218 protein-coding genes, 4 tRNA genes and 2 pseudogenes (2 of these 224 cut by a window edge) are annotated in these 230686 nt (G+C 39.1%); 143 read left to right on the top strand and 81 right to left on the bottom strand.

The features are described from left to right. The 6 genes in view from JM64_RS02445 to JM64_RS02420 are tightly spaced (at most 27 nt apart) and all read left to right on the top strand, a layout consistent with a single transcriptional unit that may run on beyond the window. Window positions 1-711 carry the 3' portion of an RnfABCDGE type electron transport complex subunit D gene (locus JM64_RS02445; RefSeq protein ID WP_064011347.1) on the top strand. Its footprint begins 246 nt before the window's first position, so only the last 711 of its 957 coding nucleotides appear in the window; its start codon lies off the left edge, out of view; the stop codon is at window positions 709-711. Beyond that, window positions 708-1316, top strand: a complete 609-nt coding sequence (locus JM64_RS02440) for an FMN-binding protein (RefSeq protein WP_064011346.1) — start codon at window positions 708-710, stop codon at window positions 1314-1316. Before JM64_RS02445 ends, JM64_RS02440 begins: the two co-directional genes overlap by 4 nt. A 1-nt stretch (window position 1317) precedes the next feature. Continuing rightward, the gene (locus tag JM64_RS02435; protein ID WP_064011345.1) at window positions 1318-1944 is read left to right on the top strand and encodes an NADH:ubiquinone reductase (Na(+)-transporting) subunit D; all 627 of its coding nucleotides are present in this window, start codon (window positions 1318-1320) and stop codon (window positions 1942-1944) included. After that, window positions 1941-2537, top strand: coding sequence for an NADH:ubiquinone reductase (Na(+)-transporting) subunit E (locus JM64_RS02430; RefSeq protein ID WP_231882426.1), 597 nt, complete (start codon window positions 1941-1943; stop codon window positions 2535-2537). The genes JM64_RS02435 and JM64_RS02430 overlap by 4 nt, the downstream gene beginning before the upstream one ends. A 27-nt stretch (window positions 2538-2564) precedes the next feature. Beyond that, window positions 2565-3674 carry an NADH:ubiquinone reductase (Na(+)-transporting) subunit F gene (locus JM64_RS02425; RefSeq protein ID WP_064011344.1) on the top strand — a complete coding sequence of 370 codons (1110 nt, stop codon included), beginning with the start codon at window positions 2565-2567 and terminating at the stop codon, window positions 3672-3674. Between the two features lie 21 nt (window positions 3675-3695). After that, complete coding sequence (locus JM64_RS02420; protein WP_064011343.1) at window positions 3696-4145, top strand: hypothetical protein; 450 nt, start codon at window positions 3696-3698, stop codon at window positions 4143-4145. Window positions 4146-4250: 105 nt separating this feature from the next. On the opposite strand, the gene JM64_RS09945 is transcribed toward JM64_RS02420, so the two are convergent. Next, window positions 4251-4451 (bottom strand): IS1/IS1595 family N-terminal zinc-binding domain-containing protein, encoded by a 201-nt coding sequence (locus JM64_RS09945; protein ID WP_231882358.1) that lies wholly within the window; start codon window positions 4449-4451, stop codon window positions 4251-4253. Between the two features lie 125 nt (window positions 4452-4576). Here JM64_RS09945 and JM64_RS02415 point away from each other — a divergent pair, with 125 nt between their 5' ends. Continuing rightward, on the top strand, window positions 4577-5263 hold the full coding sequence (locus JM64_RS02415; RefSeq protein WP_064011342.1) for a metal-dependent hydrolase: 687 nt from the start codon (window positions 4577-4579) through the stop codon (window positions 5261-5263). A 50-nt stretch (window positions 5264-5313) separates the two neighbouring features. On the opposite strand, the gene JM64_RS02410 is transcribed toward JM64_RS02415, so the two are convergent. From JM64_RS02410 to JM64_RS02370, 9 genes are all read right to left on the bottom strand, one after another. After that, window positions 5314-6960, bottom strand: a complete 1647-nt coding sequence (locus JM64_RS02410) for a DEAD/DEAH box helicase (protein WP_064011341.1) — start codon at window positions 6958-6960, stop codon at window positions 5314-5316. A gap of 228 nt (window positions 6961-7188) precedes the next feature. Further along, window positions 7189-7713 carry a cysteine hydrolase family protein gene (locus JM64_RS02405; protein ID WP_064011340.1) on the bottom strand — a complete coding sequence of 175 codons (525 nt, stop codon included), beginning with the start codon at window positions 7711-7713 and terminating at the stop codon, window positions 7189-7191. A gap of 27 nt (window positions 7714-7740) precedes the next feature. Then, window positions 7741-8265, bottom strand: a complete 525-nt coding sequence (locus JM64_RS02400) for a transcription repressor NadR (protein ID WP_064011339.1) — start codon at window positions 8263-8265, stop codon at window positions 7741-7743. 129 nt (window positions 8266-8394) lie between these two features. Continuing rightward, on the bottom strand, window positions 8395-9921 hold the full coding sequence (locus JM64_RS02395) for a bifunctional UDP-sugar hydrolase/5'-nucleotidase (protein WP_064011338.1): 1527 nt from the start codon (window positions 9919-9921) through the stop codon (window positions 8395-8397). A 67-nt stretch (window positions 9922-9988) separates the two neighbouring features. Next, window positions 9989-10765, bottom strand: a complete 777-nt coding sequence (locus JM64_RS02390; protein WP_064011337.1) for an RMD1 family protein — start codon at window positions 10763-10765, stop codon at window positions 9989-9991. Window positions 10766-10777: 12 nt separating this feature from the next. Continuing rightward, window positions 10778-13003, bottom strand: coding sequence for a DUF2194 domain-containing protein (locus JM64_RS02385; RefSeq protein ID WP_064011336.1), 2226 nt, complete (start codon window positions 13001-13003; stop codon window positions 10778-10780). Further along, window positions 12996-14387 carry a GT4 family glycosyltransferase PelF gene (gene pelF, locus JM64_RS02380; RefSeq protein ID WP_064011335.1) on the bottom strand — a complete coding sequence of 464 codons (1392 nt, stop codon included), beginning with the start codon at window positions 14385-14387 and terminating at the stop codon, window positions 12996-12998. The genes JM64_RS02385 and pelF overlap by 8 nt, the downstream gene beginning before the upstream one ends. A 34-nt stretch (window positions 14388-14421) precedes the next feature. Further along, entirely contained in the window at window positions 14422-14841 is a 420-nt protein-coding gene (locus tag JM64_RS02375; RefSeq protein WP_064011334.1) for an FKBP-type peptidyl-prolyl cis-trans isomerase, read from the bottom strand. Window positions 14842-15026: 185 nt separating this feature from the next. Then, window positions 15027-16349 (bottom strand): MFS transporter, encoded by a 1323-nt coding sequence (locus JM64_RS02370; protein WP_064011333.1) that lies wholly within the window; start codon window positions 16347-16349, stop codon window positions 15027-15029. 313 nt (window positions 16350-16662) lie between these two features. Between JM64_RS02370 and ffh the strand changes: the two genes are divergently transcribed. Genes ffh through lepB form a run of 8 tightly spaced genes read left to right on the top strand, consistent with a single transcriptional unit; the run spans window position 16663 to window position 21639 of the window. Continuing rightward, the gene (gene ffh, locus JM64_RS02365; protein WP_064011332.1) at window positions 16663-17967 is read left to right on the top strand and encodes a signal recognition particle protein; all 1305 of its coding nucleotides are present in this window, start codon (window positions 16663-16665) and stop codon (window positions 17965-17967) included. A 52-nt stretch (window positions 17968-18019) separates the two neighbouring features. Further along, complete coding sequence (rpsP, locus tag JM64_RS02360) at window positions 18020-18295, top strand: 30S ribosomal protein S16 (protein WP_014451474.1); 276 nt, start codon at window positions 18020-18022, stop codon at window positions 18293-18295. 2 nt (window positions 18296-18297) lie between these two features. Continuing rightward, entirely contained in the window at window positions 18298-18522 is a 225-nt protein-coding gene (locus JM64_RS02355; RefSeq protein ID WP_014451475.1) for a KH domain-containing protein, read from the top strand. Beyond that, on the top strand, window positions 18519-19052 hold the full coding sequence (rimM, locus tag JM64_RS02350) for a ribosome maturation factor RimM (protein WP_064011331.1): 534 nt from the start codon (window positions 18519-18521) through the stop codon (window positions 19050-19052). The genes JM64_RS02355 and rimM overlap by 4 nt, the downstream gene beginning before the upstream one ends. Then, window positions 19049-19789: a tRNA (guanosine(37)-N1)-methyltransferase TrmD gene (gene trmD, locus JM64_RS02345; protein WP_064011330.1), complete on the top strand. Its 741-nt coding sequence runs from the start codon at window positions 19049-19051 to the stop codon at window positions 19787-19789. The genes rimM and trmD overlap by 4 nt, the downstream gene beginning before the upstream one ends. Next, complete coding sequence (locus JM64_RS02340; RefSeq protein ID WP_064011329.1) at window positions 19779-20363, top strand: RNA methyltransferase; 585 nt, start codon at window positions 19779-19781, stop codon at window positions 20361-20363. Before trmD ends, JM64_RS02340 begins: the two co-directional genes overlap by 11 nt. A 24-nt stretch (window positions 20364-20387) precedes the next feature. After that, window positions 20388-20735 carry a 50S ribosomal protein L19 gene (rplS, locus tag JM64_RS02335; protein WP_064011328.1) on the top strand — a complete coding sequence of 116 codons (348 nt, stop codon included), beginning with the start codon at window positions 20388-20390 and terminating at the stop codon, window positions 20733-20735. Window position 20736: 1 nt separating this feature from the next. After that, window positions 20737-21639 carry a signal peptidase I gene (gene lepB / locus JM64_RS02330; protein WP_064011327.1) on the top strand — a complete coding sequence of 301 codons (903 nt, stop codon included), beginning with the start codon at window positions 20737-20739 and terminating at the stop codon, window positions 21637-21639. Window positions 21640-21712: 73 nt separating this feature from the next. On the opposite strand, the gene JM64_RS02325 is transcribed toward lepB, so the two are convergent. From JM64_RS02325 to JM64_RS02315, 3 genes are all read right to left on the bottom strand, one after another. Further along, entirely contained in the window at window positions 21713-22369 is a 657-nt protein-coding gene (locus JM64_RS02325; RefSeq protein WP_082868250.1) for a hypothetical protein, read from the bottom strand. Window positions 22370-22404: 35 nt separating this feature from the next. Then, window positions 22405-24636, bottom strand: a complete 2232-nt coding sequence (locus JM64_RS02320; protein WP_064011326.1) for a hypothetical protein — start codon at window positions 24634-24636, stop codon at window positions 22405-22407. Window positions 24637-24711: 75 nt separating this feature from the next. Then, complete coding sequence (locus tag JM64_RS02315; RefSeq protein ID WP_064011325.1) at window positions 24712-25377, bottom strand: hypothetical protein; 666 nt, start codon at window positions 25375-25377, stop codon at window positions 24712-24714. 224 nt (window positions 25378-25601) lie between these two features. Here JM64_RS02315 and JM64_RS02310 point away from each other — a divergent pair, with 224 nt between their 5' ends. Then, window positions 25602-26819 carry an IS110 family RNA-guided transposase gene (locus JM64_RS02310; RefSeq protein WP_064011324.1) on the top strand — a complete coding sequence of 406 codons (1218 nt, stop codon included), beginning with the start codon at window positions 25602-25604 and terminating at the stop codon, window positions 26817-26819. Window positions 26820-26932: 113 nt separating this feature from the next. Here JM64_RS02310 and JM64_RS02305 read toward each other — a convergent pair whose 3' ends face one another. The 3 genes from JM64_RS02305 to JM64_RS02295 form a co-directional block, all read right to left on the bottom strand. After that, a complete protein-coding gene (locus JM64_RS02305; RefSeq protein WP_409976129.1) occupies window positions 26933-27820 on the bottom strand; it encodes a CBS domain-containing protein in 888 nt (295 codons plus the stop codon). Between the two features lie 117 nt (window positions 27821-27937). Continuing rightward, a complete protein-coding gene (locus JM64_RS02300; protein ID WP_156487879.1) occupies window positions 27938-28318 on the bottom strand; it encodes a CoA-binding protein in 381 nt (126 codons plus the stop codon). A gap of 28 nt (window positions 28319-28346) precedes the next feature. Further along, entirely contained in the window at window positions 28347-29609 is a 1263-nt protein-coding gene (locus tag JM64_RS02295) for an HD-GYP domain-containing protein (RefSeq protein ID WP_064011322.1), read from the bottom strand. A 215-nt stretch (window positions 29610-29824) separates the two neighbouring features. On the opposite strand from JM64_RS02295, the gene JM64_RS02290 reads away from it, so the two are divergent. From JM64_RS02290 to JM64_RS02275, 4 genes are all read left to right on the top strand, one after another. Further along, window positions 29825-29915: transfer RNA gene (locus tag JM64_RS02290), tRNA-Ser, on the top strand. A 95-nt stretch (window positions 29916-30010) separates the two neighbouring features. Beyond that, a complete protein-coding gene (locus JM64_RS02285) occupies window positions 30011-30472 on the top strand; it encodes a ribosome maturation factor RimP (RefSeq protein ID WP_064011321.1) in 462 nt (153 codons plus the stop codon). 34 nt (window positions 30473-30506) lie between these two features. Further along, the gene (nusA, locus tag JM64_RS02280; protein WP_064011320.1) at window positions 30507-31541 is read left to right on the top strand and encodes a transcription termination factor NusA; all 1035 of its coding nucleotides are present in this window, start codon (window positions 30507-30509) and stop codon (window positions 31539-31541) included. A 34-nt stretch (window positions 31542-31575) separates the two neighbouring features. Then, window positions 31576-32016: a Fur family transcriptional regulator gene (locus JM64_RS02275; RefSeq protein ID WP_064011319.1), complete on the top strand. Its 441-nt coding sequence runs from the start codon at window positions 31576-31578 to the stop codon at window positions 32014-32016. 51 nt (window positions 32017-32067) lie between these two features. Here JM64_RS02275 and JM64_RS02270 read toward each other — a convergent pair whose 3' ends face one another. The 10 genes from JM64_RS02270 to JM64_RS02225 all read right to left on the bottom strand — a co-directional run bounded on the left by JM64_RS02270 (window position 32068) and on the right by JM64_RS02225 (window position 41734). Further along, the gene (locus JM64_RS02270; protein WP_064011318.1) at window positions 32068-33345 is read right to left on the bottom strand and encodes a ComEC/Rec2 family competence protein; all 1278 of its coding nucleotides are present in this window, start codon (window positions 33343-33345) and stop codon (window positions 32068-32070) included. Window positions 33346-33387: 42 nt separating this feature from the next. After that, window positions 33388-34599: a 2,3-bisphosphoglycerate-independent phosphoglycerate mutase gene (locus tag JM64_RS02265; RefSeq protein ID WP_064011317.1), complete on the bottom strand. Its 1212-nt coding sequence runs from the start codon at window positions 34597-34599 to the stop codon at window positions 33388-33390. Window positions 34600-34697: 98 nt separating this feature from the next. Continuing rightward, complete coding sequence (locus tag JM64_RS02260; RefSeq protein ID WP_082868249.1) at window positions 34698-35894, bottom strand: aminopeptidase; 1197 nt, start codon at window positions 35892-35894, stop codon at window positions 34698-34700. 36 nt (window positions 35895-35930) lie between these two features. Beyond that, entirely contained in the window at window positions 35931-36422 is a 492-nt protein-coding gene (locus tag JM64_RS02255; protein WP_064011316.1) for a hypothetical protein, read from the bottom strand. Next, window positions 36419-37357: an SPFH domain-containing protein gene (locus JM64_RS02250; protein WP_014451494.1), complete on the bottom strand. Its 939-nt coding sequence runs from the start codon at window positions 37355-37357 to the stop codon at window positions 36419-36421. The genes JM64_RS02255 and JM64_RS02250 overlap by 4 nt, the downstream gene beginning before the upstream one ends. 31 nt (window positions 37358-37388) lie before the next feature. Then, on the bottom strand, window positions 37389-37874 hold the full coding sequence (locus JM64_RS02245; protein WP_064011315.1) for an NfeD family protein: 486 nt from the start codon (window positions 37872-37874) through the stop codon (window positions 37389-37391). A 99-nt stretch (window positions 37875-37973) separates the two neighbouring features. Further along, complete coding sequence (locus JM64_RS02240; RefSeq protein WP_064011314.1) at window positions 37974-38786, bottom strand: HD-GYP domain-containing protein; 813 nt, start codon at window positions 38784-38786, stop codon at window positions 37974-37976. Window positions 38787-38816: 30 nt separating this feature from the next. Further along, window positions 38817-40748 carry a threonine--tRNA ligase gene (gene thrS, locus JM64_RS02235; protein ID WP_064011313.1) on the bottom strand — a complete coding sequence of 644 codons (1932 nt, stop codon included), beginning with the start codon at window positions 40746-40748 and terminating at the stop codon, window positions 38817-38819. Beyond that, window positions 40745-41155: a hypothetical protein gene (locus JM64_RS02230; RefSeq protein WP_064011312.1), complete on the bottom strand. Its 411-nt coding sequence runs from the start codon at window positions 41153-41155 to the stop codon at window positions 40745-40747. The genes thrS and JM64_RS02230 overlap by 4 nt, the downstream gene beginning before the upstream one ends. Before the next feature lie 36 nt (window positions 41156-41191). Further along, window positions 41192-41734: an HD domain-containing protein gene (locus JM64_RS02225; protein ID WP_064011311.1), complete on the bottom strand. Its 543-nt coding sequence runs from the start codon at window positions 41732-41734 to the stop codon at window positions 41192-41194. 138 nt (window positions 41735-41872) lie between these two features. On the opposite strand from JM64_RS02225, the gene JM64_RS02220 reads away from it, so the two are divergent. The 7 genes from JM64_RS02220 (at window position 41873) to JM64_RS02190 (ending at window position 48922) form a co-directional block, all read left to right on the top strand. Continuing rightward, window positions 41873-42724 (top strand): PHP domain-containing protein, encoded by an 852-nt coding sequence (locus JM64_RS02220; protein WP_064011310.1) that lies wholly within the window; start codon window positions 41873-41875, stop codon window positions 42722-42724. 28 nt (window positions 42725-42752) lie between these two features. Continuing rightward, window positions 42753-44699, top strand: coding sequence for an ATP-dependent helicase (locus JM64_RS02215; protein WP_156487878.1), 1947 nt, complete (start codon window positions 42753-42755; stop codon window positions 44697-44699). Between the two features lie 5 nt (window positions 44700-44704). Continuing rightward, window positions 44705-45553, top strand: a complete 849-nt coding sequence (locus JM64_RS02210) for a DUF72 domain-containing protein (protein WP_064011309.1) — start codon at window positions 44705-44707, stop codon at window positions 45551-45553. Then, window positions 45519-46184, top strand: coding sequence for an RNA polymerase sigma factor (locus JM64_RS02205; RefSeq protein ID WP_082868248.1), 666 nt, complete (start codon window positions 45519-45521; stop codon window positions 46182-46184). The genes JM64_RS02210 and JM64_RS02205 overlap by 35 nt, the downstream gene beginning before the upstream one ends. Continuing rightward, a complete protein-coding gene (locus tag JM64_RS02200) occupies window positions 46165-46560 on the top strand; it encodes a hypothetical protein (RefSeq protein WP_064011308.1) in 396 nt (131 codons plus the stop codon). Before JM64_RS02205 ends, JM64_RS02200 begins: the two co-directional genes overlap by 20 nt. 141 nt (window positions 46561-46701) lie before the next feature. Continuing rightward, window positions 46702-47340, top strand: a complete 639-nt coding sequence (locus JM64_RS02195) for a hypothetical protein (protein ID WP_231882425.1) — start codon at window positions 46702-46704, stop codon at window positions 47338-47340. After that, window positions 47321-48922 (top strand): radical SAM protein, encoded by a 1602-nt coding sequence (locus JM64_RS02190; RefSeq protein ID WP_064011306.1) that lies wholly within the window; start codon window positions 47321-47323, stop codon window positions 48920-48922. The genes JM64_RS02195 and JM64_RS02190 overlap by 20 nt, the downstream gene beginning before the upstream one ends. A gap of 139 nt (window positions 48923-49061) precedes the next feature. On the opposite strand, the gene JM64_RS09940 is transcribed toward JM64_RS02190, so the two are convergent. Next, on the bottom strand, window positions 49062-50012 hold the full coding sequence (locus JM64_RS09940; RefSeq protein WP_064011305.1) for a DDE-type integrase/transposase/recombinase: 951 nt from the start codon (window positions 50010-50012) through the stop codon (window positions 49062-49064). Between the two features lie 125 nt (window positions 50013-50137). Between JM64_RS09940 and JM64_RS02180 the strand changes: the two genes are divergently transcribed. From JM64_RS02180 to argF, 12 genes are all read left to right on the top strand, one after another. Continuing rightward, window positions 50138-53167, top strand: a complete 3030-nt coding sequence (locus tag JM64_RS02180) for an S-layer homology domain-containing protein (protein WP_064011304.1) — start codon at window positions 50138-50140, stop codon at window positions 53165-53167. Between the two features lie 33 nt (window positions 53168-53200). Further along, the gene (locus JM64_RS02175) at window positions 53201-54202 is read left to right on the top strand and encodes an ABC transporter permease (RefSeq protein WP_064011303.1); all 1002 of its coding nucleotides are present in this window, start codon (window positions 53201-53203) and stop codon (window positions 54200-54202) included. A 23-nt stretch (window positions 54203-54225) separates the two neighbouring features. Then, the gene (locus JM64_RS02170) at window positions 54226-55107 is read left to right on the top strand and encodes an ABC transporter ATP-binding protein (RefSeq protein ID WP_064011302.1); all 882 of its coding nucleotides are present in this window, start codon (window positions 54226-54228) and stop codon (window positions 55105-55107) included. A gap of 15 nt (window positions 55108-55122) precedes the next feature. Beyond that, on the top strand, window positions 55123-56259 hold the full coding sequence (locus JM64_RS02165) for an ABC transporter permease (protein ID WP_064011301.1): 1137 nt from the start codon (window positions 55123-55125) through the stop codon (window positions 56257-56259). Between the two features lie 32 nt (window positions 56260-56291). After that, window positions 56292-57185 (top strand): phospholipase D-like domain-containing protein, encoded by an 894-nt coding sequence (locus JM64_RS02160; protein WP_064011300.1) that lies wholly within the window; start codon window positions 56292-56294, stop codon window positions 57183-57185. A 2-nt stretch (window positions 57186-57187) separates the two neighbouring features. Further along, the gene (locus tag JM64_RS02155; protein WP_064011299.1) at window positions 57188-58195 is read left to right on the top strand and encodes an L-threonylcarbamoyladenylate synthase; all 1008 of its coding nucleotides are present in this window, start codon (window positions 57188-57190) and stop codon (window positions 58193-58195) included. Between the two features lie 40 nt (window positions 58196-58235). Next, window positions 58236-58796 carry an ATP-dependent protease subunit HslV gene (gene hslV / locus JM64_RS02150; RefSeq protein ID WP_064011298.1) on the top strand — a complete coding sequence of 187 codons (561 nt, stop codon included), beginning with the start codon at window positions 58236-58238 and terminating at the stop codon, window positions 58794-58796. Window positions 58797-58803: 7 nt separating this feature from the next. Continuing rightward, window positions 58804-59103: a DUF503 domain-containing protein gene (locus JM64_RS02145; protein WP_082868247.1), complete on the top strand. Its 300-nt coding sequence runs from the start codon at window positions 58804-58806 to the stop codon at window positions 59101-59103. Between the two features lie 38 nt (window positions 59104-59141). Next, complete coding sequence (gene yqeK / locus JM64_RS02140; protein ID WP_064011297.1) at window positions 59142-59720, top strand: bis(5'-nucleosyl)-tetraphosphatase (symmetrical) YqeK; 579 nt, start codon at window positions 59142-59144, stop codon at window positions 59718-59720. Between the two features lie 11 nt (window positions 59721-59731). Continuing rightward, on the top strand, window positions 59732-60457 hold the full coding sequence (locus JM64_RS02135) for a hypothetical protein (RefSeq protein ID WP_064011296.1): 726 nt from the start codon (window positions 59732-59734) through the stop codon (window positions 60455-60457). Between the two features lie 46 nt (window positions 60458-60503). Then, entirely contained in the window at window positions 60504-60956 is a 453-nt protein-coding gene (locus JM64_RS02130) for a hypothetical protein (protein ID WP_064011295.1), read from the top strand. Between the two features lie 161 nt (window positions 60957-61117). Continuing rightward, window positions 61118-62059, top strand: a complete 942-nt coding sequence (gene argF, locus JM64_RS02125) for an ornithine carbamoyltransferase (RefSeq protein ID WP_064011294.1) — start codon at window positions 61118-61120, stop codon at window positions 62057-62059. Between the two features lie 105 nt (window positions 62060-62164). Here the strand turns inward: argF and JM64_RS02120 are convergent, their stop codons facing one another. From JM64_RS02120 to JM64_RS02100, 5 genes are read right to left on the bottom strand one after another with little or no spacing between them, the layout of a single operon-like run. Next, window positions 62165-63886: a hypothetical protein gene (locus JM64_RS02120; protein ID WP_064011293.1), complete on the bottom strand. Its 1722-nt coding sequence runs from the start codon at window positions 63884-63886 to the stop codon at window positions 62165-62167. Next, on the bottom strand, window positions 63871-64308 hold the full coding sequence (locus JM64_RS02115; RefSeq protein ID WP_197473448.1) for a Mini-ribonuclease 3: 438 nt from the start codon (window positions 64306-64308) through the stop codon (window positions 63871-63873). Before JM64_RS02115 ends, JM64_RS02120 begins: the two co-directional genes overlap by 16 nt. Then, window positions 64262-64645, bottom strand: a complete 384-nt coding sequence (locus JM64_RS02110; RefSeq protein WP_064011292.1) for a DUF1667 domain-containing protein — start codon at window positions 64643-64645, stop codon at window positions 64262-64264. Before JM64_RS02110 ends, JM64_RS02115 begins: the two co-directional genes overlap by 47 nt. After that, window positions 64642-65880 (bottom strand): NAD(P)/FAD-dependent oxidoreductase, encoded by a 1239-nt coding sequence (locus tag JM64_RS02105; RefSeq protein ID WP_064011291.1) that lies wholly within the window; start codon window positions 65878-65880, stop codon window positions 64642-64644. The genes JM64_RS02110 and JM64_RS02105 overlap by 4 nt, the downstream gene beginning before the upstream one ends. Beyond that, window positions 65880-67322: an NAD(P)/FAD-dependent oxidoreductase gene (locus JM64_RS02100; RefSeq protein WP_064011290.1), complete on the bottom strand. Its 1443-nt coding sequence runs from the start codon at window positions 67320-67322 to the stop codon at window positions 65880-65882. Before JM64_RS02100 ends, JM64_RS02105 begins: the two co-directional genes overlap by 1 nt. A 180-nt stretch (window positions 67323-67502) precedes the next feature. Between JM64_RS02100 and tmk the strand changes: the two genes are divergently transcribed. Beyond that, window positions 67503-68102 carry a dTMP kinase gene (gene tmk, locus JM64_RS02095; protein ID WP_064011289.1) on the top strand — a complete coding sequence of 200 codons (600 nt, stop codon included), beginning with the start codon at window positions 67503-67505 and terminating at the stop codon, window positions 68100-68102. A gap of 33 nt (window positions 68103-68135) precedes the next feature. On the opposite strand, the gene fliQ is transcribed toward tmk, so the two are convergent. Beyond that, window positions 68136-68402, bottom strand: coding sequence for a flagellar biosynthesis protein FliQ (gene fliQ / locus JM64_RS02090; protein WP_064011288.1), 267 nt, complete (start codon window positions 68400-68402; stop codon window positions 68136-68138). 106 nt (window positions 68403-68508) lie between these two features. Here fliQ and JM64_RS02085 point away from each other — a divergent pair, with 106 nt between their 5' ends. Next, a complete protein-coding gene (locus JM64_RS02085) occupies window positions 68509-71547 on the top strand; it encodes an LVIVD repeat-containing protein (protein WP_064011287.1) in 3039 nt (1012 codons plus the stop codon). A 165-nt stretch (window positions 71548-71712) separates the two neighbouring features. Further along, complete coding sequence (locus tag JM64_RS02080; RefSeq protein WP_082868246.1) at window positions 71713-74067, top strand: homocysteine S-methyltransferase family protein; 2355 nt, start codon at window positions 71713-71715, stop codon at window positions 74065-74067. A gap of 36 nt (window positions 74068-74103) precedes the next feature. Here the strand turns inward: JM64_RS02080 and JM64_RS02075 are convergent, their stop codons facing one another. The 9 genes from JM64_RS02075 to JM64_RS02035 all read right to left on the bottom strand — a co-directional run bounded on the left by JM64_RS02075 (window position 74104) and on the right by JM64_RS02035 (window position 85573). Further along, window positions 74104-74499 carry a hypothetical protein gene (locus JM64_RS02075; RefSeq protein WP_064011286.1) on the bottom strand — a complete coding sequence of 132 codons (396 nt, stop codon included), beginning with the start codon at window positions 74497-74499 and terminating at the stop codon, window positions 74104-74106. Window positions 74500-74522: 23 nt separating this feature from the next. Next, window positions 74523-75077 (bottom strand): hypothetical protein, encoded by a 555-nt coding sequence (locus JM64_RS02070; protein ID WP_064011285.1) that lies wholly within the window; start codon window positions 75075-75077, stop codon window positions 74523-74525. Window positions 75078-75084: 7 nt separating this feature from the next. Next, complete coding sequence (locus JM64_RS02065; protein ID WP_064011284.1) at window positions 75085-76329, bottom strand: hypothetical protein; 1245 nt, start codon at window positions 76327-76329, stop codon at window positions 75085-75087. Window positions 76330-76361: 32 nt separating this feature from the next. Further along, a complete protein-coding gene (locus tag JM64_RS02060; RefSeq protein ID WP_064011283.1) occupies window positions 76362-77489 on the bottom strand; it encodes an alanyl-tRNA editing protein in 1128 nt (375 codons plus the stop codon). Window positions 77490-77513: 24 nt separating this feature from the next. Beyond that, the gene (gltX, locus tag JM64_RS02055) at window positions 77514-78908 is read right to left on the bottom strand and encodes a glutamate--tRNA ligase (RefSeq protein WP_064011282.1); all 1395 of its coding nucleotides are present in this window, start codon (window positions 78906-78908) and stop codon (window positions 77514-77516) included. 33 nt (window positions 78909-78941) lie between these two features. Beyond that, complete coding sequence (locus JM64_RS02050) at window positions 78942-80117, bottom strand: alkaline phosphatase family protein (protein WP_064011281.1); 1176 nt, start codon at window positions 80115-80117, stop codon at window positions 78942-78944. After that, window positions 80117-82528: an ABC transporter permease subunit gene (locus JM64_RS02045; protein WP_064011280.1), complete on the bottom strand. Its 2412-nt coding sequence runs from the start codon at window positions 82526-82528 to the stop codon at window positions 80117-80119. The genes JM64_RS02050 and JM64_RS02045 overlap by 1 nt, the downstream gene beginning before the upstream one ends. Beyond that, window positions 82528-84234, bottom strand: a complete 1707-nt coding sequence (locus tag JM64_RS02040) for an ABC transporter permease subunit (RefSeq protein WP_064011279.1) — start codon at window positions 84232-84234, stop codon at window positions 82528-82530. The genes JM64_RS02045 and JM64_RS02040 overlap by 1 nt, the downstream gene beginning before the upstream one ends. A gap of 151 nt (window positions 84235-84385) precedes the next feature. Next, complete coding sequence (locus JM64_RS02035) at window positions 84386-85573, bottom strand: sugar ABC transporter substrate-binding protein (RefSeq protein WP_064011278.1); 1188 nt, start codon at window positions 85571-85573, stop codon at window positions 84386-84388. Between the two features lie 322 nt (window positions 85574-85895). On the opposite strand from JM64_RS02035, the gene JM64_RS02030 reads away from it, so the two are divergent. Further along, the gene (locus JM64_RS02030; protein ID WP_064011277.1) at window positions 85896-87239 is read left to right on the top strand and encodes a cyclic 2,3-diphosphoglycerate synthase; all 1344 of its coding nucleotides are present in this window, start codon (window positions 85896-85898) and stop codon (window positions 87237-87239) included. A gap of 104 nt (window positions 87240-87343) precedes the next feature. On the opposite strand, the gene JM64_RS02025 is transcribed toward JM64_RS02030, so the two are convergent. The 3 genes from JM64_RS02025 to JM64_RS02015 are packed head-to-tail and all read right to left on the bottom strand — an operon-like array spanning window position 87344 to window position 89535. Further along, a complete protein-coding gene (locus tag JM64_RS02025; RefSeq protein ID WP_064011276.1) occupies window positions 87344-87586 on the bottom strand; it encodes a hypothetical protein in 243 nt (80 codons plus the stop codon). A gap of 58 nt (window positions 87587-87644) precedes the next feature. Beyond that, window positions 87645-88871, bottom strand: a complete 1227-nt coding sequence (locus JM64_RS02020) for a sensor histidine kinase (protein ID WP_231882424.1) — start codon at window positions 88869-88871, stop codon at window positions 87645-87647. After that, on the bottom strand, window positions 88846-89535 hold the full coding sequence (locus JM64_RS02015; protein ID WP_014451539.1) for a response regulator transcription factor: 690 nt from the start codon (window positions 89533-89535) through the stop codon (window positions 88846-88848). Before JM64_RS02015 ends, JM64_RS02020 begins: the two co-directional genes overlap by 26 nt. Window positions 89536-89637: 102 nt before the next feature. On the opposite strand from JM64_RS02015, the gene JM64_RS02010 reads away from it, so the two are divergent. Beyond that, window positions 89638-89726 (top strand) — tRNA-Ser (locus tag JM64_RS02010). A 33-nt stretch (window positions 89727-89759) separates the two neighbouring features. On the opposite strand, the gene JM64_RS02005 is transcribed toward JM64_RS02010, so the two are convergent. From JM64_RS02005 to JM64_RS01945, 13 genes are all read right to left on the bottom strand, one after another. Next, window positions 89760-90416, bottom strand: coding sequence for a hypothetical protein (locus JM64_RS02005; RefSeq protein WP_064011274.1), 657 nt, complete (start codon window positions 90414-90416; stop codon window positions 89760-89762). A gap of 33 nt (window positions 90417-90449) precedes the next feature. Then, window positions 90450-91427, bottom strand: coding sequence for a radical SAM protein (locus JM64_RS02000; protein ID WP_064011273.1), 978 nt, complete (start codon window positions 91425-91427; stop codon window positions 90450-90452). Continuing rightward, entirely contained in the window at window positions 91424-91867 is a 444-nt protein-coding gene (locus tag JM64_RS01995) for a GatB/YqeY domain-containing protein (RefSeq protein WP_064011272.1), read from the bottom strand. Before JM64_RS01995 ends, JM64_RS02000 begins: the two co-directional genes overlap by 4 nt. A gap of 39 nt (window positions 91868-91906) precedes the next feature. Continuing rightward, entirely contained in the window at window positions 91907-92890 is a 984-nt protein-coding gene (locus tag JM64_RS01990; RefSeq protein WP_064011271.1) for a histone deacetylase family protein, read from the bottom strand. Beyond that, a complete protein-coding gene (rpiB, locus tag JM64_RS01985) occupies window positions 92891-93328 on the bottom strand; it encodes a ribose 5-phosphate isomerase B (protein WP_064011270.1) in 438 nt (145 codons plus the stop codon). Window positions 93329-93356: 28 nt separating this feature from the next. Then, window positions 93357-93692, bottom strand: coding sequence for an STAS domain-containing protein (locus tag JM64_RS01980; RefSeq protein WP_064011269.1), 336 nt, complete (start codon window positions 93690-93692; stop codon window positions 93357-93359). A gap of 40 nt (window positions 93693-93732) precedes the next feature. Then, window positions 93733-94068, bottom strand: a complete 336-nt coding sequence (locus tag JM64_RS01975) for an STAS domain-containing protein (protein ID WP_064011268.1) — start codon at window positions 94066-94068, stop codon at window positions 93733-93735. A 31-nt stretch (window positions 94069-94099) separates the two neighbouring features. Further along, window positions 94100-94696, bottom strand: a complete 597-nt coding sequence (lexA, locus tag JM64_RS01970; protein ID WP_064011267.1) for a transcriptional repressor LexA — start codon at window positions 94694-94696, stop codon at window positions 94100-94102. Beyond that, window positions 94693-95145 carry an archease gene (locus JM64_RS01965; protein WP_197473447.1) on the bottom strand — a complete coding sequence of 151 codons (453 nt, stop codon included), beginning with the start codon at window positions 95143-95145 and terminating at the stop codon, window positions 94693-94695. Before JM64_RS01965 ends, lexA begins: the two co-directional genes overlap by 4 nt. Next, window positions 95135-97588: a DNA gyrase subunit A gene (gene gyrA, locus JM64_RS01960; protein WP_064012456.1), complete on the bottom strand. Its 2454-nt coding sequence runs from the start codon at window positions 97586-97588 to the stop codon at window positions 95135-95137. Before gyrA ends, JM64_RS01965 begins: the two co-directional genes overlap by 11 nt. A gap of 91 nt (window positions 97589-97679) precedes the next feature. After that, window positions 97680-99641, bottom strand: a complete 1962-nt coding sequence (gene metG, locus JM64_RS01955) for a methionine--tRNA ligase (RefSeq protein WP_064011265.1) — start codon at window positions 99639-99641, stop codon at window positions 97680-97682. A gap of 178 nt (window positions 99642-99819) precedes the next feature. Then, entirely contained in the window at window positions 99820-101619 is a 1800-nt protein-coding gene (locus JM64_RS01950; RefSeq protein ID WP_064011264.1) for a 5'-nucleotidase C-terminal domain-containing protein, read from the bottom strand. Further along, complete coding sequence (locus JM64_RS01945) at window positions 101616-102218, bottom strand: thymidine kinase (RefSeq protein WP_064011263.1); 603 nt, start codon at window positions 102216-102218, stop codon at window positions 101616-101618. The genes JM64_RS01950 and JM64_RS01945 overlap by 4 nt, the downstream gene beginning before the upstream one ends. A gap of 163 nt (window positions 102219-102381) precedes the next feature. Here JM64_RS01945 and JM64_RS01940 point away from each other — a divergent pair, with 163 nt between their 5' ends. The 3 genes from JM64_RS01940 to JM64_RS01930 all read left to right on the top strand — a co-directional run bounded on the left by JM64_RS01940 (window position 102382) and on the right by JM64_RS01930 (window position 104370). Next, the gene (locus JM64_RS01940; protein ID WP_064011262.1) at window positions 102382-103227 is read left to right on the top strand and encodes a TatD family hydrolase; all 846 of its coding nucleotides are present in this window, start codon (window positions 102382-102384) and stop codon (window positions 103225-103227) included. Then, window positions 103224-103787 (top strand): Holliday junction branch migration protein RuvA, encoded by a 564-nt coding sequence (gene ruvA, locus JM64_RS01935; protein ID WP_064011261.1) that lies wholly within the window; start codon window positions 103224-103226, stop codon window positions 103785-103787. The genes JM64_RS01940 and ruvA overlap by 4 nt, the downstream gene beginning before the upstream one ends. A gap of 67 nt (window positions 103788-103854) precedes the next feature. Further along, window positions 103855-104370 carry a hypothetical protein gene (locus JM64_RS01930; protein WP_082868244.1) on the top strand — a complete coding sequence of 172 codons (516 nt, stop codon included), beginning with the start codon at window positions 103855-103857 and terminating at the stop codon, window positions 104368-104370. Window positions 104371-104418: 48 nt separating this feature from the next. Here JM64_RS01930 and JM64_RS09935 read toward each other — a convergent pair whose 3' ends face one another. After that, complete coding sequence (locus JM64_RS09935; RefSeq protein WP_064011260.1) at window positions 104419-105369, bottom strand: DDE-type integrase/transposase/recombinase; 951 nt, start codon at window positions 105367-105369, stop codon at window positions 104419-104421. 124 nt (window positions 105370-105493) lie between these two features. On the opposite strand from JM64_RS09935, the gene glgD reads away from it, so the two are divergent. The 13 genes from glgD to JM64_RS01860 all read left to right on the top strand — a co-directional run bounded on the left by glgD (window position 105494) and on the right by JM64_RS01860 (window position 120329). Then, complete coding sequence (glgD, locus tag JM64_RS01920; RefSeq protein ID WP_064011259.1) at window positions 105494-106609, top strand: glucose-1-phosphate adenylyltransferase subunit GlgD; 1116 nt, start codon at window positions 105494-105496, stop codon at window positions 106607-106609. Window positions 106610-106690: 81 nt separating this feature from the next. Further along, entirely contained in the window at window positions 106691-107938 is a 1248-nt protein-coding gene (locus tag JM64_RS01915; RefSeq protein WP_064011258.1) for a glucose-1-phosphate adenylyltransferase, read from the top strand. Window positions 107939-107992: 54 nt separating this feature from the next. Further along, entirely contained in the window at window positions 107993-108979 is a 987-nt protein-coding gene (locus JM64_RS01910) for a DUF4899 domain-containing protein (protein ID WP_064011257.1), read from the top strand. 51 nt (window positions 108980-109030) lie between these two features. Beyond that, entirely contained in the window at window positions 109031-110011 is a 981-nt protein-coding gene (locus JM64_RS01905) for a 2-C-methyl-D-erythritol 2,4-cyclodiphosphate synthase (RefSeq protein WP_064011256.1), read from the top strand. A 48-nt stretch (window positions 110012-110059) separates the two neighbouring features. Beyond that, the gene (gene frr, locus JM64_RS01900; RefSeq protein WP_064011255.1) at window positions 110060-110614 is read left to right on the top strand and encodes a ribosome recycling factor; all 555 of its coding nucleotides are present in this window, start codon (window positions 110060-110062) and stop codon (window positions 110612-110614) included. Continuing rightward, complete coding sequence (gene uppS / locus JM64_RS01895; protein ID WP_064011254.1) at window positions 110614-111318, top strand: polyprenyl diphosphate synthase; 705 nt, start codon at window positions 110614-110616, stop codon at window positions 111316-111318. The genes frr and uppS overlap by 1 nt, the downstream gene beginning before the upstream one ends. A 1-nt stretch (window position 111319) precedes the next feature. Next, window positions 111320-112183 (top strand): phosphatidate cytidylyltransferase, encoded by an 864-nt coding sequence (locus JM64_RS01890; protein WP_197473446.1) that lies wholly within the window; start codon window positions 111320-111322, stop codon window positions 112181-112183. A gap of 61 nt (window positions 112184-112244) precedes the next feature. Beyond that, window positions 112245-114848 (top strand): alanine--tRNA ligase, encoded by a 2604-nt coding sequence (alaS, locus tag JM64_RS01885; protein WP_064011253.1) that lies wholly within the window; start codon window positions 112245-112247, stop codon window positions 114846-114848. Further along, window positions 114848-115861: a rod shape-determining protein gene (mreB, locus tag JM64_RS01880; protein ID WP_064011252.1), complete on the top strand. Its 1014-nt coding sequence runs from the start codon at window positions 114848-114850 to the stop codon at window positions 115859-115861. The genes alaS and mreB overlap by 1 nt, the downstream gene beginning before the upstream one ends. Continuing rightward, window positions 115858-116490 (top strand): hypothetical protein, encoded by a 633-nt coding sequence (locus JM64_RS01875; RefSeq protein WP_064011251.1) that lies wholly within the window; start codon window positions 115858-115860, stop codon window positions 116488-116490. The genes mreB and JM64_RS01875 overlap by 4 nt, the downstream gene beginning before the upstream one ends. 57 nt (window positions 116491-116547) lie before the next feature. Further along, window positions 116548-117147, top strand: coding sequence for a diguanylate cyclase domain-containing protein (locus JM64_RS01870; protein WP_082868243.1), 600 nt, complete (start codon window positions 116548-116550; stop codon window positions 117145-117147). A gap of 42 nt (window positions 117148-117189) precedes the next feature. Continuing rightward, window positions 117190-118461, top strand: a complete 1272-nt coding sequence (gene murA, locus JM64_RS01865) for a UDP-N-acetylglucosamine 1-carboxyvinyltransferase (RefSeq protein WP_064011250.1) — start codon at window positions 117190-117192, stop codon at window positions 118459-118461. Next, window positions 118458-120329: a nucleoside-diphosphate sugar epimerase/dehydratase gene (locus JM64_RS01860; RefSeq protein WP_082868242.1), complete on the top strand. Its 1872-nt coding sequence runs from the start codon at window positions 118458-118460 to the stop codon at window positions 120327-120329. Before murA ends, JM64_RS01860 begins: the two co-directional genes overlap by 4 nt. A 69-nt stretch (window positions 120330-120398) precedes the next feature. Here the strand turns inward: JM64_RS01860 and JM64_RS01855 are convergent, their stop codons facing one another. Next, on the bottom strand, window positions 120399-121271 hold the full coding sequence (locus JM64_RS01855; protein WP_064011249.1) for an Hsp33 family molecular chaperone HslO: 873 nt from the start codon (window positions 121269-121271) through the stop codon (window positions 120399-120401). A 187-nt stretch (window positions 121272-121458) separates the two neighbouring features. On the opposite strand from JM64_RS01855, the gene JM64_RS01850 reads away from it, so the two are divergent. The 6 genes from JM64_RS01850 to JM64_RS01825 all read left to right on the top strand — a co-directional run bounded on the left by JM64_RS01850 (window position 121459) and on the right by JM64_RS01825 (window position 128879). Further along, on the top strand, window positions 121459-122067 hold the full coding sequence (locus JM64_RS01850) for a hypothetical protein (protein ID WP_082868241.1): 609 nt from the start codon (window positions 121459-121461) through the stop codon (window positions 122065-122067). Beyond that, window positions 122048-123571: a hypothetical protein gene (locus JM64_RS01845; protein WP_064011248.1), complete on the top strand. Its 1524-nt coding sequence runs from the start codon at window positions 122048-122050 to the stop codon at window positions 123569-123571. Before JM64_RS01850 ends, JM64_RS01845 begins: the two co-directional genes overlap by 20 nt. Before the next feature lie 207 nt (window positions 123572-123778). Further along, a complete protein-coding gene (locus JM64_RS01840) occupies window positions 123779-124501 on the top strand; it encodes a response regulator transcription factor (RefSeq protein ID WP_064011247.1) in 723 nt (240 codons plus the stop codon). A 4-nt stretch (window positions 124502-124505) separates the two neighbouring features. Next, the gene (locus JM64_RS01835; protein WP_064011246.1) at window positions 124506-125798 is read left to right on the top strand and encodes a sensor histidine kinase; all 1293 of its coding nucleotides are present in this window, start codon (window positions 124506-124508) and stop codon (window positions 125796-125798) included. Window positions 125799-125821: 23 nt separating this feature from the next. Continuing rightward, on the top strand, window positions 125822-127126 hold the full coding sequence (locus tag JM64_RS01830) for a pyrimidine-nucleoside phosphorylase (protein ID WP_064011245.1): 1305 nt from the start codon (window positions 125822-125824) through the stop codon (window positions 127124-127126). 175 nt (window positions 127127-127301) lie between these two features. Then, complete coding sequence (locus tag JM64_RS01825; RefSeq protein ID WP_064011244.1) at window positions 127302-128879, top strand: phosphodiester glycosidase family protein; 1578 nt, start codon at window positions 127302-127304, stop codon at window positions 128877-128879. Between the two features lie 47 nt (window positions 128880-128926). Here the strand turns inward: JM64_RS01825 and JM64_RS01820 are convergent, their stop codons facing one another. The 5 genes from JM64_RS01820 to JM64_RS01800 are packed head-to-tail and all read right to left on the bottom strand — an operon-like array spanning window position 128927 to window position 132681. Then, on the bottom strand, window positions 128927-129409 hold the full coding sequence (locus JM64_RS01820) for an RNase H family protein (RefSeq protein WP_064011243.1): 483 nt from the start codon (window positions 129407-129409) through the stop codon (window positions 128927-128929). Between the two features lie 11 nt (window positions 129410-129420). Further along, window positions 129421-130374 carry an AI-2E family transporter gene (locus JM64_RS01815; protein WP_064011242.1) on the bottom strand — a complete coding sequence of 318 codons (954 nt, stop codon included), beginning with the start codon at window positions 130372-130374 and terminating at the stop codon, window positions 129421-129423. Window positions 130375-130422: 48 nt separating this feature from the next. Beyond that, the gene (locus JM64_RS01810; RefSeq protein ID WP_064011241.1) at window positions 130423-130833 is read right to left on the bottom strand and encodes a methylglyoxal synthase; all 411 of its coding nucleotides are present in this window, start codon (window positions 130831-130833) and stop codon (window positions 130423-130425) included. A gap of 26 nt (window positions 130834-130859) precedes the next feature. After that, window positions 130860-131834 carry a radical SAM protein gene (locus JM64_RS01805; protein WP_156487876.1) on the bottom strand — a complete coding sequence of 325 codons (975 nt, stop codon included), beginning with the start codon at window positions 131832-131834 and terminating at the stop codon, window positions 130860-130862. Between the two features lie 43 nt (window positions 131835-131877). Continuing rightward, on the bottom strand, window positions 131878-132681 hold the full coding sequence (locus tag JM64_RS01800) for an NAD(P)/FAD-dependent oxidoreductase (protein WP_064011240.1): 804 nt from the start codon (window positions 132679-132681) through the stop codon (window positions 131878-131880). 125 nt (window positions 132682-132806) lie between these two features. Here JM64_RS01800 and JM64_RS09930 point away from each other — a divergent pair, with 125 nt between their 5' ends. Continuing rightward, window positions 132807-133757: a DDE-type integrase/transposase/recombinase gene (locus tag JM64_RS09930; protein WP_064011239.1), complete on the top strand. Its 951-nt coding sequence runs from the start codon at window positions 132807-132809 to the stop codon at window positions 133755-133757. 62 nt (window positions 133758-133819) lie between these two features. On the opposite strand, the gene JM64_RS01790 is transcribed toward JM64_RS09930, so the two are convergent. Together JM64_RS01790 and JM64_RS01785 are read right to left on the bottom strand one after the other, a co-directional pair. Continuing rightward, window positions 133820-136018 (bottom strand): fibronectin type III domain-containing protein, encoded by a 2199-nt coding sequence (locus tag JM64_RS01790; RefSeq protein ID WP_064011238.1) that lies wholly within the window; start codon window positions 136016-136018, stop codon window positions 133820-133822. A 135-nt stretch (window positions 136019-136153) separates the two neighbouring features. Beyond that, window positions 136154-137452 (bottom strand): nucleotide sugar dehydrogenase, encoded by a 1299-nt coding sequence (locus JM64_RS01785; protein ID WP_064011237.1) that lies wholly within the window; start codon window positions 137450-137452, stop codon window positions 136154-136156. A gap of 329 nt (window positions 137453-137781) precedes the next feature. On the opposite strand from JM64_RS01785, the gene rplU reads away from it, so the two are divergent. The 22 genes from rplU (at window position 137782) to JM64_RS01670 (ending at window position 166393) form a co-directional block, all read left to right on the top strand. Beyond that, window positions 137782-138099 (top strand): 50S ribosomal protein L21, encoded by a 318-nt coding sequence (gene rplU, locus JM64_RS01780; RefSeq protein ID WP_014450722.1) that lies wholly within the window; start codon window positions 137782-137784, stop codon window positions 138097-138099. Between the two features lie 9 nt (window positions 138100-138108). Further along, entirely contained in the window at window positions 138109-138420 is a 312-nt protein-coding gene (locus JM64_RS01775; RefSeq protein WP_014450723.1) for a ribosomal-processing cysteine protease Prp, read from the top strand. Continuing rightward, window positions 138410-138679 (top strand): 50S ribosomal protein L27, encoded by a 270-nt coding sequence (gene rpmA, locus JM64_RS01770; RefSeq protein ID WP_041262745.1) that lies wholly within the window; start codon window positions 138410-138412, stop codon window positions 138677-138679. Before JM64_RS01775 ends, rpmA begins: the two co-directional genes overlap by 11 nt. 37 nt (window positions 138680-138716) lie before the next feature. Beyond that, on the top strand, window positions 138717-139241 hold the full coding sequence (locus JM64_RS01765) for an ECF transporter S component (protein WP_014450725.1): 525 nt from the start codon (window positions 138717-138719) through the stop codon (window positions 139239-139241). A 46-nt stretch (window positions 139242-139287) separates the two neighbouring features. Continuing rightward, the gene (rplM, locus tag JM64_RS01760; RefSeq protein ID WP_014450726.1) at window positions 139288-139734 is read left to right on the top strand and encodes a 50S ribosomal protein L13; all 447 of its coding nucleotides are present in this window, start codon (window positions 139288-139290) and stop codon (window positions 139732-139734) included. Between the two features lie 15 nt (window positions 139735-139749). After that, window positions 139750-140148 carry a 30S ribosomal protein S9 gene (rpsI, locus tag JM64_RS01755; protein ID WP_014450727.1) on the top strand — a complete coding sequence of 133 codons (399 nt, stop codon included), beginning with the start codon at window positions 139750-139752 and terminating at the stop codon, window positions 140146-140148. A 167-nt stretch (window positions 140149-140315) separates the two neighbouring features. After that, entirely contained in the window at window positions 140316-142034 is a 1719-nt protein-coding gene (gene dnaG / locus JM64_RS01750) for a DNA primase (protein WP_064011236.1), read from the top strand. Window positions 142035-142072: 38 nt separating this feature from the next. Beyond that, on the top strand, window positions 142073-143188 hold the full coding sequence (rpoD, locus tag JM64_RS01745; RefSeq protein WP_014450729.1) for an RNA polymerase sigma factor RpoD: 1116 nt from the start codon (window positions 142073-142075) through the stop codon (window positions 143186-143188). Between the two features lie 20 nt (window positions 143189-143208). Next, window positions 143209-145854, top strand: coding sequence for an ABC transporter permease (locus tag JM64_RS01740; RefSeq protein WP_064011235.1), 2646 nt, complete (start codon window positions 143209-143211; stop codon window positions 145852-145854). An 87-nt stretch (window positions 145855-145941) separates the two neighbouring features. Continuing rightward, a complete protein-coding gene (locus JM64_RS01735) occupies window positions 145942-149160 on the top strand; it encodes a polysaccharide biosynthesis/export family protein (RefSeq protein WP_064011234.1) in 3219 nt (1072 codons plus the stop codon). A 67-nt stretch (window positions 149161-149227) separates the two neighbouring features. Continuing rightward, the gene (locus JM64_RS01730) at window positions 149228-151234 is read left to right on the top strand and encodes a GumC family protein (protein WP_064011233.1); all 2007 of its coding nucleotides are present in this window, start codon (window positions 149228-149230) and stop codon (window positions 151232-151234) included. Between the two features lie 71 nt (window positions 151235-151305). Then, entirely contained in the window at window positions 151306-152565 is a 1260-nt protein-coding gene (locus JM64_RS01725) for a sugar transferase (RefSeq protein WP_064011232.1), read from the top strand. Window positions 152566-152818: 253 nt separating this feature from the next. Next, a complete protein-coding gene (locus tag JM64_RS01720) occupies window positions 152819-154030 on the top strand; it encodes a glycosyltransferase family 4 protein (protein ID WP_064011231.1) in 1212 nt (403 codons plus the stop codon). 36 nt (window positions 154031-154066) lie between these two features. Further along, entirely contained in the window at window positions 154067-155131 is a 1065-nt protein-coding gene (locus JM64_RS01715; protein WP_269446856.1) for a polysaccharide biosynthesis protein, read from the top strand. A 19-nt stretch (window positions 155132-155150) separates the two neighbouring features. Next, entirely contained in the window at window positions 155151-156260 is a 1110-nt protein-coding gene (locus tag JM64_RS01710; protein WP_064011230.1) for a capsular polysaccharide biosynthesis protein CapF, read from the top strand. A gap of 3 nt (window positions 156261-156263) precedes the next feature. Beyond that, window positions 156264-157394, top strand: coding sequence for a non-hydrolyzing UDP-N-acetylglucosamine 2-epimerase (gene wecB / locus JM64_RS01705; protein WP_064011229.1), 1131 nt, complete (start codon window positions 156264-156266; stop codon window positions 157392-157394). 313 nt (window positions 157395-157707) lie between these two features. Next, on the top strand, window positions 157708-158400 hold the full coding sequence (locus tag JM64_RS01700) for a glycosyltransferase family 2 protein (protein WP_197473445.1): 693 nt from the start codon (window positions 157708-157710) through the stop codon (window positions 158398-158400). A gap of 240 nt (window positions 158401-158640) precedes the next feature. Further along, window positions 158641-159792, top strand: a complete 1152-nt coding sequence (locus JM64_RS01695; RefSeq protein WP_064011228.1) for a glycosyltransferase family 4 protein — start codon at window positions 158641-158643, stop codon at window positions 159790-159792. Between the two features lie 58 nt (window positions 159793-159850). After that, window positions 159851-160969: a glycosyltransferase family 4 protein gene (locus tag JM64_RS01690; RefSeq protein ID WP_064011227.1), complete on the top strand. Its 1119-nt coding sequence runs from the start codon at window positions 159851-159853 to the stop codon at window positions 160967-160969. Between the two features lie 16 nt (window positions 160970-160985). Beyond that, complete coding sequence (locus tag JM64_RS01685) at window positions 160986-162290, top strand: O-antigen ligase family protein (RefSeq protein ID WP_064011226.1); 1305 nt, start codon at window positions 160986-160988, stop codon at window positions 162288-162290. Window positions 162291-163474: 1184 nt separating this feature from the next. Then, a complete protein-coding gene (locus JM64_RS01675; RefSeq protein WP_064011224.1) occupies window positions 163475-164587 on the top strand; it encodes a glycosyltransferase in 1113 nt (370 codons plus the stop codon). Window positions 164588-165238: 651 nt separating this feature from the next. After that, on the top strand, window positions 165239-166393 hold the full coding sequence (locus JM64_RS01670; RefSeq protein WP_064011223.1) for a hypothetical protein: 1155 nt from the start codon (window positions 165239-165241) through the stop codon (window positions 166391-166393). Between the two features lie 567 nt (window positions 166394-166960). Here JM64_RS01670 and JM64_RS09925 read toward each other — a convergent pair. Both JM64_RS09925 and JM64_RS10280 read right to left on the bottom strand, forming a co-directional pair. Continuing rightward, complete coding sequence (locus JM64_RS09925; protein ID WP_231882302.1) at window positions 166961-167143, bottom strand: transposase; 183 nt, start codon at window positions 167141-167143, stop codon at window positions 166961-166963. Between the two features lie 164 nt (window positions 167144-167307). After that, window positions 167308-168235 (bottom strand): annotated as a pseudogene (locus tag JM64_RS10280) (DDE-type integrase/transposase/recombinase). 477 nt (window positions 168236-168712) lie between these two features. Between JM64_RS10280 and JM64_RS09845 the strand changes: the two are divergent. The 4 genes from JM64_RS09845 (at window position 168713) to JM64_RS01640 (ending at window position 172031) form a co-directional block, all read left to right on the top strand. After that, on the top strand, window positions 168713-169123 hold the full coding sequence (locus tag JM64_RS09845) for a polysaccharide pyruvyl transferase family protein (RefSeq protein WP_064011222.1): 411 nt from the start codon (window positions 168713-168715) through the stop codon (window positions 169121-169123). After that, window positions 169117-169728, top strand: coding sequence for a 4Fe-4S dicluster domain-containing protein (locus JM64_RS10210; RefSeq protein WP_064011221.1), 612 nt, complete (start codon window positions 169117-169119; stop codon window positions 169726-169728). Before JM64_RS09845 ends, JM64_RS10210 begins: the two co-directional genes overlap by 7 nt. Window positions 169729-169758: 30 nt before the next feature. Beyond that, complete coding sequence (locus JM64_RS01650; RefSeq protein ID WP_064011220.1) at window positions 169759-170274, top strand: Coenzyme F420 hydrogenase/dehydrogenase, beta subunit C-terminal domain; 516 nt, start codon at window positions 169759-169761, stop codon at window positions 170272-170274. Between the two features lie 335 nt (window positions 170275-170609). Beyond that, window positions 170610-172031: a lipopolysaccharide biosynthesis protein gene (locus tag JM64_RS01640; RefSeq protein WP_064011218.1), complete on the top strand. Its 1422-nt coding sequence runs from the start codon at window positions 170610-170612 to the stop codon at window positions 172029-172031. 106 nt (window positions 172032-172137) lie between these two features. Here JM64_RS01640 and JM64_RS01635 read toward each other — a convergent pair whose 3' ends face one another. Further along, window positions 172138-172350: a hypothetical protein gene (locus tag JM64_RS01635; RefSeq protein WP_197473444.1), complete on the bottom strand. Its 213-nt coding sequence runs from the start codon at window positions 172348-172350 to the stop codon at window positions 172138-172140. A 963-nt stretch (window positions 172351-173313) separates the two neighbouring features. On the opposite strand from JM64_RS01635, the gene JM64_RS01630 reads away from it, so the two are divergent. Together JM64_RS01630 and JM64_RS01625 are read left to right on the top strand one after the other, a co-directional pair. Continuing rightward, window positions 173314-174633 (top strand): PDDEXK family nuclease, encoded by a 1320-nt coding sequence (locus tag JM64_RS01630; protein ID WP_064011216.1) that lies wholly within the window; start codon window positions 173314-173316, stop codon window positions 174631-174633. A 263-nt stretch (window positions 174634-174896) separates the two neighbouring features. Beyond that, a complete protein-coding gene (locus JM64_RS01625) occupies window positions 174897-176063 on the top strand; it encodes a Fic family protein (protein ID WP_064011215.1) in 1167 nt (388 codons plus the stop codon). A 369-nt stretch (window positions 176064-176432) separates the two neighbouring features. On the opposite strand, the gene JM64_RS09840 is transcribed toward JM64_RS01625, so the two are convergent. The 3 genes from JM64_RS09840 to JM64_RS01615 all read right to left on the bottom strand — a co-directional run bounded on the left by JM64_RS09840 (window position 176433) and on the right by JM64_RS01615 (window position 178621). Next, the gene (locus JM64_RS09840; protein WP_156487873.1) at window positions 176433-176597 is read right to left on the bottom strand and encodes a hypothetical protein; all 165 of its coding nucleotides are present in this window, start codon (window positions 176595-176597) and stop codon (window positions 176433-176435) included. Between the two features lie 40 nt (window positions 176598-176637). Next, window positions 176638-177807 (bottom strand): ATP-binding protein, encoded by a 1170-nt coding sequence (locus JM64_RS01620; protein WP_064011214.1) that lies wholly within the window; start codon window positions 177805-177807, stop codon window positions 176638-176640. A gap of 322 nt (window positions 177808-178129) precedes the next feature. Continuing rightward, window positions 178130-178621 carry a hypothetical protein gene (locus JM64_RS01615; protein WP_064011213.1) on the bottom strand — a complete coding sequence of 164 codons (492 nt, stop codon included), beginning with the start codon at window positions 178619-178621 and terminating at the stop codon, window positions 178130-178132. A gap of 612 nt (window positions 178622-179233) precedes the next feature. Between JM64_RS01615 and JM64_RS01610 the strand changes: the two genes are divergently transcribed. Further along, complete coding sequence (locus JM64_RS01610; RefSeq protein ID WP_064011212.1) at window positions 179234-180199, top strand: Fic family protein; 966 nt, start codon at window positions 179234-179236, stop codon at window positions 180197-180199. 222 nt (window positions 180200-180421) lie between these two features. Here the strand turns inward: JM64_RS01610 and JM64_RS01605 are convergent, their stop codons facing one another. Next, entirely contained in the window at window positions 180422-180721 is a 300-nt protein-coding gene (locus JM64_RS01605) for a hypothetical protein (RefSeq protein WP_231882420.1), read from the bottom strand. A 221-nt stretch (window positions 180722-180942) separates the two neighbouring features. Between JM64_RS01605 and JM64_RS01600 the strand changes: the two genes are divergently transcribed. From JM64_RS01600 to JM64_RS01580, 5 genes are all read left to right on the top strand, one after another. Then, on the top strand, window positions 180943-182061 hold the full coding sequence (locus tag JM64_RS01600; RefSeq protein ID WP_064011211.1) for an AAA family ATPase: 1119 nt from the start codon (window positions 180943-180945) through the stop codon (window positions 182059-182061). Window positions 182062-182159: 98 nt separating this feature from the next. Beyond that, the gene (locus JM64_RS01595; protein ID WP_064011210.1) at window positions 182160-183359 is read left to right on the top strand and encodes a glycosyltransferase family 4 protein; all 1200 of its coding nucleotides are present in this window, start codon (window positions 182160-182162) and stop codon (window positions 183357-183359) included. Window positions 183360-183364: 5 nt separating this feature from the next. Then, complete coding sequence (locus JM64_RS01590) at window positions 183365-184426, top strand: glycosyltransferase family 2 protein (RefSeq protein WP_064011209.1); 1062 nt, start codon at window positions 183365-183367, stop codon at window positions 184424-184426. Window positions 184427-184605: 179 nt separating this feature from the next. Then, window positions 184606-186045, top strand: a complete 1440-nt coding sequence (locus JM64_RS01585) for an oligosaccharide flippase family protein (protein WP_064011208.1) — start codon at window positions 184606-184608, stop codon at window positions 186043-186045. Between the two features lie 245 nt (window positions 186046-186290). Next, the gene (locus tag JM64_RS01580; protein WP_331710072.1) at window positions 186291-187340 is read left to right on the top strand and encodes a glycosyltransferase; all 1050 of its coding nucleotides are present in this window, start codon (window positions 186291-186293) and stop codon (window positions 187338-187340) included. A gap of 150 nt (window positions 187341-187490) precedes the next feature. Here the strand turns inward: JM64_RS01580 and JM64_RS09915 are convergent, their stop codons facing one another. After that, window positions 187491-188441, bottom strand: a complete 951-nt coding sequence (locus JM64_RS09915; RefSeq protein WP_064011207.1) for a DDE-type integrase/transposase/recombinase — start codon at window positions 188439-188441, stop codon at window positions 187491-187493. 125 nt (window positions 188442-188566) lie between these two features. On the opposite strand from JM64_RS09915, the gene JM64_RS01570 reads away from it, so the two are divergent. Together JM64_RS01570 and JM64_RS01565 are read left to right on the top strand one after the other, a co-directional pair. After that, window positions 188567-189808: a glycosyltransferase family 4 protein gene (locus JM64_RS01570; protein WP_064011206.1), complete on the top strand. Its 1242-nt coding sequence runs from the start codon at window positions 188567-188569 to the stop codon at window positions 189806-189808. Window positions 189809-189842: 34 nt separating this feature from the next. Next, window positions 189843-191273: a lipopolysaccharide biosynthesis protein gene (locus JM64_RS01565; protein WP_033192798.1), complete on the top strand. Its 1431-nt coding sequence runs from the start codon at window positions 189843-189845 to the stop codon at window positions 191271-191273. Window positions 191274-191387: 114 nt separating this feature from the next. Here JM64_RS01565 and JM64_RS01560 read toward each other — a convergent pair whose 3' ends face one another. Next, window positions 191388-191576, bottom strand: coding sequence for a hypothetical protein (locus tag JM64_RS01560; RefSeq protein WP_052107308.1), 189 nt, complete (start codon window positions 191574-191576; stop codon window positions 191388-191390). 504 nt (window positions 191577-192080) lie between these two features. Between JM64_RS01560 and JM64_RS01555 the strand changes: the two genes are divergently transcribed. Both JM64_RS01555 and JM64_RS01550 read left to right on the top strand, forming a co-directional pair. Then, on the top strand, window positions 192081-192362 hold the full coding sequence (locus JM64_RS01555; protein ID WP_014450749.1) for an AbrB/MazE/SpoVT family DNA-binding domain-containing protein: 282 nt from the start codon (window positions 192081-192083) through the stop codon (window positions 192360-192362). Then, on the top strand, window positions 192359-192781 hold the full coding sequence (locus tag JM64_RS01550; RefSeq protein ID WP_064011205.1) for a PIN domain-containing protein: 423 nt from the start codon (window positions 192359-192361) through the stop codon (window positions 192779-192781). Before JM64_RS01555 ends, JM64_RS01550 begins: the two co-directional genes overlap by 4 nt. Before the next feature lie 280 nt (window positions 192782-193061). Here JM64_RS01550 and JM64_RS09910 read toward each other — a convergent pair whose 3' ends face one another. Beyond that, window positions 193062-193244: a transposase gene (locus JM64_RS09910; protein WP_231882302.1), complete on the bottom strand. Its 183-nt coding sequence runs from the start codon at window positions 193242-193244 to the stop codon at window positions 193062-193064. A gap of 146 nt (window positions 193245-193390) precedes the next feature. Here JM64_RS09910 and JM64_RS09700 point away from each other — a divergent pair. Beyond that, window positions 193391-193678, top strand: a pseudogene (locus tag JM64_RS09700) (zinc ribbon domain-containing protein); the annotation flags it as partial. A gap of 304 nt (window positions 193679-193982) precedes the next feature. Here the strand turns inward: JM64_RS09700 and JM64_RS01540 are convergent. Then, window positions 193983-194420 (bottom strand): hypothetical protein, encoded by a 438-nt coding sequence (locus JM64_RS01540; protein ID WP_082868237.1) that lies wholly within the window; start codon window positions 194418-194420, stop codon window positions 193983-193985. A gap of 223 nt (window positions 194421-194643) precedes the next feature. Here JM64_RS01540 and JM64_RS01535 point away from each other — a divergent pair, with 223 nt between their 5' ends. From JM64_RS01535 to wecB (JM64_RS01520), 4 genes are all read left to right on the top strand, one after another. Beyond that, the gene (locus JM64_RS01535) at window positions 194644-195762 is read left to right on the top strand and encodes an AAA family ATPase (protein ID WP_064011203.1); all 1119 of its coding nucleotides are present in this window, start codon (window positions 194644-194646) and stop codon (window positions 195760-195762) included. Between the two features lie 295 nt (window positions 195763-196057). Further along, a complete protein-coding gene (gene wecB, locus JM64_RS01530; RefSeq protein ID WP_064011202.1) occupies window positions 196058-197146 on the top strand; it encodes a non-hydrolyzing UDP-N-acetylglucosamine 2-epimerase in 1089 nt (362 codons plus the stop codon). Next, window positions 197143-198231, top strand: a complete 1089-nt coding sequence (locus JM64_RS01525) for a glycosyltransferase family protein (RefSeq protein ID WP_064011201.1) — start codon at window positions 197143-197145, stop codon at window positions 198229-198231. The genes wecB (JM64_RS01530) and JM64_RS01525 overlap by 4 nt, the downstream gene beginning before the upstream one ends. 28 nt (window positions 198232-198259) lie before the next feature. Beyond that, on the top strand, window positions 198260-199312 hold the full coding sequence (gene wecB, locus JM64_RS01520) for a non-hydrolyzing UDP-N-acetylglucosamine 2-epimerase (protein ID WP_064011200.1): 1053 nt from the start codon (window positions 198260-198262) through the stop codon (window positions 199310-199312). Between the two features lie 47 nt (window positions 199313-199359). On the opposite strand, the gene JM64_RS01515 is transcribed toward wecB (JM64_RS01520), so the two are convergent. The 3 genes from JM64_RS01515 to JM64_RS01505 form a co-directional block, all read right to left on the bottom strand. Then, on the bottom strand, window positions 199360-200310 hold the full coding sequence (locus JM64_RS01515; protein WP_064011199.1) for an LCP family protein: 951 nt from the start codon (window positions 200308-200310) through the stop codon (window positions 199360-199362). A gap of 34 nt (window positions 200311-200344) precedes the next feature. Further along, window positions 200345-201355 carry a glycosyltransferase family 2 protein gene (locus JM64_RS01510; protein WP_064011198.1) on the bottom strand — a complete coding sequence of 337 codons (1011 nt, stop codon included), beginning with the start codon at window positions 201353-201355 and terminating at the stop codon, window positions 200345-200347. A 164-nt stretch (window positions 201356-201519) separates the two neighbouring features. Beyond that, the gene (locus JM64_RS01505; protein ID WP_064011197.1) at window positions 201520-201816 is read right to left on the bottom strand and encodes a nucleotidyltransferase family protein; all 297 of its coding nucleotides are present in this window, start codon (window positions 201814-201816) and stop codon (window positions 201520-201522) included. Window positions 201817-201994: 178 nt separating this feature from the next. Between JM64_RS01505 and JM64_RS01500 the strand changes: the two genes are divergently transcribed. The 33 genes from JM64_RS01500 to rsxE all read left to right on the top strand — a co-directional run. Then, complete coding sequence (locus JM64_RS01500) at window positions 201995-202621, top strand: HAD family hydrolase (RefSeq protein WP_064011196.1); 627 nt, start codon at window positions 201995-201997, stop codon at window positions 202619-202621. 68 nt (window positions 202622-202689) lie between these two features. Further along, entirely contained in the window at window positions 202690-203601 is a 912-nt protein-coding gene (locus JM64_RS01495; RefSeq protein ID WP_064011195.1) for an acetamidase/formamidase family protein, read from the top strand. A 60-nt stretch (window positions 203602-203661) separates the two neighbouring features. Beyond that, on the top strand, window positions 203662-204417 hold the full coding sequence (locus JM64_RS01490; RefSeq protein WP_064011194.1) for an acyltransferase: 756 nt from the start codon (window positions 203662-203664) through the stop codon (window positions 204415-204417). Between the two features lie 206 nt (window positions 204418-204623). Continuing rightward, window positions 204624-205712, top strand: coding sequence for a transglutaminase domain-containing protein (locus tag JM64_RS01485; protein ID WP_064011193.1), 1089 nt, complete (start codon window positions 204624-204626; stop codon window positions 205710-205712). Between the two features lie 39 nt (window positions 205713-205751). Further along, window positions 205752-206483: a M48 family metallopeptidase gene (locus JM64_RS01480; protein WP_064011192.1), complete on the top strand. Its 732-nt coding sequence runs from the start codon at window positions 205752-205754 to the stop codon at window positions 206481-206483. 50 nt (window positions 206484-206533) lie between these two features. Further along, window positions 206534-206609 (top strand) — tRNA-Met (locus JM64_RS01475). 29 nt (window positions 206610-206638) lie between these two features. Next, window positions 206639-206714, top strand: a tRNA-Thr gene (locus JM64_RS01470). 126 nt (window positions 206715-206840) lie between these two features. Further along, a complete protein-coding gene (gene obgE / locus JM64_RS01465; protein ID WP_064011191.1) occupies window positions 206841-208157 on the top strand; it encodes a GTPase ObgE in 1317 nt (438 codons plus the stop codon). Further along, on the top strand, window positions 208108-208764 hold the full coding sequence (nadD, locus tag JM64_RS01460) for a nicotinate (nicotinamide) nucleotide adenylyltransferase (RefSeq protein ID WP_064011190.1): 657 nt from the start codon (window positions 208108-208110) through the stop codon (window positions 208762-208764). Before obgE ends, nadD begins: the two co-directional genes overlap by 50 nt. Further along, window positions 208765-209691, top strand: a complete 927-nt coding sequence (locus JM64_RS01455) for a tRNA dihydrouridine synthase (RefSeq protein WP_064011189.1) — start codon at window positions 208765-208767, stop codon at window positions 209689-209691. It begins immediately after the preceding gene. Window positions 209692-209726: 35 nt separating this feature from the next. Then, window positions 209727-210353, top strand: a complete 627-nt coding sequence (locus JM64_RS01450; RefSeq protein WP_064011188.1) for a histidine phosphatase family protein — start codon at window positions 209727-209729, stop codon at window positions 210351-210353. A gap of 16 nt (window positions 210354-210369) precedes the next feature. Next, window positions 210370-210585: a hypothetical protein gene (locus JM64_RS01445; protein WP_064011187.1), complete on the top strand. Its 216-nt coding sequence runs from the start codon at window positions 210370-210372 to the stop codon at window positions 210583-210585. Between the two features lie 31 nt (window positions 210586-210616). Continuing rightward, window positions 210617-211732 carry an ABC transporter ATP-binding protein gene (locus tag JM64_RS01440; protein WP_064011186.1) on the top strand — a complete coding sequence of 372 codons (1116 nt, stop codon included), beginning with the start codon at window positions 210617-210619 and terminating at the stop codon, window positions 211730-211732. Next, complete coding sequence (locus tag JM64_RS01435; protein WP_014450789.1) at window positions 211729-212586, top strand: ABC transporter permease; 858 nt, start codon at window positions 211729-211731, stop codon at window positions 212584-212586. Before JM64_RS01440 ends, JM64_RS01435 begins: the two co-directional genes overlap by 4 nt. Then, window positions 212573-213343 (top strand): ABC transporter permease, encoded by a 771-nt coding sequence (locus JM64_RS01430; protein ID WP_064011185.1) that lies wholly within the window; start codon window positions 212573-212575, stop codon window positions 213341-213343. Before JM64_RS01435 ends, JM64_RS01430 begins: the two co-directional genes overlap by 14 nt. A 59-nt stretch (window positions 213344-213402) precedes the next feature. Beyond that, complete coding sequence (locus JM64_RS01425) at window positions 213403-214236, top strand: purine-nucleoside phosphorylase (RefSeq protein ID WP_014450791.1); 834 nt, start codon at window positions 213403-213405, stop codon at window positions 214234-214236. A 34-nt stretch (window positions 214237-214270) separates the two neighbouring features. Next, window positions 214271-216559, top strand: coding sequence for a methyl-accepting chemotaxis protein (locus JM64_RS01420; RefSeq protein ID WP_064011184.1), 2289 nt, complete (start codon window positions 214271-214273; stop codon window positions 216557-216559). Between the two features lie 117 nt (window positions 216560-216676). After that, a complete protein-coding gene (gene mnmE / locus JM64_RS01415) occupies window positions 216677-218065 on the top strand; it encodes a tRNA uridine-5-carboxymethylaminomethyl(34) synthesis GTPase MnmE (protein WP_231882418.1) in 1389 nt (462 codons plus the stop codon). A 347-nt stretch (window positions 218066-218412) separates the two neighbouring features. Beyond that, on the top strand, window positions 218413-220473 hold the full coding sequence (gene flhA / locus JM64_RS01410) for a flagellar biosynthesis protein FlhA (protein ID WP_064011183.1): 2061 nt from the start codon (window positions 218413-218415) through the stop codon (window positions 220471-220473). Next, window positions 220470-221588 (top strand): flagellar biosynthesis protein FlhF, encoded by a 1119-nt coding sequence (gene flhF / locus JM64_RS01405; RefSeq protein ID WP_064011182.1) that lies wholly within the window; start codon window positions 220470-220472, stop codon window positions 221586-221588. Before flhA ends, flhF begins: the two co-directional genes overlap by 4 nt. Then, the gene (locus JM64_RS01400) at window positions 221569-222405 is read left to right on the top strand and encodes a P-loop NTPase (protein ID WP_064011181.1); all 837 of its coding nucleotides are present in this window, start codon (window positions 221569-221571) and stop codon (window positions 222403-222405) included. Before flhF ends, JM64_RS01400 begins: the two co-directional genes overlap by 20 nt. Continuing rightward, entirely contained in the window at window positions 222402-222959 is a 558-nt protein-coding gene (locus JM64_RS01395; RefSeq protein ID WP_064011180.1) for a PilZ domain-containing protein, read from the top strand. The genes JM64_RS01400 and JM64_RS01395 overlap by 4 nt, the downstream gene beginning before the upstream one ends. Beyond that, on the top strand, window positions 222959-223627 hold the full coding sequence (locus JM64_RS01390; protein ID WP_064011179.1) for a flagellar brake protein: 669 nt from the start codon (window positions 222959-222961) through the stop codon (window positions 223625-223627). Before JM64_RS01395 ends, JM64_RS01390 begins: the two co-directional genes overlap by 1 nt. 27 nt (window positions 223628-223654) lie before the next feature. Next, window positions 223655-224269, top strand: a complete 615-nt coding sequence (cheC, locus tag JM64_RS01385; RefSeq protein WP_064011178.1) for a CheY-P phosphatase CheC — start codon at window positions 223655-223657, stop codon at window positions 224267-224269. Between the two features lie 4 nt (window positions 224270-224273). Beyond that, window positions 224274-224753, top strand: a complete 480-nt coding sequence (cheD, locus tag JM64_RS01380) for a chemoreceptor glutamine deamidase/glutamate methylesterase CheD (protein WP_064011177.1) — start codon at window positions 224274-224276, stop codon at window positions 224751-224753. Further along, window positions 224750-225505 (top strand): FliA/WhiG family RNA polymerase sigma factor, encoded by a 756-nt coding sequence (locus JM64_RS01375; RefSeq protein ID WP_197473443.1) that lies wholly within the window; start codon window positions 224750-224752, stop codon window positions 225503-225505. The genes cheD and JM64_RS01375 overlap by 4 nt, the downstream gene beginning before the upstream one ends. Before the next feature lie 33 nt (window positions 225506-225538). Continuing rightward, entirely contained in the window at window positions 225539-225865 is a 327-nt protein-coding gene (locus JM64_RS01370) for a hypothetical protein (protein ID WP_064011176.1), read from the top strand. Further along, a complete protein-coding gene (locus JM64_RS01365) occupies window positions 225862-226350 on the top strand; it encodes a hypothetical protein (RefSeq protein ID WP_064011175.1) in 489 nt (162 codons plus the stop codon). Before JM64_RS01370 ends, JM64_RS01365 begins: the two co-directional genes overlap by 4 nt. Continuing rightward, window positions 226329-227168, top strand: a complete 840-nt coding sequence (locus tag JM64_RS01360; protein ID WP_064011174.1) for a hypothetical protein — start codon at window positions 226329-226331, stop codon at window positions 227166-227168. Before JM64_RS01365 ends, JM64_RS01360 begins: the two co-directional genes overlap by 22 nt. A 180-nt stretch (window positions 227169-227348) precedes the next feature. Beyond that, window positions 227349-228656, top strand: a complete 1308-nt coding sequence (gene rsxC, locus JM64_RS01355) for an electron transport complex subunit RsxC (RefSeq protein ID WP_064011173.1) — start codon at window positions 227349-227351, stop codon at window positions 228654-228656. Further along, complete coding sequence (locus JM64_RS01350) at window positions 228653-229636, top strand: RnfABCDGE type electron transport complex subunit D (RefSeq protein ID WP_064011172.1); 984 nt, start codon at window positions 228653-228655, stop codon at window positions 229634-229636. The genes rsxC and JM64_RS01350 overlap by 4 nt, the downstream gene beginning before the upstream one ends. Next, window positions 229633-230334, top strand: coding sequence for an RnfABCDGE type electron transport complex subunit G (locus JM64_RS01345; protein WP_064011171.1), 702 nt, complete (start codon window positions 229633-229635; stop codon window positions 230332-230334). The genes JM64_RS01350 and JM64_RS01345 overlap by 4 nt, the downstream gene beginning before the upstream one ends. Next, window positions 230334-230686, top strand: the 5' portion of a protein-coding gene (gene rsxE, locus JM64_RS01340) for an electron transport complex subunit RsxE (RefSeq protein WP_064011170.1). Its footprint extends 328 nt past the window's final position; only the first 353 of its 681 coding nucleotides appear in the window; its start codon is at window positions 230334-230336; its stop codon lies beyond the right edge, outside the window. The genes JM64_RS01345 and rsxE overlap by 1 nt, the downstream gene beginning before the upstream one ends.

Here is a 230686-nt window from a genome sequence, read left to right as displayed (position 1 = left end):
CCATTTTGGGTTGCGATAATAGGAATCGCCTTTGGTGTGGCTTTTGGAAAAGAGGTATATGGCGGATTTGGTAGAAATGTCTTTAATCCTGCAATCGTTGGCAGGTTGTTTATATACATAACCTTCCCACTTTATATGACATCTGGTTGGCTTAAACCATCTTTGTTTGGCTTGGACGCAACGACTTCTGCAACGCCGTTGCAAATTCTCCGAAATGGGCAGAATGTGGATTTATTTAATTTGTTACTTGGTTGGCGGGCTGGAGCCATTGGCGAGGCACCTGTTTTACTCATATTATTGGCTGCAATTTATTTGATATGGACAAAGACTGCAAACTGGAGATTGATGGTTTCAACCTATGGTTCAGCCGTGCTTCTCACCTTTTTGCTGGATCTTTTCAACGTTCCAAAATCCTTACCTACGGTTCCTGCGATGTTGTCTGGAAGTTTGCTATTTATTACTGTTTTCATGGCAACAGAACCTATAACGGCACCTAAGAAAGTCAAGTCAATGTGGATATATGGGATAATTATAGGTTTATCTGGAGTAGTTATTAGAACATTTTCTTTATTCTCCGAGGGATGGAGCTTTGCAATACTGATTGGAAATATGTTCGCTCCTCTTCTTGATGAGATTGTTAAGGACAAAAAAGTTAAAAAGCCAAAAAAGAGCATAAGCAATGATGCTTCTGAGAAGAAGGTGGAAGCATGAGATTCGATAGAGATAGTAAAGTTTACACTGTTATTTTCACATTCATAGTATCATTTGCGTTTCTTGTTGTCCTTTCTGGTTTAAATGTTATGACTTCACAGCAAGTGAAAAAGAATCAAGAATTGTTCATGATTCGGGCTGTTCTTAATGCCATGGGAATTCCATATACGAGCGATGATGAAGCCATCGATATTTTCAAATCAAAAGTTACTATGGAAACGAAGGATTCATACAATCTGTTTTCTGCGGAAGTAGATGGTGAGAAAGTTTATGCCATTCTTTTCAATGGAAGTGGCTTGTGGGGGAATATTTCTGGTGTACTAGCTGTTAATAGTGACGTTTCAAGAATCGTAGGAATAGATTTTATCTCACAAAGTGAAACACCTGGTCTTGGAGGCCGAATTGAGGAAAGTTGGTTCAAAGAACAATTTAGAAACGAAGCAATCGTTAATGGTAAGGTTTTAGTATCGACAACGAAGGTTCCTGATTCCAAAGATGATGGACAAGTTGACGCAATAACTGGGGCTACGTTAACATCTAAGTCTATAGAAAAGATAATTGCAACGTATATCCCTATTCTTAAATCGTTACTGGGGGTGAACTGATATGTCCGATTTCAAAAAGATTTTGAAAAATAACTTTTGGCTCGAAAACCCAGTAATTGTGCAGATATTAGGTATATGTTCCACACTCGCCGTTACCAACAATTTGAGAAATACACTCATAATGACTATCGGTGTTACACTTGTAACCGCGCTTTCCAACTTCACAATTTCTGCGATGAGAAACTTAATTCCAAGAAAGGTCAGGATGATTACACAAGTGCTTGTCATATCATTCTACGTTATTATGGTCGATATAGTCCTCAGAGCTTACGCTCCTGACGTAAGTAAAGCACTCGGACCGTACGTTGGTTTGATTATTACGAACTGTATAATCATGGGACGTGCAGAAGCTTTTGCTCAGGGGAACAAACCGTTGATTTCGTTCTGGGATGGTTTTACAGCAGGGCTTGGATATATGTTCGTTTTGGTTGTTGTTGCGTTCTTTAGAGAACTTCTGGGATTTGGTACAGTCCTTGGTTTCCAAGTTCTTCCTAATTCCTTCCCAAAGTGGACGATAATGGTTATGCCACCAAGTGCGTTCTTCGTTTTAGCCTCCTTCATTTGGATAGTCAGAGGTATGCAGATTAAAAAGGATGTCAACCAGTCCACAGGGGGTGAAAAGAAATGATTTATCCTAACATTAATCCATTAGTGTTATTTTTCGCTTCCATTTTTACTAGTAACATACTACTCACAAACTTTCTAGGAATGTGTTCGTTTATTTCCATTTCGAAGGATTTGAAATCTTCCAATGGCTTAGGCATTGCAGTAACGCTTGTTATGACAATAACAACTGGACTTAACTGGATTCTAGAAAGATACGTGATAACCCCTCTAGATATAGGTTATCTTAGATACATAATCTACATCATCGTAATAGCAGCCGTTGTCCAAGTTCTTGAGATGATAATAGACAGAGTTTCACCCAATCTTTACATGGTCCTTGGTATTTTTCTACCCTTAATAACAGTTAACTGTGCGATTCTCGGTGTAGCTTTGTTTATGCAACTTAGAAACTATTCCTTCATTCAATCTGTCTTTTTTGGACTCGGTAGTGGAATTGGCTGGTGGCTTGCAATTGTTCTTCTTGCAGCTATCAGAAAGAAGACAGAAAATGCGCCAGTTCCAGCTCCGCTTAAGGGTGTTGGTATAACGCTTATCACCATTGGGATAATGGCAATGGCATTTATCGGCTTTGCCGGTATGATAAACGTTCAGTGATTATAGTGATGTTGGGTGGTGATAAGTATGGAAATAATCGTTGCCCCTTTGGTGGTATCAATAATTAGTTCTGCTTTGGCTTTGATGATAGTCATTGTTGATGGCGTTGTCAACAACTACGGAGAAGTAGAAATTGATATTAATAACGGAAAGAAGAAGTTAAAAGTGAAAGGTGGAGCACCTCTTCTCCATACACTTAGCTCAGCCGGGATATTCGTTCCTTCTGCATGTGGTGGAAGAGGTAGTTGTGGTGCCTGTAAAGTGAAAGTGTTATCTGACGTTGGTCCTCATCTACCAACCGAACTACCTTATATGTCAAAAGAAGAAATGGCTGAAAATATAAGGTTGGCTTGTCAGATAAAATTGAAAAAAGACATAAAAATATATTTGCCAGAAGAGCTTTTCAACATCAAAAAGTTTAGGGGTATTGTTGAGAGTATTAAAGATGTAACTTACGATATCAAGGAACTCAGAATCCGTTTAGTGGAACCTAACGAGATAAACTTTAAGGCAGGTCAGTATGTCCAATTAGTTATTCCGCCATATGAGAACATTAAAGAACCTACACAAAGGGCATATTCTATATCTTCCTCGCCCAGCGACAAGAACCATATTGAGTTATTAATAAGATTAGTTCCAGGTGGAATTGCAACGACTTACGTGCATAAATATATGAAAGAAGGAGATGTGGTCGAAGTAGTTGGACCTTTCGGTGAATTCTATATGAGAGAAACGAACGCTGATATGATAATGGTTGCCGGTGGAAGCGGAATGGCACCTATAAAATCTATTATACTTGACATGTGGGAACGCGGAATAACAGAGAGAAATGTGTGGTATTTCTTTGGTGCACGTAGCAAACGAGACCTTTATTACGTGGAGTTGTTCCAAGAACTTGAAAAGAGGTGGCCAAAGTTTCATTTCATCCCTGCTCTCTCAGATCCTCTTCCAGAAGATGACTGGCAAGGCGAAACTGGTCTCATAACAAACGTTTTGGACAAGTACTTGGCAACAGTTATACCACAAGACACACCAAAAGAAGGGTATTTGTGTGGCAGTCCAGGGATGATAAACGCTTGTGTTCAAGTCTTTGATAAGTACGGCATAAAGGATGTTTACTACGACAAGTTTGCATAATTAACGATAGGGGGGATCGAAATGAAAATGACTCCCAAGTATATTAAAGCACAAGAAAACATGAAACCAGGAAAGATTACAGCAGATGGATTTTTGGGAGATGACGACAGAAATATTGTAGACATAATCACTGCTGACGAAGAAGAGTTTCAATACCTCGGTTTAGATTTTGTTGAAGTAGCCAAGCTTATGAGAAAACTCATGAAAGAGGGGTTGAAAGGTTTAGGAGAACCTATAAAATATGAAAAATGGGAGATACGAGTAGACGAGGCGAGGGGATTTTTACCATGTCCATTCCAAGATGGGATTTTTAGAAAAAGAGTAGCGTTAGTAAAGAATTTGAATAACGGTAAAGAGCTTATGTTCAGTGAGTTATCTATTCATTTGCTTGCTGCTCACCACTTTTTGCAAGGTAAGGGGTCAAAATTCAGGTTAGAGCCTGCTATGATTAAAGCTGTCTTGTATGAATGAAAGATGCCAAAAAGTCTTGATAGTGTTAACTTGTAGTGATGAAAGAGTGTAATTGTGAAAGAATGAGATTGATATTACCATTGTGCGTTTTCCAAAGATTCTGCACTACACAAAAGCCTTAGACCTACCACAAGAAGTGCATTTGGGATAATGGAAAGAGAAGTTTTTGCGTTTGTGAGAATGGGAAAGTTTGAAGGAATGATGGCAGAGTTTGCAAAGGAATTGTTGGTTACCGTATTTGTCATGACCATTTTTGTACAAGCTGGTAGAACCGCATTTGGGACAAGAGAGTGTTGAGTTGTTCATATCGGGATACCTCCTTTGTCAAAAGTTGGTTGGGGGGGGTGTCCCCTCTTTAAAGGATAATGCGGTTTTTGGAAAGTTTCAATACTTTTAGTTAACATTATCAGTCTTGGATGGGGGTGAAAGGTATGAAGGTAACGTTCTTAGGACACGCAGCCGTATTGATTAGTGAAATCGAAGGAAAGTACAACGTAATTATCGACCCATTTATCAGCGGTAACCCAGTTTATCCAAGGGAATTTGAACTGCCAAAGTTAGACTACATCCTTGTGACTCACGGTCATGGTGACCATTTAGGCGATACTGTTGAATTGGCAAAGAAGTACGGCGCCACTGTTATTGCAAATTTCGAGCTATGCAGCTATTTGCAGTCAAAAGGCTGCAAAGTTCATCCAATGCACGTTGGAGGGGTTTACTATTTTGAATTTGGCAAAGTGAAACTGACACCTGCCATCCATGGTTCCGGCATACATGATGGAGACAAGGTTATTTACGGAGGTAATCCCTGTGGCTTTTTGATAAAAGCAGAAGGCAAAACCATATACCATGCAGGTGACACAGGACTGACAAAGGAGATGGAGTTAATTAAAGGTGTAGATCTTGCGTTCCTACCAATTGGTGGGAATTTTGTCATGGACGTAGAAGACGCAATAACAGCTGTTGAAATGATAAAACCAAAGGTAGTTGTTCCAATACACTACAACACTTGGGACATCATCAAAGCAGATCCCGAAAAATTCAAAACAGAAGCAGAAAAGATAGGAGTCAAGTGTGTTATTATGAAACCGGGTGAAACAATCGAGTGTCAACAGTAACTGATAATCAAAAAAGGCTCGCTTGTGCGAGCCTTTTTAATTAAACATCGTCAATTCGATTTCTTTTCTCGTGCCTTCTGAACTAAAGGTTTGGAGGATTTCGAATATTTTCCACTCTTTCCTGTGGTCTTGTTTAGAGTCCTCATAATAATATCTGCATCGGCTTCGTTAACGTCTATGAAAGAATATGTCTCAAAGACTCGCACGTTGTTTATGTTTTTTGGTTCAATACCCGTTTTTTCAGATATGTATTCAACAAGCCTCTTTTTATCCAAACCTTTAGAAGAACCAAGTGCCACAAATAACCTCACAGTCGAGTTATTCTCTGAGTGTTTTGAAAAATCCTTCACTTTTATGTTTCCATAACGTGTAATATCTATCTTCTCTTTTAAAAGGGTATGAAGTAACATTTCAACTGCTTCTGTAGGTCCTATCTCTTCAATCAATTTTTGAGCGACTTGTCTGAAGAGTTCATTCGAAACGTATGATTCTTTCCTGATGTTATTGATAACACTTTCTAATTGCCTGTTAAGTATATCTTCAACCAAGGGGATTTTATCCTTTACTATCTCTGCCTTTGCGAATCTCTTTACTCTAGTAAAATGATAGTAATCGCTCCTTGTTACGAAAGTAATTGCAAGTCCTTTCTTCCCTGCTCTTCCCGTTCGACCTATCCTGTGTACATAGTATTCCGGATCTCTTGGAACAGAGTAATTGATGACATGGGTGAGTCCTTCTATATCTATTCCCCTTGCCGCAACATCCGTAGTAACAAGTATGTTCAACTGCTTTTTTCTAAATTTATCAAGCACTCGTTCCCTTTGAGATTGTGAATAATCACCGTGCAACCCATCTGCGTTATACCCCAGGTCCGACAGTTTCTTAGCAATCTCATCGACTTCGACTTTTGTCTGGCAGAAGACAATACCATAGAACTCAGGATTCATATCAATTATTCTACACAAGAGTGGTAACTTATCGCCCTCTTCAACTTCGAAGTAAAGCTGTTCTGCATTCTCTGTTGTGAGTTCTTCTTTTACAGTGGATATATGTTCATAATCCTTCATGAATTTTCTTGCAATGCTTACTATTTCTTTCGGCATTGTTGCTGAAAAGAGAAATGTGCGCTTGGTTTCAGGTGTTTGTTTAATTATCTCAAGCACATCATCCAAAAATCCCATGTCAAGCATTCTGTCAGCTTCATCTAATACCAAGTACTTCACATTGGACAAATCGAGCGTTTTGCGATTTATATGGTCAAGCAATCTTCCAGGTGTTCCAACAACAATATCTACACCTTTTGCTAGGTCTTTAAGTTGTCGTTCCATCGATTGTCCTCCATAAACCGTGGCCACTTTAATCTTACGATTCCCTCTCAGGCTTTTTATCTCCTCGTATATCTGAAGTGCTAATTCTCTTGTAGGTGTGACTATCAACGCTTTGATACTCTTATCTACCTTAAAGTCGATACGTTCAAGTATTGGTATCACAAATGCCGCTGTCTTTCCTGTTCCAGTCTGAGCTTGAGCGATTATATCTTTATCAGTCCCAAGAGCGACAGGAAGCACCAACTTCTGAATTTCAGTGGGTTGAGTATAACCTTTCTTCTCAATAGCTAAGAGTGTTTCCTCACTTAAGCTAAAAACTTCGAAACCACTTCCTCTTTCAACGCTTTTCGTAACATCTGTGTTCTTCATATCTACTCCTACCTTTCTTCCCTGCGGGATTTAGAAATTTCCACCCCTCACCTTGCCGTCTTACTTGTCAGGTTAGTTGGGTGGATTACCTCACACGCAAGGAGAAAGGAGCGGAAAAAATATCTGTGCGTATCTTATGTTCGTATGCACATGCTAAGTAAGTTTAACATACTTTTAGATAAGTACAATTAACATTGGATTAAGATTGATTACGCTTTCAAGAACTGCCTAAATGACCTTTGCAAGCAAAACTTCCTCCATCTCGCGCAGTGCAAAATTGTGCATTTCTTTGTCGAAACTGTCGACGCATGTAGAATATACAACTGTTTCTATACCTCGATTCCTCAATTCTTCAACAGTAAACAGAACGCATATATGAGTTACAAGTCCGCCGACGTAGACTTTTCTAATATCCAATTCTCTGAGCAAGTTCTCAAGATTAGTTCCGTAAAACGCAGAGTACCTGCTTTTCTTTATTTCATAAGCTTTTTCATACCCATCTAATACTTCTTTTAGCTCATCCACAATCTCACTTCCTTTTGTATCGTGCAAGCAATGGACACCCCATATGCTAAACTCGTAGTCGTTGTCCTCGTGCCAATCTCTTGTATATATAATTGACAAGCCTCTTTTCTTGAATTCTTTTGCTAACTCAACAATCGGAGGGATAACGTTCTCGGCACCTGGAAAATAAAGAGCACCACCTGGTTTTGCAAAATCATTTTGCAAATCAACTATCAACAATGCCTCCATCTTAGCACCTCCCGTCAGATGAATTACTCATTCTGTTTTTTCATCCTTCTTTGCATCACTTTTTGAAAGTCTGTACTTACTAATTGCTTTAAGTATCTTTTCCATAGTCTCCCCATCTGGGGCTTCTATGGTATGAAGGTGTACACCGTTTGAAATCTCAGAAAGCGGTTTCGTACCGCTCGAAGCTAGGAGGGAAACAAATTTCTCCACTTCGTCAAGAGTTGAAACATCTATCCTTCCAATAATTTCCCCATACACAGGATGTTCAACGATAACGTCCAAGACTTTGCCACCATTTTCGACTATTCGTCTAAGTTCGTCGTGTATGTCCTTAGGTGAGTGCTTCACAGCAACAACCCTTCGCACCTTGTTTCCTGCATCGTAAAGGTAACCATCTCTCGTGGCAACTATCTTATGCCCCTCTTCTCTCAACTGCGCAATGTCAGAAACTATAATCTGCCTACTCACATCAAAGAGTTCTGCTAAGTATTTGCCTTTGACTGGCGTCTTACTTTTCTTGAGCAGTTCCAAAATTTGATACTTTCTTTCCATACGCATCACCTCGAATCTATTATACAATATTTTACAGAGAAAGTTAATATCAGCCACAACTTATCTGAAGGTGAGAAGAAATAAAAAGGGCGGGTTGCAACCCCGCCCGTAGATTTTGTTTTTTTGGTTTTATTTTCTTTCAACTCTTGGTTTGTCATCGTAACTTGTAATCTTTCCGCCGAGGACCTTTTGGATGTACTCTACTACAACGTCCGCCATGACGTAGTACGTGTCGTATCCTTTCTGACCTTTTAACATTGCGTATCCATCTCCACCTGCTGCCATATAGTTATTAGTGACTACCTTATATACTTTTTCTGGGTCTATTGGTTTCCCATTGATGAGTACTTCAACAAGTTTGCCTCCCTCTGCCTTCCACGTTGCACCGGCGACTTGTAAGAACGCACCCTGTCCGTTTGGAACTGATGCAGCATATTCAAAGACTTTGAGAAGGTCTGAGCCTTTCATTTCAAACACATACAATGTGTTTCCAAATGGGAGCACTGTTAGGACATCTCTTATCTTAATCTCACCAGGTTTAATAGAAGCTCTTATCCCTCCACCATTTGTAAGTGCTACATCTGCTCCCGTTTTCCAAAGCATAGCATCTGTTATGAGATTAGCGAGGTTTGTTGTCTTGGACCTAACATCTGCACGTTCCCCGTTCAGTAGGATTTCTGTATAACCAATTACTGTATCAAGTTTTGCTCCACCGAGTTTTTTGAAATAATCGAGAGCTGTTTTTACATATGACGCTTCAGGAGTAATTACCTGGTATACATTTTTGCCTGCTTCATCTTTTCCAACAACCTTTGCTTGAACCACGGGTATTGCTTGCCATTCTATTTTCGTAACTTTCCCATCTTCGAAGTAAATATCAGCTCTTCCCAACACCTTTGCCCATTCGAATGCCTGAACTATAGGAACTCCGTTAACTACTATAGGTTGAGTAAGATTTGTGTGACTGTGACCATCGATTATTAAATCAATGCCAGAAACTTGCTGAGCCAATTGGTCAGCGGTTGTGTAAAGTTCCGAATAACCTTGACCAACGCCAAGGTGTGTTAATGCAATTACAATATCTGCTTGTTTCCTGATTTCCGGAATCAGTGTTTTTGCAACTTCAATTACGTTCTTGAATTCCAAATCTTCGGAATTTGGACCTTCAAGTATCTTCGTGTGCTCGGTTGTGAAACCTACAATTGCCACTCTTACTCCGCCAATGTTTTTAATTATGTAAGGCGTAAAGAATGGCTTTCCATCTTTGTAAATGTTTGCACTTAAAAATGGGAACTTCGCCCAGCTTATTTGTTTGAAAAGCACTTCTCTTGGCTTGTCAAATTCGTGGTTACCAACCGCAACAGCATCGAGTTTCATTCTATTCAGGACAAATATGTCGGGTAGAGCATTTAATAAGTCCGATTCAGGAACACCTGTGTTTATATCTCCCGCATGTAAGAAGAGAACGTGAGGATTGACCTTTCTTTCTGCATCAATCATTGTGGCAACGGTTGAAAAACCACCTATGATATTTCCTGCAGAGTCTGTAAATGGCCAAGCATGTCCGTGAGTGTCGTTAATGTGGAACACTGTAATCCTTACCGCGAGAACAAGTAAACTCACTAACAACAAAAGTATAACAAAATATCGCTTCATAGCTATCCCTCCTTAATATGTAGTGTGATTAATATTATAAACCTTTATTTTGTTAAGACAAAACATTCTAAAAAAGCTTCTCGATAAGACTTATAACGATTTCTAAAACAAACAGCAGTATAATCATCCATTCCAAGAAATTTGCTTTGCTTTCACTATGAATTTCCAAAAGAACACTTGCAACCTCGAAGGCATGATCCAATTTCGTTGTCACGTTCTTGTATCTTCTTGAAAGTTCGTAATACCTGGCAAGTTTCTGATACAGCTGGTCGTACAATTCGTTTTCCCAGGCAATGTCAGGTTTGTCAAGTATCATGACATCTGAGAGTATCTCGTGCCTTGTTTTTAATATTTTCATTGCAAGTCCTAAAGCCTTTCTGCCTTTCGCCACTTTGCCCTTTTCTGAGAGGAATTTCTCTATCTCATCTATTAAAAGTCCTGTTTTCTGCTCTATCCTGTGTAAAGAGACACTTTGAGCCAAAACGAAAGCAACTGTTGATAGCACGCCCTCGTCTATTCTTGGTAAGTAGACTCTATCTTCAAAAATCTCGATTTCCTTGTCTTTGCTATCTTTGTTTATCACCTCGAGTATTTCCGTTGCTGTGTGCTTCACGTTACCAATAACATATTCATCGAGTTCAGAGACAAGGCTATTAAACTGATTGCTTGGTACATTTAATCCAACTACAGCTCCGAATGAGTAAACATAAACAGTGCCTTGTGCATATTTGAATTTAAAAGGTTCTTCCCATCTTATGTATTCAATATGTGATGATTTTTCCTGCATCAATCTCTTAATGTCAATGTCATCACCTAAGTCTAAGGCTATAAACCTGTACTGCACTAATAAAACCTCCTATTTTCGTATTTCCATCTTATTTTCTGTTTGTTCAACAATTATCAAGTTTCCATAAGAATACACAATTTTTCCACCGTAAAGTGTAAAAGGTCCTGAAACTCGCACATAATAGTATCTTGGAAGATGATATCCAATAGGTAGCAAAACAGAGATGTTGTCTGATTCTTTTTTTATAATCGGGCGTTCTTTAAAGAAAGTGTATATCACATCCCCACTTTCAGATGCCCAGTGATTTCTAAGAAAAGGATAATACTGCTTCATGGTAGAAAGGAAGCTTCTCAGACTCTCGTACATCTCTTTCCACGTTTTGTCCTCAGGATTCCTATCTTTTGAGAATAGGTCATCTGGGTGTAAGAAATACTGATAAGTTCCAAGTGACATAAGTGCTAATACAGAATTGGCAATCAGTCCGTCTTCCGGATAATATCCATAAGTAGTTCTTGGTATTACAACTACCTTGTCAAATAATATCTCAAACTCAGAAAGCGTATTTGCTCCTTTGTAGGTCGTTCCTATGACTTTTATACTTGGGAATGCTTTTAACAACTTTTCAACCCCAAACAAGTCTATTATGTTGTCAGGTGCTACATAACTATAAGGAATGTAACTTTCACCAAGCGTGTTTCTCAAGAATATCTTCAAAATAGATAAAACCAAATCCAATTGTTCTGTTGACCATCGGTCAGCCGTCAACGGAATATGATTGTAACCATGTATACCTAGTTCAAAATTACTATTTAATAGTTCTTTTAGCACAAGCAGTTGCTGAGGCGTGTTTGTGTATTCTTGGAAGCTGAATGGCCATGTGACAGACGCGTTGTAATTGGTAACCAAGAATGTCGTGTATTTTATGTCAAACTCTTTAGACAATTGCTTCATCGATGGCCACCATACGTTGTAGTAAAATTCGTTGTCCGTTATATCACCAAACTCCCTAGTGATTATATCCAACTTTCTGTTGTAGGCTGGTAATGGAAAATCGTCAATGAACATTGACCAACTATTTACTATTGGCTGAATCGATATTGGAAGTTGTGACAAAATAACTTGTATTAGTAGTCCACGATATTCTTTTTTAAGCAAGTCGAGTGGATAGAATATAACTTGCCCTAATCCGACTTTAATTTTCCACACAAGGCTGTCTCGTGACGAGGAAGTTATAAGATTTATAGCCCCATTCGGTGGTATTTTTATGGAAATAGATTTTGAAAAGGGTAGTTTGTAATCTTTTGGCATTGGAAAAACATTGTTATCAACTATCAAGTCTGGTATGTATTTTTGAACGTCTCCACTACTAATTACGACCACAGTTCCACCATTTGTAATATACTCCAATAATCTGGAGTCTGAAACAGGAAAAACCCCGTTGACAAGAATTACCGCATCGTAAACCGATAAAACCGGTACCACTGCACTTTTCCAGTCATAGCTTAAAAGAGTATAATCCAAAGCTTTCCTTAAATCTGGGTTATCCTGCCCGACTACTAAAAAACTGAAAGTATCATTCTCACCGAAAAGAAGTTTTGATATCATTAAGTATAAATTGAGCGTGACTTTTCCTTCGTCGTCGAAAAGGTAACTGTAGCTGATTAACCCTCCAAGATTGCTCAGGATGGCCATGTCGTAAGTGTTACCATCCTCTGTCGTTATTTTAATCAAACTCTTTGCATATGGACTTATCATTTTAAATTGCTCTACGTCGCGTAAATTTTCGAATTTAAAACTTTTAGCAGCTGAGTATTCGTTGTCTATATTTACGCTTAGTGGTTTTACCTTTTTCCAACTGAAAGTGTAAGAAATGCCTAAAAGGTTGTAGACCGAGTTAATTTCAGCAAGTCCGGGATGGTTTGAACCTGATGTATCGATACTTGCACCTAAGTTGTTTACAATTAGAATTTTCCCACCATTTATCAAAAAATGTGTGAGTTTTTCAAGATATTTTTTTGCCTCCCTCATCTGAGGACTGTAATAACATGTTATTATCAAATTGTACTGCTGGAGGTCCATATTAGAAAAATCAACGCCTTCTACATCGATAACATCGTAGCTTTCTATTAGTTCCTTCAAAACTGGTGCGAAGTATTTCACTAAAATATTGTAACCATAGCCTTGTTCAGAACCTTTGTAAAGTAGCAAAACCTTTGCCTCTATGCTTGAGAACTCCATTAAAGTCAGAAAGATAATGATGAAAGCAAAAAACCACTTTTTGAAGATCCTAAGCATTTCTTAAAACCTCCTCGTAAAGTTGACGGTAAGAATTTATCATACGCTCTAACGTGTACTTTTGACTTACCACGCGTCTGCCATTTTGAGCCAAAGTTTCACGAAGACCTTTGTCTTTAGCTAAAATAATTAACTTTTCCGCCATAGTAACATAATCTTTCGGTTCCACCACAAAACCTGATTGCCCATCTGGATCAAGGGCAATCTCAGGGCAGTTACCGACATTTGTAACAACGACTGGTAAGCCCGCAGCCATAGCCTCAAGCTGGACCAACGGTTGACCTTCCGATATACTGCTCATCAGTAATACGTCCATCATTCCATAGTAGTCGATTACATTGGCTTTTCCCGTGAAGATAACTTTTCCGCTTAAACCTAATAGTTCTACAAGATTTACGCACCTTTGATAATACTCTTCATCTTCATCTGTTGGCCCTATAACGTATAGTCGTGAATTTGGAACTTCCTTGACTAAGGCATCAAACGCTTTTATACCAGTTACCACATCCTTTATTGGAACCACCCTTCCAACCATTGCTACATTAAATGTATCATGTTCAACTTTCTTTATAGTTGAGAATTTTTCTATGTCTATACCGTTTGGTATGACATGCATCTTTCTAAAATCGGCGCCTAATTCAAATTGAAAGATTTGGTTTTTCTCGAAAAGAGTGGTCAAGGCATCACACTCTGCGTAAGCGGTCTCACTGATAAGTTTAAAAATCTCTATCCAGGGTTTTTTATACACTTCTGGTACACTCTTTGATTTCGTAATTTCTATCTCCCTTTCTCTATGATATATACCGTGTTCCGTGACTATCAATTTCCCACCGTGATAATACTTTCCAGTGAGAGCGCTTAGCACAGCGTAACCTGTTGTAGTAGAATGGTAAATATCCGCTTTTGGAGGTAAGGCTTGGATTGCACCAAGAATGGGAATTATGAAACCAATGACAGTCCAGTAAAAGCCAGGAAAACCTTCTTCTTGAAAGTACCTGACGTATATGTCGTTCAAAAAGTCCCAAAAAGTTCGGCTAAGTAACAAGTAATCAATGTGCTTGCCTGCGGTTGCCCTTAGAATGTTCGCAAAATACTTTGCTCTTTCCTCTTTTAGTTCTATCAGTTGTCTGACATATCTTACCAATTCTCTTTCATCAAAAGCGATATTTGTTTTCGAGTAGTCGCTTGAAAAGAGAAGGTATTCGTATATATATTTCAGATTCTTTGGTGGTTTATAACCAAAAAGACGTGTCCACCTCCATGGAGCCAAGTGGACAACGTCAAATTCAATGTCCGGCATATTTTCAATTAGCATCTGTATCCAAGAGGAAACTCCTCCGGTTATGTACGGATAGGTGCCTTCAACTAAGATACATACACGCATAAAGTCAGCTATAATAACGTTTTAAGCGACTACGTTAAGAAATCTCTATGATTTCAACCTCAAAGACAAGGTTTTTACCAGCTAATGGATGATTAGCATCAAGAATTGCAACCTCATCACCAAGTTCATCGACACGGACAACAAAAAAATTACCATCGGGTTGATGAACTTCAAGCAAATCTCCAACATTAACGTCCTCAGGTAAAACGTTTCTCTGAACCGAGAATTTCAAATCATCTCTTGCGGGTCCGTAAGCTTTTTCATAAGGTATTGTAAATCTCTTCTTATCTCCAACTTCTAATCCCAAAATTTCCTCTTCGAAACCTGGAATAACTTGTCCTGCACCTACAACGAATTCAAGAGGTTGCCTGCCATAAGAACTGTCGAAAACCTGCCCGTCTTCAAACATACCTGTGTAATGGACCTTCACCTTGTCACCACTTTTAATACCCATGGATAATCACATCCTTCTAAAAAAATTAAGAAAACCTATATTCATTATACCACAAGATTAAAAAAAGAAAAATTCGTACCCAAGTCATGGTCGAAGTTTAAGCTTTTATTCGTTTTTCTTATGCCTTCTTCCGTCAAACTATAAAATTGCGCTCCTAAGTTAAAAATACGTGCCATTCTGTTGATTTACTTTTCTGAATTAAACCTGCCTTTTGAAAATCGTGCGTTATGAAAATGTACACTAACTTTTGTGTTCTTGGTCTTTTTAGAAGGTCTGTAGGTGAAATAATTCTTTCTTTGATACGCCTTACCTTCTCCCATATGGTCTTCTTTTGTGAATTTCTTACTGGATGTAGTCTCGTTTTCGGAAAGTTTGTATATTAAATAAAATGCAAGTAATGTTATCAGCGTGTTAGCTAAGTAGAAGAAACCTGATACAAGGAATAATTTGTTATAGTCTGTTACTCCGTTTTTCGAAAGACTTGCGAAAAGTTGTGCTGATGAAGCCCTCATGACGTTATTAAGAAAGTAGCTAAGACCTGAATATGTTGCTAAACTCGCTTTTGGAAGATAAGATAAACAGAAAACCATATACATTGGTGTTGAAATGTTTATTAGCACATACCTGAGTACGTAAGCAATGCTAAAAACTAAGGAGTTTAACGTAAATAATGGCATCGTAAATATAAGCAAGGTAACACTGAGATATATCAAGAATAAAGTTAATTTGTACCCATATTTAGCCGTTAGTTTGTGTGAAAACAAAGATGTTGCTGCTGTTGATAACTGGGATACAGCAAGAACTGTTGTAATTGCTAAAGTTGAGAACTTGAACAAATCGTAAAATATCACGTTACCAAAGTTTATAAAGACACCCGCCGCAAGACTTACCAAAGCACCAGAAAGCAAATAGTAAACAAGCATTGTTTTTTGAGTTTTTGTAAGATTTTGTTTTTTTACTCTTTTTTTACTGACCTTAACGTCCGGAAACGCAAAAACTGGAACAACAGAGACAAAAGCTAATATCATCGATAAAACAAGTGTGGGAAAAATTCCTAGCGACTTTCCAAGCACCCCAGCACCAAAGTAACCAATAACACCCGTTACAAGAACTATCGCAAAGTTTATATTTGAATTTCTCAGTCTCTTTTTTTCATCAGAATGTTCTATAACGGTTATAGTCGGCATGATAACAGAAGTATCAAAAAAACCAAAAAGGAACGAAACGACATACAACCATCCTGCTACGCTAACATTGAAAAGACGCAAAAGCCCAAATAAAGTATATATGGGCATCGTAAAAAGAATAGTCTTCTTTCTCCCAATTCTATCAGATAAACTTGCAAAGAGGAAACCGCCAAAGGCAAGCCCCCAAGAATAATAAAACGTTGCGGTTCCAATGGCTTGGTTAGTAATTTGGTTTTCCTTTAGGTATAGGTTAAAAAGTGCAGTGTAAAATGCCCTAGACAGACCTACAAGGAATGTGTAACTGTTAACAAGCCAAATCAAAAGACTCCCCCCGAAAAATGTTATTGTGAACCTCTCGTGAAAATGCTTCAAATTTATTAACGAATACAAAAACATTCAATAGATACAATATTATCATGAATAGCACACATCAAAAATTATATCACTTTAGGTCGAGTAATTTATATTTCTTTTCTGTAACAAAAATTATGTACGTTAAGTAAACACACACATTGTTTGATACCCAAAATTCATATGAAATTTCCATTTATGTTACTTTAGTATTGTCCAGTTAATTGATTTTTTTTCACGAGGCTGTATTATATTTTCTGTAAGACTTTGGTGAGGTGATTTTATGTTTGAAGGTTTGAGAGACAAGCTATCGAACGCTTTCAAGGTGCTATCTGGGAAAGGTAAAATTACTGAAAAAAATATAGAAGAAGCGATACAAATTGTGAAAACATCACTTCTAGCTGCTGATGTTAATTACAGAGTTGTCAAAGAGTTCGTTGAAAATGTAAAAAAGCGCACACTTGGCGAAGAAGTTTTAAAATCACTGACACCTGACCAGATGTTCATCAAGATTGTCAGGGATGAATTAATAAAACTACTTGGCGAAAGAGAACCTTTCAGACTTATCCACCATCCTTCCTACGTCATGATGGTAGGTTTGCAAGGTACAGGAAAAACAACAAGTGCTGCAAAGATTGCTAATTACCTAAAAAAACAAGGTAAACACCCAATTTTAGTGGCAGCAGATACTTATAGGCCGGCAGCAATTGACCAGCTTGAAACGTTAGGAAAAAAGATAGGTGTCCCTGTAATTACCGGAGACAGGAAAAACGCATTGAAAATCGTCGAAGAAGCTATGAAGACTGTCAAAGATAGCGGATATGATGTAGTCATACTCGATACAGCTGGACGTTTGCACATAGATGATGAGATGATGGAAGAACTCGAAAAGATAAAGGCAATGGTAAACCCAGACGAGATACTCCTGACTGTTGATGCGATGGCTGGACAAGATGCTGTAAACTCAGCCAAGGTCTTCAACGAAAGACTAAATATAACAGGCTTCGTCATTACAAAGTTAGATGGTGATTCTCGTGGTGGTGTAATACTTACTATCAGATACATCACAGGTAAACCTGTCAAGTTTGTCGGCGTTGGTGAAAAAATCGACGATTTCGATGAATTTTATCCGGACAGAATAGCGAACCGTATTCTAGGTTTGGGTGACGTGCTTTCTTTGATTGAAAAAGTTGAGCGTGAACTTGACCAAGAAAAGATGCAAAAAATGGGCGAAAAATTTATGAGAGCCGAGTTCACACTTGAGGACTTCAGAGAACAGATAAAAGAGATAAAGAAGCTAGGGATCGAAAAAATTCTCGAAGCATTACCTGGAACCCCGGATATTGACCTAAACACCAGTGAAAAGGAATTAAAAAAGATTGAAGCGATAATCAATTCAATGACCCCAGAAGAAAGGAACAATCCAGCTATTTTGAACGCAAGTAGGAAAAAAAGGATAGCACTGGGAAGCGGAACAACTGTTCAGGATATAAACAAACTACTGAAGTCGTACGAAGAAATGAAAAAGTTAATGAAAATGATGAAGAAGGGAAAATTACCATTTGGTCTTCGAGGTTTGAAGTTTTAAGAAATAGAATTTAATAAATCTCATCACAAAGAAAGCTTAGGAGGTGTTGTTGGTGGTAAGGATTAGACTTACACGCATGGGAAAGAAGAAACAACCATTCTACAGAATTGTTGTTGTTGACCAGAGAAAAAAGAGAGACGGAGCTTACATTGAAAGTCTTGGTTACTACAACCCACTTAAGGAACCCTACGAAGTTAAGGTTGATATCGACAGAGCTGTTGAATGGATGCTCAAAGGCGCACAACCAAGCGAAACTGTTTCTAAACTGCTTGGTAAATTAGGCCTCTACGAAAAACTTGAAGCTGCCAAAGCCAAGAAGGAGGCATAAGTGTGAAGGATTTTCTTGAGTACGTCCTCAAATCTATCGCTAAACATCCAGATGATGTAGTAGTTGTCGAATACACAGAGGACGGAAAAAAGGTTTTTGATATTTCGGTGCATCCAGAGGATGTAGGTCAGATTATCGGCAAGGATGGGAGAACTATTAAATCAATCAAAATCTTGTTGTCCGCTATGGCCGATGATTCTGACTTCATCCTGAAGGTGATAAGATGATGAAACGAGTTGAAGAGTTACTGAAAGACAAGGTAGCCCTTGGTGTTTTGAGTAACACCCATGGATTGAAAGGCGATTTAAAACTACACCTTTTTACAAACATGCCTGAGCTTGTTTCAAAACTAACAGAAGTCGTTGCTTACAACGAGTCTCAGAAAAAATTTGCTTATATACGAATTGAAACGAGTAGAAAAGCTCATGACTATTACATAGTTCACATAGCTGGTGTTAACACCATATCTGAGGCAGAAAAACTCAAAGGTTTCGTCCTATATGTTGATAAGTCGTTCTTCCCAAAATCCAAAGACGGCGAATATTACTTTTTCGAACTCTTCGATTGCGAGGTCATAGATGAAAACGGAAACTCCTTAGGTATTGTAGAAGATGTTATAGAAACAGGGAACAACGATGTAATAGTAGTAAAGAAGGGTAACGAAGAGGTTCTCATACCAGTTATCGAAAGGTATGTTACAAAAATAGATAAAGAAGCAAAGAAAATTCATGTGAAGATGCCGGAGTGGTTAGAGTGAGGATTGGGATTGTCACCATATTTCCAGACTTTGTAAAAGTTATACGAGAATACGGGGTAATTGCCAAAGCAGTTGAAAATGGCCTTTTACACATCGATATATTCAACCTGCGTGATTTCACAACAGACAAACACAAGGTCGTCGATGACTATCCATATGGTGGCGGTCCCGGCATGGTTATGAAACCTGAGCCCTTCTTTCGATTCTTTGAGTTCTTTCAAAGTAACTATGGAAAAGCTTACGTTGTTCTCACTTCTCCTCAAGGTAGAAGACTCGACAACAAAGTTGCTATGGAACTTGCTAACAAAGAACAGATTGTAATCATATGCGGAAGATATGAAGGAATCGACGAACGCGTTATGAAATTCGTGGACGATGAGATTTCGATAGGTGACTATGTACTAACAGGTGGAGAACTCCCCGCAATGGTTATTGTCGATGCAGTTTCAAGATTTGTTCCAGGTGTGGTAGAAGAGGAATCTGTTAAGAACGACTCTTTCTACAACAACTTGTTAGACCATCCACATTACACAAGGCCAAGGGAAATAGAGGGTATGTCTGTTCCTGAAGTTTTAATAAGTGGTAACCACGAAGAAATAGAACTTTGGAGACGGAAAGAATCATTGAAAAAAACGATGCTAAAGAGACCTGATATCTTTATGAAACATGAATTCGACGAATTAGACAAGAAGGCTTTAATAAACCTTTTTAAGGAGCTGATTAGGGATGCTCGATAAAATATATACAGCTCTAATTCACTATCCTGTCCTTGGTAGGGACGGTAGGATTATAACAACTGCAGTTACAAACCTTGACATCCATGACATAGCTCGCAGTTCAAGGACATACAACATAAAAAAATACTATGTCGTAACGCATCTTCCTGCTCAACAGGATATAGTAAAAAAGGTACTTGGATACTGGACCGACGGATTCGGGAAAACTTACAATCCCAACCGTTCGGATGCACTGTCTATAGTTGAGCTCAAATCATACCTTGAAGATGTAATCGAAGATATAGAGAAAAACGAAGGTCAGAAACCCATAATGATGTTTACTTCAGCAAAGGTCAGACCAAACACTATAACGTATGAAGAAGGTAGGAAAATCATATTAAATGAGCAAAGACCTATCTTGTTGCTCTTTGGAACAGGCTGGGGCATGCCAAAGGAATTAGAAGACATGTGTGATTATTCCTTGGAACCTATCCGTGGTAAAAGTGATTTTAACCACTTATCAGTTAGAGCAGCTGTTGCGATAATCTTGGACAGATTAATCGGAGAGTCCGTTCTAGAAAAAACGGAAAAATAAGAATCTGAAAAGGAGGTTATACATATGAGCATGGACAACCTTGTGAGAATCATTGAGAAAAGTCAACTCAAAGAAGTTCCAGAATTCAGACCCGGAGATACGGTAAGAGTTCATGTCAAAGTTAAAGAAGGAGACAAGGAAAGAATTCAAGCTTACGAAGGCATAGTTATTGCTATTAGAGGTTCCGGTATTAGCAAAACATTCACGGTTAGAAGAATCGCTGCAGGTGGTATTGGAGTCGAAAGGATTTTCCCACTTTATGCTCCAACCATCGAGAAGATAGAGGTTCTCAGAAAAGGTCGTGTAAGAAGGGCAAAACTCTATTACCTCAGAAATGTCAAGGGTAAGGTGAAGATTAAGGAGAGAAAATAAAATGTCCTCAAAGAAAAAAGCTGAGAACAGCAAATTGGATAAAGGAAAAAACCTAGCAAAAGAGATAGTCATAACACTTATATACGCTATTGTTGCCGCAACAATCATACGGGTCTTCGTATTTGAAACAATGCTTGTTCCCACTCCATCGATGGTCCCCACAATAAATGTGGGGGACCGTCTTTTTGTTGAGAAGATAACGTATTCTGCACGTGAACCGGAAGTTGGCGAAATTGTCGTCTTTTATACTCCGTTCCCGGATGAACGCGCTCAGCAAATGCTTAGAGCATTTGATAAATTCATGGATTTATTCACACCAAGGCAATTCAAAGGTTCGGTAAAGTATGTAAAACGGTTGGTCGCTAAAGAAGGAGACGTAATCACTTTGAAAGAAGTGGACGGAAACTGGAAATTGTTCGTCAACGGTCATATACCTGAGCATCTGAAAGATGTTAATTACACAAGAGAGGGCATTTTTAGATATCCTAAACTTTGGGAATACCTAGCTGAAGCGAGCAAGTATAAGAACGATAAAAATCAATACAGAAATTATCTTTTTGAACTAGCATTTAAAGAAGGAACAGAGTTAACAAATATTGTCTTCAGTATTTTAGGTGGACTTGAGCCTGTACCCTACGGTATAGATTACACTGTTTTTGTAGACCGATATTTGAAACCCTATGGGATAAAATTTTCAGATTATGTGTGGGAGGAAAATGGACAGGTATATGTGAAAATTCCTCATGGTTTCTATTTCTTTATGGGAGATAATTCTTCTCAAAGTTTAGACAGCAGGTATTTTGGTTTTGTTCCAAAAGATTGCGTCGTTGGTAGACCCATTTTAAGAGTGTGGCCATTCAAAGCGTTTGGTCCTATCCAACCGTTAGTAGATATAAAAAAGTAAGTGCGCATAAACAAAAAAAGCGGGGTGAGACACAAACCATCCCGCTTTTTCTTTTTTTTGGTTTCGCACCTGGCTATTTCTTTGCTTCCCAGATTACTGAATTAAGTGCTTTGAAGAAATCTACTCCGGATTTTCCAAGTTCTGCTATCTGCTTGTTTATCTCTTCATTCGCTTTTAGAGCCTCGATAACACCTTCCGGGTCAAATACAAGCAATACATTAGTATAAACGAGTGAGCCCACTCTTTCTTCCCATATCGCGTATACATAAGCACCAGAAATTTGAGCTTCAGAGAAAATCTGCGTTACTCTCTTATACACTTCAAGAGCGATACTTTTAACCTGTTGTGCTCTTGAATCCGAAGTACTTTGTAATTGCCCTTCAACAAGTGCTGCAAAAGTTTGCACTCTGACATTGAAATACTCGGCAAGTTCTTTGTATGCATTAATCTTTGCCTTTTCTCTTGCACTTACCGTGTCAATGCCTCCACTTATGCTTTGGCCCACAAAAGCGACTAATCTTCCAGTTTTGTACAGCTCACCAACCCTTTTTTCAATACTATTGTTCACAAAGACAATAGTAGCATCTCTAGGAATATTTTGAATCTTATATCCGTTAGCAGTTATCCATTGGTATTGGTCTTGTTGAAGTAACATAAAAAGAAGAAACGCTCCAAACACAACCGATACTATTACTACAGTCCATAAAACCCAGTTGTTTTCAAATATCACACAAGCACACCTCCTTACAGGAAACTAAATTAATTTTACTTAGTCACTTGATAATTAAAATCCGATATCTTTTTAATTCTTACAGCATCAATTGCGGAAAGGAATTTTTCCATATCAGACATAGGAACGTTTTCTATCTCCACTATCAATTTTGTATCAGTCTTTTCAACAACTCTAACTTTATCATACTTCGCGTTTAAGTAATCAAGCAAAATCGAACCGTAGATTGCTCTTTCAAGCACAAACGTGTACTTGTAAACAGCAAAGGGTTGTGCGTTTTCGAACTTGAGAGAACGTGCAATAGCATTTACATATTCTTTGAATTTTTGACCAGATGTTGTCTTAGATAAAGCTGCTTGTTCAGTTGCTCCTGTGTTAACTTCCTCAAATCTTACACTATCAAGCATGTTACCAGTTATAGTGTCAATAATCTGTGTCGTAATCAAAGTTCTGACAGAATAAACTTTGTAATCTGGCAAGTACGTTGTTGCGCTGTTAACAATCACGTAAATTAAGTATCTTGCAGCACTCAACGCTGTTACTCTTGCCAGCAAGTTTGGTGGTAGATTGCTCTTTAGCTGAGCCTCGAGTATTTTCCTTGAGAAGTCTTTAGACACGAGCTTTATACCGGAAGATAGCAGTCCATTAATTATCGCAGGTTCGACGTATCCTAATTTATCCCCTTCGGTTAGAACCAACGCAAAACCAACCGGAGCATTTCTCAAAGCTTCTTTAAGATTGTTCTCAAAATCATATTTCTTAATCGTTGAACTCACAAGAACGTAATATAAACCTGCGTATTCTCCCGTTGCCGATATTTCATAGTCGATAGCTCCAATAACTTTGGTGAGAATATATTCATCCAATGGAACGTCCAACAGTTCCCTGTCACTGCCGACAAGTAATTCAGACGCAGCTTTTTTTATAGTTTTTACTAACGCATCCCTCAAAGCATTCTCATGCCTTAACTTTTGGTCCGATGTTATCTTAGCAGTCCCACTAGCTAAAATCTTCAGCTCATCATCTGTTTTGTAGACCGTTTTCAGGATGTCAGGGTTAATCCTAACGCTTCCTGGAGCCCATGTAGCATTTACCACTCCTGCGAGTGAAACCGTTACTCTGGACGTGTTGGATTTGACAAGAACAGACAACACAGCAGTCCCTTCACTAAGTGTTACCAAATCTTGAGCTTCAACCTGTTCTCCGAAAATCCACACCGATTTTGCCTGAGTAGGTTCTACAATAATCTCAAGTTTGACTTGTTCTCCAAGTAGTACATCCTGAGGGCCTTTAATCGATATTTTCACGTCATTTAAAAACGGTTTAAGTTTGTCAACATCCACAGAACCAAGCGGTAAGTCATTAACCATTGAGAACAATTCGTTTAAATAGTTAGCCACTTCTAGTGCACTTTTCTTGTCATTAACTTGTGCAGAGTTTATACTAGCGATGAGGTTTTGAACCCTATCATATCTCCTTCTGATATCATTTACAATTTGAACCAGCTCTTGCGCAGTCTTTGGAGGAAAAATATTTGCTGACAAAAGAGGTTCGTATTTATCAGCAATAGCCTTTGCGGAGAATATCATTTTAGAGTCGAGCAATGATTTACCTAGTCTTATAGCAAGAAAAGCCTCTAATTGCTGTTTCGCTTTCTCAGCCTCTATATATACTTGGACTTTTGCATAATACTGGTTTCCAACTTTCTTCCTCTCTGTAGTTCTGTAAGAAACCCCCAGTAATTCCATTTCTGACCTCGTTTGAATTGTCCTTTCGTATTGACTTTCGAATCTTTCCTTTACTTTCCCATCTTGAACCATCGTTGTAAGCTTTTCTTTTAGTACAGCGGATGATTTTACCTCCACGTACAGTTGTTCAATCAGCTTTTGGAATCCATTGTTTTTTGCAGTCTCTTCTGCTTCTAATTCTGTTTTCCCGTAACCTTCACCAAAGACTTCGATATAAGCATTCGAAAGCTGTGCTGGAGGTTGCACTGGTGATATTTGAACCGACTGCTGAGGCTGTTGAGGTTGTGACGAAGACTGAGAAGATTGTGATGGTTGTGTTGTTTGGGGCGGCTGAACTTGTTCTTGGGAACTGCCAGAACCTGTAGCTGTGCTTATTGTCTTATTTATGTCCTCCGTAGTCTTAATAGCTAACGATGTATCAGGTTGATTAACTTCAGATTTGGGTATTAAGAGAAAAAAACCTGCAACTAGGATACCTATCAACAAAGCCGAAATTATCAACAGAATTGTCGAATCCATAGGAACACCACCTCTTTAAAAACTCAAATAAAACAACCCCCTGCTTTATAGCAGGGGGCATCGCACACCAACTTATTATTTCTTTTCCATCGGTGTTCCTTTAGTTGCTTCTTGTAAGACTGCATTCAAATTCTCAAAGAAGTTGACCCCTTGCTTTCCAAGCTCGTCTATCTTTTGTTTCACCAAAGCATCAACCTCTATCAATTTCAAAATCTGAGCTGGGTCGTAAACTAGTAACACGTATGTGTAAACCAGGTTGTCTCTCCTGACTTTCCAAGCGGCAAATTCGTACGCGCCTGACACCCTTCCTTCAGCAAACAATTCCGTAACTCTTTTGTATGCATCCACTGACGCACTCACTAGCTCTTGCTTTTTGCTGCCGGATACCTGCACATTTTGGAGCTGACCTTCCACAAGCTGCGCAAATGTTGTAACCTTTGCATTCAAAAACTCTGCAATCTTTTGATATGCACGTATCTTTGCCTTTTCTCTGTCTTGTGTTGTTCCCAAACCTTGTGCCTCACCTTCGAATGCTATCAGCTGACCCTTTTGTACAAGAGTCTTCACGCTCGAAGCTTTCGACTGGTCAACAAAAATAATCTCCGCATCGTTTGGAATCTTCCACACTTTTACGCCATCAACTTCAATGTACTTATCCTTTGGCATGAGAAGAAAAATCCCACCTACAACAACCGCGGCAACAAGAACCCCAACCAAAACCCACGTTAATGTGTTATCCATAATTACACCTCCTACGTAAAAGTATGGTATAAATATTTTAGTCAAAAAATAGGCAGGGCAGGACGACTTAGTGTCCCTTGGCTTTCAAGCCATTACAGGAGTCTGTCGCCTGCCTTTAACCATGATAAGTTGGTTGGGTTTTTAACCCTCGTCACACTGGAGGTTTGGTTCAGCAGGCCCCTGCCCTCGCCTTTTAACCTATTCAATCGAAAGGAGGTTTTAGTATGTCTCAAAACTTCTCCATCTTTGTCGGTATTGACATCTTCAAGGATAAGTTCAACGCCTGTGCTATCCAAAATCCTAATTCTATCATCTTCGAATCTGCTTTCGATATGTCCAAACAAGGGTTTTCCTCCTTTGTTCAAAAGCTCTCCGTTTTCCCTAAGTCTTCTGTCCTTATCGCTATGGAGTCTACTGGCTGTTACCATCTTAACCTTCTTTCTTTCCTCTCTCTCAATGATTTCTCTTGTGTCGTTCTTAATCCTTTGCTTGTTAATAAATCTCTTCCCGTTGGGCTTAGGAAAACTAAAACTGACAAAATCGATGCTCGCTCTATTGCTCTTACCGTCTTCTATACCCATCATCTTCTTCCTACTTCTTCTTTCCTCAACTCAGATTTTCGGGATATTGCAAGGAAAAAGGAAAGCATCACTCATCAAATTTCAAGAGTCAAAAACGACATCGAAAAGCTTCTTTCTCTCCTCTTCCCTGAACTTGAAAAAGTGACCAACGTCTACAATGATGCTATTTTGAATTTGCTTTCTTCTTTCCCTTCTGCTAAAGCTATCCAAAAAGCCTCCATTGATTCTTTACGTGTTTTCTTTTCAAAAACAACCGGTAGAAAGTTAAAACTTACTCCAGAAACTCTTAAAGAGCTTGCTAACAACTCCATCGCTCAGTATTGGCCAGTGAAAGAGAAGATTCTTATTCAAACTATCAAGGAACTTCGATTTTTACAAGAGCAACTTAATGAGTTTGATGAGATGCTCAAAGAATATTGCAAATGTGCTTCGCTTAATCAAGATGTTGAAATACTCACGTCCATTGACGGAATTGGTGAAAATAGCGCACTGTATTTTCTTGCCGAAGTTGGCGATATTTCAAGATTTAGCACATACAAAAAACTAATTGCCTATTGTGGGCTTGACCCAAGCGTAGATGAATCAGGCAAACACAAAGGAGAAAGCCGTATATCCAAAAGGGGCAATGCACACCTGAGACGAATAATTTGGCTGATGAGTGTGAATGTAGTGAGACACAACGAATATTTTAAAGCATATTTTCAAAGAAAACGAGCGCAAGGGTTAGTATACAAAAAAGCGATGATGAGTGTAGCGCACAAATTGCTAAGGACGATATTTGCTATGATGAAAAAGCGCGAGAAATTCAACATCGATCATACATTTTCGTCTTCTACTCAAAATTTAATTTTACATAGTTGACTCCTGTGCCTGGTTAATAGTCAGAAACTCAACCTAAATAGTATTAAAAATACTGAACTAACATTAACCACTATGTTTAGACATCTAATTTCTAAAACCGTTCAAAGAAATGTTCAGAGTTCTTGAAAATTCTTATCCAAATAGAATACCATTTCAACGACTACGCCTTTTCCTTTCTCTGAGAGCACCACCATTTTATCGGAAAACCTTTTCATGTTGGGTAGACCCATTCCAGCACCAAAGCCTAACTCTCTTACATAATCCGGGGCTGTTGAATAACCTTCTTTCATTGCCAGTTCAATGTTTTCAATACCCTTTCCCCGGTCTTCAACTCTAACGATAATCCTGTCAGGGGCTAAAAAACAGAATATTTCACCTTCACTTCCACTATGTATAACCACATTTGTTTCAGCTTCGTAAGTGGCTACCGCAATTCTCCTCACATCTTGTTCTGGTATGCCTTTGCTTATCAAGAACTTTTTCAACTGAGCTGCACCTATACCAGCTAAATTAACATCAAAGTAGTCGATTTTGAAATAAAAATCTGCACCTTTTTTGTCAATTTCCTCACCAGTGACCAAAGACCTACTCAAAACATCTTGTTCAAGTACTTCTCTTCGTCTCTCATCGTGCAAATAAAGCAGACCAAGTCGAGTAGCAACTGCGGCAAGTATATCGTTTTTCGTAACGATACCAACAAGCTTTCCCTGAACATCAACAACCGGAAATCTGCCGTATCTATATCTTTCAAAATGCTTAATCACATCTTGCAACGTAGCATCTTCGCTTAAACAAACCACGTTTTTAGTCATGTATTCGTTCACACTTTCGTTAAGTGTACTGTTTTCAAGACATTTTATGATATCTTCTATGCTTATTATACCAACCACAATATTGTTGTCGTCCACAACAGGAACTCCAGAGATTCTTTTCAGCCGAAGTATTTCTTTTACCTGTGCGACTGTTCTGTCTGGCTTTACATAAATTACATCTTTGGTCATGAATTCTTTTACGCTTATATTAGCAAAAACCTTCTGGACTTTTTCCAAAATCTCAGAAGTCAATTCACGTCACCTCTTCCAGTCATTAGAATATAAAATGTAACCATTCCAAAGTTTTCACCAATTTGTCTGGACCATGATGCATTTGATAAAAGAAAAATCTGCATCTGACAGTGTTTTTGAGAATTCAACTATCTCTTCCGACTCTGCACCTGGCTGGAACCAGAATTTACGGAATCCACGGTTGTAAGCCTTTTTTAACTCCTCAAGCCCTACTTCTGGTGGGACAATAAAAACTATCAAATCAACATCATCTGGTAGCTCATCAACACTCTTGTACGTTCTTATCCCTTCGATAACATCGTACTTCGGGCTAACCGGAAGAACATCAAAACCTTTCTTCTTTAAGTCCTTTAGAACAATATTTCCAAACTTTTCAGGATTTGTTGTTGCACCAACGATAGCTATCCTTTTGACCTCTCTTAAGTTAATACCCATCTTAAAATCCCACCTTTCTAAAATGAATTTATACCTTGCCTTCCTCTGTTAAACTTTTTTCAAAATCACTTATGTCTTTTTGGATAGATGAGATAAAATCAATACTTTCAAAATTGAATCCACCGTAAACAAGTTCCTTCAAGATACTTGCAGGTCCAGGGTCAAGGACCCCATTAGAAACTGCCCGTTGTACTTCTTCTAAAGCTTTTTCAGGACTACTAGGACCTCTGTAAGGTCTTGGTTCTAACACAGCCACAAAATAATCGGCAACTTGTAGAATTTTATCTTTAAATGTCATTTCAGAACCCTTTAACCTCCAAGGATAACCACTTCCATCGACCCGTTCTTGATGTCTAACAGCGGGCCAAAACCACGGTTCATTTTGGTGGTCTAAAAGTATGAGATAACTATAGTAAACATGCTTTTTCATTATATCCATCTCAGAAGTTGTCAACTTCCCTTTCTTCTCAAGAACACTTATCGGAGTTGTTATTTTTCCTATATCATGGAATAGACCAGCAATGAAGAATTCTTCTTCATTAAGCAAAATTTCCTTTGCAATAGCTCCCGCTAAGTTAGCCACTCGCCAACTGTGTGCACGTGTAAATTCGCTCTTTGAGTCAATTATGTAAGACAAAACCGCCCCTATTTCAACAATTTCTTCAAAGCTCATAGGCTCCTTGATATAATAGTCTTGTATAAGCTTTTCCCTATTAAAACCGGCCTTTATATCGTAAAGCATCCATCTTGTGTATTCTTGTTTTAAAACACTCAGTGCAGCGTCGTAGACAAAATCGAAGAATCTGTTTTTTATTGTGGATAAAGGAACTATAAAATCGTCGTAAGTCATCTCTTCGTCATTCACAAGAACGTACTTAGATATTTCTTCGCTGATAGATACAACATTAGCCGTAATATCTTTTGTTGAGCTTTCGTTCAGATAATGTGGCAAGGCGTGGTGGAGTAATATACTTGCGGATAAGTTCGGAAACCTTTTGGAAAGAAATGATATCTTTGAAACTTCAAAGGCCGAGATAAGCGTATGGCCCTTAGTAGGAGCTTCAAACGTGGGAATATCCTCTTTAATAAGGAATTCATTGTTAATGTCGTCCAGTAAAATACCCTTGTGCGGTGTCAAAACCCCAAGGTCATGGAGAACACCGCAATAAAACAATTCCAATTCATCAAGACCCAATTGCTTACCTATTTTTGATGCGATAAAGCCAACTTGTAAAGAATGAACACCAAATTTTGGAACGAACATTATTGTTTTCAAAAGTATATCAACCAATTCTCTTCACCTCGCTAACTATTATAACATAGCGCAAGCCTAATTAATGTTTTTTTATAAAGTACGCTTTGAAAAAAACATAACTACAAAACTATTGCCACTTAGTAATCAATTCGTTCATCGGGTTACCACGAATGAAAGCTCTTGATTTTTAAACTAGCTATGGTATAATTACGTAGGACTTTGCAAGCTTGGTAAGGATTCCGAGCTTCCCAGGAGAGGTGGCCGAGGGGTCTAAGGCACACGCCTGGAGAGCGTGCGGTGGTCACAAACCACCCGTGGGTTCAAATCCCACCCTCTCCGCCAGAAGGTGTTATGTGGTCTTGAAAGAATGCATCAAAACCGGGACGTCAGTCCCGGTTTTTCGGTTATCTTAATAGAAGTTTTCAGGAGGTGAAAAAATGAGTTTAAGTCCCAAGGAAATAGAAAAGAGGGTATCTGAGATAGCTAAACCAATTGTTGAAAGTTTGGGATTGGTACTTTTTGACGTGAAATATAAGATGCAATCTGGCAGATGGGTACTTACAGTGGTTATAGACAAACTGAATGATTACGTTAGTACGAAAGACTGTGAACTTGTTTCGTACGAAATAGAGAAAGAACTCGACTCAAGTGACCTGATACCCGGTAGGTACTACTTAGAAGTATCTTCTCCGGGACTTGACAGACCCCTTCGAAGTATTGAAGATTTCAAAAGGTTTGAAGGAAGCTTGGCAAAGGTAAAGACAAATAAAACCTTAAAGGGTTATATAAAAGTTGTCGATTTGGAAAATGGAACAATTGTTCTGGAAGTTGAAGGTAAGGAAGTCACTATAAGCTATAATGATATTAAGTCTGCAAACTTGGAAGTAGATGTATTTTAAAAATCAAAATATTGGCATAGGAGGTTGGTAAGGCATGAATAGTCCAATGTTGTTGGAAGCGCTTAGGGAGTTAGAAAAAGAAAAGGGTATATCTGTTGACGAATCGATAAGCATTCTTGAAAAGGCTATTATGAGTGCATATAAGAACAAAACAGGTGAAAGGAATGTCGAAATTGTCATAAACAGGCTCTCAGGAGAAATAGAGGCTTATCAACTACTCGAAGTTGTAGAAAAGGTAGAAAACGAAAATCTTCAGATTTCCCTTGAGGAAGCATTGAAGATAAAGCCAGACGCAGTCGTTGGGGACATTATTAAAAAGAAGATGAATATAAAGAAGCTTGGAAGGTTTGCAGTTCAGGTAGCCAAGCAAGTTCTTATCCAAAAGATAAGGGAAATAGAAAAAGAAAAACAATACGAAAGGTATTCAGAACTTGTTGGAAGGGTGGTTGTTGCTGAGGTCCTTAAGGTTACTCCTGAATGGTTGGACATAAGAATTGGAAAGCTTGAAACACACCTTCCAAAGAAAGAATGGATTCCAGGTGAAGAATTCGAACAATCCGATTTGATAAAAGTTTACGTAAGGGAAGTCAAAAAGGACAAAAAAGGTCCAAAAATTATAGTATCCCGAACAGACCCAGAGTTTGTGGTGGGACTTCTGAAACTTGAAGTCCCAGAAATTGAGCAGGGAATAGTAGAAATTGTCAAAGTTGTAAGAGAACCTGGGGTTAGGACAAAAGTAGCTGTTACCTCAAAGGATCCAAAAGTTGACCCTGTCGGTGCTTGTATAGGTCACGAAGGTTCAAGAATAGCAGCTGTGTTACGTGAAGTCAAAATGGAAAAAATAGATATTATAAAATGGTCAGATGACCCGAAGGAATTGATAGCTAATGCGCTCTTACCGGCTTCGGTTATTGATGTCGAAATTTTGGACTATGAGTCAAAGGCCTCAAGAGTTCTTGTCGCTCCAAATCAACTTTCGCTTGCGATAGGAAAAGCTGGACAAAACGCAAGATTGGCAGCGAAGTTAACAGGTTGGAAGATAGATATTAAACCTGTTATGAACGCGTAAGCTTTAAAATTATTCGGAATAAAGGGGCGATAACATGCACGTTGACAATCTCAAAAAGGAGCTAAGAGACAGGAAGTACAGAATGACACCTCAACGAGAACAAGTTTTAAAGGTCTTTGTAGAAACCAACAGTGAACACTTAGGTGCCGAGGAGGTTTATAGATACCTTATAAACAAGAAGCTCAATGTAAGTAAAGCAACAGTTTATAGAACCATAGATTTGCTTGTTGAACTCGGTTTTTTGAGAAAATTACAGTTCGGAGAAGGAGTATACAGATACGAACTCGTTGATAGAGAAGGAAGACATTCACATTTTATTTGCAGTTCTTGTGGAAGAATATACGAACTAAAAGGAGAGCTTTCTCCTGATAAAGTAATGATAATGTACATAGATTTTTTGAAAACCAAAGGTTACATCGTGGAAGAAATTGACCTGAAGTTCAGAGGAATATGTCCAAAATGCTCAAAGAAATAAAACAAGGGAAAACTCCTAAAAATTAATCAAAATAAAAGCAGGAGTATCTTTCTAAGATAGCTCCTGCTTTTGTTTTTTTGATTCAAATACAAGGCCTATATAAGTGATAAAGGACATGGCAAATGCAAAAGTAACTACTGGATGTTGTGGTATTAAAGGAAATTTAGCAAACACGATAGCCACCGTCTCGATAAACCAAGAAAAAGGCTTTAACGCGTAAAGTAACAGCGCACTGAGGTAGTACAACTTAAGCGTAAAGAGAAGATAACTAATTGTTAGCCCGAACAATAGGACCTGGACCGGTATTGAAACCAGGATAGTAGCTATTATGGAAAAGGGATTCACAGGGTTAATTAGAGAAACGTACGGAGCACTTCCAAGAAACCCTCCAATGTTTGACAAAAGATTATTTTCAGAAATTAAAACACCAATGGTCGCAAAAAAAGTCATATAAAAGGATAACGAAAACACAATTTCCGGATTCGCTAACACCATCCCAGTTCCGACGAGTGAAACTACGTTTACAGCGTTTATTTTGTAATCAAGAATTCTTAGTAATCCAGCCACATACAGCATTATCAATGCACGTAACGAGGGTAATCCCATTCCTGAGCCTATGACAAAAACCGTAGGTAAAAACAACGAAAAGACAGTCCTCAACCCTTTTCTGTAAGTCAAAATTCCTACAATGTAAGAGGTGAATAAATAAAGCAAAGATACGTGCATGCCTGAAACGCAAAATATATGAAATAAGCCACTCTTGATAAAATTCTCATCTCTTGAAGAATTTCCGAATAAGTTTTGATAAAAAGGCTCAACAAAGGTTGAAAATTTTCTGAACTTTTCGAACTGAGCAAAGACCGAGCTGACGAAAGTTTCGTAATTGTTTGCAGTTACATAATAATCGGTCTTTGCATAGTATATCGGATAGGAACTTCTCTTTCTCAACTCACCAACAAAGTACACTATTGTGCCGAGAGGTTCTTCCTTATATATAAGAACATCAACACCAAGTCTGCGCCACTTTTCACCATCGAAAAATGACAACTGAAGAATACTTGAACCATTCTGGACCATTTTCACAGTCCCTACGAATTCCATGTTTTTTGTTGGAAATTCAAGGTTATTAACAAGCGTGATATTTGATAACATCAAAATAAGGACAAATAAACCAAGCTTTGGTCTTTTAAAAAGAGCCAAAACTACGGGAAAAACCAAAAAGAAAAGTGGGAACTTCAAACGAGTTCCCACCAACGCACCAATAATTGCTCCACCAAAGTAGTAGAAAGAAGTAAAAGATGCGGAATAGACTTTCAACTTCTCCCCCAACCCTTTCCCCCCAGCCAATATTATCTTAAGTTTGAATATCTATTACGCACCAAACTTTTCTAACCTACCTGAGTATGCTAAGATTAGGTTCATAACGTCTGTTGCATGGATTGTGCCAAGTGTGCCTCTTGCACATTCAAATTCGTTAAACGCTTTTGAAAGTCCTTTTCTTGTGTGTTTAGCAAAGAACATTATCGGAACTGGATGGAACGAGTGCCCTTTCATTGCACAAGGTGTTGAGTGGTCACCAGTTACAACAAGTACATCAGGGTTCAGTGCTAGGATTTCAGGAAGAACCTTATCAACATTTTCAATGACGTGAACCTTTTCGTCGAATTTACCGTCTTCACCGTAGGAATCTGTTTTCTTTATGTGAACAAAGAAGAAATCGAAATTATTCCATTCTTTCTTAAGCGTCTCTATCTCGTCTTCGATGGTTTGACCTGTCGGGATAATGGTCATTCCAACGAGTTTTGCAAGCCCTTTGTACATTGGATAAACCGCAATTGCACCGGCTCTAAGTTTGTAAACTTCTGGAAATTGTGGAAGCTTAGGATATTTTGAGAAACCCCTAACAAGTGCAAAATTCATCTTGGGTTCATCTTTGAGCACTTCTTTGATTCTTTCAAGAAGTTTATTCACGATTCTTGCCGTTTTCTCAGCTTCTGGTGAAAGAGCTGTCGTATATTTTATTGGTTTCCCTTCTTTTTGTGGGTCTGCGTCTTCGATGTTATCAGACAATCCTTCTCCCGTAAGCTTTAAAACAAACCTGTGTTCTTTACCAGGATAGAACGTTACTTTCACGTCTTCAATTTCCTTTATGTTTGCGTTTAGTTTTTCTACGACCTTAGCACTCTCTTCTGTTGATGGCCTACCTGCTCTTCTATCTATAACTATGTCACCATCTATAGTTGCAAAATTACCCCTTGCAACCACGTCAAGCTCTCCTACTTCTATATCCTCTCCCAACGCTTCGAGAATGCCTCGACCAATTTGATATTTGATGGGGTCATATCCGAAAAGTCCAAGATGTCCTGGTCCACTACCCGGTGTTATCCCGTGCATAACAGGTATCGTTTGACCAAGATCACTGAGTTGAGCAAGCTTGTCTAAATTTGGTGTGTTCGCTTTCATAAGTGGTGTTACACCTTCTTCGTTTGGTAAATCACCAATACCATCCATAACAAGCAGAACAATCTTAGAAGCATTCGGCGAGATTAATTCATGAACAAACTCCTGTTTGTCAAAATTCATACAGTCTACCTCCTTCAACAAAATTCATAGCGAAACTTAGTGATATTATTCACATATAATTATACCATATTAGGAACATTATACCAGATGGTGTATAACTAAATTTTCCAAAGTCCGTTCTCCATTAACAGATATTCCTTTCCATCTTTGATTCCGTACACATTCATCTTATCATTTCCAACCATAAAATCCACATGTGTAAGACTCATATTTATGCCATCCTTTTCCGGGTCACCGCTGAAATCTTCGACGCATGTTGGGTAGGCTCTACCCAGAGCAAAATGTGAGGCAGCATTTTCATCGTACAACGTGTTGTAGAATATCCTACTGAGTTGATAGATTGGGGAGGTTATGTCAACAAGAGCAACCTCGCCTAAGTAGGATGCTCCTTCATCTGTGTTGATAAGTTCTTTCAACACATCTTCTCCCTTTTCTGCACCAAAATTAACTACCTTACCGTCCTTAAACTCAAACCAGAAGTTGTCGATTATGTTACCCTGGTAAACAAGAGGCATACTGCTGGATATCCTTCCGTTGACTCCATATTTCGATGGCGCAGTAAAGACCTCTTCTGTTGGAATGTTTGGGAGGAACGGCACACCATTCACGTCGTGTTCTATACCACTCAACCAAAGATGTTTCTTTGGAAGCTCTACTCTCAAATCTGTGCCAGGTCCTTCGTACCTTAAAGCTTCAAATTTCATATTGTTAAGATAATCTTTTCGATTTTTTAGTCTCTCCAAATGAGCAAGGAGTTTTTCATAACCTGCTTCGTCTATCCTTGCCATGAAGAGGATGTCTTTCCATAAATGAGTTATATCTTCTGTTCCGTAAACTTTCTTAGCCCATTCTGGATTTGGCACACCTGCTACACACCATCTGTTCTTATTCATCATTGTCCTTTCCATTATTTCCTTAAATGCTATCTGCCTTGCTTTGGTAGCAGCTCCTATTCTATTTGCTGGAACATCTGATAGTAAATCCGCATAGGAGCCTACAAGTGAAATCGTAGCTGCACCATCGTCTAGAAAACTTTTTGCCATTTCAACTTCCCAGTTATATACATTTGTAATAACATCTTCCGGAGCTTTCAGAAGTTTCTGTCTTGTTATATACGTGTCGTTCCAAACAACGAGAACTTCCTTCGCACCAAGGTCGTAAGCTTGTTCTACAAGTATCCTAACAAAGTCCTTATGGTCTACAGAAGCATTCACAACGAGCTTTTGACCATTTTGGAGGTTCACACCTACTTTTAAGATAGCCTGTGCATAGTTTACCAGCAAGTTCTTCTCCATGATGTAACACTTCTCCTTTCATCGTTCTTTTATATGTTAGTCTGCTTGAAATAAGGTCAAAATCAATCCCACAATTAAAGAGAAAAAGCCTATGTCGGAGGCATAGTTTGTTAGTGAGACTAAAAAACCTATTAAACAAAGCACATAGAATTTCAATAGATTGGCGAAAAGCTTGCCAAGGTTACGTTCGAGGATGAAAAGCGAATACTCGTTATGGCTGGCGCCCAAAGATAGTATGAGCAATGTGAAGCGCCTGTCGATGGAATAAACTCCTACAAGCAATTTGTATATTAGAAACACTGTCGATAACATTGCAAAGAGTGCAAAGGCAATTATCAAGTTGTCAACGTAGTACCAAAGCAATGTAAGTAACCCGAGTGTCATTATGTCATTGAAAAAATAGAGAGTTTGATAGCGAAATCGTGGTCTTTTAGAAATTACACCAAAGGAAATAACTACAGCAAAAAAGCTCCCGATAAGCGTGCTTATCAGGGAGCCAAAGATTATGTTTAAAAATGTCTTAATCATTTCTCTTTATTTTCCTCCGAATGCTTTTCTTGCTTTGTTTGAACATCTTTAAATAGCTCAGCTATTGCTCCTACCGACGAAAGGACAGATGATGTTTCCAAAGGTAGGAATATCTTAGTTGCCTGACCGTTAGCAACTTCCTTGAGCGTTTCAAGATATTTTATTGCTATGAGATCATTTGTTGGATTACCCTCATGGATGGCTTTAAACACACTTGTTATAGCAAGTGCCTGACCTTCAGCTTCAGCGATAAGTCGATATTTGTTCGCCTCGGCAACTCTTTTAATTGCCTCAGCCTCACCTTCTGCTTTCAGAATCGCTGCTTGTTTTTCTCCCTCAGCTTTGAGAATTTCGGATTGTCTGATACCTTCTGCTTCAAGTATGGCTGCTCTCTTTGTCCTCTCAGCCTTCATCTGCTTACTCATTGCTTCCATAATGTCTTTCGGTGGGTCGATTTTCTTAATTTCAACACGCGTAATTCTTATACCCCATTTATCGGTCGCCTCATCGAGAACTGTTCTTAACTTAGTATTTATACTCTCTCTTGACGTTAGTGTTTGGTCAAGTTCGAGTTCACCTATCACATTTCTCAAATTCGTCTGAGCAAGCTTGATAGTGGCGAACTCAAAATTACTGACATTGTAAACAGACTTGAACGCATCTGTTACCTCGTAATATATCACAGCATCAACAACTACGACAACATTATCTTTTGTAATAACTTCCTGAGGAGGAACGTCTATTACATGTTCTCTCATGTCAACTTTGATCATCCTGTCGAAGAAAGGAACTATGAAGTGCAGACCAGACTTAACTTCTTTCTTGAACTTTCCCAATCTTTCAATTAACCCCCGCTCGTATGGCCTTACAATCCTGATTCCTGTTGCTGCAATAATCAGAAGTAAAAATGCAATTGCAATTAGCACGACATACATGTTTTTCCCCTCCTTTTTGGTTTTGGAAATACTATAAATTATCTGACTTATTCTCCTTTAAATTCTCAAACTCTTTCGGTTTAAAGACTGGGCGAACAACGACATGAGCGCCTTCCACTTTTTCGATTATCACCTTTTCTCCGCTTTGTATTACTACATCATCATCAACAGATACAGCTCGCCACATATCACCGCTTACCTTGACTACGCCTTTTCCCAACTTATTATCAATTTGTTCTATAACTATTGCTTCTTTTCCAATGATTTCATCAACATTGATACTTCTTACTTCTTCGCCTGTTATTTTCTTGGCAAGTTTTCTTGTGGACAAAACTAGTATACCCGACACCACTATAAATGTAAGAAGCTCAAAGATAGTGTTCTCGTAAAAGTAGGCAACAATGGCAGCTGCTAAGCTGCCAAGGCCAAACCAGAATACGAAAAATGTTGGTGTGAATATCTCCAAAACCATTAGCAAAACGCCTAAGATAATCCAAAACGTTACCGGTGAAATCATAAAATCCCCCCTAGAAGCCACGTTGGAAAAGCTACAAAAACCAATACACAATGTTACAACCTACCTTAATCTTTTCCAACAATGGCTAATAACTAAACATTACTGGACATTTATGTTGTAAACGTCCCTCATAAAATTTACAAATTGCTCGACAATTGTGGGGTCAAAGAATGTTCCTGCTAGACTTTTTATTTCCTTTAGAGCTTGCTGTGGAGTTTTAATTTCACTGTCCCAATCAGCTGATACAAAATTTGTCACCTCGTCGTAGTAATTCAGTACAGCAATTATTCTTGCAAAGTATGGTATTTCTTCACCTTTCAGTTTATCCGGAAATCCTTTTCCATCCCATCGTTCATGGTGATGTCTGACGGTTGGGATATATTTCCATAGGCTTTCGTGTATTGTTAGGTAAATAGTTCCCATCGTCGGGTGATCCTCGTAGTGAGCTTCAAATGTTCTTAATCGTGTTGGCGAATAAAGCATCAGTTGTTCAATGGCTATTTTACCCACGTCATGTAAAAATGCGTGATTTCTAAGTTCTTGGATATTTGATTCATCCCAGCCAAGATACCGCGCAAATTCTTCAGCTAGCTTGGCAACCCGTTGAGAATGGGAAAATCCATTCTTGTCTTCTACCTCTGTTAGGACGATTATATTTACAAAAAGTGACCTCAAAAGCTCTTCCATTTGTTTGTCTTGGGGTGCAAACAAACCTGCCTTTTTTGCATAGTATTGCAAGATGAAACCATAATCATATTCGTTATCTTCAAACTGTGCTAACAATTTCCCGTTTTCTCTTATCACTATATAACCGTTCTCTTTCGATATACAAATTCCAATACTTGAATCCTCACATATTGGTTCTTTACCAAACGCCTCTTTGAAAAGTTTTACAAGTTCTTCCGGTAACAAATTCCCACCACCTTTTGCTGACCGCTCAAATTAGTAAGTCAGAGATATACTTCTGGAATTTATTTCCCCCGTAATCTTTGTTATGAATTCTTCAACTTCCACATCATGGATGTCTCTTCCTTCACGTGTCCTAACTGAGATTTTTCCAGATTCTTTCTCTTTCTCTCCAACGATTATCATATATGGCACTTTCCTCATCTGATTTTCCCTTATTCTGTACCCAAGGGTCTCATTACGGTCATCAAGTTCTACCCTTATGCCGGTCTTGTCAAACTTTTCTGATAGCTGCTTTGCGTAATCAACATACTTTTCCGAGACAGGTAGTACAACGACTTGAACCGGTGCAAGCCATGTTGGGAACGCACCAGCGTAATGCTCAATAAGAATACCAAAAAATCTTTCAAGGGAACCGTATAGCGCCCTGTGAATCATAACTGGCCTTTTTTCTGTTCCGTCAGCATCTTTGTATGTGATATCAAAGCGTTCAGGCATTTGGAAATCTACCTGGATAGTTGCACACTGCCATTCTCTGCCAATCACATCTTTAACATGGAAATCAATTTTTGGACCGTAAAATGCGCCCTCTCCTTCTGCAACAACATACGGAACTTTTGTTTCTTCCAAGGCGTTCCTAAGCGCCTGTGTAGCTTTTTCCCAAGTCGCTTCATCACCCATATGGTCTTCAGGCATTGTGCTGAGTGTTGCACGATAAGTGAAACCAAAGATGCTGTACAGTTCGTCAATAAATTTAACAACGTTGGTGACCTCTGCCACAACCTGGTCTTCTCTACAAAATATATGCGCGTCATCTTGTGTAAACGTCCTTACTCTCAATAGTCCGTGTAAAACCCCACCGCGTTCGTACCTGTGAACCCTACCGAATTCGAACAACCTGATTGGAAGGTCTTTGTATGAAACAGGTTTGTTTTTATAAATCAGGATGTGACCAGGACAGTTCATTGGTTTCACAGCGTAGGTAACTTCTTCTTTTTCTGTGAAATACATATTGTTCTTGTAATGGTCCCAGTGTCCACTTTGACGCCACAGTTTTTCGTGCATTATTAAAGGAGTTCCCACTTCTTTGTAGCCATACTTTTTGTGCAATTTCCTTGAAAGATTCATAAGCTCCAGAAGAACTGTCATACCGTACGGTAAAAATATAGGCATACCTGCAGCAACATCAGTGTTTATAAAGAACAATTCAAGTTGAGGTCCGAGTTTTCTATGATCTCTCTTTTTTGCTTCCTCGAGCATTTTCAAGTAGTTTTCAAGGTCTTCTTTTTTTGCAAATGCTGTACCATATATTCTTTGCAGCATTGGATTTTTTTCATTACCTCGCCAATAAGCACCAGAAACAGAAAGCAACTTAAAATGCTTCACCTTGCCAGTGCTTAGCAAATGTGGTCCTCGACAAAGGTCAATGAATTCACCCTGTTTGTAAAAACTTACTTTTTCATCAGGAATTTCCTCTATAAGCTCTACTTTATAAACCTGTCCCCTTTCCTTCATTAACTCTATTGCCTCAGCTTTTGGTAACTCAAATCTTTCTATTTTCAAGTCCTCTTTAATTATTTTCTTCATTTCTTCTTCTATCTTTGCTAAGTCTTCTTCCGTTATTTTCACGTCTTGAATGTCAAAATCGTAGTAAAACCCATTTTCAATAGTTGGACCGATACCAAGTTTAACCTTGTCAGCACCGTAAATTCTCATAACAGCTTGGGCCATTATATGTGACATCGTATGCCTGTAAATTTCTGCTGCTTCTGGTTCTTCTAACTTTACTATTTTCAACTCGCAATCGAAGTCGATAGGTCGTTCCAAATCCCACAACTGACCGTTGACGATAGCCCCTGCGGCATTCCTCCATAGACCCTCGGAAATTTCTCTCGCTATTTGACCCGGTGTTACAGGTCCGTCGTAAATTTTTATACTCCCATCAGGTAATCTCACTTGCATAATCATCGGGCACCTCCAAACTCGAGTTTTTTGTATATGTAAACAAATAATGCGCAATTTACAAGAAAGCCGTAAAGTAAAGCGACTGGTTCATAAAAGTAGTATGGAAGTAAGAATAAAACTGCCTGTAGTAAAGATGCGCTCCAAGGATAGTAAAATGTGTCTCTATACAATTCTATCACAATAATGACAGATGTTAGGATAACCCAGATAATCGTCAATCTCTGGTATGAAAAACTTTGGTAGAAAAGAGAAAACAAAAAAAGTCTTATTACTTTCGACTTTAAGCTTCTCTCATCAATTTCTGGAAGAGATTCAAGAAGAAAATACAACGGCACAAGTGTAAAGTATTCTCTGAAAACATTATCAACAAAAACCGAAATAATGGAAACAACCCACAGCACAAATTCCATGTTCGCACCTCAACACTTTAAATGGAAGTCAAAACTTTACAGTCCTATTTGCTCGGATATCTCTTTCATGGCTTCTAAAGCAAGTGAGTAAAATTCTTCTAATGTAAGTCCGATATTCTCGCAAGATTTCATCTGGTCCCTATTTGCACCTTTTGCGAATCCTTTTTCTTTAAACCTGTTTAGCAGAAACGGAACATCAACAAAAGCGAGTTTCTTTTCTGGTCTTATCAACGCGGCAGCTACTATGAAACCACTCGTTGGATCAACGGCATAAAGCGCTTTCTCCATAAGAGTTTCAGGTACTTTCTTTTCACAATGTGCAAGGATGGCATCTTTTATCTCTTGGCTTACAGAGTCACCAAGAATCTCGACACTTCTGAATCCGTGTTCTTCTGGTTTGTCCTTTGTATAATCATAATCAAGGTCGTGTAGCAACCCTGCAAGTCCCCATGTTTCTTCATCTTGTCCAAAATGGCGAGCTAAACGCCTCATAATGGCTTCACAAGCCAGGCAGTGGTTAATCAAGTTTTTGTTGGATAAATGGGTTTTAAGTAGCTCCAGAGCTTCTTCTCTTTTCAAAGCAATCCCTCCATAACAAAATTACTTTCAAATTTTATCTGTTGTCTACGTATCTTTAATTAAGTATACCACAAAACGTGGTATAATAAAACATGAAATTTAAAAAGTAGATTGTTAAACTTATCTGGAGGGATTGCTTTGGTTTTGGATCTTCATACGCATACAACTGCATCAGATGGTACTCTAAAGCCAATGGAACTTGTGGAAAAAGCAAAATTGATAGGATTAGAGGTGCTCGCAATAACTGACCATGATACAATAACTGGGTTCCATCAAATTGATGAGACCGTTTACAAAGACCCAAAGTTATTACTTATTCGAGGAGTGGAAATCAGTGCGGAATATCCAACCGACAGCTTGCATATCTTAGGTTACAACTTCGACAATTCGGAAAAAGTCGAAAAAGTATTAAATGAGTTAATCGAATATCGCAACAAAAGAAACGAACTAATTCTTGAAAAGATGAATCAACACGGATTCAAGCTTACAATGGAAGAACTAAAAAAAGTGGCAAAGGGCAAAGCGATTGGTAGACCCCACTTTGCTCGTCTGATGGTGGAAAAAGGATACGTGCAAAGCATGGAAGAGGCGTTCCAAAAATATCTAAAAGATGGTGGATTATTTTTTGTTGAGAAAAAAAGACTGAAGCCAGAGGAAGCCATCGAATTGATAAAAGAATCAGGTGGCATCGCCATATTGGCACACCCATACCAAACACTTCACGAGGGTAAACCTTATCCAATAGCTCCGGAAATTGAAACTCTTGAAGATTTGATTAAATATTTGGTCTCAAAAGGTTTGGACGGTGTGGAGGCGTATTATTCAACACATTTGCCCGGTCAGGTAGAAGAATTATTAAGAATCGCGGAAAAATACAATTTGGTGGTCACCGCAGGAAGTGACTTCCATGGAGATAACAGACCCAATATAAAGCTTGGAATGAACATTCCATTCAGACATATCGGTAAGTTCTTATCCAGGTTGTTCTGAAAATAAGTATACAAATGGTGGTGTGATAATGAATCGAGATAGAGAAGTTAAAGACTACAAGTTAGAAAACACGAATGGAATAACTGAGAAAATAATCACCGAGATAATGAACGAGCTCGACGCTGAGCAGAGAAATGCAGTTTTAAACTCTTTTGGTAAGAGTGTTGTCATAGCAGGTCCTGGTAGCGGGAAGACCCGTGTAATCACTTACAAAATTGCATATCTTCTCGGAAATGGAGTAAAACCTTCGGAAATACTCTTAGTTACATTTACTCGAGCTGCAGCAAAAGAAATGATAGAGCGAGCACAGAAAGTAACTAAAAGAGAGCTCTCTGGAATGCTTTCAGGAACGTTTCACCATGTGTGTAATGTTTTGCTTAGACGTTATGGTTCAAGCATAGGTCTCAAACCAAACTTTACAATCCTAGATGAGGATGATTCTGTAGATTTGATGAAGTTGGTCAGAAGTCGTTTTGTAACATCAAAGCAGATGAGTAAAGCACTCCCAACTCCGAACGAGCTTTACTCACTATACTCATTTATGAACAATACCCTTCAAACTCCATATGAAGTCATAGTTAAACGTGCAAAAAGATGGATAAACGTCATTGATGTGATTGAAAATATATTTAAAGAGTATGCCATTGAAAAAGAAAAACAGAACGTCTTAGATTACGACGACCTGTTGCTTAAGATGCTTATGCTTCTCGAAGAAAAACCTGATGTTCGTGAACGTATTTCGTCTCAATTCAAATGGATTTTAGTTGATGAATTCCAAGATACAAATATACTACAATTAAAAATCGTTCAGCTTTTAAGTCAGGTTCACAACAATCTCTTTGTCGTAGCCGACGATGCGCAAAGTATATACTCATTCAGAGGGGCACGATTTGAAAACGTTAAAGAGATTATGGAAGGTGCTAATGTGTTTAAAATACAAACCAACTACAGAAGCACTGATAAAATAGTTGAGTTAGTGAATTCAATGATACCAAGGTCATCAGTGCCTAAGAAGTTAAGAGCAGTTCGCTATAGTTCCCAAAAACCTGTCGTTGTTAATACTTATGACCATTTTGATGAAGCACGATTTGTTGCTCAAAGAATTATCGAGCATGTGAACGACGGCGCAAACTACAGTGATATAGCTGTAATCTACAGAGCCCATTCCCACTCGTTGGAATTACAGTTGGAACTTTCAAAAAATAACATCCCTTTCAAAATACTCTCAGGTCTCAGATTTACGGAAACTGCTCACGCAAAAGACGTTATAGCATTTTTGAAGATTTTGGAAAATCCTTACGATGTTATTTCATGGATTAGAATCTTGAAAATGCTTGAAAACGTAGGAGATGTAAAAGCTGAAAGGATTGCAAATGAAATAACATCGACAGAAGACCCTATAGGACGGTTCTTAAGTCTTAATGTTAAGAGTGCTAACATAGATGTACTGAAAAACGTTATTTACAACTCTCTTGGTAAAGGTCCAAGCGAGCAGATAAGAAATTTCTATGAAGATTTTTATCAAAGCATTCTTGAATACCACTACCAAGATTTCCGAGACAGAGAGGAAGATATTGAAAGGCTTATTGAAATGGCATCGTTTTACAATTCTACAGAGGAATTCTTAAGCGAGCTAATAATATCTGAGGCAAGAGAAGCTGAACTTGACAGAAACGAAGATGAAGGCGGGAAAGTTACGTTGACAACAGTCCATCAAGCAAAAGGTTTAGAGTGGAAGATAGTCTTTGTCATAGGTGTCAATCCAGGTGATTTCCCACACTTCTTGGCTCTGAAAGATGGTTCTCTTGACGAAGAAGAAAGGCTATTTTACGTTGCAATAACCAGAGCTAAAGATATGCTTTATATAACTCATTCCGTTTTTTCTCGAAGCGACTACTTTAGGACAGGAAAAATTGAACGTGACTTTGTTGAGGATATACCTCCTTACTTAGTTGAATATTGGAGGGTCAGATAAACAAAATGGAAGAAAAAGAAAAAGAAAAACGTGTTCTTTGGTTTATTGGAACAAGCGGTTTTTCGTTCGACGACTGGGTAGGAACAGTGTATCCTGATTATATTAAATCCAGCGAGATGTTTAATTATTATTGGCAGAATTACGGTTTCAATGCAGTGGAGTTAAACTATACATTCTACCAAATGCCTTCATATAGAACCATAGTATCTTTATTGAGAAAGTCGCCTCCAGGTTTCAAATTCGCACTAAAACTTCATAGTTCTATAACACACGATGGAAACATAGAAAATCTCAAGGATTTCCTAAAGAATACAAATGTTATAAAGCAGGAAGGTAAAATGGTAGGTTACCTTGCCCAATTTCCGTATGTGTTTAAATACTCTAATGAACACGTTGAGTTTTTAAAGAAGCTTGCTGAAGAAATAACAAGCAAGGAAATTGAACTTTTCATAGAGTTTAGAAACTCGACGTGGGTAAAAAGGGATGATGTTTGGCTTTTGCTGAAAGAATTCAGTCCTTATCTCCACATAGTCGTTGTCGACCTTCCGAAATTACCAGGTTTGTATTCTTTTAGTACTGAGTACAGTGCAAAAGAAGATTCCACGTATATCCGTTTACATGGTCGAAATCCGAAATGGTTTACTGCTGACGAAAAAACGCGTTACGATTACAATTACTCGGAATCCGAGCTGAGAGAGATTGCTAGCGAACTTCTTTCGTTACCGTCAACAAAGCGATTTGTTTTCTTCAATAACTGCTACCGTGGACAGGCTTTGAAAAACGCTGTAATGTTTAGAACCCTTGTAGGTGGTGAGAAAATTGGAATCTTCCAAATTTTCCGAGATGAAAAATAATTCGGATATTGAACGATTTGAGAAACTCGATGGTCAAAATAATTGGAACGATGAGAAAAAGTTAATAAGAGCCCTAGCAAAGGGTGATGAAGGAGCTTACAGATATCTGTATAGAACCTACGGTCCAAAGATAGGTGCTTTAGTTAAAAGTTTCTTAGGCTCAGATGATGTCGACGATGTAATTCAAGAAGTTTTTCTTCGAGTTTACAAAGGGGTCAAGAAATTCCGTGGTGATTCGAAGTTAGCAACGTGGATTTACAAAATAACAATGAACGTATGTAACAACCTATATAAGAAGTTAAAGCGCAGAAGTATACTGACTGATTTTGAACAATCAACGGATGACGAAGAGTTCAGTGAATACCACAGTCAGGTCAGTTCTGAGGATGATATTAAAAAGACCTTGTCAGATGAGGAAATTATGCAAAAATTGAATGAAGCTTTAGCTAAATTAGATCCTGAAGATAGAGCTATTTTGTATATGAAAGAAGTTGACGGTTTAACATATGCAGAAATCGGGAAAATACTGGACAAACCCGAGGGAACAATAAAGAGTAAGTTACATTATATAAAAAGGCAGTTGAGGAAGCTTTTAGGGGAGGCATTAGGTGATGAGCAGGAAGAACCATGAAAACTTTACAAACATAGGCGGGTCCAGTTTTGTTACAAAATTTATCGCTAAGGAGTATTCTTACAAACCTGGTCCATTGATGGAAGAAAAGATTATTCGAAAGATAAAGAGAAGCAAGCTGAAAAGAATGTTTTTTAAAATAGGAATCGTAGTTACTATCGCATTTCTAATACTGTTCACAAAATTCGAAAGTGCACAATCTTTTAGAATCAGTGAAAACTTCTCGGCAATACTACAAACAATTGAAAATCAAAAGCCCCTCTCTTCGAATTCGAAAACGTTAACAAACGGTCAGAACATGGATGAGAACAACATGAAAGCCCTGCTTTTTAAAACTCTGAGGTATACAGCGATAGCAAGCGACGGAGATTGGTGATACTCAAATCCTTTCTGAAAGTAAGGTGAGGTTGACGTGCCTGAAAATAGACTAAAGTGGAGTTATTTGCTTTTTGCTTTTATTGTTTGTTTTGTATTTTCTTTTTCCACGGTTGCTTACTCCGATGGATATTATGTTCGTATGGTATATGAGACTAGTAAATCTAGCACCTTCATGCGTGCTGAGGAAGTTTACGAGAGTGGAGATTATAAGCTTGTGATTGTTTCAAGTCCTGAACGTTTTGTTTGGGTAAAACTGAAAGATAAGTACTACATAGGGGACTCAAATGTGCTTGTGCGAACTTTTCAAATCAAGGATTTGTCAGATATAGCTTACGAGTATGTGAAAGCAAAAAAATTGGATATATCAAAAGATGGTGTGTACAAATTTGTTGAAGAATATTTTTCCTTGGAAATCTTCGTAGTGTCTGGCGAAATAATGCGTGTTGTACGAAAAGTTGCAGATGTAACAACGACTATGTACATAAACAAGTTTCCAAAGCAGTTTGATATAAAGAACTTGATTGGTAAATACAAACTTGTTGACAATTTCGTGCTCCCTGAAGAGCTATATTCTCTTTCAAAGTTTTTCCTTTGGGCAACCACGTCAGAAGGGAAGGACTTTATAAAAATCTCAGGTTATGACAAAGAAGGAAAAGTTCTCGAGTTAGAAATCAACAAACTGGCTGGAGAATTCAAGGTTGGAAACTACTACGTAAAGCTGATTAAAGCATCTGAAAACACTGCAAAGGAGATTAAGAATGCGTTGCGCAATTATTGATGGTTACGTTGACGAACCCGCGGTTTTGGGCGTTCCACCTTATATCAGCACCTATGTTAGATACGTCGCAGGCGTGTTTATGTTGAAGGGATATGAGGTAGACTATTATACGATAGACGATGTGCGTGCCAAGGACCTTTGGCACGCATTTTCTCGTTATGATTACCTTGTAATAATTGGTGGTACTACGGTACCAGGAAAGTACGTTGGTGGAACACCCATAACACCTGAAGAAGTCAATAGGGTATTTACCAACTCAAATTCCTCTTACAGAATATTGATGGGAGCTATTGCAAGGGCGTTTGCATCATCCGGAGGGAAAATTGCCAGAGAAACATCAGATATCGAAGCCGAAGAATTTGTTGATGACATCGGAAAGTGGATTTCTGAAACTCTTTCAGAAGATTATACAAAAGCGATAAGAGTAGCATCTCAGACAGGAGCTGCAATTGTAGTCCTGCATCCGAGGTTTCCTAATATCATCGCTGAAGTAGAAGTCTCACTAGGTTGTGAACGCAGAACGTATTGTACGTTTTGTACGGAACCTTTATTGCATAAAAGATTTTTCTCTCGACCTGTTCAAGATATTGTTGATGAAATATCTGAATTATACAAACACGGTGTTCGTGCATTTAGACTTGGGAGAAGTGCGAATATAATTGCTTTTGGTAGTGATTGGAATGCAGGTTCAATAAACCCTTTAGCTCTTGAAGAACTCTACAGTGGTATAAGAAATTCGTGTCCAGAGATTAGAGTATTACATACAGACAACGCAAACCCCGCCTATATCTCCCGTAATCTTCCTCATTCAGCGAGGATCGTTGAAACCATTGTTAAATACAACACAGCAGGAGACATCTTATCATTTGGTGTGGAGAGTTTTGACCCTGTTGTTAGAAAAAAGAACAACATAGACGGTGAAGTTGAAGACATCGATACCGCCGTAAGAGTGGTCAATGAAATCGGAGGAATTAGAGATAAGAACGGCATTCCAAAACTACTTCCAGGAATAAATCTGATATTTGGTTTATTTGGTGAGACAAAGAAAACTTATGAAATAAACTATCAAAAATTGTTGGAGTATCTGGAAAATGGACTGTTACTAAGAAGGATAAACCTGCGCCAGTTAATAATTTTCCCAGGTACCCCAATATATCACCTCTCCAAAAGGAAAACATTGAAAGTAAACAAACAGCTTTTCGAACACTACAAATATCTTACTAGAAATAACGTGGACACCCCTATGCTTAAACGGGTATTCCCTATCGGGTGTGTTATAGAAAATGTCATTCCAGAATTTAAGGAAGGCAAAGTCACGTTTGGTAGACCGCTTGGTACATACCCTATTTTGATAGGTGTCCCCGCTGATTTCGATAAGCCTTCCGATATTGTTGTGGTAGGACATGGACACAGGTCATTAACAGGTGTTAGAAGAGTTTCTCTATCTGAATTGACTTTCGAAGAATTAACATCAATACCTGGTATTGGTTCCAAAAACGCACACAGAATAAAGGCAGAAGATTTTTCTACACTGGATGTTCAAACTATGGAGTTTTTACAAGAGCATTTTTCGAACAACTGAGTTTTTGTTTTACAAAATGCGTGCCATTATTCCAAAAGCATTTAATACAACTTAAACACATCGAGAGTTTTTCTTGTCAAAATTGATAATATATTTGTTATAATAGAATAGAATCATTATCAGAATTTCTAAGATAGTGTTAACTTGTAGTGATGAAAGAGTGTAATTGTGAAAGAATGCGATTGATATTGCCATTGTGCGTTTTCCAAAGATTCTTCACTACACAAAATCCTTGAATATATTTCGCTAAGTTCTTCGTATTCTTCAGCCCTCGCTTGAGTCGGAAAAAGTCTTTCAACAATGAAAACTTAGATTCACATTGATTGTTTTTACCGAGCGGTACCACTACGTGATTGATATTTCTGAACAACAGCTTTACTGCACTTTCATATGCACCAAGTCCATCAGTAATAAGTTCAATGTTTTTAGGTTTTGAATCACCAAAGAACTTCTCGAGTAATACTTTGACTTGTCCCATATCACGATACTTTGAGACATGCCAACAAAGAATTAAGTTAGTTTCGTGATCAACTAATAGCCAAACATAGTACTTTTGTTCTTTGAACACAAGAACAGTTTCATCAGCATGAACTGAGAAAACATTTTCGATGGTAAATGTTGGAAAAAGTACAGAGAATAAAGTACACAATTTAATAACCCATTTGTATATGGTGACATGAGATACTTTGATATTAAGAGAATGAGCAAGAGAGCGATAAGACATATTGTGTTTCATATACAAAACAAAAGCCTTTAAGACGAAAAAGATAGGGAAGCGGAAATATTTAAATTTCTCAGGAATAAGGGTGACTGGTTCGGGGAGGTTAAAAGGTACTCTATCTTTGGTACGACAAGCTCTACAACGGAAGACAACGAAAGAGCGATGGACTTTGTAAATTTGCATAGATTTACCACAAGAAGTGCATTTGGGATAAGGGAAAGGGAAGTTTTTGCGTTTGTGAGAATGGGAGAGTTTGAAAGAATGATGGCAGAGTTTGCAAAGGAATTGTTGGTTACCGTATTTGTCATGACCATTTTTGTACAAGCTGGTGGAACCGCATTTGGGACAAGAGAGCATTGAGTTGTTCATATCGGGGAACCTGCTTTGTCGAGAGTTGGTTGGGGGGTGTCCCCTCTTTATAAGGATAATGCGGTTTTTGGAAAGTTTCAATACTTTTAGTTAACATTATCATTTCTAACAAGGGGGGCATATATATGAGCAAGAGTATTTGGGGAAGGGTAGTTGTTACCTTTGTTCTTTTTGTTTCTGTGCTTTTGTATGGAGAATACAAGGATGTTCCACAATCACACTGGGCTTACGAAGCTGTTGAGAAACTTACAAACCTAGGAATCGTATCAGGTTTTCCAGATGGAACGTTTAGAGGGAATGAAACTGTAACAAGGTTCCAGGTTGCCATGTTATTGTATAGGTTGTATTCTTTATTTGATTCAAGTCTAAGAGATATCGATAACAAAATTTCAAACATTCAAGCAAGACTCCTCGACATGCCTCAACAGAGTCAAATTTCAGATATTAAGCAGTCTGTTGAAACACTCAAAAATGAGCAAAGCGACCTGAAATCAAATTTCAAAAGTGATACAGAAGAACTTAGAACATCTTTAAACAAGCTCTCACAGGATCTGAAGAAAGTATCCGAAGATCTTAAAGGTTACATTTCAGCTCTTAATAAAACAAACAATTCTCTTAATGCTGTAGATCAGAAGGTAGACAAATTAAGTGCAGCTCAAGACTCCTTGAGGATATCCTTAGAAGAACTAAACAACAAATACTCAAATTTAAGTTCCCGTTTGGAAACCCTTGAAAAATCTTCTAAAGCCCTCTCAGATTCGATATCAAAGATAAATAACACATTGAAAGAACTCGAGATGACCTTGAATTCCAGACTGAAAGAACTTGAAAGTAGTCTTCAAGTCCAGAAACCTACCTCAGAAGATATCAGCACAGTTGAAACAGAAATTAAAGAGTTGAAAGAGAGATTGTTGTTGCTTGAACTTTTAAAAACCGACGTTGAGAAGTTAAATAACAAAGTTATTGAAATCCAGAATTCGATATCAGAGCTCAGAACTTTAAAAGAAAAAACGATTCCTCAACAGTCTCAATCCTTGGATGAACAAGATATATCAACAGTACTTGCGGAAATCAATATGATACAGGAAACTATAGCTAAACTTTCAAAGAATGACGAAGATATTCAGAACCAAGTCAATCTTATTAAACAGTCTGTAGATAGGGTCTCTAAAACTCTTGAAAATTTTCTTGGCGAAAACCAAGAGATAAGGGAAAGACTCGATGAATTCTCAAAGGAAATCCAAAAACTTTCAGACAAGACTTCAGGAAAACAAGAAGAAGCCAATGTACAGCTTGCTTCCCAACTAAAATATAGCGAAACAATAATCGAAGAACTCAAAGCAAAGATCCTTGAAAGTGCTGAAATTAAAGCCTTTGAAGAAAGTTTGAAACGATTATCAAGTATCGAGGTTACCATAAATTCTTTAGTAGAAAAGGTAAAACTATTGGAGGATAAATACCTAACAAATGAAAATTATGCGAAAAAAGATGAAATTGAGGAACTTAGGTTGCAGATAGAGTCGATCAAAGAGTTGATTACGGAGCTCCGATTGATTCCTGTTGATAACTCTAAGGTCCAAGCCTTAGCTGAAGATATTCAAAGGAAAAACAAAAGAATTGATGAAATCGAAGAAAAATTGCAAACTATCTCTGACAAATATGTCGAACTTTCAAAAATAACTGACGACCTATCTTTGAAGTTAGCAAATATATCTTCAAGGCTTGCTCAGGAATCAAGTTATCAAGCCCTTTTATCGGAGGTAAACTCTTTGAAGGATAAAGTCAAAAAGGTAGAAGACGACGTTCAAAAAAGAGCAACAACCGCTCAGCTTAATTCCGTTAACCAAAATGTTCAAAAAGTATTATCCATGGTTTTGGATCTCCAAGACAAAGTAAAAGAAATTCAAAATAGGTTGCAAAATGTAGAAGCTCCAAAGGAAAATGCGAACAAAGGCACTGATACTGCAGCGTATCAAACTACAAGGCTGCCTGAAGCAAGCTATAGCACCATAAATGCTGAGCTCAGTGATTTAAAAAACAGAGTTGATTCGATAACCAAATCAATTGATGATCTCAAAACGCAAACCACAATGCTTACTAAGACTGTTGAGGTACGTGACGATAAAGTATCAGCTCTGGAAGCAAAATTTGACGCACTCACACAGAAAGCAGAGGAAACTGACAAAGCAATCGCAAGCATGAGAATGATAATTTCAGATCTAGAAGGAAAAATTCAGAAGCTTGAATTTCATCAACAGGCTCTTTCAAAGGAAGACTTTGACAAAATGGTTGTCATAGTCTCTGCACTTGGTGAAAAGTTGTCGCATTTCGAACCTAAATTGGACCTTTTGGAAAAAAATTTCAACGAACTTGACAGTAGAACAAAGGAATTTGCAAAATCAATAGATGAATTAAATATTGCTCAAAACACTTCAAAAGACGAACTTTCAAATTTGAAAAACATCCTGAACGAGCATGAGAAGAGGATAAATGACGTGCTTAATAAGTACAGTAATCTAGAACTCTTTACAACAAAAACCAACGAGGAGGTAACAAACAACATAAAAGTTTTGACAAAACGCTTAGACGAAGAACATGAAATTGTTGCCAACATACAAAATGAGCTTGTAAACATCGATGAGAGAATTTCCAGATTTGAAATTTTAATTGGGAACATGGCCACCAATGATACGGTGGACGCGAAGTTCAACGACATGACAACAAAAGTCTATGAAAACCTCGATAAACTTCAAAACGATATAATTGAAAGAATCAGCAAAGTTGAAGCAATGTTAACCGAAAAGATTGAGAAAATAGATTTAGCTCAAAGGACAATCCACGATGAACTTTTGGAAGTTAAACAAACAGCTCAAAAAAATTCAAGCGACTTAGTTAAACTGAAAGAGGAAGTTGAAACCTTAAAGATATACGATCAAAAAAATGAGCAAAACATAATCTTCACAAATGAACAATTGAAGAAACTTTCAGAAAGTAAAGCAGACCGCGAACAGTTATCACAAGTTTCGGAAACAGTGAACGATTTGCAGAAACAACTGAGAGAGCTAAAGTCAGAGAATGAAAATCTAAAAAGCTGGTTAGTTATTTTAGGCTTAGCAATAATTGGTATCGTTACTTACTTAGTAATAGGGAAGTAAGGAGACAGTAGACTACAATCAGGAGAGTGAAACATGCTATTTTACTCTTTTTTTCTTGTTAACATTAGGAACAGGTTCTTGTTTTTCATGAACATTCTTCTCCCTATTGTCTTTTTAATTTTGTTTGGAGCAGTATTTGGAAAGCAACAGACTGGTGCGTCTGTTGCTTTTTATTCAGATAGGGATGTAAATATTGATTTTGAGAGCTGGACTAAGCTTTCAGATATTCCAACCAATGAAGAGATAAAAAGTAGCCCATACGATGCAATTATCATTGGCAATGATGGAAAAATCCAGGTTTTCGCAAAGTCCAATCTTCTGCAAATTGATTATGAACTCCAGGTTTTTAAACTACGGTATACAAGCAGGGGTTCAAGCGCCCCTGTGAAAGTTGTTTTGAACGATGTGAAGGTTGGTAAAGAGCTGACAGCTCTTGAGTACATAATGATAGGAGTTATCGCTATTTCTTTACTTTCTGTTGGAATGAATGCAGGAGTTAGCATTTACTCCGAATACGTAAGATACGGACTTTTCAAAAGACTTTCCGTGACTCCAATATCTTCTTTAAGACTGCTCTTAGGTTGCGCCAGTGCTAATATGATAACTGGAATCATTTCGTCTTTTGCTGTACTTTTACTTTCAAAATTTATATTTGGTGCGAATCTCATCGTGAGTCTCTCACAATTACCTGAGTATTTGCTAGTTGTGATAAGTTCCGTCTCAGTGAACCTTGCGCTTGGTACGATTATAGGCCTTCTATTCAAAAACGCAGCACAGAGCGTTGCACAAATAATTTACACGATTTTCATCTTTTTCTCTGGTGTCTACTTCCCCATAGATTTCTTACCGAAGGTCCTTCGTTCCGTTTCTTATCTTACAACACCAAGGTACGTACATTTGTTATTTCAAAAGGTCTACAATATACCTGTGCTCGATGATTTCAGCTTCTATACGATAAACACTATCTTCATTTTTTCGGGACTAACGATTGCAAGTTTTGCTATGAGGAAATTTTTGCATTCAGAGGATAGATAGCCAAATTTTGGTAGGTGATATGTGTGACAGAAAATAATTTTGCACTCGTAGCTACAGACCTTAAGAAATATTACCCTTCAGTAAAAGCGGTAGATGGAGTTTCAATAGAACTAAAGAAGGGAGAAATCATTTCTATACTTGGTCCAAACGGAGCGGGTAAAACAACGACTGTTGAAATGCTCGAAGGTCTGAGGAAACCCGATAGTGGTCGAATAGTCTATTTTGAAAAATACGAAAAAATAACGAATGAAGTAAAAGAGAGAATAGGAGTCTGCCTACAGGAAAATTTCTTTTTCGAAGAACTTACCGTATTTGAGACCATTAGATTGCATGCATCGCTTTACAACACGAAAGCGGATTTCGAAGAGATAATTGACACATTCCAGTTAGGTGAAAAACTGAAAGCAAGAACTAAATATCTTTCTGGCGGACAAAAACAAAGACTAGCGGTTGCCCTAGCATTTTTGAATAATCCCGATATCGTCTTTTTGGACGAACCAACAGTTGGCTTGGATCCGCAGGCAAGAAGACACCTTTGGGATGTGATTCTAAAATACAAAAGGGAAGGAAAATCGATAATTCTTACAACGCATTATATGGAGGAAGCACACCAACTGTCAGATAGGGTATATATCATGGACCACGGAAAGGTTATTGCTCATGGAACACCACAGGAACTCATTTCATCGTCGGGATTGAACTCTGTCATCGAGTTCCCAAAGCAGTACGCAGAAAAGATTAATCTTGAAGGAATGATAATTACAGGAGAATATGCATACGTTTCCGTAACAGACCCAGTACCCATTATTGAAAAACTTCTGAAAGCCAACGTCAGGAACTTCGTGCTAAGACATCCCACACTGGAGGATGTATTTCTTAAGCTCACAGGACGTAAAATTGACTGAAGGCAGGAGAAACATATGAAATCTACAGAATCAAGTGGTTTACTCGAATTATTTATTTCTTTGTTTAAGCAATTTTTCTTAAGGTCGAAAGAATCCGTTTTTTGGTTGGTAATATTCCCAACGATATTGTTTTTGATTCTTACAACTATCTTCGGAAATGTTGAAGAAAATGTGGAGCTGAAAGTTAAAATCCTTGGAGAAAGCAAAATGTTAGAAAAAGTATTCAGTGACATCAAACAATTCCAGACTGAATTCGTAACATTCACAGACGAAGCCGAAAAATTATCCAAGTTTAAAGAGTTAAATAACGAACTGCGTTCTGGAAAAATCCATGCATATGCAGTGCTCCCAAGAAACTTTGATTCAGAGTTTTCAATAGCAACTATTCTTCAAAAGACAAAGTTACAACGAAAAGTAGAGGTTAATATCTACTACGTTCCTGTAAGACAGGAATCAAAACTTGCTGGGGACATCTTATCAAGCGTTTTTAATTCTCTTGGAACAAAAGAAATAGTCCCTGTTGAAACGTACAAACTGTCTGAAGGTGAGTTTGAATACAACGAATTTATCTATCCCGGCGTCGTTGGAATGGCAATATTATCTGTATTCATTTTTGGTTTTATGAGCGAAGTCGAATACCTTTACAGAAGAGGTATGTTGCGCAGATTTTACACTACGCCAATTAATATCATCAATATCCTTATTTTCACAGCCCTTGTTAATATGATTGAACTGATTTTAGGTATATTTGTTCTGAGTCTATTTGCAAATTTAAAAGGTGTCGATGTTGGTAAGTATTTACCTTCAATGATTTCACACGTTCCACTGGCTTGTGTTTTACTAACCTTGTTAAGTCTGAATGTTTTGATTTTTTCTAAAAACCAACCATCCAGGGTATTTGTTTTCGGACAGATATACTTCCAAGCTCAGATGTTTGCAGGCGGTTTTTACTTCCCACTGAAGTTCGCAAATCCGGTAGTTAAAAACTTTGCCCGTTTCTTACCACTAACATACACCGTTGATGCCATACGCTTAGCAAACCACTTAAACGCCTTCGAGGAAGGACATGTACTCGTTCCGATAATATACATACTGCTCTTGGGAATTAACCTGATACTATTCTCAAAAAAGCTAAAGGTTGCCGAAGAATGAGAATATATCATACATAAAGGACGAATGGAGAAATGAAGAAAAACGTAGGAAAAGCTATCGTATTTTCTGCACTTTCTGTACTTACTCTCATATTCTTAATCCAAAAGCAAAGTACAAGTTCAAACATCTCCGTGTATTTTACCGAAACTGGAGCGTTAAAGAATTTGGTCTTAGAATTCATGAACTCTTCTGATACTTTCCTTTACGTATCCGCACTTGATGTAAGCCACCCGATAGTTCTTTCTGCTCTCAAGAAACTGTATGAAAAAGGTGTTGATGTTAGGATTGTTACCGAAAAACCAGTTATTGGAATTCCTTCGAAAATCGATGCTTCAAAGGGGTTGCACCATGTAAAGTTTATGGTAAACGACCATGGTGTAATATTTGGCTCTGCTAATTTCAGTGTAAGCGGTCTGGAAACAGGGCTAAATGACCTTATTTTGTTTCCCAAAAGTTATAGCGAGAGATTTAAAGAGTTCTTCCTAAACCTATGGGAATATGGTAAAATTGGAACAGTCAAGGGCTTCTTGATTTCGCCTGTAGATAATCCCGAAGAAAAGGTACTCAAAGCTATACAGAAAGCTCGCAAGAGAATATACATTTGCATGTACGCATTTACCGATGAAAATATACTGGCTTCGATTAAATGGAAACAAAGCCAAGGGATAGATGTGAAAATTGTTACTGACAAATGGTTTTTAAGAAGTCGCATATCTAAATACCTCCGAGGTAATAGCAAAATCATCAGCAGAACTCTGTTGCATCACAAGTTTGTTATAGTTGATGACGAACTATTCACAGGGTCCACAAATTACACAGAAAGTGGCTTTCACAAAAATGTTGAGATGATTTGGTATACAAAAGACCGAAGGATTGTTAAGATGTACGAACAAACTTTCAAAGCATTGTTAAATGGGAGTTGGTAAGAATGAATGGAAACCCAACAAAGACAAAGATAATTAAAATTTCGGATTTGTATAACGATGATATTCAATATGCTTGTGATGTTCTTAAAAATGGTGGTTTGGTGGCATTCCCTACAGAAACAGTCTATGGGCTTGGCGCCTGTGCATTAAATCCTACGGCTGTTAAAAAGATATTCGAAGTAAAAGGCAGGCCCCAGGATAATCCTTTGATAGTTCACCTTGCTTCACTCGAGCAGGTAAATGAATTAGCTTTTGTTGAGGAAAAGTATGTTAATGTAATCAAAAGACTAACCCCGGGACCTGTGACTTTTGTTCTCAAAAAGAAGGAAATTATTCCACCTGAAGTAACTGCTGGATTGGATACGGTAGGTGTACGTGTTCCCGCGCACCCTATTGCACAACGATTAGCTCAGTGTGCCGGACCAATAGCGGCTCCCAGTGCAAATTTATCAGGCAAACCTAGCCCTACAGATGCAAAAAGTGTAATAGAGGATTTATTTGGCCTTGTGGAATGTATTATCGATGCAGGAGAAAGTGCTTTTGGTATAGAATCAACAATTATCGACCTCACAAGAGAAAGGCCTCTTGTTCTTCGTCCTGGTCCTGTTACTATAGAAGAGTTGAACGAGATTTTCAAAGAATTTGGAGGAGTTGAATTCTACATCCCGAAATCAGATGAAAAGCCACTTGCACCCGGTATGAAATACAGGCACTACGCTCCAGAGAAGGTCTTAAAGATGGTTGAACCTGAGAAAATTCAACAATATGCTGATAAAGATGTTTTAATACTGTGTACATTGGAAACTCTTGAAAAGTATCTAAGAAATGCTAAAAATGTACATATAATTGGAGAATACGCAAAGCCGTACACTATCGCACAAAATCTTTACAAAAGTTTAAGGCTAGTGGATAAGAGTCCTTATCCTGAGGCTGTGATTGAGAAATTACCGGAAGAGGGTATATTTTTCTCGATAATGAATAGGATTAAGAAAGCGGTCTCAAAGTTTTGAAAATCGGTTAGTGTTAAGTCTCGGTAGGAGGGAAAAAGGTATGGCTGAACCTTTTGGAATACGAGAAAATCTTTGGCATTCAACTACTGTTATAGCAGTTAGAAAAGATGGGAAAGTGGTAATGGCTGCTGATGGTCAAGTGACTTACGGAGCAACTGTGATGAAAGGCACAGCTAAGAAAGTCAGGAAAATTGGAGACGGAAAAGTTCTTGCCGGATTTGCTGGTGCAGTGGCAGATGCAATGACATTGCTCGAAAGGTTTGAAACAAAATACCGTGAATGGAACGGAAACTTGTTAAAAGCTGCAATCGAACTTGCAAAGGACTGGCGATTAGACCGAGCACTAAGAAGGCTAGAAGCAATGCTTATCGTAGCTGACAAAGAACACTTATTGATTCTTTCAGGAACTGGTGAAGTAATCCAGCCGGATGAGGATGTAGCTGCTATTGGTTCAGGAGGTCCTTACGCATTAGCCGCGGCAAGGGCTCTACTTAGAAATACTCAGCTTGATGCTCGAAAAGTTGCACAAGAGGCTATGAAAATCGCTAGTGAGATATGTATATACACAAATGAAAATATAACCATCGAAGAATTAGAGTGATACTCTAGTGGACGTGATAGAACCTATGGTTGTTGCGTACGGGAATATACTTATCAGGCTTTTTGGGGTCAATTCTTTAAAAGAAAAACGAAGCATTGTAAGAAGTTTAGTAAGCGATTTAAAAAAACAGTTTGAAATCTCTGCCATAGAATCGGGAAGACAAGATTCAAAAGATTACCTACTAATTGGCATCGCTTTTGTAACGCTCAGCGAAGCAGATGCCGAGGCGAAATTTGATACCATAGAAAACTATGTTGAAGGCAGATACACAATAGAAGAGTTTACCTATGACTACCATCATTTTTAAATTCAAATGTCAAAAGATGTGACATAAGGAGGTAACACATGGACACTCGATTCATCGTAAAAGAACTAAGAGCATTAGTTGATAGATTGGTAAAGCCCGAAAGAATAGAACATGTGAACGGAGTTGTTGACTTTTGCCTCAAATTGGCAAGAAGGTACAACCTGGAAAGTGACAAACTAGAAATCATGGCTCTTGCTCATGACCTTTTTAGAGATTTACCTGCTGAAAAGCTAAAAAAATTTGCTAGTAGCTATGGTATCATTACTGAAGGTGTTTATGAAAAACGTCCTATACTGTTACATGGATTAGTTGCTGCTGAGTTCCTAAAAAAGAAATACAAAATAACAGACACAGATGTGCTTTTAGGAATTGCTTACCACACGTCAGGTCATCCAGATTTCGGACCGTATGCAAAAGCCCTTGTGTTAGCTGATTCCTTGGAATTCACAAGGTATTACGAAAAAGTTAACCAACTTAGAGAAATAGCTTTCTACGATTTGGACATGGGCTATTTTGAGATAATAAAGAACAAGATAATATATGCTGTTACTCATAATCTTTACCTACTACCACTTACTATAGAAACTTGGAATGAATTAGTTGAAAGGAAGGAGTGAAAGTTCGAACTATGAGAACGAACAAAAGATACGTTGGTAAACAAAAAAGACAAACAGAAGGAACTTCTGCAAAAATTGTGTTATTGATCTTTGCTGCTATTCTTTTAGTCGCTGGGCTTTATTTCGCCATCAAAATCATGGCTGTAAGAAATTCCCCAGATTTTGATTTAAACAAGACTTCTGTCTATTACTTTGTTTACCCGATAAGCACGTCAAACATTGAGGCTGTATTGAACAAACAAATCGCAAACAAGCTTTTTATAGTGAACGGTCAGAAAAGAACGATTTACATGATTGATATTCCACCAACGATTTTTATCAATTCAAAGAAGTTAGATGCAACAAAAGCAAGTCCTAGGGATTTTCTAACGTATTTTGTCGATTTACTAGCCATGAAACCAGATTATTCTTACATTGTTTATCAAAAAGAAGAGTTTTTTAGGAAGTTGAAGGTAAGAGACATGAATCAATTAGTTGAAACCTACAGTAAACGTGGTCTCAAGTTTTTAGACTATTTATCTTTGCAAAGTCAAATAACTGCACTACGTCCGGAATCTGCGATTACAGAAGCAGCGCTTGCGAAATTTTACTATTCGCTTGGAACATTCAGTATCGAGAGTGTTCAAGTTCCATTGCTTACAACAATGCCAATTAAGATTACAGTCGATGGAAACATTTACTACAGGACCTATTTAGACGAAGAGAAGTTAAATGAACTTGTAAGCAGATTTAAATAACTGTTTTCTTAAAACATTCAAAAAAGCTTGAGAAGGAGGGGGTAGTATGAGAAAAGCATTTATTATTGTAGCTATGTTTATCATGTTTTCGTTAAGTTTTGCTTTTGAACTAAACATAGGAACGTTCTATTCCTTCAATCAAAACTTTTTATTTGCGGTTGAGCTGAATTCTTTTTCACAGGTAGTAAACGCTCCAAATACTACCACAGGTTTTACCGTGATGGTTTTATCCAACCTCTCTGACAGTACGCTTGGTATGTTTGGTGGTATTGCTAAATATGATATTCAACTCAACTTTGGAAAGGTTTCTCTTTACGGAGCTGGTGGAATGCTCTTTCCTGTGACAGATTTTGGTTTTGAAAAAATAACGAGCATAGTTCGTGTTGGCGCAAAATATTACGCTGGAGACATTGTTTTTAATACTGGTATTTTTTCATTTTATCTGTCAGATAATTCAAAAGTTGAAGGTGTTGAATTTCTTATCGGTTATACCTTTTAACTACTGATTTTCTGAGCATTTTTTCGTATGTTTTTTCATCCGTTGTTTTGTAAGAGTATGCACTCGGAATAATAGCTTGAAAATTAGAAATTATTCTAGTAGTATAATTTACAGCTATCAGGCAATAACTTTTCAAAAAAACTCAAAAGGAGGTATCACGTATGGCAGTAAATATGAAAGGACGCTCCATTCTTTCGCTGATGGACAACACACCAGAGGAAATACGCTACCTGCTTGACATCGCAAAACAAGTCAAAGCAGAGAGCAGGGCTGGAATTAGACACCAAAGATTTGTGGGAAAAACTCTTGCTTTGATTTTCGAAAAAAGGTCAACAAGGACAAGGTTAGCATTTGAAACTGCTTTTGCAGAAGAAGGTGGGCATCCCATCTTCCTTTCGATCCAAGACATACAACTAGGTGCTAAGGAGTCAATCGAAGATACTGCAAGAGTGCTTGGTAGAATGGTTGATGCAATTGAATTCAGAGGTTTCAAACAAGAAACGGTTGAAATTCTTGCAAAATATTCCGGTGTTCCTGTTTACAATGGTTTAACTGACCTCTTCCATCCAACCCAAGTTTTGGCTGACCTTCAAACAATAGAAGAAGAGTTCGGCAGACTAAAAGGCATCAAACTTGTTTTTATGGGGGATGGCAGAAACAACATGGCAAACTCCCTCATGGTTGGAGCAGCAAAGATGGGTATGCATTACGTTATCTGTTCACCAGAATCTCTCAGACCCGAAAAATGGCTTGTTGACGAATGTATGAAGTTCGCTAAAGAAAGTGGTGCAACTATAGAATTCACAGATAATCCTGACGAGGCAGTCAAAGGTGCAGATGTTATTTACACGGACGTTTGGGCATCCATGGGTGAAGAAGACAAAGCCGCAGAAAGAAGAAAATTGCTCCAACCATACCAAGTTAACGAAGAGCTAATGAAAAAAACAGGTAAGCCGGAAACAATCTTTATGCACTGTCTACCAGCGGTTAAAGGTGAAGAAGTTACATTCGAAGTAATCGAAGGGAAACAATCAAGAGTGTGGGACGAAGCTGAAAACAGAAAACATACAATTAAGGCTATTCTTATTGCCACGTTGCTCTGATAATCGCCCTATTAAATATTTAGCTGAAATACCATAAACCAAAGCGGTGGAAAATATCCACCGCTTTGGCTTTTTAACAAGTGATAAAATTTTTCACATATGGTTCTACATTCTCTCGATGAGTTTGTACAACGTCTTCGCTGCAAGATAGGTGCCCTCTTTTTCATACCCTTCTACTCCTAACATCGTTCTTATTTCACCAACTCTTACTCCCGTTTCAAACATCTTTCTCAAGAACTTTTCTGCGATTCTATGATGTTCTTCCTTCCTCTGGACCGCACCAAATGGATTGGCAAAATAGCTCTCAGTCATTCCTTCCTCGGATGTTGTACCCTTTGACATTCTTTTACCTGCAGAAAAGACTTCCAAAGCTTCTTCAACATTATCAAAGAAAATTATCCTTTCTTCATCACTGTGAACCTCTGTGTAGTTATTGGCATACAAGAAAAAGTCGATAGGGGTGGGCGTAACTATTTCTCTATAATTGTTGAATGGAACAATCACTCTTGCATTTAGCTTGTCCGGGTTCGTAAAAATACTTCTATCCATTGTGTAGTAAGCGTATCCCGGTGGTAAATCATCGAGTCTCACAAACGCGCCTGTTTCTGTTCCGTATGCAACAACTCTACCATTTAGTATATCAAGTGAGCCCATGTCGTCAATGATAACATCCACATACGCAACTTCTTCCAACCTATTCAATGCATCCAAAGTTTCACTTTTTCCTGCTCCGCTGTCACCAACAAACATTGCAACCGCACTTTTGCCATTTTTCAACACTATACGTGCCATAGACCCGTGGACCGGAAGCCGTCCTTGGTCTATCCTTATCAGATTGTGAAGTGTAAGCATTGTCTTTTTCATGTATCCGAAATAGTCGTTTTCATCCAAGGCTGGAATTACACCTACGTAAAGCTCCCCATCCTTGAACACAACACCGTTTTTCCATTCGGCTTTATAATCTGGAATTTTCTCAACAGGTAAACCGAATATCAGAACCCCAGAAGCTTTCTTGCTTTTTATATCAACGATATCCGCAAATTGAAATAAGTTACCTAAACCTGCAGCATGCGAGAGGTACTCTCTGTGCACAAAAACATAAACTAAAAGCTCGGCTACCAAGACTGGCACAAGAAACCACTCGCGTTCTTTGTTATTTAACTTGATTTGACTCAAAATCTCTTTTTCAACAACTGGTAGAACCCCCTTTCTTTTATTAGATTTGGTGTAGAAAATAACAGGTGGGTCGAATATAGCACCCCAAACTGTTGGGATATTTGTAAATGCTTGAAATCTCTCATCGGGAATCTCTATATCATCCACCAAAAATGTGACCTGAGCACCGCTCGGCAATTGCCTGATGATGTTTGTATCATTTGTTGTGATGTTCTTCATAATTGTTCGATACAAATTCCTCACCAAATTCTTGAATTCTTCGGCAATCATAACGGCGGTAAAAACAATGCTTGTTTTTCTTGCATTATCTATAGTGTACTTCTCTTTCTTAATCATAAATCTGTGCTTATTCCTCCAAAATGAGTAGAAAGATTCAACAAATTTTGCCAAATCGTCCGGATTAACGTAATTTATAATAGTTGTAATTTCACGGATATTTCTCAAGGTCAACAAATGAAGGTATTCAACAAAATGCTTAACATCGTAATCATCACCTATGCGAAAAGCTTCCAATGTTCTCAAAAGCGGCGAATTCTTTTCTTTTAAAATGTCGATATACTCTCGAAGAAGAGCCTCAAAGCCGGGGTTACTTAATATCTCACTTGAGTCCGTGTAAACTATGGAACCATCAATAATCACACTTCTTCCCATTTTATCCCCTCCCTTAAAAGAAATCTCAAACGATTCCTATCGGTGAGATAAAGATATCCCACCAATGCTTCAAAACCGGTACTTTTGATATAAAGGCGGTCATTACCGTGCTTTCTGGCACTCTTGCTGTTCATACCACGCCGAACTATGTCTTTTTCTTTTTCTGTAAGAATCGGTAAAATCTTCTCCAACGCTTTGCTTTGACCTTCGCGCGAAACGTAAATATTGGAAAGCCGATGCAGGTCCCTAGCTTTAATATCCTTTAAAACGTATAACTTAATGTAAAGATTGTAAACAGCATCACCAAGATAAGCCAGCGCATCGCTAGATAATTCTTCTGCGTTAACTGAAGGTTCAGGAAAAATATCGAACATTTCAGGTTGCACTTGATTTTTCTCTTCTTTCGACATTTCTTGTGGCAACTATATCAGCTCCCGTATTAAGAACATCTTTAATAATTATATCTCCAACTCTCACAGGTGCCTCCACCCTAGTATTTTTCAAGATATCCATCACTTGCATAATAACTCTCCTCGGAATAGGTTTATTTGTTTTTACCGATACCAAAGGCATATCACCATTTAAAACCAAAACACTTGAAGTCAGTATTCTTAAAGGTTCTACCATCTCTTGCTTGCCGTATTCAATTCCTCGTGGGCATCTATTTCCAGAAACATTGATTTCACCGTTATCTTCTTGCTTGACGACCAACCTACATCCCAGTGGACACATGATACAAACCATCTCTTCTACTTTCATTCTAACACCTCCACTAGAATGTCACCACTGCCGATTTTTGACTCTGGAATTTTTATGCTTATCATCTCACTCGGTGAGAGATTCAAATGTTTTTTGCTGTATAGTAAGTTGTTTCTTTGTTTTACCCTAATGGTGCCTTCTTCCATAGGTTTTTTCACACGTAAGTAGATATTTAAGTTTGTTCCTTCCTCATACCATGACGGGAAGAGGATACCTACGTTTTGTCCTTTTTCAACAAAAAATTTTGCTGGTTCCCAGCTGTTCTTGACGTACATTGCAGCAAACTTTCCAGCAACTGTACCTTCTTCTGTAACCCAGTCCACAAGGTCATAAATTACTGTACAATTTCCTGCTGCGAAAATCCAGTTAAGAGAGGACCTCCCAGAACTTGACGTTACTATTCCTTTTGTCCACGGGTCAATTTTGAGAAAATCTTTAAAGAGCGTACTTTGTGGAATTAAGCCAACTGATAATATTAAAGTGTCAACCTTAAATCTCTTTTCCGTTCCTGGAATAGGTTTGAAACTCTCGTCAAGTTGAGCAATAACAACTTCCTCAAGCCTTTCTCTCCCATAGATGCCAACCACTGTATGGCTCAGATAAAGAGGGATGTTAAAATCTTTTAGACACTGTCTAATGTTTCTTTCAAGTCCTCCTGGATAAGGCATCCTTTCGACAACAGCAACAACTTCAACGCCTTCCAACGTAAGTCTTCTTGCCATAATCAAACCTATATCCCCTGAGCCCACTATTATTGCTCTTCTTCCCGGCAATCTGTTTTCCAAATTCACAAACCTCTGAGCAACCCCGGCTGTAAAAACTCCCGACGGTCTGGTGCCAGGGACAAGTATTCCTCCCATAGGTCTTTCTCTCGCTCCAGTTGCAACAATTAGCGCCTTTGGCTTGTAAACGGTTATCCCTTCGGTCGAGGCAACTATAACCTCTTTCCTTCTGTAATCTATTTGGTGAACGTATTGTTCAACCTTCACATCTATGTTTGGATATTGCTGAACTATCCTTTTAATTCTCTCGGCATACTCAGGACCTGTCAATTCTTCTCTGAAATAATGTAGCCCAAAACCATTGTGAATGCACTGGTTCAACACTCCGCCACTTCTATCATCACGCTCTACCAAAACTACTTCATTTACACCTTCTCTTGCAGCCCCTATTGCCGCACCAAGACCTGCCGCTCCAGCACCGATGACAAGAATGTCTACGCTCTTTTCTTTCATTACTTCCTCACCTGCCCTAAGAGTATGAAACTCCCTTCACTGCGAAGTCTTATATCCGAAATATCAGTCCCAAGCTCTCTTGCCAGTATTTTCATTATCCTATGCATGCAGAATCCCCCTTGGCAACTACCAAACATCGCACGTGTCCTGAATTTTATTCCATCTATCGTCCTTGCACCACGCTTAATAGCTTCTAGTATTTCTCGCTCTGTCACTTTATTACAAAAACATATCATCCGCCCGGCAAGTGGGTCTTTTTTAATCTCTTCATCCCAAACGGTAGCAGGTAAGTCTGCGTAGTGCTTTATCCTTTCCCTTGTAGGTTTGAAATCTGATTTTTTCTGGAAAGTTTCACCGAGCGCTTCTTGGACTTCCTCAACAATGAACTTTGCTATTGCGGGTGCTGCAGTTAAACCAGGCGAGCGCATAGCTATAATGTTGAAAAAACCTATTACACTGGTTCTACCGACAAAGAAATCTTTCTGAGGACTTTCAGGTCTTAAACCTGCAAAGGTCTTTATAGAGGCTCTGAAATCGATTAGAGGGGTCATCTTTAGTGCTTTTGACATGAGAGCTTCAAATCCTTCAAATGTTGTAGAAGTATCCTCCCTGAATTCCCGTTCTGGTGGCAGGTCAACGGCAGTGGGTCCAACTAAGATACCGCCATCGACCGTCGGAGTTACAAGTGTTCCTTTACCAAGCACAGAGGGTGTTGGAAATAGTATACTCTTTACAAAACCACCGAATTCTTGCTTATCTAAGAGAATATACTCTCCCTTCCTTGGATGCAATGGTACAAATTCTGCGCCAGCCATTTTTGCAACCTCGTCACCGTACATTCCAGCAGCATTGATGACAACATCTACCTCAAACTCTCCCTTATTAGTCACAAGTCTTTTAACTCTTTGGTTTTCCGTTACTATTTCGAGAACTTGTGTGTCAAGAAAAAGTTTAGCCCCATTCTCAATGGCGTTTTCTATTGCTGCCATTGCAACCATCCAAGGTTCCGTTATTCCAGCTGTTGGTGCCCAAAGGGCTGCCACAACTTCGGGATTTACGTTTGGTTCATACGAAAGAATTCTATCCCTATCCCAAATTTCCAAGCCAGGTACCCCATTCATTTCTCCACGTTTGTAAAGTTCTTCCAAAACCCTCAATTCCTCATCTTTGAAAGCAAGTACTAGAGAACCTATTCTCTTCAAATCGAACTGCAACTCTTTTGAAAGTTCAGTGTACATTGCATTTCCTGGAACACAAAACTTTGAACGCACCGTTCCTGGTTCGTCATCATATCCAGCATGAACTATTGCAGAATTAGCCTTTGTCACCCCCATCCCAACATCCCAGTTCTTCTCAAAAACTAACACTTCAATATCGTATCGACTTAACTCCCTAGCAACCAACGCTCCAACAACACCAGCACCAATAATTCCTATTCGCATGGTTACACCCCCGAATTTGGTGTTTTTATATATTTTACCACAAAACTATACACTCTTGATTTGTGAATAAGGATTCAAAAAATTGTCATTTTTCTATTACCTTTCTTGAAAGTATCTCACCTGTGGTATAATTTATTTTGAATTGCCATCCAATCTGACACAGAAAAGGAGGAACATGTCGTGTTTGTTTCTTTTGAAGGGATAGATGGTTGTGGTAAAAGCACACAAATAGAGATGTTTACGAAATATCTCCAGTCCAAAGGTATTGAGTTTGTTAAGGTAAGAGAACCCGGGGGTACAAAATTAGGAGAGAAAATACGACAGCTTCTGATTAGCGAAGAAATGATTTCAAGAAGTGAATTACTCCTTTTCTTGGCTTCTAGAGCCCAGTTGGTTGAGGAAGTTATAAAACCCGCCTTAAAAGAAGGGAAAATGGTGATAGCTGATAGGTTTGCACATTCAAGTGTAGCTTACCAAGGTTGTGGAAGAAACTTGGGTGTAGATGTGGTAAAAATGCTTAACGATTTCGCAACGGATCATACTTACCCGGACTTGGTATTCTATATAGACATTCCTGCGGAGGTAGCTATATCAAGAATACGTAAAGAGCAGAGGGACAGGATTGAACAAGAAGGTTTGGAGTTCTTTGAAAAAGTAAGGCTCTGCTATTTGCAGTTATGCGAAACTGATAAAAGTTTTGTTTTAATTGATGGTACTAAAGATATGAAAACTATAAATATGCAGATAATAAAGATATTTGAAGGGCTATACAACGTGTAGAAAATAGGAAATCGCAAACGTTCAGTTGTCTAGTCAAATCATAGACATGTATTTTACGATGATATCCTTTATAAAATCTAACATATTTTCTATCATCCAACCAAACAAAAACATCAGGGTCAAAAAGACAACTATGATGCGTGGTGCAAAGGTTAATGTCTGCTCATGAATTTGAGTAGCAGCTTGGAAAATACTGATCAAGATACCAACTGCAAGACTAACGAGCAGAGGGGGAGTTATAAGCATTAAAAGAAGCTGAATGCCGTGTTTCACTATATCCAAGAAAACCTCAAGTGTCATGGTGCAAACTCCTTTCCATTTTAAATTTTAAATTCTTCAGTAATTATATCAAAAAATTCTTCGGAATCAAACAAATTAAAATAACACTTACTAGGAGGGGGTAAGGATGAAGGTTGCTCGGTATCGAATGTCTATAGCTATCTTCTTAACAGCGATCTTAGGGAGTCTTTTTTTATCATCGTGTGGCTATACACCAAAACCCGAGTTTTCAGGCATTACTTATGATGGAAGATTTTACTCCGATTTTAGTACCCCAATAAGCGTTGTTAGAAATAAGCCAATAACTGTAAATATGAAAGTCTCTGGAAACTACACTTTCACGTACATATTGGATGGTATAACGCTTGACGCAACACCCAGCAATACAATAAAACTTAGTGATTACAAAAATAAGCTTAACCTTTCTGCTGAGTTTTTTACCCAAACACATCTTTTGAAGATAGAAGCCTCTGCACCAGCACGCAGCGCGATATTAGAAGTACCTATAATCATAGTAAACCAAAAACCTGTGATTAATATATCCAAAAAGAGTGGTCAGGTAATCTCTGTTTCTATTACAGACCCAGATGGTGATGATTTTAAAGAAAAGTCAATCAAACTTTTCAAAGATGACAAAGAGTTTTCCACACTCCAAGAAGGAGATATCGACGTTTCACGTTACACAGCGGGCAAATACAAAATAGTTGCAGTGGCAACAGATTTGTACGGCGAAACAAACCAGCAGGAATACAGCTTTGAAATTCAGCAGAGTGGTGGTATCCAAGAAACAAATATTTCTCCTAAAGTGAAAATTGTTCAACCATTTCAAAACGAATCAACACCCCCAAGCCTCGTGCTAAGATACGTGGGAACCGATGAAAACAGTGGCGATATTCTTGTGTACGATGTTGAAGTTGCAAAATCTGGAAGCTTATCAACGGTTTTGAAAATTCGTAAGACAAAATCAACAGAAATCATTATTCCAAACCTTGAAAGGAATACGACGTATACCGCCACCGTCACTGTTTACGACCTTGCAGGTGCTTCAGACACAGCAGCAGTCACTTTCCGAACAAGTGCAAAAGAGAATTACCTATACATAAACGCAAAAGATTTTGGTGGCAAAGGTCTGTTGGCTATCCTTAAGGCAAATGACATTAACAGAATCAGCACTGTCGGTACTTTGGTGTTCGACGACATCATAGAAGATTTCGACCTTGCTGAAGACTACATTTATCTTGCAAGCAACGAGAAAATAATAATAGTCGATTCAAGGGACAAAGCCCAACCAAAGATAAAAGATTCTTTAAACCTAGGTTCTCTCATTTCCGTTGTAAGAATATACAAAAACTATGCTATTGCTGGCGTTGGTTACGATAGAATAGAGATTGTTGATTTAACAGTTCCATCCTCGCCATCAACATTTTCAAGCAAGTTAGGAACTAAGGTCTTCTCATTTAAGATACCAAACGTTGGAAGTTCAAAAAACAACACAAACAAGTTCAACCCTAAGAAAGATTCTGTTAACATTACCCAAGGCCGTATCAATGATATATTCTTATACGGTGATAAAGCGTTCATTGCTGCCGACCTTGCAGGTATTTGGGAAATAGACCTATCAAACCTCCCATATTTGACAGTGTATGATGTAAAAAACATAATTCCCGGTGACTATTCAACAATAGATGTTGGCATCGTTAATAACAAACCGGTCCTAGCATTTGGTGAAGGCCAAAGAGCCGGTATTATAGAAATTTCTGAGACAACATTGGCAACGAAAACAATATTTAGCGAAACATTTGACACACCGGTTCGTAAGGTCAAAGTACATGACGGGAAAGTTTACATTCTTACGATGGACAAATTCTACGTATGGAATGGCTCAACATTGGCGTTAATTCGAAGCTTGAGAGGAGCTAGTCTTCAAGATGTCCACTTTTTGTATGACATAAATGGTGACGAAAATTGTTTATTATTTGACGAAGTCAGAGGATTGTGGCGGTTCAGAAAGAACGAATCTAAACCTAGTGGATACGAACTTTTCGAACCTAACAAGATTTACTTCTCTAAAGACCATGTGCAATACGATAAATTTATCTTTCTTATAGGTGATGGATTTGTTGGGGATGGTTTGGACGGTGAAGGGCTTCATGCAATAGATGCAAGAGACCCTAAAAACTACGTTGAACGGGATATGATACTTGGTGATTTTACAAAAATAAAACTCAATCCATACAGCTCAAACCCAACAATAGGTGTTCTTTCACAAAACAAAGAAGTAAAACTATATGAATTCGATGTAGCAAATACTCTAAGATTTAGAGACATTGCTGTTCTCGATTTGAGCACATTCGATAAAGTTTACGACTTTGCAGTTGATAGTGCGAACAATGTTTACGCCCTGCTCAAAAATGGGGCAGAAAACATTGTTGCAAAGTTTAGTTACAGTTCTTCTGGCTTTAGCACAACTCCAGATGCAACATATACGTTGCCTGTAACGGTGTCTCAGGGTATTCCGTACATCACATCATCACCTGCGGAAATTGTATCTCCAATGAATATAGAGGTTGTTATTAACAATCTCTCCAAACAAAAAGAAACGCAGGCGATTCTTGTTGCTCTTGGTCGCGCAGGAAGTTTGAAACTTTCACCGGATTTGTCTTTTGCACAAGTTCTTTACACAAGGTTTTATGTCGTTACGCAAGACGAAAATGGGTACACGTTAAAAAAATATAATCCTGGGTACGATCAACGAATTATTGCAGATAAATACTTTGATAGGATCTACGTTGCCGACGGTGAATACAACGGTGTGTGGTTGTTAGACAGAAATGGAGTTAATTTATTGGACAAAGAAGATGACAATATGACATCTATTCCTCTCTTTGAAGGAGCTCCCGCAAGAAATATCTCTTGGTACGGTAGTAAACTCTTTGCTGCAGGAGGGGGTTTCGGTTACAAGATAATCGATGTTTACCAAAAAGCAAAAGTAGCAGAGGTCAATTTCTCTGGACTGACTTACGCATTTAATTTAACAACAACCGATGATAAATACCTTTTTGTCTCGACTGACAGTGGATTGATAGTCTACGACATATCAAACATATCTGACATAAAACCTCTTTTCACCTTAAGTATGCCTATGTTCAAAGTTATTGGAAGATAAGTTCATCAAAAAGTTGTAGATTCAATGAAAATTCAAAGGGGATGGAACTAACCATCCCCTTTTGTTTCCAAAAAAATGCGAAGATACTACAAAAATGTTTGATATGTGGTAATATATACAAAAACGAACACCAAAATATAAAAGAGCAGAGGAGGGAGAGGAAAATTGGAACCCCTTACCAGACAAAAGTTTTCAGAACTGCTATCGCAGAGAGTGATGTTCTTAGATGGTGCATATGGTACAGAACTTTTCAAACGAGGATATATTAAAACCAGAGAACCCATTGAGTTGCTCAACATCGCAAATGCTGAAGCAGTTTTGTCACTACAGGCTGATTACGTCCGCGCTGGTGTTGATTTTCTACTTACAAACACTTTCAGTGCAAATCGGCATAAGTTGATGAAATTGGGATATGATGAGTATTTCAGTGAGATTAACCAATCTGCTGTAAAAATTGCTAAAGAGGCAACTAAAGTAGCCAGCAAGCAGGTTTTTGTTTTAGGTGATATCTCTTCCGTCGGAGAAATGATAGAACCTCTTGGAGAACTGAAATCAAAATACGTATACAACATTTTCAAAGAACAAGTTGAAGTCCTTGTTGGTGCAGGTGTTGATGGTATTATTATTGAAACAATGAGTGATATAAAGGAGGCAAAACTCGCGTATTTGGCGGCAAGAGATGTGGCTCCAGAAATGCCTATATTGGTGAGTATGACTTTTGAAGAAAATGGCGTTTCCGTAACAGGTACGAGTTTAGAAGTTTACGTTGCTTTGTTCAACGATTTAGATGTTGATGCAATAGGTATCAATTGCACGCTGACTCCTGAAAAGATGGTACCGCTTGTAAAAAAATTGGTTGCGCTTTCTAAAAAACCGGTTTTTGTTGAACCGAATGCTGGAAAACCTGTTCTGTCCGCAGATGGGAAATTGACTTATAAAACTACCCCTGAAGAATTCACTGTATACATCGAAGATTACGTTGAAATGGGTGCGAATATCGTAGGTGGGTGTTGTGGAACAGGACCGGAACACATCAAGTACATGGTCCAACATATTGGTCTGAAAAAACCAAAAACTAGGAATGTTGAAGAGCTGAATGTAGTTACAAGCAGGGTTCATATGGTTAACGTTGCACCATTCTTGGTCGTAGGGGAACGTATAAACGCTTCCGCAAGAAAAAAACTGCATAATGAAATTCGAGAATTTAGCTTTGAGAGCGTTTTAAAACTTGCCAAATCCCAGGAACAAGAAGGAGCACAGGTAATCGATGTTAATTTTGGAATAGAATCTGTTTTATCAGAAGAACACTTTTCTAAGGCATTTGTGGAACTCGATAAAATTGTAAGCATTCCAATCTCTTTCGATATTCAGTACAACGAATTTCTAGAAAGTGCATTGATGGAGTATCCTGGAAGACCGTTGATTAATTCTTCCAAAGCAACGAAGGAAGAACTCGACAAGAAGATAAAGCTACTCAAAAGGCATGGTGGTTTATTAATTGTTCTTGCAATGGATAAGGAGATACCGAAGACGGCAGAGGAAAGGTACGCATTAGGTAAAATGGCTGTGGAATACCTAGAAAGCCAAGGAGTAGACCGTTCAAGAATTTTTGTTGACCCGTTAGTTTTACCAATTGGAGCAAACCAAGATTACAACGTAACACTTGAAACTATCAAGAAACTCTCAGCCGATGGAATAAAAACAATGATAGGGCTTTCCAATTTCAGTTTTGGAATGCCAAATCGCGATGAGTTAAATGCTTCATTCCTGGCTTTAGCAATGCATGCGGGGTTATCAGGAGCAATCTTGAATACATCAGAAGATGCGACTATGAAAATTCTAAGAGGTATGAAACGAATTTTAGGAAAGGAAAGTGTTCGAATAAGTGAAGAAGTAAAAAGTAGCGAATTAGTACATTTACTCCTTCGTGGTAACTTAAGTGATGCGGAAAGATACGTACTGTCCTTCTTAGATACATTAACACCAATCGAGATAATTCAAACAATTCTTGCTAAAGCAATGGAAGAAATAGGCAACCTTTATGCTGAAAACAAGATTTATCTTCCTCATTTGATTCTTGCGGCAGAAACTTCGAAGCCCATATTTAACAAGTTACTCTCCATGGTGACAGAAAAGGATTCTGTAAAGTTGGGCAGGATTCTTCTTGCAACAGTGGAAGGTGACATTCACGATATTGGAAAGAAAATAGTGGCAACAGTTTTAGAAAGTGCAGGATTTGAAGTAATTGATATAGGCAAGGATGTGCCGGCAACTGTTATTTTGGAAAAAGTTAAGGAATTAAAACCAGATATAGTAGGCTTGTCAGCAATGATGACAACAACTGTTATCCAGGTCGGACAGGTGGTCAAAACACTTAGAGATAATGGAATAGAAATTCCTGTCATAGCTGGTGGTGCTTCAATGAATGAAGAGCTTGCTAAAAGGTTCGGAAGTTATTATGCAAAAGATGCCCAGGAAGCCGTTAAGTTGTGTAAGCAAATTTTGAGTAACAATCGATGAAAAAGGAGGCTTTATGGCCTCCTTTTTCTTATTTTCTTAACCCTTTTTCGAATAGTAGTCAGAAACTATTTCGAACATCTTATCTATCTCTTGAAGCTTTGACTCTTTCTCTTCAGCTGGCAAGTTAGAAGCTAGTATAGCCTTTCTTAAGTTGTAATATCTGTAAGATGCGTCCCAGTAATTATCAGAAGGAGTTAGCCCAAAGGTTTTAAGGGCTCTTAATAGTTCTTCATTATCAATACCACCTATTGCACCTCTTCTTTTTTGAAATTCACGCCTTCTACCAACATTCGTTTCTGATTCCGGTTCTGTGAAAAATCTAAGAAGCACGTATAATGTGTAAAAAATTAGTATTATAGCTCCTATCCTAAGAACCAGAAAAACCCAACTAATCGGTGGTATTGGAAAATAGTAATAGAATTCAAAGTCCATAATACCACCCCGTCTTTATAACTTTAACTCATTTTTGAATAGTGTTCAGTTAACACCTCGTACGCTCTTGCCAATTCTTCAAGCACCAACCGCCTATGTTCCTCGCTAATTTTCATGTTATTTACTTTCTTAACAAGCTCATAGTATCTCTCGCCCACCTTTGTATAAGAAACACCGGGCTGCAAGCCAAGAATTCTAAATGCTTCTTGAACATCTAACTTATCCACTTTTGTGTTGGTTTCAGACGAATATACTAAAGTTTTTTGGTATTCTCTACTATGTTCGCCTTCTGATTGAATCAAAGTTTCCTTTTGTTCAGCAGTTTCCTGCTGACGTTGTTGAGTTCTGACCTTTTCTTTGATAAGTGACGAGATTATAATAAACGTCATAAAAGCAAAAGCAATAAGCACAACAACTACGAAGGCTCGCATTAATGTTGGGAAGACTCTGAAAATACCGAAAGGTATCAGCACCTCAAGTATAGATGCTAGTACAGAGATTAAAAAGAGAAAAACAACAAATGAAATTAAACAGCTTAAACAACCCTTACTTTCCTTTCCACCACTGGCATTTGTCATGCAATGCTCACTTCACAGTTCCTTTTTGGATAATCGAATCACCTTCAATGTAGGATACGAAAACACCTGATGATTTAACTTTTTTGCCCAACATAGTATTGATAAGTGGTTCAAAGTTAAGGAATATTCCCATGAAGTATTTTGAATCATAAATTGATGTGAAAAAGGTTCTGTCGCCTGGTTTGTATTTGGTCGGATTTACCGTATAGGTTATCATTCTGTCGTTCTTTATCAGTATATAACTTTCCATTCCATTTTCAGTGGTTAATACTCCGTACTTCTCAGAACCTATCGTTACGTACTTTTTCACCTCAGCAGGCATTTTGAAACCTGTCCCGAAAACAACAGAGTACGCAGATATACTTACCTGAGGTGTTGTTTGACTAGATTTAGAATTTCCTGTTTGCGTATCAGTGCTTAGCAATGCACTAACTGCTGCACCAACATCTGCAGAAAGATACATTACCCCTGTCGCATTCACATTGGTTATATTAAAGTTAGAGGCTAAGGCATCTAAAAATGTTTTTCTCAACACATCAGGAATAGGTCTGTTCACAAACAGCAATAAATCTCCACCTACATTCTTGTCGGCAAAGATATCAATAGGTTTTGTATTTTGCAACGTTTTGAGCACATTTTTCGCATCTGCCGTTTTGGCATCCAACTTTTGATAGAAAGTAAGTGCGTTGTTTTCAATTCTCATATATCCGTAACCTTCGAATGTGATTTTACCATCTGTCACGTAGGAATATGTTACTCCAAGGTTTCCCTTGAGATTTGAAAGCAAATTCGCTGGAACTTTACCGCCACCAACTTGCACATCAGAATATATAAAGTAGTTCTCGGTAAATTTAACTTTTTTTAATGTCTCTGCCTCCAGGAAACTTTCCAATACCTTCCTAACTTTCGTAGGACTCTTTACAGGTCCCAACACAACAGTCATATTTCCATCTTTGTCAATGACAACGAGCATTTCCTTGCTAAACAAGTCAAAATCATCTAATGTGTATTTCATCGATAAGAGTTGCTGTTCTAATACGCCTCTAACAAGTGACTCCAAACCTATTCCTGTATCTGCTAATAAAGTTTGACCTATGGGCAATGCCTTAAACTCTTCGTAAGCTTTTGGAACGTCAGGAATGTAAAGAATTGCTGAGTAGTCTTTTGGCAAAAATTTTAAGGCGTTAGAAAATGCAAAGACTGAAACAAAAAGTAATAGTCCGAATATGAACAACTTTTTTGACGCACCCATACTGAACACCTCCAGTAAATAGTTTTCGATAACTATTTGTTGTAGACCTCGGAAAAAACAGTCTCAAAATCTGTTGCTGACAACTTTCTATTTGGTATGTAATTTGCAAACTCTTCTTTTCCTCCACCCTTTCCTCCAAATTTTTCAATTAATGCTTTTACAAATTTCCGTACATCATACTTTTTTGAACCGATGATGTACTTGCTACCATCGTAAAAAACTAAGAACTGGTTGTCAACAATTTTTGACAAGAAATTTCCAACTTCTGTGTAACCTTCGAAGTAGACAAAATCGTTGTTTTCAATAGCTTGTTTCAATAATTCAGCATAGTCTTGTGAAACTTTTGAAAGCAACGAACTTTTCTCCCGAAGTTCGTTGATTATCTTTTCAACACGCTGGTTCAGTTCATCGATTGAAGAAGTTAACTGTCTTGAAAGGTTCTTAAGCACATTGTTGTACTTTCTGAAATATCTTACAGCCCTTACACCTGCGACAAAATACACCCTTGTGAGGTTACCTTTTACTTTTTCCAGATCTATAATCTTTACAACACCTATCTCGCCGGTATTATCAACATGAAACCCACCGCACGCCGAGATATCTAGGTTCGCTATTTTTATTAACCTTACCTTTCCCTTTACCTTGTCACTCAAAGGTTTTCTCAATTCGAAAGCCTTAACTCCTTCGAAATCTGTTACTATTTCCTCTACCTGTGTGCATGATTGAACAATCCTGTTTGCCAAATCTTCTGTTTCCTCAGTGACCTCTGGTTCCACAAATGGTATGTCCAAGTCTATAGTTGAATACTCTTCGCCCATGTGAAAGCTAACAGTCTCAATTTCAGCAACTTCTATGAAAGCTGCTGACAATATATGCTGCGCAGTATGTTGTTGTGCGATATCTTTCCTACGAAGTTGGTCGATTTGCACATCGTATATACCTGGTTCTATTATTCCAGAAAGTTCATGGACAACAAAACCGTCTCTTTCACTTACAGCTAATACGTCGATGTTGCCGATTTTTCCTCTATCTCCAAGTTGTCCACCTTTTCCATCAGGATAAAACGGTGATGAAAAAGCGTACGCATAAAATCTACCATTCTTCTCTTCGATTTTGACAATCTCTAATTTATCGTTTTTGTACACGCTCTGAATCTTCAAGGCTTCCAACCCCTTATGTGTTTTTTATAGCTCTCGGTGGTAGTCACATTGGGTTAGTTTTTTGACAAAGTCAAGAGCTCTTTGCAACCTTCTAATTGTTTCGGCTCTTCCTAGTACAACTATACTTTCAAACAACCCAGGAGTAACAAGCTTTCCAAGTAATGCCCCTCTAATTGTCTGAAAAACTTTATTCGTTCCAATATTAAGTGAGGTAGCAATTTCTCTCAACGTTGTTTCAACATTTTGAATATCGTAATTTTCTAAGCTGGAAAATCTCTCGAGCGCCAACTCGATGATACTAACAGCTTCTGGTTTCTTTGCGAACTTTTCAATGTATTCTTGCGAATATTCGTAGTTTTCATCAACAAATGGCAGAGCAAATTCGTAGAGCTGTTTTAGGGTATTAACCTTCTCTCTGCATATTTCTAAGACCTCTCTTGGAATCTGTTTTTCGGCTCCAACAAACTTTCTCCATTCTTCAAAATGGGTATAGAGTTCATCCATCGTAAGTAATCTCATATGCTTTCCATTGACCCACTCGAGTTTTTGATAATCAAATACAACATTTTTGTTGGAAATCCTATCTGGGGTGAACGAATCTATCTTTTGTGTATAATCGAATATCTCTTCGTCCACACTCCATCCAAGGATTGCAAGATAGTTAACCAAAGCTTTAGCAAGATATCCTTCTATTCTAAAATGCTCAACTGCGGTTGCTCCATGTCTTTTACTCAAAGGAGTCTTGTCTGCGCCAAGTATCAAAGGAATATGCATAAATTTTGGAGGCTCCCATTCAAATGCTCTGTAGATGAGTATCTGTTTTGGTGTGTTTGATATATGGTCTTCTCCGCGAAGGACATGCGTTATTCCCATCAAATGGTCATCTATAACAACGGCGAAGTTGTAAACAGGATATCCGTTGGACTTCAATATTATAAAGTCATCCATATGTTCTGTTGAGAATTCAATTTCGCCTTTTAGCATATCATTGAATTTCACAATTTCATTCTCCGGCACTTTGAAAACAATGGTGTATGGATTTCCATCTTTTGGTTCTTCGGTTGTTGTGTAAAGAACGTTTTTTGGATCGTTCTTATCGTAAACCGCAAAGTAAGCATGTCCTCTTTCCACTAATTCAAATGCGTACTGTTTGTACAAGTGTAATCTTTCACTTTGCCTGTAAGGACCAAACTCGCCCCCTATATCTGGTCCTTCGTCCCAGAACAAACCAAGCCATTTTAAATCGTTCATTATCATTTGTTCTGACTCACGTGTTGACCTTTCCGTATCAGTATCTTCTATTCTTAGAATGAATTTACCTTTGTTTTTCCTTGCAAAGAGCCAATTAAATAGGGCTGTCCTAGCTCCACCTACATGTAGATAACCAGTCGGGCTTGGTGCAAATCTCACTCTTACCATTTCCGTTTCCTCCTGTTTGTGTGATGTTTGTTATTATCTTCTTATAAAAACTGCGGGAACAAATACCTCATCTTCGGTTAAGCTACCATGCATACCAGCAAGCCTCTCTTCGCCACCGCTATACAAATATGTGAATGCGTTATTCGACTTCGTTATCATTATAGCATCACCTATTCTGTTATACAACTCTGGATGCACTCTCCCAGGTCCAAAAAGTCCCATATCCACAGCTTCTCTGCTTGTTAGAAATACGCAGCTCGAAGGATAGTTTTCTTCGAAGTAGTTCCTTAAGAATTCGTAGTTGCTCTTTTTTACTAAATAGAAATACATCATTCTCATCTCTCCCCCTGGAGGTGATACTAAAAGTTTGTTGAATGTATCTGTTGGTTTCAAGAAATAGTTTGTCGAACTTGGTATTTGCACCATGCCATGATCAGATGTAACTACAAGAAGTGTATCATTAGGTATGTGTTCTTCGGCGAATTTCTTAATTTCTAAAAGTAGCCTTGTCATTTCCATTTCGTAAGCTTCACTATCTGGACCCTTCTTATGTCCCAAACCATCCAGATGACCCCAGTAGATGTAAAGAATCCCTTGCCAGTCTTCAGCAAGCTTTTTTTTCAAAGTAGCCAACAAATCTCCCATATAGTAATACCCCATCACGTGCGCATTTTTATGTATTAGATAAGAAAGACCTGAGTTGGAAATGTTAGCATGCGTTAAGACTCCTCCGTAAAACCCTCTGTCTTTCAAAAGGTCGAAGACGTTATCTAATCTATGTAACCGTTTTTTGATGAGCCCAGAAAATATGCCACCTTCTACACCTGGATAGGTGAACTCAATCATATTTGTAATTGAACCTATCTCACGTAGATACAAAATATAACCAAGAAGGCCATGCTCTTTTGGTGTCTTTCCAGTAAACCAACTTGTCACAGCAGCAACAGTTGTGGTTGGAAAAACACTTGAAACCTTTATAATATCCCTGAAACCAATATTCGTATTGATTTTTAAGAACTTGTTATATCCCATTCCATCTATCAAGAATATCACTATTTTTTTCACATTGTGGAAAAACCCCTCGAAGTTGCCTTCGAGGGGGTATTCAGGATGGTTTGATTGAATCGCAAAGTGTTTGAGAAATGTCGAAACAAGATTGACAATAGAACTATCGTACTGGGGAGAAATCAGCCCATCACCAACGCTCATTATCCTTTAACCGCTCCTTTCACAAGACCACCGACAATATATTTTTGCATCAATAAGAATAGAATCACCATTGGTACCATACCTATCATTGCAGCTGCTGTGAACAATCCCCATTGTGTTTCAAAAGGACCTGTCGAGAACGTGTACAAACCTATAGCATATGTGTACTGTTTAACATCTTGTAATATAATCCTTGCAAGAACGAATTCGTTAAACGTACCCATGAACGTAAGGATAACGATAACCGCAAGAATCGGAGAAGCTAGAGGAAGAACTATTTTCACAAATGTCTGCCATCTCGTTGCGCCATCAATTAAAGCTGCTTCTTCTAGTGAGTCTGGGATAGTATCGTAATAACCTTTTATAAGGTACATATTATATGCAATACCACCAAGATAAGCAAATATCAAACCAGATAGCTTACTCAATCCAAACCCTGGAATATACTTTCCAGCGAACGATAAGAATGTGTAAATAGCTATCATGTACATAATTGCTGGGAACATTTGAATGAGCAATAACGCCATGATTCCATACTTTCTCCCTCTAAACCTCATCCTACTGAATGGATACGCTGCAAGAGCAGTTACCGCAGTTATTATAATTGCTACGCTGAGAGAGACAATAACACTGTTCATAATCCACTTCAACATATAATGGTCTGGTTTTCTTTGCCAAATTTGGTCGATCCTGAATGCCGCCCCATCGAGTTTTTTCAAGCTCACTGAAAGTTCTTTTATATTTAGCTTATCAGATAGTTCGGAAGACTTTCTCGACATAACATTCATATTAGGTACTACGTTGTTCCTGTACACAGAAAGCACCGTATCGATTAGACGTTCCATAGCAACAGGTCTGACCTTTACGCCTGTCTTCGAAACAGGCATAAACTTAGGACCCTGAATTTCTATATCCGCAAGGTAAACCTTTAAATCATTTATGAAAGATTCATAGTTTTGCGAGAAAATTTCGTAGTTCGTAAACATGTCTTTCGCAGTACCTGGCCAATCGAGCTTAGAAGCTATTTTCCTGACCTTATTCTGCTTCTTTTGGTCATTTATCATGCTTGCTACATCTGTCGTGATTCCGAATATCCTCTTAGATTGAATGTTAAGCATTTGGAGTTGAGCTGGGAGTTTCATGTTAGCAACTAAAGTTTTTATTTTTTCAAGTTGGGTAATTGCAAGTTTCGCTTTTAGGTACAACAATGAATCATGTAAAAGCTCGTAAGCTTTTGTAAGCTCAGCACTAATGTTGTTGATTTCTTCTTCAATCTTAGCATACCTGCTCTTGTATTTCGTTATTTCCACTTGCAATTGTAACATTTTCTCGGTTACTTTGTTTAACCTGTTCATTAAGCTTACAGTTTCGTTTATTGTACTTGCTATTCTCGTTGTAAAGACATCTATTGTATTCAAGAAATCGGCAAATGGTGCTTTATCCTTGTTTGTTGCCTGTGCCCATTTGTTAATTACTTGGTTATATCCCTTCTGAAATTCTGACAACGCTTCGCCAATATCTTTCAAATCATCAAACTTCTGAACATTCAATTGGATACCTTTTATCTGTTCAAATGTTGTTTTGAAACTTTCTAATATTGTATTTTCTTCTGGTAATGATTCTGCCAAAACATTAGAGACCTTCGCAGCATCGAGCAAGTCAGACGCAGAATTGAGAACCAAGGAGTATTCCTTTAGCTGTGGAACCAAGAAAGACCGAATGGTTCTAGAAAGGCTTAGATATTGACTTTGGTATGTTCGATATGTTTTTTCCAGAGGTTCAATAGCACTTTGCAAAGTCACCTTTTCATTATTCAACTCTTCTAATTTCGCTTTTCTTTTACCAATCATATCTTCCCAGTCCTGTTGACCTGCATATGGGTCAACTTCTGGGATAGAGCTTAGGTCCTCACCCTGAGAGTACAATTCATAAGCAGCAACCTCTAAATATTTTTTTGGTTTTTCAAATTGGAGTTCTTTAATAATGCTGTCTATATCAGCTATGTAAGATTTCGTGAGCGACTGCGAATTCTTTTCAAAATAATCATTAAGATAAGAAATTGCATTGTCTATTTCTTTTTTCAATTTTTCGGTTTCTTGAATGTACATCTTGAATCTTTTGACATCGTTCTGGAAAAGTTCTTTTGCTTTTTCGATCGTAATCTTATCATGAGGAGGTGCCATCAGAATAAGTGCGTCCATATCAGAAACCAATCTTGGTCCATTTTTCTCGGGTGCTATAAGATCTATGTAGTTTTGAAGAGTCATTCTACTACTAAACAATTTAGTTGAAAACGCTGCATTGTCACGTCTTAAGGACGTAGAGACGACCCAGACAATTGGGAATAAAACAACTATAGAGACTATTATAAGGATGATATGTGTGAGCCATTTTCTTTCTTTTCGAACCATTATCTATTCACCTCCTCAAAGGACCCAGACAGGCGGAAGTTGATAAAGCTCAGTGTTCCGACTATGAAGAATATGATAATAGATATTGCTGAAGCAAAACCGAAATCTTGACCACGTCCTCCTTCGAAAGCAAGTTTGTATGTGTAAGAAATCAAAATATCTGTAGAACCAGCAGGTGTTGTGGTATTTGGCATTGCAGGTCCACCACCGGTAAGGAGGTATATGTTGACAAAGTTGTTGAAATTGAACGCAAAACTACCAACCAATAAAGGTGCGATAGTAGTCATAAGCAATGGGAATGTAATCTTCCAAAATCTTTGCCATTTGTTAGCGCCATCGATAGCAGCAGCTTCGTAGTAATCTTCAGGAATACTCTGCAAAGCACCCAGTGAAACAACCATCATGTAGGGAAAACCAAGCCATGTGTTGACTGTCAATACAGCAACCTTAGCCCAAAACGGGTCGTTAAACCACCTGATGGGTTCCTTACCAAAAATTTGTGTAATTATAAACTTGTTTAAAATACCATATGTTTCATTGAAGAACCCGTTCTTCCAAACGAGAACCGATATGAAGGCAGGTATCGCCCAAGGTATAATTAAAAGAGACCTGTAGATTGCACGACCTCTTAGGTTTGGATTATTAAGAACAAGGGCAAGTATCAAACCTATTACAAAAGTGAACAAGACGCTCAAAGCAGCCCATGTGAAGTTCCAAACAAATATTTTTGCGAATGGACCGGAAACAGTTGGATCGGTGAATATTCTTGTAAAATTCTTCAAACCATAATAAGAAATGTATCCACCAACAGCTACCTTCTCTCCCTTTTCATTTATATCGTATATCGTACCATTCTCTTCAATCAGTGGCCTATTTGTGATTGTATTTATGAGAACTGTCTTAACTATACTTTTTCCCTTTTCTATTGTTTCAGCAAGACCTAGTTTATACAAATGTCTGATATTGTACATTAAAAGCTTTCCATCTTCATTTTGCCTGACTGCAAATCTATTACCATTACTGTCAACAAATTCTATTTTACTCATAATTGGGAAAAGTATTGAATATTTGAAATAATCTTCATTTATGTATGTTGAGCTATCTTCAGGGTTATAAAAGTACCTGTAAATCTTCCCGCTATCTCGAATAAGCTCTATTTTGCCGTTTTGCCTTTCTAAACTCAATCCACTTTCACTAAGCTTTATCAGTTCCGCCTCACCTAATATCAATTGCCCTGCTTCGCTTTTCAGAACACGATATTCTCTAGCAACGTAGTAACTTGAACCATCAAATACGATAGTTCTAAAATCGTTAGTTGGTTGAGTACCTTCAAACCTCACATAAACGCTGTAAGTTAGTGGCGAACTGTCTGGAACAACGTAAGTATAAATCGGGTCCACCAGCAATCTTTCGACAACCTCTTGACGAGTCATAATGTGACCGGTTCCATAATTTGTAAATGCGGTTCTTATCGTGAAGGCAATTGGATAGAGAACAAGAATAAAAAGTAGAATCAAAGCTGGTATCATGTAGCGGTATGGGTAGGCGTTCCTATTAAGAATAAAAAAGTCTATCAAGAATATCAAAACAAAGAGCGTTACAGACAACTCGTAGAAACCTCTTCCAAAAAGAAAGATGGCACCAAGTATGCTGAAGACAGTGAATGCAGTGAGCATTACGTAACCAATAACTTTCCAAAACTTCATTTGTTCATCCTCCTTGTAATCATTTTGAGGAACTTGCTTTATTGTAACTTTTTCTGAAAACCAATACTACGACTGTTTTCATAATTTCTGCGTCATTTGCTTAAGAAAAAGCACGGGGGCATACCCCCGTGCCCCTTATTATTCGATGTTATTACTTAATCTGTGCTTTTATCTGGGCAACAGCGTCAGCAAGAGCCTTTTCTGCAGGAACACCCTGGTCAAGCGCTTTTGCTAGAGCATCACCCATTGCTCCCCAAACTGCTGCCATCTCTGGTACATTCGGCATTGGAAGACCATATTTTCCAAGGAAGTCGGCAAACTTCTTTGTAAGTGGGTCTTTTGCCATAACGAGTTCATTAACGTCCGTTCTAGATGGACATCTTGGATCTGCTTGCCAAATCTGGTACATGATATCTTTGGTTGCTATGAACTTTGTCAAGAAGTCAAGTGCGAAGAGTTTGTTTTTGCTCTTTGCGTTAACCATGAAACCTTGTGCACCAAAGAACGGCTTTGGTTTCTTTCCACCAGGAAGGTCTGGAATTGGAGCAACATCAAAATTGATACCAGCCTGTTTGTAGCCAGGAACTGCCCATGGACCATTGATTATCATTGCTGCCAAACCGTCTTTGAACAGACCATCCATTGTGTTGTAGTTGTCGCCAGGTGTCAGTATCTTTTCGTCAACAAGTTTCTTAATAAGTTTGAGACCTTCAATCGCTCCAGCATTTGCAAGTCCAACATCTTTCACATTGATTTTTCCCGTCTTATCAGTTCCAAACACGTAACCGCCCATACCAAAGAATGCAAATGAGCTGAAGTAGAAGTTCTTGTAGTCGTAAATAAATCCTCTAACTTCTCCGCCATAGTCTTTTTCTATTTTCTTTGCAAGTGCGATGAGCTCATCAAATGTTTTTGGTGGGTTCTGAACGTAGTCTTTGTTGTACATTAGTGCTGGACCATCGAATGCATATGGAACACCGTAAACCTTGCCGTTGTAGGTAAATCCTTGAAGTGGAGCTGGGAAGTATTTTTCTTTTTCTGGGAGGTTAATTGGTTCAAGCAACCCGTTAACAACAAGTTCACCAACCCAGTCGTGTGCTCCAACAATGATATCCGGACCTTCACCTGCTGGTGCTGCTGTCAAGAATTTTGATTTGATATCCCCGAAATTGACCTGAATAACATCAACCTGAACACCGTACTTCGCTTTGTACTGGTCTGCAAGTTTCTTAAGAATAGGAACCTGCGCTTCTGATGTCCAAATAGTGATCTTCTTGGCTTGAGCAAATGCCAAGAAAACAAAAAGAACTGCCAAAACAACTGTTAGCCACTTTCTCATACGCTCTACCTCCCCTTTCAGGATAATGTGGAAACCATTTATATTATACTACAACCTGTCTAGAAGTGAACGCTAGTTTGGAAAAGTTTCCAAGAACTCTGTGAAAATTCCAGAATACGTATTTTTAAGCCGTACTGATATAATTGTACGCAAAAAAAACATACTTTAGCATACTAAAGCATACCAAAGGATAGAACAATAACAAAGAAATTGTCATTGATAATTCGGAATACCTGGTATTGAAATGTAGAGCTACTACTTGTATAATTCTAATGCTGTTAATTATCATCATCTATCAACTAAACAAACGGAGGTGAACAACATGGAAAAAAGAAGGAGAAGAGTTATTATACTTGGTGCCGCCGGTAGGGACTTCCACAACTTTAACACGTTCTTTAGGAACAACCCAGATTATGAGGTTGTAGCTTTCACTGCTACACAGATTCCTGATATAGCTGGTAGAATTTATCCTCCTGAACTTGCTGGTCCACTCTATCCAAATGGAATCCCTATCGAAGATGAAGCACAGCTTCCAGAACTCATTAAAAAATACGATGTAGACGAAGTTATTCTTGCTTATAGCGACCTACCACATCAATATGTGATGGAAAGGGCCGCAATTGCCCTTGCAGCAGGTGCCGACTTCAAACTCATGGGTCCGGATTCAACGATGATAGAATCAACCAAACCTGTTGTTTCTGTATGTGCTGTCCGAACTGGTTGTGGAAAGAGTCAGACAACAAGAAGGGTGCTTGACATTTTAAGAAGCAAAGGACTCAAGGTAATCTCTATAAGACACCCAATGCCTTACGGTGACTTGGTTGCACAAAAGGTTCAAAGATTCGCGGATTACTCAGATTTAGACAAACACAATTGTACAATTGAGGAAAGGGAAGAGTACGAACCACACATCGACAGAAAGAGTGTAATTTACGCTGGAGTTGATTACGAAGCTATTCTCAGAGCAGCAGAAGCGGAAAATCCAGATATTATCCTCTGGGATGGTGGTAACAACGACTTCCCATTCTACAAAACGGATTTACACATCGTTGTAGTTGACCCGCACAGACCTGGTCATGAAATTACTTACTACCCCGGAATGACAAATCTACTTATGGCAGACGTAATAGTCATTAACAAAGAGGAAACAGCAAATAGAGATGACATTGAGACAGTTAGAAAGAACATTGCTAAATGGAATCCTAATGCAATAGTAGTTGATGCCGCTTCCCCAATCTTCGTTGATGATCCATCATTGATAAGAGGGAAGAAGGTCTTAGTTGTCGAAGATGGTCCAACCCTAACACATGGTGATATGAGATACGGTGCCGGATACGTTGCAGCAAAGAGGTTTGGAGCAAAAGAAATAATTGACCCAAGACCATTCGCAGTTGGTTCAATTGTTGATACATACAAGAAATACAGCCACTTAGATGTTATACTTCCAGCGATGGGTTATGGTGAAAAGCAAATGAAAGAATTAGAGGAAACAATCAACAAGTCTGATGCAGAAGTCGTTATAATAGGCACACCTATCGATTTGAGAAGGGTTTTGAAACTCAACAAACCTGCAGTCAGAGTTAGATACGAACTCCAAGAGATAGGTGAACCAACACTTGACCAAATTCTTACAGACTTCCTCAAGAAGAAAGGACTTTTGAAATAATCACAAAACAACAAAAAATCAAGCGGGTGTGTTAAAAACACACCCGCTTTTTCCTAAGTATAACAAACTTTATTGGGTTGTTTAATTCATAATATAATCCCTGACTACACTGTTACATCAAGGTTCTTACCTTGAAAAAGTTCACCAGCAATCCTTACAAGCTTGAGATTCATGTCTTGTTGTTTGTAAAACGCGAATTCCAAAGTTCTAAGCATAAGCTCTTTCGCTTGCTCAACTTGCTGGTTCACGTCAGAAACAGATGGTCCGGAAGTTGATACACCCTTTACTCCAACGGACATTTGATGGTACATGGGTCCTAAAATGCTGTTTATACCAGAAATAGTCATACATATCACCTCTTGTATTATTATCGGCAAAAACAGAATTTATTTTACGGTTTTCTTGTCAGTCTTTCACTATCTTAAAGATAGTCCTTTCTTCTGTGCTATCAACTTGTATCTTTAAACCCAATTTTTTAGCGATTTCGTTTGCGATATAAAGTCCCAAACCAGTTCCTGTCGATTTCTCACCTTTGAAGAAGCGCTCAAAGATTTTCGGAATAACCTCTTCAGGTATCTTTTCACCATGGTTGACAACGGCAATTTCGTTATTTTTTATCTCAATTAAGTAAGGAGGCGCTCCATGGTTAAAAGCGTTGTCCAGCAATATCGTCAAAATTATACCCAGCCCTTCCCTATTTGTTTTCATTACTCCTTCTCCACGAATTTCCACATCGGTAGATTCATGGTTTCTGTTTCTAAATTTCTGCTGCAGTAATTCATAGCAAAAACTTTTGAGCTCTATATTCTCTTCTGTAAGAGTTTCCACCCTCGCAATCAATAGCATGTTTTCAATTATTTCTTTTATCTCTTTACTACTTTCCTCTATTGCCTGAACTGACTCCCTCAAAACATTCTCGTTGTTCATACCCCAACGTTTAAGCATATTAACATAACCTACCAACGTTGCAACAGGTGTTCTTAATTCGTGCGATACGGCCGAAACAAAAGCTTCTTGAGCTTTATAGGACCTCTCTATTCTTTCCATCAATTCGTTGAACTTTTGAACCAGCTCTTTCAATTCATACGTGGTAGTCGCCATCTCAACTCTTTTTGTAACATCCGTGCCACCAAGCAATTCAATTTGTGCTATGAACTCCTTCAATTCTTTAACGTTCTTCCTTGTCAGAAAGTAAGTAAACACTGCTACACCTATTGCAAGAAGCAAAATAGCGAGGATAAAAAGCTTCCGAATGTTTTCGAGAAATCTGATTACTGCAGTTATTTCCTTTCCTACTATCACATTTTGAACGGACATCATGTAAAAATAGCGATTTCCTATTTTCTTTAACCCCGTTTCTTCAACTAGACCTATTCCATATGGGTCATTAACTACTACCCGTTCTTCCAAATCTGCAACATATACATCCCATCTTAACACAATGTATTGCTTACCAAAAGGTGTAGAAACAACGGTTACAAACCTTCCGGGGTTGGAAAAATCTTCAAGGACAGGTCTCATGGCGAGCTTGTAGAAGTATAGATAAGTAAGTCCTAAAACGAACGAAACCAGAATGACCGTTGCAAAAGTATTTACAAGCGCAAGCTTAGTGGTTAGTTTCAAGTTCTTCACCAACCAGTCTGTAACCTATTCCCCTCACTGTTTTTATCAAATCAGGTGAGAGCTTTTTTCTGAGGTAATTTATGTAAACCTCCACAGTGTTGTCTGAACCATAATAATCTATGCCCCAAACAGCATTTAGTATTTCTTCTTTGCTAACAGCTCGATTTCTGTTTTTAACTAAATACATCAACAACTCAAACTCAGTTTTTGTTAGGTCAATTTCTTTACCATCATAGTACACAGTTCTTCTATCTTCGTAGATTTCTAAACGACCTATCCTGTATGGTCTTGAGACATCGATATGCTTTCTTCTTAAAAGTGCTTTAATACGAGCTAAGAGTTCTTCATTATCAAAAGGCTTTGTAAGGTAATCATCTGCTCCTGACTCAAATCCTGTAAGTTTATCTTTTTTCATCCCAAGAGCTGTGAGCATCAAGATTAGCACATCTGGACTAAGTTTTCTTAGATTTTGCGCTATTTCATAACCGTCCATATCTGGAAGCATTATATCGAGTATCACTAAATCTGGTGCTAATTGCTTGAAATTCTCAAGAGCATCTATACCATTATCAAATGAAGCTACTTTGTAACCTGCATGTTCAAGTTCCATCTCTAGAAGTCGGCGAAGTTTTCTGTCATCTTCAACAATCAGAATTTTTGGAGCGTTTTCCATGGACTCCACCCCTAGCTCAAAAAGTAATTAAGGTTCAGCCTATTGCAAAACTTTAAAATATTGAAAATTACAAAAGCTATGGTATACTATCTACTGCTGGACGGAGGCGTGTCCGAACTGGCTAAGGAGCCGGTCTCGAAAATCGGTGGACCTTACGGTCCTTGTGGGTTCGAGTCCCACCGCCTCCGCCATTTTTTTTAATAAATCTGCTTGGAATCCACGGGTCATTGGTTCTGTAATTTTATTTGTTCAGCATATTTATTAATTGCTTTTCGCCACAAGTCGCTAAAAGAAATTCCATAACTTTGAAGTTCTTGAATAAGGTCGGTTGCTACGGATTCTATTAGTATCCTCGCATATTCGTCATCAAAAATAACAAGATAATAATACGTCGCAACTTCTCCGTTGCTTTTTTTCCAAATTCTGTATGTAACAGCCAAAACCTCATCAAACGGTATTCTTTGGTAAAGCTGGTCAAACAGTTCTGCAATCTTTACACTTATTATTTGTCCCTTTTCTGCATTGAAAATCGAAACAAGCTGTTCTATAAGATTTTTTTTCACAGTTTCTAAATGCACGATTAACCCCTGAAAGGCTATTTGTTGAGCTCCTTCTCTAACGCTTTTTTCATTAAAAGTAGGACCTGAAAATTCTCCTAATGAATAAATAATAACTTTCCCTTCGAGAAATTTACTCAGTTTTTCACTGAGAATTTCATTTTCATATATCAACTGTGCATTAGCATCTTTTTTTCTCAAGTCCGGTAGCTCAACTTTTGTAAGTTGAGGAACTGTCGGTCTCTCTGTCAACGCAACCGTTTGAGTAATTATCAATGTTGCTGCTACAACAGAAAAAATCAACCAGAATATAAGTTCTTGCATTTGACCACCCCAATTTGACCTGTGAAAATCTTTTCAAATTACTGCTGAATATTTCTTTAGCATTTCTGAAAGCGGTATACCATCAAAGAATATATTCTCTTCCTCAGCAAGTTCGAGAAATTTTACTTGAAGTTTTTCATTTCCGTAACCTTTTACCCAAGATGTGAATCTTCGACCATAAGCAATATGTTTCACTTCAAACCTCTCAACTATCATCCTTATAATTCTGCTCCGCACCAAGTCACCAAACGAAGGATGGTACGGACCAGCAACAACAAATCTTAATTGAGATTGCGGAATATGATAGCCAATTCTAATAACTTTTCCATTGTTAGCTTCAGCAATCACAACCATTTCAGCCACAACAATTGTAGCTTCTTCAAGTGTCTGAGGTTTGTACTGACCTTTCTCTAAAAGTTCTTCTAGCTCAGTGTTTCTAAAAACAATTGTAGGATGTATCCTAAAAATTTTGATACCTTCATTGATAAGGAGCCTGACACTTTCCAAATCTTTCTCTTTGCTGTCTTTAGGTAGTCCGGTCATTAAATGTGCAACAATTTCAAAATTGCCCTTTAATAGTGATATCGTTTTAAAGATATCGAGTCTCGAATAATTGCGCCCAGAGTAAAAAAGTACCTCATCATCTATACTTTCAATACCTAATTCTATCGTTTTTACGTTCCCTCTTTTTAAAATCTCAACAATATTTTCATCAATAACATCGGGCCTTGTGGAAATTCTTTTTGGTATGTCTGGTCTTATCGAAAGTAACTTTTCCATTAGTTCCAAATTCAAGCCTGTAAATGTGCCACCATAGAACGCTATCTCATCTATTTGGTTTACAGACGAAAGCTCTTCGGCAATTTTGCCAATATTTGGGATTGTTTCACCTGTCATTATAACCTGGTTACAATAAACACAACGTGTCTTACAACCAAGGTTCGGTAGAAAGACTGGAAATATCTTAGGTTTTCTTTCACCTGCTTTTTCTTTTAATTCCACCTGATTCACTTGAGGAGCTCCTTTACAACTTCGTTCACTAATTTTCCATCGGCAGAGCCTTTTACCCTTGCCATTACTTCTTTCATAACCTTTCCAAAGTCTTTAGGTGTAGCATTCAGCTCTGCTATTACAGCTGAAACAATCTGTTCTATTTCTTCTTTGGAAAGCATCTTAGGAGCGTATTCTTCTAGTATTTTGAGCTCTTCTTCTTCAGCTTTCGCTAAGTCTTCTCTACCTGCCGCCCTATAAGCTTCTATTGATTCTTGACGCTTTTTAATTTCTTTAAGAATAAGCTTTTGCACGTCCTCATCGGACGCCTCTTTTTTCTCTCCTTCAACTTCGAAATAGCCGATAGCAGTTTTGATGGATCTTAAGACTCGCAATCTTATTTCATCCTTATTTCTCATAGCTTCTTTCATGTCATTGAGTATTTTTTCCTTAAGTCCCATATGAATCCTCCTTCTGTCCTTAAACAGTTTAACTTCGAGCTACTCTCCAAGAAGACCTGCAAGAAAATTTTTAACTGCTACAAGGTTAGACCTTGAGTTGTAACCGCCTTCATGCACAATAATTAGATAGTCAATCACCAAGGAGTTAGATATCGAAGAGCCAATGGTTTTGTAGTCTTCAGATAAAAGAGCAAATCTTCCAACGGGGTCTTTTATATGCGTGTCTGTACCGAAAGAAATCATAAGCGCGTCTGGTTTAAAGTCCTTCAACTTTTGAATAGCCTTTTTTAAAGCCTCGCCATATGCATTTATATCTGAGTTCTCAGGCAAAGGAATATTTAAATTCGTTCCATACGCGTTCCCTTCTCCACATTCTGTCTCGTAACCGCTGAACCACGGGTAAAACTTTCTGGGGTCTCCATGTATAGAAACGTAAAGCACGTTTGGGTCTTTGTAAAATATATCCTGCGTCCCATTGCCGTGGTGGAAATCTAAGTCAAGAACAGCAACCCGCATACCTTTTTCTTCAAGGTACCTAGCTGCAACTGCAGCGTTGTTGAAATAACAATATCCACCACCATAATTGACCATCGCATGGTGTCCCGGTGGTCGTGTAAGCGCGTACGTTATAACTTTTTGCTCGAAAGCATATTTTGTTGCACTGAGAACTATATCCACAGCCCTTTTGGCTGCAAAGAAAATCTCTTTCTTGATAGGGGTTCCGGTATCAAATATTTGGTCAACAAAAAATACTTCTGGGAGGTATTCGTCCTCCACTTCCTGAGATTTCTTGACTAAATAGTTAAAGTACTTTTCGCTGTGCACTTTAAGGATATGTTCTTCGCCGAACTCAAATGGTTGAATCGCCTGAAAATTTTCTTGAAGATAATTTAAAACAAGCTTCAGCCTGCTTGGGTTCTCAGGATTTCTTATAAACTTTCCGTTATCTATTTCTTTTCTTGGAACAAAATACTCATTCAAGTCAGCGCAGAAAAACAAACGATTCTTTTTGCCATCTAACATTTATTTCTCGAGCTCCTCGATTTTCTTAACCCTTCTTTCATGTCTTCCGCCCTCAAAAGAGGAATTCAGGAACGCGTCGACCGTCCACTTTGCCAATTCTATTCCCATCAATCGCCCGGGTAATACTAAAATATTTGCGTTATTATGCTTGCGTGCATATGCAGCCATTTCTGGGAACAAGCAGAGAGCAGCACGAATACCTTTTACCTTATTTGCCGCAATAGACATTCCTATCCCTGTTCCACACATAAGGATTCCAAAATCGCACTCTTTGCTTGTAACTTTTTCTGCAACCTTCTTCGCGTAGTCAGGATAATCAACACTTTCAATCGAATAGGTGCCGCAATCGATAACCTCTATACCTGCCTTCTGAAGATGTTCCTTTACTCTCTCCTTTAATTCAAAAGCAGCGTGGTCACTACCTATTGCTATTTTCATTTCTATGCACTCCTATGATATATAATCGTTACTTAATAGAGTTAACAGCATCCATAACCGAAGGGAATACTTTAATAACCTTGTCCAAAGCGGTCATTGTAAGAAGCTTTTTGACGTTGTCGTTGATGTTAGCAAAAGCTATAGTTCCATTCGCGGACAATGCAGTTTTGTGCAAACTAACAAATGTGCCCAACCCAAAACTGTCAACTGAATTAACTCTTGTGAAATCAAACACGATTTTTGATTTACCCTTCTTGATAAGGTTGTCGACCACCCAATTTCTTAAAGTCATTGCATTTTGCATAGTGATGTCGCCTTCAAGAGAAACGATAATTACACCAAATTGTTCAGTGTACGTGTACATAAATCTCATACCTCCCTTTGCAAGAATTGTTCAAAGTTGTTTACTTATTTAAAAATTCGACAGCTTCCTCTTCACTATCGTATATATTCAAAATCCTATCGAGCGCTGTCATTTTGAGCAGACTTTTTATATTGCTGTCTAGGTTCAAAAAGACAACAGCTCCCGCGTTCATGAGCGCCTGCTTATGTATTGCAACCATTACTCCCAACCCAGTAGAATCAATGTACTTTGTTTTTGAGAGGTCCAAAATTACCTTCTTGAACCCTTTTTCAAAAGCTTCCTCATAAATCATTTTCTTGATTTGTTGTGCATTGGTTAATTCTAACTCCTCTGGGATAACAAATTTTATAATATCGCCCATCACACTTGTTTGCATACTCATCACCCCAAACGTTCTAGAGTTTAATCTATCTTATAATCCTTATTAATCCTACCATCTTTCCGATGATTCTCACTTTTTTCGGGTCATATCGCATAATTGGATACGACTCATTCTCTGGAACAAGTTCCACCAAATTGTCTTTTAAAACGAATCTTTTCAAGGTTATTTTATCATCAACAACCGCAGCTACTATTGAGTTGTTTTCTGCTGTGTATTGTTTCTTAAGTATGACGTAGTCCCCGTCAATAATGTGTGCATTTGTCATGCTATCTCCTTGAACTCTGAGAGCAAAATATTCGCCGTAGCCTCGAAGCATTTCGATAGGAACTTCTATCTCTTCGTCAACTTCTTCAAACATTTCTATGGCTTGACCAGCAGCAATCTTTCCCTTAACGGGTACTACTATACTCTCCTTGCGGTCTGCAAGTGTTATAGCTCTTGCGCCTCTGGATCGTTTTATATACCCTTTCTTTTCGAGAGCAATAATGTGTTGTTGAGCTCCCCTGGGAGTCATTTTAAAATGTCGTGCAACATCTCTAATCGAAGGTGCATAACCCTTTATTGTCATGTACTCTTTTATAAACTCGTAGATTTGCTTCTGTCTTTCGGTTAATTCCCTCATATATCAAACACCACCTTTAGGCTTATTCTCTCTCCTAGTTTTACTTCCAGCCCATGATACGTTAGCGCTTTGATACGCGTTATGATGCGCTTTCTGGTAAAATACACACATTGATTCTCTACTTTCATCGGAAAGTACCCTCTGTCAACCAAAGAAATTATATCGTTGACGGTGTCGAATAAGTTGTCTACAAATTCTTCGTCACTACCATTGTTAATATTATAACATTTTTTCATAACATTTTGCAAATTTGTTGCGCCATGGTTGTAACTTTCACTAACGGTATTGCGAATCGATTCTGGAACATCTGAGTTAGACGTCTCGAAAATTTCAGAATTTTGAATAATCATGGTTATAAAATCCTGTAACAGCTCAGTTACGTTTGCAGCTTCTATTTCATAAGCAAGGTCTGCAGTATGAGAGATTTCTTTGAACAAATTACTCTTCACCACCTATAACTGCAAAATCAGCAACTATGTCACCATCTGCTAAGTGGATAACTCTGACACCTTGAGCAATTCTTCCCCTCAGAGGAACATCAGCCACTTTGAATTTTATGGAGGCTCCGTCTTTTGTAAAGACCACAACTTCTTCATCTCCCTTTACGTAAGCAACTCCAACAACAGGACCTGTTTTTTCAACTTCTGCAATATTCTTGATTCCTAATCCGTCCCTCGATTGTTTTCTGTATTCACTTGCTTCGGTAAGTTTTCCGAAACCTTTTTCGGTTATCGTCAGTATATATCCGCTATCGTCTTTTAAAACTGTGGCAGAAACTACTTGATCCCCTTCTCTTAACTTAATGCCTCTAACACCTGCAGCATTCCTACCCATTGTGCGAACTTCATCAACTGAGAACCTTATACTCATACCAAGTTTGGTAGAGATTAAAACAGTGCTGTCCCCTGATTCTACAAGCAAGACCGAAACGAGTTCATCTCCATCCTTAAAAGTAATTGCCCTTATACCTTTAGATGTAATATTCTTGAAGTCTTCTAAACTTGTTCGCTTAACCACTCCGTTTTTCGTGACAAACAACAAATCCCCTTTGTAATCCGAGATATCCATCATAGCAAGCACTCTTTCATTTGGTTCTAATTTAATATATTTAGTAATTGGTTTTCCTTTTGTAGCTCTACCACTTTCTTCTATTTCTATGTTCTCAATTTCATATACTTTACCTTGCGAAGTGAAGAATAATGTTTTATTGTGCAACTTGGTGTAAATAATCTGAGATATTATGTCGTCTTCCATTAAATTTGCTCCGGTAACGCCTTTACCATTTCTTCTTTGCGTTCTGAATGCGTTCAAATCCATGAGCTTCAGGAACCCTTTTCTTGTAAGTGTCATAACAACATCTTTGTTTGGTATAAGGTCTTTCTTGTCAAATTTCGTTATAACTTCTTCGTACTCAGTTATCTCCGTTCTACGGTCATCTCCATACTTTTCTTTAACCTCGAGTAACTCTTGGACTATCACTTCGTAAACTTTTTCATCGCTCATTAAGAGTTCTTTTTCTTTTTCAAGTCTTAAGAGGACCTCTCTGTATTCTGATTGAAGATTTTGCGTCTCGAGGTTGGTTAATCTACCAAGTCTCATATCGAGCACAGCTTTTGCCTGTTCTTCAGTCATCTGTAAGATTTCCATAAGCTGAGCCATAGCGTCAGATATATCTTTTGCATTCCGAATAATATCCACAACGGTGTCAATAGACCTTGAAGCCTTTATTAGCCCCTCCAAAATATGCGCTTTTCGCGAGTCTTGTTGATAAGCGTACTGCGTCCTTTTCCTGATAACTTCAAATCTGTGCTTTATATAAGCTTCAACAAGCTGCTTTAAATTCATCAATTTCGGCTGTTTGTCAGCATCAATAACAAGAAATGTAGCGTTAAATCGTGTCTGAAGACTTGTTTTTTGATAAAGATTGTTTAAGATAACCTCTTCGTTTATATCCTCAGGAAATTCTATAACTATTCTGAGTCCCTCTTTATCACTTTCATCCCTTAAGTCTCTAACAGGAACCTCTTCTTCTTGTAAGTAGGCAGCTATTTGATTTATCAGGTCTGCTTTGCTCACACCATACGGTATCTCAGTTATAATGATTGACTTTTTCTTTTTATCATGTTTTACTTCCACTCTGCCCCTAATTGTGAAGCTTCCTTTACCGGTAACGTACATTTCCCTAATACCGGCTTTACCTATAATGATACCTCCTGTTGGAAAATCAGGACCTTTTATTATATCAATCAACTCTTCCATCGATATATCAGGTTTCTTTATAACCGCAATTATAGTATCAACAACGTCACGTAAATTGTGCGTAGGAATACTCGTTGCCATTCCAACAGCAATACCACTTGCACCATTTAAAAGAAGATTTGGTATCTTTGAGGGAAGCACTTCTGGTTCCTGCAGTGAACCATCGAAATTATCGAGCATCCGAACTGTTGATTTGTCTATGTCTTCGAGCATTTCTTCGGCAATTTTGTGCAACCTGGCTTCAGTATACCTCATTGCAGCAGGTGGATCACGGTCGATGGATCCGAAATTCCCCTGCCCTTCAACGAGTGGGTATCTCATCGACCAAGGCTGTGCCATTCGAACAAGCGCCTCGTATATTGCAGCATCACCATGAGGGTGGTATTTACCCATGACTTCACCAACAATACGTGCTGACTTCTTAAATGGTTTGTTGTGAAGCAATCCAAGCTCATACATGGAATATAATATCCTTCGTTGTACTGGCTTTAGTCCATCTCTCACATCCGGTATTGCACGACCAATAATGACACTCATTGAATAACTCAAGTAAGACTTAACAAGCTCTTCCTCGAGTACACGTTCTATTACATTTGAATTGCTATCCTCTTTTAACTCATTATTCGCTAACACATCCCTGTTGATTTCTCTTTCATCCACAGAAAATTACCTCCCCAATGTTTTCAAACATTAGTTTGACTTTGTTTAAATTTAAGCTACTCGATTAGGAAATTTTCGCTCCTGGTCCTATTTCACCAGACACTGTTAAAAGTGTAAGTTTGTCATTCTTTTTCGCAGCAAGAAGCATGCCTCTAGATTCAATTCCCATAAGCTTTGCTGGTTTTAGGTTTGCTACAACAACTATTAACCTTCCAACAAGTTCTTCAGGCTTGTAGAATTGAGCGATTCCGGCAACGATTTGTCGTGTCCCAAGTTCTCCCAGGTCGATTTGCAATTTAACCAACTTTTCTGATTTCTCAACCTTTTCGGCTGATAGAATCTTTGCTACTCTTAGATCAACCCTTTTGAAGTAATCAATATCTATAAGTTCCTCCAAAGAAACCACATTTTCTGCTTGGCTCACAACACTCTCTTGCTTTTCCATAGGTTTATCCCCCTGCTTATTAGATTTTTGCGGTTTTTGAACTTCCTTTTCTGTTTTCTCTATCTTTTTGAATAGTGGTTCTCCATGAACAACTTTATTCCCCTTAAGTATGTTCCACCCTTCCAAAAACTTTTCCGAGAACGCTTCACTGACTGAAAGCCTGCTGTATATCTCCCTCGAGGAATTCGGCATCACGCACGATACAAGTGTTGCTACTTTGAATATACTTTCAGTTACAAGAGAAAGTACTGTTCCAAGTCTTCCCTTGTTTCCTTCTTTAGCAAGTATCCAAGGTTTTGCTTCATCAAAATACTTGTTCAAATCACCTATGAACTGCCAGAGTATTTCCAGTGCTTCCGTAATTCTGTATCTATCCATAAGTTCAATATAGGCTTGCCTAGTCTTTTCATAATTTTCCACTAACTTCTTGTCCAATTCCTCCAGTTCTCCAATTCCTGGTATTTGGGCATCGAAATGTTTTACGATCATTGCAAGGGTTCTATGTAAAAGATTTCCGTAATCATTGGCAAGGTCTGAATTTAGTCTCTTGACTAAGTTTTCTTCAGAAAAATCCCCATCTTTACCGAAGACAATGTCTCTCACAAGGTAATACCTAACAACATCGTTACCGTACTTTTTAACGTATTCCCTTGGATCTATGGCATTCCCAAGAGACTTGCTGATCTTTTGACCATTTACCGTTAGCCATCCGTGCGCGAAGATTTTCTTAGGTAATGGCAAACCAACCGACATTAACATTGCAGGCCAAATCAAGCTATGGAACCTGTTAATTTCCTTACCAATCAGATGCACGTCAGCAGGCCACCATTTGTTGAATGTCTCCATATTATCGGGATATCCTATAGCAGAAACGTAGTTTATAAGTGCGTCAACCCAAACGTATATAACATGCTCCGGGTCATTTGGCATCGGAATTCCCCATTTCAGAGTCGTACGAGTTATTGAAAGGTCTTTCAACCCCGATTCAAGAATCTTCAGCATCTCGTTTCTTCGAAAATCTGGTTCCACAAAATCTGGATTTTCTTTAAAATGTTTCAAAAGCGGTTCGTTGTATTTTGAAAGTTTGAAGAAATAATTCTCTTCTCTAATTAACTGCACTTCTCTTTTGCATGAAGGGCAAAGATGTTTTCCATCCTCTGAGTGCTCAAGTTCATCTTCATTCCAATAAGTTTCACAAGGCACACAATACCAACCTTCGTAGGTTCCCTTGTAAATGTCGCCATTTTCCATCATCTTTGAAACAAAAAACTGAACAGTTTTCATGTGATGTTCATCGGTTGTTCTAATGAAATAATCGTTAGTAATTTCAAGTTCTTTCCAAAGCTCCTTGAATTTTTGGGCTAATTCATCACACAGTTGCTGTGGTTCAACTCCTCTTTCCTTCGCTGCTTGCGCTATTTTTTGCCCATGTTCGTCGGTTCCAGTCAGGTAAAAAACATCGTAGCCCATCATTCGCTTGTAACGAGCAAGAATGTCGCCGATTATAGTTGTATAAGAACTTCCAATGTGTGGCTCCGCATTCACATAATAAATAGGGGTTGTAATATAAAACTTTTTCACTTTATAGCACCTCCAAAAAGTCTATGATAATGTGATTCTTCGTATATTATACCACACTTTAAATCTTATTGTGTGAAACTTGTGAAAACTTTACTGACTATAAAAACACGAGGTGGAAGAACTTTCCACCTCGCACCATTGCTATAAATTAAGGCGTCACGTATTAAGCTAATAACCTTTACCTTGCTTCAAAAAGCTCTTTGAGAGGTGGTATAAGGTCCAAATACTTCTTGTAGTAAACAATTTCCCAGCCGGGTCTAATAAGGTTTGGGTTTTTGATAATGGGATTAAGTGTCATAAGTTCCACAATTGCCCATGGCAGGTCCTCATCTGAAGTTGCAATACCTAATCTGTAAGCTATCCGAGCTAAAGTATCTCCAGGTTGCACAGTATAAGTAAGTTGAACCAACGAAACTCGATTATTATCTTCTTTTGTATCTAAGAGACCTTCGGGCAAGATTTTTTTAACTTGGGAGAAGAGAATTTCTTGAACAGGTATTTCAAATTCCCTTAATACTACACCGCTAATAATACCGTTTTGACCGTAAGTTCTCACTGATGGAACAGAAACAACAAAGACATCATCGTCATTAACGACCTTCCCCATAAATTGTATCCTTCTCAATTCCTTTTTGTTAATTACAACTTCGTATTCAAAATTTTCGAACAAATCGTAAATCCAAGGAGAACTTACGAGACTTTTTTCAAAAACAACCTTTCCATCCTTAAAAGAAAGCATGTTCAAACTCTTTACGATAATTTCTTTCACCTGTTTTCCTGTTAACTGCAAAGTTTTAACTGTAGTTGTTCTCCCCACTAAAGCATAAAGGTCTCGCCTCGTAACGTCTCCTTCAATAAAGCCTCCGAAACTTGGGTTAAATACATTCCATATTCCAGTATGAGATTTTGTGTACTCAATTATTGATTTGTTAACTATTTCTGTGACTAAAGTGTCTTCTAAAATTGCCATGTACTTGTTAAATCCTATTGTTACATTCGACCTTATGATGGGAGTATCTAACCACTTCTCTACGTATGTCTCGAATTGCTGAGCCCAGTTCACTACGTTTTCTACAGGCTTTAGCTTTTCTAACTTCACGTTTTGTACTGCTACCTTACTGATTTTCCAGTTGCCTCCTGTTCGCGAAAGAGATATGTCTATCTGATTTACGGAAGCCCCTTCACTACCGGGAATTGAAAAAACTTTATTCTGCTTGTTCATGTTTGTGTAAACAATTGTTTGGTTACCGAAAAGGAAAATATCTACGTCTTTGCCGAATTCTTTAATCAAAATATCACCTATGTTCAAACCACTTTGAATTGAGATCTGCTTACCACTTACAGGATCATACGTTATTCCACCACTTGTTGCTAAGATAATAACATCCGGCTGAACCTCAGATTTCAACCTTTGTATAACTGATTTAATCGTGTTAATATAGTCTGCTGAAGCTAAATTAAAATATGGTGGAACGACACCTACTGTAGCAACTTTTAAACCGTTGCGAAAAACTTTGACATAGTAATTCTTAACAAAACCAAACTTATTCACTAAATTAGACGCCAGTACATAAGCTTTCAAGCTCTTCAAAGTTTTTTCAAATTTCTGATTTTCGAGCGTTAACTCAAATGTGCCAGGAACGAACACATCATATCCAATTTGATTGAACAAAGTAACGACAGGATTTTCGATTGTGTCGTTCTCTACAAAGTAGTCACCAAAAGGACTGCCGTATAATAAATTCCCTGTGTCAACTAATAACAAATCTGATGATTTTTGTCTGAGCTGTGCAACATACGAATAAATTTGCACCAAACCTTTTGGTTCATAAGTATTCGTGAAATAATTGAACGGAAGGACGTTACCATAAATATTGGCAGTATGAATAATAGTGACCGTTGTTGAAGTAGTTTGACCTAAGACTAAAACTGCCAGAACAAATAAACCTATCAGTGTAAATGTCTTTCTCCCTTTCATAATGTTCTTCCCTCCTCTTCATTTATGTTTTGTGCATTTCTTTCATAACTTTCATAACAATCTTTACAAACTGCGATGTATTTGTCTTTCCCCCCAACATCAAAAACACCACCGTTGCTTTTTAACTTGTAAGATAAGGTCGCTTTATATTCGCCACACACTTCACAGACTGCTTTCTTTTTGATAATATCATCTGCAAGTGCCATTAATTTCGCAGTCGTTTCAAAAGGTTCCCACAAATAACTCATATCCAGTCCTGCACAATAAACATCTACTCCATCTAAGGTTATTTTCTTGGCAATATCTACTAGTTCAACATCGAAAAAGTGAACCTCATCTACGAAGACCGCATCCGGCTGTTCGATTAAAGAATTATAGTATTCAAAAAGCTCGGTCGAATCTTTAACAACTCTTGCTGGCATTTTGTGAAACTTGTGAGTTACGACATCCTCTGCACTGTAGCGTGTATCGATAGCTGGTTTGAAAATCAGAGTTTTCTTCTTGCCAATTTCGTAAATCTCCGCAAAGTTTAGAAGTTCGGTTGTCTTACCTGAATACATGGGACCAGTAATTACAGTGAGCTTCCCTATCGTTTTCATAGTTTAACATTTACACCTCTCTTTTCTTTTGCCCTATGTTTGTTAAAGTTTACACCTTTTATCATATTACCACAAAGTTAAGTTTTTGTCGATAAAACAGAGCAACTGTAAAAAATTTTAGCATTTCTGGTATAATTATACCAGAAAAAGGAGGAATAAAAAAATGGAAATAGAAAGATATGAAAAAAAACTTGTAGATACTCATGCACATTTACATATGCCACATTTCAAATCAGATTTCCAAAGTGTCCTCGAAAGGACTTCTCGGCTACGTTTTGTCCTGAACGTTTCGACAAGTTTGAACGATATACAACCATGCATTGATGTCGCCAAAAATCTGGGAAACACCTACGTAGCTATAGGAATTCATCCGCATGATTCAAAAGATGCTTTCAAAACCGGAACAGAATACCTTGATATTTTAGAAAAAAGTGCAACGAAAGTAAATAGAGTTATTGCTATAGGCGAGATAGGTTTGGATTACTATCGGAATCTATCTCCTGTGGATGTTCAAAAGAAAATTTTTGCCGACCAGGTGACACTGGCACTTCACTTAAAACTACCAATAATTTTACACATCAGGGATGCATACGATGATACATACGACATTCTTAGAGCCTTTTCTTATGGAAGCTTACGTGGAATAGTACATGCTTTCAGTAGTGATGAGATTTGGGCAAAGCGTTTTGTTAAATTGGGCTTTAAAATAGGAATTGGAGGTCCCATCACTTATCCAAAGAACGAAATGCTAAGGTCAGTGGTCAAAATAATAGGAGAGGAAAATATCGTTCCAGAGACGGATTGTCCTTATCTACCACCACAACCTTACAGAGGTAAACGAAATGAACCAGCCTATGTATCATATGTCTATGAGGAACTCGAAAAAATATTTAATTACGACATCTCGGAACAATTATGGAAAAATGTTAAAGAAATCTTTGAAGGTAGCTTTGATGACAGTTTTAAAAACATTGAACAAGGCACGGAATCTGGAGATGATGAAAAATGATAGAGCTAGTACGCGGAAAATTTTTGGGACGTAGCGAAGGAAAAGTACTAGTTAACATCGGTAGTTTAGTAATTGGTATTATTTGCGATGCGGAAAGTTTTTCGGAAACAAAGGAAGAACAAGAAATCATTGTGTTTACAAAACTGATAGTAACGCAAGAAGATATAAGTATATACGGTTTCGATTCGAAGGAAAAGAGAGATGTATTTGAAAAGCTCATAAAAGTATCAAAGTTAGGACCAAAGAGTGCGATAAAGATTCTATCTTCAGCAAGTATAGAATTTTTATCAACGGCAATTGCAAATGGTGACATTGAAAGACTTTCATCAATTCCTGGTATTGGAAGAAAAACGGCAGAAAGAATAGTTGCTGAACTTAAGGATGAATTTGAGCCGGTGCAGGTTGATAATGTCTCACTTGAAGCAATCGAAGCGCTAGTATCACTTGGATATGCGAAAACACAAGCCCAAAATGCAGTAAAACAAGCAAGGAAAGAATCTCCAGATGCAAATCTATCGAAATTGATAAAAGAAGCACTCAAGATTTTGTCAAAGATGTAAAGAAACATAAGGAAAGAATGAAGAAAGAAGGTATTAGTATGGGGTAGGTCCTGTTGGTGGAATTTCCGTGACAAATTCACCAAGTGTGGTCAACCCCGTCTTGGGTTACAAATTAGATCCCGGAGAACCCGGTGTTCCTTTTGGTGCACCGGCGAGTCAAAGCTTCCTAAGAGTGATGAGCCAAGAATTTGCAAATTATATTGACTTTAAAAAGCAAGCTGCTGAGCAGGGTGGATTTATAATATACGGCGGTATATACCTTGATGTTCAAAAACGAGGCTCTTTCCTAGCGGCAGTTGCAGGTAAAACCAAAGTCTTAATCTATGTACCTGGGCAGCAAAATGGTAATACCTCACAAGAAAACCAACAAAACAAAATAGGTGAGGACAGTAATTTGAAAAGAAACGAAATCGAAAGGAAGATAGATGAACTGTATAGAAAGCTTCAACAAACAGTGGATCCTACGGAGCGAGAAAAATTGTTACAACAGATTCTTTTACTTACGATGGCTATAAACGCGCTTATGGCAGGTATGAAGATTCCAGAACTGCTTGTTGGAATTATTTTGAATGCAACCGTGTAGTTAATATTCATATCTCTCATAAAAGAATTCCGGAATACTGCGATAGTGTTAACTTGTAGTGATGAAAGAGTGTAATTGTGAAAGAATGCGATTGATATTGCCATTGTGCGTTTTCCAAAGATTCTTCACTACACAAAATCCTTGAATATATTTCGCTAAGTTCTTCGTATTCTTCAGCCCTCGCTTGAGTCGGAAAAAGTCTTTCAACAATGAAAACTTAGATTCACATTGATTGTTTTTACCGAGCGGTACCACTACGTGATTGATATTTCTGAACAACAGCTTTACTGCACTTTCATATGCACCAAGTCCATCAGTAATAAGTTCAATGTTTTTAGGTTTTGAATTACCAAAGAACTTCTCGAGCAATACTTTGACTTGTCCCATATCACGATACTTTGAGACATGCCAACAAAGAATTAAGTTAGTTTCGTGATCAACTAATAGCCAAACATAGTACTTTTGTTCTTTGAACACAAGAACAGTTTCATCAGCATGAACTGAGAAAACATTTTCGATGGTAAATGTTGGAAAAAGTACAGAGAATAAAGTACACAATTTAATAACCCATTTGTATATGGTGACATGAGATACTTTGATATTAAGAGAATGAGCAAGAGAGCGATAAGACATATTGTGTTTCATATACAAAACGAAAGCTTTTAAGATGAAGTAGATAGGAAAACGGAAATATTTAAATTTCTCAGGAATAAGGGTGACTGGTTCGGGGAGGTTAAAAGGTACTCTATCTTTGGTACGACAAGTTCTACAACGGAAGACGACGAAAGAGCGACGGACTTTGTAAATTTCCATAGATTTACCACAAGAAGGGCATTTGGGATAAGGGAAAGAGAAGTTTTTGCGTTTGTGAGAATGGGAGAGTTTGAAAGAATGATGGCAGAGTTTGCAAAGGAATTGTTGGTTACCGTATTTGTCATGACCGTTTTTGTATAAGCTGGTGGAACCGCATTTTGGACAAGAGAGCGTTGAGTTGTTCATATCGGGATACCTCCTTTGTCGAGAGTTGGTTGGGGGGTGTCCCCTCTTTATAAGGATAATGCGGTTTTTGGAAAGTTTCAATACTTTTAGTTAACATTATCTAATAAACTTTGGGGGTGGTCCAATGAAGGTGTTGGGGTTAATTTTGGCTGGTGGTAAAAGCGATGCTCTGGGTAAGCTTGTGTACAAAAGAGCAAGTGCCGCAGTTCCAGTCTTTGGAAAATACAGGGCAATAGATTTCACGCTCAGTAACATGGTGAATTCCGGAATATACAAAGTAGGTGTTTTAACGCAATACAATCCAAGAAGTCTGATGGACCACCTCGGTTCTGGGAAAGAATGGGACCTTGATAGAAAACACGGCGGTCTTTACATACTACAGCCCTACATTGGTATGACTGGTGAATATTGGTACCGAGGGACTGCGGATGCTATCTTCCAGAACACAACAATGCTTCGAAGAGGTGATGAAGATTACGTATTGATAGGCTCTGGGGACCATATATACAAAATGCTTTACGACGACTTGTTCAGATACCACTTTGCGAAAAGTGCAGACATTACGTTACTTGTTAAGGAGCTGGATGACACATACGATATAACACAGTATGGAACGGTTGTTACAGAACCCGACGGAAGGATTATAGAGATAAAAGAAAAGGTCCAAAATCCACCGACTCGAAAAGCCTTCTTGGGGGTTTACTTTATCAACAAATACCTGCTACTCGAACTTCTATATGACACAGTTCCAGCAGGTAAGTACGATTTACTTTTGGATGTTGTTATACCGAACCTTTCGAAACTTCGTGTGTATGCGTACGAATTCAAAGGATATTGGAGAAATGTGAAAAAAGGTATCAACGAGTATTACAAGATGAACATGGAAGTTCTGAACAGTCAAGCGCTCCGTGAGGAGCTTTTCGTCAAATACGGTAAAGTATACACTAAGCTAAAAGACTATCCACCTGCTAAATATACCAATACTGCAAAAGTGAGCAATTCAATAATAGCGGATGGTTGTATAATCTCGGGAAACGTTAAGAATTCTGTGTTGTTTAGAGGAGTTGTCGTAAAAGCTGGTGCAAGGGTTGAGAATTCTATAGTGATGCAGGATACGGTAATCGAGGAAGGTGCAATTGTTAGAAATGCGATAATTGATAAGAACTGTGTAATAAGGGCTGAACAGATGCTTGTCGGAGACTTTGAGCCTGTTGTACTCGAAAAATGGATGGTCGTCTAACATTCCGGATTGAGCGATTTTTCGCACTTTTCATGGCTGTTGTTTCTTTGCTTTTCCATGTTTAATTTGGGGGTGTTTATAATGACAAATGTAGTTGCGTTGATACTTGCTGGTGGTCAGGGAACGAGGTTGGGAGTGCTGACTGAGAAGATTCCCAAGCCAGCAGTGCAATTCGGAGGAAAGTACAGGATAATAGATTTTACTCTGAGCAATTGCGTTAACTCCGGTATTTACAGAGTGGGAGTACTTGCTCAGTACAGACCCCATCTACTCAACAAACATATTGGAATTGGTAAACCTTGGGACCTGGACAGAAAAGGTGGGGGAGTGACTATACTCCAGCCTTATTCTACGCTAACTGAGAGTGTTTGGTATAAAGGTACTGCGGATGCTGTTTATCAGAACATAGAATTTGTTGATGAATACAATCCTGAATATGTTGTGGTTTTATCAGGTGATCACATATATTCGATGGATTACAGCGAGTTCGTTTATTACCATGTGTCAAAGGGTGCACTGGCAACCATAGCTTGTATGGAAGTGCCCATATCAGAGGCACACAGGTTCGGTATAATGGTAACTGACATAGACTACAAGATTATTGACTTCCAGGAAAAGCCAAAGCAACCGAAATCTAATCTCGCTTCCCTTGGTATTTATGTCTTCAACTGGGATTTCATAAAGCAGGTGCTTATCGAAGATGCGAAAGACGAGGCAAGTGAGCACGATTTTGGGAAGAACGTTATTCCAAAGATATTGTCTACAGAAAGGGTTTACGCATACCCGTTTGAAGGTTACTGGCAAGACGTGGGAACAATTATGTCTTACTGGGAGACAAACCTAGAACTTGTCAGACCCATTCCGCCATTCAATATTCATGACCCGAATTGGAGGATATATACAAGATCCGAAGAGATGCAACCGGCGTATATCTCTCCAAGTGGTGAGGTAAGAAATTCTATCGTTAGCGAAGGGTGTGAAATACACGGGCTAGTTGAGAACAGTATCATTTCACAAGGTGTAACTATTGGAGAAAACAGCGTAGTTAGAAACAGTGTGATAATGACAAAGGTAGAAATTGGTGATAATGTGATAATTGAAGATGCAATTATTGCGGAAAACACAATTATCAAAAATGGTTGCAAAATAGGATTGGGTGAATATGCTGAGAGCAAATACGATAAGAAAGTGTACAATTCGCATATCACTGTCATTGGAATGGACACAGTGGTGGAAGAAGATTGTGAGTTTGGCAAAAACGTAGTTGTCGGCAACGATAAAATTGTTCCAAAGGGCACCAGACTAGAAAGTGGCGGTTACTTCTTGTGATGTCTCAATGCGAAAACTCAATTTTAGCCGTAGCAATCAAAGGGAGGAATTACGGTGGACCTTTACTTCATAAAGGTAAGGGCACGCAGTAAGGGAACAGCGGAAGAAATAGTAGGATATTTTTTCGGAAAGACAAATGGGGCACCAGATTTTGACTTTCTGGTGGTTCCTTTCCGTTACTCTGAATTGATAGATGACATTACTTTGGAGGAAGACCTTAGAGAATTTAAAGAGAAACTTGAAAAAGCGAAACAAAAAGTAAAGGAATTGTCAGGTGTTTACGACGTTACCATAGCATTTCTTGCATATCTCAACAACATGATGAATCGGCGTGGAAAAATACCTTTGGGTATAGAATTTTCTACCGCGATAAAAGAAAACGACATTGAAGTGCTCAAAGTTATCATCGGTGACTTGCTCGAAGAATGGAGCCCCAAGATGGAAGTCTTAGTGAAAGCCCAGGGAATGCTTTTGGAAGAATACTCAGCTTACACTTTCCTTACGATGCAGGAAGATTTTTCTGATGAAAACGTAACAAGAGCTTACACACGACCTGATGTGGCGGATTTACCTGAGGTCTTTCCCGTTATTGACCCTATCAACGGTTCTTCGATTGTCCAGTTTGATGTTGGAGACAAAATCCCAGTCGTAATTCTTAACCCAGGTAAATACGAAAAACAAATCCGTGAGAAATTCCCAAATTTCGACAAAGATAAACTTTCCATAGAAGCAACGCTTTTGAGTAAAGAGCTTGTTAGGGTAAAAGGTGGCAACCTGTATCTGATAAAAGTTGAGTTAAAGGACGGATTAGTGGCAAAGTCACTTGTCAGCCCGGCTTTGAAAATTCTCAGTGATGAAACATACTTTGCCAAGAAGAAAAAGCAACGTGAATATGAACCAAAGCAAACACATGAAAAATATCCAAAAACCATCAAAGTTGAAATACCATCTACAACAGGGACGGAACTCCTTATCTCGCTTATGACCACTCTCTTAATCACAGGTGCCTTGCTTATTATCGTCTATTTATTTAGTAAGTAATCTTTGGACTAACACTAATCCTCAAATAAGCCCAAAAACAGAGGTGGTATTTTGCAAACAACGGTTGTAAATAAAGACAATATTGACGAAGTTGTAAGTTTAATATACGAAGAAAAGAAAGAGTTTTACGATGAACTCTTCGGAAAAAATGCACCGAAATACTTGAAAAAGGCTTTTGAATCTGATATACCGCCTTTTGTAAAGAAAAATTGCATCGTGCTTCAAGATGGGAAGAATGTAGATGCGGTTCTACTCTATGCAACCAAGGCGGAATTTCGTCACGGATACCAAAAGTGGTTCCGTGTACTTGGATTGAAGATAATACCCGTAGGGGCAAAGATGATTTACATTATTGAAAGGATATTGTTTGATTTCTCGGTTGATGATTTGTATATCGTATCGCTGGCTGGAGAGCAGAAAGAACTACTTCTGTACAGGTTCATCAAGTCCAGTAGGTACAAGAAAGTAATAGTCGATACGATAGATCCTGACTTGTACGAACGTTTCAGTTTTAACGAAGGGTCACATGTTCATCCAAAATTGAAACGTTTTTCGAAATTTTGCGACTACCATACATTAACAGGTCTCGGATGGGATACTCATCCACTTGTCCAGGGAAGGAAATTAATACTTGGTGGAGTTGACATACAATCTCAACTTGGACTCCATGGTCATTCCGATGCGGATGTCCTTTGCCATGCGCTCATCGATAGCCTACTTGGAGTATCTTTAAAAAAAGACATAGGAGCAATCTTTCCAGAAAACGACGAAAACAAAGGGCGCAGTAGCTTGGAGATGTTGGAAATAGTTGTTCAAACCGTTAATAAAAGCGGTTTCTTCCCATCGTCCGCAGATTGTGTTATAATTTCACCGATTAAGCTGAAAGATTATCGGGAAAAGATATCAGAAAAGCTCGAAAATGTTTTAGGTTGTCCAGTGTCGATAAAGTTCAAATCCGGCAACGGAGTATACCCTGAGTCTGAGATGAGGGGAATAACTGCAATATGTGTAACCAATGTTGATAAGGTTTGAAGCTTGAAAATCTAAAGGTTAAAAAATAGAAAGATGGAGGTGTGGGAGATGGTAAATTCCTTCCTGAAACAGGCAGAAGAAAAGATGAAAAAATCTGTCGAGAAAATTGCAGAAGAACTTAAACACCTCAGAACGGGAAGGGCAACACCCGCTGTTCTTGAAGAAATTAAAGTAGATTACTACGGTGTTACGACTCCTGTTCTTCAAGTTGCCCAAGTAACAACGGAAGAAAGGCAACTCATAGTCAAACCCTGGGAAAGGAACCTACTATCTGCGATAGAAAAGGCGATACTTGCAAGTGATTTGGGACTTACTCCTGTGAACGATGGAACCGTTGTGAGAATTAATTTTCCAACACCAACAACAGAACAAAGACAAAAATGGGTCAAGAAGGCTAAAGAAATTGTAGAAGAAGGGAAGATAGCTGTTAGGAATATCAGAAGAGATGTGTTGAAAGATGTCAAAGATGCTAAAAAAGAAGGAAAGATATCTGAAGATGATGAAAAAAGACTAGAAAAAGAAATACAGAACCTCACGGACAAATATATAGCCGAGCTGGATAAACTATTCGAAAAGAAAGAAAAGGAGATAATGGAATTCTGATGACCAGAGAAGCACTACCGCTAACGCACATCGCATTCATAATGGATGGAAACGGTCGATGGGCAAAGCGTCAAGGAAGGCCGCGAACATATGGTCATTACGTTGGTGCGTACAAAATAGAAGACGTTGTCCGATGGTGCGCTGAACGTGGCGTAAAGTACGCCACGTTCTATGCATTTTCAACGGAGAACTGGAAACGCCCACCTGAAGAGGTCAACTTTATATTAGGCTTGCTTGTTGAAAAAATAGGTGAATTCTACGAACGGATGGCAAAGGAGCACGTAAGATTACGTTTCATTGGAAGAGTTCACGAACTTCCCGAACCCGTTAGACAAAAGTGTTACGAGTACGAGGAAAAAACAAAGCAGTTTGATAGAATACAAGCTATAATCGCCTTAAATTATGGTGGTAGGGCGGAAATCATAGATGCGGTGAAGAGAATCTTAGAATCGAGTGCTAATCCTCAAGATTTGGACGATGAAACCTTTAGAAAGTACCTGTACGCACCGGATATTCCGGATCCTGATCTCATAATCAGAACCTCAGGTGAAATGAGACTAAGCAATTTTTTGATATGGCAAGGTGCTTACAGTGAACTGTATTTCAGTGAACTTCTTTGGCCAGATTTTAATGAAGAAGAGCTTGATAAAGCAATAGAATCTTACAGACGTCGTGAGCGACGTTTCGGGGGGATAAACGGTTAAAATGCAGGAGCAAAATAACACTAATAAAAGTTTGGAAAAGAGCAATTCGTTGAAAAGAGAGACTATACAAAGGGTTATAAGCGCGTTCATAGTTGCTCCATTTGTCGTATTTTGTTTTGTATCGTACCCAAGCTTGGTTGGGCTTGTTGCAACCATTGTTATGATATCTTCTGGGGAATTTTTCTTTACCACACTGAAGAAACATGATCCTTGGCTTTCTATAATTTACACAGCTTTAGTTACAACCTACCCAGTTCTTTATGGTATTGTGTTCCGCAACAATCCGATGGAGTTGTTGGCTGCCGTTTTTATGGTTGGAGCAATCTTCGCACTAAGCAGGGTTAAGAACAGAGAGATAATAACGGAGGTATATTTTGCATACTCTATAGCCCTAATTTACATAAGCTTTTTGCTTTCGTTTTTCATACCGTTGTATGACAAACACGGAGCAGCAATCGCATTACTCACACTAACACTTTCCTGGTCTTACGATAGTTTTGCCTTTGCGTTTGGTATGACTATGGGCAAACACAAATTCGGAAGCTATTACAGTCCGAACAAAAGCTGGGAAGGGTTTTACGGTGGGGTATTTGGAACATTCATTTATATCTTGATATACCAATTTGTTGCAAACAATGTTTTTAAAGCCCGTATGCATATAGACCTTTTGTTGGCACTCATACTTACCTTCGTAACCGGAATCTTCGATACATTTGGCGACATATTCGAATCATCCATAAAAAGACATTACGGTGTTAAACATATGGGCAACCTCATGCCAGGACACGGCGGAATGCTCGATAGAATCGATGGCTTGTTGTTCATGACACCTGTTATTTACATTGTTTTGAATCTGTTATATTGATAAAATAGAGAAAAGAAATCTAAAACGATCTAAAACGTTTAAGTCGGAGGTGCGAAGATTAATGAAATACATGACAAGTGACGAAATACGCGAAGCGTTTCTTTCATTTTTTGAGAGCAAAGGGCACAAACGGTTACCAAGTGCATCGCTCATACCGGATGACCCACAACTCATGTTCACTGTTGCTGGTATGGTTCCATTCAAACCTATCTTCTGGGGAAAGGTTGACCCTGTTTATACAAGGGTTACAACCTGCCAGAAATGTGTTCGAACAAATGATATAGAAAACGTGGGAAGGACTCCCAGACACCATACATTCTTTGAAATGCTTGGTAACTTTTCTTTTGGTGATTACTTCAAAAAAGAAGCGATTGAATGGGCATGGGAATTTGTGACGAAAGTTCTTGAGATGCCAGAGGAAAAACTTTGGGTAACAATTTACGAATACGATGACGAAGCTTTCGAGATTTGGAAAAGTATAGGGGTTCCAGAACACAAAATAATTAGAATGGGGAAAGAGGACAACTTCTGGGGACCCGCAGGTCCTACGGGTCCATGTGGACCATGCTCTGAAATTCATTACGATACGGGTCTTGAAGTGCCTGTCAAAGATGGAGGTATACCAACACCGGCAAATACCGATGGAAGGTTTATTGAAATTTGGAACCTTGTTTTCACAGAATTTTACCAAGACGAAGAGGGTAATCTCCATCCACTGCCAAGAAAAAACATAGACACGGGCGCAGGTCTTGAAAGAATCTCTGCGATGATGCAAGGAGTGCTTTGGAATTTCGATACTGACTTGTTCGCACCAATTATCGAAAGAATACAAAATGTTCTCAACGTCAAATACAAAGAAGACCCGAAAAAAGATGTTTCCATAAGGGTTATCGCTGACCATGTTAGAGCGGTCACATTCATGATAGCCGATGGCGTTCTTCCATCGAACGAAGGAAGAGGCTATGTTCTTAGAAGGGTTCTCAGAAGGGCTTTGAGACATGGGGTTCTTCTTGGTGCAAAAGAACCGTTCCTTTACAAGATAGTTGAAAGTGTTGTTCAAAAAATGGGTCATATATATCCTGAGATAGTCGAAAAGCGTAGTTTTGTTGAGAACATAGTCAAAGGGGAAGAACTCAAATTCATTTCGAACCTCTCAAGGGGTCTTGAGCTTGTTCAAAAGATTATCGAGACAAAGGGTAAAATAACTGCGGAAGATGCATTCAAACTGTATGATACATACGGCTTCCCAATAGATATCCTGCGCGATATTGCGCAAGAAAACAACTACGAACTCGATGAAAAAGGTTTTGAGGCATACTTACAGCAGCAACGCGAAAGGTCAAGAAAAGCACAAGGTGAGGTCGAGTTTGCACAAAAGACAGGTTACGAAACACTTGACATAGAGACCGTTTTCGTAGGTTACGAAACAATGGAGTCCGAAGGAACTGTTATGAAAATCAGAAAAGATAATGAATTTATAGATAACGTAGAGACTTCAGAACCAATCCAGTGCGAGCTAGTTTTGGATGTCACACCGTTCTATGCAGAAAAAGGCGGGCAGGTATCGGATAAGGGAACGATAACTTGGGAAAGTGGCAAATTCGAAGTCGAATATGTCTATAACCCAGTGGAAGGTATTATCGTCCACAGAGGAAAATTAACAGGAAAGCTTAGCATAGGTCAGAAGGTTTTCTCCAAAGTTGACCCTATCAGAAAATGGACGATGAGAAACCACACTGCCACACATTTACTCCACGCTGCGCTAAGAAAAGTATTAGGAACTCACGTACGTCAAGCAGGTTCGCTCGTCGAACCTGAAAGATTGAGGTTTGACTTTACACACTACCAAGCATTAACGAAAGAGCAGATAACAGCGATAGAAGACCTGGTCAACGAGGTAATACTTAGTGCCATTCCAGTTGTTACGGAAGTAAAGACTTACGATGAAGCTGTGAAAGAAGGTGCCATGGCACTCTTTGAAGAAAAATACGGAGATTACGTAAGAGTTGTAAAAGTGGCAGATTTCAGTGAAGAGCTCTGTGGTGGAACACATGTCAAGAATACAGGAGAAATTGGGCTATTTAAAATAGTATCAGAGAGTGCAGTAAGCGCAGGTGTTAGAAGGATAGAAGCGATAACGGGCTTTAATTCGCTTGCATATGTGCGTAGGCAAGACGAGATATTAGAAAGCCTAAAAGATAAGCTGGAAGCTCCAGTTAACGAATTGAGTGTGAAAGTTGAAAAACTCATTGAGGAAAGGAAAATGTTGGAACGCGAACTTGCAACCCTCAAGAAAAAGCTTGTCAACCCAGAGAGTGTGGCAAGCAATGTAAAAACTTGGAATAACGTAAATTACGTATCCGCTGCGTTTGAAGATATTGACCCAGAAGTTCTCAAAGAACTGACAGATGAGGTTTCTGAAAGGATTAAGGGGGTTGTCTTACTTGTCTCTAAAATCGGCGAAAAGGTGGTCTTCACAGTGAAAGTGCCAAAAGAGTTGACCAACGAATACCACGCAGGAAATATTGCCAAGGTTGTGGCGAAAATCCTTGGTGGTGGTGGGGGCGGAAGCCCAACATTTGCTCAAGCTGGTGGAAAGTTACCACAAAGTATACCAGAAGCATTGGAAATATTTGAAAAGATAATAAGAAAGGAAGTGCAGTGATGTTTGGCAGGTCTGATTTAGGAATAGATCTCGGAACGGCGAATACGCTGGTTTATGTGCGTGGTAAAGGCATAGTTATCAACGAACCGTCGGTTATTGCAATTAACGTTGAAACAAACGAAATAATAAAGGTCGGGGCTGAAGCCAAGAAGATGCTTGGCAAAACGCCGTCGTACATCCAGGCTATCAGACCTTTGAAAGACGGGGTCATAGCCGATTACGATGTTGCGCTTGCAATGCTTACATATTTCATAAACAAAGCACAAGAAAAATTTTCGTTTTTCCGTCCAAGGATTGTTATCGGGGTTCCTTACGGTGTGACAGAGGTTGAGAGCCGAGCGTTGCTAACCGCTGGTAAAGAAGCAGGTGCTAAAAAGGTGTTCTTGATTGAAGAACCCATGGCTGCTGCTTTGGGTACGGGACTTCCCGTTGAGGAACCCCAAGGTAGCATGATAATAGATATCGGTGGAGGAACAACGGAAGCTGCCGTTATTTCACTCGGTTCCATAGTTACCGCAACATCCACCAGAATAGCAGGTGACGAATTCGATGAAGCAATAATGCAATATGTTAGAGAGATATACAGGGTTACAATAGGTGTAAGAACCGCGGAACGAGTTAAGATAGAGATAGGAAACGTTTACCCACTCAAAGAATTCGATGAACTCCAAACCGAGGTTGTTGGAATAGAATTATCTTCCGGTCTACCAAAAAGATTGATACTAACCGGTGGTGAAATCAGAGAAGCGATTCGACCAACAGCTATGCAAATTGTTGAAACTGCTAAGGTAACACTTGAAAAAACACCTCCGGAACTTGTTGCAGATATCACTGAGCGTGGAATAGTTATTACAGGTGGTGGTTCATTACTAAGGGGAATTGCTGAGTTGTTGTCAAAAGAAACAGGTATAAAGGTTTATCAAGCGGACGAGCCACTTAGTTGTGTGGCTAAAGGTGCAGGCTTGGTCCTTGATAAAATCGACATACTGGCGAGGTTAAAGAGTGTAGAATGAGGATTAACTATATATCTTTGATGTTCATAATTTTATTAACCTTCTTCTTTCTCGACGTGTTTACAAACAATAGCATTTCACAGACTATCCATACGTTCTTTTCAGTGGTTGCATCACCACTTTTCAATGCGAAGGTGCTGATTGAAAAATATTTTGAAAAAAACATAACAATTCAGAACATAAAGATTTTTGCCAACGAAAAACCGGATGAGTTACTGGTTCTGAGTGAAGATTTGAAAGGTTACTATGTGCGAAATTTAAATAAGACAGGTATAGTTTTAAACGAGAAAGGTCAACTCGTTGGATTTGTTGAAAAGACAGGAAATGTTGGATATGTTTCCAAATGGTGGGAGTCTGAATTTCCCGTAACTTTAGAAGCAACCAATCTTACCATTACCGGTTATTACAAGGGCTATAGAATCACTATCCCGGATCCAAACATATCATTAGAAAAACTTCAAGCTAAGGTCTATATGTCTGAATACCTACCGTATGGAAAGCTTCTAAAAAACTACGGCATGCACCTGGGATATTACGAGAATGGTATTTTCAAAATTAACATCCCAAAAGTTTCAGAAAGAGTTATTTTACTTGAAAGCTATGGGAACGACAATAGAAACGAGCAATAAAGCGCAATACCAGTCAGGTTGAATTAGATGAATCCTCATGACAGGGGGGGAACAATTATGGGAGCTACGGGCAACATGGACTACAACAGATTAACAAAAGAGGAGCTAATCCAAAGAATGCGAGAACTGGAAGACGAAGTTTCCAGACTTAAAATGCGCGAATCTGAGCTTGAGATGCTTTTAAGCGAGTATTCCTCCATAATGAAAAAGCAGTTCGAGGTCTTTGATGATTTTATCAAAGATGTTGGAACACGTAGGATGATAGACCCGCTCACAAGGGTTTACTCTCACGAACATATTTTAAAACTCATATCTTACTACCATCAAAAAGCATTTGAGGAAAACTTTGGATACGCACTTGTAACGATTACAATCAACAATTTCGATAAACTCGAACAAATGGAAAAAGAACACGCCTTATTAAGCATTGGAAAACTACTCAAAGAACTAGTTAGAGTTCCACTCGACAGTGTTGGAAGGTCTGCGGAAGACCAGTTCATAGTTCTGTTAACTGAAATCACGAAAGAAAATGCACTGAGGGTCAAGGAGCGAATAGAAAACGCACTAGCTTTGCACAACATCGATGCAACGGTAAAATTTGCAGCGTATCCCGAAGATTCAACAAACCTTGAAGAACTTGTCAAAATGGTCAAATAAGTAAAGCACCAGGTATTTTAGCTACAGAAAGGAGATTTAACAATGGGGTCAATAATTGTCGAGAGGTCGCAGCTAACAGGAGAAATCGAGATTTCCGGAGCAAAAAATTCTGCGCTTCCTCTGTTGGCTGCTGCACTTCTAACCGAGGAGGAGGTAGTTCTACACAAAGTACCCGTTTTATCTGACGTTGAAACGATGATAGATATATTGAGAACGACGGGTAAAAAGGTGTTATTTGAAAAAGATAAAAACACAGTCCACATATCTGGACCTATCCAGCAAACACATGTGCCTTACGATTTAGTAAGAAAGATGCGTGCATCGTTTAACGTCCTTGGACCAATAGCGGCACTCATGGGAGAAGCAAGCACACCACTTCCAGGTGGTTGCGCTATAGGTGTTCGCCCTGTCGATTTCCACATTGAAGGTCTCAAAAGGCTTGGCTTTGAGGTCACCTATGACCATGGTGAGATATTGGCCAAGCGGGGAACAAAACAAGAAGAGGTAACGGTCTATCTTCCATTCCCGAGTGTCGGCGCCACAGAACACATAATGAGCACTGCAGCGATACTACCTGGTGTCACTATTATTGAAAATGCCGCCATGGAACCGGAAATAGTGGACCTTCAGGATTTACTGAAGAAAATGGGTGCAAAAATTTCGGGAGCCGGAACGAGTAGGATAGTCGTTGAAGGTGTTAAACAACTACACGGTTGTGAACACACGGTTATACCCGACAGAATTGAAGCGGGTACGTACGCTATTGCATTCCTTGCGACACGTGGTGAAGGGGTTATTAAGAACGTAAATCCAGCACACCTTGATGCGTTATGGTTTGTGCTCGAAAGAACAGGTGCGGTTGTTAAGAAGGGAACAGACTTTGTCGAAGTCAAATCCTGGAACCGATGGAAGGGCTGCGACATCAACGTGCTACCTTATCCAGGTTTCCCAACAGACTTACAACCCCAGATAATCGTTTACCTCGCACTTGCGGATGGTTCAAGCACGGTTACAGAAAACGTTTTCAAAACACGCTTTGCACATGTTGGTGAACTTGTTAGAATGGGTGCGGATATGAGAATAAAGGACAACACGGTTTTCATAAACGGGGTTCAAAAGTTAGAAGGAACTACAGTGATGGGCACGGATTTAAGGGCGACTGCCGCATTGGTGATAGCAGGACTTGCCGCGGAAGGAACAACGGAAGTTACTCAGGTTGAACATATATTTAGAGGCTATGAAAATGTCATCGAAAAATTCGAGAAAATTGGTGCGAAAATCAAATACGTACCTGGAGGTGTTCCGGAAATTTGACCAATAAGACACAAAAGAAAGAAAATTCACAGAGAACCAACACATTTGAATATTCAAAAATCAAACTGCTTCTAAAATCCTCAAGAAATCTTTGGCTCTTTTTCATAGATACTGCCTTACTTTTCTTGTCTGGTGCCATCGCTCTTTTTGTAAGGTTTGGATTCGACTTTACAGAAATGCAAAAATACGCACCAGGTGTTTTGATGTTGATAGTGTTTACATCTTTATCCAATCTTTTCAACGGCACATACAAAATCGTTTGGCGTTACGCCCAGCCTGTTGAATTTCTCAAACTTCTCAGAGGACTCTTCACAGGCTACGCTTTAACGGTGATTTTTATACACTTTACACGAATCACAGTTCTACCGAGGTCTGTGGGGATGCTCACATTCCTTGGTGGTTACTTTTTACTCTTCAGTGCTCGAACTACTTATCAATTCTTACTTGGTATTCGCAAAAGTTCTGGAAAACGCATAGGTATAGTCGGTGCTGGCGATGCCGGGGTCATACTACTCAACGAAATAAAGCGCACAAATTATGGTCGTGTAGTTGCTTTTTTTGATGATGATCCTGCAAAATTGCGCAGGACGATAGCTAATGTAAAAGTTGTTGGGACAATCGATGAGATAGACAAATTCATCGATGAACTCGAACTTGACGAGATATTAATAGCAATTCCTTCGGCATCGAAAGAACTCATCGAAAGAGTTTCAGATAAAGTCAGCGGAAAACATGTAACAGTAAAAACGTTCCCCCCAATCTCTCAATTGCTTGATAGAGAACCAACGATTGCGGACCTTAGGGAGATTTCTATCCAAGATATCATCGGAAGGGAACCTGTCACAGTTGACCTTAATTCAATAAGTGGATACATATCAGGAAGGACAGTTTTGATTACAGGTGCAGGTGGAAGTATCGGTTCAGAAATCGCAAGGCAAGTTGCAAATTTCTCACCGAAAAGGCTCATCTTACTCGGTCGAGGTGAGAACAGCATATACGAAATATACAACGAACTTAAAGAAAAAACGACGGTTTTTGAACTAATTCCTGTCATTGCTGATGTTACAGATGAAAAATTCATGGACCAAGTCTTTTCAAGTTATAATCCTCAGATTGTATTTCACGCGGCAGCCCACAAGCACGTATTTTTCATGCAAACAAATCTTTACGAGGCGTTGAGGGTTAACGCTCTTGGCACAATAAACTTAGTGAAACTTTCGTGCAAATACGATGTCGAGAGATTCGTCTTCATCTCTACAGATAAGGCTGTCCATCCAACTTCTTACATGGGACTTAGCAAACGGATTGCAGAACTTTATCTTTTGACAATTCCAGAAACGTGCAGTACACGTATCGCAATCGTGCGTTTCGGAAATGTTATAGGTAGTCGAGGAAGCGTGTTGTGGAAATTCAAAAAGCAAATTGAAAAAGGTGGTCCATTGACAATAACCGACCCAAGGATGAAACGCTACTGGATGAGTATACCGGAAGCCGTCTCTTTGGTCATACAGGCCGGCGCTTTTTCCAGCAAAAGAGAACTTTACGTGCTGGACATGGGTGAGCAGATCCCTGTCGAAAAGGTGGCAAAAACATTGGCAAAGCTTATGGGAAAACCGGACATACCGGTAATTTACACAGGCGCTGTGCCTGGTGAAAAATTAGAAGAAGAGTTATTCTACGACTTTGAAAAACCAGAACCAACAGACCATCCCAAAATTTCCCGCGTCAGGTATACTCAAATTGCTTTAAACTCAGATGAGATAGAAAGTATAGTCAAAAAATCCATGGAACTTTACATTTCAGGAAAAGAAAAAGAAGCAGTCGACTTATTGCAAAAGATTGTGAATGTAGTAAGCCGCGGCGAATAATGGCTAAGAAATAAAAAAGGCAGGATTTGTAAAACACGCTCCTGTCTTTTTATTATTCATTATGTCCTTTTAATTCACCAATTTTTTCTTTTCCTCAATCACAACCTTAATCTCTTCCGGTTCGAACGTATAAGTTGTCGAACACCATTTGCAAGTAACTTCTGCTTTCCCTTCTCCAAGCATCTCGTTCAAATCGCTTAGGTCCAACACCTTCAGGGATTCGAACGCCTTTTTCCTACTACACAAGCATTTGAAAACAACGTTCATCTCTTCAACTAACAATTCCTCAGTTCCAAGCACGTATTTTGCAATATCTTCCAAACTCTTTTCCCCCAAATAACTGGTGATGGCAAATCCATTTAACCTTTTCTCAATTCCTGACACAATTTCCTCAGAAATGCTCTTATCCAAAATCTGAATCGCGAGTCCACCAGCTTTTGCAACACCATCTTTGTCCATCAACACTCCAAGAGCAAAAGCAGATGGAATTTGTTCAGACTTTGCGTAATAATAAGCGATATCCTCGGCAATCTCACCAGACACGATTGGCACTTTGGATACCAGGGGTGTCTTAAGCCCTACATCCCTTACAACAGTCAAATCGCCTCCAACAATAGCACCTTTAACGTCGAACTTGCCAAATTCGTTCTTTTCCAGCTCGAACTTCGTATTTGTTATGTATCCTCTAACAGTTCCCTTCCATGTTGATTGGGCGACGACATTACCTGCAGGTCCTGTACTACTAATCACAAACGTTATAGTCTCCATTTCTCCAAGCCAAGGGATAACTAGTATTGAAGCAGTGACTAACCTTCCAAGCACAACGGTTGGCAAATACGAAAGCTTGTGCCTTTCTCTAAGTTCATGTACAACATCTTTTGAATCAGTTATTGAAAACCTAATCATCCCTCTGTAAGCGGTTCCATAGATTAATCTAGCCATGATTTCACCTCCATTAACACCATTACCTTGCTTTTTTGCATTGCTTATCATAAGTTTAACAATTTTCCAGAAAAATAGCAAGAAGCAAATCGTATGAAAGGTTAAAAAACTTTAGCATCTTTTAGTAAAGATTGTGATATAATTCAATTGAGATGTTTAGAATGCTATCCCAGAATGGGGGGATATTATGCCTGTGGTAGATGCTGTTAAAATTGAGGAGTTAATATCTAAAGTCCCAGGGGTGAAGGCAGTCAAAGTTGTTGGTGATGGAGCTGGACTACATGAAATCCATGTGATTACAACAAGTGACAAAAGTCCCAAACAGCTTGTGAGGGATATCGAAACCGTTGTACTTGCAAGTACGGGGATAAGACTTGATAGAAAAATCATCTCTATTGCACAAGTTGAATCTGATGTCAAGACTCAAAAGGTTCTTCCGTATCAGATATCCAGTTTGAAGGTCGAACATATCGATGAAAGAAACATTCGCGTAACGGTCACAATAGAACACGGAGAAGAAGAATTTTACGGTGAATCCGTAGGTCCCAAGACATCGAGAAATATTCCTAAGGTTATTGGCAACGCAGTACTGAATGCACTTTCGGAAATCCATGACTTCGCACTTTCTTTCGATGACATTGCTGAAGTTTATTTTGTTGGCAAAAAGTATGTGCTTGTGCATATAACAAAACAATACAATAACGTGGAAGAAAGCATAATCGGAACAGCTGTCATCGAAGGTAGTTTTGAAAGAGCCGTTGCGGAGGCGGTCCTCGATGCTTTCAGAAGGATTTAAGACATTAAAAATTACAACCATTGTCCTTGTAACTTTCCTATTATTACCGACAGCTTTTTCCCATATCTTGATTCCAAACGAAGTCCAACCCAACTTAACGGGTGCGTACCCTGTACCTGAGCTGTGGCTTGGAAATCCGTCAGTAATTGCACAAACACGCCTGGAACTAAACTTCTCACTCTACACAGCAAATTGGTCGAATACCATAGTGACCAAAGATGCTGGTTGGTGGGGAGTTCCGGCGAACCCTGCCCAGAACATCTTTTACTTGCCCGAAGAAATACCACCTTTTTTGAACCTTATCTTCGACTACACAACTGGGAACATGGGATTTTACCTTGAACTGCCATTGAAAAAAGAATACAGAAACACGTTGCTGACACTTTCAGATGGTAATAATTTACCGTTCAATCTCCTTAATCCCCTTGATATGAGCAAACTTTCCGTAGACTTAAATTTCCCAACCATAGGATACATCTACTATGCTAATGAGCGACTATTTTTCGCAGTTGGACGGTTTCCATTGAAATGGGGAGATGCAAAATTTCCAGTCCACATCTCTCCAACAACTTACCAAGACAACGCAACATTTGCGATAAGATTCCCAGGCATGACTTACACATTCCATGCAATAACATCTTACCCTCTACTTTCTCCTAACGAATACCACATTCAAACACACTACTCTGATCAACACACATCAGGCAGATACTTCTACGAGCCATCAAAATGGATAATTGCACACAGGTTGGATTTTTACAACACGTATGGAGATGTCAATTTGAGGGTGGGATTTGGAGAGCTCAACATCGTCGGTGGTAAACACCTGGACTTAATAGACTTGAACCCTATACTTATTTACCATAACACGTACGGAGAAGGTTACAGAAACGTTACCGGTAGTGTTGATTTTACACTAAATTGGAATCCTATAAATTTGTATGGAGAATACGTTCTTGACGACATCGAAGGACCAACGGAGGTAGGTTACGGTTACAAACCCGGAGCATCCGCGTATGATATCGGTGCTAAAATAAAACTCAGGGGTATTAATCTGTGGTTCGAATACGCTGAAACATCTGAATGGATGTATGTGACAAATTATCTGCCGTATTTGAGAATAAATGTTCGGCACTTTGATTTAGAGAACAACCCAGGTGGTCGATTCATGTTTGACTACCCACTTGGTTTTATCTACGGACCTGATGCAAAGATGTTTTCATTTGGTTTAGAAGGTAACCTACTCGGTGCAGACTTCCAAGTCATGTACAACCTTTTGACTAAAGGCTTGGTAGACGATAACGGAACGATAAGGTGGAAATGGTTCTGGGATTCTTGGCCGGGAAACGTTTCAGAGCCCGGTGCAACAACACCACCTAAGGCTGGGGAGAAAAGTTACAACATCTTTTCACTGAAACTGACATGGCAGAACTTCACTGTGTTTTACAAAACAATCGATTTCGATAAATACTTCCTCTCAGTTAATTACAAAAATACTTTCTAAGTTTGCCAAGTTCAAGCTGAATTTTTCCTGCTCATTAAAACTTTGTAATTTGCCCTGCACTTTAACGCAGGGCTTTTTTATTTATTAACCATTGTAACAATGTAACATTTAAACTTAACTCAACGGTATAAAAAAACTCTTTACAGAAGGTAAACGTTTGTGGTATAATCTTAAAGAAATTCAATATCATTTTAAGGAGGGAAAAGTATGGCAAAAAAGACGATTATGGTTATCGACGACCAGCCAGAGATTCTCGAATTGGTTAGCTTCACTTTACAAAAAGAGGGATACGAAGTCATTCCAGTGGAAGATGCCGAAAAAGCGTTACAAGAGCTCAAAGACAAAGACGTGGACATGTTTATCGTTGACATCATGCTTCCAAACATGGATGGTTTTGAATTCGTAAGACACATTCGTGCAACGGAAAAACACAAACTAACCCCTGTAATATTCCTTAGTGCAAAGGGAGAAGAATTCGACAAAGTGCTCGGGTTGGAACTTGGCGCGGACGACTACATAGTTAAACCGTTCAGCATAAGGGAGCTCCTTGCAAGAATTAGAGCAGTCTTCAGAAGGACGCAACTTGGAAATGTTGTAAAAGAAGAAAAACCAAAGAAAATAGTTGCAAAAGACCTCGAAATCGATATCGACAAATACGAAGTTAGGGTAAAGGGTAAGAAAGTTAGCCTTACACCACTTGAATTTGACTTACTCAGATTCCTTGCCGAAAACGAAGGAAAGGTCTTTTCAAGAGATGTACTTCTTGACAAACTTTGGGGTTACGATTACTTCGGTGATACAAGAACCGTCGACGTACACATCAGAAGGTTGAGAACAAAAATTGAGGAAGATCCTTCAAATCCAAGGTATGTCGTAACTGTGCGTGGAAAAGGATACAAATTTAGAGATCCTGGAAAGGAAGAACAATAAGTAGATGGTAATTGCCACGATTGTTAGTATCATCCTTGCCGTTACTTTTGCAATTCTTTACAGCTTAGCAAGAAGGAACGAAAGAACATACGCGAAATACTTGGATAAAATAGCTTTAAGTATAGGAGAGGAGGCGGGTACTCCTCCCCTATACGTTTATGAGCGCTTGAGGAAAAAATTAGAAGAATTGGAAAAGAGAATTACCGAGACTGAGCGTGAAAGACGCAATATATTTACAATCCTAAATAACATCACTGACCCAATAATAATAGTGCGAGGCGATGGTGTTGTAACATTCGCCAACATTGCCGCACGAGATATCACACGCCCCGGTATCGAGGGTAGAAGGGTCTATGATATCATCGAGAACTACCATCTACTTGAATTATTCGAGAGGGCACTTGAGACAGGAGAAATACAGAGTGCGGATGTGTCTTTAGTTGTAGATGCCGAACCCCGTTATTACGATGCAAAGGTTGTGCCGATAAAATTCGACGAAGAAAGCGAACGTTACATTATAGTCTTGCACGACACAACGAAAGAGAAACAACTTGATAAATTAAGGAGAGAATTCATCTCAAATGTTTCCCACGAGCTCAGAACACCACTAACTTCTATCCACGGGTATGCCGAAGCGCTCCTTGAAGACGACCTTTCGAACAAAGAACTCGTCAGGAAGTTCCTTAATGTAATAGAGAGCGAATCTGCCCGAATGACAAGATTAATCAACGACTTACTTGATTTAGAAAAGCTCGAATCTGGCGATACTAAATTCAACTTTGCGCCTGTTGAAATGTGTCAGGTAATGGATAGGGTTTACAGCATCGTTGAGCCACTCGCTCATGATTATGGAGTGGAGCTTGACATGGAGTGCGATGAGCCAAAAGTCGTCTGGGGAGATTTTGACAGACTTGTCCAAATGGTTCTAAACCTTGTCGATAACGCTGTGAAATATACATCTACCAAAGAGTCTGGTGAAAAGAGAGTTATCGCAAGGTGTTATGAAAAAGAAGGAAAAATCGTCTTTGAGGTAAAAGATACAGGTCCTGGTATCCCAGAAGATGCACAAAAGAGATTGTTTGAAAGGTTCTACCGTGTCGACAAGGCAAGAAGCAGAAAAGTTGGAGGAACAGGGCTTGGACTTTCAATTGTAAAAACGATTGCTGAACGCCACAATGCAACCATTACGTTTGAAAGTAAAGTTGGTGAGGGCACCACTTTCAAGGTGTTTTTCGATAAATACAAAGAAGAAGAGAAACCGTCTGAAACAACGGATAAACAAAAAGTAGGTAACTGACTTACATTTGGAGGCGGTAGGAAATGAGAGCTTACGATATCATCCTCAAAAAGCGAAACGGAGGAAAACTTTCGAAAGAAGAAATAGAGTTCATGGTTAATGGCTATGTAAAAGGCGAAATTCCGGATTATCAGATGGCTGCATTCCTCATGGCGATTTACTTCCGCCACATGGACCCAGAAGAACGCGCTATTTTAACAGAAGTTATGGCAGACTCGGGTGATAGGATCGACCTCTCTTCTATCCCTGGGATAAAGATAGACAAGCACTCGACTGGTGGTGTGGGAGATAAAACGACACTTGTTGTTGGACCTATCGTTGCTTCACTTGGTGTGCCTGTTGCAAAGATGTCTGGTAGGGCTCTTGGTCACACGGGGGGAACGATAGATAAACTCGAATCGATACCGGGTTTTCGCACCTCCCTATCAGAGGAAGAGTTTTTTGAAAACGTGAGAAAAATTGGTATCGCGATAGTTGGGCAAACAGCGAACCTTGTTCCGGCCGACAAGAAGATATACGCTCTCCGTGATGCGACAGCAACTGTTGATGAAGTATCGCTCATCGCCTCAAGTATCATGAGCAAGAAACTCGCAGGTGGCGCAGACGGTTACGTGCTCGATGTCAAGGTAGGTAGCGGTGCTTTCATGAAAACATTAGAGCAGGCGACTGAACTCGCTGAAGCAATGGTTGGAATAGCAAAGGCACATGGAAAAAAAGCTGTAGCTGTCCTCACAAACATGGACGTGCCACTTGGAAAGATGGTTGGTAATTCCCTCGAAGTGCTTGAAGCGATAGAAACGTTAAAAGGAAGAGGTCCTGAAGATTTCACAGAACTGTGTCTAAATTTAGCTGCTTGGATGTGTCATCTTGCTGAGAAAGGTAGCTTTGAAGAATGCCTTGCGATGGCTAAAGAAGCTTTAGAAAGCGGAAAAGCACTTGAAAAGTTCAGACAACTTGTTGAATACCAAGGTGGCAATCCAGAGGTTGTCGACAGACCAACAGAAATTCTGCCCATGACCGATAAAACAGTAGATTTCATTGCAACGCAAGACGGATACATCACAGCTATAGATACCGAAAAAATAGGCATCGCTTCGAACTACCTTGGTGCAGGAAGAAAGACGAAAGAAGACACTATCGATTACCGTGTTGGTATCGAAATACTCAAAAAACTCGGCGATTACACGAAAAAAGGTGAACCTATTGCAAAACTGTATATCTCTGAAAAAAGCGATGTAGAATCTGCATTAAAATTGCTCTCGGAAAGTTACAAATTCAGTGACAAGAAACCTGAACACAAACCGATAATCTTAGGAATTGTGAAATAAAGTTTTCAAAGACTAAAAAAGCAAACAAGAGAACAAAAGAACCCGAGGGGGCTGAGGAACAAAGCCCCCTTTTTATTTCCTTTTGCTGTTCTTGATTAAAACACTTAAACATGGTATAATTACGCTCGAAAGGTGAAAAGAAATAAAAAATCCAAACCAAGGGGTGTTCTCTTTCGTGAACGCAAAAAACTCGGCGCTACTGAAAACACTTTCTTTGTTTTTCTTGACCTTGGCAACCTTTATGGCTGCCCAGGTTTTTTTAATTAATAACAACGTCTTCGAACCAAGCAATGGTTATTTCACAGAGTCACAGCTCAGAGACATGGGGTTCAACATTGTTAAGAATGAGAGAGTATACCTCATACACAACAGAAAGCTCATCATCGGTTCAGATAGTGACTTTCTTGTCGATTTTCAAGAATATGTCCCAAAAGCCTATACTATTGTCAACGGTGTAGTATTTGTAAAGGCGGATTTCATATCAAGCTTTTTTAAACTATCAAAAATGAACGATGTATACTACGACAAACCGTTTTCGATAACATTCATTGATTATACAGATGATGTACTCACTATCGGCACCTCAGTGCCTGCCAAAAAAGAATTTCTCAGTGCATCGCTTTCCAACAACACGCTTTCGCTCAAACTTTCACCAGCTCAATGTGATTTAAAAACACCTGCAGGTGTATCGGTTTCAAGAACAAATCACACTACAATAATAACGGTTGAAAAAGCTGTATCAGGCTACAACATTACGTATTCGGAGAACAAGATAGTCGTACGGATAGAACCCGTGATTAGAAAAATAGAATACACCAAGCGTACAGAAATATTTGCGGGAAGGACTTTCACAATTAATTACATGATAGCGGACCCGAGGCATACCAATATCACCCCCTTATTGCCAGCGAAAGGCATAGGTTCAATGGCGACATTGGCAAATATCCTTTCCTATCATGGATTTTCTAGCGGTGTCAATGCAAACTACTTTGATCCAGCAACAGGGTTACCAATAGATATCGTCATATCAAATGGAAGAGTGCTTTCTCATAGGTATGGATTGAGGCCCATGTTCATACAAACAACCGATGGTAGAGTGTTTATTAAAAAAGCGTACGTAGATATCACGGTAAGGATTGGAGATGTTTTACTCTTAGTCAAAGGTGTCAATACAACATCTCTTGGAGAAGTGAACTTATACACTTCCGAGTTTGCACTCAAAATCCCCAACGACAGAACTAGAACGTATGTGGTTGTAAAGGATGGAAAAATTGCATCAATTGGCTACATTTCAGCGGTTCCATCAAATTCGGAGGTCATAATGATTAGCAACGATGTAAAAAACAAGTTTTTACCTAATCTCACGGTTGGCCAAACCGTCACAGTTGAACTTTACACGGATGACGGATATCAAATCAAGAACGCTGTTGGTGCAGGTCCATTGCTATTGCAAGACGGTAACATCATTCCAGATGCAGCCGAAGAAAAACTCAGATACGGTGGAGGCATACCAACGACACGTGCGAACAGGACGATAATAGCGATAAAAGACGGAAAAGTTCATCTCATTACAATAGAGGGCAAAAATGGGGTTGGTATGAATTTTGACGAAGCGGCCCAGTTCTTGAAATCCAAAGGTTACGATTCAGCGATGATGCTTGATGGAGGTAGCTCGACATCGATGGTTTATGCAGGAAAATACGTAACAAGCGGAACCCCAAGAAATATACCCGTTGCGTTAGGAGTAAAATAACAGGTGAAAACCAAATATAAAACTGCCCCGATGCCGTGGGGCAGTTTTCATTTAAACATCTCAAGCTGGGTCAAAAAATCCTCAAAGTAAGGGGCATGAAACTCGCCTTCAAGAGCTTTCTTAGCCAATTTATCTGCCAGATTGTTCAACTGGTTACCTTTGTGTGCTTGCACTTGGATAAATTCAATATCAACATAATTCATGTAATGCTCCAGGAATGCTTTGTACAACTTTGTCAGCTCAGTCTTTGTTTTCCATTCACCACTAATCCAGTTTGCAAGACCCGAGTAATCATGGAAAATTCGTATTTTATTTATGCCTTTCTTTGAAGCGTAAAAGACAGCGTACATCACAGCGTAAATCTCTCCTGAAACATTTCTGTGAACGGAGAGTACTTCAGATTTTATGCTAAACGCGAATTCCTCTATCACTTCGCTACACTTGATTACAACACCACTTCCCACGATGCCATCTCTGAAACTACCGTCTGTGTAAACATCACATATTTTATATCCCGAAATATCTTCCATCAGTGCACCACCTATTTTTCAGTTCTTAGCTTCAGCACATAGAAATTCCAGTAATCACGTATGAATATCAAAATTGGTAAAGCGAGCAAAACTCCTACAAATCCAAGAACGCTACCCAAAATGAATATCGAAAGTAGTATCACAAACCAATGAATCTTCAAATTACTGCTCTGAATCTTTGGACCGTAGAACCAAGATTCCGTTTGATTAACGGCAACAAGCACTACGGTCAGCCAAACCATACCCTTTACCCCTTGAGAAGTAAACACTAGAAGACACATAGGAACAGCGGTAAGCAGCAACCCTACGAACGGGAAGAATCCGCCAATAAAAGACAAAATACCCAATGTTAGCGCCGAAGGTACACCAATGATGTAAAGCCCGACGGTTGTAAGAGATGCACTAATAAACGAAACCAAAACCTGCCCTCTTAGATAACGCTTCACGTTATTAAAGAAGTGAACGACAAAATGTTCACCGTACTTTGGGTCATCGATAAACAAAAAATGAACTTTCTCTTTAAAATAAAATCTTATACTCTCCACACCAGCCATCGTGACTATAAGCAAAACAACCATTGTGAAGAGAGACGGCAAGATATTGGCAACGTATTTTATCACTTGTGCGAGGAAAGAAGAGATATTACTTTTGAATTCGTCAAGATATTTCAAAGCCCAAGCGGGTAAATCCAAATTAAGACTTGCGGATTGCGCACTTTGTATAACTGAATTTATTTGATTGATAACTAACGGGAAGAAAGAAGCAATTGCATAAACGAATATTGCAATTACAAAGACGTAAGATGCTATTGCAGGAAAGCGTTTTCCTGTTTTTTTCAGAACATAGTCATAAGGCACACTAAGAATAACGGAGAAATAATAGCCCAATACGAGTGCACCAATGACAAAAGGCACTTTCCAAGCAAAGAATATGAAAAGCAGAAAATAAAACAGAACTAACAACATATCTCTGTAAGGTACTTTTTCAGCTTTTATATTATCGGCAATGACTTTTTACTCTCCTTCATTTTCGTTAGTCTCCTTAATGATTTTCTTTTCAATCTCAAGCACAAGTGCTTCTGCAGTTGCAAGATTCGTTGCTAACGGTACGTTGTGCACGTCGCACACCCTCAAGAGTGCGCTTACATCAGGTTCGTGGGGCTGAGCGGTAAGTGGGTCTCGTAAGAAAATCACAAAATCGATTTCGTTGTTAACTATCAACGCACCGATTTGCAAATCTCCCCCGTATGGTCCGGACTGGAACTTATTCACCTTCAGCCCTATCTTTTCTTCTATAACCTTCCCCGTTGTGCTTGTTGCGTACAAATCGCATTTGGAAAATACATGCATCCACTCCTTAACAAACATTGCCAAATCTAATTTTTTCTTATCGTGTGCAATAAGCGCAACTCGGATTCTTTTCATACACATCGCTCCTATATATACTAATACTAATCTTGCCTAACAAAAACATATGAATTTTCCAATTTCCTTTGTGCTGCCAAATGCCTTTGAACGTACTGACCGCAATTACTTCCGATTTTGTTCTCTTCCAGCTCCCCAACACTGATTATAACCTCGTACCCGTTCTTCTCAAGCTCTGCGACAAACTTTCTGTGTTTAAACACAAGCCCTCGCTCATCAACATCTGAATTTAACCCATTCTCAACAGCCCTGTATGTGGGATTGACTGGAGTAATTTTGATTAAGAATTTCTCAGGGTCAAAGTACTCCATGATTACCGATGCATCTACTTCATTTTCCTGCGCGAGTGCGAAATTCAGTGTCACTTTTCTATCACCTTTTTGAACAAACCGTTCTCCGTACTTTGTAATTTCTTCAAAACCCCATTTCTTTACAGGAATAATCCTATCTCTTTGCTCTTTCGACGTACTGTGAATTGAAAATTGCATTTGGAACCTACCTATATAGTATTTGTTCTTTATCTCAAGCAATCTTTCGAACCATCCTTCTCTCCCAACTGGTGCAACGGTACTTATTGAAGGCATCAATCCTGGTGCATCGAGCATGTGTGGGAGTTTTTCAAGCACGCCAAGCACATTATCGTTTAAAGCCGGCTCTCCGACACGTGCGAATTGGATTTTAAACTTCTCAACAGGGACACTCATACCGTATCTTTTATTGGTTAAAAACAAAATCTGAGCTAATATTTCTTCTTCCGTGAGCTTCCTTTTGTAATACCCTCCTGCATCGCACATCATACAGCCAACAGGACAACCGTCCATAGTCGACACAATCAAAACCCATTTCTTCTCTCTCGGAATCGGGGGTTGGATTGATTCAACGAACTCTATCAATGCACCATTTTTACTCTCGGCAAGATAAACCATGGCGATGTCTTCCTTGCCATAGCTTGCAACGATTTTCAAATCATTGAGCAAACCCTTAACTTCCGTAAATTCCATAACTTTGCCACACCTCCACAAATCCTTTCTATTTTCTATTTATTTATTTATTCAATTGTTCTACAATTTCCACAATCTCCATTGCGCACTTAATTCCATCACCTATTGCTATCGATGATTGCCGAAAATTTGGATGAGCAACATCTCCAATTTTAAATACTTTCATAGAGCTCGCGTTTATCTTAGGTTCATTCGCTATTCTACCAATCGCAATTAAAAGAGCATCGAAGATGTACGACCCAGCTTTTGTATAAACGTAGACTTTCTCGTCTTTCTGTTCAACAAATGCAATAGCTTCTCCGAGTCTAATGGGAATTCCTCTTTCTTTTGCATACTCAACCAACCTACTAACAGCTTTAAGCTTGTTACTTCTTACAAAAACGGTAGGTTCTCTACTGTCTTCTTTTGCATGGATAGCGTAATCTAACGCTACATCCCCACCACCGTAGATGGCAACGGTTTGAACATCTTGTGGAAGATGGATGTATTCATAGAACGTCCTTGGTCCCTCTAAGTCTACCAGCCGTTTTGGAACAGTGCCAGTGGCAACAACAGCGATATCGCATTGATATCTTCGCACTCTACCTGTAATCTCAAAATCATCAACAGTCAAGATTTCATCCTGAACAACCTCTATCCTATACTCTTTAATATACCATTTTAACTTATCCACGAATCCTGTCCCAGAGATAAACCCAACGGGTGGGAAATTTTCAACGCGCCATGCATTCCTTATCAACCCACCAATTTCATCCTTTTCATAAATTGTAACATCCACACCGTATCTCTTCAACAAGACTGCGCACGATATACCTGCAGGCCCACCGCCTATAATTGCTACCTTCAAATCATTCCTCCCCTTATTTCAAAAGATAATGTTAACTAAAAGTATTGAAACTTTCCAAAAACCGCATTATCCTTATAAAGAGGGGACACCCCCCAACCAACTCTCGACAAAGGAGGTATCCCGATATGAACAACTCAACACTCTCTTGTCCAAAATGCGGTTCCACCAGCCTATACAAAAACGGTCACGACAAATACGGTAACCAACAATTCCTTTGCAAACTCTGCCATCATTCCTTCAAACTTTCCCATTCTCAAAAACGCAAAAACTTTCCTTTCCCATATCCCAAATGCTCTTCTTGTGGTAAAGCTATGGAAATTCACAAAGTCCGTCGCTCTTTCGTTGTTTTCCGTTGTAGAACCCGTCATACCAAAGATAGAGTACCTTTTAACTTTCCTGAACCAGTCACTTTTATTCCTGAGAACTTTAAATATTTCCGCTTTCCTCTCTTTTTCGTCTTAAAGGCTTTCGTTTTGTATATGAAGCACAATATGTCTTATCGCTCTCTTGCTCATTCTCTTAATATCAAAGTATCTCATGTCACCATATACAAATGGGTTATTAAATTGTGTACTTTATTCTCTGTACTTTTCCCAACATTTACCATCGAAAATGTTTTCTCAGTTCATGCTGATGAAACTGTTCTTGTGTTCAAAGAACAAAAGTACTATGTTTGGCTATTAGTTGATCACGAAACTAACTTAATTCTTTGTTGGCATGTCTCAAAGTATCGTGATATGGGACAAGTCAAAGTATTGCTCGAGAAGTTCTTTGGTAATTCAAAACCTAGAAACATTGAACTTATTACTGATGGACTTGGTGCATATGAAAGTGCAGTAAAGCTGTTGTTCAGAAATATCAATCACGTAGTGGTACCGCTCGGTAAAAACAATCAATGTGAATCTAAGTTTTCATTGTTGAAAGACTTTTTCCGACTCAAGCGAGGGCTGAAGAATACGAAGAATTTAGCGAAATATATTCAAGGATTTTGTGTAGTGAAGAATCTTTGGAAAACACACAATGGCAATATCAATTGCATTCTTTCACACTTACACTCTTTCATCACTACAAGTTAACACTATCTTTCAAAAAGCCGTGGCGTTTGCCACGGCATGCTTATTTTGATTACAAATGACTACTACTGAACTTTTAGTTCAAATCTCCAAACCTTTCCTTCTGTTACTCCATCATGTGGGTCTTTTGCAACAACACGCCAGTAATACAGACCTGGTTCGTTCAATGTAACTTGGATAGATCTTTGAGAAGTTCTTATCGGTTCCACACCGGTAAAATCGTTTGTTCGTGCGATGTAAATCTCATAAGTCAGGTTATCTCCATCTGGATCAGAACATCCCCAACTAAGAATTATGGTTGTCGGTGTGTTTGACGAAGAAATTACACTTCCATCTGCCGGGTTTGGATTTGATGGGAAGTCGGGCGCTTCGTTTGGTTTCGTTGTAAAGTTCCAAGTGGTACTGTAAGCATAATTACCAAACGTATCTTTAACCTCAACTCTCCAGTAGTATGTCTTGATTGGCGAAAGCCCTGCAACAACATGCGAAATTTCAGAACTAGTTTGGCCTGTTATTGTTGCATAGAGCGTCATCTGGTCAGGCTGACCTATGTAGAGATAATACACCAGTTGTGCTGGGTCGCTAGTTTCTTTATCCGTACTTGCTTTCCATCGCAACGTAACGTTGTTGAAAGCGACGTTTTTTGAGTTGTTTGTTGGTAACAAAAGCTCAGGTGCTGTCGGTGGCTCGTCTTTGTCAGTTATTTTGAAACTCCAGATTGGACCTTCCACTGGTGGGTTGTATCCATCCGAGACCACAACCTTCCAATAGTACGTCTTTCCAAACTCGAAGAGCCTTGGTGTTTCAAAGACACTTGTCGTTAGTCCACTTGCCAGCAGTTGCAGATTATCAGGATTTTCACCCAGATAAATATCATACCTCAACTGGTCTCCGTCTGGGTCTTCTGATACCCATGAAAACCTCGGGATTCTATTAGGGAGATTATCAGCCTTATCCGATGGATATGGTGATGTAGGAACCGTTGGTGGATTGTTCCTGTAAGTGGTAAACGTAAATTCATCGCTCTTTGTGCTTCCACCGTGTGGGTCTTTTGCTAAGACATACCAGGTGTAAGTCTTTCCAATTTCAAACACACCAGAGACATTCAGACTGATACTGTTACCAAGCACAGGACTCTTTCTCAGCACAACCTTGTTTTCAGAAACTACAACAAACTCATAGCTAACTTCATCCTCATCAGGGTCACTTGCCGAGCTCCATTGGAAATTAACACTAGAGATCTTTGCAAAGTTCAACTTCGCTCCATTTTCTGGAGCAATTAGCGTTGGTTTATCAGGCGGTGTATTTGCTTTAGTTGTGAAATAGAAACTCTGCGTTTTTGTTTCACTGTACTTATCTATCGCAGTTATTGTTAGTTTGTACGTAGTGCTTGGTTTTAGCCCTGTAACCGTGAATTCTGTAAGTGTTGAATTACTGAGCAGGTTCTGACTGTCATTGATTGAGACGCTATATTTCAAATCTTCGTAATCTTTGTCGTATCCTTGCCAACGGAGTGTTAAATTGTTGAACTTTACATCTCTTTCTCCATCGCGTGGATTAAGTAGTTCTATTCTGTCCGGTGCCTCGTTCTGCTTCGTTGTAAATGTTGCAACGATTAGCTCGCTTTTAGCTCCCCAGGGATCTTCTGCCTGAACTGACCATTCGTAACTTGCTAACTGTTTCAGGTCCTTCACGACGGCTGAGTTTGTGGCTACAATTGTTTCAAAAACTGGTTTATCTTTCCCAGCTTCATACACCTTCACATAGAACTTCAGGTCATCGTTATCCGGATCACTTGCGCTCCATGTTAGCGCCAGAGCACCAAAAGGATGACCAGAGGTCTTATCAGGTTTTAGATTTAATACAATCGGCACAGAATTTTCTTTAGTTCTAAAGTTCCAATATTCACTTGCAACTGAATCGTTTCCCTTGAGCCTAACATACCAGCGGTAGGTAGTATTAGGTTTTAACCTACCTTTGGGAACATCTACCTGGATACCTTGCCCACCGCTAACAACTTGGGTGAAGACCGTAGTTCCTGTGCCGTTTTCTCTGACTATCACTTCATATTCACCATTTGTTGGGGTATTAAAGGTTAGCTTTACGTTGTTGAAATTCAAATTAGCCTCGTTGTTTCTGGGTGATAGAAGTTCTGGTTTCTTAGAGTTTGAAGGATTTACGCACGAACTCAAGACCACTAACAAAACAAACATAACGAAGAAAACTTTAGTTATTTTCGAAGAAAAAACTCTCAGATAGACCATTTATATCCCCCTTCCGTAAAACTGTTCATGCTACTCTTCGTCTACTAAATTATATCACAAACCAAAAAACAACACACCCTCGAAATTGAGGGTGTGCTGCCTAAAATTGGATTCAAATTAGTTATATCACATATATCAAAGCAATATCACGTTTTCATACTTTCCTTTGGTCACGTTCTTTGTATCAAACACAAATGGCACGTTCTTTGCAACAAACTCATAATCGATACCAATCGTATGTCCGGATGTTACAATAGCCCCGTCCATCTTCTTTAAATTCTCTTCTGTTAGTTCAATTCTCTTGTACTGTTTTCCTTTGTGAGTGAATTCAGGGACGAATGGGTCATAGTAGAACACGTTTGCCTTTTTCTTTTCGAGTATTTCAATCACCTTCAACGCGGGACTTTCCCTCAAATCGTCTATATTCCCCTTGTAGGTAACTCCAAGAAGCAGAATATTCCTTCCGTTCAAACACTGCTTTCTTTCGTTAAATATGTCAGTAAGCCTATCAACAACGTAATATGGCATACTATCGGAAATTTCTCCTGCCACTTCCACAAGCATCATATGCAGGTCGTATTCCTTCGCTTTGTATACAAGATAAAACGGGTCAATGGGTATACAATGCCCGCCAATACCAGGTCCAGGATAGAACGGCATGTAACCGAACGGTTTCGTTGCCGCTGCGTCGATAACCTCCCAGATATTGATTTTCATCTTTTCAGCAACCTTTGTCATTTCTTGAACAAGTGCGATATTCACAAGTCTGAATGTGTTCTCCAATATCTTCGTCATCTCTGCTGCCCTTGGTGAAGAAACGGGGAAAACGCCAGCTTCGAGCACGTTTTCATACAATGCAACGGCATGCTTTGTGCATTCTGGGGTAACTCCACCGACGACTTTGGGCGTATTCCTCGTCTTGTACCTCGGGTTACCTGGGTCAACACGTTCTGGACTGAAAGCAAGATAAAAATCCTTTCCAACCTTTAGTCCTGTTTCTTGCAAAATTGGTAGGACAACCTCCTCCGTTGTGCCCGGATACGTTGTACTCTCAAGAACAACAAGCTGCCCTTTTCTCAACCTTTTCTTTATTTCATTCGCACTGTTGGTTATATAACTCAAATCTGGTTGCTTGAACTTATCAAGTGGTGTAGGCACGCATATACTTATCACATCACAATTTCCCAATTCATCAAAATCAGTAGTCGCCCTTAACTTCTTTGCTTGGACAAGTTCTCTCAACTCGTTGTCATCAACATCACCGATATAATTTTCCCCTCTGTTAATCATATCAACGCGCTTTTGCTGTATATCAAACCCAACAACTTTGTAGCCCGCCCTTGCTTTCTCAACCGCCAAAGGCAGTCCCACATACCCCATTCCAATTACACCGACAACCGCTTCCTTGCTTAGAATCTTTTCATACAAACTCATCTTCATCCCTCCAGCCAGCTTTATTATCCCACACTCGCTCAAGAATTTTAAAATATTCATTCACTGAATGAATTTTACCATACAAATTATCGTCCGTCAATTAAGAAACTTTAATTATCCCGCCTGATTGGTTAGCAACATCTCTGTAAGCATATATTAACGAAAATTTTTCTTGAAAAACTTTCCTCAATGGTAAAATAATACACGTATGCAAGTTTCATATGCAAAAAACGGGTACTTAAAACGCGTCTTAAACGGTTGGGGATTCCCCGCACGTCTCCAACCTACGTTGTTTTAGTACCTGTAAAACACTCAGGGAGGTGAACTTTGTGTACGCGATAGTGGAAAGTGGTGGAAAACAGTACAAAGTCGAGGCTGGACAACTACTACACACAGAAAAGCTCAACGTGGCTCCAGGTGAAACCATCGAGCTTGACAAAGTTGTCATGGTCAAAACAGACGATGGTAAAGTCCTTGTTGGACAACCATACCTCACAAACGTAAAGGTTACAGGAACTGTTGTCGAACACGCAAGGGCAAGAAAAGTGCTCGTTGGGCAGTTCATTCCAAGAAAAGGCCACAAGACAATCAAAGGGCACAGACAGTGGTACACCACTATCAAGATTGAAAAGATAGAAGTGAAATAATCACATAAGATGATTGTGTGCAAGTTTAAGGTATTAAAAGGCTTCTATGAAGCATTTGAAATCTCAGGACATGCGTTGTATGCAAAGAAGGGAAAAGACATAGTCTGCGCGGCGGTAAGTACGGTTTCTCAGCATACGGCGAGGGCGTTGAGTGAAGACGGAGCGCAGTTAGAAATTGAAGAAGGATACCTGAAAGTTGAAAAGATTCCGAAAGACAATATCTCGCAAAGATTCGTAGAAGAACTTAGAAAAACACTGGAAGATATCGCAAGTCAGTATCCAAGATACGTCAGAGTGGAGGTGAACGATGATGCGCATTAATATACAACTCTTTGCAAAAGCCAGTGGCGCAGGCAGAAACGGAAGAGACAGCAATCCAAAATACTTGGGTTTCAAGAAATACGATGGTGAAAGAGTCATCGCAGGGAACATAATACTCAGACAGAGAGGCACAAAATTCTGGCCCGGTCAGAACGTTGGAATGGGTAGAGACTTCACACTCTTCGCACTCAAAGACGGTATTGTGAAGATTGTCGAAAAGAACAACAGAAGATACGTAACGGTTGTCGAAGAACAATAAGAACCCCAACTTCTTCCCATCGAAGGGGGAACACAGTATGAAGAACAGTTCTGCGGTAAGAATTGCAACAATTGGAATAATGTCTGCACTAGCAACCGGACTCATGTTCTTAGAACTTCCCATATTTCCATCGGTGAATTTCTTAAAATTCGACCCAAGCGATATACTTCCATTGCTTGCAGGATTTATTTTTGGACCCATCGACGGAATTTTGGTGTTATTAATCAAAGATATACTCTTTTATTTACTGAAATCCGGAGATATTGTAGGCATCATGATGAACTTTGCAGCAGGTGTTTCGTTCCTGTTACCGGTTATCTACATCTACCGAATTAGGGAAAATAGGGTATTCGAGATAATTGGTTACGTAGTTGGTGTGCTCGTAGTTTCAGGTGTAATGACCGTTCTCAATATGGTAGTTGTTCCGTTCTACTGGAAAATCCCACTCAAAGAGACACTGAAATATTTACCGTACATAGCAGGTTTTAACGCGATAAAATTCTCAATAGATGCGGTTGTAACTGCCTTAATTAGAGAGCGAATTGAGAAAATATTTGAATAATGACAGTCGAAACGAAGAAAGTGAAAAGTGAAGGGAGGAAAACAAAATGGCAAGGCCATTACCAATACAGAAAACCACATTCCCGAAAAAAGTAGAAAGAAAATGGTATCTTGTCGATGCAGCAGGCAAGCCACTTGGAAGGCTTGCGACAAGAATAGCGCTCTTGCTCCAAGGCAAGAACGAACCGACATGGTCTCCACACTATGACAACGGCAATTTTGTTGTTGTAATAAACGCAGAAAAAGTAAAACTCACAGGTAAGAAAATCAAGCAGAAAGTCTATTACCACCACTCAGGATACCCTGGTGGACTTAAATCACAAACCGCAGAACAAATTCTCCAAAAACACCCTGAAAGACTCATCGAACTTGCGGTCAAAAGAATGCTTCCAAAGACAACACTCGGCAGACACCAATTCAAGAGATTGAAGGTCTACGCTGGTGAAACACACCCACATGAAGCGCAAAAACCTGAGAAGGTAGAACTTCTCTGATAGGGAGGGAAATAAATGGCTGAAATCTACATGGGCACAGGTAGGAGGAAAACTTCAACTGCCAGAGTTTACCTCAGACCAGGGACAGGGAAGATAGAGATAAACGACAAAGTCTACAACGATTTCAATGAATACTTTGAAAATAAAGTCTGGACAATGCACGCGATTGAACCACTCAAGGTAACAGGTCTTGAGGGTACATTCGACATCCAAATCAGGGTCGAAGGTGGCGGTAAGAACGGACAAGCCGGAGCAGTCAGGCTTGGTTTGGCAAGAGCACTCGTTGCATTCAATCCAGACCTCAGAAAGACACTCAGAGACAAAGGATTCCTTACAAGAGACCCAAGAATGGTCGAAAGAAAGAAATACGGTCTCAAGAAAGCAAGAAGAGCTCCACAATTCTCCAAACGTTAATTTGGAAGTCTCAAATTCCACTTACACTTTGCTGTTAACGATCTACGAGACTACAAATCAGGTGGCGGATGGCGTGTTCCATCTGCTACCTTTATTTTCATGATTTTTCCATTTTCTGTCACTCATCTTTTTCTTTCCCCCGCTTCGAGAAAGGGGCGGTGAAGGGTATGATACCAAGGGATATAATCGAAAGAATTCGGGAGAAGAACGACATTGTTGAGGTTATCTCGGAATACGTGAACCTCCAAAAAGTGGGTTCAAATTACCGAGGGCTTTGTCCATTTCATCTTGAGACCACCCCTTCGTTTTACGTAAGCCCACAAAAAAAGATATTCCACTGTTTCGGTTGCGGAGCCTCCGGTGATGTTATCAAGTTTGTCCAAGAGATTGAAAACATCTCGTACGTGGAAGCGGTTCGAAAGCTTGGTGAACGTGTAGGTATAACTGTTTCGTTTACAGAAGAAGACGAAGTCAGAACGAAATACTACGCATTTTACAAAGAACTCCATCAGCTCTACAAATCCAGACTAAGTCAAAATCAAAATGTAATTGAATATCTAAAAAAACGTGGCTACGATGCGCGGGAAATTTCTTTGTATGAATTCGGCTTTTCACCTGTCGATTCGAAACTCCCACAGCAAGTTGCGCAAAGATTAGGACTAAGCAAAGAAGAGCTAGAAAAATTCGGCTTTTCAAACACAGACCCATTTGCTGGTAGACTTATCATACCTATCGCCGATGATTTTGGTAGGGTCATTGCATTCGGTGGTAGACTCATCGGTGAAGGCGTTCCAAAATACCTCAATTCGCAAGACACGTTACTTTTCAAAAAATCCTCCACACTCTATCTGTTCAGCTTTGCGAAAGAATACATAAAGCAAGTAGATTACGCAATTATCTGCGAAGGATACTTTGATGCTTTGGCATTTCACAGAGCCGGTATAAAGAACGCGGTTGCAACACTCGGAACAGCGCTGACAAAATCGCATATTTATAAACTCAAAAAACTTACACCAAACATTGTTCTTGCTTTCGATTCAGATAGCGCTGGGATTAAAGCAGCGTTGAGAAGCTTAGAGATGCTCATACCTGAAGGATTCAACGTTGCCATTGCAAAATTTGAACAAGCAAAAGATGCCGATGAAACATACTCGAAACTTGGAGTGGAAGGTCTTGTCAAAGTCCTTGACAACAGCATCGGTGCCGAGCAATTCGTTGTTGAAAGCTTGGCAAAACAATACGATTTATCCAACCCAAGTGGGTTCAATACTTTCATAAAAATTCTCAGAAACTGGGAACGTTTGTTCTCATCTAACCCCAAAAGCTTGGAGAAATTTTACGAGTATGCGAGCGTAACAGCGGGTGTGATGAAGGAAGAATTAAAAAGCTTACTTGTATCTGAACAAGCACAAAAACAAGGTGGTCAGAATAATCAATACAATCTGCAATACAGAAGCTATCAGCACCAAAACATCCAACTTCCCAAAACACCTGTCAAAAAAGTCCCAACAACGGAAGATTACCTTGTTTACATGTATTTCAACTACCCAGAATTATTCAAACAAATTGAATTCACCCCAGATTTGCTCGAGGGAAAGGCAAGAGAATTCTTTTTAATCGCAAAAGATTTGAACGTTTCGTTAGATTCGTTGTCTAAACATATGGGCGAGTATGTTAAAGAGGTGTTTGACAAAATTGATTTCGAAGTCGATGATAAAATAGTGGAATACATTAAGAAAGACCTCGAGCTAAGGCGTATTGACAAACGCATTGCGGAAATCGACTCCCTCGTTTTAAAAGTTACATCCGATGAAGAAAAGCGCATACTTTTGAAAGCCAGAACAGAACTGGTCCGGCAGAAGATGAAAATAAAAAATCAAAAATGAAAATAAAGTTCCTCAAAATGGTGAGGAGGTGTTTTTGTATGTCAAAAACAGCGGTAAAAGAGAACACCGAACTACAGAAAAAGCTCGAGAAGCTCATCGAACTCGGTAAAAGGAAAGGATACATCACATACGACGACATTGACCGCACATTCCCACCAGGGGAAAGTGAGGAAGTCGATGGTAATTTGGATCTTGTTTACGAAACACTTGAAAAGAACAAAATAGAAATTAGAGATACAACTGATTTTGCCAACATGGAAGAAGAATTGAAAAGTTACCTAAGCGAAGGTCCTGAGGTATTCGACAGCACAGAACCCAAGGATTTAATAAAAATGTACCTACGTGATATTGGAAAAATCAGATTGCTTACACCATCTGAAGAACGCAGGCTTGCTCAGAGAGCCCAGATGGGCGACAAAAAAGCAAAAGAAGAACTCATCATCTCAAACCTTAGACTTGTTGTCAGTATGGCAAAAAGATACCTCGGTAAGGGACTTTCTTTCCTCGACCTTATCCAAGAAGGTAGCTTGGGATTGATAAAAGCAGTTGAAAAATTCGACTGGTCAAAAGGTTACAAATTTTCCACATACGCAACCTGGTGGATTAGACAGGCGATAACAAGGGCTATAGCTGACCAAGCAAGAACAATCAGGGTACCCGTCCACATGGTTGAAACAATAAACAAAATACAAAAAATAAAAAGAGAATACATGCAAGAGCATGGAGAAGAACCACCTCTAGAATACATCGCCGAACAGGTTGGAAAACCGGTTGAAAAAATAGAGGAAATCTTGCAATCAACTCCTGAAACACTCTCTTTGGAAACACCTGTAGGCGAAGAAGAAGACTCTTCTATGGCTGATTTTGTTGCCGACGAATCCGTTGGTTCACCTAAGAAAGAAGCAATAAGAACGCTCATGAAAGAAGAAATCGATAAATTATTGGAAACACTCAACGACAGAGAAAAGATGGTTTTAAAGATGAGGTACGGTATACTCGATGGGAAGCCCAAAACACTTGAAGAAGTCGGTCAGTACTTCGGTGTCACTCGTGAAAGGATAAGGCAGATAGAAGTCAAAGCGCTAAGAAAACTCAGACATCCTTCACGTAGCAGATACTTAAGGTTACTCCAGAAACTCGCCGAAGAAGACTAAAAATATTAAGGAATGAGACCATGATAAGACAAATTTACGACACGATATTAAAAATCTCCTTCAGAAACTTCATCAAACACTGGAAAGTAGGCTTACTTGCAATCCTTGGCACGATGGTGGCCACCATGCTCCTTGTTGGTGGCCTTTCTCTTAATGATTCTGTTTCCGCTTATTTGCATGAAAAACTTACGAAAAACTTCGGGGAAGTTGATTTAATAATCAAAGATAAGGCGGACACGATATTCTTGCCAAAGGCTGTTAATGCAGAATCTGTCGAGTCATTGCTCAAGCAATACCCTCAAGTAAAAAAATACGTCCCTGTCAAACTTGCCCAAGTAACTGCTAGAATAAAAGGAAAATACGTTGACCTATTTGCAATAGCGATTAACAAGAACTTTGAAAAATTTCTTGGGCAGAAGGTTCAGCCGTTCACCATCAGTGAAGATACAGCAAAAGCATTTGGAATTAACATCGGTGATGAGATAGAGATAATCACGGCGAAAACCTCTTTCAACATCAAAATTGGAGCCTTTGGTAAAGGTATACTCAATTTTCGTGGCGAAACAGCCTCGGCAAACGGGACTATCTTTTTGCCAGAAAGTTATTTTGAAGAATACGGCGTTTATCCATTGAAAGACCCGAACGTCTATTTTGTCTCCACGAATTTGCTCGTCGAACAACACAAAACATTTGCTAAAGAATTGGAAGGGAAAGAAGGCTCAATACGAATCACCGCTGGCAAATACAGATTATCAACTTCCCCGTTGAATAAAATTATCGGCTATCTCTTCATTGGATTTTCCGGGTTCACAGTTATTTCAAGCTTTCTTTTCGTCTCCTCGTTCTTTGGCATTATCGTTGAGGAACGCAAACGTTCACTTGGTGTATTAAGGGCGTTGGGTTACACAAGTCTTCGCATGTTCTCAGTCCTATTTGTTGAAGGATTGCTTTACCTGATATCTTCAGAAATCGTTGGTGCAGTTGCTGGGATATTTTTCGGTATCTACCTACTTGATAAAATCAACTCATTCAGAAGAGAAGACCAGCTCTTTGCATTTGTCCAGGATAGAATACCTTTCAGCATATCGCTCTCAACCATCGTCCTTGGTATCCTTATTGCCATGATTGTTCCTATCATTATCCTTGCCTACCGTAGCATGGAATTTTCCCAAATTTCCCCATCCGAACTGTATGGTGATAGACCTGTTGAAAAAAGGAAAAAGAAAGGAAAAGTAAAGAAAGTTTTCGTTGCGATTGCAGGAATTCTTCTTTTCCTCTTTCTTTTGCGTACATCGTACGTCTACGCACTTTTGGGATTACTTTCCATCGTTCCTCTATTCTACCGCAATTCCTTAGTCACATTTATATACGGACTTTCCATCCTTGCTTCGGTCTACCCTCTTGTAGGCTCTGGTGGAGCGAAAGATTTACTTATCCGCTCAGGTTTTGTGCTTGTTGGAAGTATATACTCTATCTTTGCTTTCATCCCATATGCCAAAGTGTTTTTCGAACGCTTCAAAAATGTGTCCGTTGTTTTGGCGTTATCTTACATCGACAAACACAAAATGCGCAACTTTGCGATGTTTGTAATATACGCCGTCACACTTATTTTAATTCTTGTGAGTGCAATAGTTCCAACGAGCATTTCTGAATACATAAAAGAAAAGAAGGAAGAAGGCGCGTTTGGTTACAACTTCATCATCGTTGAAAACCCCATTAAAACATTCTTCGGTTCCTACAAATACCTCAACGATGAACAATTCGTCTCAAAATTCCAAGCACTTGTTCCTATCCAACTTGTCCAAGCATCGTTCCCAAATGACAAAAAGAAGTACACAATAATCGTTTCAGACGAGAGAATATTCCAACACCTAAAGCTCCCGAGTGAAAAGTTAATGAACGATATCCGAAAAGAAAACTGGTCAAAAGTACCAGATAAAACATTGTACCTGTCAAACAAAATCCTAAAAACTCCTGGCGTAGAAGTCACAATGGTTTTAAAAGGTGTTTTGCCTGGCATCTCACCAAAAATTGTTGAAACGCTTTACATAAAAGGTGTCTACGACCCCCAGGAAACCTTGCTCCCCATGGACGGCGTTCTCATCTGGAGAAACAAAAAATTCTTCGGTGCCATCAGCGGTTACGCAGGTGTTATCAAGGACCCACAAAAGGCACTCGAAGCCCAAGAATTTGTCACAAGAAAGCTTGACGGTGCGTTTTATATAACCGGAGAAATCGAAAAACTATACGCATCTATCAACAACCTTGTTGACTTATCTTTGCAGCTTTTCCAACTCGGCTTTATCGCTGGTTTTGCCGGCTTGGCAATAATTACCTTTAGAAACGTTTATGCGCGTAAGAAAGAAATCGGTATGCTAAGAGCCATAGGGGCGGATAGCAAAGTAGTTTATCGAATGTTCATCTACGAAGCAGTGGCTATAGTACTCATTGCAACAATCGTTGCGATACTCGCAAGCATATTCGTTGTCAAAGACCTCGTTGCCTTTGTCCAACCTTTGCTCAGTTCATTCAAGGTAGTGATACCGTTTTGGAAAGTATTTGTAACCTTAGCTGGCGTTTTTGGAATTACAATAATATTTGTCTCACTTCCTGCGAGTATATCGCAGAAGATTCCACCCTCAGAGGCGTTGAGGGTGTTTGATTGAAAAATTCTTTGGAAGTTTGTTTGGACATGGTATAATCTAATGGTATAGTAGTTTAAAATTAAACATAAAAAGGGGTGTACACAAGGCATGAAAAAAGTCTTCATTGGTACAATCTTACTGCTCACACTAACTACTATTTTTGCCTACGCCGTTCGGGTAGGAGATACTATTGCTATCGAAGTTTTTGGTCAAACCGAATTCAGTAGGACGGTTAAGGTAGCTTTTGATGGAACGATTCCTTATCCATACGCCGGGAATGTGAAAGTTGTGGGACTTACTACAGACCAAATCAAATCGATAATCGAACAGACAGTGCGCAGGTTTATAAAAGACCCCGTTGTTACCGTTTACGTTGTCGACTACGGACCTATGTACGTATACCTCCAAGGAGCTATCAACCGTATATTTGATATTTCGAACTACAAAGAAGTCACTCTAACCCAGCTGTTCGCACTCTTGGGGCTATCCCCGTCGTCTGAGATAGACTTTGAAACAATTCAACTGAGACGAGCAGGAAAAACGCAAACGCTGAATATGCTTTCGTGTTTTTACGATGGGACCATCACAGACGACCCGAAGCTCCAAGAAGGTGACGTAATTTACTTCCCGCCTTTGAAATATAACCAAACAATCCAAGTCAGCGGTGCTTACACTTACATTGGCAGATACGAGCCTGGCATGACTTTAAAAACATTAATTTTACGTCTCGGAACACTTGATAAAGAAAAAGCGGTCCTCGAAAGTTCATACCTTACGATTTCAGGAAAGACAATAGTTGTAAACCTCGAGGATGTTATTAGTGGAAAAATCGATTACCCAATTTTGTCTGGTTCATCACTATACATCCCAAAGCGTGAAGAACGATTCATTTACGTTGTTGGCTTTGTGCCTTCTCCTGGTCCAAAAACTTTCCTTTCAACAGAACCTCTAACTCTTGCATACGCACTTGCCAAATCTGGTGGCATCTCTCCAGATAACGAAAAATGGATAGAAAAAATCACAATAACAACCCCTGATGGGAAAACACGAGAATACAAACCAGATATCATTAAATCATCAGAAAATCTCCTGTTGCAAACGGGTTCTATCGTGAACGTTGTAAAGTACCCAGAATTTAAAGTATACCTAACAGGAGATTTCTCTACAGGTGTGATTGTCTTTGAACCAACTGAACCAAAGACACTTAAAACATTACTTACGAAAGTAGGTGGCTTAAAGACAGACCAGCTCAAATGGATAGAATGGATAAAGATAAATAACAAACTTGTGGACCTGGCAAAGCTCGATGATTACACACTTTCAAACAACGACAGTGTCGAAATCAAGAAATACCCAGAATTCAGAGTGTATGTCACAGGTGATTACAAACCGGGCATAGTATCATTCGAACCAGATGAACCAAAGACACTCGAAGGGCTGTTGACAAAACTTGGTGGAATACCAGTAAATGAACAAAAATGGATAGAGAGTGTAACGATAAATGGACAACCAGCTGACATATCGAAAGCTGCAAGCTATATGTTGAACAATGGTGATAAGGTAGAGATAAGAAGGTATGCAGAATTCTACGTCTATGTCCAAGGATATGCAAATGCAAAAGGAAAAATCGTATTTGAACCACAGGAACCAAAGACACTAAAAACCCTTATTAACAAAATCGGACTTTCATCTCCAGATGTGGAAAATGAAGGTCAAGCAATAATTAATAACGCCACGACTGTTGCACTCAAAGATGTTGTTTATTCTAATAAAGATATTCCACTTTCACTCGGTGATACCGTTCTTATTTCATACGAACCGTTCCTAGTTTACGTAACAGGTTCTGGCATGCCCGGTGTTGTTCAATTGTCTTACTATGAGCCAAAAACTCTTAGCTACATCTTCAAAAAGCTTGTTAACACGCCAGAAAACATCGAACAGGTTACACTTGTACGCAATGGCAAAGAAACTGTCTATTCATCAAACGACTTACTCTACGGCCTCAAAGACTCAGTAATTGAAAGAAACGACACTGTCGTCTTCAAACAAGCAGACGTCAACGCCGTCTACCTTATTGGCGATATATCTTCGTATGTTACGTTCGCACTTAACGAACCAATAACAATCCAAAGGATCCTTGCTAAGGTTGGCTTGAGTGATTTTAGAAGAATCGAAAGCATAACCCTTGATGGAACAAATGTGAACTTCACATCCGATATATCAATACCAAAAGGTGCAATTCTTAACGTCCAACTCAAGAAGCCAGTCTTTGTAACGGCAATGGGATACATCAGAAACACCGGCAGAGTGCAATTTGATTACTACGAAACACCTGATTTAAAAACACTATTTGCCAAACTCGGCGGGCTGATAGTTGATCCAGAGGCATACTACATATCAGACAAAGTCCTAATCATCCGCGACGGCAAATTGTTAGCTCAATACGACGCAGCAAACATCTTCAGAGGTATTGAAAACGCGCAACTCGAAGATGGTGACTTCGTCTACGTGACCGAAAAAGAACCGAATCGAGTGTATGTTTTTGGAAAAGGTGTACCGAACGGACTCTTTACATTCAAACAGAGCGAAGAATTCGACATGAGAACGCTCATCGGAAAACTTGGTGGAATCAAAGAAGGTGTGAGCAGGAATATAACCATAGTGAGTGGGGAAAAAGTCGAGCAGGTCAAATGGGACGAATACACGAATCTCAAACTGACAAATAACAGCATCCTTCTGTTCGATGTCGATAAAGAGAACTACGTTTACATAATACGTCAGGATGGCAGACCTGAAATGATGTACCTTGACAGAACTACAACACTGTACGAAGTGCTCACCAAAGTTGGTGTTGACAAGAACTACAGGAAATTTGAGTTGACACGTGGTGGAGAAAAACAGGTTATTGAACTAAAAGACCTCGCACAAGCAAGAGGCTACAACGTTAGACCGGGAGACGTCATCAAAGTATTAGACGTTCTTCAAAACTACGTCTTCGTCTTCGGTGAGGTCAATCAGCCCGGTATAGTCAGGCTAACCGATGGGACAACGGTCTTACAAGCTGTACTGCAAGCAGGGTCGTTCACACAAAAAGCAGCTCCATCAAGCGTGTGGTTATACAAAGGCGGTGTTGAAGGTAACCCAATACGTGTGGATCTTTCAGCTGCATTGACTGGTGGAGTAATCAAGAACAATCCAGTACTTGAGAGCGGGGACATTGTCTTTGTACCTTCTGATCCTTGGAAGACTGCACTCGATTGGTTACCTGTAATAACAAGCTTAATAGGATTCTATACTTACACAACGAATCTATTTGGTGGAAAGTAGAAAATTGGAATAGCACTATTGCAAAAACCAGATCTTCACACGGGTCGAATAGGGGAGGAATGGTTAGATGGAAGATAAACAAATAATTCAAACCAGCGAAGAAATAACACTTAGCGACTTGTTCCAGATTCTAAGACGACGTATAGGCATAATAGTCTTTGTAACAGTGATCACGGGTCTGATTACGCTGTTCTACCTGCTCTTTATCGCAAAACCAATATACAGCATCAGCGCAACGATTAAAATACCTGCGAAGAGTGCTTCTGGAATCAACTTGGGCGCTGCTGCAGTGTTGCTTGGCGGTTCAACGAGTGCTCCGGGAGTTGATGAGCAGATTGAAATAATAAAAAGCAGAAGGGTCTTAAAAAACGTTGTTAATGAGCTAAACCTTTTAGACTACTTTAAAAGCAAAACAAAAGACAAAGCCAAAGACGAGCTATCAGAAAACCAAGTTATTGAAAAGCTGTACAAAGATATCGTAAAGGCATCTTCGCAAAAAAACACCTCACTCATTCAAATTACAGTTGAACTTGATGATAAACAGCTTGCTTACAACATCGTACAGTCAATAATAAAGAACTATATTGACATCGCAAAAGAACTCAACAAAGACGAAAACTCATACCTGTATGACTTTGTTCAACAGCAGCTTCCAATAGTTGAGAAAGAACTTGCGGAGATTGAAGAAAAACTTCAGAAATTCCAAAAGGAGAAATCTCTTGTGCCAACTGAAGAAGTAAAGCAGCTCATGACTACCTATAGTGATATAAGCAAGAACATCGTCAACACTGAGCTTAATATAAAGTCCACGGAAGAGGTTATCGCTTCACTTAATAAGAGAATTTCAGAAGTCAAAGGAATGGCTTCAACACAGTCGTACACTCCATCGAGTAGACAGCTTGAAGAACTGAAACAACAACTATCAAAGCTCGAAATAGAACGCAACTCACTACTGCTAAAATACACAGAAGAAGCACCCGCTGTTAAAGAAGTAACAGAAAAAATAGAGGTTGTAAAAAAGATGATCAACGATGAACTCTCAAGAATAACAAACGCAAAGCTTGAGACGCAGGATCCAGCTCTCAGTGAGTTGTACGCTTCCCTTTCCAAAGCAATTACAGAAAGGGAAAGCTTAAAAGCAACGCTCCAAGGACTTCAAAAAGCCAAGGAAGAACTTGATAAGAAACTCGAAAAATTCCCGGAAATACAGCGTGAATACGTTGCTTTGCAGCGCGAGCAAACAATAAAACAGCAAGTTTATGCAACACTAAAAGCCAAACAAGAAGAACTCCGCCTCTCAACAGCGGGAATGAATTTCAACGTACCTGTTGTTATCGACGAACCGTACATCCCAGAAAAACCAGCCAAGCCGAACAAAAAGCTCACACTCGCCGTCGGAGGAGTTCTTGGCATATTCCTTGGCATACTTGCGGCATTCCTGCGCGAAGCAACAGACCAAAGAATTTTGGACAAACAACAAGTTGTTAGCTTACTTGGACAGGAAACCATAGACTACACCAATCCTTTCGATGCCAAAAAGAACTCAGAAGCACTCAAAAACACACTAGTTCATACCTTTGAAACCAGTGATTCAAACAAAATCACACACATTACCTCCGCAGGCAAAATACCAGAAAAAAACCAAATTGCTTTTGAACTTGCAAAACTTTCAGCAGCACTTGGAAGACGAACAGTCCTTATCGATACCGCCGGTGAACTGGGCCTGAACGTCAGCAAAGAAAAGGCGATAAGTATATCCAAATTCGTATCAGAGAAATCGGATAAGAACTTACCCGAATACAGTGAAAACCTTTGGATCGTTTTAAAAACTGAAGACGACAGCGATTATCTGACACTCAGCCCGAAATTTAAAGAAAAATTAGTAAATCTTAACGGAGAATATGATACAATTTTCATAATAACACTAGACGTCTCATCTGCTGAAGCAAAGTACACAGCCGAATTCTCGGCAAAGAACTTCTTAGTAGCTAAACCAAAAATCTCAACGAAGAAAGATTTACTAACAGCTTACACAATGAAAGAACTTAACTTACTCTGGGTTAGCAAGGACTGAAACTGAAAAAAACTATATCTCTCGTGATATTCATACAATCTTGCCTTAATTGTTTTAATGAGGTAAAATATATGAGCAGACAAGGGGGCGAGCCCTTGGCACCACAAATACTGGCAAGTTATCTTACGTTTCTTGTAATGACCTATATCACCACAAATAGCATCCTTGCATCACTTTTATTCCCAATCATTACAGTACTGGCACTTTACGCATTTAGATTTTACGAACACGCAGAAGACATAAACGAATCTTTGGTTAGAAGCGTTCTTGGAACCACATTTGCATCACTCTTTCTGTTGGGCGTTTGCAAAGCATTTGAGCTATCATTCAGCTCCCGAAACTTGATGATATCTCAATTCACACTTGCTTTCATTGTGCCATTCATCAACTACGCTATTGAAAAAATAACTGCTAAAACAAGAAAACCAATACGATACCTTGTAGTTGGTAGAAAATCCGAAATATACCACATACTTAAAGAAATAGAAGAAAAATCCAAAGGAAAATACCAGTTCGCTGATTTCATCAATCCAACACCTGTTGTGTTCAAAGAAAAAGTTCTCCAATACGACAGCGTTCTCATCGCAGATCCGGAACTGGAAAAAGAAATAGAAGAAGAATTAGATAACATCAAAAAAACGCACAAAGTTGAATACCTACCGAACTTGGCTGAAAAAGTACTGAAAAGAATCCCGCTGGAAGTGATGCAGAAATTCGAAGACTACTACAAAGTCTACTTCAGCAACGTTCAAGAATCACCGGCTAAAAGAGTAATGGATATTGTACTTTCGATAATCGGGTTAGTGGTGTATTCGCCAGTTATATTAGTATCGGCAATTTGGATAGCGATAGAGGACGGACGTCCAATTTTCTTCCGACAGCCAAGAGTAGGAAAAGATGGAAAAATCTTAACAATGGTAAAGCTTCGCTCACTGAAGAACGAACCTATTGATGTATCAAATCCTAACAAAAACATTGAACAGAGAGCACTCAAAATAGGCAAAATAATCCGCAAAACAAGGATAGACGAATCGATCCAGTTCTGGAACATACTAAAAGGAGAAATGAGCCTTGTAGGGCCTCGTCCGGAGATGATAGAGTATCACAAAATGATGGAGCCTAACATCCCGTACTATTCTTATCGCCTCTTAGTCAAACCAGGCCTCACCGGCTGGGCGCAGATAAATTACAAACATTCTTCGAGTTTGGAAGAGTACAAAATAAAGACGGAGTATGATTTGTATTATGTGAAGAACAGAAATGTATTTATGGACTTAAAGATTTTTTTACTTACTCTTGAGACGCTGATTTTTAGAAAAGGGGCGAAGTGAGGTCGTTCTAAGCGTAAGAAAGCTGAACACCTATGTCATTTATAATTTGAGTCTTTTGTCTAAAAGTCATTGAAAAACTGGTATTAAGAGCAGAAGAATTCAAAACCGCTCTAAATAAATGTTAATCAAACACAACCCTAGCCCATTCTTCAGAGTAAAGCACGATAAAGTTGTCTGATTTATATCGTTCAAGTACAATTAGTGATTGAAAGTTAGATGTTCAAGGCCTTTGTGGAGGTAATCAAGCGCATTTATGAAAAGACACATCTTAGTAATTTCTCAGCACTTTTATCCTGAACAATTTAGGATCAATGATCTATGTGTGGAATGGGTTAAACGGGGATACAGAGTAACCGTAATTACGGGTATACCAAATTATCCTCAAGGCAAATTTTATACTGGATATGGGCCGTTCAAAAAAAGAAGAGAAAACTACGAAGGTGTGGAAATTATTCGGCTACCCATATTTCCCAGAGGAAAGAACCATCTAACACTTTCTTTCAACTATTTATCATTCATTGTATCCGGGTTTTTTTGGAATCTATTTACGAGGATTAAAGCAGATTATGTATTCGTATTTGCCACATCACCGATAATGCAGGCTTTACCCGGAATATGGTATGCAAGAAAAAGGAGAATTCCGTGCTACATATATGTGCAGGATTTATGGCCTGAGAACTTCCAAGCGGTTACTGGTATAAGTAATAAGTACATTATCGGTGCCATAGGTAAGGTGGTTGATTACATTTATAATCGATGCACAAGAATCTTTGTGACTTCGAGAAGTTTCGTTGAGGCAATTTCAAATCGAAGCGTTCCAAAGGAGAAAATTGAATACTGGCCTCAGTATGCCGAGGACTTTTACAAACCGTTACCGAAGAAAGGCATAAGAGAAATTCCGGATGATGGTGCGTTTAATATAATATTTGCCGGTAACATTGGTCTTGCACAAGGACTGGACATATTGCCAAAGGCAGCGCTGATACTAAAAGATAAACTGCAGGGGAGACAAGTGCGCTTTAACATCGTTGGTGATGGAAGGTACAAAGAGACATTAGTCAATATGGTACATTCATTTGGGGTTTCTGATATGTTCAATTTTATTGATAAACAGCCTGCAATGCGGATCCCAGAGTTCCTGGCTGCATGTGATGCAGCTTTGATATGCTTGACAAATAATCCAATTTTCACAATGACAATACCAGCAAAGCTCCAATCTTATATGGCTTGCGGGGTCCCCATCCTGGTCTCGGCGGATGGAGAAACAGCTAAAATAGTCAGTGAAGCAAATGCAGGACTATGTTCACCAGCCGGGGATGCTGATAGCCTAGCGGAGAACATAGTAAGAATGGTCAATATGACCAGCAATGAACTAAAACGACTGGGGAATAATGCCCGCGAGTATTATTGTAAGAACTTTAATAAAGAGGAGTTGTTAGATAGAGTAGACAGGTATTTTACATAAGAAGCAAAATAAATCTTCAATTTTGGAGGGAGCAACATGGGACCGAACAGTTTACCAGGGATGAGCATATTCAAAGACAAAGTCTTGCTAATTACAGGTGGAACCGGTACGTTTGGTAACGCCGTCTTGAAAAGGTTTCTTGATACAGACATACGAGAGATAAGAATATTCTCGCGCGATGAAAAAAAGCAAGATGACATGAGGAGATTCTATAAAAACGACAAAATCAAATTCTACATAGGTGATGTTCGGGACTTAGAAAGCATAAGAAAAGCTATGCGAGGCGTCGACTTTGTATTTCACGCAGCGGCACTGAAACAAGTCCCTTCTTGCGAATTTTTCCCTATGGAAGCAGTTAAGACGAACATAATCGGGACCGACAACGTACTCACGGCAGCAATCGAATTTGGTGTTCGAAAGGTGGTATGCCTTTCGACAGACAAAGCGGTGTATCCCATAAACGCAATGGGAATGTCGAAAGCTCTCATGGAAAAAGTAGTAAGAGCCAAGTCGCGACAAGCAGACCCAGAAAAGACATTAATTTGTGGGACAAGGTACGGTAATGTCATGGCATCACGAGGCTCCGTCATTCCGCACTTCATACGTCAAATCAAGACTGGTCAACCTATCACAATCACGAATCCAAACATGACTCGCTTTCTCATGAGCATAGACGAAGCGGTTGACCTTGTTCTTTATGCATTCCAAAATGGAAATCCTGGTGACATCTTCGTTCGGAAATCTCCAGCATCAACGATTGGTGATCTTGCGAAAGCTTTACTTGAGCTCTTCAATGCGAATAACGAAATACGTATAATAGGTATCAGGCACGGTGAAAAAATGCACGAAACCTTGTTGAGTAAAGAGGAGCATATGATCGCAGAAGATTTGGGTGACTTTTTCAGAGTTCCAATGGACACAAGAGACTTATACTACGAGAAGTACTTCGACACTGGAGAGCCTGACTTGAGCAAGTACTACGATTACACCTCAGAAAACACAAGGAGACTAACTGTTGAAGAGGTTAAAGAAAAGCTTCTCACGTTAGAGTACGTAAGAAGAGAGCTGGAAAGCCCTACGTACAATGAGCCTTCGTTCTAAGACGTAGTGGGGTGGAATGATGAAAATCCTCGTTACAGGTGCCAAGGGATTTGTCGGGAAAAATCTTATAGCGGAGCTTAGAAATAGGGGATACAAAGAGATATTTGAATACGACAAAGATACCGACAAAAACCTCTTAGAAGAGTATGTCAAGGAATGTGACTTTGTATACCACTTAGCAGGTGTCAATAGGCCCCAGAGCGAGGAAGAGTACATGCAAGGGAACTTCGGCTTTACAAGTGAACTCCTGGGGCTATTAAAAAAGTACAATAACAAATCTCCAATACTTGTGAGTTCATCTATACAAGCAGCACTTGACAATCCTTATGGAAGAAGCAAAAAAGCCGCAGAAGATTTGGTTTTTGCTTTTGGAAGGGAAAATGGCAACAAAACCTTAATCTACAGACTTCCAAATCTGTTTGGTAAATGGTGTAGGCCAAACTACAATAGCGTTGTTGCAACGTTTTGCTACAACATAGCCAACGATTTGCCTATAAAAATAAACGATCCAAATGTCGTTCTGACGTTGGCATACATTGACGATGTGGTTGAAGAATTCATAAATGCGCTAGAGGAAAAAGAGAACAGAGTAGGAGACTTTTGTGAGATAAGAAAAACGTATAAAATAAAACTCGGGGATCTCGCAGATTTAATATACTCATTCAAGAAGAGCAGAGAAGACCTTTCGATTCCAGATATGAGTGATGAATTTACAAAAAAACTCTACAGCACCTATCTTAGCTACTTGCCAAAGGATAAGTTCGGCTATGACCTAAAGATGAATGTTGACAACAGGGGCTCTTTTACTGAATTCATTAGAACTCCTGACAGAGGCCAGGTTTCCGTTAACGTAATAAAGCCTGGAATTACCAAAGGAAACCACTGGCACCACACGAAGACTGAGAAATTCCTTGTGGTAAGTGGAAGAGGTGTAATCAGATTTAGAAACATACATTCTGATGAAGTAATCGAGTACTATGTCAGTGGTGATAAATTGCAAGTGGTCGATATACCCCCTGGCTACACACATAACATACAAAATCTAGGCGACACTGATATGGTCGTAGTCATGTGGGCAAATGAACCATTTGATAAAGAAAAACCGGACACGTACTACCTGGAGGTATAGAATATGAAAAAGCTTAAGGTTATGACAGTTGTCGGAACCAGACCAGAAATCATTAGGCTTTCTCAAGTTATTAAAAAACTCGACCAGTCAGAAGCAATCGAACATATATTAGTACACACCGGCCAAAATTACGACTACGAATTAAACGAGGTATTTTTTAAAGATTTGGAATTAAGGAAACCGGATTACTTTTTGGATGCTGCAACAGGTTCAGCAGTAGAAACGATAGGTAATATACTCATAAAGATAGATCCTATTTTGGAAAAAGAAAAACCAGATGCATTCTTAGTGCTGGGCGACACGAATAGTTGCCTTTCCGCAATAGCAGCCAAAAGAAGACATATACCAATATTTCACATGGAAGCCGGAAACAGGTGCTTTGACCAAAGGGTGCCTGAGGAAACTAACAGAAGGATAGTCGACCATATAGCTGATATAAATTTAACGTACAGCGACATCTCAAGAGAATACCTGATAAGGGAAGGTTTTCCACCAGACAGAGTAATCAAGACGGGTAGTCCCATGTATGAAGTTATTCAAGCAAAAATGAATGATATTGAAAAATCCGACATTCTTGAAAGGCTTGGACTTGAGGAAGGAAAATATTTTGTCGTTTCGGCTCATAGAGAGGAAAATATAAACTCAGAAGAAAACTTTATGGATTTGGTTGAAAGTTTGAATGCCGTTGCAGAAAAGTACAAATTGCCTCTCATATTCAGCACGCACCCGAGAACAAGGAAAATGATAGAAGCAAAAGGAGTTAAATTCAATCCCCTAATACGAACACTTAAACCTCTTGGTTTTACCGACTACGTTAAGCTCCAGATAAAAGCAAAGGCTGTTTTAAGCGACAGCGGCACAATAAGCGAGGAAGCCTCAATTCTAGGTCTAAGGGCATTAAACATAAGGCAAGCACATGAACGACCAGAAGCAATGGAAGAAACAGCTGTTATGATGGTTGGATTAAAGAAGGAAAGGATTCTGCAAGGGCTTGAGGTTTTGGAAACGCAAAAGAAGGATACGTTGAGAATAGTAAGGGATTACTTCGTCCCTAACGTATCAGAAAAGGTGCTTAGGATAATACTTTCTTACACTGACTACGTAAACAGAGTTGTTTGGGGGAGAGGTTGGTGAGAGTTTTACAAAGTAACTCAGTATGCATGGTCGGTAGTTCAGGAAAGAGTCCACTCCATCATTCAATAAGCTCTGCATGATAAGAATTAAGGAGGTTTTGCCGGTAGACGCTAGGGATATCGGGGTGTCTTTCTAAGTTGTGGAATAGCAAGCTCGAGATATCACTCATATTTATTGCGCTAAAGCTGTTGTATGCGGTGTTTGTTGTGACAACTCTTTTGAGGATCACTGTAGACTCGTTCAAAGCAAGAGGACACTTAAACATACTTTTCGCAATAGTGCAATAAAGGAGTATCTTCTTAGAGAATAATGAATGTTTGGCGTTTTATCAGTTTTACATACCAGCATCTACCTGAGAAGAAAGGGTGGTTTAGTGGCTGACCTTACTGTTATAATCCTAACTAAAAACGAAGAATTAAACATCCCTCAATGTATTGAGTCCGTGAAAAGCATCGCAAAAAGAGTAGTTGTTGTCGATAGTTTTAGTACTGATAATACCGTTGATATAGCAAAGAGAATGGAAGCTGATGTATATCAGCACGAGTTTATAAACCATTCCAAACAGTTTAAGTGGGCGTTGGAAAACACAAATATAAGAACCAAATGGGTATTGAGAATTGATGCAGACGAAAGGCTTACGCCAGAAACAGCAATAGAGATAGAAGAAAAAACCAAAGCACACGAAAATGACAATGTTAATGGGTTCCTCATCAAGAGAAGAAATTATTTTCTGGGCCGTTTCATAAGACATGGCGGGATGTACCCTTTGAAATTTTTAAGACCCTTTAAGCATGGAAAGGCAGACGTTGAAGACAGAAATATGGATGAGCACATCGTATTACTAGAGGGCAGATATTTAGAGCTTGAAAATGATTTACTTCACTTTGATTTTAAGGATTTGCATAGTCGGATTGCAAAGCATAACGAATATGCCAGAAAAGAGGTTCAAGATTATTTTGAGAAAAGAGAAGAAAGGATTGGTTACTTGGACACGAAACGAGAATGAAGCGGATACTGAAATACAAATTGTACAATAAAATGCCTCTATTTGTGAGGCCGTTTCTTTACTTCTGCTATAGATATTTCATTAGACTTGGTTTCTTAGATGGAAAAGAAGGGCTAATATTCCATTTTCTCCAAGCTTTTTGGTATAGGTTCCTAGTGGATGCAATGATTTATGAGAGAAGAAAGAATGAGGGTAAGATATAGTTGTTTTTGAACAACTACCGTTAGGAGGATAGCAGATATGAAGCCGAAAATTCTACTATTTGCTGAAGGGTACCTACCTGCGAAGACATACGGTGGGCCAGTTATTTCTATTAGCAACATAATTGAGTTTTTAGGTGACTTATACAACTTCAGAGTTATAACAGTGAATCACGAGAAAAACGACACAAAACCTTTAGACGGAGTAAAAGAAGGTTGGAATAGGGTTGGCAAAGCCGACGTATTATACGTTCCTTATAGAAAGATAAGTTATAGTTCTGTATTCAATATCATAAACGCTGAGGATCCAGACATGATCTATTTAAACTCCTTATTCTATACTAAATGGTTACTCCCTACGTTATTCTTTACAAGAAAGCGCGAAACACCGGTTCTTATAGCACCTAGGGGGCAGCTGCTTGAAAATGCTATAAGAAGGAAAAGATTGAAAAAAATTCCTTACATTTTTCTGATGCGGCTGCTATTTAACAATAAGCATATATACTGGCAGTCAACATGCGAAAAAGAGACGCTATCAATAAAAAAATGGTTTGGTGTATCAGATGAAAGGATACTAAGACTGGATAATCTACCAAGGACAATACAGTGGCAAAACAAAAAAGAAAAAAAACAGGGTCACTTGAAACTATTATTTATTTCAAGAATCCATCCAATAAAGAATCTGCATATCGCAATACAAGCTGCACAGAAACTTGGTGGGAATGTAGAATTTGACATATATGGACCTGTTGAGGACAAAATCTACTGGCAGAAATGTGAGGATCTGATAAAGAATAGCCCTCCAAATGTCAAGATTACGTATAGAGGCATTTTGGACTATTCTGATGTTCCGGAAGTCCTCTCAAGATATCATGCATTTATACTACCGTCAGAAACGGAGAATTACGGTCATGCAATTGTCGAAGCTTTGCTATCAGGGATTGTAGTGATCATCAGTAATAACACTCCATGGTCTTCTGCAAAAGATTATCGCGCAGGTTATGTAATCGATGGAAAGAATATACAAAGGTATGCGGAGGCGCTCAATGAAGTTTTACAAATGGACAACAAAGAGTATGATGATATGGTTGAAAGATCTATAGAGTACATTAAGAAAGGAATCAACTTAGAGGAGCTGGTACAAAAATATATTAACGCTTTTAACCTAATAATAAATACGGTTCGCAGATAAGTATGCCTGATGTGCAAAAGCATAGATAACAACAAAAAGCTTAAGAGGTGGAACTGGAATGAAAGTATTATTCATGACTAACATACCGTCCCCATATAGAGTAGAGTTTTTTAATGAACTTGGAAAGTATTGTGATCTAACAGTCTTATTTGAAAGAGATAATGACAAGTACAGAAGAAAGGAATGGTTTAATTTTAACATTAGAAGTTTCAAATCAATATTCTTAAACTGCAAGAGAATCGGGCACAACAATGTACTATGCAAAGACGTTCTAAAATACCTAAACAAAAAGAAATACGACCTAATCGTAGTTGGTGGGTATGCAACTCCAACTGCGATGCTAGCTATTTTACACATGAAGATGAAAAGAATTCCATTCATACTAAATGCAGACGGTGGATTTATTAGAGCTAGTGAAAGCAGGTTAACCAAAATTGTCAAAAAACTCTTTATAAGAAGTGCAACATGGTGGCTAAGCTCTGGGAAACATACCACGGAATACTTAATATACTACGGTGCTAAAAGGGAGCGAATATTTACATATCCGTTTACATCAGTAAGGTCAAATGAAGTTTTAGACAGACCGCTGAGCCAAGAAGAAAAGGAAAACCTGCGAAACGAGCTTAATATAAGCGAAGATAAAGTTATTCTCTCTGTAGGACGGTTCATACCTTCCAAAGGCTTTGACGTGCTCTTAAAATCAGCTGCATACCTGCCGAGGAACTACGGAATATATATCGTTGGTGGAAAACCGCCGCAAGAATATATTGAATTACGAAAGCAGTTAAGGTTGGAAGAAAACGTGCACTTTGTTGATTTTAAACTCAAACCAGAATTGAGAAAGTACTACATGGCAAGCGACCTCTTTGTTCTGCCAACTAGGTCAGATGTTTGGGGATTGGTCATTAATGAAGCTATGGCTAATGGGCTCCCAGTAATTACGACGAATAGATGCATAGCAGGGTTGGAGTTAGTGACTGATTACGAAAATGGATTTATCGTTCCTGTAGATGATGAGTTGAGCCTCTCTCAAAAGATTAATCTAATTCTGGAAAACGAAGCTTTGCAAAGAAACATGTCAATAAGAAATCTTGAAAAGATACGGGGGTATACCATCGAAATGATGGCAGAAAAACATGCTGAGATTTTCAAAATAATTAAAAGGGAAAACAATTAGACAGAGGGATCAGAATATGCCACTGCGCAACAGTATCCGCTTCAAAAGGGCCAAGATCGAACAAATACGCGTAGGTACTTATCTTGAATGGATTCTGATAGTATTTTTGTTAGGTTTAAGCTTGTACAACAAGTCTACGCTCTATTTGTTTTTCGCTCTTCTTTTGGCATTTTTAAAGCAAAAAGAAGTTGGCGCAATCAAGGCGCTGAACATTATCACTTACCGTACCATATTAAACCCTGCTTTAGCAACCGACATTGGCATTCTTCAAGGAATAAAGTGGATTTATATATTTGCCTTATCGACGTATCTTATTCTTAGCTATTTCAAATTGGGAGGCTTGTTACAAAAAAAGGTTAATAGGATCATGCTACCAATATTCTTGTTTTTTGCGTACAATCTACTAGTGTCTTTTTTTGTTAGTTCTCTACCACTCGTCGCAATTGGTAAGCTTGTAAGCTATGTGTATGTTTTCCTTGCAATCATAATAGGGGTGGCTTATACAAAAGGTAAAATTGACTGGCTAAACTGGGTGGATATTTTATTTAAATCGATTGTTATCTTATCGGTGTTTTTAATACCGTCCCCTATAGGTAGAGTAAGGAACGGTATTTCCTTTCAAGGTATTACTAACCAGCCCAACATGCTGGGAATTGTTTTAGCAATAGCAATGGCGATACACCTTACCAATTATATCTTTCATACTAGGAAGACTACGATTAGTTTTCTCTCATTTACATCCCTGTACATATACATGTTGTTTTTGACCAGGTCCAGAACCTCAATTATGACCGTATTTACATTGTTAATCCTATTCATGTTATTTATGGATGCCAAAAGCAAATACAAATTTGCGCTTATTAGTGTAACCAGTGCTATTTTAGTGATTTTCGTTTACTTTTCGGGAGGATTTACCGTTTTCGTACGTGGTGTGCTTTATAAACAAGGGGACGTCGACATTCTGTACTCAAGACAGGAGCAAATTTCCACGCTTATAGCCAATTTTAAAAGAAGCCCAATAATTGGCAACGGCTTTGCGGTGCCAGTTTTACCTTACAGATCATTTGCATTCAGCCATGAATTCATAGTCGAGCCCGGGAACCTCGTATTAGCAGTTTTGTCGTATTCTGGGATAATCGGCCTGACATTATTGACTTGGTATCTGTGGAAAATCATAAGTTCCAACAAACATAAAGCAAGAAAACTTTTTCTGCTACCTCTGTCAACGATTTTGGTAAGTATGGGGGAGATGGTTTTCTTCAGCACGAACAATATTGGGATTTGGTTGTACATGTGCTTGGCATTGTACATATGGTTGTGAAGTGAAAGTTTCAAGAACACTATTCAAGATTGTATCTGCCTGTTTACTTTTTTTTTTTCATGAATACTAGGTAGAACTTCAAGATTTAAAGATGTCGAGAATGTTAGCAGCAACTCAGGAAAGTTAAGAACTTGGCAATACGATTTCAGAGAAAGTAGGCTCAGAATTCTGAACAAAAACTTGAGTTTAAACGATCCGGAACCGTTCGCTGGACTGCTGGCAGAAGCTTGAATTCGATATGGGGTAGAATTCAAACACAGAGAGAAGACAAAAGATGTTAGGAAACGATGCACAACCCGGAAAAGATGTTTGAACCTCAGCAAATTTTAAGAATCTTAGACCTGATAATTCGAGCTAAACACTGTGCGAGACAGTTACTTCGTAGGTCAAGTTCACATCGTGAATAGCGAAGGTCCTCCGTTGATTTATTATAAGCGATTTCTTTCAAAAGAGGGAAAATTTTTATTAATAATATGAAAGAAACTGTCAGGAACAGTTGGATGACCTACCCTCTACTAAACACAAGAGATTGTAGTGAATTTACTGGACTTCTAGAAAGTGGAGGTGTCAGTTATGATGGAAAAATTACCAGTTGGTACGAAGCGCTCAATGAAGTTTTACAAATGGACAGCAAAGAGTATGATGATATGGTTGAAAGATCTATAGAGTACATTAAGAAAGAAATCAACTTAGAGGAGCTAGTACAAAAATATATTAACGCTTTTAACCTAATAATAAATACGGTTCGCAGATAAGTATGCCTGATGTGCAAAAGCATAGATAACAACAAAAAGCTTAAGAGGTGGAACTGGAATGAAAGTATTATTCATGACTAACATATGCGACCGTACGATAACACCAATCTCAAAAAGTGAATTGTAGATGTAGACACATCAGTCCCTCTGGGGCGCGTAGCGATGTTAACCTTTCTGAGTGTGACTTTGTAAGGAGGATCTTTACCTTGTCCGTTTTGTTGCACGTCTTTTGATATTTCTAAGATGCAAGGAAGCAGGGGTGTCTGAGCTGTTGATTATATCTATCACTACACTGTCCTGGCGAACATGATGAAAGATGGTTTCCCTTGATCCAAATTGTGTTTAAATATGGTCCTACACATACTTAATCTCGCGCCTATGTATTTAGACTGAAAGCCATTATGAAGGTATGATTGGGGGAAGTGTACTGTGGAAATCCTAATTGTTTCTAAATCCATCAAGTGCCTTGATGTTAATAAAGCGACTACTTCAAGTGAACTGTTCGAGCTGGAACTTTCAATGGAACTCTCTGCTTTAGCTAAAGTAACAATATTATCTTTTCAGGTAACGGAAAAGCAAAGCATAGGTAACTTGTCTCTGTACCCCTTAGGCCGGGTACGAGCAACTAAACGTACAATAGAAGAGATAATAGTTAACAACAGATTACTGAATGACGGGCAAAGCATTATAATGTTTTTCGGATACGATTACCTTACACTAAATATTTTAAAAGCTATAAGCAGGAAGTTCAAAGCAAAGCTGTTTTCTTATGTGTTTGATACACATAAAGCAGCCATTGAACACAAGAGATTGCTTCGAAGAATAGCTGTCGATTTTTATTTCAGGCTCGGAATGAGAAAACTAAACAAAATTGATGGAGTACTGTTGTTTAGAGAAGAAGCATATAAGGAATTGAGGCTTAGAATCCCCTACTTGCTTACCAGAGTAGGTATAAGTAGTAGCAATCACAAGTGCGTTGAGTACAAGAGAAACGATCATGGAACCTTCAGAATTGTCTACGCCGGAACTCTGATAAAATACAATGGGATAAAGGAAATGTTAGGTTCTATGCGATATTTAGACAAAAGAAACATCACATTAACGATATGTGGGGATGGACCACTAAGAGATTATGTGATAGAATGCTCAAAAAATGATCCTAGAATTCTTTACATGGGGTTATTGCCCAAAGAAAAAGTTGATGAAATAATACTGAGTGCTGATTTACTGCTTAACTTGAGAGATACGCGCCATTTTGTGAACAAATTCGCTTTTCCTTCAAAGTTGATACAGTATTTGTATAGTGGAATACCAGTTCTGTCAACAAGAGTTATTGAGGATCCAAGATTTGATGATATTGCGTTTGTAGTGGATGATATTCATCCAGAAAGCATTGCCAAAATAATCCTCTACATCTTTAACAACCCTCAGGAACAGGAGAAACGATCGAAGTTGGCAAGACAATACGTCAGAGAAAACTATCTCTGGAGAAGTATTGTAAACGAAATTTACGATTTCTTTAATGAAATCTCAAAACGCTAGAAAGTTTTTTCAAAAACTACAAGGCGTGCAAATTAAAACAAACGTGTATGAAATCAAGACTCAACCACGCAAAACTACATTTTTCTGGAACGCGAAAGCGTATAGTCGGTATCGATTCTTCTTTTCCAGCATTGTATACAATGTTCTTAATACCTTCTGTACCGCGGGCACTACCGTTTTCTTATGCACTTGACCTTTTCAAGATTGATACCCGAAAGCCGGCAGAACTGGTCCTATGTGTTGGCAAGAACTTAGAGTCTAAGGAACTAATCTTAGCCTGAGGCAGGCAATGAATTCCTTAATTAGTTTGTAAACCAGGATGAAAGGAAATTGTAATGGCGTTCTATTCCTATTCAACATATCAAGCTTTATAGGAGAGCCAGCGTAGGAACCTTGTACTAAACGTACAAATCGAAGTGTAGATAACCAGAAGACGGGAAACTATCTTATCAGTTTGACTTAGGCACAAATAATTTTTGAGATAAACTTACAGAAGTTCAAAAACCATACGAATCGAAGAGTTTTTGAAATGTAGCTTAATATATTCTAAGGAGTACCACGGGCTAATAAAAATTAGATGTAATGGCATTTTTCGCTGAATTTTAACTCATCGCAAAGAAGGCAGAACAGAATCTTAAAGGGGTAATGTTTATGGCAGAACGAAATGCTACGAAAGTTGATGTGGAAATGCTGACAGGACTAGGAGTTTTTTTCACCGTTATATCTCAAGCTAAAGTTATGTGGAATAATGTTGCATTTGAAGCTATGCCACATATCATATGGTTCCTGCTATTATTAACAGTATTCGTCAAGCGACGAAATTTAGACCTAGATATCAAGTTTTTTGCTGTGCTTTTTTTATTTGACTTGTTTTTGTTGATTGCACAAATCACTACCGGCAAGGAGTATTTGTCCTCGAATTTGGTGATACCAATACATTTAAGTGCCTACGTCTATATGGTAGCATATAACGTGGGGAAAGTCAGCAGAATTTCCATATTTCAGAGAGCCGCGAAATATTACGTTGCTTCTGTCATTTTGCTATCAGTTTTTATCTATATTAACGCTTTTCATGGAAGGGATTGGCTAAACAGCGCTTACTACCTATACGGGGCAAAGAACTCGGCAGCACCAATAATCGTTGTTGGAGCCTTATTGATAATTATCTTTGACTTGTTCCGAAGCAAAATACTCAAAACGGCAGTGATGACATTTCTGATAGTTTTAGTTTTTATGATGAAAGCTCGCTCATCTATCACGGGTTTATTTGTCTCTATCCTTTATTACTCATTTGTGGGGGTAAAAGGAGACAGAAAGAAGTTTGTTTATGCCGCTGTCATCTTCGCTACTGTTTTCCTAGTTTTCACGAATAGCTACTTATATGACCTGGTAATAAACCGAATAATACTTATTAATCGTTACAACGCAGATTTAGATGAAATCGCTTCCGGAAGGATTTCGCAGATTAAAATGTCTAAGAACATCTTTCCACTAGCTCCACTCGTAGGACATGGCGGATTCTCCATAGACTCTTTCCCTCTAGTCAGTCTAGCCAGCTACGGAATACTTGGTTCTATTCCTGTTTTTATGCTCTCGACTTATCCATTTCTGAAACGTCTAAAAAGAACTGTTCTAGACCAATCTGAGAAGATCGAAAAACTGATCGTTATACTAGGACTATTCATGTGGGTAGTTGGGGTATTTGAGGAACTTTCTCCCTTTGGTCCAGACACGAGATGCTTTATGTTATGGACAATGGCCGGCTTATATAGTGGGATACAAGCTAAAGAACAGTACAACGTATGATGTAACCTTTGAAGTTCTTGTTAATTGTACTATAAGCGCTGAGAAATGTTTATTGTGTTGTATCACGCGGCTTAGAAACATGCCAGGTATAAGCCATATTTCTGTTTGCAGTTATTTGAAAACTAACAAGAGAATTTCTTCAGTCTCGAGAAATAGCTATCCGAAAGTCGATGATAGCTGCGAAAATCACGCACTTATAGCTATGTGTGAATGCAACGGACGGGTGTGTATATCAGAATAATTTTGAGATATTGTGAGGTATGTGAAAAAACACCCAATGTGAAGCTTTTTATTGACAGCCGCACAGACGTTTACAATAGTGCTACGAACAGGCTATCCCTAACATCTTGCACAAAATTATTCGGCATTCCTTTTCAAACCTGGTAGGACCTTATACAACGAAATTTTACGGGGTCTTGCCTGTTAGGATGGATTTCCTGAAGAAAGTCTACAAATTGCTGGATAAAAAGATTGAACTGTTGCTGATGGGAGCAGATGAGAGAAGTTCTGAAAGCAATGGATCCTGGTGTTAGAAAAGCAATAAGAGAACGCCATGGAATGATAGTGTTAACTTATAGTGATGAAAGAGTGTAAGTGTGAAAGAATGAGATTGATATTACCATTGTGCGTTTTCCAAAGATTCTTCACTACACAAAAACCTCGAATATGTCTCGCTAAATTCTTCTTATTCTTCAGTCCTCGCTTGAGTCGGAAAAAGTCTTTCAGCAATGAAAACTTGGATTCACACATGTTTTTACCAAATGATACTGCTTGGCCAAGAAAGCATTGAGTTATTCATCTTGGGGGACCTGCTTTTGTCAAGAGTTGGTTGAGGGGTGTCCCCTCTTTAAAGGATAATGCGGTTTTTGGAAAGTTTCAATACTTTTAGTTAACATTATCCATGGAAGATGCTGTTAACTTGTAGTGATGGAAGACAATAGAACACAGATAACACGCGCAATATCGTTGTCGTTCAGTTTCAAGAGATTTCTCACTACACAAAAGCTATTTACGTACATTGGAAGATTCTCAATATTCTTAAATCCACGCTTGGCTCGTACAAAGTCTTGGAATAACGAAAACTTCGATTCACATTGATTGTTTTGCCCAAGTCTCACAACAATATGATTGATATTCTTGTATAGTATCTTCACTGCACCATATGCACCAAGTCCATCAGTGATTAGTTCGATTTCTCTTTCGTTGTTACCAAAGAACTTCTCTAACAATATCTTCACCTGACCCATATCGCGATATTTGGATACATGCCAAGCAACAATAAGATTCGAATTGTGCTCAACTAAGAACCAAACGTAGTACTTTTTGGATTTAAACAAAACGACAGTTTCATCACCATGAACTTTGAAGACGTTCTCAGGAACGAGGATGGAAAAGAAAGAGGATAACTTAAGGATCCAAAATAGCGACATGAGATACTTTGATATTGAGTGAGTCTCTGAGGGCACGGAAAGAAAGATGGTATCTGTTGTACAACACGAAAGCCTTGACGACGATGAAGATAGGGAAGCGGAAGAATTTGAAGGAATCAAAGGCAAGAAGAACAGGCTGAGGTAAGTTAAGGGGAAGTCTATCTTTGGTATGGCAAGGTTTACAACGGAAGACGACGAAGGCGTGACGAATTTTGTAGACTTCCATGGACTTACCGCACTTAGGGCATTTAGGATAAGGGAAAGGGAAGAGTTTGTGCTTTTCGCAGTAAGTAAGTTTGAATGAGTGTTTGCAGTCTTTGCAGAAATACTGTTGATTGTGGTACTTATCATGACCGTTTTTGTAGATGTTGGGAGAACCGCACTTAGGGCAGGAAGGTTTTTGGTCTTGCATGATGGGATACCTCCTTTTGAAGATTATTGAGGGGGGCCCCCTTTTAAAGGATAATGCGTTTTTTTTTTTTGAAATTTTCAGTACTTTTAGTTAACAGCATCTCGAAAACGTTGGAGGGATTCTATGAATTTTCTGATTATAACACTTTTAGGTAGAAAGTACAATTATAATCATGGCGCTTTCTTCAGGGTCTGGCTCTTCAAGCATTTCTTAGGAAACATGGACACGATTCCCAAATACTCGACTACAATCCCTTGGGGCAACGACCACCTTTTCTAGCAAGAGTTGTGAAAGTTTTGAAAAAAGGTTATCTTCGTCAAAGCATATATGTCAGGTTGCTCAGGTTGCTCTCGAAGGGGCAAGTAAGTGCACTGAACCGAGAACAAGAAAAGGCTTTTACAGAATTTAGAAATGGATACATCATTTTAGCGAAGAAACCTACTGTTCATTCGAGAAAATTTTCATGATACACAGTTATTGAAAGTCTACTTTCTCGGCTTTGTAAAGCAAGGTTCAAAGATTTCATACACATCGAGCGTAGCTTCGGAGATTCCAAACGATCGAATAGGTCCATATAAGAAATACTTATCAAGTTTTAGAATCTCGGTTAGGGAGGAAGTAAGCGCAAAGGAACTGCTCAAAGCACTTGGTTATAAACTGCCTGTTGTGTTGGAACCAACGCTTCTTCTGTCCTCTAAAGACTGGTTAAATTACGCTAAACGTCCTGCAGAGAATATCCATGAGCAGTTCATCTTTGTGTACGATATATACCGGGCAAAGAAATTGTTCCAGTCGTTGAAGAGACAGCTAAAAGGTGCAAGATTAAGTATGTTAACCATGATCCTCAAGTTCTTCTTAAAAAGGATAAGCACAGAAATCTCTTGCTAAATTTCTACAAGTACGGACCTGGGGAATCTTTGTGGTTAGTACAGAACTCAAAATTTGTGATTAAATCCTCATTTCATGGCGTGGTTTTTTCTATCATATTCCGTAAGCCATTTTACGCAATTCTTTGGGACAGAAAAGATAATATCAGACAAAACGACAGAATAGTAGACATCCTCTCAAAACTCGGACTTCAAGACAGAGCCTTTACTGACCCAGAAGAGATTTTGAAACGAGCATTGGATGAAAACATAGACTGCGAGCAAGTTTATGAAAAACTTGAGAAGTTGAAGCAAGAGTCAGCTGAGTGGATGTTAGATGCCATTTCGGAGGCACTAAAAGAGAAGGAAAGTCCAAGAAAACACGAGAATGTCTCAGCAGTGCACGATCGCTACGGTTGTTTTGCATGTTACAACATTTGTCCTCAAAATGCGATAGAAATGGTTCTTGACGAGGAAGGACTCTATTCTGAAAGAGTAAATGCCAACTTGTGCACAAAATACGGCTTGTGTGTAGATGTTTGTCCTGCTCCTAATTTCCCGAAGAACGAGAATTTGGAAAGGCCGAAAGCATATGCCGCGTGGTCGCTGGACGAACCAACAAGGTAATCATCCGCATCTGGTGGAATCTACTTAGAATTGGCAAAAGCAACAGTAGAAAAAGGTGGCGTTGTAATTGTAGTTGGTTGGGATAAAGACTGGCTCCCGGTACACGAAGAGATAGAAGCCACTGATGATATCAGAAAGACTCTAAGCTCTAAATATTTACAGAGTAATGTTGGAAGGTCTTATGAAAGAGTTGTCAACTATGCAAAACAAGGTCGTAATGTGCTGTTTGTTCGTGCTCCCTGCCAGATCGCTGGGCTAAAGAACATACACAGCAAAAAACTATCTCTTGAGGCAATGAAGAAGGTAACTCCCGTTGATCTTGTTTGCTTTGGTGTAAGCTCGTCGTTCTTGTTTAGGAAATACTTGGACGAGAGTTTCGATCGTCAAAAGATTCTTGAAATCAATTTTAGAAGCAAAGATAAAGGGTGGAGCAGATCTTCATTTAAGATAGTCAAAAGCGATGGATCGTGGGTGTTAGAATATCATTCTAAGAATGGATTTTATTATGGTTTTTCAAGAAAGCTTTACTTACGTTCAACCTGCTAAGAGCGTCCGTTTAATACATTGCCAAGACAGGGGGATATAACACTTGGAGACTTTTGGGGTGTACCAGAAAAGTACAAAGATGAATGAGGTGTCTCAGTAGTACTTGTGAACAGTGCCGTTTGAAACGGCTACGAAAAGTAATCCTAGGATTTACTCTGGTTACATGGAAATGCCAGAGGAACGGGAGAAAACACTGAAAGAATATCCTAACAAGAGCTGGAAATACATAGAAAGGAAGTACATAAAACCACCTAAAGGACTCAGGGGGGTTATTAGAAAAGGGTTGAGTTTTGCAAAACGTGTAGTACGAAGATTGTTAAAGAGGTGAAAGTGTCTTGAATCAATACAAAAAACTGGCTTTTAATACCGTCATTTTTGCCTTAGGGAATATAGGTTCCAAAAGTATTACATTCTTGTTGCTTCCTGTTTTCACAAGATACATGCTGCCATCAGACTATGGAAAGTTGGATATCATAAATACCACGATTTCCTTGCTGAGGCCAATATTATCGCTACAACTGATTGAAGCAGTTTTCAGGTTTGCTGTTGATTTCCGAGATGAAACTCATGCTAGGAATGTTTTGTCAAATTTAGTAGTGTTTTCCTTCCTTTCTTTCCTCTTCGCATTAGCACTTTATCCACTTTTGAGTATAATAGGAATTTTCAGAGAGTATAAATACTACTTCTATGGCATGTACCTAGTTGGGCTATTAAACGGTGCGATAAAACAGTTTGTTCGCGGGCTCGGGTTGGTCAAGCTGTATGCAGTAAGCGATATAATCTTTTCAGTGGTTTTTGCGCTTTCAAACACGGTGCTTTTGGTGGGGCTTAAGCTTGGGGTCAAAGCATATCTGCTATCCACTGTTTTTGCCCAAACTTTCTGTATAGTATTTCTTTTTTACGCAGCTTCTCTATGGAGGTATTTAGAACTTAGAATTGACTTCAAACTGCTGAAAAACATGTTGTCTTACTCGATCCCTCTTATTCCCAATGGGATTATGTGGTGGATAGTTACGGCGTCCGACCGTTATTTTCTGAGCTATTTTCTTGGGTACGAAGCTACTGGCATATACTCCGTTGCGGCAAGGTTTCCAGCTTTGCTAACACTCGTCACAGGTATATTTTTTGAAGCATGGCAGCTATCTGCTATGGAGGAGTTTGGAAAAGAAGGCTATAGTCAATTTTTCAAGAACACTTTTCGTACTTTCTCAAGTCTAATGTTCTTACTTGCCTCAGCCTTGCTCCTTATAATAAAACCGTTTATGCAATTCTATGTGGGAGAAAGCTTTAGTGAGAGCTGGAAGTATACTCCTATGCTGATACTTGCAAGTGTTTACCATTCATTTGCAAGCTTTTATGGCGTAAACTATACTGCATCAAAGAAAACATTTGGGGCATTCAATACCTCGGTTCTGGCTGCTGGAATGAACATTGCGGTGCTTTTATTACTGATAAAAACGATTGGAATACAAGCAGCAAGTTTGTCGTCATTTGTTGCGTACTTGACGATGTGGACTGCGAGAATTTTCCATACAAGAAAATTGACACAAGTTGAACTGGATACAAAGCACGTTGTGTTTTCAACAATCTTAATAGTTATTCAGGCTATTCTTCTGCTTACTCTAAAAGTCAATTCATTACTCTACATTTCACAATTAGTTATCCTATTAATTATGTTATTTCTACAGCGAAAATATCTGTCGAATGCTCTGCGCTTTTCGAAGATGCTTGTCAAAGAAAGAAAAATGATAGGTTAATTGCCGTGCTGTTAAATTGATTGAACGAGCGTGTAGGTTAATATAAACAAAGCTATCGAAAGGCCTACAATAGAAGCCAGGCACCCGCCTGGCTTTTTTCAATTCCTCAATCGTTCTCTCCATCGGAATAAAATAATTCATTAACTTCAGCCATTTCATCAAGTGAAACGTAATCAAAGCGGATGGGTGTGAATGGCAGATGCGTGCACTTTGGTGGCATTTTGCTGTACGTTATGATTGACACAACTTTGTTGCTCATGTACCAATTCAGAAATTCTGCCTCGTCTCCGCTTCCGTCGGATTCTTGCACTCCCACCATAAGGATATATCAAATGGTTTGCTCGAGGTTTTCACACAAATACGGAATGCTTTGCTGACCCCCTTAGAGTTTGCCGTCTATATGTAAATCCTTCTGCAACGAATAAGAATTGCAACTAACCTGGACAAGAAACATTATGGTGATTCTAAAGTCTCACCTTTAGGTTTATCGTCCAGCTTATTGCAGAAAAAATTTACAAAAATGCGATTTTTTATTAACATCACATATGGTAACATAAAGGTAACTTTCTTTTTTACCTTGAGATTGAAAAGCATGTATCTAATTCTCCTGGCACACAAAAATTCGTTTGTTTAGAACAGACATTTAAAGCAACGTGAGTTTGGAAGAAAGAATGTAAAAAATGTAAAAGTAATTCTGCTGTGAAGGAACGGAAAAGATCTTAACAGGACTCGTGAAATGGCTATGAACTCCTGAACAAAGATAACGCACCTAATCTTATTGACGTTTTGTTACAAACTCTCCATAGTACTCAAAAGCTACATGCGTGAATTAGCAGGTTCTTGATCATCTTCGGCGCTTATTTGAGTTTCTGTAATTCTCTGAGTAATAAAGAGTTTTAGCGATTATTTGAAAACCAAGCATTCGTAATGGGAAGAAAAAATCCTAAGACTTTTGGAATGGAGAATCGAAGGAATGTGCTTATAGGCTTGGAGGAGCTACCGGTGATTACTTAAGCCCCGTTAACCACCTTCACAAACTTCTAATAAAGTTATATTCAGTGGATGGCTTTTTCTCTTGCAAATCCTAGAACTTATTCACGGTTGCGTTGCGTTATAATTGGCCTCTCCTAGGGAATAGCACCTTTAAAGATTTTGCAATGGTTTTAATTAACGGAAACAAAAGTTTGATGGAGAGGTGCACGCTTCTTAGAGGATAATGCGGATTTTGGAAATTTTCAATACTCTCAGTTAACAACATCTTTCTGAGAAACGGGGTGAGAAAATGTTAGAGAAAAAACGTGAGGTTCCGGTATTAAGCGGAAAGGATTTCGAAGATTATGTTGCTGCCTTATTACAAGTTTCAGGTGCTTTTGTAGAACGCAACATAAGTGGGGGAGATATTCTTGAGTTGGACATTGTAGCAACTAATTTTTTAAATGAAGAAAGCAGTGAGACAACAATCGTTGAGGTTAAATCTGGGGATTGGGGTTTAACAGATGCTTTCAAGCTGAAGGGCTGGATGGAGTTTTTAGGCAAAGAAAAAGGGCTTATGGTCTACAGTAGGCATTTTGGAAAGACAATGGGAATTGAGAAAGTAAGATCAAGACTTGCTAAGATTGGGGTAGAGCTAAGGAATGTATCAAATGATTTGGATGATTGGGAAAGGGCGATGAGTTCTTTGAAGCTACAGAGAAACGACAAAATTTGTAAGTATGACATCGAAATTTGGACAAAATCATACAAGCTGGAGCGTAAAGTAATAGAGTGTTTAAATTCCTTGAAGAAGGGAACAAGCAACTGTAAATTTACCAATCAAGATAGTTCTCCCAACTGCGCAAAGGATATACATGATTACTATAATACAGTGAACAACAAGGTATTTTTTTTAGAAGATAATGTGGAAAAACTTAACGAATTGTACAAGGATCATTCCTCAAAAGGCTACAGACTTTCTGAGAGGTGTATGGCGGGACTGCAACGTGATACCTCTGAAAAAAGGAGCATTCCGCACGAATTGTTTGATCAAACCTTTTACAACTGCGAGTTTAACATTCTGCAGATTTCCACTTACGTTGAACACAAAGCAAGGCTGTCGATATTGAGGACAGCTACGGAACTTTTAATAAATAGCAGTCTGAAAGATTTCGCCAAACTTCCTGGTTCTCTCTCAAAAGGTATGTCTCGAATTAGGAGCGAGAAATATTTCTACCTTTATCCAACATTTTGGCAGTGGTTTTTATGGGCATTTGGGGGATTCATTTTAAAAGAGCGTGAGAATGACGAATACAAGATATTATCGGATAAAACAGGATTACCTGTAGAAGAGGTGAAAAATGCCATGGAAGTCTATAATAAGCTATTTCCAATACGAGGAGGTAAAAAGTGGTTAGTAGATTTGTCTGACAGGGATGGTTACGAACAAAAGATAGAGTTGAAACAAGTTATTCTCTTTCCATGTGTACTACGAGGGCTCGGGGTCCTTTATAGAACCTATTTGTACGGTGAACCAGGAAATGTTGAAAGTATTGCAATCTCTGATCCGCATACGTTAGACTACTTGAGAAAAAGTTATAGGTTAGCTGAGACAATTCTCGCCAGCTAATGTGAGGATAAGTTTCTTGAGATTTCACTGGTGATCGATCAACATATAGAACAATAGCCCATAAGAAATTTTTTGCATTTTCTTATGAGCAGAGGCAATTTTTTAATTCTCCCACGACCTCTTCCTCGTTTATGTTGTTTCAAAATCCTTCTAAAATTCGGAGCGTGGGTAATTTTTGTTTTGACTGAATGCAGCTTTGCGGTAGAATTGGAATGGGAGTGTGTGTTGGAATAGAAAACACCGATTCGATGAGGTGAAGAGGTATGGCGCAAGATTTTTCCAAATTGTATTTGATTGTTGACTGGCGTGATGACGTTTTGATGGATTTTGTTGATGATTTAACCTTAGAGCATATCGAAGGTCAATTGCTTTGGGAAGAGGCTTGGCATTCGTGTGCGCTTGATGGTGTTGTAGTGCCATTTGAAGAAATGGATGCAGTTAAAGAAATCGCTGCTAAGAGGTTAGAGTATTCAGAAGAGATAATTGAGAAAGTGTTGAAAGGCAAGATTAGTGAGAAGAAGTTGTCGGATGTTTTGAGTTATTCGTTGGATAAGGTAAAACCAAGCTGGGCGGAAGTGATAAGGTACTACGAAGTTGCTCTGGCAATGTATGGTATGGCACTGGAGATGCGCGAAAATGTGTTGTTTTTACTTCCAAAACTGCCAAGGTTGATTCACAGAAGTCTGTTCTATGGTATCCCTGGGAAGGAGAAGAGCGGAGAGTATAGAAAGACATCAAGTATCGAAGATGCCGGTGTGCCATCTTTGCTGAAAGAACTCACCCCAAAGGATAATATCGAAGAGTTTATGAAAATTTGGTCTGAATTTACGAGGCTTTTGTTTACGCAAAGATGGAATTATACATTGGACAACGTAGAGTTTTCCCATTCGCTGTTCATGAGCATCCTACCTTTCGAGTACGGAAATGGTCGAGTTGGTCGGATTATCGTGAACATGCTTCTTTTGATGGCTAAGTACGGGAATGCAATTATTTCATCAGAAGAAGAGGAAAAGAAGATGTACTTCAGAGGACTTGAGAGAGGGGCAAGGGTATTCCACGAACAGTTTGTATCAGACCAAACACTTCCAATGCAGTTGGCAATTCTATACCAAATGCGAAGAAGTAGCGACTTAATAAAAAGCATTATGTACGGTTTGGCTGATTCGTATGATATTTTGTTAAATAACTATCTGAAGGACAAGCTTGTTCCATTGAGCGAGTTTGTTAAGCAGAGTGGGAAGAAGCTTTCTGAAGTTCAGCGGTTGGTGCGAAGTAGAAAGCTGATTCGCAAAAAGGTAGACGGAGAATGGTATGTGTATCCTGAAATTGCACCAAAATCACTCGAGGAATTTCTTGGCTATGGTAGGATGAAAACCGTTGAGAAAGAATCCAAGCAAAATGATGGGGCAAAAAAGAAGAACAAGAAATAGTTTTTAATTCATTTGCAGGTTCAGGATTATACCATTCAAAGCTGTACGAAAGAAGAAGTGATTAAAAGTGGGCCGGCAAGAATACTTTGATGCAAAATATGACCTATCGAAAGGTCAATTTTTAATTTTTTTGACCTATAGGTAGGTCAAGATTTGGCTGTTGCATCAGCTTACCAAAATGATGCGTCACGATGCGTTGCTGATGCGTCAATATACCTTTGTGATGCATCACTATTATACCATGATGCGTCAATCTCAAAACAAGTTGAAGGTTTTGAGTACGTGGGATCAGTAGATTTTAAAAGCACTGGAAATTGGGGAAAGTGAAAAACGAAAAAAGACAAGCTCCTACCTGGCATTTTCAATCGTTCAATCATCCTCGCCATCGGAGTAGAATAGTTCATTTGGTTCTGCAAGCTCGTCTGGAGAAACGTAGTCGAAGCGAATGAATATGAACGGCAGGTGTGTGCATTTTGGAGGCTTTTTGCCGTACATCATTATAGATACAGCTTTGTTTCTGATGTACCAATTCAAAAACTGTTCTTTTCCTCTTCTTACGTTAAATTATACATTTTCACCACCCCATTCCGAGAGTCCACATGGGAATGGCGTTCCTCACTGGGAGGTCTATATCGTCTCTAATTACGTATTGTGCTTGTTTTCTTTTCTTGTTAGCCCCTCCTATTTCTAAGGTTATGTTGTTGAAGATGTAATCACCTTTTGTTTCGTCTTTTTGGGCCAACAGAGTTCCTCTGTCTTTCAGTGCAAAGACGACAAATGCTTCACGGAAGTTGCCGATTTCTCCATCCAATGCGCTGTAGATAACTGGGTCTGAGAAGAATATTTTCGCACCTTTTGAGTATGGGCTTTCGATGAGAGATTTTTGAACGATGGTTACGAGCCCGACTTGGCCCATGGCATTTAGAAGTTGATAGAGCTTTTCTTTGCTCAGTCTCCATTCTTTGCACATGCTTTCTACGTTTATTGTCGGTATTTTCGAGTATGCCAAATAGCTAACGATGGCGTTCATGACTCCGAAATGGTTCTCACTTAGTGTACCAACGATGTGAGGGATATCGTAGTAGATGGATTTTTGGATGATGTTCATGATGCGGTCTTTGAAGTTTGGTTCAGTGTAGAATGGTCTTGTGCCGTGGTCTTTGTAGAATTTGAAGTATTTCATCACATCGACCTCTCGGAGTATTTTCATCGATATATCCGATAGCTCGCTACTAAACGGGTCGGTAATAACAGGCAGTATTTTTCCTGTCTCAAAGTGTATGAACTCTCGTAAAGACATGAGGGGAAGTGAGATGATAACGAATCTTCGCGAGAGTTCCGCGATGCTTTTGTGCAGCATTATCGAACTACTATCACTAATCCATATTTTTTTGTTCGGAAATGAATCGTAAAGACTTTTGAGTTGGATTCCCCAATCTTTTAGAAAATGTATTTCATCGATGATTATTCCGTCATAGGATGAAAGGATATGTTGGCTCAGCTCGTAGAACGGGACAACACCAACAAGCGGGTCGTCTGCGGATATGTAGAACATGTTTTCTTCCTGCGCGATTGAGAGCAGGAATGTCGTTTTTCCACTACCACGAGGTCCACATAATAATATTCCTCTGCTTACGAAGCGCTTTTTCAATTCCTCAAAGTACAATCTTCGCTTTGCTGGAAGAAAAGATATAGACCTTTTCATTCTCAATTCAAGTAGTTCCAGCACATTCTCGATGTTCATGACCTACACCTCCAAGTGTTGTGCAAGTTTCAGAACTATTATACATCATTTTCGTTCTTTTTCAAAACGAAAAATGCAAAAAATTTAAAAACCGTTCTCTAACAGAACGATTTTGTTTGAAATTCGTTCTCTATGGAAACGAATCGGTAGAACGATTTGGAGCTTATGCTTACAAGATTAAGGATAGATAGTGTTTGAGCGTGCTCACTCTTCAGGTTCTTCTTCCAGCTCTTCTTCGTAATCAGGATACTGCTTTGGTGGCTCCCAAAGCTTTCAAGGATTGAAGGGGATTTCTTGTTCGGTTCTGGTTCGGTGATTTTCTTTAGTTCGGCAATGAACTGCCACTCATCGCCGTAGTCAAATAGGAATAGCATTTTTTGGCGGGGTTTGTGAAAACTTGGCAGACTTTGACTTTTTTACACCTTTCTTTGTCGGTAGGTTCTTGATTATACGCTCCACTAATTTGTACTTCTCGGGGGGCAGGTCTGAGAATAATTTTTTTAAGGTCCACTATGCCTTCATCACCTTCCAAGTCTATTTTGAGTTCGTATCGTACTTTTGAGTTGATCCAGTTTTTTGTGTTGTCAAAAAAGTCGAAGAGATGGTCGAAATCAAATTCGAAAGCGTCGATGATCGTTAATCCCAGTCGATAGGGTGTGGTTTTGCCCAGAGCTGCGATGACTGGGTACGATGGCTCATCAACTTTTTCCAAAAATGGCGCACGTATCCAAGATTTTGCGAGGGTGACTCTGAAGATGTAGAACTTGTTGTTTAATTGAGAGCTGCTGAGAGTTTTTTCGTTTTTGCCTTTCAAGCGTCCAAACCTTCTTTTTTCTTGCTCGTACACTCATTATTTTAACAAATTTTGGCTTTAGAATTTTTGAATCAAAGCTGTTGAAAGCGGAAGTTTTGTGGTATAAAATTTTTGGGACCACCCTTGACCTCTCGTTTGTTTGGATTATTTGAAAATCCTTTTGAATTGGGGCGTGGGTGGTCCCTTTGTTTTATACTTAAAAACAGTCTTGAGACATCACTAAGTTAGATGTGAACTGGAAAAGTGAGAAGAAATAGTCAAAGCAGTAGTTGTGTGTGGTGAGATTAAAGCGACAGATGAGGCCAAGAACTTTGCAAAAAAACACATAAATTGTAAGCGACAGAAAATAAAGTACATTTTCAAAGGCTCTTGCTAATCGTGAGTACGACTTTGTGATAAAATAAAGATAGCTGTGATTGAACAATGTTCTGTCTTTTCGTATTACACTAAAGTTATTAACAAATTTCACAGGTGTAACTACTTGTCCAGATATCGCTTTTTAACTTCAAACAGGACAAAGGGATGCTGTTCGAAAATTATTTAGATAAAGAAACTTTGGTTCAGATGTATACAGCCTCTCGAAAAAAGTGGACAAAATACGGAGGTTACAATATGAATAACATGTTAACAAGGCTAGTAGAGTGCAGAAGAAGAGTTTTTAAACCTATCTTTGTTGAAATAACAAATAAAGAATGGTTATATATGCTTAAGGAAGAAACAAGGAATTCCCTGATGATTGAGGGCATTTTTGTGGATGAGGATGAATTAGACAGAGCTTTGAATACAAACTACAAGTCGGCAAGTGAAGTGGTGAATTATTTTAAAACGGCAAGATTTTTCTACAATCTAGCTTTTGAGTATTCCAAGACGCAGGAAAAGTTGTTGACTGTTGCTTTAGTGAGAACATGCCACAGAATGTTGTTTGATGGTTTAATCCAGAATGAAAGCCGACTTGGGAATTTTAGATATGGACCAATAAAGATAACCGGTGCGAAAATTAAACCACCAGAATACGATATTGCAGACTGGGTTAAGTTGTGGATCAGATATGTAGAATATGCCTATCAAAAACACCCGGTTCACGAAGCTACCGCAAGAACTCATGTGTTGTTTGAAAGCATCCATCCTTTCGAGGATGGTAACGGCAGGATAGGGAGAATTTTGACGAATACTATTTTGATCTACTATGGATATTTGAATATAGTAGTTAAAGGTATGGATGACAGTGAGCGTATGGAATATATTAAGGCGTTGGAAAGTGCGGAAAAAGGGATTAGAAAGTTGTTCCGAGAGTCAGTAAACGATCAAACGCCAGAGAAGATAGATGCAATGTTCTCAACGGAGGATACAAAACCACTTGCAAGAATGATAGCGTACAGTTTAATCGAGGCTTTTGATAGGGAAATTTGTTCTGCTAATAGGGATAAATTGGTTAAAGTCGACGAATTTGCAAATCAGATTGGAAAGAGTACGGATGCAGTGAGAAAGATGATAGAACGTAAGCAACTAATTGCGATAAAGCCAGAGGGTAGGTGGTTGGTGTATCCACAACTTTTGAGTGATTGTACAATAGAATGATAAGTATTTAACCTTGTGGATTTTAAAAACACCGAAGATTGGAAAAACGAAAAACGCCAGGCGCCTGCCTGGCTTTTTCAGTCGTTCAATCATCCTCACCATCTGAATAGAATAGTTCATTAACTTCAGCCATTTCATCCGGTGAAACATAGTCGAAGCGAATGGGTGTAAACGGTAAGTGCGTACATTTGGGTGGCTTTTTGCCGTACATCATTATAGATACTATTTGTTTCTTATGTACCAATTCAAAAACTGCTCTTCATCTCCCCTTCCGTCGAATTCTTTGAGGCCTACCATTAGAATATACCAAATAGTCTGTTCGAGGTCTTCGTACGAATAGAGGAATGCTTTGTTGATACCCCAAAAGTAAGCAGTCCATCTACGCACAAGATGTTTGTAGCTAAGAACTTTATTGTGCCATTGGTTGATGTCTTCCGAGCATTTTTCTGCCGGGAGTTTTTCTTCTGCTGCCCCATCCGCAAATTGTTTTTGAACGTGCTTTTGTTCGTTTTGTTGTTCCATTGGAAAAACCTCCTTGCAGAGAGTTTTTTTGAGGATGGTTACCAGTGGGGGATATGTATACTAATGTATACATATAATACCAAAATTTAAGCCCCTGTGTCAAGGGGGATATGTTGCAAAATTATAAAACCACCCGTCAATTAGATGTATCTACCAATTTTGCACTATTTTTGGAAAATTTTTTGTCACAAGGATGGATACAACTAATTGGAGGTGGTTGTATGGGGAGTTTTGTTAATCCGTTTAAGATTGGCAAGACGTACACTCCAGAGAATTTTATTGATAGAAAGGAAGAATATAGTTATTTGTGCAATGCAGTTGAGAGTGGGAACAATGTTGTGGTTGTTGGTCCACGAAGGTTTGGTAAGACATGGCTTTTGCAAAAGTTCATAGCTGAAGGTGGGTATCCGGTAATCTATCTTGATTTGTTTGGTTGTTTTTCGTTGAAAGGTTTTGTGCAAAAGATGATGAAGCAGGCATACGAGTTGCTGAAAGGTAAAAACCCTATGAGCTTTGTGGGTAGGTATCTTAAGCATATTGCAAAGCATGTGAGTTTTTCTTTTGATGTTGGTGGGATTTCGTTTTCGATAGATAACGATTTAAGCGATGAGTTACTCATTGAGCAGATGTATGAACTATTGGAAGGTGTGCAAAAAGATTTAAAGAAGAAGTTAGTTGTTGTGCTCGATGAGTTTCAGGCTTATAAATCTATTAGTGAGAAGCTACCGGAGAGTTTGAGAAGTTTCTACCAGACGCAAAAAGATGTAGTGTTTGTTTTCTCAGGTTCGATGAGGCACATGATTGAAGAGTTATTCTTTGAAGAGTCAGGGGTTTTGTATCATTCGTGTTTGCGAGTAGATATTGGAAAGACGCTTCCTGAAGATGAAAGTATTGAGTATATCGTTGAAAACTTTAATAGCACTGGAAAAAAGATAATATTGGAGGATGCAAAGAGGATATATAGGCTTACGAAAGGACACCCATATTTTCTCCAACTTCTGTGCTATGAGCTGTGGGATAAGGCAGGGGAGCTGATAAGCGAGGAAGAAATAGATGTTATTTTTGATAGCCTTTGTGAAAGGGAATCGTATGGGTATGAGTTAATAATTGAAACTCTTGAGTACAAATATTTAAAAAATGTGCTAAAATTAATTAGTGAGCAAACAGATGGTTATTTTAGTATTGCTAACCTTCAGAAATATAAAATCCCGAATGCTACTACGTTAAATAACTTGCTTAAGAAGCTTACCGAGCGTGGAATAATCGAAAAGTTCGGTAGGGGAAAATACCAAATAATTGATCCGTTGTTTGAAAGGTATGTAGGAAAAAAGCTTTGGTAATTTTGGACAAATGGGAAAGAAAGCAAGGCTGTAAACAAACTGTGGAGCATTGTAACACACTTCCCGGAGAATATCAAAGTTTATTGGAGGTGCCAACTTTGAAAATTGCAATAGTATCCACGGACAATCCTAAGTTGGAAGGAATCGGAGGGAAACATGTGCATCAGAACCTGCTTGAAAAGGCACTTTTAAAATTAGGACATGAAGTTGGAGTTTTTTATCCTGTGCCAATATGGAGATTGAATGTGGCGGGCAAGTTAAAAGTAGCTTTGTGGTCTATATCATCAGCGCCATTTGAATTCATAGGGTCAGATCCTATTTTCCTTGCATTCAAGTCACTTATTCGATATTACGAGCGATTCTTCCGGAAAATGGATTTTTCTGAATATGATTTAGTTCATGCTCATGATGTTGTTTCAGCGACAGGTGTGAATTTTGGTAAGATAGTGCTAACGCTTCATGGTTACTTCGCAAAAGAAGTGTTAAATTATAGTTCTAGGTTCAAGAAAGAAAAGTTAAGAGAGAAAATCTATAGTTACTGTTATGAAACTGAGAAAGCTGCGATAGAAAAAGCAGATTTTATAATAGCAGTAGACTCCAGGATAAAAGACTACATTGTTAGTGAATTCAGCTATCCTTCTGAAAAGATAGCGGTAATTTACAATGCAGTTGATACGGAAAGGTTTTCTCCAGTAAGTGAGAAAGAAAAGGCTCTAATCCGCAAAGAGTTGGGATTGCCGTTAGAAAAGTTAATAGTTCTGGTACCCCGCAGGTATGTGGATAAAAATGGGGTTCAATACGCAGCGAGAGCTTTTGCAAGGATGGAAGACAGTGATTTTTATTTCATTTTCGCTGGTGAAGGTCCTTTGAAAGGTCTTATTGAGGAAACTCTAAAAGGGAAGCAGAATGTAAAAGTTATGGGCGGAATTCCAAACACAGAAGTTCATAGATATTATCAAGCCAGTGACGTAATACTTGTGCCAAGTATAACTTCAAAGGAAGGGGTTGAAGAAGCCACGTCTTTGACTATGCTGGAGGGAATGGCGTGTGGGAAGATAGTCATATGTTCTAATGTCGGAGGGATGAAAGAGGTTATAAAAGATGGAAAGAACGGTTTTTTGATTGAGCAAAAGAGTGAGGAAGCAATAATTGAAAAGTTGGTTTACGTAAAAGATAACTATGACAAGTTAGAAGAAATTCGTAAGATGGCAAGAGAATACGTAATTCAAAATCACGGATATATTGAGCATGCGAAAAAAGTTCTCGAGGTATACGAAAAGGTGTTGAACATGGGGTGAAAATAATGGCTAAAGTAGATATTCTTATGCCGGTATACAATGACCAAACCTACCTGAAAGAAGCAATCGAAAGTGTTCTTTCTCAGAAGGGTGTTAATTTAAGGTTGGTTATTGTAGACGATGGTTCTACTGATTCAACTCCGGATATAGTTAGGCAGTTTCATAGTGAAAAAATACTTTATATTCGGCATTCGGCCAATAAGGGGCAGTTGGAAGCGTTACTAACAGCTGCAAGTTATGTTGAAGCTGACTATGTTGCGCTTTTCCATGGTGATGACAGACTATTAGATGACCGATGTATTCATGAATATGTTGATATTTGTGAAAGAGAGAATGTTGATGGTATCTATTCAGATTTAATAACAATAAATTCAAAAGGGGAGATAATTGGTAGAATTAAGGCAAGAAGGGATGTTTCAAATAAAACGTTAATACACCTTTTGGCAAATGCCGGGGGGAACCCTATACCCGATCCTTTCTTTGTGACTAGAAAATTCTTTTTCAATTATGTTGTTGAAAACTACATAAAATGGAATATGCCATACTGGTTCTGTGTAAATGAAGAAAGTTTCAGAGTAGGGAATATAAAGTATGTTAAACGTCCTTGGTATGCCTATAGATTGAGCGAAGAGAATTACGTAAGGTCGGAAATTGGAAGATTCGTTGCAGCAAACGGCGTTTTTAGAACGATTGTGACACTGTCTAAATTCGTACACCTGCCGAATTTCTATTTTCTTGATCCACGTTTGAAAAGGAAGTTGTGGAGGGTTACAGGAAGGTTTAGGGAAATTAGTGTAAGTTCAGAAAAATACCGTCGACAAGTTTGGGAATTGCTGAGGATTGTTAGCAAAGAATATGGTTTTGAGAGAGACGAAAATGAATACTACAGGGCAATTTTTTCATTTTATGAAAGTAAGAGAACGGATAATCCAAGAGTACTTTACATCAAGAATATTTCGGATACTCACGTGTATCTAGGTAAGGATGTGAACTTATTTTACAAGGATTTGCGGGACAAGAAACTGCCTGATATATTTAAATACCGAAGCCTTAGCAGTCATATCTAACGCATTAACCATGACAAGAAACTGCCTGATATATTTAAATACCTTCTTGATGAAGCTCAAAAAGGTTATTTTGAGGTGGTGACAAGTGTAGAGAAGTTAGAAGTCTTGAATACTATTTTGAGGTTTTTGAACATTGCAACAAAGGTAAGAATTGAAGGGTAAATGGAGAGTGTGGCACGATGGATGTCAGTTTGAAAAATAGATTTCTAAAAAGCTACTTTTCTTTCTCTGTTGGAATTTGGTTTTCAGCTATTATCTCATTTTTGTCCGTACCCATTACATCATGGTTGATTGAACCAGCTGAATATGGTAAGGCAACCATGTTTTCAACAATTTACTCTATGATTTTGCTAATTGTATTAATAGGTACACCAAACGGTTTTATGAGGCTCTATCATAGTGTTGAAGAGAAAAGAAAACTTCTTTGGAGTAGTTTGGTGGTGCCTGTCTTCCTTAGTGTGATTTTCTTCGGATTTGTACTTTTGTTCAAAGATACAGTTAACATTTTTTTGGCGGGTCAGAAAAATTCGAAAGCTCACCTAATACTGGTTTTTGCTGTATTTTTCGGTGTGTTGCAGACTTTTAGCCAAACAGTGCTGAGAATGCAAGAAAAAGGTTTTTCCTACTCTGCATTGCAAATAGTGAGTGCTGCGAGTAACGTGCTGTTTGTTATACTGTACGCTTTATTAATTAGCAGAAATTTCTACGCTGTTCTCTACGCTCAATTATTTTCAAATATTCTTGCTTTAAGCTTAGGAATTTACCTACATCGTGAAAGCTGGTTTCCGATAAAGATTGACAAAAGCTTGGTTAAAGAAATATTAGCCTATTCTTACCCATTTCTTTTATCTGGTGTGGTCTGGTGGTTGTTTGGATGGACAGATAGGATAGTTTTGCGAATGTACTCAACGTTTGAAGAAATTGGCTTATACTCAGCGGCTTTTAAATTAGTTTCAGTGATGAGCTTGTTCACAAGTGGTTTTTCGACATTTTGGTATCCTTTTGCCTACGAGCAATATGAGAAAAATCCTAATAACAAAGAGCTATTCTCAAAGACATTTGATTATATTTCGTTTTTAATATTAATTTTAGCGCTTTTGATCATGAGTGCAAAGAATGTAATATTTTTGCTTTTTGCAAAAAGTTATCGAAGTTCAGCATACATTGCTCCATTTTTACTTTTACAACCAGTGGCTATAACTATGGCGATTGTGGTTGCAAGGGGAATAGATTTTGCGAAGAAAACCTATTGGTACATTATTAGCGACGGAGTTGCAGCAGCTTTTAACATAATCGGTAATCTTTTATTAATTCCCCTACTTGGAGCGAAAGGTGCAGCAGTCACTACTGGCTTGTCTTCTATTATTGTTTTTGCTATAGAAAAAGCAGCTTCTGAGAAGCTGTATCCTGTGAAATATAATTCGAAGCGAGCGTACGTTTCGATGCTAATACTTATTATCATTGCATCGATAAACACATTTTTTGAAAGATTTTATGTTGGGATTCTGAGCAGTTTAACAGGTATAGTTGTTGTGACTCTGCTTTACAATGATGTTTTCAGAAAGTTAATGAAAAGCTTTTTCGAATTCTTGAACCGATTGAAAAGTATGAATAAGTAGTATTGACATTCGCTAACGTTCAACATGCTAAAACGATTTGATAATTAGCAACTTGTATACATTTTGAGGAGGAATTATTCAGTGAAAGTACTTATTCTAACTAACCTTTTTCCTTACATTGAGAACAAATCGAGTGGGATTTTATAACAAATAGACTCAAACGTTATGAAGTTAATGGAATATCATACAAGGCGATAGCTATTGTCAAAAAGGATTCAAAGCTAATTGAGTACATTAAAGGCAAAATGCTTGGGAAATATTCTGCTGTTCTTAAAGAAATTGATGGTGTTCGATACGAACCTGTAATTGTCAAGAGAAGTCTTCCGTCGTTTATTGCATCTGAACTCTCTTTCAAGTATGTGTTGAAAAATGCACTTCGGGCTGTTAGTGAAATCGAGAAGAACGCAGATGTTTCAAGTTACGATATCATACACGCTCATGGTATGTTTAGGGTGCCAGCTGGAATAGTGGCCTTTTTTATTGCGGAGAAGTATCGCAAACCTTATATATTGACGTTGCATGGTAGTGATGTTAACTATATGATGAAGAAATGGAGAAAAAAATACATTCCTTTTTTGGAAAGGGCGGCGAGAACTATTTTTGTCAGTAATGCACTTTTAGAAAGGGCTAAACAATTTGGGTATTCTGGAAAGAACGCCATGGTTGTGCCAAATGGGTTTGACCCTGATATATTTAAACCTCTTGAAAAGGAATTAATTAGAAAAGAGTTGGGGATTTATAGTCCCGGTTATAAATACGTCGGGTTCGTTGGGAATTTAAATTATGTAAAGCGAGCTGATAAATTGACCGAAATCTTTCTGAAAATCGCAAAAAGCATCGGTCATGTGAAGTTTATAGTTGTAGGCGATGGACAACTTAGGAGAAAGCTTGAAAAATCTTTACGTGATGAAAATCTCGAAGCCGTTTTGATTGGTCGCGTCAGTCAAGTAGATGTGGCAAAGTATATGAACGCAATGGATGTTATGATACTCCCAAGCAGAAATGAAGGTTTTGGAGCGGTTGTCATTGAAGCTCAGGCATGCGGAACATGTGTTGTGGGAAGTAACAATGGAGGAATTCCAGAAGCAATTGGATTTGAAGAACACGTGGTTGAAGAAGGACCAGATTTTGAGGAAAGGTTCACAAAGAAAGTCGTTGAAGTACTACGAAGTGGGTATGATAGGCAGAAGATTGTTCAAAGAGCCCAGAAATACACCTGGGAGTACATTGTGAAGATGGAGAAACAGGTCTATGAAGCTGTACTGCAAGAAAAGAAAAAGGAGTTTAATGTATGAACACAAGGAAATACCTAAAATATCAAATTGGATTAATAAGCCTAAGGTCAATTTTATTCACAAATCAGGTAGTTTCGGAAAACGTGTGTGGGGATGAATTAAAAAGTGACCACAACCTCTGAGTAAACCTTCGAAAATCACAAGATAGTGTTAACTTGTAGTGATGAAAGAGTGTAAGTGTGAAAGAATGTGATTGATATTACCATTGTGCGTTTTCCAAAGATTCTTCACTACACAAAAGCCTTGAATATATTTCGCTAAATTCTTCGTATTCTTCAGCCCTCGCTTGAGTCGGAAAAAGTCTTTCAACAATGAAAACTTAGATTCACATTGATTGTTTTTACCGAGCGGTACCACTACGTGATTGATATTTCTGAACAACAGCTTTACTGCACTTTCATATGCACCAAGTCCATCAGTAATAAGTTCAATGTTTCTAGGTTTTGAATTACCAAAGAACTTCTCGAGCAATACTTTGACTTGTCCCATATCACGATACTTTGAGACATGCCAACAAAGAATTAAGTTAGTTTCGTGATCAACTAATAGCCAAACATAGTACTTTTGTTCTTTGAACACAAGAACAGTTTCATCAGCATGAACTGAGAAAACATTTTCGATGGTAAATGTTGGAAAAAGTACAGAGAATAAAGTACACAATTTAATAACCCATTTGTATATGGTGACATGAGATACTTTGATATTAAGAGAATGAGCAAGAGAGCGATAAGACATATTGTGTTTCATATACAAAACAAAAGCCTTTAAGACGAAAAAGATAGGGAAGCGGAAATATTTAAATTTCTCAGGAATAAGGGTGACTGGTTCGGGGAGGTTAAAAGGTACTCTATCTTTGGTACGACAAGTTCTACAACGGAAGACAACGAAAGAGCGACGGACTTTGTAAATTTCCATAGCTTTACCACAAGAAGTGCATTTGGGATAAAGGAAAGAGAAGTTTTTGCGTTTGTGAGAATGGGAAAGTTTGAAAGAATGATTGCAGACTTTGCAAAGGAATTGTTGGTTACCGTATTTGTCATGACCGTTTTTGTATAAGTTGGTGGAACCGCATTTTGGACAAGAGAGTGTTGAGTTGTTCATATCGGGGAACCTGCTTTGTCAAGAGATGGTTGGGGGGTGTCCCCTATTTATAAGGATAATACGGTTTTTGGAAAGTTTCAATACTTTTAGTTAACATTATCACTTTGTTAAAGAGGTGGATTCACATGAAAGTTTTCGTCCTGACGAACCTTTTTCCACGTGAGGGGAATTTGGCAAATGGAGTATTCATAACAAGGAGGATCGAACAATGCGTTAAACTCGGCATTGATTATACAGCGGTGCCGGTTTGGTTCAAAGATGGTTGGCTAGACAGCCTTGCAAGACGCTTACTCAGAAAAGAGCAGATTAACCCGGTTAAAGAATTCAACGGGGTTCAGTACTCGCGGGTGGATTGCAAAAGAAAGGCCACCTGGTTGGTGTGGAGATTGATTAGAAAGATAAATCTGATCACTGAAGAGCACATAATAGCAAAGCAAGCCGAAAGTTTTGCACGCTGTGTGGAGTCACGTTTTGACTTATCCAGTTTCGACTTGATCCATGCCCATGGAATGTACACACCACCAGCAGGTTTAATCGCACAGATTCTATCTGAAAAGTATTCAAAACCATACGTTTTGACTGTTCATGGAAGCGATGTTAATATTCTCATGGAGAAAAGAAAGAAGGTCTACTTGGACGTTTTCGAGTCGGCTCAAGCGGTGATTTTTGTCAGCAACGCACTTCTGGAGAAAGCAAGATCTTTTGGTTACTCAGGTAAAAACGCTGTCGTCATTCCAAACGGGTACGATCCACAGATTTTCAGATCGCTCGACAAAGACCAAGTGAGAAGACAGCTTGGAATATACACCGAAGGGTACAAGTACGTTGGGTTCGTGGGAAATTTGATAGAGATAAAGCGAGCTGATAAACTTGTTGAGATATTTGACATGATTAGAAAAGGATATCCAAAAGTTAAGTTTATTGTAGTTGGAGTTGGACATTTGAGGGATAAGATGGAGCAGGAAGCGGAAGATAAAGGGTTGGAGGTTTTGTTCACAGGAAGGTTAGACCAATCTGAGGTAGCGAAATACATGAATGCAATGGATGTTATGGTTTTACCAAGTAGAAATGAAGGCTGGGGATGTGTTGTCTTGGAAGCCCAAGTATGTGGAACATGTGTGGTGGGGAGCAGCAACGGGGGGATTCCAGAAGCGATTGGGTTTCAAGAATACGTGGTTGAAGAAGGACCAGATTTTGAGGAAAGGTTCGCAAAGAAAGTCGTTGAAGTACTACGAAGTGGATATGATAGGCAGAAGATTGTTCAAAGAGCCCAGAAATACACCTGGGAGTACATTGTGAAGATGGAGAAACAGGTCTATGAAGCTGTACTGCAAGAAAAGAAAGAAGAATGTATAACGATAGACTGAAACAAGGTTATACCCTTTCGAAGGAGAGCCATAAATGAGCACGAGAAAATACTTTAAATCTTTTCTTTCCTTTTCAATTGGCACGTGGTTGCGTGCGTTTATTTCTGTTTTCACAACACCAATAATCACTTACTTGATAAATCCTGAAGAATTTGGTAAAAGTGCGATGTATGCAACAGCTTTTGGTGTAATTAACACAACTGTGCTTTTTGGAACCGACCAGGCTTTCGTAAGATTTTTTTATGACTACGAAGAAGACAGGAAAAATGAACTTCTATGGTCGTGTCTTTTGCCTTCTGTTTTTATTGCTACTATTCTCTCGCTGTTTGTCCTAGTTCTGTCGGACAGAATCAGCGTAGTGTTGTATGGTCAGAGATATGATTTTATAAACCTCATGCTCGTTGTAAATATATACCTGTCATTGTTCCAAAGGTACAATCAATTGATAGTAAGGATGTTAAAGAAAGGGATGCTCTATTCTTTGATAGATATAGTTGCCGCCATTTCAACAACAGTTTTTACGATAATCTTTGCACTAATCAGTCGCACATTTTACTCGGTAATTTTGGGAGGATTTGTTGGAACACTGCTTGCACTTTTAGTAGGTATTTCTCAAGGGAAGAGCTATTGGAGGGTAACGAAACCAAGGAAAGAAGAGTTAAAAGAAGTTCTTAAGTATAGCGCTCCATTTGTGCCAACCATGTTGTTGTTTTGGTTGTTTAGTTCAATAGATCGAATAAGCCTAAGGCAATATAGCACATTTGTGCAGATAGGAATTTACAGTGCGGCTTTCAAGGTTGTACAAGTACTAACCTTAGTACAAAGTGGTTTTACCACATTCTGGGTACCAACAGCGTATGAAAGATACTCAAAGGATAATCAGGATACATCATTCTTTGTGAGAGCCAATGAAATGGTAAGTTTTGTTATGTTTTCGGTTGGTTTTCTTCTTTTGGGTTTTAAAGATATATTGTTTTTGTTGTTGGCAAAGTCATATAGAGAAAGTAGTATGGTGTTTCCATTCTTAGCATTCTTGCCAATAATGTATTCTATTTCTGAAACAACGGTAGTGTGGATAAACTTTAAGAAAAAAAGTTATTGGCATATGTTGATAGCGACGGTTTCCGCTTTAACAAACTACATCGGCAATACAGTATTAGTTCCGATTTACGGAGCCAGAGGTGCGGCAATATCAACCGGGATATCGTATATTGTATTTTTCTGGATGAGGACTTTGGTTGCGATGAAGTTGCATCCGGAAGCAGGATACAATTTGAAGAAAGTTACATTGGTAACTGTTTTGATGTCAACTGTTGCGTTAATTGAGACGTTTCAAAACAACGTTGCGGTGAATATGGTTTTGGGAGCATTGGGGATAATAATTACGATAATTGTTTACAAAGAACCTTTTACGCTAGTAAAAAAAGAGTTTTTGGATGTTCTAAAGGCGCGACTTTTGAGGTAATCGTATGAAACCTGAGTTAGACCAGGACTTCTGGAGATATTCTTTTGTAGGCAAGTAGTCCGATTTTGCAAGGTTTTGGTATACCCCATGAATACAAAGACCACAAACAGCTCCTTACCACCCCATCCCAAGCACCCACATCGGGATACAATTTCTAACAGGCAGGTCTATATCGTCTCGGATGACAAAATCTGCCAGTTTTGGGTTTTTGTTTGCTCCTCCGAATTCCAGGTGAATCCCGTTGAAAACTAAATCTGCTTTTGTTTCGTCTTTTTCAGCAAATGGTGTCCCGCGATTTTTCAATGCGAAGACATCCTGCTTCTAAGACATTGTAAATAACAGGGTCAGCAAAGAATATCTTTGAACCTTTAGAGCTTGGCTTTTCAGCCGGTGATTTTAAGTAATTGTAATTAAACCGACTTGCGGCATTGCATAGAGAACTTGGTAGAGTTTTTGTTTGCTCATAGCCCAGTCTTTGCACATGGTCTCGACGTTAATGTTGACTATTGCTTTGACGGTTTTCAGTGAGTTTCCCAGCAAATCATACAAACATTTATGCATTTTCTAGGGAGGTTTTCTCTCAGTAAAATTTCCTTCCTACTGCTGGTTTGTAAATTGCCAGTCTGTAATTTGCCCAGACTTTCGTGATCCTAGATCGTTTTTACATTTCTCTTCTGAGCGATTTTCTTAGTATTTGCAAGTTGTCTTTGCTAGAAACACCTTTCCAAATTTTTAATGTCATTATAGATTTTGCATAATAAAGCTAGAATAACATGATATAATATAATTATCCAGGAGGTGATAGTAATGCATGAAATTGTACAGTCTTCCGCTATTATTTCAAGTAGAGGTCAGGTGCAGATTCCAGCAAAAATACGAAAGGCAATAGGTGCCCAGACGGGAGATTTGGTCATCTTCCGTATGCTTGATGATGGAACTATTCTGATGAAAATAGTGAAAAGGAAAAGACTTTCTGAGTTGTACGGCTCTTTAAAATCAGGTGTGAAGTTTTCAAGTTTGGAAGATGAGACAGAGAACACCAAAAAGATGTGGACGGCTAAGAGGGAAAGTGAGAGGATGAAGAGATGAAAAAATACTGGATTGATGCAAACATCATCCTAAGATACTTGCTCAACGATAACGATGAATTGTCACCAAAAGCAAAGCATGTAATGGATATGGCGGATAAGGGAGAAATTGCACTATTAGTATCTGTGATAACCATTGCTGAGGTTGTATGGGTATTAGAATCGTTTTATGAAATTGCAAAATCCCAAATCGCAGATACTTTGTCGGTATTTGTGTCATCAAGAGGTATAGAATGTGAGGAAAGGGACAACGTGCTCTTGGCTCTTGAGGGCTACAAGTCAAGGAACGTGGATTTTATTGACGCATACCTTGCGCAACATGCTCTAAGCTCAGATGCAGATGGAGTAATAACTTTTGACAAGAAACATTTTGCAAGATTAGGCGTGAAAATATTTGAAGCAGCCGTTTTTCTAAAGTAGCATCGTTTCTGATAGTCAGAAAGCTCACTGGGGACGTCTGATATTGCTGTAGTTCCTACTAGCTGAAGGGCAATCGTTCTTGGTGTGTTTTTATTGGTTGTGTTGGCTTATTGAAATAATTCAATTCACTATAGGGGATATTATTGTAAAAGAAAAAGTTATACACAAACGACAAGTTCTACGAAAATCTCGAATCTTATACTATCTCCCGGAAAAATGAAAAAGAATGATGTGCTGATGATGAAAAAAATCGAGAAGTATTTCGGAAAAACAGATAGTGTTAACTTATAGTGATGAAAGAGTGTAAGTGTGAAAGAATGAGATTGATATTACCATTGTGCGTTTTCCAAAGATTCTTCACTACACAAAAACCTCGAATATGTCTCGCTAAATTCTTCTTATTCTTCAGTCCTCGCTTGAGTCGGAAAAAGTCTTTCAGCAATGAAAACTTGGATTCACACATGTTTTTACCAAATGATACTGCTTGGCCAAGAAAGCATTGAGTTATTCATCTTGGGGGACCTGCTTTTGTCAAGAGTTGGTTGAGGGGTGTCCCCTCTTTAAAGGATAATGCGGTTTTTGGAAAGTTTCAATACTTTTAGTTAACATTATCAAGCACAGGTACTGGGGAGTGAAGTGAAACTTGTCCCAGAAGAATATACGAGCCCGATCTGCCCAGTATGTGGCGACAAGAATCATGCAGATGGTCGGAACTATGAATGCAAGAGTTGCGGATTTAGATATCACAGGGACGGAGTAGGCGCGATAAACATTTTGCAAAGGTATCTTGGAAAAAAATTCCAAGTAGTAGCGGGATTGGCACCCGTCAGAGGAGTGAGGTTTAAACCACACCTCTGTGGCCATGGAGTTAAAAACGCTCCATGGAAGGCAGCCTAAATGAGCAGCTAAGAATCCCACCCCCTTTAGGGAATTGGGAGTGTCAAATGAATATTGGCTCTTGATAAAAGGACGTCGAGAAGAGGTATTATGTTTCTTTGGTCTACCTTTCTTATGTTCAACAATGCCAGAAATTAGAAAGTTTTTGATCCAAGTTTGAACACTATGCTCATAAACACCTAAGAGAAAAGCAACTGTACTTTTTGGAAGGTGTTCATCCAACAATGTTGTAAATGACCAGTTCCATGCCTGAATTAAAATAGCCGACCAGGGATACCCCGGTCGGTTTTTTGGTATTTTCTGCTTAGTCATCTTCTCCATCAGAGTAAAATAGTTCATTGACTTCTGCCAACTCGTCAGGAGAGACGTAGTCAAAGCGAATGGGTGTGAATGGCAAGTGTGTGCATTTTGGGGGTTTTTTGCCGTACATCATTATCGATACAACCTTGTTTCGTATGTACCAATTGAGAAATTGTTCTTCATCACCCCTTCCGTCAAATTCTTGTAAGCCTACCATGAGAATATACCAGATTGTTTGTTCAAGGTCTTCGTAAGAATAAAGGAAGGCTTTGTTGATACCCCAAAAGTAAGCAGTCCAACGACGGACAAGATGTTTGTAGCTAAGAACCTTATTGTGCCATTGGTTGATGTCTTCCGAGCATTTTTCTGCCGGGAGTTCTTCTTCTGCTGCCCCATCCGCAAATTGTTTTTGAACGTGCTTTTGCTCGTTTTGTTGTTCCATTGGAAAAACCTCCTTGCAGAGAGTTTTTTTGAGGATGGTTACCAGTGGGGGATATGTATACTAATGTATACATATAATACCAAAATTTAAGCCCCTGTGTCAAGGGGGAGATATGTTGCAAAATTATAAAACCACTCGTCAATTAGATGTATCTACCAATTTTGCACTATTTTTGGAAAATTTTTTGTCACAAGGACGGATACAACTAATTGGAGGTGGTTGTATGGGGAGTTTTGTTAATCCGTTTAAGATTGGCAAGACGTACACTCCAGAGAATTTTATTGATAGAAAGGAAGAATATAGTTATTTGTGCAATGCAGTTGAGAGTGGGAACAATGTTGTGGTTGTTGGTCCACGAAGGTTTGGTAAGACATGGCTTTTGCAAAAGTTCATAGCTGAAGGTGGGTATCCGGTAATCTATCTTGATTTGTTTGGTTGTTTTTCGTTGAAAGGTTTTGTGCAAAAGATGATGAAGCAGGCATACGAGTTGCTGAAAGGTAAAAACCCTATGAGCTTTGTGGGTAGGTATCTTAAGCATATTGCAAAGCATGTGAGTTTTTCTTTTGATGTTGGTGGGATTTCGTTTTCGATAGATAACGATTTAAGCGATGAGTTACTCATTGAGCAGATGTATGAACTATTGGAAGGTGTGCAAAAAGATTTAAAGAAGAAGTTAGTTGTTGTGCTCGATGAGTTTCAGGCTTATAAATCTATTAGTGAGAAGCTACCGGAGAGTTTGAGAAGTTTCTACCAGACGCAAAAAGATGTAGTGTTTGTTTTCTCAGGTTCGATGAGGCACATGATTGAAGAGTTATTCTTTGAAAAGTCAGGGGTGTTGTATCATTCGTCTTTGCGAGTAGATATTGGAAAGACGCTTCCTGAAGATGAAAGTATTGAGTATATCGTTGAAAACTTTAATAGCACTGGAAAAAAGATAATATTGGAGGATGCAAAGAGGATATATAGGCTTACGAAAGGACACCCATATTTTCTCCAACTTCTGTGCTATGAGCTGTGGGATAAGGCAGGGGAGCTGATAAGCGAGGAAGAAATAGATGTTATTTTTGATAGCCTTTGTGAAAGGGAATCGTATGGGTATGAGTTAATAATTGAAACTCTTGAGTACAAATATTTAAAAAATGTGCTAAAATTAATTAGTGAGCAAACAGATGGTTATTTTAGTATTGCTAACCTTCAGAAATATAAAATCCCGAATGCTACTACGTTAAATAACTTGCTTAAGAAGCTTACCGAGCGTGGAATAATCGAAAAGTTCGGTAGGGGAAAATACCAAATAATTGATCCGTTGTTTGAAAGGTATGTGATGGTGAGAATGGAATGACAAAATTTTGCAGGTGCTTTATGAAAGTTTTACTGCTTACATATTTCTGCCCATATGTGAGTAACAGAGTTTGTGGTTGAAAAAGGGCCAAAGTTTGAAGGTAGAGTTGCCAAAAAAGTTGTTGATATGCTATTAAATGGATATGACGCACCAATGATTTATTGAGAGGCTCAAATACTTGGGAGAATAATGTGGAGATGGAAAAAATTTACGAAGAAGTTGTCGCCAAAAGACTAAAGGGTTTCTGATAAATGACCGATGGAAAATTTACAATCAATAGTTTGGAGGTGCCTTTGTGAGAATAGGTATTGTTTTTGGTACAAGACCAGAGATTATTAAAGTTGCACCTGTATATTTGAAAGCAAAGGAAATGGAAAAAGATGGCATTGAGGCTGATTTTATCTGCACTGGTCAGCACAGGGAAATGGTCGATATGATGAAGGGGATTTTCAACGTTGAAGCGGATATCGATATGAATATCATGACAGCAAATCAAACGCTCAATGAGGTGATGTATAAGGTCGTTCGTGGATTCGAGGAGTTGTTAAAAGAAAGGCACTATGATTGGATTTTTGTTCAGGGCGATACAACTACGGCAATGGCAGCAGCACTTGCTGCGTTCAATAGAGGTGTGAAAGTTGGGCATATTGAGGCAGGTCTTAGAAGTGGGAATTTGTATGACCCGTTTCCAGAAGAGATGAATAGGAGGGTTATCGATCAAGTTTCCGAGAAAATGTTTGCACCAACGCAGAGAGCTAAGGAGACGCTTTTAAAAGAAGGGTTTGATGAGAAAAGAATCATCGTTACAGGCAATACCGTAATCGATGCTCAGATGTACGTTGTAAATCATTTTGACCTTGAGAGCGTGAGAAAGAAGATAATAGACCATGAGAATTACTTTCTTGTGACTTTGCACAGAAGAGAGAACATAGGTCAACGAATGAGAAATATATTGAGGGCGTTAAGAAAATTCTCTGAAAAAGAGGGGATAGAAATCGTCTTTCCAGTGCACAAGAATCCAAAAGTTAGAGATATTGTATATACTGAATTAGATGGCTGTAAAAATGCGCATTTGATAGAACCCGTTGATTATGTGGAGCTTACCGCTTTGCTTAAAGGTGCAAGGTTTGTTGCTACGGATAGTGGTGGCATACAAGAGGAAGCACCAACGTTTGGAAAGTTCGTCGTTGTGTGTAGAAAGACAACGGAAAGACCGGAGCTGATAGAGAGCGGATTTGGTGTTCTGGCTGGCACGCAGGAAGAGAGCGTGTTGGATGCACTCTACAAAGCGGTTGATTTTGAGCCACACGATTTGAGAAATCCGTTTGGTGATGGGAAAGCATCCGAGAGGATACTCAAATCGCTCATGGAGGAAAATAGATGAAGAAGGTACTTGTAATAGGCTACATGCATCCAAAAGATGATAAGCGTGTGCACAGAACGGTGAAAGCACTCTCAAAAGTTGCACACGTGTTCTATCAGTACTTGACCGATATGCCTGAGAAAGAATACAGAGATGGGAACATACATTATCTTCCCATCGAATGGCACGAGAATGTGAATGCAAACGCTTTCGTTAAGCTTTGGAAGAGGCGAAAGCTCGATAAAAAGATAGTGGACTTAATAGAGAATTCGGACTATGATATTCTTTACATGCACCACTTTTTGCCTTCAAAACCAATTGAACCTTTTGTGTATGCAAAAAAGAAGGGGAAAAGAATAGTTTACGATGTGCATGAGTACCATCCAGAGAATTTTCTATCGAATTTTTCTGGAATAATTGGAAAATTGAAGACTGCGATTATGAGAAGTATATTTGAACGGCAAATTGAGTTGTCTGATAAGCTTGTGTTTGTGTCTTACGAACAGATGGAGTATTCGTTGAGAGGAAGAAAAAAAGAATGCTTGGTTGTTCCAAATTATGCGAGTATCGTGTTATCGAGTACCGAAAAGGAAAAGTCAATTGTCTTTGTTGGGAAGATAACAAGAGCCCTTGGTGAAGAGGAACAGGTTGTAAAAGAACTTATCAGACAAGGTTTTATTTTCAAAATAGTAGGTATGGATTCAAAAGCTTTCTCGAACATTAATCATATTTGTACTGGCTTTCTTCCGTATGAGGAAATGATGAAAGAGATATCGAAGGCTTCATTTTCGCTCGTGTCCTTTAAAACTACTGGGAGAGAAGATTACAAGAATGATTTATGGTCGTTGCCGCATAAATTTTTCGACTCGCTTGCCGCAAGCACTCCGGTGATTGTGAGCGATAGATTTGTTTCCTTGAGACGAGTTGTTGAGGAACTTGGCGTAGGTGTGGTGATTAATCCAAAAGATGTTGATGGCTCAGTGAGGAAGATACTGGAAGCGTATAAAGAATACGATAAGCTTTTAGCGGATGTTGAGAGGTACAAAGATAGATTCGTTTGGGATGAAAGAAAAGAGAAAGAGTTCATTGAGTTCGTTCTTGGATAAGAATATAGAATTCAGGGGAGGTTGTCCGATGAAAGTCCTATCCTTGGTCGGTGCAAGGCCGCAGTTTATTAAGGAAGCTGTTTTACACAAAGAGTTTGAAAAAGCAGGCATTCAAGAAATTCTCGTCCACTCTGGTCAGCACTATGATTTCAACATGAGCGATGTGTTTTTCCAAGTGCTCGAAATTAGAAAGCCCGATTATTACCTCAGCGTGGGTTCTGGACTGCACGGTGAGATGACCGGCAAGATTATGATCGAGTTTGAGAAGATCGTGCTTGAAGAGAAACCTGATGTGATACTTGTCTACGGCGATACAAACACAACACTTGCAGGGGCGATTGTGGGAGCAAAGCTCAAGATACCCGTTGCACACGTTGAAGCTGGCTTAAGGCAAGAGCCGAAAGATATGCCTGAAGAGATAAACCGAGTGCTCACAGATAGAGTTTCTAAGTACCTGTTCTGTCCGACTCAACTGGCTGTTGAGAATTTGAAAAAAGAAGGTATAGAGCAAGGAGTTTATTTTGTCGGAGATGTGATGTACGATTTGTTTTTGATGATGAAACCGTTGTTTAAGTACGACGTATATGAGTCGGCAAGTCTTGAGGAAGGAAAGTACATAGTTATGACCCTTCACAGGGATTTTAATGTAGACAACAAGGAGAAGTTCGAAAAGATTTTGAAGGAAGTTGCCAAGGTTGCCGAAAAAGTTAAAGTTGTGTTTCCGGTTCATCCAAGGACAAGGAAGAGAATCTCAGAATTTGGACTCGATGAATATTTGAAGGACATCTTGGTTATAGAACCTATCGATTATCTGAATTTGATGGGCTTAGTTGAAAAGTCGTGGAAAGTGATAACTGACAGCGGTGGGTTGCAAAAGGAGGCGTATTTTGCTGGTAAGCGTGCAGTAGTTGTGATGCCAGACTCTGGATGGCGTGAATTGGTGGAAACAGGATGGAACATATTAGCTGATGGTGAAGGGATATACGATGCGGTGTTTAGCAGCGAAGAAAAGCGATATCCAACAGGACTATATGGAAATGGCGATGCAGGGAAGAGGATGGTTGAGATTTTAACTAAGTAATATGAATTAAACTTAACAAATAGCTGCCATATAGGCAGCTATTGTTTTTATCTTTCCAAGAACTCATGCAGTGCTTGTTTGTTTTTTTCTATATCAGTAATGAATATCCACTGTTTTATTCCATCAATTGTTGCATACCCTTCTCTATACGAACCATCGATAGGAATTCTGATTCGCTCAAGTGTGTATTTCGAATAGTTTTTCATCGCAAGAGAAATGAGATCGTTTCTGGTTAGGTTTGTCTCAACGTACGGTAGCACCATGTCAATTATACGCAGTTTTGTTCCAAGTGATGCGCTTTTCACTTTTTCAAAAACTTGTTCGAGGACGCGTTGTTGTCTTTGGACTCTTTCGTAGTCACCGTTACCTACGTATCTTATTCTCGCATACCCAAGAGCTTGCCTTCCATTGAGATGTTGCAAACCAGGACGTTTTACTTCAGGTACCTCCCCACCTATGAGGTTTCTCACTTCTCTCATATTTATATTTATATGCTCCACTTCATAGTCCTTGACTTCTATGTCAACTCCGCCAACAGCGTCGATTATTTTCTCAAAGCCGCGGAAATCGACGGTAACATACTTTGTTAAGGGAAGTTCGAATGTCAGATTTAGAGTGGAAAGTGCCAATTTTGGTCCACCGAGTTCGTAAGCGCTGTTGATTTTTCGTTTACCGTGGCCTGGAACATCAACATATAGGTCTCTCATTATTGAGGCAATCTTAATTTTCTTTCTTGAGTGGTCTATTAGAAGAAGCATAATAGTGTCGCTTCTTGCATGCTCGCCTTCGTATCTTGCATCAAGTCCGAAGAGTGCGATCGCGACCTTCGAACGCGGTGAGTTTGCAATTTGGGTGGTGTCATGAACATTCACATCTTGAGCAGTAAATTCAGGTGTGAATGTGATTTTTGAGATTTTTGTTTCGAAGTAAATCCAAATAATTAAACCTGTGATTGTAACTGTTAATAGAACGGAAAGTAAGGTTTTTAGAAAGGACATCAGCGTATGTACCTCCTTTTTTCGAACTCAACAACTAATTCGTTTTTTTGATGATACCGGCAAGTGAACCAATTCCATACGACACGTGCAACGTTAAAAATGCTATGAAAGAGTAGAAAAACAGCTTAAAATTCCCGCATCTGCTAGCTATTTTGAATGAGTGGATTGTAGAAAGTGATAGATAAAGCAAAAAAGGGATTGAATAGACTGCTTTCAGAAATGTTGGAATTACAGGAATAGAGCATATTATTAAGAGGGTTAATAAATATACCACAAAAAACAAAGGTATTAAATGACGCAATCGGTAGGCTCCTTTTACGTACTTTGAGCTATAAGTTACCCAAAATCCGTTTGAATAGTTGTTTTGCCAGAGTTTTTTGAAAGTATCTCTTGCATAGTAATATGATTTTGCTTGAGGAATGAGCATAATCCTGTAGCCTGCGCGTTTTAAACGCAAGTTGAACTCTATGTCTTGGTTTCTTATCAACCGTTCATCAAATAGCCCAATGTTTTCGAAAATTTCTTTTTTGTATATTCCGTATGCAACGGTATCGACATACTCGTTGTTTTTAACACCTGTTCTGTACTTTGCCCCACCTATGCCGAATGGGTGTTTTAGTACTTCGCTTATTGCTATAGCCCTATCTGTTTTATCTCGCGGAAGTGTTTCCATTATTCCGCCCGCAACATCACAAAGATTTGATTCAAGAGCTTCAACGCAGGCAGATATATAGTTCTCTGAGTAAGTTGCATGCCCACTTGCTATCATTATATACTTTCCAGAAGCGTTTTGTATCCCGATATTCAAGCCGGCAGGCGTGTACTTTTTAGGATTTTCGAGTATCTTTATTTTTGTAGGATATTTTGAAGCATATTCTTTGGCAACTTCCTTCGTTTTGTCAGTGCTCATTCCATCTATGACGATGAATTCGATGTCTTTATAATCATTGTTGAGTAGGCTTTCAATGGTTTTTGAAATGGTCTTTTCTTCGTTGTAAACTGGGATAATTATCGATACTTTGTTTTGAGAATTTATGGCAGACATGTAAATTCCTCCAATGTTTTTTAGAATTGTTCCATTTGAAAGTATATCTCATTTGATTGTATTTTCAACTACAAAAGGGGATAAACGGCAAGAATAAGTGAGAAGGTAAATGTAGTGGAGTCAAAACTCGGGATGGGTTTGCAGCGCTGTTTGAAAGTCGTCTTTTAGACATACTTTGCTTCCTCCAAAATGTATGGTTTAAGTCGGGGTTTTATAGCAGATTTGATAACAAGGTCGACGGTTTTTCCGAAAAGTTCTTCAAGGTAGAATTTTAGTTCCATGTAGTTATCGAATGTTTTATAGCCTTCTTTAAATTGAATCAAAATGTCAATATCACTCTCTTCGTTCTCCTCACCTCTCGCGTACGGACCAAAGAGTGCAATTTCTTCTACACCAAAATTTTGAACAAGGTATTGTTTTTGTTCAGTTAGTATTTTGAGAATATCTTCTTGCCTTTTCATATACACCACCACCGAGCAGAGTATTCAAAAATTATTATACCATAGACCTCGCATTTAATGAGAGGGAATATATTTACATAAGGCATAGGAACTTTTATCTTATCCAGTTAACGATTTCATATATAAATGGTAAAATCTATAACGAAAGATAGATAAAGGATGAACAGGAGGTGGTTTGATGGTTGAAACTAAAGAGATAGATACATTGGTTTTTGACCTTGGCAGAGTTTTAATACACTGGGACCCGTACGGGTATATGGTTGGAGAGTTTGGCGAAGAGGTTGCTAAGCGATTGGTTGAGAGGGTCTTCAGTGCCCCTGAATGGAATTTGATGGACAAAGGTGATATATCCGAGGCACAGCTTTGGAAGATGATGGAGGAAAGGTATCCAGAAGATGCACGGTATATACAACATATGAAGAATTCGGTGTTGAATTTGCTTAAGCCGATAGAGGAAAACACAAGGTTGTTGCCTATTCTGAAAGCTCATGGGTATCGCCTGTGTGTGCTTTCAAATTTTAGCTACAAGGCGTTTGAGTATGTTTACAATACGTTCGAGTTTTTCAAGTATTTCGATTGTATGGTTATCTCAAGCCATGTTAAAAAGATAAAACCCAATGAAGATATTTTCTATGAATTAATGGAGCGATGCGGTGTTAGACCATCGAGTGCTGTATTTATCGACGATAGGGCTGATAATATAGAGACTGCAAAGAGGCTTGGATTTGGTGTTATACACTTAACAGAACATGCAAAACTCAAAGAAAAGCTTGAAGAGTTACTTAAAATAAGTCTCGATGGATGAGGCTTAATATACGTGAAAAGGGTAGCGGTGGTAATGTGCTGGAAAGATAGGAAAGGGGGATAGGGAATATGGGAAGTAGTTATTCGGTCTCTTCTAACAACAGAATCTTCGCATTTAGTTCGGATATGAAGCCTGCGTTAGTTGTCGAAGATGGTGCTGAGGTTGTCTTTGAAACAATGGATTGTTTTTCAAATCAAATAAGAACAGCAGAAGATAGGTTGGAGAATCTCAATTGGGCGGAAGTCAACCCAGCAACTGGTCCTGTTTTTGTAAAAGGTGCAAAGCCTGGGGATGCGTTGGTAGTTGAGATACTCGATATTGAAGTTGCAAATCAAGGTGTTATGGTTGCAGGCAAAGAGTTGGGACCTCTTGGAGAAAAGTTTGATGGATTTCATACAAAGATTGTGAAAATAAAAGATGGATGTGCGATGTTCAATGATTTGGAATTGCCTATTGACCCGATGATAGGTGTGATTGGAGTAGCGCCGAAAGATGGAACTATCAATTGTGGCACTCCGGGACCACATGGAGGAAATTTGGATACAAAGTACATCAAGAAGGGCGCGAAGGTACTCTTACCAGTATTTGTTGAAGGGGGTTTACTTGCATTAGGAGATTTGCACGCATTAATGGGAGATGGTGAGATTTGCGGTACAGGAATTGAAGTAGCTGGGAAGGTTACAGCAAGAGTTTTTGTCAAAAAGGGCATGGAACTTAGAAACCCAATGGTAATTTCTGGAGGTAGTTTGTTCACTTTAGCTTCTGGAAAAACATTGGATGAAGCAATGAAATCAGCAGTGAATGATATGGCAGAGTTTGTACTGAGGTATGCCAATATAAACCTTGAAGAGTTGACGATGCTGTTTAGCATAGTTGGACATACGGAGATTTCGCAAGTTGTAGATCCGCTTGTAACGGCAAGATTCAGAATACCACTCGATATTCTCGAAAAACTGAGAATTCCAAAAGATTTATTTTGAAATGTTTGGATTTTTGTAGAGTCTGTTTGCGATGTTGAGATAAAATGTGAAGAGGGGTGAATGGGTATGATTTCTTCATCAGCAAGGTTGGGTAAGGGCGTTGTGTTGGGAGAGAATGTTGTAATTGAAGACAATGTAGTCATCGGTGACAATGTTGTTATAGGTCATAACGTGGTTATTAGGAAAGATACGGTAATTGGTGAAGGATGTGTTATTGGAGACAATACAGTGCTCGGAAAAAAACCATTCAAGGCATCGGCTTCAGCAACAACGGATGAAAAGGAACTACCAGCCTTAGTGCTTGGAAAGTACGTAACTATAGGAGCTAACTGCGTCGTTTATAGGGGAGCTATTTTGCATGATTTTGTCTTCGTTGGTGATTTAGCAAGCATACGTGAGGATGTCGTGATTGGCGAATACACGATTGTCGGTAGAGGAGCAGCCGTTGAGAATAAGACGAAGATTGGAAAGTATGTAAAGATAGAGACGAATGCATATATAACTGCGTTATCGACAATTGAGGATTATTGTTTTATAGCACCGAATGTGACGTTTACAAACGATAATTTCCTCGGAAGGACGGAAGAAAGGAAAAAGTATTTCAAAGGACCTACTTTGAAGAAGGGTGCACGCATCGGTGCGAACTCTACAATACTTCCCGGCATCGTTATTGCCGAAGACACACTTGTTGCTGCAGGTTCGGTTGTCACAAAGGATACGAAGCCAAGAAAGATTTATATGGGTGTTCCCGCAAGGGAATACAAAGATGTACCACCAGAACAATTGTTGGAGAACCAGGTGTATTATAAAGGATAACGTATAGTAGGATAGCCAGGTGGCAGGTGCACAGAGTACTATCCAACCTTTAAAGCAGATCAATTCAGTCAAAAATTCAGATTTGCGGAATAAAGGGTGAAATGTGCGAAAATTGTTTATCCATAAGTTGTCGAGCCTGTCCAATGTGTGTCGAGTGTGTCGACGATGTCGAGCAGATGGCTTGTTTTGGGAAGGGGAACGCGTGGATGGAAGAAAGGTTTCGAATGTTTGTTCTTATTGTTTGGGTACTGCTATGTAGTATGATTTTCGCAAAAGTCTATCAAGTTTACTCAGTTGATGATATCGAGAAGGCTATAGCTACAGATATATTGAATTACGAGCAGGCAACGGTGCTTAGAGCAAAAGGGATTAACAATGCTTCAATGCTCAAGGTAATAGGTACGATAATAGAAAGCCTTCCGGAAAAGCTGTTTATTGAGCGTTGGGAGGCAAAATCACTTGAGCAATTAGGCAATGTTGAAACAACGATTACATATATCTATACGGAAACCTCAGCAGAACGAAAAGCAGTCGATGATTTTATATCTAAAAATCTACCTAAAATTGTTGGTAATGCGAAAAGTGACTTAGAGAAAGTTTTTGCAATTAACGAATGGATAAAGACGTATATTACGTATGACGAGTCCTACTCGCACAAGAGTGTTTATGCAACTTTAAAAGATAGAACCGGGGTTTGTCAAGGATATGCTCTTTTGTTCTACAAACTTGCGAAGGCAGCAGGGCTCGATGTTTACCTTGTCAGTGGACAAGCGAAACCTGCAGAAGCTTCGGCTGATAAATTGCAGTCGCATGCTTGGAATATAGTAAAAATTGAAGATAGTTGGTATTACATAGACACTACATGGAACGATAGCACACGAACCAATGCGTACTTTCTTTTCGGTAAGAACCAAGCACGTTATTCTCACTATCCTACAACAAAAGTCTCGGTTACTGTTTCAACAAAGAGCTATGCAGAAAAACTCTACGAAGAGATAGTCGCTGGGAATATCCGGTCGCGCAATTTGTTTGATTTGCTGTATGGAACCTTGATAGAAAAGTACGACGAATTCGTAATATACCTAACGGATGCTTTGAAAAATATTACCAGTAAACCTGAAGTAAGGTTTGTGTCATCTATAAGTTTTGTAACAAAGTATTTGTCGAGCGCTATGCAAGAAGCTATGTTTAAACTTAATCTAACAAGCGTAAGTTACGACTACTCGTATATATACATTTTTACTTTTAATGGAAAGGACTTTTTTGTATGGACGGTGAGCTTTAGCCAGAATTGAACGGAATTGATAGTGCTGAGATTTTTGGGAGGAAAGAGGTTGAAAAAGCAAGATTCTAAGGTTGGCGTTTATACAATTGATGGCTTTGAGTTCAGAATCGAGAAGAGCAAGCGGTATTTGAAGAAGGTCTCTCTACGGATTGACGGAGATGGGCGTGTGGTTTTGACGTTTCCCTGGAGAATTAGCGAAAAAGAAGCGCTCCAGTTTGTGAGAGATAATCTGAGAAAGATTAAATCATCGGTTCAAGGGTTCAGTGAGCAGTTCGTTTCTAACGGTAGCGATACTTTACTCTACTTAGGCGTGCCAAGAAAAATCGTCCTTGATAGTTCTGTTCTTGTGCCTTTCAAGTTTGACGCGGACCACTTTATTTTGAACCCAAGGTACGCTGATAATGTAAATACACTTGCTCAGCGGTGGTTGATTAAAAAGGCTGAAGAGTACTTACCGAAAAGGCTGAAGGAACTTGCACAAAAGCTTGGTGTGAGATACAAGAAGGTGCAAGTTAAGGATGTGAAATCACGCTGGGGGAGTTGTTCTTCAAAAGGGACTATCTCGTTGAATTGGAGGTTGATAATGGCACCTTCTGAAGTGATAGACTATGTGTTAATCCATGAACTTGCACATATTGTCCATCCGAACCACAGTAAGTATTTTTGGAAGTATGTTGCAACGTTTTGCCCGGATTACAAGTTGCACAAAAGTTGGTTAAGGAAAAATGGGCAACACCTATTTAATTGGAGTGTTAAACTTGCAGGTGTGAAAGATTCTTGACACGTAATAAAGTGTATGGTAAAATCATACCGCTGTTTGAGAATATGTGTGGCGGCGTAGCTCAGTGGCTAGAGCAGATGATTCATAATCATCGTGTCGAGGGTTCGAGTCCCTCCGCCGCCACCAGATTTTTTAATTATAAACAAGCTATGCGAGCCAGCGTAGCTCAACCGGTAGAGCGACGCATTCGTAATGCGCAGGTTGAGGGTTCGAGTCCCTCCGCTGGCTCCAAAAGTAAAAAAGGCAAGACTCAAGGGTGGACTCCATGGGGAGTCCTTATTTTTTTGCAGTTTGAGTGTATAATATTTTCGAAGAAGCGAAAATTTTACGTGACCAGAAGGAAGAGGTGTTAAAAGTATGGAAAAGGTTGGATTTGTTGATGTTGTTGATTTTTATGTAAAGGCCGGTAATGGCGGAAATGGTGCTGCTACGTTTAGGCGAGAAAAATATGTCCCGTTCGGTGGTCCAGATGGCGGAGATGGTGGAGATGGTGGGTATGTCTTTTTGGTTGCAGACCCAACTATCTCCACGCTCTATCCGTTGACTGAAAAGAGAAAGTATTTTGCTGAGAACGGGGAAAACGGTCGCAGAAAGAAGATGCATGGTAGGAATGGAAAAGATTTAATTTTGAGGGTCCCTGTTGGCACTATCGTGCGTGATTACGATACGGGCGAGATTATCGCAGACCTTGACGAACCTGGGAAATATTGCTGTGTTGCACGTGGTGGAAAGGGTGGAAGAGGCAACACACATTTTAAATCCTCGACAAATCAAGCACCAAAGCTTGCTGAAAAAGGTGCACCAGGCGAGGAGAGGCACATATTGTTGGAATTAAAATTACTTGCGGATGCGGGATTGGTTGGTTATCCAAATGTTGGTAAGAGCTCGATAATCTCGCGTATCAGTAATTCCAAACCAAAGATAGCAAATTATCACTTCACAACGCTTGTTCCGAACCTCGGAGTTGTTGTCGTTGAAAAGCCAGAAAATTCGTTTGTGATAGCCGATATCCCGGGACTTATCAAAGGGGCAAGTCAAGGGAAAGGGCTTGGAAATGTTTTTCTAAGGCATGTGGAACGTTGTAATTTGATTGTGCACGTTGTAGATATCGCTGGTAGTGAAGGAAGAGACCCTGTCCAGGATTATTACGACATACGCGCGGAACTGGAATTCTTCAGCCCAGAGCTTGCAAGCAAAGAAGAAATTGTTGTCGGGAATAAGGTGGATTTACTTACACAAGAAGAATTGCAGGTTAACATCGAAAGGTTCAAAAAAGAAACAGGAAAAGATGTCTTGCCCATATCTGCGGTGACAGGTTACAACCTCGATGTATTGAAATACGCTATCTGGGAGCGTATAAAGGAAAGTAGAAAGTTGCTCGCGGAGAAGATTGATATTGACAAAATCGAGTTTGTAAAGCCAGAGCCTGTGAAGATTCTGTTGCCTGAGAAGGTGGATATAACTATAACTAAGAACGATAAAGGTGAATTCGAGGTGCATAGTGAGTACATCTCGACGTATTTAGAGAAATACAAGAAGGAAGCAAAATACATGCTTGAGGATATTCTTGAAATCCTTGAAAAGAACGGCCTTGATGAAAAATTGAGGAAGGCTGGTGCGAAGGATGGAGATACTGTATGGATTGAAGGAGTTGAATTCACTTACAAAGAATGATACTGCAGTTGTCTTTGGTAGTTCGTTCAATCCACCACACGTTGGGCACGTTGTGATTTTGAATTACGCAGTGAATTATTTCGATGCGGATTTTTACATTGTCCCAACAAATGTGCCACCTCACAAAAAGCTGGCAGTCCCATTTGAAAAGCGTTTCGATTGGGCGGTGAAAACATACAAAGTTTTCTCAGACACTAATAAAGCGATATTCATCACCGACATGGAAAGGCATATAGAAGGTGTAAACTATGCAATCCATAACGTTGAGTATTTTCTAAAATACTACAAGAAAGTGATACTTCTTGTTGGAGAAGATGCGCTCGGAAATATCGAAAGATGGTATAGATACGACGAGTTGCTCAATAAATCAACACTTGCGGTTTATCCAAGAACACGTGATGGGAGCCTTTACAAACGTGGACGTGAGGTGCTTGGGAAACTCTACAATAGGGTGCTGGAATTGAACTTTCCGATTGTTGAGGTTTCCTCTTCGGAAATTAGAAGGTTTGTCCGGGAAGGAAAGACGATAACGGGTTTGGTACCAAAAGAAATAGAGGATGAAGTTATAGAAACTTACAAGTATGTTGAAGAAGGGGAAAGATGGTAGATGGGAACTAAGAACAATTTTCTTCCAGGAACCGTTGGATTGGCTCCCATGGCAGGAGTTACGGATTATCCGTTTAGAAAGATATGTTTTGAGCAGGGCGCAAAATTTGCATTTACTGAAATGATAAGTGCAAAGAGTGTGCTTTTGAATATCGCCGTAAATGAAAAATATTTTCCAAGAACAGATGAGAAAAATTTAGTCGGTGTACAGCTTTTTGGTTCTGACCCGTTCGAATTAGCACAAGCGGCAGCCTTAGTTGAAGAGAGAGGTCTTTGGGTTGATTTGAACGCGGGTTGTCCTGTGGCAAAGGTTGTGAAAAGAGGTGCTGGTAGTGCGTTGCTCAAGGATATTGATTTGTTGAAAAAGATTGTCCGTGAGATGAGAAGAGTTGTCAATAAGCTCAGTGTAAAAACCAGGATAGGTTGGGAAAAGGATGAGTTTGAGAAAATCTACGATACACTTGTGAGTGAGGGTGTCGATATTATTTTCGTGCATGGTAGAACGGCAAAGCAGATGTACTCCGGGAAAGCAAAGTGGGATATCTACAATCCCGGAGCCGTTCCGCTTTACATAAGCGGGGATATATATTCGAAGGAGGATATAAAGCAGGCAATGGAGTTGTCAGGTGCGGATGGTGTAATTGTCGCAAGAGGTGCAATCGGCAATCCGTGGATATTTTCAGAAAATCAAAATCCCCCGTCGATAGATGATAAGCTCAGGGTTGTCTTACAACACATAGATTTGCTGACCGGGGAATACGGTAAACATGGGGTAATAGAGTTCAGAAAATTTGTAGCAGGCTATACCAAAGATATGCCACATGCAAGGGAATTCAGAAATAAAGTTATGAAGATTACGGATGTTAACAATTTGAAGGAAGCGTTCGTTGAGTATTTTACAAATATATCTAAACACAAACATTCATAGGTTTAGAATTTTTTTGAAAGGGGCACGGGACGAAGATGGCGTGCATCTATCTTGTTCGACATGGCAGCACAGAATGGAACGAGCGTCAATTGTGGCAAGGTGTTGTGGATACGGAACTTTCTGAGAAGGGGCGCATACAAGCAAAAGCAATCGCGCGGTTTTTAAAAGGGAAAGAAATATCAAAGATTTTCTCGAGTCCTATGAGACGTGCATTTGAGACAGCAGGGATAATAGCGCAAGAAATAGGTTATAAATGGGATATAGTAACAGATTTTAGGTTGCGTGAATGTGAAATCAGGCTTTGGAATGGGAAGAACTTTGAGCAGGTGCTTTCAGACCATCATGACGTGTTCAATGAATGGAGAACGAATTTGTTTTCTAACGTTGAGGGGGCAGAATCGTTAGGAAGCGTTCAAGAAAGAATGTACAACTTTTTGCAAGAAATTGTTGTTCACTATCCGAACGAAAATGTTATAATTGTTTCGCATGCGATAGCACTCAGGATGTTGATTGCCAAGGTGTTAGGTTTGATGCCTCCGGCACATTTGAATTTCGGTTTGGACAACGCATCTTTGAGTTGCTTGGTTGCTAAGGATGGGAACCTTAGGGTGAAGTTTTTGAATGTGACGAGTGAGGATTTTCCGCTTCTCTCTCAATTTTAAAAAAGGGGGATAATCGATGAAGCTTGTTTTAATTATCCTTGGTTTTTTATTTCTTGCATACATTGCAGTAAAGGTTTTACCACTTAAGTTAAGATACGCAAATATATTCTTTGCTCTCAGTTTGATTTTCCACATATTTGCAGCGTTTACATGGTCGTACGGGTTTATCATTTTTTCGCTTGTGCTGATAATAGTATTTTTCTTGATACTCCTTTACTTGTTTGGTTTCTAAATAAAAGTCCGGTTATGGGAGTGATGAGAAGTTGCCTGGCAGCAGTGTCAGTATTGTTAATGTGGATAAATACTTTGGCGATTTCCACGTGCTGAAAAATATAAACCTTGAAATCAAGGAGAATGAGTTTTTCTCACTTCTGGGACCTTCCGGCTGTGGAAAGACTACGCTTTTACGTATCATTGCAGGACTTGAAGATGTTGATGATGGTGATGTGCTTCTTGATGGTAAGAGTATCCTTCACCTTCCCCCGAACAAAAGACCGGTCAACACGATCTTCCAAAACTATGCACTTTTTCCTCACTTAAATGTTTACGAAAATATCGCTTTCCCGCTAAGAATTAAAAAGCTTTCCGAGAGTGAAATAAAAGAAAAGGTTGAATGGTTACTTTCGCTCACTCGGCTTGAAGAACATGCGAGGAAAAAACCTGCACAACTTTCGGGTGGGCAAAAGCAGAGGGTGTCTCTTGCAAGGGCACTTGCGAATGAACCGAAGGTGCTTTTGCTTGATGAACCAGTGAGCGCACTTGATGCGAAGTTAAGACAAGAGCTGTTGATAGAACTGGATAATTTGCACGACAAAGTGGGTATTACATTTATATATGTCACGCACGACCAGGCAGAAGCTATAAGCGTTTCGGACCACGTGGCGGTTATGAACAACGGAGAGGTTGTCCAATACGGCACTCCGTACGAAATATACGAGAGCCCAGCTGATGCCTTTGTTGCAACGTTCATCGGTGAGAGCAACTTGATGAAGGGAACGGTGAAGAAGTTAATCTCAGAGACCTACGTGCTTGTGGAATTCCCCACGTTGGGTGAAATCGTTTGTTACCGCGACAAGCCCGTTGAAGTCAATGATGATGTTTTGGTGACACTGAGACCAGAGAAAATCAGGATAACCCACTCCAAACCTCAGCTACCTGAGGATTCTTTCACAAACATCTTGCACGGTGTCGTGGATGAAACGATATATATGGGTTATCAAACAAAGTATTTTGTAAGAACGGATGGTGGGTATATCCTCAGGGTCTACAAACAGCACGCAAGTTACCTGCTCGATGAGAAGATTATCCAGTGGAAAGATGAAGTGTTCCTCTACTGGAACCCTGATGACAGCTTCATCGTGGAGGTTGACAAAGGGTGAGTAGGAAAAAGCATATAAGACCGTTAAGCAGAGGTTATGAAAGCTACGGGCTTGTTTATTTGCTTTGGCTCGCAGTGTTTTTCTTAATCCCTGTGATAGTAATTCTTACGTACAGTTTCTTCGAAAGGGATTACCAAGGTGGAGTAATTTTCAAGTTCTCCCTGCAGGGTTACAAAGATATTCTCAATCCGAACTACGTTGCGGTGTTTTTGAGAACTATTTTCATTTCGCTTGTTTCTTCTGTTGTTTCCATAATTCTCGCTATTCCTGTGGCTTACTACATTGCGTTCAGTAGGTGGAAAAACATCCTCTTGCTCCTGGTGATAGTGCCATTTTGGACGAATTCGTTGATAAGGATTTACGCATGGATATTTATCCTTGGAAATAACGGTCTTGTTAACCAGTTTTTGATAAAAATGGGGTTCACGGAGTCTTATGTTCAGTTTATCTACAACAACTTCGCTGTTGTGCTTGTGCTTGTTTATACGTATCTACCGTTTGCCATCTTGCCACTTTATTCGGCAATAGAAAGGCTCGAGAAGAACATCTTTGAAGCGGCGATGGATTTGGGTTGCACAAAAAGGCAGGTATTTTTCAGGGTTTTGCTACCGAACATAAGGCAAGGGATAATCTCGGCTTTTGTGTTTGTTTTTATACCTGCGATAGGTACTTACGCGGTACCGGAATTGGTAGGTGGAAAGAACTCAAGGTTGATTGGTAACGAAATTGCAAGGCTTCTAACTACGGCAAGGAATTGGCCCGCCGCAGCGGCTATATCCTCCGTTTTGCTTGCGATTACGATAATTGCAGTGATTGTCTTTATGTTTGGTGGTGAGAAACGTGAAGCCAGGTAAATTTGCATTTACAATGATTCTGATTGTGCTACTCTTTTTCTACATCCCCATATTTATCGTTGTACTCTTTTCGTTCAATTCTTCGAAATCTCCTGTATGGACAGGTTTCAGTTTGAAATGGTACGAAAAGCTTTTCACATCATCTGCCCACATCTGGCGAACGTTTATGAACTCCATTATCGTTGGTATCGGTTCAAGCTTCGTAGGTGTTATTTTGGGGACGTTCGGTGCGGTTGCTATGTATATGGGGGCTAAAAAATTCAAAAAACTCATGTGGACAACGACGTATATTCCCTTTATCATCCCAGACATCATTATCGGTGTATCTTTGCTAATCTTTTTCACAACGATACACCTTAGGCTCAGTTTGCTTACGATATTCATAGCGCATGTGACGTTCTCTATTCCTTACACGATGATGATTATCCTCACAAGGCTCCAAGACTTCGATAAGTCTATAATCGAAGCGGCATACGACTTGGGTGCCACAAGGCCTATCGCACTTTGGAAAGTGATTATACCGATAGCGCTCCCCGGGATTGTTGCCGCGTTCTTCATGGCGTTTACCCTTTCAATAGATGATTTTGTCATCACATTCTTCGTTGCAGGACCAAGCTCGACAACCTTGCCGTTGCAGATATTCTCTATGGTAAGATTTGGCATTTCTCCGGTGATTAATGCGATTTCTACCCTTTTGCTCGTTGGAACGATTTTCATAAGTATTTTGCTTAGAAAGTATGTGCGTTATATAATATAAATTGGTTCACAGGATGTAAACTCTCAAAAGTTTTGAAAACGGAAACGGAGGTGTGAGGGATGGTTCAGGATATCAAAACATACGTTGAAAGGGTTAAAAAAGCTGCAGAGTTTATCAAGTCCAAGATTACGGAAACTCCTGAGGTTTGTATAGTGCTAGGTTCTGGTCTCCATGGAATTGCCGAAATTGTTGAAAACCCGATTAGAATACCTTACAAAGAAATTCCCGAGTTTCCGGTTTCAACAGCTCCAGGTCACAAAGGAGAATTGATTTTTGGAAAGATTTCAGGAAAATATGTGGCACTTATGAACGGAAGGTTCCACTATTACGAAGGTTACCACATGAGGGATGTTACGTTCGGTGTGAGGGTCATGCAAGAACTTGGCGTTAAATACTTGTTCTTAACGAACGCAGCAGGTGGGCTTAACCCTGATTTTGAAGTAGGAAGACCAATGATTATCAGTGACCATATCAATATGATGGGTGACAATCCACTTATCGGACCAAACGTAGAAGAATGGGGTCCGAGATTCCCAGATATGTCTAATGCTTACGACAAAGAACTCAGGGCAATTGCGAAAAAGGTTGCTGAAGAACTCAACATCCCAGTTTACGAAGGTGTTTATGTTGCCGTTGCAGGTCCAAATTTCGAAACCCCTGCTGAATTGAGAATGCTCAGATGGATGGGGGCAGATGCAGTTGGTATGTCTACGGTTCCAGAAGTCATCGCGGCAGCTCACAGGGGAACAAAAGTGCTCGCTATCTCGGCGATAACTGACAGAGCTGTCCCGGATGATTTGAAACCGCTCACAGCAGAAGAAGTCCTTGAAGTTGCACACAGAACAGGACAACTGATTGCAAAGATTATGATAAAAGTGTTGGAAAGAATCTAACCTTTAAACTGCGGCGATAATGCAGGTGAAAAGTATGTCTATTCGAACTAGACTTCTTTTGTTGGCGATATTACTGGTATCGGTTCCACTAACAATCTCTGTTCTCTTCACCGTAATAAATCTATCAAGAGAGAGTGCACGAATTGAGAACGAGGTTAAACAGCAATTGGGTGACCCAAAGGTCATTTTCAAAGATTTCTTTGAGACTTTCTCAAAACAGCTGGAAGAACACATCAGTGCATACAACGAAAAGCTGGTTTCCGCTGTTGAGAAGCAGAAGGAAAGCGTTCAGAAAGCATTTGAAGAAGTATACCTTGGGGCGCTTGAAAAAGAGGCAAACTCTATAAAGAACGTAGTTGAAAACCTTATAAAGGACAAAGTGAGTACGATAGAAAACCTTTCCAAGGTAGCTGCTGCTTCCAAAGATGTGGTGAATGCGGCAGCTGAAAAGAATTTAGGGTTAGCTGAAAAAAGAAGCCTATTACTCAACTATGTGGAACGTCCGTTGTTTGATTACATTTCGCTTTGGACGATAGAATCTTCCGAACCAAGGCTGAAGATAAGGCCATTTGTAAACCTCGGGGCGAAATACCTCGTTGAATACGCCTATTCACTTGCACCGGGTGTGGATGCAACGACTTATAAGGACCTTGAATTTGCAAATGAACTCACTGAAAGAATTAAAAAAATTCTGGGCTCTGCTTCGGCTTATTCGGAATCGTTCGTATTTAAAGGCGGTAAGGGAATATATTTCATTGCGATTAATCCTGTCATGCATCCGCAGTTGGGCAATACAGTCACAGGTTTTGTTGTAGCAGCAGGAAGGCTAGCAGATAATTTCTTGGACGATATCAAAAGGCTTACGAATGCTGAATTGACAATATACATCGATGGAAGAGCTTATGCAACAACAAAAGTGAATGAAACTGGAGAAAGAATATTGAATGTTACTGAGCCTGCGGAAGAGAAATACACGTTCAAAGTAGGGGATGAAGAATACCTCGCAGTTAAAAGCGATTTGAACGTAGCCGGTGAGTCTTTGGGTAAGCTCGAGGTTGCTATCAAGAAAGAAACAGTGAATGCCCAAATTGAGATACCACAACCGGAAAAGTTCCAGATGCCTGAGATTAAGATGCCAGAAGTGAAGGTCAGTGTTGATTTGAACCTTGCAAGGTTGGTTGTAATTAATCTGATTGTTGGAATGGTCATTCTTGCGATTGCGCTCATTGTTTCGGTACCTATGATTAACAGCATTTCAAAGGAGATTGTCAGGTCTTCCGAGATTATTGAACGATTCTCAAACGGCGAGCTCGTATCGTTCGATGTAAAGACGTTTGGCGAATTTGAAAGAGTTATTTATTCACTAAAACGACTTTCGGAAAATTTGCGTGATTACGCCAAGGATATGAAGGAGAGCTCCAAGAAGTTGACAGGTGAAATCGAGCAAGTAACGATGATAAAGGAGACACTGGAGAACTCCGTTTCAAGGTTCAGTGAGTTCGTTGGTAGGTACATAACTGAGGTTGAGGATGTCAAATCAAAAATCATGATGCTCCAGCAAACGGTGGAGTCATCTATGAAAAGCAACGAAAATCTATCGCAGCAACTTTTGGAATTGCTGAAAGATATAGAGAACGCGCAAGCAGAGATTTTGAGAAATGTCACATTGATAGAAGATATGAACGAGTCGGTCAATGCGAACGTAGAGGTCTTCGAGAAGTTTAGCACCACCGTTAGAAGAACGATAGAAAAGTTTGCATCTATCAAAGAAGCTATTGCGAAAATCCAGAACGTCGCATCGCAAACGAACCTGCTTGCTTTGAACGCAGCAATTGAAGCGGCAAGAGCAGGAGAAGCAGGCAGAGGATTTGCTATTGTCGCTGACGAAGTTATGAAACTCTCCGTGGAAATCAACAATCTTTCCAAGAACCTTGTTAAAGAAGTTGACACATACACAAATGACCTTAAGGAACTCGACCAACTCTATGAAACTTCTGGCGAGAAGTTCAGAAAGTTACAGCAAGCAAAAGAAGAATTCTCAGCAAATTACTACACGGTTATCGAAAAGGTTCAAGACATCGGTACGCTAAGTGCTCAGGTAAGTGTTCAGATACAAGAAAATAACTCCACGTTCTCTAAAATAGAATCACTAATGGATGACGTATCAAATTCGGTTATATCCTCTTCTGAACAGCTACAAAGATTCAACGAGGAGTTCAAGCAGATTACAAGGGTGTTTGAACAGTTAAGTGAAAGTACCGAAAAGTTGAAAGAGATAGCAAAGAAGATGGAAAATATATCACAGTGGTTTAAATTAAGTTGAGGAGGAATTTTGGAAAGATGAAGGGTGGCTCGAAAGAGCCACCTTTTTTGTAAATCGGTTTCATGGTATAATTGAAAATAGGTTTTTCTACTGTGAACTTTAACAGGAGTGTGCGAAATGGTAGAGACGGAAAGAATAGAAGAACTCAAGATGATAGAAAATGATGGTAATATCCGCGATACGATTGTTGCAATCGCAACGCCACCAGGTGTGGGAGCTATCGGTATCGTAAGGGCTTCTGGACCTGATTCTTGGCGAATTTTGGAAGACTGTGTGCGAAAAAGTATAGGCATTGAAAGGAAAGTCAGATATGGCAATTTCTACGATACCGAAGGAAATGTTATAGACGAGGTACTTTTTGTTGGATTCAAGGCTCCAAGAAGTTATACAGCAGAAGATATGGTGGAAGTTTACTGCCACGGAGGAGTTCTCGTAACTCAAAAGATTTTGGAAGAGTTTGTGAAAAGGGGTGCTAGACTTGCTAAGAACGGTGAGTTCACAAGAAGAGCTTTTTTGAACGGGAAGATAGACTTAATAAAAGCGGAAGCGATTTTGCAGATAATAGAAGCAAAGAGTGAAGAGAGCTTGAAATTGGCCATCGACAACTTGAAAGGTAAGTTATCTGGAGAAGTGTCGGCAATAAGAAAGATGTTGATAGATGTGCTTTCGAAGATAGAGGTAACAATAGACTACGGTGATGATATTGAAATCCCCCGGGAAGAGATAGCTCATGATGTTGAGAATGCAATCCAGTTCTTGTCAGAGAAATTAGCGCACGCGGATAAGGGAATTCATATTACCACAGGGGTTACACTTGCTATTGTTGGAAAGCCAAACGTGGGCAAGAGTACCCTACTCAACAGGTTGCTTGTGGAAGATAGAGCGATTGTTACGGATATCCCTGGCACGACGAGAGATGTGATAAAGGGAGAAATAAAGATTCGTGGTATACATTTTGTTATATCCGACACAGCAGGGATAAGGGAAACGGAAGATGTTGTTGAAAAAATAGGAATCGAAAGGGCGATACGAGAAGCAAGTCAAGCTGATGTTGTATTATTCGTGCTTGACGCAACTACAGGATTTACGAAAGAAGATGAGTATATTTTGAATATCATTAGGGATAGCAATTTTATCGCAGTTTGGAACAAGACGGATATCGGGGATAAAGTCTCGAAACTTTCAGATAATGGAAGTGATGTTTACATAAGTGCCTCCACAGGCGAAGGTTTGAGAACTTTGGAAGATAAAATCATTGAACGTGTGAGACCTTTGATAGAGGATGGGCAGCTGTCTCATGTAACCACTAGAAGGCAACTTGAGCATTTGAGAATAGTCTATCAGCATTTGAAAAAAGCTTTGGAAGCACTCAGCGGTGGGTATCCAGTAGATATCGTCTCAATAGATATTCGAAACGCACTTTCTGAGCTTGATAAATTACTTGGGACGAATTTTACGGATGATTTGTTGGACAATATCTTCGCTAACTTCTGTGTTGGAAAATAGTAAGTTAAAAAAAGCGGGCTTTTTCGCCCGCATAAAGCCGTGGGGGGTGTATCTCAAGGGGGATAGGGGGTTCTCTGGTTAAAGTGTACCATAGGTTGAATTAGTTTGTGTTAATTTATTAGTGACTTTAATTATAATATTGCAGAACAAACTTGTTACGGTATACTTTCGAAAATCGAATTTCTTTTTCCTCGCCCTCTATTATAATTAGACCACTGAAATCTGAAATCGTTCAAAGGATTTTTGAAAATTTTTAGAAAATTTAAAATACGTCTTGGATAGATAATGCTTTAAGCTTTAATTGAGAAAAGAACAGCCGTAAGCTTTCGATTAGCTGAGGTGATAAGATGAAGGCAGATGTTGCAGTAGCGTTGTTAGTTGTTGCTATTGTGCTTTTGATGATAATACCAATTCCGGATTTTTTGCTGGATTTTTTCCAGCTATTTAATATATCAATATCTTTGGTTATTCTCTTCTCCACAATGTACATCACTCATGCACTAGAGCTTGCTTCTTTCCCGACAATACTGTTGATTGTGACGATATTCCGGTTGGCTTTGAATGTGGCATCAACAAGGGCTATCTTGTTGGAAGGTCCGAAGTTTCAGGGAAGGGTCATACAGACGTTTGGTAATTTTGTCGTTGGTGGAAATTACGTTGTTGGTATCGTTGTGTTTCTGATACTTGTGATAATTCAGTTTATTGTTATTACACGTGGTTCTGAGAGGATTGCTGAGGTTGCTGCAAGGTTCACGCTCGATGCTATGCCTGGAAAACAAATGAGCGTTGATGCTGATTTGAACGCTGGATTGATAACGGAAGAAGAGGCGAGAAGACGCAGAGAAGAAATAAGACGCGAAGCGGACTTTTACGGTGCAATGGACGGTGCTTCGAAATTTGTCCGTGGAGATGCTATAGCGAGCATAATTATAACGTTGGTTAATAGCATTGGTGGTATAATAATCGGTGTATTGATGCACAGGTTAGGGTTCGCAGATGCGGCGAAGATTTTTTTGCTCTACACGGTTGGAGATGGATTGGTATCCCAAATACCTGCGTTGATGGTATCGACTGCTACCGGTATTATTGTTTCAAGGAGCGCAACAAAAGATAATCTTGGAACAGAACTGCTAAAGGAGCTTTCCGGGGAAAAGAAAGTTATCATACTCACAGGTGTTGTCATTATACTTCTTGGATTGTTTACCCCGCTTCCAACTTTCACAAGCTTGCTTATAGGTGGCATGTTTTTGGTTGTTGGAATCATGATTAAAGAAGAAGCACAGCCACAAATACAACCTGGTGTGGCGGGAACTCCAGGTGTAGTTGGTGGACCACCAACTGGAGCGCCAGCGGGTCCTGTACTTTCAACTCCTGAGGAAGTGGCAGAGGTATTGCAGTCGGACACTGTTGAGGTAAATATTGGATATGGACTTTTGCCGTTGGCTGACTTGTCCCAAGGCGGAGATATGTTAGAACGTTTGACAATGATACGTAGGCAACTTGCTCAAGAATTAGGTCTTGTTCTTTCACCTATAAGGGTCAGGGATAGCGTCTTACTAAAACCAAACGAATATGCAATCTATATACGTGGTGCAGAAGTTGCAAGGTATGAACTCTTCCCAAATAGATTGCTTGCAATCAACCCAGGTTTCATCACCGAACGCATACCCGGTATAGAGGTTAAGGAGCCAGCCTTTGGGTTGCAAGCGTTTTGGATAGATGAGTCCAAGAAAGACGAGGCAATTCAAAAAGGTTACACGGTTGTTGACCCACCGACGGTCTTTGCCACGCACGTAACAGAAATCCTGAGAAGGTATGCACCGGAATTACTAGGTAACAAAGAATTCCAGCTTCTTGTCGACGGTTTAAGGAACAAATTTGATAGATTGGTGGATGATGTCTTTAACGTTGTGAAGCCCACGGTGGTAAAGAAAGTTTTACAAGAGTTGTTACGCGAAGGTGTGTCAATAAGGAATTTGCCGTTTATTTTTGAACTTATCCTCGACAATACTGAAAGGGCTAGGGACGTTGAAAGTTTAGTAGAATACGTAAGAAGAGGGTTGAAAAGGCAGATTGCAAGTAAACTGGTGAGTCAAGACAAGCAAATTCATGCAGTTGCACTCGATAGTGAATTAGAAAGAATTCTAACCGAATCGATTTCGGAGAGCGATGAGGGTAGATATCTAAGCGTCAACCCACAAATTATGAGGGAAATTATAGAGAAGATTTCCCAGGAATTGGAACAACTCATGAGGAAAGGTTATTCACCAATTCTCGTAGTCTCTGGCGCTATTCGCCCTTACCTTGCAAGAATGGTGCTCAGGTTCATACCAGGTATTACGGTTATAGCATTTGAAGAGGTTCCTGAGGATGTTAACCTTTCAATCGAGGGTGTGGTGAGGATATGATTGTGAAAAAGTATCTGGTGACTGACATCAAAGAAGCTTTCGAAAAGATAAGAGTCGAGCTGGGAAAAGATGCGGTTATATTAAGCACACGAAAGGTAAAAAAAGGCGGTTTCCTTGGGATAGGCGCCAAGACTTATCTTGAAGTAACGGCAGCAATTGAGGAAAAGAAAGTGCCACAGACCGAGGAGAAGGGGCAGATTTACAAACTTCAGGAGATACTCTCTAAAACAAAACAACCACAGCAATCTTCAGAAGATTTGACTGAGCTTAAGAGAATGATGATGGAATTGAAATCGATGATCGCATCACAAAGGGCGAACGAACCACAGTGGGTGCAAGATTTGAGAAAAGCATTAGAAAAGCAAGATGTCGACGACGAGATTGCAGAAAAGGTTATAGAGTATGCCAGAGTTAAGTATCAGGAACTCGATTTCAGCAACGAAAACACTAGGCTGATACTTTCTGAAATGTTTCTTCCTTTTTTAAACACATCCGTGCCTGATATAAAAGGAAAGGTTCTTTTTGTTGGACCGACAGGTGTTGGTAAAACCACCACTTTAGCAAAATTGGCTGCGAAATTGAAGCTCAATGACCACAAACGTGTAGGGATTATTACACTTGACACTTACAGAATAGCCGCAGTTGACCAGTTAAAGACGTACGCAATGCTTCTGGATGTACCTATCAGAGTGGCTTACACACCAAAGGAGGCAAAGTTAGAGGTTGAGGCGCTATCTGACTACGATGTTATCCTCATCGATTCAGCAGGTAGGAGTCAGAAAAACGAGCTGCATATGACGGAAATAAAAGCAATGGCTGAGGTTGTTGACCCAGACCTCGTCTTCTTGATAGTAGGTATGCAATACAGGTCAGAGGATGTCAAGGAAATAACTAGTAGGTTCTCAATAGTTTCGCCTACGCATGTTGTACTTTCGAAGATGGATGAAACCTCTTCTTATGGACATTTTGTCAATGTTCCTACGTTCTTAAATGTTCCAATAGCGTATATAACGAATGGACAACGTGTGCCAGACGATATAATGGAAGCGAATAGTAGAGAGTTAGCTGTTCTTCTAGCACGTGAGGTGTTGAAAGATGCAAGATCAAGCAAGTAACCTTAAGAAAAGTGATATTATAGCTGTCATAAGTGGAAAAGGTGGGGTTGGAAAAACACTTGTTGCAACAAATTTGGCAGCAGTAGTTGCCGAAAATGGTAAGAAGGTCTTGCTACTCGATACGGATGTGGGATTTACTAACGCTGATATATTACTTGGAGTATATCCGAAACATTCTATAAAAGATTTCGTGAACCACAAATGTGGCATAGAAGAGTTGATAACACCAACGAGTTATGGTGTAGACCTTATCTCCTTGGGTGGTGATGTGTCGGATTTGCTTGCAATGAATGAATTTGTTATCAAAGACTTTGCAACAAGCTTTCTGAAACTTCTTGAAAATTACGATATCGTCTTTATGGATATGCCGCCTGGATTTTCAAATTCGTATATGCCGTTTTTAGCTCTGGTTGATCAATTTATTGTTCTCACCACGCCGGAACCAACGTCTGTTGTTAACACATACACGATGGTAAAATTACTTAGCATAAAGGGAATAAAAGGCGAGGATATACACATTGTGGCGAATATGGTTCAAAATATAAAGGAAGCGACAAGTCTTATGGAACGTTTTTCCGAAGTCGTGGAAAAATTCATTGGGAACAAGGTTTCATCAGTCACAATGATAAAAGAACATCCACTTGTGGTAAAAAGTATCCACGACCGTCAGTTGTTTGCTTTAAAGTACAGAAGTATACAACCATCGTTTTCAGTCATGCGCATAGCTTCCTATTTGCTTAAAGGCGAAGTAAAAAAGGTACAAGGAGATACACTAATACAGAAGTTCTTGAGGTTCTTCCGAGGTGATAATAAGTGACGCTGGAAGAGTATGTGAATGCTAATTTGTCTGGTGCGGTGCTAAGAGGTTTTTCAAAGGATGGAGAATTGCTCGTAAAGTTGAAGGAATTAAAAGGAAAGAGCATCAAGGTCTCTTTCCTCTCTTTTGCGTCAGTACCAGAAGTTTTGAGAGTGGATATACCCATAGAGGGTTTTGTACTTTCGGTTATAGTTAAATTATCAAGTCACGAGGAAGGAATATATGAATACGTGGCTTTAGAAAAAGCAGGAATTTTACAAAGGCGTTCAAAACCACGTTATGCAGCTTTTGAACCTTGCTCAATATACGGCTTTAATTCTTTGATTATTGATGTTTCGGAAAACGGTTGCCAGGTGATTTCTGAGTTCAAGCCGAGAGTCAGAGAAAACGTCGAACTTAAATTCAAGGGTAACGATGAGAAAACTTTAGAGGGAAATGTAATGTGGTCGGTCGAAGAAGAAGAATGTTATCGATACGGTATCTATATTCCAAATCCTGAAGCCTTTTGGATGAAGCTTGTTGAAAAATACAAAACCATAGGAGAGGTTATCTGATGGCGTATGTGGAATTGGTTGATGCCCAAAAAGCTTTAAAAGTAGGAATACCTGCATTGATAAGGATAACAATGGTGAAAGAACTCGAGGGCGAGTACAAGAGCAATGTTGTTGACATAGATTTAGAAAAACGCATTCTTTTTCTCTCAATACCTTCTTACAAGGGAAGATTTATCCCCATACCCAAAGGTGTGCGTATGACGGTCAACTTATTTGACCGGTCTTCGATTTACGAATTTGACACAATTTCTCTTGGTGTTATCAAGCGTGACAATATTTATGTTATACCCGTTCCTTTTCCTGAAACCGTTCGCAAAACGGAAAGAAGAAAGTTTGTTAGGATACCCCTTTACCTGGAAGGAAGATTTTATCTCTCTGATGAACCAGATGCAGAGTCCTACGCATTTACCACACGCAACATTAGTGCAGGTGGAATGATGATGGTAACGAAAAAATATTTGAAAATGGGTGATATAATATATATCGATTTAAAGCTTGACAACGAGCTTTTGTTAAACAAACAGAAATCTAAGGTTGTACGACAAGACGAGCAAATAGATGAGGGATTTATGTACGGTGTACAGTTCCTCGACGTACCACTTGCTTTGGAAAAAGCACTTGTAAGGTTTATATTCCAAAAAGAAATTAAGATGAAGGCCGTCAAATAAAAAGTAGATTCGAAGGGAGGAAAGATGATGTTAGAAAAACTCAACGAAGCACAACTGGATGCAATTAAAGAAGTAGGGAATATAGGCACTGGTAACGCAGCTACAGCACTTTCCATGATGCTTGACAAAAAAGTGGAAATTTCAGTCCCTCAGGTAAAGGTGATACCTATTTCTAAAATACCCTTTCTTTTCGAAAATCCTGAAGAAGTGGTTTGCTCAGTGAAAATGGAACTCAAAGAAGACATGACTGGTGAGATACTTTTGGTCTTTGACCCGAAAACTGTTAAAACGCTTGCCAGAGTGCTTACCGGGATGGAAATAACTGACATAACGGAGATGGACGAGTTTACATCTTCAATGATGAAAGAGATTGGTAATATTATGTGCGGTTCCTATATAACAGCACTTGCTGGGTTTACGAATCTTTTCATAAATCCGGAACCACCAGAGTTAATAGTTGACATGATAAGTGCTATAATCTCTGAAATCTCGATACCACTTGCATTGGCAGGTGAGGAAAATATACTTCTTGTTGAAACCATTATAGAGATAGAAGGGTTAGAAGAAGCACTCCAAGGCTACTTACTGTTAGTACCTTCTGTAGATTCTCTTGAGAAACTTCTAAAGGCGTTGGGGATGTGACAATATGAAGAAAAAAGTTATTATCGGAATCGGAGAATGGGCAGTTGAAAAAAATCCTGCAATTTTAGTTACCTTGGGTCTTGGGTCTTGTGTGGGAGTCTGTATTCGTGACCCTGTTGCCAAAGTGGGTGGAATGGTCCATGTGATGCTTCCAGATAGTGGAGGTAGACCAACGAATACGCCTGGTAAATTCGCTGATACGGGTGTTAGCTTGGTTGTCGAAGAATTAGTAAAAATGGGAGCCTCACGTTCAAGGTTGGAAGCAAAAATCGCGGGTGGAGCATCGATGTTTCAATCGGCAATGGATATAGGTGCAAGAAACGTTGAAGCAGTTAAGACTGCTTTGCAGAGGAATGGGGTTAAGTTGTTAGCAGAAGACACTGGCGGAAACAAGGCAAGGAGTATAGAATACGACATCGAAACTGGAAAATTACTTATTCGAAAGGTCAAAACAGGAGATTCTGTGGAGGTTGTTGAGATTTGATTCTCAACAAAGATGCCATTGTGAAGGAATATTTGCCACTTGTCACACGTTTGGCAAGGGATTTGAAGGTGAATTTACCGCACAACGTAGAAATTGACGACCTTATACAAGAAGGGGTTGTAGCCCTGCTTCAAGCCGTAGATAAATACGACCCACGTCATGGAGCTACGTTCAAGACATACGTTTACACACGTATAAAAGGTGCTATGATAGATTATCTAAGAAAGTTAGATTATTTACCAAAAAATGTGAGGCAGGATATAAAGAAGTTGGATAATGAAATTGCTGAGTTTTATACTAAGCACCAGAGGTTGCCCACCTATGAGGAACTTGCTGAAATCTTGGGGATGAGTGTTCAAGAAGTCGAACAAATTTACAATGAACTGTTGTTGAAACAGTATGTGAATTTAGATGAATATTTATTTGGTGTAGATGAGGAAAGTTCGGACCCATCAAATTATTATGAAATTCCAAGTAGTGAAGATGTCAAGGAAAAGGCTTGGAAATCCATACTTTATGAACAGCTCGTTGAGTCGATAAATAAATTAGACGAGAAAGAAAAACTTATCCTTTCATTGAGATTTGAGCACGACTTATCTTTAAAAGAAATCGCTGCTGTGCTTGGTGTGACCGAATCCAGGGTTTCGCAAATCATCGGCGCAATTCTTTCAAAGCTCAGAAAGATGCTTGAGGGAGAACAAGAGTTGGAATCTTCAAAGGACAGAACAGGCAATAAAGATACACAAGGATAGAGTTTTATTTGTGAGTACTTCGAGGTGAAGACCGTGGCTGAACCAATCAGCGGGATTCAAAATCAAACGATTATTTTAAGGGTGAGTCATGACAGTTCCCATATGGTTAGTTTGCAACAATACGCTGCGCAAGCAGCTGTTGCACATAGTGCCCAAAGTGTTGAAAGAAAAGCACAAGCTCAGCTTCAAAGTACAACCAATGTGCAAAGCACAGAGCAAAAAAATGTAAAAACAGCCACCGAGGGTAGAAGCCAAGGTGAATATATCGGAACTCAGGCAAGAGGTGGTAAAAAACAAGAAAGAAATGAAAAAGAAATTCTCAGGCAGGATGGAGCCCATCTGTTGGATGTGAGAGTATGATTGGTTACTTAAGTGTAATGAATATAGATGGTAAGCATCTTGGAGGAGTACTGGTTATAAACGATTTAGGTATACCAGTTGAGTTCAAATACTCCGAACCTGTCACACCTACGAAACTCCAGGAAATCATCTATGGGAATTCTCTCGAATACTACCTACACGCAGAAATCATTGCAAAAGGATTGGTTCAGCGCTTGGAGAATAAGCCTGAAGTGATACTTGTCCAAGACCCGACCTTGTTGTTTGATAAGAACACGGTTATGGTAACGTTGTTGCCACAGCCTGTTTCTGAGAAAAGGGAAAGTAACGAAGCGGTTGTTAATTTCAACAACAAGAGTATAAGGATTACATTCCCAGAAAACGCTAAGGTTGATGATAATGTTGTTCAGAAAATTTTAGATTACGCCTCCAAGATTGATATCATGGAACCTTTTGATAGGGTTGAAAAGGCGCTGAAATACGTATGCGAATCGCAAGAGAAATAATTGAAACACTACGGATGGAACTCGGGTTTTTGAAATACAAAAGTCCCGATGTTTCGGTCGAAACGGTGTTTCACAGTATCGAAGTGACTTTTCCAACAAAGGTAGAAGGTTTTGAATTCGATGCCCCAGCTATACATGATCTGCACTCTTCATTTGATGTTTCATACAAAGATTATTCCTTCCCACAGGAAAATGAGAACTTTGTTTTTAAAGACATAAAAGATTCAATAGAACAAAATATTGAGGGTTTTTGCTTGAGCGAGCATAACCTGACGGTAAGTTCATTTGATGGTTTAAATTCTCTAAATTCAAACAGTTCCACGATAGTTTTCAATGAAGCACAGAATTTTCGTTTTGCTATTAATGAATTAAACGTAGCGGACGTTGAGATATTAAATCCTGATGTACATATCTCAAAAGTGGAAAGCGTAGAAGTTTTAGGAAACGACCTAACGATTAATGGGTTAGGGTTTAAAACTCCAAGGCAGCTATTCAAAGTAGAGTTCCGAAAGCCAGAAAAATTCCCACCTGTTCTGTCTTCCATCGATTATGTACCTGCCCAGTATGTTGAAAAATCTGCCATATTAAATGCCGTTCAAGCCATTAGCTCAAAGTACAATATATCACTTTTGAAGTTCTATGGTTATTATCGAGGCATTCCACTGGATGTTGTTTCTGGTATGAAGATATTGCCGAATAAGAATTTGCGAGTATTTTTCGACTATTCGAAAGTAGAAAGACTAAAACGTAAGCAGGTACTTGAAAGAGATTTCATTGTTTTTAAGTATGAAGATAGATTCGTTTATCATTTGGTTTAAGAAAATTCATATAAATTAGACAAAAATTCTCTTTTAAAAACTTGCAAAAAGGGTATATAATATCATTGAGTGGGTTTCATTTAACCTACCTTTTTTTGTTGTATCTTATAGATTCTCCACGGAATGTAAGAAAAATGTTTGACATTGATTTTTTATTTCCTTCACTGGGAGGTGTGGTGAGTGAAGTTGTTAACGTTTAAAGGAGGAGTCCATCCACCTGAAAAGAAGTTAACAGAGCACGAAAAGATTCAAAAAGCACCACTGCCAGAAAAAGTTGTTGTGCTCATGGCACAACACACAGGTGCACCAGCAAAGGTTGTTGTGGAAGTTGGCCAGCAAGTGAAAACAGGGCAGGTTATTGGGGAACCACAGGGTCCTGTTTCCGCTTATGTGCACTCTCCTGTTACAGGGACTGTGACAAACGTAGCAAAAATCAACAGTGCAGTCCACGGTATGGCTGTCGAAGCTGTAACTATCGAAAGAACGGGAGAGGATGAGTGGGAATTACTACCTAAACTGGATTGGACAACGGTCACAAAAGAAGAGCTTATCGAGCAAATCAAAAAAGCAGGTGTTGTTGGACTTGGTGGAGCGATGTTCCCGACACATGTGAAACTGAACCCTTCAAAACCCGTTGATACACTCATAATAAACGGAGCGGAGTGCGAGCCATATCTTACTATTGACCACAGAGTAATGCTTGAGATGGATGAAGAGCTCTTAGAAGGCATTGAGATTACCAAGAAGATTTTAGGTGTCAAAGAAGTTTACATAGGCATCGAGTACAACAAGAAGGATGCCATTGAACATCTTGAGAGGAAATGGAAAGGGAAGGTAAAGGTTGCAGCGTTGAAAACAAAATATCCTCAGGGTGCTGAAAAACAATTGATAAAGGCGATTACTGGCAGGGAAGTGCCAAGTGGTGGTTTACCAATGGATGTTGGTGTAGTTGTGCAAAATGTCAGTACGATGGTTGCGATAAAACAGGCAGTTGTAGATGGGAGACCACTCGTTGAGCGTGGAATGACACTAACTGGTGATGGTGTGAACAGGAAGGGGAATTGGTGGGTTAGAATAGGAACCCCGATTTCGTGGATTATTGAAAGACTGGGAGATGGGTTTGCCGAAGGTTACAACGAATTAAAAGTGTTAATGGGCGGACCAATGATGGGTATACCAGTTCCAAATTTGGATACACCTCTTTTAAAAGGAAATAACGGTATTACCGTTATACCGGAACAAAAACGTGAAAGTACGAACTGTATCAGGTGTTCTTACTGTGTCCATGTGTGTCCAATGAACCTACAGCCTTATTTGCTTGATTTGCTTGCAAGAAAGAAAAAATACGATGAAGCGGCAGCTATCGGTTTGCTTGATTGTATTGAATGTGGTTCTTGTACTTACATCTGTCCAGCTAACGTTGAACACGTCAAGTCGATAAAGCTCGCAAAGAAAGTCTACCGCACACTGCGAGGTGGTAAGAAATGAAGAATGTAAAGTTACTCACAACATCGGCACCACATGTAAGAACGCAAGATTCGACAAGGAAGATAATGATAGATGTGTTAATTGCTTTAGCCCCAGCCACCATTGCAGCTACATTTTTCTTTGGGTTGTACGCATTAATATTATCTATTCTTGGTATGATTAGTGCTGAACTGATTGAATTTTTTATAATGAGAGTTTTGAGGAAAGACAAAAATTTTGTCCCAAATGGTAGTGCTGCAGTCACAGGGTTGTTGCTCGCTTTGAACGTCAGTGTGGCAACACCTTGGTGGGTGCTACTCATAGGTGTGGTCTTTGCTATTGCTATTGTGAAGCACGCATTCGGTGGACTAGGTCAGAATATCTTCAACCCAGCACTCGCAGCAAGGGTATTCTTGCTTGTTTCTTTTCCGACCTTCATGACAACATGGTATAAGCCAATAGCATCGTTCGGTGGGTGGTATACAGACGCACAAACAACTGCAACACCACTTGCGATATTGAAATTACAGGGATTCAGCAAGGTTATGGAGAGCACGAATTACCTTGATTTGGCTTTTGGAAACGTTGGTGGATGTATAGGTGAAACAAGTGCTATTCTTCTGTTTATAGGTTTCCTCTATTTGGTTTTTAGAGGGAGAATTAAGGTAGTCATTCCAGCTACCTATATTGGTAGCGTGTTACTCATCGCCTCGATATTCTACACTATCAATCCAGAAAGGTTTGGTTCACCTATCTTCCACGTTTTGGCGGGTGGGTTGATGCTTGGTGCTCTCTTCATGGCAACGGATATGGTAACCAGTCCAATGACACTTAAGGGACAAGCTATATTTGGCCTTGGTTGTGGTGTTGTAACAATGCTTATCAGATATTTCGGAGGTTATCCGGAAGGTGTTTCCTTGTCTATACTTCTTATGAACGCCCTTGTTCCCATAATCGATAGACACACACAGCCAAGGGTTTTTGGGAGGCGAAAAGCATGAAAGAGAATAGGCGTGAAATGCTGAAGATGAGTATCACGTTGATGGTTTACACGTTAATTGCGGGGATTGCACTTGGTCTGGTTTACACAATTACGAAGGATAGAATAGCCGAAGCGGAACTTGCGAACGTTATATCTTCCATGGAGAGTTTGCTAACTGATGAGAACGGGAATACCATTGTGAGTATTGATGAGATAAAAAAAATCGTGCTTTCAAAAAGGAACGAAATGGGTAATGTATTGTTCACCGACAATGTAGGAACAGTGATATCTCCTGTGTATGAGTTTGAAACAGATAGTGCAAAGTATTATCTGCTAACCGGTTACGCGGTTGGTTACGGCGGAAACGTTGTAACGATGGCAGCATTCAAGCTTGATAAAACCACAGGTGAATTGTCGTTAAAAGCTATTAAAGTACTTGATTACTCGCAAGAAACCCCGGGACTTGGTGCGAAAATAGCCGACCCCAATGTGCAGAAGAGGTTCTTCCCGATACCAGAGACAGGACTTAAAAATGGATTGAAGGTTGATAAGGATGCAGGGAAACAAGGGATTGATCCAGAAGAGGCAAAACAAGAAGGGGTTGTAAAGGTATCTGATGTGATGACTGGTGCAACCATCACTCCAAGGGCAGTTGTGAGTTCCTTAAATGTGATGTACAAGTTCCTTAAAGAAAAGTATCTCGGGGGTGAAAAGTAATGGCCTCTAAGATTTCAGAATTCACTAAGGGGATAATAAAGGAGAACCCAACATACGTTCAGGTTCTTGGAATGTGTCCGACACTTGCGACAACAACGAGTGCAAAAAATGGTTTTGGAATGGGATTAGCAGCAACAGCGGTGCTTGTTATGTCAAATATAGTCATATCTGCCATTAGGAAAACTGTGCCAGAAAAGATAAGGATTCCAATCTTCATCACGGTAATTGCAACTTTTGTTACCATCGTGGATTTGGTAATGCATGCGTTCACGTATGATTTGTGGAAAACCTTGGGGCTTTTCATACCTCTCATAGTCGTTAACTGTATCATTATGGGACGGGCGGAAGCATA

The organism is Fervidobacterium pennivorans (genome assembly GCF_001644665.1).
In the GTDB taxonomy this organism is placed as follows: Bacteria; Thermotogota; Thermotogae; order Thermotogales; family Fervidobacteriaceae; genus Fervidobacterium; species Fervidobacterium ngatamarikiense.
This window is presented reverse-complemented; position numbering and strand designations above follow the sequence as displayed.

What these genes read in the sequence shown, in the direction of transcription:
- JM64_RS01820 (WP_064011243.1), bottom strand. Translation starts at nt 129,409, where the DNA reads ATGGAAGATATTTCGGGATATAAAATATGTGATGTTTACACAGACGGT.
- flhF (WP_064011182.1), top strand. Translation starts at nt 220,470, where the DNA reads ATGATTGTGAAAAAGTATCTGGTGACTGACATCAAAGAAGCTTTCGAA.
- JM64_RS02285 (WP_064011321.1), top strand. Translation starts at nt 30,011, where the DNA reads ATGAGTTTAAGTCCCAAGGAAATAGAAAAGAGGGTATCTGAGATAGCT.
- JM64_RS02110 (WP_064011292.1), bottom strand. Translation starts at nt 64,645, where the DNA reads ATGAAAGTAGAAGAGATGGTTTGTATCATGTGTCCACTGGGATGTAGG.
- JM64_RS02440 (WP_064011346.1), top strand. Translation starts at nt 708, where the DNA reads ATGAGATTCGATAGAGATAGTAAAGTTTACACTGTTATTTTCACATTC.
- JM64_RS01630 (WP_064011216.1), top strand. Translation starts at nt 173,314, where the DNA reads ATGTTAGAGAAAAAACGTGAGGTTCCGGTATTAAGCGGAAAGGATTTC.
- JM64_RS01600 (WP_064011211.1), top strand. Translation starts at nt 180,943, where the DNA reads ATGGGGAGTTTTGTTAATCCGTTTAAGATTGGCAAGACGTACACTCCA.
- JM64_RS02015 (WP_014451539.1), bottom strand. Translation starts at nt 89,535, where the DNA reads ATGGAAAACGCTCCAAAAATTCTGATTGTTGAAGATGACAGAAAACTT.
- JM64_RS01495 (WP_064011195.1), top strand. Translation starts at nt 202,690, where the DNA reads ATGGGAAGTAGTTATTCGGTCTCTTCTAACAACAGAATCTTCGCATTT.
- JM64_RS01420 (WP_064011184.1), top strand. Translation starts at nt 214,271, where the DNA reads ATGTCTATTCGAACTAGACTTCTTTTGTTGGCGATATTACTGGTATCG.
- JM64_RS02155 (WP_064011299.1), top strand. Translation starts at nt 57,188, where the DNA reads ATGAATGGAAACCCAACAAAGACAAAGATAATTAAAATTTCGGATTTG.
- JM64_RS01715 (WP_269446856.1), top strand. Translation starts at nt 154,067, where the DNA reads ATGGGACCGAACAGTTTACCAGGGATGAGCATATTCAAAGACAAAGTC.
- JM64_RS01565 (WP_033192798.1), top strand. Translation starts at nt 189,843, where the DNA reads ATGAGCACGAGAAAATACTTTAAATCTTTTCTTTCCTTTTCAATTGGC.
- JM64_RS02040 (WP_064011279.1), bottom strand. Translation starts at nt 84,234, where the DNA reads ATGAAGTTTTGGAAAGTTATTGGTTACGTAATGCTCACTGCATTCACT.
- JM64_RS01490 (WP_064011194.1), top strand. Translation starts at nt 203,662, where the DNA reads ATGGGTATGATTTCTTCATCAGCAAGGTTGGGTAAGGGCGTTGTGTTG.
- JM64_RS01535 (WP_064011203.1), top strand. Translation starts at nt 194,644, where the DNA reads ATGGGGAGTTTTGTTAATCCGTTTAAGATTGGCAAGACGTACACTCCA.
- JM64_RS01525 (WP_064011201.1), top strand. Translation starts at nt 197,143, where the DNA reads ATGAAGAAGGTACTTGTAATAGGCTACATGCATCCAAAAGATGATAAG.
- ruvA (WP_064011261.1), top strand. Translation starts at nt 103,224, where the DNA reads ATGATAGAGCTAGTACGCGGAAAATTTTTGGGACGTAGCGAAGGAAAA.
- thrS (WP_064011313.1), bottom strand. Translation starts at nt 40,748, where the DNA reads ATGATTATGCAAGTGAGATTACCTGATGGGAGTATAAAAATTTACGAC.
- JM64_RS01815 (WP_064011242.1), bottom strand. Translation starts at nt 130,374, where the DNA reads ATGTTGTTAGTTCTGTTTTATTTTCTGCTTTTCATATTCTTTGCTTGG.
- JM64_RS01725 (WP_064011232.1), top strand. Translation starts at nt 151,306, where the DNA reads ATGAGCAGACAAGGGGGCGAGCCCTTGGCACCACAAATACTGGCAAGT.
- JM64_RS02195 (WP_231882425.1), top strand. Translation starts at nt 46,702, where the DNA reads ATGGTATATGAGACTAGTAAATCTAGCACCTTCATGCGTGCTGAGGAA.
- JM64_RS02230 (WP_064011312.1), bottom strand. Translation starts at nt 41,155, where the DNA reads ATGGAATTTGTGCTGTGGGTTGTTTCCATTATTTCGGTTTTTGTTGAT.
- JM64_RS01400 (WP_064011181.1), top strand. Translation starts at nt 221,569, where the DNA reads ATGCAAGATCAAGCAAGTAACCTTAAGAAAAGTGATATTATAGCTGTC.
- JM64_RS01810 (WP_064011241.1), bottom strand. Translation starts at nt 130,833, where the DNA reads ATGAAAAGAATCCGAGTTGCGCTTATTGCACACGATAAGAAAAAATTA.
- JM64_RS01455 (WP_064011189.1), top strand. Translation starts at nt 208,765, where the DNA reads ATGGGAACTAAGAACAATTTTCTTCCAGGAACCGTTGGATTGGCTCCC.
- wecB (WP_064011200.1), top strand. Translation starts at nt 198,260, where the DNA reads ATGAAAGTCCTATCCTTGGTCGGTGCAAGGCCGCAGTTTATTAAGGAA.
- JM64_RS02215 (WP_156487878.1), top strand. Translation starts at nt 42,753, where the DNA reads ATGAATCGAGATAGAGAAGTTAAAGACTACAAGTTAGAAAACACGAAT.
- JM64_RS01950 (WP_064011264.1), bottom strand. Translation starts at nt 101,619, where the DNA reads ATGAAAGGGAGAAAGACATTTACACTGATAGGTTTATTTGTTCTGGCA.
- JM64_RS02165 (WP_064011301.1), top strand. Translation starts at nt 55,123, where the DNA reads ATGAAATCTACAGAATCAAGTGGTTTACTCGAATTATTTATTTCTTTG.
- JM64_RS01425 (WP_014450791.1), top strand. Translation starts at nt 213,403, where the DNA reads ATGGTTCAGGATATCAAAACATACGTTGAAAGGGTTAAAAAAGCTGCA.
- JM64_RS02005 (WP_064011274.1), bottom strand. Translation starts at nt 90,416, where the DNA reads ATGCAAGAACTTATATTCTGGTTGATTTTTTCTGTTGTAGCAGCAACA.
- JM64_RS02075 (WP_064011286.1), bottom strand. Translation starts at nt 74,499, where the DNA reads ATGGACTTTGAATTCTATTACTATTTTCCAATACCACCGATTAGTTGG.
- JM64_RS01700 (WP_197473445.1), top strand. Translation starts at nt 157,708, where the DNA reads ATGTTTGGCGTTTTATCAGTTTTACATACCAGCATCTACCTGAGAAGA.
- JM64_RS02315 (WP_064011325.1), bottom strand. Translation starts at nt 25,377, where the DNA reads ATGGATAACACATTAACGTGGGTTTTGGTTGGGGTTCTTGTTGCCGCG.
- JM64_RS02410 (WP_064011341.1), bottom strand. Translation starts at nt 6,960, where the DNA reads ATGAAGAACACAGATGTTACGAAAAGCGTTGAAAGAGGAAGTGGTTTC.
- JM64_RS01620 (WP_064011214.1), bottom strand. Translation starts at nt 177,807, where the DNA reads ATGAACATCGAGAATGTGCTGGAACTACTTGAATTGAGAATGAAAAGG.
- JM64_RS01345 (WP_064011171.1), top strand. Translation starts at nt 229,633, where the DNA reads ATGAAAGAGAATAGGCGTGAAATGCTGAAGATGAGTATCACGTTGATG.
- JM64_RS02435 (WP_064011345.1), top strand. Translation starts at nt 1,318, where the DNA reads ATGTCCGATTTCAAAAAGATTTTGAAAAATAACTTTTGGCTCGAAAAC.
- JM64_RS01670 (WP_064011223.1), top strand. Translation starts at nt 165,239, where the DNA reads ATGGCAGAACGAAATGCTACGAAAGTTGATGTGGAAATGCTGACAGGA.
- JM64_RS01635 (WP_197473444.1), bottom strand. Translation starts at nt 172,350, where the DNA reads ATGGTGGGAGTGCAAGAATCCGACGGAAGCGGAGACGAGGCAGAATTT.
- JM64_RS02130 (WP_064011295.1), top strand. Translation starts at nt 60,504, where the DNA reads ATGAGAAAAGCATTTATTATTGTAGCTATGTTTATCATGTTTTCGTTA.
- lexA (WP_064011267.1), bottom strand. Translation starts at nt 94,696, where the DNA reads ATGAGGGAATTAACCGAAAGACAGAAGCAAATCTACGAGTTTATAAAA.
- JM64_RS02260 (WP_082868249.1), bottom strand. Translation starts at nt 35,894, where the DNA reads ATGGAGAAGAACTTGCTGGTAAACTATGCACAGGCTATCTTAAAAGTA.
- JM64_RS02305 (WP_409976129.1), bottom strand. Translation starts at nt 27,820, where the DNA reads ATGACCAAAGATGTAATTTATGTAAAGCCAGACAGAACAGTCGCACAG.
- rplS (WP_064011328.1), top strand. Translation starts at nt 20,388, where the DNA reads ATGAGCATGGACAACCTTGTGAGAATCATTGAGAAAAGTCAACTCAAA.
- JM64_RS02415 (WP_064011342.1), top strand. Translation starts at nt 4,577, where the DNA reads ATGAAGGTAACGTTCTTAGGACACGCAGCCGTATTGATTAGTGAAATC.
- JM64_RS01365 (WP_064011175.1), top strand. Translation starts at nt 225,862, where the DNA reads ATGATTGGTTACTTAAGTGTAATGAATATAGATGGTAAGCATCTTGGA.
- JM64_RS01505 (WP_064011197.1), bottom strand. Translation starts at nt 201,816, where the DNA reads ATGAAAAGGCAAGAAGATATTCTCAAAATACTAACTGAACAAAAACAA.
- JM64_RS01570 (WP_064011206.1), top strand. Translation starts at nt 188,567, where the DNA reads ATGAAAGTTTTCGTCCTGACGAACCTTTTTCCACGTGAGGGGAATTTG.
- JM64_RS02425 (WP_064011344.1), top strand. Translation starts at nt 2,565, where the DNA reads ATGGAAATAATCGTTGCCCCTTTGGTGGTATCAATAATTAGTTCTGCT.
- JM64_RS01695 (WP_064011228.1), top strand. Translation starts at nt 158,641, where the DNA reads ATGAAGCCGAAAATTCTACTATTTGCTGAAGGGTACCTACCTGCGAAG.
- JM64_RS01625 (WP_064011215.1), top strand. Translation starts at nt 174,897, where the DNA reads ATGGCGCAAGATTTTTCCAAATTGTATTTGATTGTTGACTGGCGTGAT.
- JM64_RS01785 (WP_064011237.1), bottom strand. Translation starts at nt 137,452, where the DNA reads ATGAGTTTGTATGAAAAGATTCTAAGCAAGGAAGCGGTTGTCGGTGTA.
- JM64_RS01940 (WP_064011262.1), top strand. Translation starts at nt 102,382, where the DNA reads ATGGAAATAGAAAGATATGAAAAAAAACTTGTAGATACTCATGCACAT.
- JM64_RS01890 (WP_197473446.1), top strand. Translation starts at nt 111,320, where the DNA reads ATGCAGGAGCAAAATAACACTAATAAAAGTTTGGAAAAGAGCAATTCG.
- cheC (WP_064011178.1), top strand. Translation starts at nt 223,655, where the DNA reads ATGTTAGAAAAACTCAACGAAGCACAACTGGATGCAATTAAAGAAGTA.
- JM64_RS02320 (WP_064011326.1), bottom strand. Translation starts at nt 24,636, where the DNA reads ATGGATTCGACAATTCTGTTGATAATTTCGGCTTTGTTGATAGGTATC.
- JM64_RS01485 (WP_064011193.1), top strand. Translation starts at nt 204,624, where the DNA reads ATGGAAGAAAGGTTTCGAATGTTTGTTCTTATTGTTTGGGTACTGCTA.
- JM64_RS02135 (WP_064011296.1), top strand. Translation starts at nt 59,732, where the DNA reads ATGAGAACGAACAAAAGATACGTTGGTAAACAAAAAAGACAAACAGAA.
- JM64_RS02300 (WP_156487879.1), bottom strand. Translation starts at nt 28,318, where the DNA reads ATGGGTATTAACTTAAGAGAGGTCAAAAGGATAGCTATCGTTGGTGCA.
- pelF (WP_064011335.1), bottom strand. Translation starts at nt 14,387, where the DNA reads ATGCGTGTATGTATCTTAGTTGAAGGCACCTATCCGTACATAACCGGA.
- argF (WP_064011294.1), top strand. Translation starts at nt 61,118, where the DNA reads ATGGCAGTAAATATGAAAGGACGCTCCATTCTTTCGCTGATGGACAAC.
- JM64_RS09935 (WP_064011260.1), bottom strand. Translation starts at nt 105,369, where the DNA reads ATGAACAACTCAACGCTCTCTTGTCCAAAATGCGGTTCCACCAGCTTA.
- JM64_RS09940 (WP_064011305.1), bottom strand. Translation starts at nt 50,012, where the DNA reads ATGAACAACTCAATGCTCTCTTGTCCCAAATGCGGTTCCACCAGCTTG.
- JM64_RS02405 (WP_064011340.1), bottom strand. Translation starts at nt 7,713, where the DNA reads ATGGAGGCATTGTTGATAGTTGATTTGCAAAATGATTTTGCAAAACCA.
- JM64_RS01350 (WP_064011172.1), top strand. Translation starts at nt 228,653, where the DNA reads ATGAAGAATGTAAAGTTACTCACAACATCGGCACCACATGTAAGAACG.
- JM64_RS01515 (WP_064011199.1), bottom strand. Translation starts at nt 200,310, where the DNA reads ATGTCCTTTCTAAAAACCTTACTTTCCGTTCTATTAACAGTTACAATC.
- JM64_RS01500 (WP_064011196.1), top strand. Translation starts at nt 201,995, where the DNA reads ATGGTTGAAACTAAAGAGATAGATACATTGGTTTTTGACCTTGGCAGA.
- JM64_RS09945 (WP_231882358.1), bottom strand. Translation starts at nt 4,451, where the DNA reads ATGAACAACTCAACACTCTCTTGTCCCAAATGCGGTTCTACCAGCTTG.
- JM64_RS01610 (WP_064011212.1), top strand. Translation starts at nt 179,234, where the DNA reads ATGAATAACATGTTAACAAGGCTAGTAGAGTGCAGAAGAAGAGTTTTT.
- JM64_RS02070 (WP_064011285.1), bottom strand. Translation starts at nt 75,077, where the DNA reads ATGACAAATGCCAGTGGTGGAAAGGAAAGTAAGGGTTGTTTAAGCTGT.
- lepB (WP_064011327.1), top strand. Translation starts at nt 20,737, where the DNA reads ATGTCCTCAAAGAAAAAAGCTGAGAACAGCAAATTGGATAAAGGAAAA.
- JM64_RS01775 (WP_014450723.1), top strand. Translation starts at nt 138,109, where the DNA reads ATGATTGTGTGCAAGTTTAAGGTATTAAAAGGCTTCTATGAAGCATTT.
- JM64_RS01870 (WP_082868243.1), top strand. Translation starts at nt 116,548, where the DNA reads ATGGGAGCTACGGGCAACATGGACTACAACAGATTAACAAAAGAGGAG.
- JM64_RS01805 (WP_156487876.1), bottom strand. Translation starts at nt 131,834, where the DNA reads ATGGAATTTACGGAAGTTAAGGGTTTGCTCAATGATTTGAAAATCGTT.
- rplM (WP_014450726.1), top strand. Translation starts at nt 139,288, where the DNA reads ATGGCAAGGCCATTACCAATACAGAAAACCACATTCCCGAAAAAAGTA.
- JM64_RS01360 (WP_064011174.1), top strand. Translation starts at nt 226,329, where the DNA reads ATGCGAATCGCAAGAGAAATAATTGAAACACTACGGATGGAACTCGGG.
- JM64_RS01685 (WP_064011226.1), top strand. Translation starts at nt 160,986, where the DNA reads ATGCCACTGCGCAACAGTATCCGCTTCAAAAGGGCCAAGATCGAACAA.
- JM64_RS01915 (WP_064011258.1), top strand. Translation starts at nt 106,691, where the DNA reads ATGACAAATGTAGTTGCGTTGATACTTGCTGGTGGTCAGGGAACGAGG.
- uppS (WP_064011254.1), top strand. Translation starts at nt 110,614, where the DNA reads ATGACCAGAGAAGCACTACCGCTAACGCACATCGCATTCATAATGGAT.
- JM64_RS01790 (WP_064011238.1), bottom strand. Translation starts at nt 136,018, where the DNA reads ATGGTCTATCTGAGAGTTTTTTCTTCGAAAATAACTAAAGTTTTCTTC.
- JM64_RS01735 (WP_064011234.1), top strand. Translation starts at nt 145,942, where the DNA reads ATGAAAAAAGTCTTCATTGGTACAATCTTACTGCTCACACTAACTACT.
- JM64_RS02035 (WP_064011278.1), bottom strand. Translation starts at nt 85,573, where the DNA reads ATGAGAAAGTGGCTAACAGTTGTTTTGGCAGTTCTTTTTGTTTTCTTG.
- JM64_RS09915 (WP_064011207.1), bottom strand. Translation starts at nt 188,441, where the DNA reads ATGAACAACTCAACACTCTCTTGTCCAAAATGCGGTTCCACCAACTTA.
- JM64_RS02245 (WP_064011315.1), bottom strand. Translation starts at nt 37,874, where the DNA reads ATGATTTCACCGGTAACGTTTTGGATTATCTTAGGCGTTTTGCTAATG.
- gltX (WP_064011282.1), bottom strand. Translation starts at nt 78,908, where the DNA reads ATGGTAAGAGTGAGATTTGCACCAAGCCCGACTGGTTATCTACATGTA.
- nusA (WP_064011320.1), top strand. Translation starts at nt 30,507, where the DNA reads ATGAATAGTCCAATGTTGTTGGAAGCGCTTAGGGAGTTAGAAAAAGAA.
- JM64_RS01555 (WP_014450749.1), top strand. Translation starts at nt 192,081, where the DNA reads ATGCATGAAATTGTACAGTCTTCCGCTATTATTTCAAGTAGAGGTCAG.
- JM64_RS02190 (WP_064011306.1), top strand. Translation starts at nt 47,321, where the DNA reads ATGCGTTGCGCAATTATTGATGGTTACGTTGACGAACCCGCGGTTTTG.
- mnmE (WP_231882418.1), top strand. Translation starts at nt 216,677, where the DNA reads ATGGTAGAGACGGAAAGAATAGAAGAACTCAAGATGATAGAAAATGAT.
- JM64_RS02265 (WP_064011317.1), bottom strand. Translation starts at nt 34,599, where the DNA reads ATGAATTTTGACAAACAGGAGTTTGTTCATGAATTAATCTCGCCGAAT.
- JM64_RS01850 (WP_082868241.1), top strand. Translation starts at nt 121,459, where the DNA reads ATGCCTGTGGTAGATGCTGTTAAAATTGAGGAGTTAATATCTAAAGTC.
- obgE (WP_064011191.1), top strand. Translation starts at nt 206,841, where the DNA reads ATGGAAAAGGTTGGATTTGTTGATGTTGTTGATTTTTATGTAAAGGCC.
- JM64_RS01995 (WP_064011272.1), bottom strand. Translation starts at nt 91,867, where the DNA reads ATGGGACTTAAGGAAAAAATACTCAATGACATGAAAGAAGCTATGAGA.
- frr (WP_064011255.1), top strand. Translation starts at nt 110,060, where the DNA reads ATGGTAAATTCCTTCCTGAAACAGGCAGAAGAAAAGATGAAAAAATCT.
- ffh (WP_064011332.1), top strand. Translation starts at nt 16,663, where the DNA reads ATGTTTGAAGGTTTGAGAGACAAGCTATCGAACGCTTTCAAGGTGCTA.
- JM64_RS02175 (WP_064011303.1), top strand. Translation starts at nt 53,201, where the DNA reads ATGCTATTTTACTCTTTTTTTCTTGTTAACATTAGGAACAGGTTCTTG.
- flhA (WP_064011183.1), top strand. Translation starts at nt 218,413, where the DNA reads ATGAAGGCAGATGTTGCAGTAGCGTTGTTAGTTGTTGCTATTGTGCTT.
- JM64_RS01390 (WP_064011179.1), top strand. Translation starts at nt 222,959, where the DNA reads ATGGCGTATGTGGAATTGGTTGATGCCCAAAAAGCTTTAAAAGTAGGA.
- JM64_RS01875 (WP_064011251.1), top strand. Translation starts at nt 115,858, where the DNA reads ATGAGGATTAACTATATATCTTTGATGTTCATAATTTTATTAACCTTC.
- JM64_RS02375 (WP_064011334.1), bottom strand. Translation starts at nt 14,841, where the DNA reads ATGGGTATTAAAAGTGGTGACAAGGTGAAGGTCCATTACACAGGTATG.
- JM64_RS01450 (WP_064011188.1), top strand. Translation starts at nt 209,727, where the DNA reads ATGGCGTGCATCTATCTTGTTCGACATGGCAGCACAGAATGGAACGAG.
- JM64_RS01540 (WP_082868237.1), bottom strand. Translation starts at nt 194,420, where the DNA reads ATGGAACAACAAAACGAGCAAAAGCACGTTCAAAAACAATTTGCGGAT.
- JM64_RS01975 (WP_064011268.1), bottom strand. Translation starts at nt 94,068, where the DNA reads ATGCAAACAAGTGTGATGGGCGATATTATAAAATTTGTTATCCCAGAG.
- alaS (WP_064011253.1), top strand. Translation starts at nt 112,245, where the DNA reads ATGAAATACATGACAAGTGACGAAATACGCGAAGCGTTTCTTTCATTT.
- JM64_RS02105 (WP_064011291.1), bottom strand. Translation starts at nt 65,880, where the DNA reads ATGAAAGAAAAGAGCGTAGACATTCTTGTCATCGGTGCTGGAGCGGCA.
- JM64_RS01720 (WP_064011231.1), top strand. Translation starts at nt 152,819, where the DNA reads ATGAAAAGACACATCTTAGTAATTTCTCAGCACTTTTATCCTGAACAA.
- JM64_RS02160 (WP_064011300.1), top strand. Translation starts at nt 56,292, where the DNA reads ATGAAGAAAAACGTAGGAAAAGCTATCGTATTTTCTGCACTTTCTGTA.
- JM64_RS02030 (WP_064011277.1), top strand. Translation starts at nt 85,896, where the DNA reads ATGGAAAAAAGAAGGAGAAGAGTTATTATACTTGGTGCCGCCGGTAGG.
- JM64_RS01585 (WP_064011208.1), top strand. Translation starts at nt 184,606, where the DNA reads ATGGATGTCAGTTTGAAAAATAGATTTCTAAAAAGCTACTTTTCTTTC.
- JM64_RS01765 (WP_014450725.1), top strand. Translation starts at nt 138,717, where the DNA reads ATGAAGAACAGTTCTGCGGTAAGAATTGCAACAATTGGAATAATGTCT.
- JM64_RS01690 (WP_064011227.1), top strand. Translation starts at nt 159,851, where the DNA reads ATGAAAGTATTATTCATGACTAACATACCGTCCCCATATAGAGTAGAG.
- JM64_RS02395 (WP_064011338.1), bottom strand. Translation starts at nt 9,921, where the DNA reads ATGAAGCGATATTTTGTTATACTTTTGTTGTTAGTGAGTTTACTTGTT.
- rimM (WP_064011331.1), top strand. Translation starts at nt 18,519, where the DNA reads ATGATGAAACGAGTTGAAGAGTTACTGAAAGACAAGGTAGCCCTTGGT.
- JM64_RS02050 (WP_064011281.1), bottom strand. Translation starts at nt 80,117, where the DNA reads ATGAGCGTTGGTGATGGGCTGATTTCTCCCCAGTACGATAGTTCTATT.
- JM64_RS01840 (WP_064011247.1), top strand. Translation starts at nt 123,779, where the DNA reads ATGGCAAAAAAGACGATTATGGTTATCGACGACCAGCCAGAGATTCTC.
- nadD (WP_064011190.1), top strand. Translation starts at nt 208,108, where the DNA reads ATGGAGATACTGTATGGATTGAAGGAGTTGAATTCACTTACAAAGAAT.
- JM64_RS01740 (WP_064011235.1), top strand. Translation starts at nt 143,209, where the DNA reads ATGATAAGACAAATTTACGACACGATATTAAAAATCTCCTTCAGAAAC.
- JM64_RS01730 (WP_064011233.1), top strand. Translation starts at nt 149,228, where the DNA reads ATGGAAGATAAACAAATAATTCAAACCAGCGAAGAAATAACACTTAGC.
- fliQ (WP_064011288.1), bottom strand. Translation starts at nt 68,402, where the DNA reads ATGACACTTGAGGTTTTCTTGGATATAGTGAAACACGGCATTCAGCTT.
- JM64_RS02200 (WP_064011308.1), top strand. Translation starts at nt 46,165, where the DNA reads ATGAGCAGGAAGAACCATGAAAACTTTACAAACATAGGCGGGTCCAGT.
- JM64_RS02120 (WP_064011293.1), bottom strand. Translation starts at nt 63,886, where the DNA reads ATGGGAAGAAGTGTGATTATTGATGGTTCCATAGTTTACACGGACTCA.
- JM64_RS09910 (WP_231882302.1), bottom strand. Translation starts at nt 193,244, where the DNA reads ATGTGTGAATCCAAGTTTTCATTGCTGAAAGACTTTTTCCGACTCAAG.
- cheD (WP_064011177.1), top strand. Translation starts at nt 224,274, where the DNA reads ATGAAGAAAAAAGTTATTATCGGAATCGGAGAATGGGCAGTTGAAAAA.
- JM64_RS01605 (WP_231882420.1), bottom strand. Translation starts at nt 180,721, where the DNA reads ATGGAACAACAAAACGAACAAAAGCACGTTCAAAAACAATTTGCGGAT.
- rpoD (WP_014450729.1), top strand. Translation starts at nt 142,073, where the DNA reads ATGTCAAAAACAGCGGTAAAAGAGAACACCGAACTACAGAAAAAGCTC.
- JM64_RS02420 (WP_064011343.1), top strand. Translation starts at nt 3,696, where the DNA reads ATGAAAATGACTCCCAAGTATATTAAAGCACAAGAAAACATGAAACCA.
- wecB (WP_064011229.1), top strand. Translation starts at nt 156,264, where the DNA reads ATGAAAAAGCTTAAGGTTATGACAGTTGTCGGAACCAGACCAGAAATC.
- rpmA (WP_041262745.1), top strand. Translation starts at nt 138,410, where the DNA reads ATGCGCATTAATATACAACTCTTTGCAAAAGCCAGTGGCGCAGGCAGA.
- JM64_RS02025 (WP_064011276.1), bottom strand. Translation starts at nt 87,586, where the DNA reads ATGACTATTTCTGGTATAAACAGCATTTTAGGACCCATGTACCATCAA.
- JM64_RS01830 (WP_064011245.1), top strand. Translation starts at nt 125,822, where the DNA reads ATGAGAGCTTACGATATCATCCTCAAAAAGCGAAACGGAGGAAAACTT.
- dnaG (WP_064011236.1), top strand. Translation starts at nt 140,316, where the DNA reads ATGATACCAAGGGATATAATCGAAAGAATTCGGGAGAAGAACGACATT.
- JM64_RS02180 (WP_064011304.1), top strand. Translation starts at nt 50,138, where the DNA reads ATGAGCAAGAGTATTTGGGGAAGGGTAGTTGTTACCTTTGTTCTTTTT.
- JM64_RS02250 (WP_014451494.1), bottom strand. Translation starts at nt 37,357, where the DNA reads ATGTATGTCGTGCTAATTGCAATTGCATTTTTACTTCTGATTATTGCA.
- JM64_RS02400 (WP_064011339.1), bottom strand. Translation starts at nt 8,265, where the DNA reads ATGGAAAGAAAGTATCAAATTTTGGAACTGCTCAAGAAAAGTAAGACG.
- hslV (WP_064011298.1), top strand. Translation starts at nt 58,236, where the DNA reads ATGGCTGAACCTTTTGGAATACGAGAAAATCTTTGGCATTCAACTACT.
- JM64_RS01510 (WP_064011198.1), bottom strand. Translation starts at nt 201,355, where the DNA reads ATGTCTGCCATAAATTCTCAAAACAAAGTATCGATAATTATCCCAGTT.
- JM64_RS01710 (WP_064011230.1), top strand. Translation starts at nt 155,151, where the DNA reads ATGAAAATCCTCGTTACAGGTGCCAAGGGATTTGTCGGGAAAAATCTT.
- JM64_RS02085 (WP_064011287.1), top strand. Translation starts at nt 68,509, where the DNA reads ATGAAGGTTGCTCGGTATCGAATGTCTATAGCTATCTTCTTAACAGCG.
- glgD (WP_064011259.1), top strand. Translation starts at nt 105,494, where the DNA reads ATGAAGGTGTTGGGGTTAATTTTGGCTGGTGGTAAAAGCGATGCTCTG.
- JM64_RS01445 (WP_064011187.1), top strand. Translation starts at nt 210,370, where the DNA reads ATGAAGCTTGTTTTAATTATCCTTGGTTTTTTATTTCTTGCATACATT.
- murA (WP_064011250.1), top strand. Translation starts at nt 117,190, where the DNA reads ATGGGGTCAATAATTGTCGAGAGGTCGCAGCTAACAGGAGAAATCGAG.
- JM64_RS01855 (WP_064011249.1), bottom strand. Translation starts at nt 121,271, where the DNA reads ATGGCTAGATTAATCTATGGAACCGCTTACAGAGGGATGATTAGGTTT.
- yqeK (WP_064011297.1), top strand. Translation starts at nt 59,142, where the DNA reads ATGGACACTCGATTCATCGTAAAAGAACTAAGAGCATTAGTTGATAGA.
- JM64_RS02100 (WP_064011290.1), bottom strand. Translation starts at nt 67,322, where the DNA reads ATGCGAATAGGAATTATTGGTGCTGGTGTTGTTGGAGCGTTGGTTGCT.
- JM64_RS02310 (WP_064011324.1), top strand. Translation starts at nt 25,602, where the DNA reads ATGTCTCAAAACTTCTCCATCTTTGTCGGTATTGACATCTTCAAGGAT.
- JM64_RS01980 (WP_064011269.1), bottom strand. Translation starts at nt 93,692, where the DNA reads ATGTACACGTACACTGAACAATTTGGTGTAATTATCGTTTCTCTTGAA.
- JM64_RS02385 (WP_064011336.1), bottom strand. Translation starts at nt 13,003, where the DNA reads ATGCTTAGGATCTTCAAAAAGTGGTTTTTTGCTTTCATCATTATCTTT.
- rpsI (WP_014450727.1), top strand. Translation starts at nt 139,750, where the DNA reads ATGGCTGAAATCTACATGGGCACAGGTAGGAGGAAAACTTCAACTGCC.
- JM64_RS02430 (WP_231882426.1), top strand. Translation starts at nt 1,941, where the DNA reads ATGATTTATCCTAACATTAATCCATTAGTGTTATTTTTCGCTTCCATT.
- JM64_RS09930 (WP_064011239.1), top strand. Translation starts at nt 132,807, where the DNA reads ATGAACAACTCAACACTCTCTTGTCCAAAATGCGGTTCCACCAGCCTA.
- JM64_RS01580 (WP_331710072.1), top strand. Translation starts at nt 186,291, where the DNA reads ATGCTTGGGAAATATTCTGCTGTTCTTAAAGAAATTGATGGTGTTCGA.
- JM64_RS01990 (WP_064011271.1), bottom strand. Translation starts at nt 92,890, where the DNA reads ATGTTAGATGGCAAAAAGAATCGTTTGTTTTTCTGCGCTGACTTGAAT.
- JM64_RS01550 (WP_064011205.1), top strand. Translation starts at nt 192,359, where the DNA reads ATGAAAAAATACTGGATTGATGCAAACATCATCCTAAGATACTTGCTC.
- JM64_RS02275 (WP_064011319.1), top strand. Translation starts at nt 31,576, where the DNA reads ATGCACGTTGACAATCTCAAAAAGGAGCTAAGAGACAGGAAGTACAGA.
- JM64_RS02045 (WP_064011280.1), bottom strand. Translation starts at nt 82,528, where the DNA reads ATGGTTCGAAAAGAAAGAAAATGGCTCACACATATCATCCTTATAATA.
- JM64_RS01590 (WP_064011209.1), top strand. Translation starts at nt 183,365, where the DNA reads ATGGCTAAAGTAGATATTCTTATGCCGGTATACAATGACCAAACCTAC.
- JM64_RS09925 (WP_231882302.1), bottom strand. Translation starts at nt 167,143, where the DNA reads ATGTGTGAATCCAAGTTTTCATTGCTGAAAGACTTTTTCCGACTCAAG.
- mreB (WP_064011252.1), top strand. Translation starts at nt 114,848, where the DNA reads ATGTTTGGCAGGTCTGATTTAGGAATAGATCTCGGAACGGCGAATACG.
- JM64_RS01845 (WP_064011248.1), top strand. Translation starts at nt 122,048, where the DNA reads ATGCTTTCAGAAGGATTTAAGACATTAAAAATTACAACCATTGTCCTT.
- JM64_RS01945 (WP_064011263.1), bottom strand. Translation starts at nt 102,218, where the DNA reads ATGAAAACGATAGGGAAGCTCACTGTAATTACTGGTCCCATGTATTCA.
- rpiB (WP_064011270.1), bottom strand. Translation starts at nt 93,328, where the DNA reads ATGAAAATAGCAATAGGTAGTGACCACGCTGCTTTTGAATTAAAGGAG.
- JM64_RS02210 (WP_064011309.1), top strand. Translation starts at nt 44,705, where the DNA reads ATGGAAGAAAAAGAAAAAGAAAAACGTGTTCTTTGGTTTATTGGAACA.
- JM64_RS02340 (WP_064011329.1), top strand. Translation starts at nt 19,779, where the DNA reads ATGCTCGATAAAATATATACAGCTCTAATTCACTATCCTGTCCTTGGT.
- JM64_RS01835 (WP_064011246.1), top strand. Translation starts at nt 124,506, where the DNA reads ATGGTAATTGCCACGATTGTTAGTATCATCCTTGCCGTTACTTTTGCA.
- JM64_RS02065 (WP_064011284.1), bottom strand. Translation starts at nt 76,329, where the DNA reads ATGGGTGCGTCAAAAAAGTTGTTCATATTCGGACTATTACTTTTTGTT.
- JM64_RS02255 (WP_064011316.1), bottom strand. Translation starts at nt 36,422, where the DNA reads ATGATTAAGACATTTTTAAACATAATCTTTGGCTCCCTGATAAGCACG.